Source organism: Mesorhizobium sp. YL-MeA3-2017 (genome assembly GCF_030814575.1).
Taxonomy (GTDB): Bacteria; Pseudomonadota; Alphaproteobacteria; order Rhizobiales; family Rhizobiaceae; genus Mesorhizobium; species Mesorhizobium terrae.
Genome location: NZ_JAUSVH010000001.1, coordinates 3,557,284 through 3,781,525 on the forward strand (window position 1 = coordinate 3,557,284; position 224,242 = coordinate 3,781,525).

At 63.7% G+C, this 224,242-nt stretch carries 214 protein-coding genes, 3 tRNA genes, 2 pseudogenes and 1 riboswitch (2 of these 220 running past the window's edge); of the genes and pseudogenes, 128 read left to right on the plus strand and 91 right to left on the minus strand.

The genetic code is table 11. From position 1 onward, the window contains the following. Both QFZ88_RS17020 and QFZ88_RS17025 read right to left on the minus strand, forming a co-directional pair. Window positions 1-1,243, minus strand: the start of a protein-coding gene (locus tag QFZ88_RS17020; RefSeq protein WP_024926009.1) for an efflux RND transporter permease subunit. 1,856 nt of this gene lie to the left of the window's left edge; 1,243 of the gene's 3,099 nt are visible here — the first part of the coding sequence; its start codon is at window positions 1,241-1,243; its stop codon lies beyond the left edge, outside the window. After that, window positions 1,240-2,409 carry an efflux RND transporter periplasmic adaptor subunit gene (locus tag QFZ88_RS17025; protein WP_024926010.1) on the minus strand — a complete coding sequence of 390 codons (1,170 nt, stop codon included), beginning with the start codon at window positions 2,407-2,409 and terminating at the stop codon, window positions 1,240-1,242. Before QFZ88_RS17025 ends, QFZ88_RS17020 begins: the two co-directional genes overlap by 4 nt. Before the next feature lie 183 nt (window positions 2,410-2,592). Here QFZ88_RS17025 and QFZ88_RS17030 point away from each other — a divergent pair, with 183 nt between their 5' ends. From QFZ88_RS17030 to QFZ88_RS17040, 3 genes are all read left to right on the plus strand, one after another. After that, the gene (locus QFZ88_RS17030) at window positions 2,593-3,207 is read left to right on the plus strand and encodes a TetR/AcrR family transcriptional regulator (RefSeq protein WP_024926011.1); all 615 of its coding nucleotides are present in this window, start codon (window positions 2,593-2,595) and stop codon (window positions 3,205-3,207) included. 98 nt (window positions 3,208-3,305) lie between these two features. Further along, window positions 3,306-3,482 (plus strand): hypothetical protein, encoded by a 177-nt coding sequence (locus QFZ88_RS17035; RefSeq protein WP_204367419.1) that lies wholly within the window; start codon window positions 3,306-3,308, stop codon window positions 3,480-3,482. A gap of 9 nt (window positions 3,483-3,491) precedes the next feature. Beyond that, entirely contained in the window at window positions 3,492-4,745 is a 1,254-nt protein-coding gene (locus tag QFZ88_RS17040; protein WP_024926012.1) for an MFS transporter, read from the plus strand. Window positions 4,746-4,776: 31 nt separating this feature from the next. Here the strand turns inward: QFZ88_RS17040 and QFZ88_RS17045 are convergent, their stop codons facing one another. From QFZ88_RS17045 to QFZ88_RS17060, 4 genes are all read right to left on the minus strand, one after another. Then, on the minus strand, window positions 4,777-5,688 hold the full coding sequence (locus QFZ88_RS17045; protein WP_024926013.1) for a polysaccharide pyruvyl transferase family protein: 912 nt from the start codon (window positions 5,686-5,688) through the stop codon (window positions 4,777-4,779). A 339-nt stretch (window positions 5,689-6,027) separates the two neighbouring features. Continuing rightward, complete coding sequence (locus QFZ88_RS17050) at window positions 6,028-6,279, minus strand: DUF1127 domain-containing protein (RefSeq protein WP_024926014.1); 252 nt, start codon at window positions 6,277-6,279, stop codon at window positions 6,028-6,030. A gap of 124 nt (window positions 6,280-6,403) precedes the next feature. Next, on the minus strand, window positions 6,404-7,090 hold the full coding sequence (locus tag QFZ88_RS17055; RefSeq protein ID WP_024926015.1) for a hypothetical protein: 687 nt from the start codon (window positions 7,088-7,090) through the stop codon (window positions 6,404-6,406). A 98-nt stretch (window positions 7,091-7,188) separates the two neighbouring features. Continuing rightward, window positions 7,189-7,566 carry a MerR family transcriptional regulator gene (locus QFZ88_RS17060; RefSeq protein WP_024926016.1) on the minus strand — a complete coding sequence of 126 codons (378 nt, stop codon included), beginning with the start codon at window positions 7,564-7,566 and terminating at the stop codon, window positions 7,189-7,191. A 163-nt stretch (window positions 7,567-7,729) separates the two neighbouring features. Between QFZ88_RS17060 and QFZ88_RS17065 the strand changes: the two genes are divergently transcribed. Further along, window positions 7,730-9,250 carry a winged helix-turn-helix domain-containing tetratricopeptide repeat protein gene (locus tag QFZ88_RS17065; RefSeq protein ID WP_024926017.1) on the plus strand — a complete coding sequence of 507 codons (1,521 nt, stop codon included), beginning with the start codon at window positions 7,730-7,732 and terminating at the stop codon, window positions 9,248-9,250. Between the two features lie 22 nt (window positions 9,251-9,272). Here QFZ88_RS17065 and QFZ88_RS17070 read toward each other — a convergent pair whose 3' ends face one another. The 10 genes from QFZ88_RS17070 to QFZ88_RS17115 form a co-directional block, all read right to left on the minus strand. After that, window positions 9,273-9,665: a GFA family protein gene (locus QFZ88_RS17070; RefSeq protein ID WP_024926018.1), complete on the minus strand. Its 393-nt coding sequence runs from the start codon at window positions 9,663-9,665 to the stop codon at window positions 9,273-9,275. A 188-nt stretch (window positions 9,666-9,853) separates the two neighbouring features. Next, a tRNA-Phe gene (locus QFZ88_RS17075) sits at window positions 9,854-9,929 on the minus strand. 182 nt (window positions 9,930-10,111) lie between these two features. Then, entirely contained in the window at window positions 10,112-10,324 is a 213-nt protein-coding gene (gene yacG, locus QFZ88_RS17080) for a DNA gyrase inhibitor YacG (protein WP_024926019.1), read from the minus strand. Between the two features lie 33 nt (window positions 10,325-10,357). Then, window positions 10,358-10,987 (minus strand): Maf-like protein, encoded by a 630-nt coding sequence (locus QFZ88_RS17085; RefSeq protein WP_024926020.1) that lies wholly within the window; start codon window positions 10,985-10,987, stop codon window positions 10,358-10,360. Between the two features lie 22 nt (window positions 10,988-11,009). Next, a complete protein-coding gene (infA, locus tag QFZ88_RS17090) occupies window positions 11,010-11,228 on the minus strand; it encodes a translation initiation factor IF-1 (protein WP_006200926.1) in 219 nt (72 codons plus the stop codon). A 224-nt stretch (window positions 11,229-11,452) separates the two neighbouring features. After that, window positions 11,453-11,938, minus strand: a complete 486-nt coding sequence (locus QFZ88_RS17095; RefSeq protein WP_024926021.1) for a UPF0262 family protein — start codon at window positions 11,936-11,938, stop codon at window positions 11,453-11,455. 6 nt (window positions 11,939-11,944) lie between these two features. Beyond that, window positions 11,945-13,237 (minus strand): histidinol dehydrogenase, encoded by a 1,293-nt coding sequence (hisD, locus tag QFZ88_RS17100; protein WP_024926022.1) that lies wholly within the window; start codon window positions 13,235-13,237, stop codon window positions 11,945-11,947. Window positions 13,238-13,240: 3 nt separating this feature from the next. Next, entirely contained in the window at window positions 13,241-13,675 is a 435-nt protein-coding gene (locus QFZ88_RS17105) for a DUF2948 family protein (protein ID WP_024926023.1), read from the minus strand. Window positions 13,676-13,935: 260 nt separating this feature from the next. Continuing rightward, window positions 13,936-15,234 carry a UDP-N-acetylglucosamine 1-carboxyvinyltransferase gene (gene murA, locus QFZ88_RS17110; protein WP_024926024.1) on the minus strand — a complete coding sequence of 433 codons (1,299 nt, stop codon included), beginning with the start codon at window positions 15,232-15,234 and terminating at the stop codon, window positions 13,936-13,938. Window positions 15,235-15,372: 138 nt separating this feature from the next. After that, window positions 15,373-15,549: a hypothetical protein gene (locus QFZ88_RS17115; RefSeq protein ID WP_162835301.1), complete on the minus strand. Its 177-nt coding sequence runs from the start codon at window positions 15,547-15,549 to the stop codon at window positions 15,373-15,375. 128 nt (window positions 15,550-15,677) lie between these two features. On the opposite strand from QFZ88_RS17115, the gene QFZ88_RS17120 reads away from it, so the two are divergent. Beyond that, window positions 15,678-15,752 (plus strand) — tRNA-Thr (locus tag QFZ88_RS17120). A gap of 702 nt (window positions 15,753-16,454) precedes the next feature. Here QFZ88_RS17120 and QFZ88_RS17125 read toward each other — a convergent pair. After that, window positions 16,455-16,625 (minus strand): hypothetical protein, encoded by a 171-nt coding sequence (locus tag QFZ88_RS17125; protein WP_161773078.1) that lies wholly within the window; start codon window positions 16,623-16,625, stop codon window positions 16,455-16,457. A 74-nt stretch (window positions 16,626-16,699) separates the two neighbouring features. On the opposite strand from QFZ88_RS17125, the gene QFZ88_RS17130 reads away from it, so the two are divergent. Beyond that, entirely contained in the window at window positions 16,700-18,085 is a 1,386-nt protein-coding gene (locus QFZ88_RS17130) for a helix-turn-helix transcriptional regulator (protein WP_244431216.1), read from the plus strand. A gap of 595 nt (window positions 18,086-18,680) precedes the next feature. On the opposite strand, the gene QFZ88_RS17135 is transcribed toward QFZ88_RS17130, so the two are convergent. The 11 genes from QFZ88_RS17135 to QFZ88_RS17185 are packed head-to-tail and all read right to left on the minus strand — an operon-like array spanning window position 18,681 to window position 29,113. Continuing rightward, on the minus strand, window positions 18,681-19,538 hold the full coding sequence (locus QFZ88_RS17135; RefSeq protein ID WP_137900263.1) for a MipA/OmpV family protein: 858 nt from the start codon (window positions 19,536-19,538) through the stop codon (window positions 18,681-18,683). Window positions 19,539-19,546: 8 nt separating this feature from the next. Next, the gene (locus QFZ88_RS17140; RefSeq protein WP_024926027.1) at window positions 19,547-20,923 is read right to left on the minus strand and encodes a sigma-54-dependent transcriptional regulator; all 1,377 of its coding nucleotides are present in this window, start codon (window positions 20,921-20,923) and stop codon (window positions 19,547-19,549) included. After that, window positions 20,898-22,661, minus strand: a complete 1,764-nt coding sequence (locus QFZ88_RS17145; protein ID WP_024926028.1) for a sensor histidine kinase — start codon at window positions 22,659-22,661, stop codon at window positions 20,898-20,900. Before QFZ88_RS17145 ends, QFZ88_RS17140 begins: the two co-directional genes overlap by 26 nt. A 31-nt stretch (window positions 22,662-22,692) precedes the next feature. Further along, the gene (locus QFZ88_RS17150) at window positions 22,693-23,220 is read right to left on the minus strand and encodes a DUF2147 domain-containing protein (protein WP_024926029.1); all 528 of its coding nucleotides are present in this window, start codon (window positions 23,218-23,220) and stop codon (window positions 22,693-22,695) included. Then, entirely contained in the window at window positions 23,217-23,603 is a 387-nt protein-coding gene (locus tag QFZ88_RS17155; RefSeq protein ID WP_024926030.1) for a DMT family transporter, read from the minus strand. Before QFZ88_RS17155 ends, QFZ88_RS17150 begins: the two co-directional genes overlap by 4 nt. Continuing rightward, window positions 23,600-24,814: a GNAT family N-acetyltransferase gene (locus tag QFZ88_RS17160; protein WP_024926031.1), complete on the minus strand. Its 1,215-nt coding sequence runs from the start codon at window positions 24,812-24,814 to the stop codon at window positions 23,600-23,602. Before QFZ88_RS17160 ends, QFZ88_RS17155 begins: the two co-directional genes overlap by 4 nt. Next, window positions 24,789-25,664 carry an alpha/beta hydrolase gene (locus QFZ88_RS17165; RefSeq protein ID WP_024926032.1) on the minus strand — a complete coding sequence of 292 codons (876 nt, stop codon included), beginning with the start codon at window positions 25,662-25,664 and terminating at the stop codon, window positions 24,789-24,791. Before QFZ88_RS17165 ends, QFZ88_RS17160 begins: the two co-directional genes overlap by 26 nt. Next, window positions 25,664-26,035, minus strand: a complete 372-nt coding sequence (locus QFZ88_RS17170; protein WP_051504845.1) for a hypothetical protein — start codon at window positions 26,033-26,035, stop codon at window positions 25,664-25,666. Before QFZ88_RS17170 ends, QFZ88_RS17165 begins: the two co-directional genes overlap by 1 nt. Next, complete coding sequence (locus tag QFZ88_RS17175) at window positions 26,029-26,961, minus strand: hypothetical protein (protein WP_051515440.1); 933 nt, start codon at window positions 26,959-26,961, stop codon at window positions 26,029-26,031. The genes QFZ88_RS17170 and QFZ88_RS17175 overlap by 7 nt, the downstream gene beginning before the upstream one ends. Window positions 26,962-26,965: 4 nt before the next feature. Then, on the minus strand, window positions 26,966-28,393 hold the full coding sequence (locus QFZ88_RS17180; RefSeq protein WP_024926035.1) for an aspartate aminotransferase family protein: 1,428 nt from the start codon (window positions 28,391-28,393) through the stop codon (window positions 26,966-26,968). An 18-nt stretch (window positions 28,394-28,411) separates the two neighbouring features. Then, window positions 28,412-29,113, minus strand: a complete 702-nt coding sequence (locus QFZ88_RS17185) for an HAD-IB family phosphatase (protein ID WP_065998136.1) — start codon at window positions 29,111-29,113, stop codon at window positions 28,412-28,414. Window positions 29,114-29,476: 363 nt separating this feature from the next. Between QFZ88_RS17185 and QFZ88_RS17190 the strand changes: the two genes are divergently transcribed. The 8 genes from QFZ88_RS17190 (at window position 29,477) to QFZ88_RS17225 (ending at window position 39,667) form a co-directional block, all read left to right on the plus strand. Continuing rightward, the gene (locus tag QFZ88_RS17190; protein ID WP_024926037.1) at window positions 29,477-30,439 is read left to right on the plus strand and encodes a sugar-binding transcriptional regulator; all 963 of its coding nucleotides are present in this window, start codon (window positions 29,477-29,479) and stop codon (window positions 30,437-30,439) included. A 404-nt stretch (window positions 30,440-30,843) separates the two neighbouring features. After that, complete coding sequence (locus QFZ88_RS17195; protein ID WP_024926038.1) at window positions 30,844-32,154, plus strand: ABC transporter substrate-binding protein; 1,311 nt, start codon at window positions 30,844-30,846, stop codon at window positions 32,152-32,154. 357 nt (window positions 32,155-32,511) lie between these two features. After that, window positions 32,512-33,384 (plus strand): carbohydrate ABC transporter permease, encoded by an 873-nt coding sequence (locus tag QFZ88_RS17200; protein WP_024926039.1) that lies wholly within the window; start codon window positions 32,512-32,514, stop codon window positions 33,382-33,384. 179 nt (window positions 33,385-33,563) lie between these two features. Then, a complete protein-coding gene (locus tag QFZ88_RS17205; RefSeq protein WP_024926040.1) occupies window positions 33,564-34,388 on the plus strand; it encodes a carbohydrate ABC transporter permease in 825 nt (274 codons plus the stop codon). 60 nt (window positions 34,389-34,448) lie between these two features. After that, window positions 34,449-35,447 (plus strand): ABC transporter ATP-binding protein, encoded by a 999-nt coding sequence (locus tag QFZ88_RS17210; RefSeq protein ID WP_024926041.1) that lies wholly within the window; start codon window positions 34,449-34,451, stop codon window positions 35,445-35,447. Window positions 35,448-35,449: 2 nt separating this feature from the next. After that, window positions 35,450-36,220, plus strand: a complete 771-nt coding sequence (locus QFZ88_RS17215; RefSeq protein WP_024926042.1) for an L-iditol 2-dehydrogenase — start codon at window positions 35,450-35,452, stop codon at window positions 36,218-36,220. Between the two features lie 162 nt (window positions 36,221-36,382). After that, a complete protein-coding gene (locus QFZ88_RS17220; protein WP_024926043.1) occupies window positions 36,383-37,861 on the plus strand; it encodes a mannitol dehydrogenase family protein in 1,479 nt (492 codons plus the stop codon). 180 nt (window positions 37,862-38,041) lie between these two features. Then, window positions 38,042-39,667 carry an FGGY-family carbohydrate kinase gene (locus QFZ88_RS17225; protein WP_024926044.1) on the plus strand — a complete coding sequence of 542 codons (1,626 nt, stop codon included), beginning with the start codon at window positions 38,042-38,044 and terminating at the stop codon, window positions 39,665-39,667. 22 nt (window positions 39,668-39,689) lie between these two features. Here QFZ88_RS17225 and dapA read toward each other — a convergent pair whose 3' ends face one another. The 3 genes from dapA to QFZ88_RS17240 all read right to left on the minus strand — a co-directional run bounded on the left by dapA (window position 39,690) and on the right by QFZ88_RS17240 (window position 41,202). Next, window positions 39,690-40,628, minus strand: a complete 939-nt coding sequence (dapA, locus tag QFZ88_RS17230) for a 4-hydroxy-tetrahydrodipicolinate synthase (protein ID WP_024926045.1) — start codon at window positions 40,626-40,628, stop codon at window positions 39,690-39,692. A 145-nt stretch (window positions 40,629-40,773) separates the two neighbouring features. Then, window positions 40,774-40,995, minus strand: a complete 222-nt coding sequence (locus tag QFZ88_RS17235) for a hypothetical protein (RefSeq protein ID WP_024926046.1) — start codon at window positions 40,993-40,995, stop codon at window positions 40,774-40,776. A 24-nt stretch (window positions 40,996-41,019) separates the two neighbouring features. Next, window positions 41,020-41,202, minus strand: coding sequence for a hypothetical protein (locus tag QFZ88_RS17240; protein ID WP_024926047.1), 183 nt, complete (start codon window positions 41,200-41,202; stop codon window positions 41,020-41,022). Window positions 41,203-41,495: 293 nt separating this feature from the next. Between QFZ88_RS17240 and QFZ88_RS17245 the strand changes: the two genes are divergently transcribed. Further along, window positions 41,496-45,134 carry a putative Ig domain-containing protein gene (locus QFZ88_RS17245; RefSeq protein ID WP_161773077.1) on the plus strand — a complete coding sequence of 1,213 codons (3,639 nt, stop codon included), beginning with the start codon at window positions 41,496-41,498 and terminating at the stop codon, window positions 45,132-45,134. A gap of 25 nt (window positions 45,135-45,159) precedes the next feature. Here the strand turns inward: QFZ88_RS17245 and QFZ88_RS17250 are convergent, their stop codons facing one another. Further along, entirely contained in the window at window positions 45,160-45,879 is a 720-nt protein-coding gene (locus QFZ88_RS17250; RefSeq protein ID WP_024926049.1) for a type 1 glutamine amidotransferase, read from the minus strand. Window positions 45,880-46,086: 207 nt separating this feature from the next. Here QFZ88_RS17250 and QFZ88_RS17255 point away from each other — a divergent pair, with 207 nt between their 5' ends. Further along, window positions 46,087-47,403 (plus strand): NAD(P)H-dependent oxidoreductase, encoded by a 1,317-nt coding sequence (locus QFZ88_RS17255; RefSeq protein WP_024926050.1) that lies wholly within the window; start codon window positions 46,087-46,089, stop codon window positions 47,401-47,403. Window positions 47,404-47,408: 5 nt separating this feature from the next. Here the strand turns inward: QFZ88_RS17255 and proC are convergent, their stop codons facing one another. Next, entirely contained in the window at window positions 47,409-48,224 is an 816-nt protein-coding gene (gene proC, locus QFZ88_RS17260) for a pyrroline-5-carboxylate reductase (RefSeq protein WP_024926051.1), read from the minus strand. A gap of 376 nt (window positions 48,225-48,600) precedes the next feature. Here proC and QFZ88_RS17265 point away from each other — a divergent pair, with 376 nt between their 5' ends. The 4 genes from QFZ88_RS17265 (at window position 48,601) to QFZ88_RS17280 (ending at window position 53,367) form a co-directional block, all read left to right on the plus strand. Next, window positions 48,601-49,395 (plus strand): WecB/TagA/CpsF family glycosyltransferase, encoded by a 795-nt coding sequence (locus QFZ88_RS17265; RefSeq protein WP_024926052.1) that lies wholly within the window; start codon window positions 48,601-48,603, stop codon window positions 49,393-49,395. Window positions 49,396-49,654: 259 nt separating this feature from the next. Next, entirely contained in the window at window positions 49,655-50,554 is a 900-nt protein-coding gene (gene folD / locus QFZ88_RS17270) for a bifunctional methylenetetrahydrofolate dehydrogenase/methenyltetrahydrofolate cyclohydrolase FolD (protein ID WP_024926053.1), read from the plus strand. Between the two features lie 61 nt (window positions 50,555-50,615). Beyond that, window positions 50,616-51,578 carry a GlxA family transcriptional regulator gene (locus QFZ88_RS17275; RefSeq protein ID WP_024926054.1) on the plus strand — a complete coding sequence of 321 codons (963 nt, stop codon included), beginning with the start codon at window positions 50,616-50,618 and terminating at the stop codon, window positions 51,576-51,578. Between the two features lie 94 nt (window positions 51,579-51,672). Continuing rightward, window positions 51,673-53,367 (plus strand): vWA domain-containing protein, encoded by a 1,695-nt coding sequence (locus tag QFZ88_RS17280; RefSeq protein ID WP_024926055.1) that lies wholly within the window; start codon window positions 51,673-51,675, stop codon window positions 53,365-53,367. A 53-nt stretch (window positions 53,368-53,420) separates the two neighbouring features. Here QFZ88_RS17280 and edd read toward each other — a convergent pair whose 3' ends face one another. From edd to zwf, 3 genes are all read right to left on the minus strand, one after another. After that, on the minus strand, window positions 53,421-55,238 hold the full coding sequence (edd, locus tag QFZ88_RS17285) for a phosphogluconate dehydratase (RefSeq protein WP_036254523.1): 1,818 nt from the start codon (window positions 55,236-55,238) through the stop codon (window positions 53,421-53,423). Window positions 55,239-55,309: 71 nt separating this feature from the next. Then, window positions 55,310-56,026, minus strand: a complete 717-nt coding sequence (pgl, locus tag QFZ88_RS17290; protein WP_024926057.1) for a 6-phosphogluconolactonase — start codon at window positions 56,024-56,026, stop codon at window positions 55,310-55,312. Then, the gene (zwf, locus tag QFZ88_RS17295) at window positions 56,008-57,480 is read right to left on the minus strand and encodes a glucose-6-phosphate dehydrogenase (protein ID WP_024926058.1); all 1,473 of its coding nucleotides are present in this window, start codon (window positions 57,478-57,480) and stop codon (window positions 56,008-56,010) included. The genes pgl and zwf overlap by 19 nt, the downstream gene beginning before the upstream one ends. A gap of 248 nt (window positions 57,481-57,728) precedes the next feature. Between zwf and QFZ88_RS17300 the strand changes: the two genes are divergently transcribed. Beyond that, window positions 57,729-59,204 carry an aldehyde dehydrogenase family protein gene (locus tag QFZ88_RS17300; protein ID WP_024926059.1) on the plus strand — a complete coding sequence of 492 codons (1,476 nt, stop codon included), beginning with the start codon at window positions 57,729-57,731 and terminating at the stop codon, window positions 59,202-59,204. Window positions 59,205-59,310: 106 nt separating this feature from the next. Further along, the gene (locus QFZ88_RS17305) at window positions 59,311-60,057 is read left to right on the plus strand and encodes an SDR family oxidoreductase (protein WP_024926060.1); all 747 of its coding nucleotides are present in this window, start codon (window positions 59,311-59,313) and stop codon (window positions 60,055-60,057) included. Between the two features lie 295 nt (window positions 60,058-60,352). Here the strand turns inward: QFZ88_RS17305 and QFZ88_RS17310 are convergent, their stop codons facing one another. Beyond that, window positions 60,353-61,225: an SH3 domain-containing protein gene (locus QFZ88_RS17310; RefSeq protein WP_024926061.1), complete on the minus strand. Its 873-nt coding sequence runs from the start codon at window positions 61,223-61,225 to the stop codon at window positions 60,353-60,355. 588 nt (window positions 61,226-61,813) lie between these two features. Between QFZ88_RS17310 and QFZ88_RS17315 the strand changes: the two genes are divergently transcribed. The 3 genes from QFZ88_RS17315 to QFZ88_RS17325 all read left to right on the plus strand — a co-directional run bounded on the left by QFZ88_RS17315 (window position 61,814) and on the right by QFZ88_RS17325 (window position 64,470). Then, the gene (locus QFZ88_RS17315; RefSeq protein ID WP_024926062.1) at window positions 61,814-62,197 is read left to right on the plus strand and encodes a hypothetical protein; all 384 of its coding nucleotides are present in this window, start codon (window positions 61,814-61,816) and stop codon (window positions 62,195-62,197) included. A 126-nt stretch (window positions 62,198-62,323) separates the two neighbouring features. Then, window positions 62,324-62,998, plus strand: a complete 675-nt coding sequence (locus tag QFZ88_RS17320) for a response regulator transcription factor (protein WP_024926063.1) — start codon at window positions 62,324-62,326, stop codon at window positions 62,996-62,998. Beyond that, window positions 62,995-64,470 (plus strand): sensor histidine kinase, encoded by a 1,476-nt coding sequence (locus QFZ88_RS17325; RefSeq protein WP_024926064.1) that lies wholly within the window; start codon window positions 62,995-62,997, stop codon window positions 64,468-64,470. The genes QFZ88_RS17320 and QFZ88_RS17325 overlap by 4 nt, the downstream gene beginning before the upstream one ends. Here the strand turns inward: QFZ88_RS17325 and QFZ88_RS17330 are convergent. Continuing rightward, complete coding sequence (locus tag QFZ88_RS17330) at window positions 64,439-65,725, minus strand: NAD(P)/FAD-dependent oxidoreductase (protein WP_024926065.1); 1,287 nt, start codon at window positions 65,723-65,725, stop codon at window positions 64,439-64,441. The genes QFZ88_RS17325 and QFZ88_RS17330 overlap by 32 nt on opposite strands. 145 nt (window positions 65,726-65,870) lie before the next feature. Then, window positions 65,871-67,304, minus strand: a complete 1,434-nt coding sequence (locus QFZ88_RS17335) for a glutamine synthetase family protein (protein ID WP_024926066.1) — start codon at window positions 67,302-67,304, stop codon at window positions 65,871-65,873. A 138-nt stretch (window positions 67,305-67,442) separates the two neighbouring features. On the opposite strand from QFZ88_RS17335, the gene QFZ88_RS17340 reads away from it, so the two are divergent. Continuing rightward, entirely contained in the window at window positions 67,443-68,159 is a 717-nt protein-coding gene (locus QFZ88_RS17340; protein ID WP_024926067.1) for an HAD family hydrolase, read from the plus strand. 104 nt (window positions 68,160-68,263) lie between these two features. Here QFZ88_RS17340 and QFZ88_RS17345 read toward each other — a convergent pair whose 3' ends face one another. From QFZ88_RS17345 to aceA, 3 genes are all read right to left on the minus strand, one after another. After that, window positions 68,264-68,671, minus strand: a complete 408-nt coding sequence (locus QFZ88_RS17345) for a transcriptional regulator (protein WP_024926068.1) — start codon at window positions 68,669-68,671, stop codon at window positions 68,264-68,266. 316 nt (window positions 68,672-68,987) lie between these two features. Then, a complete protein-coding gene (locus tag QFZ88_RS17350) occupies window positions 68,988-69,230 on the minus strand; it encodes a hypothetical protein (protein ID WP_024926069.1) in 243 nt (80 codons plus the stop codon). A 94-nt stretch (window positions 69,231-69,324) separates the two neighbouring features. Next, window positions 69,325-70,614 carry an isocitrate lyase gene (gene aceA / locus QFZ88_RS17355; RefSeq protein WP_024926070.1) on the minus strand — a complete coding sequence of 430 codons (1,290 nt, stop codon included), beginning with the start codon at window positions 70,612-70,614 and terminating at the stop codon, window positions 69,325-69,327. 457 nt (window positions 70,615-71,071) lie between these two features. Here aceA and QFZ88_RS17360 point away from each other — a divergent pair, with 457 nt between their 5' ends. The 7 genes from QFZ88_RS17360 (at window position 71,072) to QFZ88_RS17390 (ending at window position 79,606) form a co-directional block, all read left to right on the plus strand. Continuing rightward, entirely contained in the window at window positions 71,072-72,514 is a 1,443-nt protein-coding gene (locus tag QFZ88_RS17360; RefSeq protein ID WP_024926071.1) for a helix-turn-helix domain-containing protein, read from the plus strand. An 80-nt stretch (window positions 72,515-72,594) separates the two neighbouring features. Further along, on the plus strand, window positions 72,595-74,022 hold the full coding sequence (locus tag QFZ88_RS17365; RefSeq protein ID WP_024926072.1) for a S41 family peptidase: 1,428 nt from the start codon (window positions 72,595-72,597) through the stop codon (window positions 74,020-74,022). A 165-nt stretch (window positions 74,023-74,187) separates the two neighbouring features. Continuing rightward, window positions 74,188-75,147: a DMT family transporter gene (locus QFZ88_RS17370; RefSeq protein WP_024926073.1), complete on the plus strand. Its 960-nt coding sequence runs from the start codon at window positions 74,188-74,190 to the stop codon at window positions 75,145-75,147. 345 nt (window positions 75,148-75,492) lie between these two features. Then, the gene (locus QFZ88_RS17375; RefSeq protein ID WP_024926074.1) at window positions 75,493-76,593 is read left to right on the plus strand and encodes a polyamine ABC transporter substrate-binding protein; all 1,101 of its coding nucleotides are present in this window, start codon (window positions 75,493-75,495) and stop codon (window positions 76,591-76,593) included. 69 nt (window positions 76,594-76,662) lie between these two features. After that, window positions 76,663-77,802 carry an ABC transporter ATP-binding protein gene (locus tag QFZ88_RS17380; RefSeq protein ID WP_024926075.1) on the plus strand — a complete coding sequence of 380 codons (1,140 nt, stop codon included), beginning with the start codon at window positions 76,663-76,665 and terminating at the stop codon, window positions 77,800-77,802. A gap of 9 nt (window positions 77,803-77,811) precedes the next feature. Further along, complete coding sequence (locus QFZ88_RS17385) at window positions 77,812-78,783, plus strand: ABC transporter permease subunit (RefSeq protein WP_024926076.1); 972 nt, start codon at window positions 77,812-77,814, stop codon at window positions 78,781-78,783. Between the two features lies 1 nt (window position 78,784). Beyond that, window positions 78,785-79,606: an ABC transporter permease gene (locus tag QFZ88_RS17390; RefSeq protein WP_024926077.1), complete on the plus strand. Its 822-nt coding sequence runs from the start codon at window positions 78,785-78,787 to the stop codon at window positions 79,604-79,606. Between the two features lie 146 nt (window positions 79,607-79,752). Here QFZ88_RS17390 and QFZ88_RS17395 read toward each other — a convergent pair whose 3' ends face one another. Continuing rightward, window positions 79,753-81,759 (minus strand): AsmA family protein, encoded by a 2,007-nt coding sequence (locus tag QFZ88_RS17395; RefSeq protein ID WP_024927274.1) that lies wholly within the window; start codon window positions 81,757-81,759, stop codon window positions 79,753-79,755. 182 nt (window positions 81,760-81,941) lie between these two features. Here QFZ88_RS17395 and QFZ88_RS17400 point away from each other — a divergent pair, with 182 nt between their 5' ends. Further along, window positions 81,942-83,900, plus strand: a complete 1,959-nt coding sequence (locus QFZ88_RS17400) for an acetoacetate--CoA ligase (RefSeq protein WP_024927273.1) — start codon at window positions 81,942-81,944, stop codon at window positions 83,898-83,900. 290 nt (window positions 83,901-84,190) lie between these two features. Here the strand turns inward: QFZ88_RS17400 and QFZ88_RS17405 are convergent, their stop codons facing one another. Continuing rightward, on the minus strand, window positions 84,191-88,099 hold the full coding sequence (locus QFZ88_RS17405) for a PAS domain-containing sensor histidine kinase (RefSeq protein ID WP_024927106.1): 3,909 nt from the start codon (window positions 88,097-88,099) through the stop codon (window positions 84,191-84,193). Window positions 88,100-88,355: 256 nt separating this feature from the next. Between QFZ88_RS17405 and QFZ88_RS17410 the strand changes: the two genes are divergently transcribed. From QFZ88_RS17410 to QFZ88_RS17425, 4 genes are all read left to right on the plus strand, one after another. Beyond that, window positions 88,356-88,805, plus strand: a complete 450-nt coding sequence (locus tag QFZ88_RS17410) for a phasin (protein ID WP_024927107.1) — start codon at window positions 88,356-88,358, stop codon at window positions 88,803-88,805. A 335-nt stretch (window positions 88,806-89,140) separates the two neighbouring features. After that, window positions 89,141-89,217, plus strand: a tRNA-His gene (locus tag QFZ88_RS17415). Between the two features lie 171 nt (window positions 89,218-89,388). Further along, window positions 89,389-89,631 carry a DUF768 domain-containing protein gene (locus QFZ88_RS17420; RefSeq protein WP_024927108.1) on the plus strand — a complete coding sequence of 81 codons (243 nt, stop codon included), beginning with the start codon at window positions 89,389-89,391 and terminating at the stop codon, window positions 89,629-89,631. Window positions 89,632-89,686: 55 nt separating this feature from the next. Continuing rightward, window positions 89,687-90,049 (plus strand): VOC family protein, encoded by a 363-nt coding sequence (locus QFZ88_RS17425; protein WP_024927109.1) that lies wholly within the window; start codon window positions 89,687-89,689, stop codon window positions 90,047-90,049. Between the two features lie 22 nt (window positions 90,050-90,071). Here QFZ88_RS17425 and xseA read toward each other — a convergent pair whose 3' ends face one another. Further along, entirely contained in the window at window positions 90,072-91,661 is a 1,590-nt protein-coding gene (gene xseA / locus QFZ88_RS17430; RefSeq protein ID WP_024927110.1) for an exodeoxyribonuclease VII large subunit, read from the minus strand. A 136-nt stretch (window positions 91,662-91,797) separates the two neighbouring features. Between xseA and QFZ88_RS17435 the strand changes: the two genes are divergently transcribed. Continuing rightward, window positions 91,798-92,748, plus strand: coding sequence for a DMT family transporter (locus tag QFZ88_RS17435; RefSeq protein ID WP_024927111.1), 951 nt, complete (start codon window positions 91,798-91,800; stop codon window positions 92,746-92,748). A 6-nt stretch (window positions 92,749-92,754) separates the two neighbouring features. On the opposite strand, the gene QFZ88_RS17440 is transcribed toward QFZ88_RS17435, so the two are convergent. Next, window positions 92,755-93,711, minus strand: coding sequence for a LysR substrate-binding domain-containing protein (locus tag QFZ88_RS17440; RefSeq protein WP_024927112.1), 957 nt, complete (start codon window positions 93,709-93,711; stop codon window positions 92,755-92,757). 174 nt (window positions 93,712-93,885) lie between these two features. Here QFZ88_RS17440 and QFZ88_RS17445 point away from each other — a divergent pair, with 174 nt between their 5' ends. Continuing rightward, window positions 93,886-94,176, plus strand: a complete 291-nt coding sequence (locus QFZ88_RS17445; RefSeq protein ID WP_024927113.1) for a DUF1127 domain-containing protein — start codon at window positions 93,886-93,888, stop codon at window positions 94,174-94,176. Window positions 94,177-94,637: 461 nt separating this feature from the next. On the opposite strand, the gene QFZ88_RS17450 is transcribed toward QFZ88_RS17445, so the two are convergent. From QFZ88_RS17450 to QFZ88_RS17465, 4 genes are all read right to left on the minus strand, one after another. Continuing rightward, window positions 94,638-95,672 carry an aldo/keto reductase gene (locus QFZ88_RS17450; RefSeq protein ID WP_024926357.1) on the minus strand — a complete coding sequence of 345 codons (1,035 nt, stop codon included), beginning with the start codon at window positions 95,670-95,672 and terminating at the stop codon, window positions 94,638-94,640. 393 nt (window positions 95,673-96,065) lie between these two features. Next, window positions 96,066-96,998, minus strand: a complete 933-nt coding sequence (locus QFZ88_RS17455) for a DUF937 domain-containing protein (protein WP_024927208.1) — start codon at window positions 96,996-96,998, stop codon at window positions 96,066-96,068. A 370-nt stretch (window positions 96,999-97,368) separates the two neighbouring features. After that, on the minus strand, window positions 97,369-98,742 hold the full coding sequence (locus QFZ88_RS17460; protein ID WP_024927210.1) for a glutamate--cysteine ligase: 1,374 nt from the start codon (window positions 98,740-98,742) through the stop codon (window positions 97,369-97,371). Between the two features lie 118 nt (window positions 98,743-98,860). Further along, a complete protein-coding gene (locus QFZ88_RS17465; RefSeq protein ID WP_024927211.1) occupies window positions 98,861-99,460 on the minus strand; it encodes a TetR/AcrR family transcriptional regulator in 600 nt (199 codons plus the stop codon). A gap of 88 nt (window positions 99,461-99,548) precedes the next feature. On the opposite strand from QFZ88_RS17465, the gene QFZ88_RS17470 reads away from it, so the two are divergent. Next, window positions 99,549-100,466 (plus strand): alpha/beta fold hydrolase, encoded by a 918-nt coding sequence (locus QFZ88_RS17470; RefSeq protein ID WP_024927212.1) that lies wholly within the window; start codon window positions 99,549-99,551, stop codon window positions 100,464-100,466. Window positions 100,467-100,660: 194 nt separating this feature from the next. Then, entirely contained in the window at window positions 100,661-101,038 is a 378-nt protein-coding gene (locus QFZ88_RS17475; RefSeq protein ID WP_024927213.1) for a VOC family protein, read from the plus strand. Between the two features lie 289 nt (window positions 101,039-101,327). On the opposite strand, the gene QFZ88_RS17480 is transcribed toward QFZ88_RS17475, so the two are convergent. Then, window positions 101,328-102,059 (minus strand): 16S rRNA (uracil(1498)-N(3))-methyltransferase, encoded by a 732-nt coding sequence (locus tag QFZ88_RS17480; RefSeq protein ID WP_024927214.1) that lies wholly within the window; start codon window positions 102,057-102,059, stop codon window positions 101,328-101,330. A gap of 191 nt (window positions 102,060-102,250) precedes the next feature. Here QFZ88_RS17480 and QFZ88_RS17485 point away from each other — a divergent pair, with 191 nt between their 5' ends. Beyond that, window positions 102,251-102,646, plus strand: a complete 396-nt coding sequence (locus QFZ88_RS17485) for a GFA family protein (protein WP_024927215.1) — start codon at window positions 102,251-102,253, stop codon at window positions 102,644-102,646. Window positions 102,647-102,649: 3 nt separating this feature from the next. Here QFZ88_RS17485 and QFZ88_RS17490 read toward each other — a convergent pair whose 3' ends face one another. Further along, the gene (locus QFZ88_RS17490; protein WP_024927216.1) at window positions 102,650-103,084 is read right to left on the minus strand and encodes a GFA family protein; all 435 of its coding nucleotides are present in this window, start codon (window positions 103,082-103,084) and stop codon (window positions 102,650-102,652) included. A gap of 175 nt (window positions 103,085-103,259) precedes the next feature. Here QFZ88_RS17490 and QFZ88_RS17495 point away from each other — a divergent pair, with 175 nt between their 5' ends. Together QFZ88_RS17495 and QFZ88_RS17500 are read left to right on the plus strand one after the other, a co-directional pair. After that, complete coding sequence (locus QFZ88_RS17495) at window positions 103,260-103,637, plus strand: winged helix-turn-helix transcriptional regulator (protein ID WP_024927217.1); 378 nt, start codon at window positions 103,260-103,262, stop codon at window positions 103,635-103,637. Between the two features lie 146 nt (window positions 103,638-103,783). Further along, window positions 103,784-105,229: an MFS transporter gene (locus QFZ88_RS17500; RefSeq protein ID WP_024927218.1), complete on the plus strand. Its 1,446-nt coding sequence runs from the start codon at window positions 103,784-103,786 to the stop codon at window positions 105,227-105,229. 93 nt (window positions 105,230-105,322) lie between these two features. Here the strand turns inward: QFZ88_RS17500 and QFZ88_RS17505 are convergent, their stop codons facing one another. After that, window positions 105,323-105,982 carry a hypothetical protein gene (locus QFZ88_RS17505; RefSeq protein WP_024927219.1) on the minus strand — a complete coding sequence of 220 codons (660 nt, stop codon included), beginning with the start codon at window positions 105,980-105,982 and terminating at the stop codon, window positions 105,323-105,325. 92 nt (window positions 105,983-106,074) lie between these two features. On the opposite strand from QFZ88_RS17505, the gene QFZ88_RS17510 reads away from it, so the two are divergent. The 10 genes from QFZ88_RS17510 (at window position 106,075) to QFZ88_RS17555 (ending at window position 117,191) form a co-directional block, all read left to right on the plus strand. After that, the gene (locus tag QFZ88_RS17510) at window positions 106,075-106,770 is read left to right on the plus strand and encodes a type 1 glutamine amidotransferase (protein ID WP_307418831.1); all 696 of its coding nucleotides are present in this window, start codon (window positions 106,075-106,077) and stop codon (window positions 106,768-106,770) included. A 292-nt stretch (window positions 106,771-107,062) separates the two neighbouring features. Further along, on the plus strand, window positions 107,063-107,203 hold the full coding sequence (locus tag QFZ88_RS17515; RefSeq protein WP_162531498.1) for a hypothetical protein: 141 nt from the start codon (window positions 107,063-107,065) through the stop codon (window positions 107,201-107,203). Window positions 107,204-107,412: 209 nt separating this feature from the next. Further along, on the plus strand, window positions 107,413-108,396 hold the full coding sequence (locus QFZ88_RS17520) for an AraC family transcriptional regulator (protein WP_024927221.1): 984 nt from the start codon (window positions 107,413-107,415) through the stop codon (window positions 108,394-108,396). A gap of 108 nt (window positions 108,397-108,504) precedes the next feature. Then, on the plus strand, window positions 108,505-111,600 hold the full coding sequence (locus tag QFZ88_RS17525) for an autotransporter outer membrane beta-barrel domain-containing protein (protein ID WP_150978924.1): 3,096 nt from the start codon (window positions 108,505-108,507) through the stop codon (window positions 111,598-111,600). 235 nt (window positions 111,601-111,835) lie between these two features. Next, window positions 111,836-111,946, plus strand: a riboswitch (TPP riboswitch). Between the two features lie 118 nt (window positions 111,947-112,064). Next, window positions 112,065-113,897 (plus strand): phosphomethylpyrimidine synthase ThiC, encoded by a 1,833-nt coding sequence (thiC, locus tag QFZ88_RS17530; RefSeq protein ID WP_024924631.1) that lies wholly within the window; start codon window positions 112,065-112,067, stop codon window positions 113,895-113,897. Then, entirely contained in the window at window positions 113,894-114,883 is a 990-nt protein-coding gene (thiO, locus tag QFZ88_RS17535) for a glycine oxidase ThiO (protein WP_024924632.1), read from the plus strand. The genes thiC and thiO overlap by 4 nt, the downstream gene beginning before the upstream one ends. Then, window positions 114,867-115,064: a sulfur carrier protein ThiS gene (thiS, locus tag QFZ88_RS17540; RefSeq protein WP_024924633.1), complete on the plus strand. Its 198-nt coding sequence runs from the start codon at window positions 114,867-114,869 to the stop codon at window positions 115,062-115,064. Before thiO ends, thiS begins: the two co-directional genes overlap by 17 nt. Before the next feature lie 2 nt (window positions 115,065-115,066). Continuing rightward, window positions 115,067-115,840, plus strand: a complete 774-nt coding sequence (locus tag QFZ88_RS17545; RefSeq protein ID WP_024924634.1) for a thiazole synthase — start codon at window positions 115,067-115,069, stop codon at window positions 115,838-115,840. Continuing rightward, window positions 115,837-116,442 carry a thiamine phosphate synthase gene (locus tag QFZ88_RS17550; protein ID WP_024924635.1) on the plus strand — a complete coding sequence of 202 codons (606 nt, stop codon included), beginning with the start codon at window positions 115,837-115,839 and terminating at the stop codon, window positions 116,440-116,442. Before QFZ88_RS17545 ends, QFZ88_RS17550 begins: the two co-directional genes overlap by 4 nt. Further along, window positions 116,433-117,191, plus strand: coding sequence for a hydroxymethylpyrimidine/phosphomethylpyrimidine kinase (locus QFZ88_RS17555; protein ID WP_024924636.1), 759 nt, complete (start codon window positions 116,433-116,435; stop codon window positions 117,189-117,191). The genes QFZ88_RS17550 and QFZ88_RS17555 overlap by 10 nt, the downstream gene beginning before the upstream one ends. Window positions 117,192-117,193: 2 nt before the next feature. Here QFZ88_RS17555 and QFZ88_RS17560 read toward each other — a convergent pair whose 3' ends face one another. From QFZ88_RS17560 to QFZ88_RS17570, 3 genes are all read right to left on the minus strand, one after another. Beyond that, window positions 117,194-117,889 carry a metallophosphoesterase family protein gene (locus QFZ88_RS17560; protein WP_051504789.1) on the minus strand — a complete coding sequence of 232 codons (696 nt, stop codon included), beginning with the start codon at window positions 117,887-117,889 and terminating at the stop codon, window positions 117,194-117,196. Window positions 117,890-117,979: 90 nt separating this feature from the next. Continuing rightward, entirely contained in the window at window positions 117,980-119,116 is a 1,137-nt protein-coding gene (locus QFZ88_RS17565) for an alpha-hydroxy acid oxidase (RefSeq protein WP_024924638.1), read from the minus strand. Continuing rightward, entirely contained in the window at window positions 119,113-119,958 is an 846-nt protein-coding gene (locus QFZ88_RS17570) for an FCD domain-containing protein (RefSeq protein ID WP_024924639.1), read from the minus strand. The genes QFZ88_RS17565 and QFZ88_RS17570 overlap by 4 nt, the downstream gene beginning before the upstream one ends. Before the next feature lie 202 nt (window positions 119,959-120,160). Between QFZ88_RS17570 and QFZ88_RS17575 the strand changes: the two genes are divergently transcribed. From QFZ88_RS17575 to QFZ88_RS17610, 8 genes are all read left to right on the plus strand, one after another. Continuing rightward, window positions 120,161-121,483 carry a DUF3422 family protein gene (locus tag QFZ88_RS17575; protein WP_024924640.1) on the plus strand — a complete coding sequence of 441 codons (1,323 nt, stop codon included), beginning with the start codon at window positions 120,161-120,163 and terminating at the stop codon, window positions 121,481-121,483. A gap of 150 nt (window positions 121,484-121,633) precedes the next feature. After that, complete coding sequence (locus QFZ88_RS17580) at window positions 121,634-123,130, plus strand: FAD-linked oxidase C-terminal domain-containing protein (RefSeq protein WP_024924641.1); 1,497 nt, start codon at window positions 121,634-121,636, stop codon at window positions 123,128-123,130. 3 nt (window positions 123,131-123,133) lie between these two features. After that, on the plus strand, window positions 123,134-123,718 hold the full coding sequence (locus QFZ88_RS17585; RefSeq protein WP_024924642.1) for a hypothetical protein: 585 nt from the start codon (window positions 123,134-123,136) through the stop codon (window positions 123,716-123,718). A 65-nt stretch (window positions 123,719-123,783) separates the two neighbouring features. Continuing rightward, entirely contained in the window at window positions 123,784-124,251 is a 468-nt protein-coding gene (locus QFZ88_RS17590; protein ID WP_024924643.1) for an endonuclease domain-containing protein, read from the plus strand. 175 nt (window positions 124,252-124,426) lie between these two features. Next, window positions 124,427-125,680 carry a glycolate oxidase subunit GlcE gene (glcE, locus tag QFZ88_RS17595; RefSeq protein ID WP_024924644.1) on the plus strand — a complete coding sequence of 418 codons (1,254 nt, stop codon included), beginning with the start codon at window positions 124,427-124,429 and terminating at the stop codon, window positions 125,678-125,680. Further along, window positions 125,677-126,063: a DUF4870 family protein gene (locus tag QFZ88_RS17600; protein ID WP_024924645.1), complete on the plus strand. Its 387-nt coding sequence runs from the start codon at window positions 125,677-125,679 to the stop codon at window positions 126,061-126,063. Before glcE ends, QFZ88_RS17600 begins: the two co-directional genes overlap by 4 nt. Window positions 126,064-126,083: 20 nt before the next feature. Beyond that, window positions 126,084-127,397: a glycolate oxidase subunit GlcF gene (gene glcF / locus QFZ88_RS17605; protein WP_024924646.1), complete on the plus strand. Its 1,314-nt coding sequence runs from the start codon at window positions 126,084-126,086 to the stop codon at window positions 127,395-127,397. A 234-nt stretch (window positions 127,398-127,631) separates the two neighbouring features. Then, entirely contained in the window at window positions 127,632-128,411 is a 780-nt protein-coding gene (locus QFZ88_RS17610; RefSeq protein WP_024924647.1) for a hypothetical protein, read from the plus strand. 30 nt (window positions 128,412-128,441) lie between these two features. Here the strand turns inward: QFZ88_RS17610 and QFZ88_RS17615 are convergent, their stop codons facing one another. Together QFZ88_RS17615 and QFZ88_RS17620 are read right to left on the minus strand one after the other, a co-directional pair. Next, entirely contained in the window at window positions 128,442-129,371 is a 930-nt protein-coding gene (locus tag QFZ88_RS17615) for a bifunctional 5,10-methylenetetrahydrofolate dehydrogenase/5,10-methenyltetrahydrofolate cyclohydrolase (RefSeq protein ID WP_024924648.1), read from the minus strand. A 269-nt stretch (window positions 129,372-129,640) separates the two neighbouring features. Beyond that, window positions 129,641-130,438: a L,D-transpeptidase gene (locus QFZ88_RS17620; protein WP_024924649.1), complete on the minus strand. Its 798-nt coding sequence runs from the start codon at window positions 130,436-130,438 to the stop codon at window positions 129,641-129,643. Window positions 130,439-130,655: 217 nt separating this feature from the next. Between QFZ88_RS17620 and QFZ88_RS17625 the strand changes: the two genes are divergently transcribed. After that, window positions 130,656-131,291 (plus strand): DNA-3-methyladenine glycosylase I, encoded by a 636-nt coding sequence (locus QFZ88_RS17625; RefSeq protein ID WP_024924650.1) that lies wholly within the window; start codon window positions 130,656-130,658, stop codon window positions 131,289-131,291. 7 nt (window positions 131,292-131,298) lie between these two features. Here QFZ88_RS17625 and QFZ88_RS17630 read toward each other — a convergent pair whose 3' ends face one another. Continuing rightward, window positions 131,299-131,502 carry a hypothetical protein gene (locus tag QFZ88_RS17630; RefSeq protein WP_051504790.1) on the minus strand — a complete coding sequence of 68 codons (204 nt, stop codon included), beginning with the start codon at window positions 131,500-131,502 and terminating at the stop codon, window positions 131,299-131,301. After that, window positions 131,499-131,807: a hypothetical protein gene (locus tag QFZ88_RS17635; RefSeq protein WP_137901740.1), complete on the minus strand. Its 309-nt coding sequence runs from the start codon at window positions 131,805-131,807 to the stop codon at window positions 131,499-131,501. Before QFZ88_RS17635 ends, QFZ88_RS17630 begins: the two co-directional genes overlap by 4 nt. Before the next feature lie 40 nt (window positions 131,808-131,847). Between QFZ88_RS17635 and hisS the strand changes: the two genes are divergently transcribed. The 5 genes from hisS (at window position 131,848) to QFZ88_RS17660 (ending at window position 137,388) form a co-directional block, all read left to right on the plus strand. Continuing rightward, window positions 131,848-133,347, plus strand: coding sequence for a histidine--tRNA ligase (hisS, locus tag QFZ88_RS17640; RefSeq protein ID WP_024924652.1), 1,500 nt, complete (start codon window positions 131,848-131,850; stop codon window positions 133,345-133,347). After that, entirely contained in the window at window positions 133,344-133,712 is a 369-nt protein-coding gene (locus tag QFZ88_RS17645; RefSeq protein WP_024924653.1) for a VOC family protein, read from the plus strand. Before hisS ends, QFZ88_RS17645 begins: the two co-directional genes overlap by 4 nt. Continuing rightward, on the plus strand, window positions 133,709-134,833 hold the full coding sequence (locus tag QFZ88_RS17650) for an ATP phosphoribosyltransferase regulatory subunit (RefSeq protein ID WP_024924654.1): 1,125 nt from the start codon (window positions 133,709-133,711) through the stop codon (window positions 134,831-134,833). The genes QFZ88_RS17645 and QFZ88_RS17650 overlap by 4 nt, the downstream gene beginning before the upstream one ends. Continuing rightward, window positions 134,830-135,531, plus strand: coding sequence for an ATP phosphoribosyltransferase (gene hisG, locus QFZ88_RS17655; protein WP_024924655.1), 702 nt, complete (start codon window positions 134,830-134,832; stop codon window positions 135,529-135,531). Before QFZ88_RS17650 ends, hisG begins: the two co-directional genes overlap by 4 nt. A gap of 96 nt (window positions 135,532-135,627) precedes the next feature. Continuing rightward, window positions 135,628-137,388, plus strand: a complete 1,761-nt coding sequence (locus tag QFZ88_RS17660; RefSeq protein ID WP_036254372.1) for an AMP-binding protein — start codon at window positions 135,628-135,630, stop codon at window positions 137,386-137,388. A 12-nt stretch (window positions 137,389-137,400) separates the two neighbouring features. On the opposite strand, the gene QFZ88_RS17665 is transcribed toward QFZ88_RS17660, so the two are convergent. Next, window positions 137,401-137,838: an Lrp/AsnC family transcriptional regulator gene (locus tag QFZ88_RS17665; RefSeq protein WP_036254375.1), complete on the minus strand. Its 438-nt coding sequence runs from the start codon at window positions 137,836-137,838 to the stop codon at window positions 137,401-137,403. 132 nt (window positions 137,839-137,970) lie between these two features. Here QFZ88_RS17665 and rocF point away from each other — a divergent pair, with 132 nt between their 5' ends. From rocF to QFZ88_RS17685, 4 genes are all read left to right on the plus strand, one after another. Next, on the plus strand, window positions 137,971-138,891 hold the full coding sequence (gene rocF / locus QFZ88_RS17670; RefSeq protein WP_024924656.1) for an arginase: 921 nt from the start codon (window positions 137,971-137,973) through the stop codon (window positions 138,889-138,891). Then, on the plus strand, window positions 138,891-139,955 hold the full coding sequence (locus tag QFZ88_RS17675) for an ornithine cyclodeaminase (RefSeq protein WP_024924657.1): 1,065 nt from the start codon (window positions 138,891-138,893) through the stop codon (window positions 139,953-139,955). Before rocF ends, QFZ88_RS17675 begins: the two co-directional genes overlap by 1 nt. 131 nt (window positions 139,956-140,086) lie before the next feature. Then, window positions 140,087-140,479, plus strand: coding sequence for a RidA family protein (locus QFZ88_RS17680; RefSeq protein WP_024924658.1), 393 nt, complete (start codon window positions 140,087-140,089; stop codon window positions 140,477-140,479). Window positions 140,480-140,716: 237 nt separating this feature from the next. Further along, the gene (locus QFZ88_RS17685; RefSeq protein ID WP_024924659.1) at window positions 140,717-141,031 is read left to right on the plus strand and encodes an EthD family reductase; all 315 of its coding nucleotides are present in this window, start codon (window positions 140,717-140,719) and stop codon (window positions 141,029-141,031) included. A 107-nt stretch (window positions 141,032-141,138) separates the two neighbouring features. Here the strand turns inward: QFZ88_RS17685 and QFZ88_RS17690 are convergent, their stop codons facing one another. After that, window positions 141,139-142,083: a hydrogen peroxide-inducible genes activator gene (locus tag QFZ88_RS17690; protein WP_024924660.1), complete on the minus strand. Its 945-nt coding sequence runs from the start codon at window positions 142,081-142,083 to the stop codon at window positions 141,139-141,141. A 230-nt stretch (window positions 142,084-142,313) separates the two neighbouring features. Between QFZ88_RS17690 and katG the strand changes: the two genes are divergently transcribed. Further along, window positions 142,314-144,497: a catalase/peroxidase HPI gene (gene katG, locus QFZ88_RS17695; protein ID WP_024924661.1), complete on the plus strand. Its 2,184-nt coding sequence runs from the start codon at window positions 142,314-142,316 to the stop codon at window positions 144,495-144,497. Between the two features lie 100 nt (window positions 144,498-144,597). Here katG and QFZ88_RS17700 read toward each other — a convergent pair whose 3' ends face one another. Next, window positions 144,598-145,275 (minus strand): MIP family channel protein, encoded by a 678-nt coding sequence (locus tag QFZ88_RS17700; protein ID WP_024924662.1) that lies wholly within the window; start codon window positions 145,273-145,275, stop codon window positions 144,598-144,600. Window positions 145,276-145,452: 177 nt separating this feature from the next. On the opposite strand from QFZ88_RS17700, the gene QFZ88_RS17705 reads away from it, so the two are divergent. From QFZ88_RS17705 to QFZ88_RS17730, 6 genes are all read left to right on the plus strand, one after another. After that, window positions 145,453-146,742 carry an RsmB/NOP family class I SAM-dependent RNA methyltransferase gene (locus QFZ88_RS17705; protein WP_024924663.1) on the plus strand — a complete coding sequence of 430 codons (1,290 nt, stop codon included), beginning with the start codon at window positions 145,453-145,455 and terminating at the stop codon, window positions 146,740-146,742. Window positions 146,743-146,845: 103 nt separating this feature from the next. After that, window positions 146,846-147,304: a PaaI family thioesterase gene (locus QFZ88_RS17710; RefSeq protein WP_024924664.1), complete on the plus strand. Its 459-nt coding sequence runs from the start codon at window positions 146,846-146,848 to the stop codon at window positions 147,302-147,304. Window positions 147,305-147,413: 109 nt separating this feature from the next. Continuing rightward, window positions 147,414-148,058 carry a 5'-methylthioadenosine/S-adenosylhomocysteine nucleosidase gene (locus QFZ88_RS17715; RefSeq protein ID WP_036254379.1) on the plus strand — a complete coding sequence of 215 codons (645 nt, stop codon included), beginning with the start codon at window positions 147,414-147,416 and terminating at the stop codon, window positions 148,056-148,058. 91 nt (window positions 148,059-148,149) lie between these two features. Continuing rightward, window positions 148,150-149,706 carry a glutamine-hydrolyzing GMP synthase gene (guaA, locus tag QFZ88_RS17720; protein WP_024924666.1) on the plus strand — a complete coding sequence of 519 codons (1,557 nt, stop codon included), beginning with the start codon at window positions 148,150-148,152 and terminating at the stop codon, window positions 149,704-149,706. Window positions 149,707-149,999: 293 nt separating this feature from the next. Next, window positions 150,000-151,256: a tyrosine-type recombinase/integrase gene (locus tag QFZ88_RS17725; protein ID WP_065997779.1), complete on the plus strand. Its 1,257-nt coding sequence runs from the start codon at window positions 150,000-150,002 to the stop codon at window positions 151,254-151,256. 43 nt (window positions 151,257-151,299) lie between these two features. After that, a complete protein-coding gene (locus QFZ88_RS17730) occupies window positions 151,300-151,464 on the plus strand; it encodes a hypothetical protein (RefSeq protein WP_167523839.1) in 165 nt (54 codons plus the stop codon). Here QFZ88_RS17730 and QFZ88_RS17735 read toward each other — a convergent pair. After that, the gene (locus QFZ88_RS17735; protein ID WP_083237725.1) at window positions 151,418-151,717 is read right to left on the minus strand and encodes a helix-turn-helix transcriptional regulator; all 300 of its coding nucleotides are present in this window, start codon (window positions 151,715-151,717) and stop codon (window positions 151,418-151,420) included. The genes QFZ88_RS17730 and QFZ88_RS17735 overlap by 47 nt on opposite strands. A gap of 234 nt (window positions 151,718-151,951) precedes the next feature. On the opposite strand from QFZ88_RS17735, the gene QFZ88_RS17740 reads away from it, so the two are divergent. Next, entirely contained in the window at window positions 151,952-152,413 is a 462-nt protein-coding gene (locus QFZ88_RS17740; RefSeq protein ID WP_246192437.1) for a Rid family hydrolase, read from the plus strand. Here the strand turns inward: QFZ88_RS17740 and QFZ88_RS17745 are convergent. From QFZ88_RS17745 to QFZ88_RS17755, 3 genes are all read right to left on the minus strand, one after another. Next, window positions 152,410-153,282: an isocitrate lyase/phosphoenolpyruvate mutase family protein gene (locus tag QFZ88_RS17745; RefSeq protein ID WP_065997724.1), complete on the minus strand. Its 873-nt coding sequence runs from the start codon at window positions 153,280-153,282 to the stop codon at window positions 152,410-152,412. The two genes, QFZ88_RS17740 and QFZ88_RS17745, sit on opposite strands and share 4 nt — an antisense overlap. A gap of 10 nt (window positions 153,283-153,292) precedes the next feature. Beyond that, window positions 153,293-154,492 (minus strand): pyridoxal phosphate-dependent aminotransferase, encoded by a 1,200-nt coding sequence (locus tag QFZ88_RS17750; RefSeq protein WP_065997721.1) that lies wholly within the window; start codon window positions 154,490-154,492, stop codon window positions 153,293-153,295. Between the two features lie 93 nt (window positions 154,493-154,585). Then, entirely contained in the window at window positions 154,586-155,509 is a 924-nt protein-coding gene (locus tag QFZ88_RS17755) for a LysR family transcriptional regulator (protein WP_017865986.1), read from the minus strand. Window positions 155,510-155,635: 126 nt separating this feature from the next. On the opposite strand from QFZ88_RS17755, the gene QFZ88_RS17760 reads away from it, so the two are divergent. The 7 genes from QFZ88_RS17760 (at window position 155,636) to QFZ88_RS17790 (ending at window position 163,564) form a co-directional block, all read left to right on the plus strand. Beyond that, window positions 155,636-157,159 (plus strand): alkaline phosphatase family protein, encoded by a 1,524-nt coding sequence (locus tag QFZ88_RS17760; protein WP_065997719.1) that lies wholly within the window; start codon window positions 155,636-155,638, stop codon window positions 157,157-157,159. Next, a complete protein-coding gene (locus QFZ88_RS17765) occupies window positions 157,159-158,316 on the plus strand; it encodes an ABC transporter ATP-binding protein (RefSeq protein ID WP_065997775.1) in 1,158 nt (385 codons plus the stop codon). The genes QFZ88_RS17760 and QFZ88_RS17765 overlap by 1 nt, the downstream gene beginning before the upstream one ends. Next, a complete protein-coding gene (locus tag QFZ88_RS17770; protein WP_065997714.1) occupies window positions 158,316-159,245 on the plus strand; it encodes a carbohydrate ABC transporter permease in 930 nt (309 codons plus the stop codon). The genes QFZ88_RS17765 and QFZ88_RS17770 overlap by 1 nt, the downstream gene beginning before the upstream one ends. Continuing rightward, window positions 159,242-160,069, plus strand: a complete 828-nt coding sequence (locus QFZ88_RS17775) for a carbohydrate ABC transporter permease (protein WP_065997712.1) — start codon at window positions 159,242-159,244, stop codon at window positions 160,067-160,069. The genes QFZ88_RS17770 and QFZ88_RS17775 overlap by 4 nt, the downstream gene beginning before the upstream one ends. A gap of 31 nt (window positions 160,070-160,100) precedes the next feature. After that, window positions 160,101-161,033, plus strand: a complete 933-nt coding sequence (locus QFZ88_RS17780) for a TauD/TfdA dioxygenase family protein (protein ID WP_083237717.1) — start codon at window positions 160,101-160,103, stop codon at window positions 161,031-161,033. Between the two features lie 141 nt (window positions 161,034-161,174). Then, window positions 161,175-162,392 carry an ABC transporter substrate-binding protein gene (locus tag QFZ88_RS17785; RefSeq protein WP_167523848.1) on the plus strand — a complete coding sequence of 406 codons (1,218 nt, stop codon included), beginning with the start codon at window positions 161,175-161,177 and terminating at the stop codon, window positions 162,390-162,392. Between the two features lie 53 nt (window positions 162,393-162,445). Continuing rightward, a complete protein-coding gene (locus QFZ88_RS17790) occupies window positions 162,446-163,564 on the plus strand; it encodes a PLP-dependent aminotransferase family protein (RefSeq protein ID WP_083237716.1) in 1,119 nt (372 codons plus the stop codon). A 14-nt stretch (window positions 163,565-163,578) separates the two neighbouring features. On the opposite strand, the gene QFZ88_RS17795 is transcribed toward QFZ88_RS17790, so the two are convergent. From QFZ88_RS17795 to aepX, 10 genes are read right to left on the minus strand one after another with little or no spacing between them, the layout of a single operon-like run. After that, on the minus strand, window positions 163,579-164,415 hold the full coding sequence (locus QFZ88_RS17795) for a class I SAM-dependent methyltransferase (RefSeq protein ID WP_065997702.1): 837 nt from the start codon (window positions 164,413-164,415) through the stop codon (window positions 163,579-163,581). A 45-nt stretch (window positions 164,416-164,460) separates the two neighbouring features. Further along, window positions 164,461-165,294 (minus strand): DMT family transporter, encoded by an 834-nt coding sequence (locus QFZ88_RS17800; RefSeq protein ID WP_065997700.1) that lies wholly within the window; start codon window positions 165,292-165,294, stop codon window positions 164,461-164,463. 13 nt (window positions 165,295-165,307) lie between these two features. Further along, on the minus strand, window positions 165,308-166,432 hold the full coding sequence (locus QFZ88_RS17805) for a PLP-dependent aminotransferase family protein (protein ID WP_083237715.1): 1,125 nt from the start codon (window positions 166,430-166,432) through the stop codon (window positions 165,308-165,310). Window positions 166,433-166,451: 19 nt separating this feature from the next. Next, complete coding sequence (locus tag QFZ88_RS17810) at window positions 166,452-167,582, minus strand: NAD(P)/FAD-dependent oxidoreductase (protein WP_065997697.1); 1,131 nt, start codon at window positions 167,580-167,582, stop codon at window positions 166,452-166,454. A 31-nt stretch (window positions 167,583-167,613) separates the two neighbouring features. After that, window positions 167,614-168,393 carry an SDR family NAD(P)-dependent oxidoreductase gene (locus QFZ88_RS17815; RefSeq protein ID WP_245317487.1) on the minus strand — a complete coding sequence of 260 codons (780 nt, stop codon included), beginning with the start codon at window positions 168,391-168,393 and terminating at the stop codon, window positions 167,614-167,616. A gap of 17 nt (window positions 168,394-168,410) precedes the next feature. Then, entirely contained in the window at window positions 168,411-169,967 is a 1,557-nt protein-coding gene (locus QFZ88_RS17820) for a hypothetical protein (RefSeq protein ID WP_065997690.1), read from the minus strand. After that, window positions 169,964-170,569 (minus strand): CDP-alcohol phosphatidyltransferase family protein, encoded by a 606-nt coding sequence (locus tag QFZ88_RS17825; RefSeq protein ID WP_065997688.1) that lies wholly within the window; start codon window positions 170,567-170,569, stop codon window positions 169,964-169,966. The genes QFZ88_RS17820 and QFZ88_RS17825 overlap by 4 nt, the downstream gene beginning before the upstream one ends. Before the next feature lie 29 nt (window positions 170,570-170,598). Further along, on the minus strand, window positions 170,599-171,396 hold the full coding sequence (locus tag QFZ88_RS17830) for a phosphocholine cytidylyltransferase family protein (protein WP_065997686.1): 798 nt from the start codon (window positions 171,394-171,396) through the stop codon (window positions 170,599-170,601). A gap of 11 nt (window positions 171,397-171,407) precedes the next feature. Beyond that, entirely contained in the window at window positions 171,408-172,619 is a 1,212-nt protein-coding gene (locus QFZ88_RS17835) for an aminotransferase class I/II-fold pyridoxal phosphate-dependent enzyme (protein WP_065997684.1), read from the minus strand. A gap of 52 nt (window positions 172,620-172,671) precedes the next feature. After that, the gene (gene aepX / locus QFZ88_RS17840; protein WP_065997683.1) at window positions 172,672-173,604 is read right to left on the minus strand and encodes a phosphoenolpyruvate mutase; all 933 of its coding nucleotides are present in this window, start codon (window positions 173,602-173,604) and stop codon (window positions 172,672-172,674) included. Window positions 173,605-173,890: 286 nt separating this feature from the next. Here aepX and QFZ88_RS17845 point away from each other — a divergent pair, with 286 nt between their 5' ends. The 5 genes and pseudogenes from QFZ88_RS17845 to QFZ88_RS17865 all read left to right on the plus strand — a co-directional run. Beyond that, window positions 173,891-174,712, plus strand: coding sequence for an IclR family transcriptional regulator (locus tag QFZ88_RS17845; RefSeq protein WP_065997682.1), 822 nt, complete (start codon window positions 173,891-173,893; stop codon window positions 174,710-174,712). Between the two features lie 135 nt (window positions 174,713-174,847). Further along, entirely contained in the window at window positions 174,848-175,738 is an 891-nt protein-coding gene (locus QFZ88_RS17850) for a substrate-binding periplasmic protein (RefSeq protein WP_083237714.1), read from the plus strand. 16 nt (window positions 175,739-175,754) lie between these two features. Next, the gene (locus QFZ88_RS17855; protein ID WP_065997681.1) at window positions 175,755-176,396 is read left to right on the plus strand and encodes an amino acid ABC transporter permease; all 642 of its coding nucleotides are present in this window, start codon (window positions 175,755-175,757) and stop codon (window positions 176,394-176,396) included. After that, complete coding sequence (locus QFZ88_RS17860) at window positions 176,393-177,115, plus strand: amino acid ABC transporter permease (protein ID WP_065997679.1); 723 nt, start codon at window positions 176,393-176,395, stop codon at window positions 177,113-177,115. The genes QFZ88_RS17855 and QFZ88_RS17860 overlap by 4 nt, the downstream gene beginning before the upstream one ends. A gap of 6 nt (window positions 177,116-177,121) precedes the next feature. Further along, a pseudogene (locus tag QFZ88_RS17865) lies at window positions 177,122-178,099 on the plus strand (C45 family autoproteolytic acyltransferase/hydolase); the annotation flags it as partial. Window positions 178,100-178,169: 70 nt separating this feature from the next. On the opposite strand, the gene QFZ88_RS17870 reads toward QFZ88_RS17865, so the two are convergent. Then, on the minus strand, window positions 178,170-179,342 hold the full coding sequence (locus QFZ88_RS17870; protein WP_065997677.1) for a hypothetical protein: 1,173 nt from the start codon (window positions 179,340-179,342) through the stop codon (window positions 178,170-178,172). Window positions 179,343-179,491: 149 nt separating this feature from the next. On the opposite strand from QFZ88_RS17870, the gene alr reads away from it, so the two are divergent. The 29 genes from alr (at window position 179,492) to QFZ88_RS18015 (ending at window position 205,622) form a co-directional block, all read left to right on the plus strand. Next, a complete protein-coding gene (alr, locus tag QFZ88_RS17875) occupies window positions 179,492-180,784 on the plus strand; it encodes an alanine racemase (protein WP_083237712.1) in 1,293 nt (430 codons plus the stop codon). Between the two features lie 2 nt (window positions 180,785-180,786). Then, the gene (locus QFZ88_RS17880) at window positions 180,787-181,671 is read left to right on the plus strand and encodes a DMT family transporter (RefSeq protein ID WP_065997673.1); all 885 of its coding nucleotides are present in this window, start codon (window positions 180,787-180,789) and stop codon (window positions 181,669-181,671) included. 424 nt (window positions 181,672-182,095) lie between these two features. After that, window positions 182,096-183,058, plus strand: coding sequence for an ArdC family protein (locus tag QFZ88_RS17885; protein WP_065997672.1), 963 nt, complete (start codon window positions 182,096-182,098; stop codon window positions 183,056-183,058). 51 nt (window positions 183,059-183,109) lie between these two features. Next, window positions 183,110-183,529, plus strand: coding sequence for a DUF2958 domain-containing protein (locus QFZ88_RS17890; protein WP_065997668.1), 420 nt, complete (start codon window positions 183,110-183,112; stop codon window positions 183,527-183,529). Window positions 183,530-183,604: 75 nt separating this feature from the next. After that, window positions 183,605-185,335 carry a ParB/RepB/Spo0J family partition protein gene (locus tag QFZ88_RS17895; RefSeq protein WP_065997666.1) on the plus strand — a complete coding sequence of 577 codons (1,731 nt, stop codon included), beginning with the start codon at window positions 183,605-183,607 and terminating at the stop codon, window positions 185,333-185,335. A gap of 538 nt (window positions 185,336-185,873) precedes the next feature. Next, the gene (locus QFZ88_RS17900) at window positions 185,874-186,197 is read left to right on the plus strand and encodes a DUF736 domain-containing protein (protein WP_065997665.1); all 324 of its coding nucleotides are present in this window, start codon (window positions 185,874-185,876) and stop codon (window positions 186,195-186,197) included. 197 nt (window positions 186,198-186,394) lie between these two features. Then, window positions 186,395-186,655, plus strand: a complete 261-nt coding sequence (locus QFZ88_RS17905) for a DNA -binding domain-containing protein (RefSeq protein WP_065997664.1) — start codon at window positions 186,395-186,397, stop codon at window positions 186,653-186,655. Between the two features lie 125 nt (window positions 186,656-186,780). Beyond that, window positions 186,781-187,122 carry a transcriptional regulator domain-containing protein gene (locus tag QFZ88_RS17910; protein ID WP_245317486.1) on the plus strand — a complete coding sequence of 114 codons (342 nt, stop codon included), beginning with the start codon at window positions 186,781-186,783 and terminating at the stop codon, window positions 187,120-187,122. Beyond that, on the plus strand, window positions 187,043-187,546 hold the full coding sequence (locus QFZ88_RS17915) for a DUF2285 domain-containing protein (RefSeq protein WP_245317485.1): 504 nt from the start codon (window positions 187,043-187,045) through the stop codon (window positions 187,544-187,546). The genes QFZ88_RS17910 and QFZ88_RS17915 overlap by 80 nt, the downstream gene beginning before the upstream one ends. Window positions 187,547-187,675: 129 nt before the next feature. Beyond that, a complete protein-coding gene (locus tag QFZ88_RS17920; RefSeq protein ID WP_065997663.1) occupies window positions 187,676-187,957 on the plus strand; it encodes a helix-turn-helix transcriptional regulator in 282 nt (93 codons plus the stop codon). An 18-nt stretch (window positions 187,958-187,975) separates the two neighbouring features. Next, window positions 187,976-189,091, plus strand: a complete 1,116-nt coding sequence (locus QFZ88_RS17925; protein ID WP_083237709.1) for a replication initiator protein A — start codon at window positions 187,976-187,978, stop codon at window positions 189,089-189,091. Then, window positions 189,088-189,606 (plus strand): DUF2840 domain-containing protein, encoded by a 519-nt coding sequence (locus QFZ88_RS17930; protein ID WP_065997661.1) that lies wholly within the window; start codon window positions 189,088-189,090, stop codon window positions 189,604-189,606. The genes QFZ88_RS17925 and QFZ88_RS17930 overlap by 4 nt, the downstream gene beginning before the upstream one ends. Next, window positions 189,603-190,142: a S26 family signal peptidase gene (locus tag QFZ88_RS17935; RefSeq protein ID WP_083237721.1), complete on the plus strand. Its 540-nt coding sequence runs from the start codon at window positions 189,603-189,605 to the stop codon at window positions 190,140-190,142. The genes QFZ88_RS17930 and QFZ88_RS17935 overlap by 4 nt, the downstream gene beginning before the upstream one ends. 46 nt (window positions 190,143-190,188) lie before the next feature. Continuing rightward, window positions 190,189-190,524, plus strand: coding sequence for a DUF736 domain-containing protein (locus QFZ88_RS17940; RefSeq protein WP_065997657.1), 336 nt, complete (start codon window positions 190,189-190,191; stop codon window positions 190,522-190,524). Between the two features lie 4 nt (window positions 190,525-190,528). Continuing rightward, complete coding sequence (locus QFZ88_RS17945) at window positions 190,529-191,449, plus strand: lytic transglycosylase domain-containing protein (RefSeq protein ID WP_065997652.1); 921 nt, start codon at window positions 190,529-190,531, stop codon at window positions 191,447-191,449. Between the two features lie 243 nt (window positions 191,450-191,692). Then, entirely contained in the window at window positions 191,693-193,435 is a 1,743-nt protein-coding gene (locus QFZ88_RS17950) for a relaxase/mobilization nuclease domain-containing protein (protein ID WP_065997650.1), read from the plus strand. A 24-nt stretch (window positions 193,436-193,459) separates the two neighbouring features. Continuing rightward, window positions 193,460-195,442 carry a conjugal transfer protein TraG gene (locus QFZ88_RS17955; RefSeq protein WP_065997649.1) on the plus strand — a complete coding sequence of 661 codons (1,983 nt, stop codon included), beginning with the start codon at window positions 193,460-193,462 and terminating at the stop codon, window positions 195,440-195,442. Between the two features lie 4 nt (window positions 195,443-195,446). Then, entirely contained in the window at window positions 195,447-195,911 is a 465-nt protein-coding gene (locus QFZ88_RS17960) for a CopG family transcriptional regulator (protein WP_065997648.1), read from the plus strand. A 166-nt stretch (window positions 195,912-196,077) separates the two neighbouring features. Further along, the gene (gene trbB / locus QFZ88_RS17965; protein ID WP_065997647.1) at window positions 196,078-197,058 is read left to right on the plus strand and encodes a P-type conjugative transfer ATPase TrbB; all 981 of its coding nucleotides are present in this window, start codon (window positions 196,078-196,080) and stop codon (window positions 197,056-197,058) included. A 47-nt stretch (window positions 197,059-197,105) separates the two neighbouring features. Next, window positions 197,106-197,387: a TrbC/VirB2 family protein gene (locus QFZ88_RS17970; protein ID WP_245317495.1), complete on the plus strand. Its 282-nt coding sequence runs from the start codon at window positions 197,106-197,108 to the stop codon at window positions 197,385-197,387. Next, the gene (locus tag QFZ88_RS17975; RefSeq protein WP_065997644.1) at window positions 197,387-197,668 is read left to right on the plus strand and encodes a VirB3 family type IV secretion system protein; all 282 of its coding nucleotides are present in this window, start codon (window positions 197,387-197,389) and stop codon (window positions 197,666-197,668) included. Before QFZ88_RS17970 ends, QFZ88_RS17975 begins: the two co-directional genes overlap by 1 nt. A gap of 11 nt (window positions 197,669-197,679) precedes the next feature. Next, window positions 197,680-200,133 (plus strand): conjugal transfer protein TrbE, encoded by a 2,454-nt coding sequence (gene trbE / locus QFZ88_RS17980; protein WP_065997642.1) that lies wholly within the window; start codon window positions 197,680-197,682, stop codon window positions 200,131-200,133. After that, the gene (gene trbJ, locus QFZ88_RS17985) at window positions 200,130-200,888 is read left to right on the plus strand and encodes a P-type conjugative transfer protein TrbJ (RefSeq protein WP_065997640.1); all 759 of its coding nucleotides are present in this window, start codon (window positions 200,130-200,132) and stop codon (window positions 200,886-200,888) included. The genes trbE and trbJ overlap by 4 nt, the downstream gene beginning before the upstream one ends. Before the next feature lie 10 nt (window positions 200,889-200,898). Continuing rightward, window positions 200,899-201,183, plus strand: a complete 285-nt coding sequence (gene trbK-alt, locus QFZ88_RS17990; RefSeq protein WP_065997638.1) for a putative entry exclusion protein TrbK-alt — start codon at window positions 200,899-200,901, stop codon at window positions 201,181-201,183. Window positions 201,184-201,186: 3 nt separating this feature from the next. Then, the gene (gene trbL / locus QFZ88_RS17995; RefSeq protein WP_065997636.1) at window positions 201,187-202,560 is read left to right on the plus strand and encodes a P-type conjugative transfer protein TrbL; all 1,374 of its coding nucleotides are present in this window, start codon (window positions 201,187-201,189) and stop codon (window positions 202,558-202,560) included. After that, a complete protein-coding gene (gene trbF / locus QFZ88_RS18000; RefSeq protein ID WP_065997629.1) occupies window positions 202,557-203,246 on the plus strand; it encodes a conjugal transfer protein TrbF in 690 nt (229 codons plus the stop codon). Before trbL ends, trbF begins: the two co-directional genes overlap by 4 nt. 101 nt (window positions 203,247-203,347) lie before the next feature. Further along, on the plus strand, window positions 203,348-204,247 hold the full coding sequence (gene trbG / locus QFZ88_RS18005) for a P-type conjugative transfer protein TrbG (protein WP_245317494.1): 900 nt from the start codon (window positions 203,348-203,350) through the stop codon (window positions 204,245-204,247). Continuing rightward, a complete protein-coding gene (locus QFZ88_RS18010; protein WP_065997627.1) occupies window positions 204,244-205,395 on the plus strand; it encodes a TrbI/VirB10 family protein in 1,152 nt (383 codons plus the stop codon). The genes trbG and QFZ88_RS18010 overlap by 4 nt, the downstream gene beginning before the upstream one ends. A 2-nt stretch (window positions 205,396-205,397) precedes the next feature. After that, window positions 205,398-205,622, plus strand: coding sequence for a DUF2274 domain-containing protein (locus QFZ88_RS18015; protein WP_065997625.1), 225 nt, complete (start codon window positions 205,398-205,400; stop codon window positions 205,620-205,622). 47 nt (window positions 205,623-205,669) lie between these two features. On the opposite strand, the gene QFZ88_RS18020 is transcribed toward QFZ88_RS18015, so the two are convergent. Beyond that, complete coding sequence (locus QFZ88_RS18020; RefSeq protein ID WP_065997623.1) at window positions 205,670-206,605, minus strand: LysR family transcriptional regulator; 936 nt, start codon at window positions 206,603-206,605, stop codon at window positions 205,670-205,672. Between the two features lie 145 nt (window positions 206,606-206,750). Then, complete coding sequence (locus QFZ88_RS18025) at window positions 206,751-207,743, minus strand: class I SAM-dependent methyltransferase (RefSeq protein ID WP_065997621.1); 993 nt, start codon at window positions 207,741-207,743, stop codon at window positions 206,751-206,753. 368 nt (window positions 207,744-208,111) lie between these two features. Between QFZ88_RS18025 and QFZ88_RS18030 the strand changes: the two genes are divergently transcribed. Further along, window positions 208,112-208,900 (plus strand): helix-turn-helix transcriptional regulator, encoded by a 789-nt coding sequence (locus QFZ88_RS18030; protein WP_245317484.1) that lies wholly within the window; start codon window positions 208,112-208,114, stop codon window positions 208,898-208,900. Window positions 208,901-209,023: 123 nt separating this feature from the next. After that, window positions 209,024-210,424: a hypothetical protein gene (locus tag QFZ88_RS18035; RefSeq protein ID WP_065997617.1), complete on the plus strand. Its 1,401-nt coding sequence runs from the start codon at window positions 209,024-209,026 to the stop codon at window positions 210,422-210,424. Between the two features lie 340 nt (window positions 210,425-210,764). Here the strand turns inward: QFZ88_RS18035 and QFZ88_RS18040 are convergent, their stop codons facing one another. Then, a complete protein-coding gene (locus QFZ88_RS18040) occupies window positions 210,765-210,905 on the minus strand; it encodes a hypothetical protein (RefSeq protein WP_167523847.1) in 141 nt (46 codons plus the stop codon). 370 nt (window positions 210,906-211,275) lie between these two features. On the opposite strand from QFZ88_RS18040, the gene QFZ88_RS18045 reads away from it, so the two are divergent. After that, the gene (locus tag QFZ88_RS18045) at window positions 211,276-214,071 is read left to right on the plus strand and encodes a S10 family serine carboxypeptidase-like protein (RefSeq protein ID WP_065997615.1); all 2,796 of its coding nucleotides are present in this window, start codon (window positions 211,276-211,278) and stop codon (window positions 214,069-214,071) included. Between the two features lie 106 nt (window positions 214,072-214,177). Here the strand turns inward: QFZ88_RS18045 and QFZ88_RS18050 are convergent, their stop codons facing one another. Beyond that, window positions 214,178-214,312 carry a hypothetical protein gene (locus tag QFZ88_RS18050; RefSeq protein ID WP_280939933.1) on the minus strand — a complete coding sequence of 45 codons (135 nt, stop codon included), beginning with the start codon at window positions 214,310-214,312 and terminating at the stop codon, window positions 214,178-214,180. A gap of 141 nt (window positions 214,313-214,453) precedes the next feature. On the opposite strand from QFZ88_RS18050, the pseudogene QFZ88_RS18055 reads away from it, so the two are divergent. Next, window positions 214,454-214,552 (plus strand): annotated as a pseudogene (locus QFZ88_RS18055) (DUF2274 domain-containing protein); the annotation flags it as partial. Between the two features lie 453 nt (window positions 214,553-215,005). On the opposite strand, the gene QFZ88_RS18060 reads toward QFZ88_RS18055, so the two are convergent. The 8 genes from QFZ88_RS18060 to QFZ88_RS18095 all read right to left on the minus strand — a co-directional run bounded on the left by QFZ88_RS18060 (window position 215,006) and on the right by QFZ88_RS18095 (window position 220,796). After that, the gene (locus QFZ88_RS18060) at window positions 215,006-215,206 is read right to left on the minus strand and encodes a hypothetical protein (RefSeq protein ID WP_137901757.1); all 201 of its coding nucleotides are present in this window, start codon (window positions 215,204-215,206) and stop codon (window positions 215,006-215,008) included. Next, the gene (locus QFZ88_RS18065; RefSeq protein WP_083237704.1) at window positions 215,203-216,138 is read right to left on the minus strand and encodes a phosphatase PAP2 family protein; all 936 of its coding nucleotides are present in this window, start codon (window positions 216,136-216,138) and stop codon (window positions 215,203-215,205) included. Before QFZ88_RS18065 ends, QFZ88_RS18060 begins: the two co-directional genes overlap by 4 nt. Further along, window positions 216,135-216,308 carry a hypothetical protein gene (locus QFZ88_RS18070; RefSeq protein ID WP_167523846.1) on the minus strand — a complete coding sequence of 58 codons (174 nt, stop codon included), beginning with the start codon at window positions 216,306-216,308 and terminating at the stop codon, window positions 216,135-216,137. Before QFZ88_RS18070 ends, QFZ88_RS18065 begins: the two co-directional genes overlap by 4 nt. Before the next feature lie 221 nt (window positions 216,309-216,529). Beyond that, on the minus strand, window positions 216,530-216,859 hold the full coding sequence (locus tag QFZ88_RS18075; protein ID WP_065997606.1) for a PepSY domain-containing protein: 330 nt from the start codon (window positions 216,857-216,859) through the stop codon (window positions 216,530-216,532). Window positions 216,860-217,204: 345 nt separating this feature from the next. Beyond that, the gene (locus QFZ88_RS18080; RefSeq protein ID WP_065997605.1) at window positions 217,205-218,518 is read right to left on the minus strand and encodes an ATP-binding protein; all 1,314 of its coding nucleotides are present in this window, start codon (window positions 218,516-218,518) and stop codon (window positions 217,205-217,207) included. Beyond that, window positions 218,515-219,180 carry a response regulator gene (locus QFZ88_RS18085; protein ID WP_065997604.1) on the minus strand — a complete coding sequence of 222 codons (666 nt, stop codon included), beginning with the start codon at window positions 219,178-219,180 and terminating at the stop codon, window positions 218,515-218,517. Before QFZ88_RS18085 ends, QFZ88_RS18080 begins: the two co-directional genes overlap by 4 nt. Window positions 219,181-219,334: 154 nt before the next feature. Next, window positions 219,335-219,466, minus strand: coding sequence for a hypothetical protein (locus QFZ88_RS18090; protein ID WP_280939930.1), 132 nt, complete (start codon window positions 219,464-219,466; stop codon window positions 219,335-219,337). A gap of 937 nt (window positions 219,467-220,403) precedes the next feature. Next, the gene (locus tag QFZ88_RS18095; protein WP_245317497.1) at window positions 220,404-220,796 is read right to left on the minus strand and encodes a hypothetical protein; all 393 of its coding nucleotides are present in this window, start codon (window positions 220,794-220,796) and stop codon (window positions 220,404-220,406) included. On the opposite strand from QFZ88_RS18095, the gene QFZ88_RS18100 reads away from it, so the two are divergent. Beyond that, the gene (locus tag QFZ88_RS18100; RefSeq protein ID WP_245317493.1) at window positions 220,689-222,257 is read left to right on the plus strand and encodes a GMC family oxidoreductase; all 1,569 of its coding nucleotides are present in this window, start codon (window positions 220,689-220,691) and stop codon (window positions 222,255-222,257) included. The two genes, QFZ88_RS18095 and QFZ88_RS18100, sit on opposite strands and share 108 nt — an antisense overlap. A 7-nt stretch (window positions 222,258-222,264) precedes the next feature. On the opposite strand, the gene QFZ88_RS18105 is transcribed toward QFZ88_RS18100, so the two are convergent. Next, window positions 222,265-223,761, minus strand: coding sequence for a PLP-dependent aminotransferase family protein (locus QFZ88_RS18105; protein WP_210271000.1), 1,497 nt, complete (start codon window positions 223,759-223,761; stop codon window positions 222,265-222,267). Window positions 223,762-223,905: 144 nt separating this feature from the next. Between QFZ88_RS18105 and QFZ88_RS18110 the strand changes: the two genes are divergently transcribed. Further along, window positions 223,906-224,242, plus strand: the start of a protein-coding gene (locus QFZ88_RS18110) for a mandelate racemase/muconate lactonizing enzyme family protein (RefSeq protein WP_065997601.1). It continues 767 nt past the right edge of the window; only the first 337 of its 1,104 coding nucleotides appear in the window; the start codon lies at window positions 223,906-223,908; the stop codon falls past the right edge of the window.

The following is a 224,242-nucleotide window of genomic DNA, read 5'->3' on the forward strand; positions in this document are numbered from 1 at the left end:
GGATGTGGCGTTCGATGTTCTCGATCTCGACGATGGCGTCGTCCACCAGGATGCCGATGACCAGCGTCAGGGCCAGCAGGCTGATCGAGTTCAGCGTGAAGCCGAGCAGCGCCATGATGGCAAAGGTCGGCAGGATGGAAAGCGGCATCGCCAGCGCCGAGATCAGCGTCGCGCGCCAATTGCGCAGGAACAGGAACACCACGACGACGGTCAGGATCGCGCCCTCGACCAGAGCGGTCGAGGCGGCGTCATAACTTTCCATCGTATATTGCACCGTCGAGATCATTTCCTTCATCTCGATGTCGGGGGTGCGCGCCTGAATCTCGGCGATACGCCCTTTCGCGGCCTCGGCGACGGTGGTGTCGCTGTAGCCCTTGGCGCGTGAAACCGAAAAGCCGACTACTTGTTCGCCGTCCAGCCGGGCGAAGCTGCGCGGCTCGGCCGAAGTGTCGGCTACGGTGGCGATGTCTGCCAGTCGCACCCAGCGATTGCCGGGCAGGGGGACGGAAAGCTGCGACAGTTCCTCGACGGTCTTGACGCTGCCCAGCGCCCGGATCGCCTGCTCTCGCCCGCCAATCGTGCCACGTCCGCCGGGAATGTTGGCGTTCATGTCGCGCAAGGTCGAATTGACCTGGTCGGCGGTGACGCCGAGGGCCAGCAGCTTGTCCGGATCGAGCGACACGCGGATTTCGCGGTTGACGCCGCCAAGCCGCTGCACCTTCTGCACGCCCGGGACCGCGAGCAGTTCGCGATTGACGGTATCGTCGACGAACCACGACAGCTCGACGGGCGACAGGCGCGGTGCCCTGATCGTGTAATAGAGGATGGCGCTGCCGTCGACATCGACGCGCGAGATCACCGGTTCCTGGATCGATTGCGGCAGATCCGAGCGGATCTGCGTGACCGCCTCGCGAACGTCGGTGGTGGCGCGGTCGGGATCGGTGCCGATCTTGAACTCGACCGTTGTCGTCGAGACGCCGGTGCTGATCGTCGAACGGATATGATTGACGCCGGGAAGGCCGGAGGCCGCACCCTCGACGCGGCGCGTCACCTGCGTTTCCAGTTCGGCGGGCGCGGCGCTGGCTTGCGTCACCGTCACCGTCACGATCGGGAAGGAGACATTCGGGTTGGCGTTGATCGGCAGCCGCATGAACGCGGCCATGCCAGCAAAGGTCAGGACGACAAACAGGACGATGGTAGGGATCGGCTTGCGGATCGCCCAGGCGGAAATGTTGCGGGTCATCGCTTCACGCTCCCGGCGGCCGGCACCAGGTCGACGACGGTGACGGCGTCGCCTTCGCGCAGGGCGGCCCCTGCCTTGGCGACGATGCGCTCACCTGGTTCAAGCCCGGTCCGGATTTCAACCTTGCCACTCTTGCGCAAGCCGGTCTCGACCGGGCGTCGTTGCACGCGGCCGCTTTCGACAACGAAAACAGCGGAATCGTCGGTACCGCGCCCATAGACCAGCGCGCTGTCGGCGACGACGATGGCTTCGCGCTTGGCAAACACCACTTCGGCCCTGCCAAAAGCGCCGGCGAACAGCGGTTCGTTGGTGTCGAGCGCGATCTGCGCCGCGCCGAGCCGGGTTTCGCGATCGATCTTCGGCGCCACAACGCGCACGGTGCCGCCGATCTCGCTTGTCCGTCCGGCCAGCCTGATCTTGACCGGTTGGCCGACCGCCAGCGACGGCAGGTCTGCTTCCGGGATTTCCGCGGCGAACTCCACCAACCCGTCGCGGATGATGCGCACCAGCGGCTCGGCGCCGGCCTGTGCGCCGGCGCGCGCCTGCCGTTCCGAGACCACGCCGTCTGCCGACGCGCGAATGATGGCGCGTTCCAACTGCCGCGTCGCTTCTGCGCGCTGCGCTTCCGCTTCGGCGTTTTCGGCGCGCTGCACGGCCACGCCCTGCGTTGCAACGGCCACGGTGGAGGTGCGCTCCTCATAGGTCTGTTCGGAAATGATACGGCTCAGCTTCAGCCGCTCCGCACGATCGAGCGCCGCCCGCGCCTGTGCCAGGGTTGCTTCCTGCTGGGCGAGTGACGCCTTGCTGCGGGCGACGCGGCCTTCCGCCTCGCGCAACTTGTTTTCCAGCATCGCCGTTTCCAGCCTGACCAGCACCTGGCCGGCGGTAACCCGCTGGCCGACCTCGACCTCCACGGAGGCGATGCGCTGGTCCTGTTGCGCTGTGCCGACCGCAATCTCGTCGCGGGCCACCAGGACACCGGTGAAGGTCAGCGTCCATTCGGCCGGCTGCCGCTCGGCGATCAGGGTCGAAACGGTGCGCTGCGACAATGTCGGCTGTGCCGACGCGGCTGCGGAAGCGCCGTCGGCCAGCAGCGGGCTTGTGCCCGCCAGCAGAAGGGAAAACGAGGCCGCGGCTGCCCGAACGAAGTGAGGGACGTCACGCATGGATGTTGCTGCCTATGTCTGGGGCGAAGTCGCCACGTCTTCATTATTAGACTAGTCGATCTAATAAATCACCGGAGAGCGTGTCAAGCCATGCAATAACTGGCTTTTTTGCGTTGACACGTCGTCATACGGAATTTATTAGACTGACTAATCTAATAAAACGGCGGCGGAATTGAGGCAAGCATGCGCAAGGTCGACCCCGAGAAGCACGAAGCAAAACGTCGGCAGATTCTTGAGGCTGCGGTCGCTTGTTTCGCGCGCAAGGGCTTCCATCGCACCTCTACGGCCGAGATTTGCGCCGAAGCCGGCATGAGCCCGGGCAATCTCTTCCACTATTTCCCGACCAAGCAGTCGATCATCGCCGCTATCGTCGAGGAGGAACGGCGCCAGACCGCCGACTACTTCGAGGGCATCAATCCCTCTTCGGACCTCTTTGCCGAGTTGCTCGATTTCATGGACATCGTGCTCGAACTGGCATCGGATCCGACCTACCTCAAGCTCGCGCTCGAAATCGCCGCCGAGGCCATTCGTGACGAGGAGATCGGCAACCTCGTCGCCAAAACCGACACTGAACTGCAAACGGCTCTGAACACGCTGTTGCGCAATGCCGCCGCGCGCGGCCTTGTCGATCCGACGCTGGATCCGGCCGACAGCGCGCGCTGGATCGCGGCGCTGGTCGACGGCATTTTCAGCCGCGTCGCCGTCGACCCTGGCTTCAGCCCGCTGGAGCAGCGGCCGATGCTGCGGCTTCTCATCACGCGCTTCCTGCGGCCGGGTGCTGCGCCGGCGACCGCCTGAACGGCCTCGTCGGTTGTGAGGGCCTTTCCCTCAGCCGCGACCGCGACCTTGGAAAGATAAGGCGATGCAGATGCAGAAACGCTGGTGGCTCGGCTTTTTTGGGCCTCATTGGCATCTATAAATTTCCCGACGCGATCGCCGCCTACAACGGCCAGGCCAGCGCCTGGGAATATATCTACCTCTCCTGGTTCATCTGGCTGCTCTATCTCGTGCCGGAGAAAGCGCCGAAGGCTGGTGCGGGTAGCCCGGCGGCATTGCGGCGTTTGGAAAAATGACGATCCGTCATGACGGTTGAGCAGCAACCGGTAAAGACGCTTCGTCAGGCCCGCAGCCGTTGGCCTTTTACCGGGCTGCAGCTTGCCAGTGTCACCGTTAATTTCGCCAATGCGATCGGCGCCGTCGTCTATCCCTGGCTGGTCTACGACCTGACGGGCAGTGCCGGCTGGATGGGCATCGTCGCCGCACTGGCGCTGTTGCCTGCCATCGTCGGCACCGCCTTCGGCGGCATAGTTGCGGAACGGGTCGGCATTCGCCGCATGGCGATTGCCTCGGTGACCATGGGGGCGGCGGCGTCCGTTGCCGCGGCGGCTGCTTACGATGCCGACATGCTCACCATCGGCGTGCTGGCGACCCTGACCTTTTTAGGCGCCGTGCTCGACGGGCCGGGCGGCATCGCCATCGAAGCGCGTGTGCCTGAAATCGCCAGGCTGGCGCGCATGCCGTTGATCCGTGCCAATGCCATCGATGACCTGATCGACAACAGCGCCGCCGTCGCCGGGCCCGCGGTCGCCGCTTTCCTGGTCGCTGCCGTCTCTACGACGGCCCTGTTGTGGATCGTCGCCGCCATCAACCTGCTGGCGGCGGTGCTCGTGGCGGCAAGCCTGCCACGCTTTCGCCTGCGCCGCGCCGCCGGAACGACATTCGACCAGATGAAGGCCGGGCTCGGTTTCATCTTCGGCCAGCCGGTGCTGCGCGCGGCGTTGATATTGGCCGGTGTCGGCACCAGCATCTTCGTCGCTCTGGAGGCGATCGCGCTGCCGGCGATCCTGCGGACCGAAGGCCGTTCGGCGGCGCTGCTTGGCATGTTCCTCGCCGCGGCCTCGGTCGGCGCCATCGTCGCCAATCTGACGCTCGCTTTTGCCGAACGGGCGCCGTCGCTGCGCGGTGTCTTCACCGCCGCTTTCGCCGGGCTCGCCATTGGCGTCGCCTTGCTCTTGTTGGGCCGGTCGGTGCCGATCCTTGTCGCTTCGGGTGCCATGCTGGGTGTCGCCGCCGGTCCGCTGTCGCCGGTTTTCGCTACCCTGCTTCAATCGAGCGTGCCGAAGGAATTGCGCGCCAATGTCATCGGCATTTCAATGAGCCTGATCCTGATCGGCGCGCCGGTGGCGGCTCTTGGCGCCGGCGCCGCGCTCGACGCCTTCGGTGCGACGGTCGTTCTGGCCACCTGTTCGGCGCTGCTGTTCGCCTGCGCCCTCGCCGCTTTCCTCATGCCCGGCTTGCGCGGGGTTACGGCCAAACTGTCAGGCGAGAAGGAGTGACGATTGTGAGAATCGGCCTAGACGTCTCGGGTCACGACCTGGGAGTGTTGAAGGCGCCGCACCGATTGAGGTCGGTGAAGCGCATCACCGCGTCGTCGAGCTTGCCGATCGACTGCATTCTGACGGGGCGCTCGGACTTTACGAAGGGGCCTGTCCGTAGTTTCGCCAATGAGGTCTCGAGCGCGCCGAGAGCGGATTGGCTGGTCTTCCTGACCGGCAGATAGCGATAGGCGGGCTTGCCGAGCCTTGCCCGCCCCAAGGCATGTTTGAGGACGTTCGCCAGGCGCACATCGCCATCGAAGGCGATGTTGGTCGATATGTCGACCGGTCGGTAGTCTGTGCCGATCGTAGCCGTGAAATCGCGCCACTTCTTCTCCAGCACCTTGCTGGAGAAGATCACCGGCACCCACGGAACGTCGTAGGACTCGGCCACCACCGCGCCATGCAGGGCTTCGGTGATCAGGCACGACGCGCCGGCGATGCGGGACAGCGTCGCCTCGGCGTCGCTCAGCGGTGAAATGTAGGTGATCCCCAACGCACCGCAGAGCCCGGCCAGGATTTCACCCGCCGTGGTGTGCGAGTGATGATGCGGCATGAAGGCCGGCCCGCCGGCCCTCGAATGCGTGAAATGGCGCGATGCCAGAATGGCGGGATCGATGCCGGCATGGGACCGGTCGATGCCGAGGAGCTTGCAGGTCAGCGGCCCGCGCACGCAGAACACCGTCCTGTTTTCCGTGTCGTATCGACCGCGCTTGTAGCCGGCGCCCGCGCCGATGATGATCTCGTGGGCGTCCTGTGGCGCGGAACGCCCGATCACGGTGCCGATGAACAAAACGCGGCTGGAGCGATCGTCGTCGAAAATGTCGCCGAACACGCATCGCGCCAGAAGCGGACTTAGGACGTCCCCGAAATTTGGAAGGTCGCGATAGTAGCCGAGCTGCATTCTTCTCTGCCTGGGCCGAATGCTCGGCCGGGGTATCTGTGCGGTGCCCGTGACGCGAACAACGGGTTGGCGAAATCTGCGGGAGCGGCGCGGATTGCGCCACGGAACCCGTCAGGGGAGGCTTGATCTTCTAGGATGTCAGGGCGGCTGGGGGTGATAGACCACTGTGGCTTTGACTTATTGGATCGCATCGGATGTACGGGGCTTTATAAGCCCCGTCGCGACGCGTCCGTGATCAAAGCGGTGTCACTGTTTTGTGAAGGCGCTATCGGGCTAGAACAGCGGCTACTGGGCACCCTCACAGGTAGGGAAGGATTCGGTTCGGACGTAAACGCGCTCTTATCGTTGCCAGAAGGGCAGCTTGGCGATCTCTTCCTCGGCCTGCCGCCTCGTCAGGCCGATATCGTCGATCAAATGCGGATTGTCCTTCGCCATTTGCTTGAGGTCCCAGCGAAAGCGTATCTGCTCACGCCAGGTCGCGATCCTACGGCGCAGGCTCGCCACGCTGTAGCGCCGCGACATATCCGCCGGCGCAGCGAGCGTTCCCGACTGCGTTGCCCGATGCCGGGCCGGCGCAAGAATATCGTTCATGGCAACCTCCATATCGGTCGAGGGCCTGGAGCCCTCGACCTGAAAGAGGTTGAATTCTGCGGGATGCGGACGGCGGCGTAATTAAGCCGCCCCAAATAGTTCTCAAAACTTCCAAAACCGCCGATCAGGATTGACGGAGGCTGTGCCCCTTTTCGGCGAGCCAGGAATCGTGGAGCCATTTTTCCGTGCCGCGACGGCCGGGGAAACTGATCCAGTGAATGTCGCGCTCGAACACCATGACCTTGCTGTCCGCGCCGACGATGACCCACATCCAGAGGCCATCGGCAGTGTTGCGCATTTTGACCTTCATGCCGGTGAGGGTCAGGTCTTCCATGCGTCCGTTGTGGGTCACCCGCAGCGGCTCGTCATGCGGCTCGATCCAGCTGATATCGAGAACCGGCAAAAGATCGGGTGCCGCATCGCGCAGGAAATCCATGGCGATCGCCTGCGTCTCCTGCCGTGTCGGCAGTCGGCCGCCGACCAGATCGAGATCCATCCGGACGAAACCCTTGAGGCGACCATCGGCGGCGATGATCATACTGAAATGCTCGCCGCCCAGTGCGGCGTTGCGGCCGTCTGTTCGCTCGTGGCGGACAAGTTCAGCGGCTTCGCCGTCCACGGCAACGGTGCGGCGGGCCACCTCTCGGTAGCCGGCCGGCATGAACGTCTTGATGGTGGTGGCCACCGGTTCGCCGGCAAGCGTTGGGGAGGTCATGGTCTTTCCTTTCTGCGTGGAGGCGAAGGCAAGGCTGGCTGTGGTGGCCCCGACGACAAGGCCGAGAACGACGATGAGGGGGCGTATGCGAGGCATGTCGAAAACTCCTTCAGTTCGGTCGGGATTGCAGGTTGATGTGTAACTTGACGTCAAGTGTAGATTTAGAATGCACCTGTCCGTCGCTCCAGTCGCGCCTATTTCCGCTTCGCTTCCGCGATCAGGGCATGCATGCGGGCGATGTTGTTTTCCAGATCCTGTTTGAACGCGGTCAGTTCATGCAGTTGGGCATTCGCCCTCTTCAGCTGCGTTTGCAGGATTTCCAGCACCTTTTCCTTGCCCTTGATGCCGCTGGCATCCTCGAAATAGAGGTCGATGACGGCGGCGATCTCGTCGAGGCTGAGACCGAGGCGCTTCAGTGCCGCGATCTTTTCCAGCCGCTTGACGGCGATCTCGTCATAGTAGCGATAGCCCGCACCCTCGCGCTCGGTCGGCTTCACCAGCCCGAGCCGTTCGTAATAGTGGATCGTGCGGTGGCTGACGCCGGCACGTTCCGACAATTCTCCAATCTGCATGAGCGACGACAAACGACACCTATCTAAACCTGACGTTGGGTGTAGATCTAGGATCGAAGTGCATGTTCGTCAACCGCTGCGATGTTGCGCGCGGTTCCAATGTCCGGAAGCTGAAGCCCAGGGGCGGGCACCCGGTTCCATGCAAGCCTGAAAGGCTCTAAGGATGCGTCCTATGCAGGGATCGCGCTTTGCCTTTGGTTCGTTCGTGCTTGATCCGGATGCGGGAACGCTGCTTCGTGACGACGTTCCCGTTGCCGTGGGCTATCGCGCCCTGAAGCTGCTTGCGGCACTCGCCGGACAGCCCGGTGAAATCCTGGGCAAGGCCGAGTTGATGGACGCGGCCTGGCCGGGCATGGCTGTCGAGGAAGGCAACCTCACCGTCCAGATCGCGCAGCTCAGGAAATTGCTTGGTCCGGCTGACGACGGCGGCGGCGAGTGGATCGCCACGGTTCCGCGTGTCGGCTACCGTTTCACGGGCGCCGTCGAACGGCTCGGCGGCGCCAAGCGAAAACCCTTGCCGCTGCCCGACAAGCCATCGATCGCCGTGCTGCCCTTCGACAACATGAGCAACGATGCCGAACAGGGTGCCTTCGCCGATGGCCTGACCGAAGACCTGATCACCGACCTTTCCAGAAACGCCGACCTGTTCGTCATCGCGCGGAGCTCCGCCTTTGCCTACAAGGGAAAGGCACTGGCCGTGCGCGAGATCGCCGAGGACCTCGGTGTGCGCTACCTGCTCACGGGCAGCGCGAGGCGCGCAGCGGGCCGCGTGCGCATCAACGCACAACTGGTCGATACGGAGAGCGGCAACCAGCTGTGGGCGGAGCGCTTCGATCGCGGGCTGGAGGACATCTTCGCCGTTCAGGACGAGGTGACGGCCAGGATCGTCGAGGCGCTGCTCGGCCGGCTGCGCGCGCAATCGCCACGCAAACGACCCGGGAATCTCGAAGCTTATGATCTTTGCGTGCGGGCGCGCAGGCTGATGGATGATCAGCCGCAGTCGGCGCGGGAAGCGCATCTGATGCTGACGCGCGCGGTTTCTCTCGATCCGGGATATGCCGAAGCCTATCGTTGGCTTGCCATGAACCACTGGATGGGCCGGGTGCATTCGGGTGGACCGACGGAACCCGAGCGTGCCGTCGCCCTCGAACTGGCCCGCAAGGCCGTGGCGCTCGATCCCGACGATGCCGGCTGTCGCTGGGTCCTGGCTTACCTGCTTACGTTCAACGGCGACTTCGCCGAGGCGGACGCGGAATTCGAGCAGGCGATTGCGCTCGACCCGAACGAGGCTGACGCCTGGGCGGCCCTCTCCGACATCACGGTTCTGGCCGGTCGGATCGAGGAAGGCCTCGAGCAGAGCCGCAAGGCATTCCGGCTGAACCCCTACCCGCCGAGTTGGTATTATCTGACGCTCGGTCAGGCATTGTATGCGGCCCGCCAATACGAAGCCGTCATCGAGACCCTGCGCCGGGACGAAACTTACCGCACAACCTCACGCCGCTTCCTGGCGGCGAGCCTTGCCCAACTTGGCCGGCTGGACGAGGCGCGTGCGGAAACCGAACTGTTCCTCGTCGGCAGCCCGCATTTCACGATCAGCCACTGGCGCGCGCAGGAGCCGTTCCGCGACACCGCCACGCTCGCACATTTCGTCGACGGTTTCCGCAAGGCCGGCCTGCCGGAGTGACGAGCCGGCCGGTTTCCACCACCTAGTCCTCGAAGCGGCCGTCGGTCTCTCGATCGCGTTCGTAGCGTTTCGCAAATGGAAACGGCGGCAGCCAGGATTCGCGACGGACGGTCCAGAGTTCGTAGGTCGGCTTGAATTGGTCAGTCGCGTCCAGTGATCCGAGATTGACCTCGATCTCGTCCCCACTACGCCCGAAAACCGGCGAGCCGCAGCGGGGACAAAAGAAACGCCCGGCATAGTCGCGCGTTTCGCCTTCGATCGTCACCGCATCCTGAGGGAAGATCGCCGACGCGTGAAAAAGCGCGCCATGATGCTTGCGGCAGTCGAGGCAGTGACAGATGCCGACCCGGTAAGGTCGTCCCGACGCCACAAGGCGGACGTTCCCGCACGAACAGCCCCCGGTGTACCGTTCCATGTCGTGCCTCCTCCAAAACCGATTGACTGGGATGGCTATAGTGAACCCGGCCGTGATACCCGGAAAAGGTATGTCTGCCTTTTCGGCCGCTCACCTGCGCTGAACAAGAGATGAGCAACATCCCTGAACATGGCAAGTTCAGGATTTCTGCGTCAGAATTCGATGAAATCAAAGGCTGATTGGTTGAGTGGTGCCCAGGGGCGGAATCGAACCACCGACACTGCGATTTTCAGTCGCATGCTCTACCAACTGAGCTACCTGGGCATCTCGGTTCGGCCCATGGTCGGGGCCAACCTGCTTCGCCGGAACGCTGGGCGTCCCCCGGAAGCGCGTGGGTTATAGCACGAGATTTCCGCCTGTCCAGCACCGCGGCGGCGATTTCGCCGGGAAAACAATTGGTGTGCCAAAATGCCGGCAACGCGCCTTGTTGCCAGGGGCGCGGACGATCAATCCCGCGGCGGTTCCGGGGCCTTTTCTTCCGTGTCGGCGTCGTTATCGACGCCCGGAAGCACGTAGACGCCCTTCAGCCAGCGATTGAGGTCGAGTTCCTTGCAGCGGGTCGAGCAGAACGGATAGGTCTCGCGTGCGGAAGGGCGGCCGCATTCCGGACAGGGCCGCTTTGGCCGCAGCGGCGTGACGGTGGCGTCATTGGTGCTCATTGTCAGGTCTTCCCACGCCGGGCTTGGCTGTCGTCAAGACAGCGCGCGTGCCGGCCAGTTGCGGTGGGTGTCGAAGCCTTCGCCGTCCAAAAGCGCCGCTGTCTCGAAAAGCGGCAAGCCGACGATGTTGGAATAGGAACCGGTCATCTTGACGACAAACGCACCGGCCAGTCCCTGCACGCCATAACCGCCGGCCTTGCCGCGCCATTCGCCCGAAGCGACATAGCGGTCGATTTCGATGCGCGGCAGGCGCTTGAAGCGCACGCGCGTCTCCACCAGCCGCTGGCGCTGCTTTCCGGAGGGCGTGATCAGGCAGACGCCGGTGTAGACCCGGTGCGAGCGACCCGACAGCAATTGCAGGCAGAACGCGGCGTCTTCGCTGGTTTCCGCCTTGGGCAGGATACGGCGGCCGACCGCCACTACTGTGTCGGCGGCCAGCACATAGCCGCGCTCGAGCTCGGCTTCGTCCTGCAGCAGGGTGAAAGCCTTTTCCGCCTTTTCCTTCGACAGCCGCTTGGCCAGCGAGCGCGGGTGTTCGGCACGCTGCGGCGTTTCGTCGATATCGGCCGGCAGGATGCGGTCGGGCTCGATGCCGGCCTGTTGCAGGAGCTCGATCCGCCGAGGCGATCCCGAGGCCAGCACGAGCTTGTGCGAACTGCTCATCGCGTATCCAGCCGGAGGCCTGTTACTTGAAGCGATAGGTGATGCGGCCCTTGGTCAGGTCGTATGGCGTCATTTCGACCAGGACCTTGTCGCCCGTCAGAACGCGGATGCGGTTCTTGCGCATGCGGCCGGCGGTGTGGGCAATGATTTCGTGTTCGTTTTCGAGCTTCACGCGGAACATCGCATTGGGCAACAATTCTGTCACCACACCCGGAAACTCGAGGACTTCTTCCTTCGGCATTCGATACCTTTGGTTTGGATGGATTCCCGGCTGCCGGGCCGGAATTGGCGCGGAACCTATATGATTATCGCCCCTTTGTGAACACGCTTAATCGGCTTGCCGCCCGTGAGGCGTAGCAGGCCTATCCGCTTCGTTTCGCAAACGGCAGGGGGCTTGCAAGCTCAAGATGTCCGGTACTCGAAAAGCCGGGCCATTGGCTTGTCGTGGCCCGTGGCTACCGCTCGTCAGCCACGCCAGTGCAACACGCAAACCAGCGTGAACAACCGCCTAGCCGTGTCGAAATCGATCTCGATCTTGCCGGTCAGCCGGTCCATCAGCGTTTGCGAACCCTCATTGTGCAGGCCGCGCCTGCCCATGTCGATCGCCTCGATATGGCTCGGCGTCGAGGAGCGGATGGCGTCGTAGTAGCTTTCGCAGATCAGGTAGTAGTCCTTGACGATGCGCCGGAACGGCGTCAGCGACAGGATATGGGCGACGACATCCGAACCGTCCTGGCGGCTGATGGCGAAGATCAGCCGCGATTCGGCAAGCGACAGCTTGAGCTTGTACGGGCCGCCGCCATCGTCGTTGACCGGGCGGAAACTGTTTTCTTCGATCAGGTCGAAGATCGCCACGGCGCGTTCATGTTCGACGTCGGGGGTCGAGCGGCCGATCGTTTCGTCGAGTTCGACGTCGATCAGCCTCGCATTGGTTGCCTCGGCTCCCGACATGCTCGCCTACATGTTCAACCGGATGGAAACGGAGCGGCCATGCGCGTCGAGCCCTTCCGCCTTGGCCAGCGTAATGGCTGCCGGCGCCAGTTGCCGCAACTGTTCGGGGCCGAGCTTCAGCACCGAGGTGCGCTTGACGAAATCAAGCACCGACAGGCCGGATGAGAAGCGTGCCGAGCGCGCGGTGGGCAGAACATGGTTGGAGCCGCCGACATAGTCGCCGATGACTTCCGGCGTATGGCGGCCGAGGAATACGGCGCCCGCGTTGCGGATCTTTTTGAGGAATGCTTCGGGATCGGCGACCGCCAGTTCGACATGTTCCGCCGCGATGCGGTCGACAAGCGCCGGCGCCTCGTCGAGCGAGCCCACGATGATGACGGCGCCGAAGTCGCGCCAGCTCTCGGCGGCGTTCTGCGGCCTGGGCAAGGTCTTGAGCTGCGCCGCGACCGCCTGCTCCACATCGGCGGCAAGCCCCTCGTCGTCGGTGATCAGGATCGACTGTGCGCCCATGCCGTGTTCGGCCTGGGCCAGCAGGTCCGCGGCCAGCCATTGCGGATCGTTGTCGCGGTCGGCCACCACCAGCACTTCGGAAGGACCGGCGATCGAATCGATGCCGACCTTGCCGAACACCTGTCGCTTGGCAACGGCGACAAAGGCGTTGCCCGGCCCGACGATCTTGACGACGGGGCTGATCGTGTCCGTTCCATAGGCCAGTGCGCCAACGGCCTGCGCGCCGCCGACCCGGTAGATTTCGGTCACGCCGGCAATGTCGGCCGCCACCAGCACCAGCGGGTTGATCTCGCCGCCGGTTGGCGGCACCACCATGACGATGCGCCCGACGCCGGCAACCTTCGCCGGCACGGCATTCATCAGCACCGAGCTCGGATAGCTGGCAAGGCCGCCGGGAACATAGAGCCCGACCGATTCCACCGCGGTCCAGCGCGAGCCGAGCTCGACGCCGATCGCGTCGGTATAGCGGTCATCCTTCGGCATCTGCCGCTGGTGGTGCGAAAAGATGCGGTCGCGCGCCAGCTTCAGCGCATCGATGGTCTCGGGGTCGGCCTGCCGGTAGGCGGCGGCGATATCGTCCGGACCGACGGCGATGCCGATGCGATTGAGATCGGCCCGGTCGAACTTCAGCGTCAGCTCTTTCAGCGCGGCATCGCCGCGTGCCCGCACGTCGGCGATGATCTGGCGAACGACCAGGTCGACCTCGGGCGAATCCTCGCGCTTGGTGGAGAGGAAGGCGGCGAAGCGCTGTTCGAAATCGGCGGCGGAAGAACGCAGGGTCACGGCCATCGGTCAGCCCCTGTGCGCCGGGCGCGAAGAGGCTTGCCAGGCACCGCCGAGGTCGGCCAGCCGGGCCTCGACGCATTCGACTTCCAGCATGATGGTGCCACCACCGGAGAAGATCAGTTCGACGATGCCGGCCGGTGCCGTAATCGGCACGAAGCTGATGGCGAGCAGCGACAGCACTTCCTGCGGCTTGTCGCGCGCGATGCCGCTGGTCTTGGCCGCCAGCACCCGGTCGAAATGCAGCACGCTTTGCCGGCGTTCGTTGTGCTTGCGGAACAGCCCCTTTTTCACCTCCCAGGCGAAACGGTTCATCGGCAGCACGAAACGCTTGGCGGCCGGCAGATATTCGAGGTCGGCGACCTTCATCACGGCGTCCTGTGTATGGGCCGAGATGATGTTGAGGTCTTCGTCGTCGAGCGCGACCAGTTTCAGAGCGTTCATGCGGATTCCGCACCTGCGAAGGTTTTGTCGTTCAACCTTCTGTTAGGCGGTCTTTCCGGCGCGCGCAACCGGGGAGGCAGTCGGCAATCGGCAGTAGGCAGTCGGGATTAAAAGATCGGGGATTTGTCGGTGGCGATAAACAGCAAGTCCCATCGCCACCGTCGGCGGTATAACCGGCTAGACAGCCGATCAGCGTTTGCGACGCAGCTTCGACTGCCGACTGCCGACTGCCGACTGCCGACTGCCGACTGCCGATTCGCTTAGCCGCTGATCCGCTCGATCACCGCGCCGCAGCCGGAGAGCTTGTCTTCAAGCCGCTCGAAGCCGCGGTCGAGATGGTAGATGCGGTTGACCGTCGTTTCGCCTTCGGCGGCGAGCCCCGCGATGACCAGCGACACCGAAGCGCGCAGGTCGGTCGCCATCACCGGCGCGCCCTTGAGCTTGGAAACGCCTTCGACGATCGCCGTCTGGCCGGAGAGGTGGATACGCGCGCCGAGACGGGCCAGCTCCTGCACATGCATGAAGCGGTTCTCGAAGATGGTCTCGGTGATATGCGATTTGCCCTTGGCCTTAGTCATCAGGCCCATGAACTGCGCCTGCAGGTCGGTCGGGAAGCCGGGGAAGGGTTCCGTGGTCACGTCGACCGGCGAGATGCCGGCGCCGTTGCGCTTGACGCGGATGCCTTCGTTGGTCGGCGTGATTTCGGCACCGGTCTGGCTGATCACGTCGAGCGCGGTCTGCAACAGGTCCGGCTGCGCGCCCTGCAGCAGCACGTCGCCGCCGGTCATCGCCACCGCCATCGCATAGGTGCCGGTCTCGATGCGGTCGGGAATGACGCGGATGCTGGCGCCCGAAAGCTGGTCGACGCCATCGATGGTGATCGTGGGCGTGCCGGCACCGTGGATTTTCGCGCCCATGGCGTTCAGGCATTCGGCGAGATTGACCACTTCCGGCTCGCAGGCGGCGTTTTCCAGCACCGTTTCGCCGCGCGCGAGCGAGGCCGCCATCATCAGCACATGGGTGGCGCCCACTGAAACCTTCGGGAAGACGTAGCGGTTGCCTTTCAGCCGGTTGTGGGCCTTGGCCACGACATAGCCGTTGTCGACATCGATATCGGCGCCCAGCGCCTGCAGGCCATCGATGAACAGGTCGACAGGCCTGGTGCCGATGGCGCAGCCGCCGGGCAGCGAGACGCGGGCCACGCCCATGCGCGCCAAAAGCGGGCCGATCACCCAGAACGAGGCGCGCATCTTGGACACCAGCTCATAGGGGGCAACCGTGTCGACGATGTCGCGGGCGGTGAAGTTGATGGTGCGCGAATAGCCGCCGCCATTGCCGTTCTGATGGTCGCGCTTGCCGTTGACCGAATAGTCGACGCCGTGGTTGCCGAGGATGCGGGTCAGCTGCTCGACGTCGGCCAGATGCGGCACGTTCTCGAGCGTCAGCGTTTCGCTGGTCATCAGCGAGGCGATCATCAAGGGCAGCGCGGCGTTCTTGGCGCCCGAGATGGGGATGGTACCGGCGAGCTCGCGGCCGCCGACGATCCTGATGCGATCCATGAAAGAGTGTCCCTCGGCCGATTTGTCGGCTTTTCATCGGTTGCGTGTTGGGCGCCGTCTAAACCATTGGTCGACCCGGTTCAAGAAATAGGATTTCGCTGCAAGCCGGCGCAAGAGCGGCCCGCTCCCCCCGCTTGCCTACTCCCGGTCCTTCTGCGTCTTCGACGCGGACAAGCCCTCCGGCCGCGCATCGGCCTCGCCGGTGCGGCGTGAGCGTGTCTGTGCCTTGCGCTTCTGCAAATTTGCGCGCAATGCATCCGCCAGCCTGGTCTTGCGGTCGCTCGGCTGCTGCTTTGGCTTGGTCGTGTCCGTCATCGTCTCCAGTCCCCGGAATGGATAACCGACATTGTGGCGCGGCCATGTCGGAGCGTCTCTTGGAAATAGCTGTCATACACAACTTGCGCTTGGCGATTCATTGTGGCAGAAGGCGCCGCATTCAAGGCGCTGCCGTAGCTCAGTGGTAGAGCACTCCCTTGGTAAGGGAGAGGTCGAGAGTTCAATCCTCTCTGGCAGCACCATTCCATCTCCTTGATAGACAACAGCTATCTGACTTTCTTGGTCTTTTGCCGCCCTTCCGGTGCACGGGGTGGTACAGCTGAGCTTGAGAATGCCCGGACCTTGGTTGCTCTCGACGACGGGCGCCCATGCAGATTTGGTTGCGTTGGTGCGTATCTCCGACAACGAGTTTCCACAGATCTGAAAGGCGAAGCTCTGCCCGAACGGAGGCTGATACCCGTGAATCGCCCCTCAAGTCTGTGACAGTGAACGAGTTCGTCAAGGTCAGTTTGGAAACGAGGGTCCCCAACGAGACTAAGAGGCGGTTCCGTGAGGCCGATAATCTCACGCCAGACACCCGCAATTCAATCAAAGGGATGATCGTCGAAAATTGAGTGCCCAATCGTGTAGCCGCCGCACCGCATGGTTTTTTCGAATGTCCGGCCAAATTGGGGTGACCGCCCTGCTATTTCAGGGGCGTTGCGAATTGATCGAGAGCCGTGTCACCGATACAGGGCGACGACAGCAAAGACCGCCCCCAGCGGCAGTAGCTGCATCAGCAATTCAATCATCGTCACAAATCCTCGTACCTCATAGGGCGGCAACCTGGCGATCGCGCCCGCGCACCGGTCGAGCATTGAAAAGGCCTCTATGCGAGGAATCGATAGAGAGCCACCAGAACAACCAAAGCGACAATCGGAGCGACAAGGCTCATTTGCAAACCGTCAGTGAACGGTGTCAGCCAGGTCGTCATTGAGTTCTGGAATGCCGGGCAGCGGGCGTGCCTTCTCGAATGCAAGGCGTTTCGACCACGGATCGAACCACTCCACGTTGTTGACTTCAACGTCGCGGCTCTCTTCATCCTCGTCCTTCTTTATTTCTTCCATTGCTTGCATGCCCCTCTGCGCAAAGTCGTCCACATACAAACGCACAAGCCGCAAGTCATCCCCCGTTTGGGGGATCGTCCTGCTTGGGCCGCCGCTACGAAATGGAAGATGCTCTGGTCGAGAGGGTAATGTTTTTAGAACGGAAGCGCACGCGCAACATCTTGTTTCTGCCGCGTAAATTTCCATTCGTATCTCGCCAGTGCCGTCGGTTCGCCGTGCCGTTTGCAAATTTGCGATGCGCCCAGTCCAGCCGGGATATATATTCGAGATCGCGGGAGTTGGGGGCAAGGCATATGCAGTCTGGCAATCTTGATGCGTCGGATCATGAACTGATCGGACGGATTTACGAGGCGGCCGCGATACCGAGCCTTTGGGGTGGCAAAGGTGTCCTGGACCTTCTCGCCCAGGCAGGCGAGTGCACCGATGCCGCGCTGTTTGCGGTAGACAGCAAGGGGCTCAATGGTTGGTCTTCCAATGAGCGCTGTGTCGAAAAGATGCAGATCTACATCCGCGACAATTGGGTGGCGCGCAATCCATATATCGAGTCGGCGGAACGTCGCGCTCGCTTCGATGAGCCTCGTTTCGTGCTGGATACCGAGGTGATGCCGGCTGAAGAAATGGCGCGGCACCCCTATTATCTGAATTTCATGAAACCACACGGCGTCTACTGGCACACCGGCACCAATATCATTTCGCCGACCGGGGATACTCTCAAGATTTCGGTGCACCGGAGCTTCGATTCCGGTCCGCTAAGAAAGGAAGTGGCGATGCGCTTGACTGCGCTTCGCCCGCACATAGCGCGTGCTGCGCTTCTTACGGCTCGTCTCCGTTTTGAGCAGGTCCGCGCCGCCGTCGAGGCCTTTGATGTCATAGGGTTGCCGACCGCGGCTGTCCGTCGCGGCAGGTTGGCAATGGCAAACAGAGGCTTCGAGAAATTATTGCCGCGGGTGGTGCAAGACCGCCATTCCAGGCTGACCTTCTCGCAAGTGGCGGCGGATGCCTGTTGGCGCAAAATCCTGGAGGGACCGAGTGACCGGGGTGGCACCTTCCCGATTGCGGCCATCGACGAACATCCAACGATGGTGGTGCATGTGCTTCCGATTGTCGGAGCCAGTCGAGATATCTTCAATGTGGCTGACATGCTGCTGGTCATAACGTCGGCTGCCGAGGACGTTGGTGTCGACCCCAGGATCATGGAGGGCCTGTTCGATCTGACGGCAGCAGAGGCCGCAATCGCGCGCGATTTAACCCTTGGCAAGACGATCAATGAAATCGCGGACCTACGGGGGGTCGCAAATGGCACCGTGCGTTCGCAGGTCCGTTCGATCTTCGAGAAGACGGGTACGCATCGGCAGGTGGATTTGGTGAGGCTTCTGACCGGTGTGAGGACGGTTCTCGCCTTGAAAGCCGGTCTTGATCACATGTCCGGCCTCAATGATGAGCCCGGTTCGAGAAAAGAAAAGAAGTAAGCACAGAACCTCCAGCAAGCAGCAATTGCAAGCTGAAGGCTGATTGGATTGCGTTTCGCTTATTGCGGTTCGAAAGGCCGCACACGCCGCGCTCAGATCGTTCACGTGCTGTCTCAGGCACTTTCCGGCCTTGGCCTGGGTTGTGCCGGTGAACACAGTCCGTCCTGATCATTGTGGCATGGTGCCCGCGCGGAGCCGCAACGGGTTTCATTGGTGGCTGAAGAGGCCCCCCAACGCGCGCCGAAATCCCACCAGATTCGCGTCGATATCGCCGACGATCGAGCCCCATCACCCGACGAGTGCTCCCATGCTTGGGACGTTGATTACGGATTATGTCACCCGAACGGAGGATGCCAAATGGGTTCATTTAAGGGATAGCTCGAAAGTCATCGTCGCTCGCGGGCACGGCCAGCTGGCGAGAATCTCTTTTGTCGTTGGCTGGAGACGGCTAGGATACAGCAGGCAAGTCGATGTTGAGGGGCTTCGGTTTCAGCCTTCAAAAGTTGGATCGGCACCTGGAGGTTGAGCGACCCGAACGCTGGAAGCGCTGAAAGCCGCGATCAATAGCCTCGTCTCGCCTGGATCGCGGCGCGCTCTAGTCCACCGTGAACGAATACGTCGCGCCGATGCCGAAGGTGAACTGGTTGCGCGAGCCTAGGTCTTTCACGATCGGGCTGTTGGCGGCATCGCCGACCAGATAGTCGAACCGTTCGTAGAGCGTCGTCGTCCATTCCTTCGACCAGACATAGCTCTGCGCCACCGACAGGCCGACGCTGGCGATGCCGCCCTTCGGGTCATAGGCCGCAACCGTGCCGTTGCGGATGGCCGCCTCCGGCGAGACGCCGTATTTGATACCCATCACCTTGTCGTCGGCCAGCACCAGCCGCGGGCCGCCGGAGAGCGTCAGCGCACCGTAGTTTTGCACATAGTCGGCCATCAGGTCGGCGCTGAAGCCGTCATTGTTGCGCAGCCCGTGGCGCAGTTCGCCGCGCAGGCGCAACTGGTCCTCGACCGGCCAGAATTCGGCGAAGGCGCCGACTTCCACGGTCCAGGGATAGGTGTCGAGCCCGTTCAACCGGCCGCCCTCGCTCGAACGGCCGGAACGCAGGCTGGCGACGGGACCAATTGCAAAACGTTTGCCGGTGAAGAAGGTGATGTCGAAATTGTCGTCCGGCGCCGAGAAGCTCTCGCGCTCGGAAGCGCGGCGGAACGAGATCGACGGCATGCCGCCCAGCCCGTAGCGCGAGGAGCCGTCCCATCTCGGGCTGACCGTCGCCATGCCGCCGATGCTGATGATCCAAGGATCGTTGGAAGCGAGCGGTTTTTCGGCCACGCTGTCGGCCGCGCGGGCTGGAAGCGCCAGTACGACAAGCGAGACGGCAACGCCGCCTGCCAGCAAATCAAGGGCAAGCGGACCACGCCCCTTGCGGTCTCGTCGGGAAAAGCAACGCAAAACGAACCTCACTTCGCAGTCTTGGCGATCTTGATACCAAGTTTTTTGATCCGATGCCAAAGGCTCCGTTCGGCGATGCCCAACCTTTCCGCTGCCTTCACTTGGATGCCGTCGGTTTCCTGCAGCGCGGCCAGGATGAAGTCGCGCTCGATGCGTTCCAGTTCGCCGTCGAGATCGGCGGGCAGCGCGGCGCTGGCGGCCGGCTGGCGCCTGGTGCGCGTCACATAGCCCGGCAGGTCTTGCGGGCCAACGACGTTGCGGGCGGCCACGATCGTTGCTCGTTCCACCGCGTTCTGCAGTTCCCTGATGTTGCCGGGCCATTGGTAGGTGGCAAGCGCGGCCTCTGCCTCCGGCGCGAAGCCGGTGATCTTCTTGTTCATCTCGGCGGAGAAATGCGCCAGGAAATGCGTCGCGATCGGCAGGATGTCGCCGGCGCGCTCGCGCAGCGACGGCACGCGGATGGGATAGACCGCCAGCCGGTAATAGAGATCCTCGCGGAAATCGTTGGCCTGCATGGCAGCTTCCAGGTCGCGGTGGGTGGCGGTGATGATGCGCACGTCGACCTTGACGCTGCGGTCGGAACCGACCGGCTCGAACACCTGGTCCTGCAGCACCCTCAAAAGCTTGGGTTGCAGCGAAAGTGGCAGGTCGCCGATTTCGTCCAGGAACAGCGTGCCGCCATTGGCGGTGACGAAGCGACCGTCGCGGGCGGCCACCGCACCGGTGAAGGCGCCCTTGGCATGCCCGAACAGTTCGCTCTCGAGCAGGTTTTCAGGGATGGCCGAGCAGTTCATGGCAATGAACGGGCCGTCGCTGCGCGGGCTGTTGAAATGGATGGCGCGGGCGACCAGTTCCTTGCCGGTGCCGCTTTCGCCCTGGATGAGCACTGTGGCGCGGCTGGCGCACACTTCGGTGATCTGCCGCAGCACCTCGCCGAAGGCCGGGCTGGAGCCGATCAGGTTGCCGAAGGAGTATTTCTCTTCCAGTTCGGCGCGCAGGCGCCGGTTCTCGTTGACGATCTGGGTGAGTTGCAGCGCGCGCCTGGCGGTGGCGATGACGTCGTCGATCTCGAACGGTTTGGAAATATAGTCGAAGGCGCCTTCCTTGACCAAGGCGACGGCATCGCGCAGCGAGGCATAGGCCGTCATCACCACCACCGGCATGTCGGGGCGCCTGCGCCGCAATTCCTGCAACAGGTCGCGGCCGCCGCGACCCGGCATTCTGAGGTCGGTAATGACGAGGCCGAATTCGCCCTGTTCCAGTCGCTGCAGCGCGCTGGTGGCATCGGTCACGAAATCGCTGGAAAGGCCGCCGCCTTCGAGCGCCAGCGCCAGTGTTTCCGCCAGGCGGGGCTCATCGTCAACGACCAGTATCGAGCTCGGCATAGGCGATCTTCTTCTGCTTCAGCGGCAAGCGTATCACGATGCTGGTGCCGTTCTCCAATGCACTGGTGCAGGTGATGGCGCCACCGTGATGTTCGATCACGGAGAGCACCTTGGCGAGGCCGAGGCCCGTGCCTTTCGTCTTGGTGGTGAAGAACGGATCGAACATGCGATGCACCACATCCGGTTCCATGCCGATACCGGTGTCGGCAACGGTCAGCACGGCTTCGGTCGTTTCCTGGTCAGCCTCGACCTTGACGGTCAGCGCGCCGCCCTCGGGCATGGCCTCCATGGCGTTGAGGACCAGGTTGATGATCACTTGGTGGATCTGGTCGGCATCGGCATCCACCGCAATGTGGTCGGCGAGTTCGACATTGGCGGTGATGTTGCGCTTTTCCAGTTCCGGCATCATGAAATCGATCGCCTTGCGCACGATCCCGTCCAGGAGCGCAAGCCGCATGGTCGGGCGGTTCGGCCGCACATAGTCGAGCACTTCGGTGACGAGGCGATCGATACGGCCGACCTCGTCGAGCACGAAGCCGAGCAGCCGCTCGTCCGGCGGAGCCAGATAGGTGCGCTGGGCCACCAGCTGGCTCGACGTCTTGATGATGCCGAGCGGGTTCCTGATTTCATGGGCGATCACCGCGGCCGCTTCACCGAGCGCCGCCAGCTGCTCGCGCCGCCGCATCTCGCCTTCCATCTGCCGCAGCCGCTCCAACTGGCGCGTCATGACGTTGAAGCCGCTCGTCACTTCCTCGATTTCCGGACCGCCGTTTTCCGGCAGCTGCAGGCGATAATTGCCCGAAGCGACCTCGCGCAGGCCGCGCTTCAGCGTCTGCAGCGGGATCGTAAGCCGGCGTGCAAGCACAACGCCGACGGTAATCGACAGGCTGGACGCGATCAACGCCAGGATGGTGAACAGCCGCCAGTCGATCAGCTGTTCGAAGACCGGTCGTTTGGCGGTGAGGCCGAAGGTGACCAGGCCGACCAGCCGGCCGCCATCGTCCCGGATCGGCCCGTAGCCGGTCGCCAGCCCGCCGCCGGTCGTATCCGGCACCACGGTGTAGTTGTCGCCCCGGTTCAGTGGCGCCAGCACTTCGTCCGACACCGTCAGCGGCTGGCCGAGCCCCTGGCGGACCAGCGGCAGCATGGAGTTCCCCTGCAGCCGGTAGGCATGGATGACGATTGCCGTCTTGGCGCGCGGCACAGAGAAGAAGGAGTCGTCGAGCAGATTGGCGACCAGAACATGCAGCACCTGCCCGTCGCGCTCGAGCATGCGCGCGGCACCGACCAGCAGGGCCGGGCGCCCTTCCTTTTGTGCTGTGAAGATCGAGCGCACCGAGGTGCGCGGCAGCGCAATGTCGAGCATCGCGGTGCCGAAGCGATAGAGCGTGTTGCCCTTGTCGTCATAGATCAGCACGAGATCGTAGCCGACCGAGGAGAGCAGGTCGGAATAGATGCGCAGCGGCGTGGAGTTCTCGTTCACCTCGCCGGCGAGCGCGCTGCCATGGGCGGGCAGCGATGCGGCGATGATGGCGGCGGCGCGGTCCGCCTCGTCTTCGCTCGACATCGTTTCGCTGACCAGGAAGTCTGCGGCGCGGCCAAGCAGGCGCTCGACATTGTGCTTGAACGTGGCCGAGATCAGCGCGGCGGCGACATAGGACGCGATCAGCACCGGCGGCACCGACACCGCCAGGAAGGCGACCACAAGGCGCCAGCGCAGGGTGAGCTTGCTCAGCACTGTGCGCTTCTCCGTGGTCGCGGCATCGTCGTCATGGCTGCTGGGCCTTGGTCACGGTGTCGCAACGCTGGTCGGCGGGTAGCTGATGCCGCCGCCATGTGAACTGCTGGCCGAGCGCCTTGACGCCGAGATAGCCGGTAACGATGAGCTTGTCCGGCCCTGTCAGCGAAAGCGCGACATCGTAGGCGCTGCCTTCCTTGGGATCATAGATTTGCCCGTCATCCCAGCCGCCGGAGCCGTCCTGCGCCAGGCCGGTTATCACGCTGAGCCCGCAGATCGGCCGCTGGCGCAGTTTCGGATTGGGATTGTTGCGGTCGGTCAAAGGCGCGCCGTTGTCGTCGATCGGCGTCTTCAGCCACACGATATGACCGCACAATCTGTTGCCGCAGGGTGCGAATTCCACGACACCCTGGCCGTCATGGGTAAGCCATGTGGTGGCGATGGCATCGGCCGGCGCGGCATCGGCGCTTGTCGCCAGAAGGAACAGCCCGGCCGCCCAGCCAAGGGCCTGGAGAGCCGACGCGCGGCGATACGAGAGCTTGCGATCTGGTGCCGTCACGACGGTTTTCCTCTGCCAATCAGCACGACCCCGGAAATGATCAGCGCAATGCCTGCCGCCTGCGGCCAGGAGAGATGCTCGCCAAACAGGAGCATGCCCGCCGCCGGAACGGTGACATAGGTCAAAGCCGAAAGCGGAAACGCGCGCCCGAGATCCATACGCGCCAATATCAGCATCCAGAACACGAAAGTAAGGCCATAGAAGAAGACGGCCAGCCAGAGCGCCGGCGTCTCCAGCGCCGAAACGACCCAGGCTATGTCGAGCGTGCCGGCACCGATGCGCTCGCTCGCCCATTTGAAGGCGATTTGCGTCGCGGTGTCGACGACAATGAAGGCGGCGATGATGCCGCGCAGACTGGATTGGTTGGCCGTCGTCACGCTCATTGTCCGTCTTCCTTGGCCGGCCCCTTGGCGCGGTCGCGCGCTTTCGCATTTGCCTCGCGCAGGTCCGGGTCCCAGCGGTCGAAGGCGAGCCAGGGGGCGATTGCGGCAAGGCCGCGATTGAGCAGGCCGTTGGTGTGCTTCACATAGATCGCCGATGGTTCCAGCCGGCTGCCCATCCTGATCTTGGAGGCATAGGCGGTCTGGCCGGTCTGCAGCAGTGGTCGCCCGATCTCGCGGCAGAAGCTGAGGTTCTCCATCCAGCTCACGACATAAAGATTGTGATCGCGCGCCAGCGGATAGGCCATGCCCAGGAACTTGTCGACGACCCGGTCGACACCGACGAGAAGCAGGTTGAAGGCGGCGAGCCTGTCGCCGATCCAATAGAGCTGGAAAACGGCGTCCTTGCCCAGGCGGCGCGACACCTCCTCGAAATAGCGGCTAGGCAATTCCTCGAAATCGCCATAGCGCAGCTGGCTGTTTTCCTGGGTGGAACGGTAGAGGGCCGCGATTTCGCTTTCCAGGCCGGTAATGTCCGTGCGCCGCTCAACGCGCACCGCATCGCGCGTCTTCAGTTTGCGCTTCACGTCCTTGCGGGTCGCTGCGGAAAGCCGCGCCAGATAGGCGTCTTCGTTCTCACACACCTCGGCAACCGCGACGGGCAGGCTGGTCAGCCGCGCGAAACCCTTGCCGGCAAGCAGGCCGCCGATCAGCGCTTCTTCAGGCGGCGCGACGTCCTTGAAGGCGATCAGCGCAGCCTTGCGCTTGCGCGCCTCTGCCTCCACCGTCTCGATCAGTGTGGCGAGGGCTTCGACGCGCTTGTCCGCCGACAGCCTGTCGGCCAGCAGGAGATGGCAATGGTCGACCATCGGCGAGCCGACACCGAGCAGGCCAAGCGCGAAGATGCCGGGGAACTGGTCGGCCAGCCGTCCGGCCCAGGCGCCGAGCTTGCCCTGGAACGGCGTGTCGAGGCGATAGGACAGCGAAAACAGCGGCGCAGCGGCAAGCAGTTCGCGGTCGTCGCGCTCCACGACGACGGCCTGCGGGGCCGTGCCGTCGACCGCCGCGGCGGTCTCGAATGCCGCGTGATAGTGGACGCCTTCGGCATTGGCGCGGCTGAGCTCGGGCCAAGAGGCCGGATCGAGCGAAGACAGGCCCGCCCGGATCGTGCCGCTCGCCGCGCCAGCGTCAGGCGACGACCTGAAGGCGCTCATGTTCATGCGATCCAGACCGTTGATGCAGTTGCGCCACGCTGTCGACGAAGGCGGCTGCCTTGGCGATGACCAACCGCCTTTGGCGGTCGAGCGTGACCAGGTGGTAGCTGTCGTCGAGTACGAGCGATTCGACCGTGCCGCCGAGATGGCGCTGGAAATACTCCATGTTCGACAGGCTGGCTATGTCGTCCTCGCGGGCATGCACCACGAAGGTCGGCTGGCGCAGGTCCGGCAGTTCCGGCTTCAACGCGTCGACCAGTCGCCACAGTTCGCGCAGCGCCAGCGCCGGCGTCGCCGCCAGGCCCGCCGAAGTCGAGTCGCCGGAGAACATCGACTGCGCCAGCACCATGCGCAGCCGCTCGTCCTTCAGGCCGTAGGGCTCCTGTTCGACGAAACGATATTTGCGGCCGCTCGGCGTGTTGATGAACAGTTTGAGCAAGAAGCGATACCAGGGGATCGACCAGCCATCGTACCAGAGTGTCGGTGCGAACATCACCAGCCCCTGCACGCGCTGCGGCTGGCGCGCGGCGAGCATGGCGGCCAGCACGGCGCCCATCGACAGGCCACCCACCAGCACGACACGGCAGCGCTGCTCCAGGGTCGTGAGTGCGTCCTCGGCGCTGGCATACCAATCCTTCCAGCTCGTCGCGGTCAGGTCCGCCTCCGTGCCGCAATGGCCGGCAAGGGTCGGGCACAGCACCGTCGAGCCGCGCTCGGCGAAGTTGCGCGCCACATTGTTCATTTCTATTGGCGTGCCGCCCAGCCCGTGCAGCAGAAGCACGCCGACGTCCCCGCGCGGCAGGAAGATGCTGCGGTCCTTGGTTCTCAGTTTTGTGGTGGTTTCAACCATCAGATCGTACCTGCGACTAGAATGACGCCTGCCGTGATGAGCAGCGCGCCGAACCATTGAGAGGGACCGGTCTCTTCACCCAGCCACAGCCGCCCGGCGAGCGTGATGGCGAGGATGTTGAGACTGGCGAGGGGAAAGGCGATGCCGAGCGGCGCGAGCGCGAGGATGCGCACCCAGATGATGAACTCGGCGACATAGATGATGAGCCCGAGGCCGACCCAGCGGTCGCTGAACAGCGCGCGGGCAAAGGGCCGCCAGCTCTGGGCGGAGAATTCGGGCAGGGTGTCGGCGCCGAACTTGAAGGCGATCTGGCCCGCCACGTCGCAGACGATCGACAGCACGAAGAGGACGATCAGCTCGGTGCTCAGCATGCCAGCACCTGTTCAAGGCTGTTCACGATGCGCGCGTTGGCGGCATCGTTGACGGCGGCCATCGCCGCGTCGAATTTCGGCTGGCGCGGATGGTCGAGCTTGGCCAGCGTATAACGGAACGGGTCGCGGAAGAGCGGCGGCGAATAATCGCCGCAGACATCGACGCCGAGAACGCGCCGCTTTTCGGCCAGGCGCTCGATCGCGTAGAGGACCTGATCGAGCCGCATCGCGCCCTGGTCCCAATTGGTCACGGCTTCGTCGGTGGCCAGCACGTCCTTGTCGAAGGTGATCCAGATCGCCTCGGGTCCGAGCCGGGCGATCAGGTCTTCGACGAAGGCTTCCCAGTCCTCGTCGGCCAGATTGCGCCAGACAAGCTGCTTGGCGAAGCCGTCGCCGCTAGTGGTGGAGCCGGGGGAATCGACCGCCGCGCCCAGAAGCCTGGTCGACGGCACCCGCCAGGCATACATTTCCAGCCGGCCGTCGCGGATCGCATCGAGATTGGCGGACTTCATCTGCGGCAGCACGAGGTCGGTGCTGGTCGGTCCGATGGTGATGACACGGCGAACATTGCGGCGCTCCAGCGCCCGGTTGACCCAGCCGCCGCAGTTGGAGGTCGCCGGAAAGGTCACCCAGTCGGGATGGTTGTCGAACTGGATCACCGTGACCGGCTTCTCGACGCGAGCGAGAAACAGGTCGGCGACATGATGGAAGTCGCCCGACCCGTAGAAGATCAGTTCCGGCTCGTCGGCCGGGCGCGGGCCGATCCGGTTGCCGAGCTCGCGCAACGCGTCCCTGGCCGCAACGATGCGCAGCCGGGGCGCGAGGTCCCCGGCTGGCACGATGTCGGCTGGTTCCGATCGGGAGGGGGCTCGATGGAAACCCTGGTCCGTCACGGCGCCGTCGAGATCGACGATGCGCACACGCACTCAATCACCCCTTGGTTACGCGGGTGAACAGCTGGTCGAGCAGCGCCAGCGCCAGATCGATTTCGGCGTGGCTGATGGTCAGCGACGGCGCCAGCGTGATGACGTTCTTGTAGTAGCCGCCAATGTCGAGCACGAGGCCATAGCGCTGGCCGTCATGCGTCAGGTCACCCTTCAGCGCCTCGTCCACCATGCGGTCGACCAGCGCCTTCGACGGCGTGTAGCTGTCATGCGGCTCGCAGATTTCGATGCGCAGCGCCAGCCCAAGGCCATCCACTTCGCCGACGATCTTGTGGCGACGCTTCAGCTCCTCCAGACCGCGCAGGAAATAGGCGCCCTTTTCCGGCACCGTCGTCTCGTAGTCGTCCTCGGCCATCATCTTCATGGCTTCCAGCGCGACAGCGGTGCCGAGCGGGTTGGCGTTGAAGGTCGAGTGGGTCGAGCCCGGCGGGAAGGCGGTCGGGTTGATCAGCTCTTCGCGCGCCCAGACGCCCGACAGGGGGTTGAGGCCGTTGGTCAGCGCCTTGCCGAAGACGACGACGTCCGGATTGACGCCGAAATGCTCGATCGACCACAGCTTGCCGGTACGGTAGAAACCCATCTGGATTTCGTCGACGACCATCAGGATGTTGTGGCGGTCGAGCACCTTCTTCAGTTCGATGAAGAAGTTCTGCGGCGGAACGATGTAGCCGCCGGTGCCCTGCAGCGGCTCGATATAGAAGGCCGCATACTCGGCCTCGCCGGCCTTCGGGTCCCAGACGCCCTGATATTCGCTTTCGAACAGCCGCTCGAACTGGCGCACGCAATGCAGGCCGTATTCTTCCTTGTTCATGCCCTTCGGCGCGCGGAAGTGGTAGGGGAACGGCACGAACTGCGCGCGTTCGCCGAAATGGCCGTAGCGGCGGCGATAACGATAGGACGAGGTGATGGCCGAAGCGCCCAGCGTGCGGCCATGGTAGCCGCCCTCGAAGGCGAACATCAGGCTCTTGCCGTGCGAGGCATTGCGCACCAGCTTCAGCGAATCCTCGATCGCCTGCGCGCCGCCGACATTGAAGTGGACGCGGCCCTTGAGGCCGAATTTCTGTTCGGCATCGCGCGCGATCAGCGCGGCCAGCTCGATTTTCTCGCGGTGCAGATATTGGCTGGCCACCTGTGGCAGCCGGTCGATCTGGCGCTTCAGCGCATTGTTGAGGCGCTGGTTGGCGTAGCCGAAATTGACAGCCGAATACCACATCTGCAGATCGAGAAACGGCGTGCCGGCCGCATCGAACATGTAGGAGCCTTCGCAGCGGTCGAAGATCTTCGGAGCGTCGGTGTAGTGCACGGTGTCGCCATGCGAGCAATAGATGGCCTCGAGGGCCAACAGCTCGGCCTCGTCGAGGGCAGGTTCGGAATCGTTCCCGGCAGCGAGCCGGAATGCGGCATTGGTAGGCATGAACAGATCCTTGTCAGGTCACAGAAGTTGGGCCGACTGGACGGTCTGGACGTTGGCCAGCCAGTCGGAGAAGAGCATCGGCAGGTCGGCGAACGTGCCGAATGCGCGATGGGTGATACCGTTGGCACGGCAATGGTCGGCAAGCTTGCCTTTCGCGAACACCATGTCGGAGATGGAAGCGGCGCAGAAATCGGAACGGCCGTCGCCGATCAGCACGCGCAAGGCGCTGTCGGGCGCCCGGTCGAAGGTGGCGCATTTGCAATGCGCGGAGTTGGCGCGGCAATTGTCGGAGGCGTGCAGGCAGTCCAGCCGCCAGCGGTCGCCGCCGGTGGCGGCAAGGCCGTTGGCGAGAACCGGCAGCTCAAGCCCGTAGCCCTTCAAGGCGTGGGCAATGACGCGGTCGAGCCCGTCGGAAACGATGGTGACCTTGATGCCGCTTTCCTGCAGCGCTTCCACGAACGGCACGAAGTCGGGGTCGATCTGGAGGCAGTTGGCGAACAGGTCGAGCATCACCGGCTCGACGCGCAGGAGATCGACCTGCCTGGACATGCATTCGCGCGAGCCGATGGTACCGCGCTCCCAGGCGGCCTCGACCGTGCGCCACGCCGGTTCGGCGAATTGCGCAAGCAGAAGGTCTGTTGTGTCTTCCAGCGAGATGGTGCCGTCGAAATCGATGAAGCACTCAATGCCGGGGAGGGGAAGAAGATCGATACTGGCCATGCTGCGCTGCAGCAAGCAAGGTGCGTGCCAATCTCAAAAACGCTAATGGAATCAGCGGATGTGCCCGCGTGAAGGTCGGGAATTTCCTCCAAAAATTGGAGGAGCCCTTGGCGAAAGAGGATGGCAGGCCTTGTCGGGCGGCATTTCCACAGGGTATTTGCGCGGGGTATTATGCGGATCGCCCCTAAGGGCGTTTCGCGGAAACCGATAGGGTCTCGGGCCGCGCCGTCATATTCGAAACGAACCGTGGGCAGGCGGTTCGTTCGAAAGCGTGCTCGAACAATTGTATGTTTGGTGAGCGATTGCGCATTTTCGAAAAGCCTGCGACACTGGCGCCGATACATTTGAAATGAAGTGCCAGCCATGAGCGCCCGCTCGGAAACCAGCAATCCCAGGCTTGACGACGCCGCGCGCGCCGGTTGGCTGTATTATGTCGCCGGCAACACGCAGGACCAGATCGCGACCAAGCTCGGCATTTCGCGCCAGACGGCGCAGCGGCTGGTGTCGCTGGCGATGTCGGAGGGGCTGATCAAGGTCAGGGTGGATCATCCCATCGCCAACTGCCTCGATCTCGCCGCCAGGCTGCAGCAGCGTTTCGCGCTGGATCTGGTCGAGGTCACACCGAGCGATCCCGATTCCACCTCCTCGACCATTGGGGTCGCCCAGGCCGCGGCGGTGGAAATCGAAAAATGGCTGCGCAAGCCGGAGCCGGTCATCATGGCGATTGGCACCGGCCGCACGCTGAAGGCGGCGATCGAGCAACTGCCGCCGATGGAGTGCCCGCAACACAAGGTGGTCTCTTTGACCGGCAACATCTCGCCGGACGGTTCGGCCGCCTTCTACAACGTCATCTTCACCATGGCAGACACCATCAAGGCGCGCTCCTTCCCGATGCCGCTGCCGGCCATCGCCTCGTCACCGGACGAGCGGAAAATGTTGCACAGTCAACCGCTTATCCAGCCGACGCTGGCGCTTGCGGCGCAGGCCGACGTCACCTTCGTCGGCGTTGGCGACCTCGGGCCAAAGGCGCCGCTGCTGGAAGACGGGTTCATCACCGAGACCGAACTCAAGGCACTGCAGCGGGCAGGCGCCGTCGGCGAGATCGTCGGCTGGGCCTTCGACCGCGATGGCCGGCTGATCGATGGCATCACCAATGACCGCGTCGCTTCCGCCCCGCTGCCGTCGCGCGAGCGGTCGCTGGTGGTGGCGCTGGCCATGGGCGAGCGCAAGCTGCCCGGCATCCTGGCCGCCGTGACGCGACGGCTGGTCAACGGCCTGATCACCGACGAACGCACGGCGGAAGGCCTGCTGACCGCCGGCGGCTAGCGCCGGCGCAGGAACGTCGATGGGCGGACATTGCGCCCGTGCCGGACCGCCCAAAGTGGCCCAAAGTGGAGAGAGGCGGCGTGCCGCGCTCCCGGGCAAATAATTTCAGACAAGAATAACAATGGCTTGGCGCCCGAACACCGCCAAGCCGGCTCGGAATTTGTTCACGCCGGGTCGTTTGGCGTCAAAATGACCCGGTTTCGTTCATTCGACAGCGATTTTCGCGTCTGTTCCGCCAATTCCCTCTAGTCGCCCTCTCGATGTGTCGGGTGTCGCACTGACTTGCCGCATGCGCTGGAGCGGCTGCAGCCCGGCGTCCGCATTCGCGCTTGACATAAATCCCGGAAGATGAATAATTGCCCATAGCTAAAGCAAATGCTCACTTTGGCCTTGGGAGGAAACCAATGAAACTGCGCACCCTCATCGTGGGGCTGTGTTCGGCGAGCGCGTTTGCGTTCGCCGCGCATGCCGAAACCATCACCATTGCGACCGTCAACAATGGCGACATGATCCGCATGCAGAAGCTGACGGACGACTTCACCGCCAAGAATCCGGACATCAAGCTGAACTGGGTGACCCTGGAGGAGAACGTGCTGCGCGAGCGCGTCACCACCGACATCGCCACCAAGGGCGGCCAGTATGACGTGATGACGATCGGCACCTATGAAGTGCCGATCTGGGCGAAGCAGAACTGGCTTCTGCCGCTCGACAAGCTCGGCGCCGACTACGACCAGAAGGACATCATCCCGGCGATCGCCGGCGGTCTCTCCGTCGACGGCAAGCTTTTTGCGGCTCCCTTCTACGGGGAGAGCTCCTTCGTCATGTACCGCAAGGACCTGATGGAGAAGGCGGGCTTGAAGATGCCCGACGCGCCGACCTGGAAATTCATCCGGGAAGCTGCTGACAAGATGACCGACAAGGCGACCGGCGTGAACGGCGTGTGCCTGCGCGGCAAGGCCGGCTGGGGCGAGAACATGGCATTCCTGACTGCCATGTCCAACTCCTTCGGCGCGCGCTGGTTCGACGAGAAGTGGAACCCGCAATTCGACCAGCCCGAATGGAAGCAGACGCTGCAGTTCTATGTCGACCTGATGAAGGCCGACGGGCCGGACGGCGCCTCGTCCAACGGCTTCAACGAGAACCTGGCGCTGTTCCAGCAGGGCAAGTGCGGCATGTGGATCGACGCCACGGTGGCGGCTTCCTTCGTGTCGGACCCCAAGAACTCGAAGGTCGCCGACAAGGTCGGTTATGCGCTGGCTCCCGATAACGGGCTCGGCAAGCGCGGCAACTGGCTGTGGGCGTGGTCGCTGGGCATTCCGGCCGGCACGCAGAAGGCGGCCGCGGCCGAGAAGTTCGTCGCCTGGGCGACCGGCAAGGGTTATCTCGACCTCGTCGCCAAGAAGGAAGGCTGGGCCAACGTGCCTCCCGGCACACGCAGCTCGCTCTACGCCAATGCCGAATATGAGAAGGCCGCGCCCTTCGCCAAGATGACGCTGGACTCGATCAATTCCGCCGATCCGACCAAGCCCACGGTCAAGCCGGTGCCTTATGTCGGCGTGCAGTTCGTGGCGATCCCCGAATTCCAGGGGCTCGGCACCACTGTCGGCCAGCTCTTCTCGGCGGCACTTGCCGGCCAGATGTCCGTGGACGATGCCTTGAAGCAGGCGCAAGATGCCGCCAAGGCGGCGATGACCGAAGGCGGCTACATCCAGTAAGGGCATCCTTCAGGTGCCCCGGGGCATCCTCCCGATGCCTTGGCCGTCCGGGTCTTCCCGGTCCGGACGGCCGCTTACAGGGCTCACCCTCTTGCGTGAGGGTAGGGCCAAAACGGAATCGAGCGGCAGCGAGGGTTTCCGCTGCGGGCTGGGACGACGTGGGGGCACGTCGGGATATCTCTCATCGCCTCGCTGCGCTCGACACTTCTCTCCGCGAAGAAGGGATCGACATCACGCCGCCCCTTCCCGTCGCGGGGAAAAGCGATCGCGCGGCGGCTGGTGATGCGGTGTCGAAAAGGCTGCTTGCCGCCGCAACGATGATCGATCGCGGCTTTTGGGAACCGGTTGGAGGAGGCCATGGCAACCAAACAGACCCGTACGCTTGCACGCTTCATGGCCGCGCCCTCGGTGCTGCTGTTGCTGATCTGGATGGCTGTACCGCTGGCGATCACGCTGTGGTTTTCCTTCCAGCAGTACAATCCGCTGAACCCTATCCGTGACGGCTTCATCGGGCTGTCGAATTACGCGTTGTTCTTCAACAACCCGGCCTTCTTCACCGCGATCCTCAACACGCTGATCCTCGTGATCGCCGTGCTTGCCATCACCATCATCGGCGGCATCCTGCTTGCGCTGCTGCTCGACCAGCCGATGTGGGGCCAGGGTTTTGTCCGCATCCTGGTGATCTCGCCGTTCTTCGTCATGCCGCCGGTGGCAGCACTGGTGTGGAAGAACATGATCATGCATCCGGGCTATGGCGTGTTCGCCGACATCGCCCGCTTCTTCGGCGCGCAGCCGATCGACTGGTTCGCGCAATACCCGCTGTTCTCGATCATCCTGATTGTCGCCTGGCAGTGGCTGCCTTTCGCCACGCTGATCCTGCTCACCTCGCTGCAGTCGCTGGACGGCGAGCAGAAGGAGGCGGCCGAAATGGACGGCGCCGGAGTTCTCTCTCGGTTCTGGTATCTGACGCTGCCGCATCTTTCGCGCGCCATGACGGTGGTGGTGCTGATCCAGACCATCTTCCTGCTCTCGGTCTATGCCGAGATCCTCGTCACAACCAATGGCGGGCCGGGCTATGCGTCGACCAATCTGCCCTTCCTCGTCTACCAGAAGGCCCTGCTCGAATACAAAATCGGCCAGGCGTCCGCCGGCGGCATCATCGCCGTCATCCTTGCCAACATCGTTGCCTTCTTCGCCATGCGCGCCGTCGGCAAGAACCTGGACAAGTGAAATGTTCGGTTTCGTTTCGCGGCTCGACTGCCCCTCACCCTTACCCTCTCCCCGTGAAAAACGGGGAGAGGGGGTCGCCAGCGTTGCGGCAAATCTCTCTTCTCCCCGTCCCTTACGGGGAGAAGAAGCCGGCAGGCAGATGAGGGGCAGCGCAATCGTTTCAGGATTGGAGATCTGACATGGCACGTGCCGTCACCAACCGGCAGAAGACCATCGCGACCATAGTTGCATGGGCCGTCGCGCTCGTGATCTTCTTCCCGATCCTCTACACCATCATCACCTCCTTCAAGTCGGAACAGGAGGCGATCCAGGGCTTCAGCCTGATCCCGTCGGGCACGCTGGAGAGCTATTCGGAAGTCCAGTCGCAGTACAACTACTTCAAGCCGTTCATGAATTCGGTGATCCTGTCGCTGGGCTCCACCGTGCTGGCGCTGCTGGTCGCCATTCCGGCCGCCTGGTCGATGGCCTTTTCGCCGACCAAGCGCACCAAGGACGTCTTGATGTGGATGCTGTCCACCAAGATGATGCCGGCGGTGGCGGTGCTGTTCCCGATCTACCTCATCTTCCGCAATCTCGGCCTGCTCGACTCGCGCATCGGCCTCACCGTCATGCTGATGCTGATCAACCTGCCGATCGTCATCTGGATGCTCTACACTTATTTTCGCGAAATTCCGGGCGAGATCCTGGAAGCCGCCCGCATGGACGGCGCCACGCTGTGGGGCGAGATCCTCTATGTGCTGACCCCGATGGCGGTGCCGGGCATCGCCTCCACCATGCTCTTGAACATCATCCTGGCGTGGAACGAGGCGTTCTGGACCATCCGGCTCACCACCACCAACGCCGCCCCGCTCACCGCCTTCATCTCGTCCTTCTCCAGCCCGCAAGGCCTGTTCTGGGCAAAACTGTCGGCGGCCTCGACGCTGGCGATCGCGCCGATCCTGATCATGGGCTGGTTCAGCCAGAAACAGCTGGTGCGCGGCCTGACCTTCGGCGCGGTGAAATGATGACGGCCACATATCGCACGGTCGGGCAGCCCGGCACGAAAGAGCATAAGGGAGGACAAAATGGGTAAGATCGCTCTCAGAAACGTCTCCAAGTCCTTCGGGGCGACGACGATCATTCCCAATATCGACCTGGACATCGAGGACGGCGAGTTCGTCGTTTTCGTCGGACCGTCCGGCTGCGGCAAGTCCACGCTGCTTCGGCTGATCGCCGGGCTGGAAGACACCAGCGGCGGCACCATCTCGATCGACGGCCGCGACGTCACCGACGAGGCGCCGGGCAAGCGCAAGCTGGCCATGGTGTTCCAGTCCTATGCGCTTTACCCGCACATGACGGTGGGAAAGAACATCGCCTTTCCGCTCAAGATGGCGGGCGAGGACAAGGCGACGATCGACAAGAAGGTGGCGGACGCCGCCCGCGTGCTCAACCTCACCAACTATCTCGAACGTCGCCCCGGCCAGCTCTCCGGCGGCCAGCGCCAGCGCGTCGCCATCGGCCGCGCCATCGTGCGCCAGCCTTCGGCGTTCCTGTTCGACGAGCCGCTGTCCAACCTCGATGCAGCACTTCGCGGCACCATGCGGCTGGAGATTTCCGAGCTGCATAACCAGCTGAAGACGACGATGATCTACGTCACCCACGACCAGGTGGAGGCCATGACCATGGCCGACAAGATCGTGGTGCTGAACGCCGGCAACATCGAACAGGTCGGTTCGCCGCTGGACCTTTACCGCAGCCCGAAGAACCTGTTCGTGGCCGGCTTCATCGGTTCGCCCAAGATGAACCTCATCGACGGGCCGTCCGCCGCCAGGCATGGCGCCGCCACCATCGGCATCCGGCCTGAACATCTCAAGATCGCCTCGAGTGCCGGCGAATGGAAGGGCAAGGTCGGTGTCGCCGAACATCTCGGCGCCGACACCTTCCTGCATGTGCACACCGACGAGGTCGGCACCATCAATGTGCGGGCCGACGGCGAGATCGGCGTGCGCCACGGCGACATCGTCTACCTGACGCCGGACCAGGCCAAGCTGCATCGTTTCGACGCCGCCGGGACGGCGATGTGACCATGCGGCTTCAAGGCAAATCGGCACTGATCACCGGTTCGGCGCGCGGCATCGGCCGTGCCTTCGCCGAGGCCTATGTCGGCGAAGGCGCGATTGTGGCGATCGCCGACATCAACCTCCAAGCCGCCGAGAAGACGGCAGCCGAAATCGGACCGGCCGCCTATGCGGTGCGGCTCGACGTCACCGATCAGGCCTCGATCGATGCGGCGATTGCCGCGGTCGAGAAGAAGGCGGGCGGGCTCGACATCCTGATCAACAACGCCGCTTTGTTCGACATGGGGCCGATCGTCGAGATCAGCCGCGCCAGCTACGACAGGCTGTTCGCGGTCAATGTCGCCGGCACGCTGTTCATGCTGCAGGCGGCCGCCCGCTCGATGATCGCGCGGGGCAAGGGCGGCAGGATCATCAACATGGCGAGCCAGGCGGGAAGGCGTGGCGAGGCGCTGGTCGCGGTCTACTGTGCCACCAAGGCGGCGGTCATTTCGCTCACCCAGTCGGCCGGGCTCGACCTGATCAGGCACGGCATCAACGTCAATGCGATCGCGCCCGGCGTCGTCGATGGCGAGCACTGGGATCATGTCGATTCGCTGTTCGCCCGATACGAGAACCGGCCGAAGGGCGAGAAGAAGAAGCTGGTCGGCGAGAGTGTTCCTTTCGGCCGCATGGGCCGCGCCGAGGACCTCACCGGCATGGCGGTGTTCCTGGCCAGTGCCGAGGCCGAATACATCGTCGCCCAGACCTACAATGTCGATGGCGGCCAGTGGATGAGTTGAGGATAGCGCTCCTCTCCCCGTTCACGGGAAGAGGATGCCGGCAGGCAGGTGAGGGGCAGCACCGTCCCGGCAAAAGCTGGCGCCGCCCCTCATCCGACCCTTCGGGCCACCTTCTCCCCGTGAACGGGAGAAGGAAACGGCCTCTACGAAAGGCGTTTTGACATGACGACAAAACTCTCGCTCGCCAATCTCAGCAAGCTGCCGAAGGGCGTTGCGGTGCCAGCCTACGGTCGCGCGGCGCTGAAGGCCGGCATCGTGCATTTCGGCGTCGGCAATTTCCACCGCGCGCATCAGGCCGTCTATCTCGACGATCTGTTCAATGCCGGCGAGGGTCGCGACTGGGCGCTGGTCGGTGCAGGGGTGTTCGAGGGCGAGAAGGCCGGCCGCGCCAGGCTCGCCGAACAGGACTGGCTGACCACCGTGGTCGAGCAGGACGAGGGCCATATGGCGGCCCGCGTCACCGGCGCGATGATCGACTATCTGGTGCCTGGCGATACGGCGGCGATCATCGACAGGCTGGCCGATCCGGCGATCCGCATCGTCTCCTTGACCATCACCGAAGGCGGCTATTTCATCGACCCGGCCTCGGGCTATTTCAATCCCGAGCATCCCGACATCGTCGCCGACGCCAACGATCCGGAGCATCCAAAAACCGTGTTCGGCCTCATCCTGGCCGGACTGGCGCGCCGGCGCGGGGCGCGCGTGGCGCCCTTCACGGTGATGTCCTGCGACAACATCCCCCACAACGGCCGCGTCACCTCCGACGGCGTCATCGGCCTTGCCCGGCTGTTCGACCGCGATCTCGCGATCTGGGTAGCCGGCAATGTCGCCTTCCCGAACGGCATGGTCGACCGCATCACGCCCGCCACCGGCGACCGCGAACGCGGCATCCTGGCCAAGGACTTCGGCGTGGAAGACGCTTGGCCGGTGTTCTGCGAACCGTTCCGGCAATGGGTGCTGGAGGACAAGTTCCCGACCGGTCGCCCGGCGCTGGAAAAGGTCGGCGTGCAGTTCGTGCCCGACGTCTCGCCCTATGAGCTGATGAAGATCCGCATCCTCAATGGCGGCCATGCCACCATCGCTTATCCGGCCGGGCTGATGGACATCCATTTCGTGCATGAGGCGATGCAGGAACCGCTGGTGCGCGGCTTCCTGGCCAAGCTTGAGCACGAGGAGATCATCCCGACCGTGCCGCCGGTGCCGAACACCGATCTTGAGGATTATTACCGGCTGATCGAGCGCCGTTTCTCCAACCCCAAGATCGGCGACACGGTGCGCCGGCTCTGCCTTGACGGCTCGAACCGGCAGCCGAAATTCATCATCCCGACCATCGCCGACCGGCTGAAGGCAGGCGCCGGTGTGACCGGTCTGGCGCTCGAATCCGCGTTCTGGTGCCGCTACTGTTTCGGCACCACGGACAGCGGCGCGGTGATCGAAGCCAACGACCCGAACTGGGACCGCATGCAGGCCACGGCCCGGGCCGCGAAAACCGACCCGCTGGCCTGGCTCGCCATGGAGGATATCTATGGCGACGTCGGCAAGGCGCCGGCCTTCGCCGGCGCCTTCTCCCATGCGCTGAACACGGTCTGGGGCGTGGGCGCCCGCGAAACGCTGACATGGTACCTGGCCGGCTCGCTCTGAGCCGGCGGCCCGCATAACGCGGACGGTAGCGCGGGGCAAAACGCGCATATAGAGTGCGCCCATGCTCCATGCCGCTGCTCCTTCCTTGCCCCTCTTGCCACAGCCGGAACGGGCCTGGGGAGCGGGAGCTATCCGTCTCGATGCCTCGCCCCTGACAGCCAGTCGGACGCAGCCCCGCTGATGCCGGCCTGTCTCGCAGCCATCGATGTCGGCACCGGCAGCGCCCGCGCCGGTATTTTCGATCGTCATGGCACGCTGCTCGGCCGCGCCGAGCGGCCGATCGCCATGAACCAGGCGACCGCCGGCCATTACGAGCAGGATTCGGAAAACATCTGGGCAGCCGCCTGCGAGGCCATGCGCGCCGCGCGCTCGCTCGCCAATGTGGCGGCAGAAGATGTCGTCGGCATCTCCTTCGACGCCACCTGTTCCACCGTGTTCCGTGGCCGCAACGGCGAACAGGTCGGCGTCTCGCTCAAGGGCGAAGACCAGGTTGGCGCTGCGCCCAAAGGCGAAGACCAGGTTGGCGCCGCGCCCAAAGGCGGCGACCGCTGGGACACGATCGTGTGGATGGACCACCGCGCGCTGGCCGAGGCCGACGAATGCACGGCTACGCGCCATCGGGTGCTCGACCATGTCGGCGGCGTGATGTCGCCCGAGATGACGACGCCGAAGCTGATGTGGGTGAAACGGCATCTGCCGGCGGCGTGGGCCCGCATCGGCCAGATCTTCGACCTCGCCGATTTCCTGACCCACCGGGCCTGCGGCTCGCTCGCCCGCTCGCAATGCACGCTCACCGCGAAATGGACCTATCTGGCGCATGAGCCGTCCGGCTGGCGCCCGGATTTCTTCGAGGCCGTCGGGCTGGGCGATATTTTCGAACACGGCGCGCTGCCGGAGCGGGCGAGCCCGGTCGGCGCCGATCTCGGCCCGCTGACGCCTCAGGCGGCTGAAGCGCTCGGCCTTTCCACAAGCTGCCGCGTCGGCGCCGGGCTGATCGACGCCTTCGCCGGCACGCTCGGCGTCATCGGCGGCCTGTCCGATCTCGACCGGCATCTGGCGCTGGTCGCCGGCACGTCGAGCTGCGTCATGGCGATGTCGGCCGAGCCGCGCGGTTTCGCCGGCGTCTGGGGCCCGTATCTCGCCGTCGCGCTCCCCGCGCTCTGGCTGAGCGAGGGCGGACAATCCGCCACTGGTGCGCTGCTCGACCATCTGATCCGCTGGCGCGGCGGCGAGCCGGACGCGGCAACGCACCGGCGCATCGTCGAGCGGGTGATGGAGCTGAGAGCCGAACACGGCCTCGATCTGGCCGGCCGGCTGCACGTTCTGCCGGATTTCCACGGCAATCGTTCACCATTGGCCGACCCGCATGCGCTGGGTGTCATCAGCGGGCTGACGCTGGACACCTCCTTCGACAGCCTGTGCCAGCTTTATTGGCGGAGTTCCGTCGCCATCGCGCTCGGCATCCGCCATGTGCTGGAGACGCTGAATGCCAATGGCTATGTCATCGACACGCTGCATGTCACCGGCGGCCACACCCGCAACCCGCTCCTGATGGAGCTTTATGCCGACGCCATCGGCTGCGCGGTGGTCGAGCCGCCGGCGGGCGACCCGACGCTGCTCGGCACCGCGATGGTCGCGGCCGCGGCGGCCGGACTGCACCCGACGCTGACCGAGGCCTGCGCCGCCATGCATCAGCCCGGCCGGCAGCGACTGCCGAACCCGGCAGCCCGCGACCGCTTCGACCGCGACTATCGCGTCTTCCTGGAAATGCACCGCCAGCGTCGGGCGCTGGATGCGCTGATCTAGCGCCCGACGCCGGGCTCCGACCCTAGCGGCGGGCGGCAAGGCTCCGGGGCTGCGGCTGGTCGAAATCGAACGGGAACAGCCCGGTGATCGCCTCCTCGATGGCGGCTTCCGTTTCCGGCAGGGCCGGCGTCAGCGGCAGCCGCACCTCGGGGCTCAGGCCCAGCAGGCGGTGCATGGCGTATTTCACCGGAACCGGGTTGGTCTCGCACTCCAGCGCTGCGACCAGCGGTTCCAGCCGGCGCTGGATCGTGCGCGCCGAAAGCTGGTCGCCCTGGCGGCAGGCGCGATGCATGTCGGCGCACAGCCGTGGCGCCATATTGGCCACGACCGAGATCGTGCCCACGCCGCCCGCGCTGTTGAAGGCGAGCGCCGTGGCGTCATGCCCCGAAAACTGCAGGAAATCCTGGCCGGCCAGCTTCGTCGTGCGTTCGACGCGGCTAAGGTCGCCGGTGGCGTCCTTGATGCCGATGATGGCCGGGAAGGCGGCAAGCCTGCGCACTGTGTCGGGCAACAGGTCGACACCGGTGCGGCATGGCACATTGTAGAGAATGATCGGGATGGTCGTCGCCTGCGCGATGGTGGCGAAGTGGCGGTAGAGACCCTCCTGGCTCGGTCTGTTGTAATAGGGCGTGACGATGAGCGCCGCATCCGCGCCGCATTCGGCGGCGGCGAGCGTCGACAGGATCGTTTCCAGCGTGCTGTTCGAGCCGGTACCGGCGATGACCGGTACTTTGCCGGCAACAATTTCCACCGCGCGGCGCGTCACCGCGAGGTGCTCGTCCGGCGTCAGCGTCGGCGCCTCGCCGGTGGTGCCGCAGACCGCGATGCCGTCTATGCCCTGGTCGAGCTGCCAGCGAATGAGGAAATCGAGACCGGCCATGTCGACCGCTCCCTTGCGGAACGGTGTCGGCAGGGCCGAGATGGCGCCCTTGAAGCGCGTTCTGTCGATATCGGCAACCATGGTGGTGAACCTCTTTTCTCAAAGCCCGTTCCGGACTTCGCCGGCGGGTGCCCGCGGGGCACTTGCGCGGCCGGCGGGATGCGTCCGGGAACGTGGCGGCATGTGAACGATGCCGGCCGGCGCGGAGGCCGACCGGTTTTCAGGGTCAGTTGAAAAGCGAAAGCCGCGCATCGTCGGGCGCCAGGCTGACGCAGCCGGCCCTGTGGTCGCTTTCCGTCTCCGCGAAATGGATGGCCGAAGCCTTGTCGGCGAAAACACCGCCGGTGGAGCCGCGTTCGTCGCGGGCGATCCAGCGTCCTTCATGGTCGCGGCCCACCAGGAAACGGTGGCTCGTAGAAGGAGGCTCCGAAATCAGGGAATTGCGCATGGGTGTCTTCCTTGCCGCTAACGATCAGGCGACGAGATGCTGGAAAGTGGTGATGGCGGCGAAGAAGATGCCGACCACCAGGAAAAGCCGGGCAAACATCAGCGGCTCGGTGACTTCGCCTGCGCGCCGGTTGTCGTTCAGCGCGCGCGCCGTGCGGGCCAGCGCCTGCGGATGGTGGCTGCCTCTATAGGTGTGGAACCTGTGCATGTCTTTTTCCTTTCGTGCATCGCCGCAGGCCTGAGCCGGGCGGTTGCAGCCGGAAAATAGGAGCCCCGACATAAGGGTTCGAGTGAGAAGGCCGCGTCAAAAAATAAGGAATTCATAAGGATAGGGCCGGGCGGCGAGCGTCCAATGCCAATCAATTAATTGAGCGCTCGCGCGCAAAATACGGCATTTGCCGTATTTACCGCGGCCGCCACATCGTGAAGTTCGCTGGAATTTGGTGGACGTATCGCGGGGCTTCGATGGGGTGGCGGGGAAACGATCGCGCGCGCGGCGCTATGCCCGCCGGGCTGGCAATCGTGTTCGGCACGGCGCTGTTCGTCCTCGCGGCGCTTGTGTCGTCCACGACGGCCCAGGCCGGAACGCCCACGACAACCACGTTCTTAGTGTCGCCCAATCCAGCCGCGGAGGGAGGTACTGTTAATTTTAGTGTTGCCGTCAGAAACGCGGGTCTTGGTCCAACGCCGACTGGACTGGTGAACGTGAAAGTAAATGGGGGGTCGGCCATCACCGTCGTCCTGGCTTCCGACGGAACGAGTTCGTGGAGTTCGGGCTCAATGGCTGCGGGCGCTTATCTGATCGATGCCCAATATCCCGGCGATGCGAACAACGATCCAAGCACATCGGCTTCGATTACACTGGTCGTCAAGACGCCCATCACCATCAACCCCGCCACCTTGCCGGTCCCCGCCGTCGGCGTGGCCTACAGCACGACATTCACCGCTTCCGGGGGGACAGGATCTTCTACGTTTTCCACAACCGGCGCTATTCCGGCGGGCATGTCCCTTAGCGCCAACGGCGTATTATCCGGCACGCCGACGCAGGCCGGACCCAACAATTTTACCATCAAGGCGACAGACGCCAGCGGTTGGTCTGGCGAACAGGGCTATACGCTGGTCGTGAACTCGACGCTCACGATCACGACTGCCAGCTTGCCGCAAGCCAGGGTAGCGGATACCTACACACAGTCCCTGTCCGCGTCGGGCGGAATCGCGCCCTACAGCTACACGATAACGTCAGGTTCCCTGCCTGCCGGTTTGGGATTGGCTGCGGACGGCACGATTTCCGGCACGCCTACGCAGGCCGGTGCTTTCAACGTCAACGTTATGGTGACGGATTCAGTCGGACAACAGGCATCGGCTTCAGCTCAACTCTCCTTGGCCGTGCAGGCGCCATCCCTTGCCATCACGCCTCCCACCCTGCCAGCCCCCGTCCTCGGATCGGCTTACAGCCAGACCGTGGTCGCATCGGGCGGCACAGCGCCATACTCCTATGCGATAACGTCAGGCGCTTTCCCCGCCGGTTTGAGTCTCAATCCAACGACGGGCGAGATCTCCGGCACGGCGATAGAAGCGGGCGGCTTCAGTTTCACGGTCGCCGCGAGGGACAGTTCCACGGGCGTCGGTGCTCCGTTTATGGCCAGCCAAGGCTACACCTTCACAATTACTGCCCCAACAATCTCGCTCACCCCGAACCGCCTTCTCGATCCGGCAGTGGGGGTGCCTTATGCCCAGAAAGTGACCGCCTCGGGAGGCTCGGGGTCCTATACCTATTCGGTCTTCGGTGCCTGGCCTGGCGGGTTGACGCTTTCGCCCGACGGCAACATCACCGGCACGCCAACGCAAGCGGGCATGTTCCGTTTCACGATCACCGCGACCGATCGCAGCGGCGGTTTCTCCGGCGGCCAGATGTATGAAATCACAATTGGCTCGCCAACGATCACCGTTGCCGGAAATCCATCCGACGCCACCGGCGGGGTGCCTTACACCGGCAAAGTGACCGCTTCCGGAGGGACCGGGCCGTACAGGTTTGAAATCTTGACCGGCGCCCTGCCGTCCGGGCTGACACTGGACCCCGGCGGCACGATCTCAGGTACACCGAGTGTCTCCGGCAGCTTCGACTTCACCGTCAAGGCCACCGACGATTCGACGGGAACGGGCGCCCCCTTCTTCGGCACCAAACAGATGACGCTGAAGGTGGCAGCCCCGGGAATCGCGATCGGGCCAAGCAGCCTGCCGAACGCGACCGGCGGCGTCGTCTACAGCCAGGCGTTGGACGCGTCTGGCGGCGTCGGCCCCTACAGCTTCTCCGTCTTGTCGGGCGCCATGCCCGCCGGCATCAACCTGAGCACCAAAGGTGTGGTTTCCGGTACGCCGACGGTGTCGGGATCGTTCGATCTCACCGTCCGGGCGGCCGACAAGTTCGGCTTCACGGGCGATCAAAAATACACGCTGGTTGTCGCCGCGCCGGAAATCAGGCTCACGCCGGCTTCGCTCCCCGCCGGGGTGGGGGGCGATGCCTATGCGCAGGTGCTGAACGCCACGGGCGGCACCGGCCCCTACAGCTTCGCCGTCAGCGACGGCGCGCTGCCCTCGGGCTTGACGTTGAATACCGACGGCACGCTGTCGGGCACGCCGGCGCAAGCCGGCAGTTTCGCCGTCACGGTGACCGCCACCGACGCGCATGGCTTCGCGGGAACGCAGGCCTATGCACTCGCCATCTCCGCCCCGCTTCCTGTGGCGAAGAATATCAGCGTGGATGTCCTGGCCGGAACCTCGGCGAGGATAAACCTGACGGCCGGCGCGACAGGCGGACCGTTCACGACGGCATCGGTCGTCAGCCCACCTGCCGCTGAGCACGGCAGGGCGTCGATCGAGGGCAATGGCGGCAACTACGAACTGGTCTTCGCTTCCGCCGCCACCGCGTCCGGCAAGGTGGCGATTTCCTACACGGTGTCGAACAAATGGGGCGCTTCGGCGCCCGCGACCATCACCTTCAACGTCGCTGCCCGGCCCGACCCGGCGCGGGACCCGGAAGTGACCGGCCTTATCGCAGCGCAGATAGAATCGGCGAACCGCTTTGCCGCGGCGCAAATCCGCAATTTCAACGGGCGGCTGGAGCAGCTGCACAGCGAAAGCGAGCGGCAGGCCGGTTCGGTCAATATCCAGCTGGGTCTCAGCGAGAAGACCAATGCGCGCAAGCCGCTCTCCTATGCCGAGGACGAGCGCGGCACGGCGCGGTCCGGCACCACGCTCGGCTTTCCGATGGACAGGCTTTCGGGCGAGCCGGCCGCGAACGCTGCGCCGAAGGCCATGGCGTTCTGGGCCGGCGGCTTCGTCAATTTCGGCCAGCGCGACAATGGCGGCATCGACATCAAGAACACGCTGGCTGGCGTCAGCGGCGGCGTCGATTATCGCTTCTCGCCGCGCTTTGTCGGTGGCATCGGTTTCGGTTATGGCCGCGACATCGCCGACATTGGCGAAAACGGCACGAGAAGCCAGGCGCAGGCGATCAGCATCGCCGCCTATGGCAGCTACAATCCCGTCGCCAATGTCTTCGTCGACGGCCTGCTCGGCTACAGCCGGCTCGATTTCGACAGCCGCCGCTTCGTGACGAACGGAGGTGGTTTCGCTGAAGGCGGCCGCGACGGCCAGCAGCTGTTCGGCTCGCTCACCACGGCCTACGAACACCGCCAGGATGGCCGGTTGCTGTCGCCCTATGGCAGGCTCGAAGCGTCATGGTCGCGGTTGGATGCCTACACCGAGACAGGCGCCGGTCCCTACAATCTGACCTATGGCGCGCAATCGCTGTCGACGGTGGCCGGCGTGCTGGGCCTGCGGGCCGAATATGCGATGCCGATGGCCTGGGGCGTGTTCACGCCAAAGGCGCGGCTTGAATACACGCATGATTTCAGCGGCTCCAGCCGCGCCTCGATGGGTTATGCCGACCTCGGCAACGGCTTGCCTTATGGCTTCGACGTCAAGGCCGAAAGCCGCGACTATCTCGGGCTGGGACTGGGCTTCGAGGCCAGTATCGCCAATGGCTGGCTGTTCGGCTTCGACTACAGCACCGCGCGCGGCACCGGCGGCAATGCGCAGGACCACACCATGGCGGTGAAAATCGGCGCGCGGTGGTGAGCCACAGCCGTGGTGGGGTCACGCGCTATGCCGACGCAACGATTGCGGCGAGATTGTCGTTGAGTTTCCTGGCCGCGGCGCGGAAATCGGCCAGCCGGGAGGCCATGGCTTCATCCAAGGTTGCGGCGGCGGATGCGCCCATCGCCCGTTCGAGGCTTTCCTTGTATTCGGGGATCGCCGCCCAGTCGGCCACCGTCGTGTCCATCACCTCGAGATGATACTGGAAACCATAGGCGTGGCGGCCCCAGCGGATGGCCTGCGTGGCGCAGGCGGCGTTGGCGCCGAGGATTTCCGCGCCCTGCGGCGGCTTCGAGATCTCGGCGCCATGCCATTGCAGGCATTCGACGGTCGGTCCCAATCCGGCAAAGATCGGATCGGCCCGCCCGGCATCGGTGAGCCCGACCGTCGTCAGTCCGACTTCCGGCGTCTTCATCGGCCCGACGGTGCCGCCGAGCGCGGCGCCCAGCAATTGGTGGCCGAGGCAGATGCCGAGATAAGGACGCTTGAGCTCCATCACCCAGCGGCGGATCGCGGCCTTCTCCGCCACCAGCCATGGATGGGTCGCTTCCTGCCACACGTCCATCGGCCCGCCGAACACGGCGAGAAGGTCGAACCCGTCGAAGGAGGGGATCGCCTCGCCGGCATCCAGCTCCACCGGCACCCATTCATGCCCCTGTTCCGCCCAGAATTCGCGAAAAATACCGGGATGCTCGACATCGACATGCTGGAAGACGAGAATGCGCATGATCGTTTCCCTATGGCCTGGAGGCCTGTTGAAAAGAAGCCGGGTCGACGGAGCCAATAAACATGGAGGCGCCGGGTTCCCAATGATCCAGATCGGATGTTTTGGCGTAACAACCGCAAGGTGCACCGCGCGGCGCGGCGGCGGTTTTGTTGACAAGCTCCGGCCGTTTCCGGCAAGAGCCGGCAAATCAGCCACTGGACTTCGTTCATGACCAATGTCGCCCTGACCGGACTTGCCCGCGATCTCGCCCGGCGCGCCGCCGACAACAAGCCGGTCCGCATCGGCGTCATCGGCTCCGGCGAAATGGGCACGGATCTGGTCACCCAGGGCATGCTGATGCCGGGCATCGAGATTTGCGCCATCTCGACGCGGCGCCCGCACACCGCGCGCGACGCCATCCGCATCGCTTATGGCGACGAGGCGATGGCGTGCGAGGCTGACACCCAGTCGAAGGTGACCGCCGCCATCGAGGCCGGCAAGATCGCCATCACCTCCAATGAGATGCTGGTCACCAACCCGCTGGTCGACGTGGTGATCGACGCCACCGGCAAGCCCGGCGTCGCCGCAGATTTCTGCTTGTCGGCGATGGAGCACGGCAAGCACCTGGTGATGATGAATGTCGAGGCCGACGTCACCATCGGCTGCCTCTTGAAGCGGGAGGCCGACCGGCTGGGCGTCGTCTATTCGCTGGGCGCCGGCGACGAGCCATCCTCCTGCATGGAACTGATCGAATTCGTCTCGGCGCTCGGCTGCACGGTGGTGGCGGCCGGCAAGGGCAAGAACAATCCACTCAACCACGACGCCGTGCCCGACGACTATCGCGCCGAAGCCGAACGCCGCAACATGAACCCGCGCATGCTGGTCGAGTTCGTCGACGGTTCCAAGACCATGGTCGAGATGTGCGCCATCGCCAATGCCACCGGCCTGGTGCCGGACCGACCCGGCATGCATGGCCCGGCCGCGCATCGCGACGAACTGGCGAAGGTGCTGATCCCGCGCGCCGACGGCGGCGTGCTGTCGAAGAAGGGCGTGGTCGACTACACGATCGGCAAGGGCGTGGCGCCCGGCGTCTTCGTCATCGTTGAGGCGACGCATCCGCGCATCATCGAGCGGCTGGACGATCTGCATGTCGGCAAGGGGCCGTATTACGGACTGTTCAGGCCCTATCACCTGACCTCGCTGGAGGTGCCGCTGACGGCGGCGCGCATCATGCTTTACGGCAAGCCCGACATGGTGCCGCTGCCGAGACCTGTGGCCGAAGTCTGCGCGGTTGCCAAGCGCGACCTCGCCGCCGGCGAGACCTTCGATGCGATCGGCGAAACCTGCTACCGCTCCTGGACGATGACGGTGGAGGACGCCCGGGCGCAGCGCGCGCTTCCCGTCGGGCTGCTTGAGGGCGGCAAGGTGCTGAAGGCCGTGAAGAAGGGCGAATTGATCACCGCCGGCAACGCCGCGCCGGACACCTCGACGCGGCTCTACGCGCTGCGCCAGCGGCAGGACGAGATGCTCTACGGGGCGGGCTAGTTTTTCTACTTGCCGAGTTCGACCGACCTCGCCCGCGCCGCTTCCACGGCCTCGGTGACAAGCGTCTTCAGCCGGTCGCCACCCATCAAAACGCCAAGTGCCGCCGCCGTGGTGCCGTTCGGGCTGGTCACCTGCTGGCGCAAAAGGCCGGGGTCTTCCTTGCTTTCGGCCGCCAGCGAGGCGGCGCCATAGACGGTCTGCATGGCGAGCAGCCGGGCCGTTTCCGCCGGCAGGCCGGCCTGTTCGGCGGCCGCCGTCAGGCACTCGATGAAGTGGAAGATATAGGCCGGGCCGGAACCCGAAACCGCGGTCACCGCATCCATCAGCCCCTCGTCGTCGATGGTGGCGACGGCGCCGCTGGCCGAGAGCAGATCGGCCACAGTGGTGCGTGTCGCTTCGGAAACCAGGCTGTTGGAAAACACCACCATCATGCCCTTGCCGATGGCGGCGGGCGTGTTGGGCATGCAGCGCACGATCGGCGTGCGTTCGCCGAGAATGCCGGCGAAGGTGGCGACCGGCGTGCCGGCAGCAACGCTGACGAAGGTGGTCGCGCCATTGCCCAGCCGCTTGTAGGCTTCCGTCACCTCGCGGATCACTTGCGGTTTCACGGCAAGGACAACAAAGGCGGGGGTGGAAGCGGACGGAATGTCGCCGGCATCGGCGGCCACGGCACAGCCCAGCGCTGCCGCGCGGGCCCGCAAGGCCTCGTTCGGTTCGACCACGAACACATCGGCCGGTTTCAGCTTGGCCGATTTCAGCCAGCCGACCAGCATGGCGTAACCCATATTGCCGCAACCGGCCAGAACGAGCTTGATGGTCATGAAAAGCCTCCCGGAAAGCCTTTCCATAGACGCTCGCGCGGCGCGGGGAAAGACCGGACGCCAGGGCGCAATTTTCCGAAATGTGTGTGCCAGCCGCAGGGCCCGATGGCCGGGTTCGGCCAAAACCCGCGCGTATGGGCGCTGTGAAGGGGCATCGGCACCGGCGGCGATTCTTAATTATCGCTTCACCGTCCCTTGTTAATGCTGGGTCCAGGAAAGTAGTGATGCGGCCCTGTTTGTGTCATCGTCCGGCTCTGGCGGTGCCCATGCCGAAGGCAGGGGCCTAGGATGCCTGCGCGAACCATTGCGAAGGCGGGGGTATAGAGTGTCTGCGCGAACCATGGCGAAGGCCTCGATAAAGGGGACGGCAGCGGAGATGCCGGCCGGCGGGAATAGCGGCGTGGGTGAAACAAAATCGATCTTGGGCATTCCGGTCGCGAGTCTCGGTTGGGAAGAGGCGCTGTCGCTTCTGACCGGGCTGGTGCGCGAGAAGCGTTTCACCAAGATCACCTTCCTCAACGCCCACAATGCCAACACCGCCTGCGTCGATCCGGTCTTCGCCCATGCGCTGGACGATTTCATGATCCTTCCGGACGGCGTCGGCGTCGATATCGCTTCCAAGCTGCTTTATGGCGCGCCGTTTCCGGCCAATCTCAACGGCACCGACCTGGTGCCCGGACTTTTGCGGGCAATCGACGAACCGCTGACCGTCGGCTTGCTGGGCGCCACGCGCGAGAATGCCGAAGGCGCCTGCGAGCGGCTGCAGGAGATGGCGCCGCAACACCGCATCGTCGTCGTGCAGGACGGGTTTTTCTCGCCGGCGCAGGAGCCGGAAATCGTCCGCCACCTTGCCGAATTGCGCCCGGACATCCTGCTTGTCGCCATGGGCGTGCCGCGCCAGGAATTGTGGATTTCCCGCAATCTCGACGGGCGCCATTGCACCCTGCCATTCGCCGTCGGCGCGTTGCTCGATTTCATGAGCGGCTCGATGCCGCGCGCGCCGCTATGGGTGCGTCGGGCGCGGCTCGAATGGGTCTACCGGTTGATGCTCGAACCGGGCCGGCTCTGGCGCCGCTACGTCGTCGGCAATCCGCTGTTCCTGTGGCGTGTCATGCGCCAGAAGCTGACCGGCAAGGAAATGCTGGCCAGGCGGCAGCGGCTAGCCGACTGACGGCCGCGGTAACCAATCGACGCGGCCGTCGACGCCGAAGCTTATGGAAAATGAGCGGCGCGTGTCGCCCTCGCAACCGTCGTCGCGCGGCGCGATGGTTGCTCGCCTGTCCGGCGCCGGCATGGGACAGGATTGCGACATCGGTTTCGAGTTTACGGCATTTGACGGCGCTGGCACGGGATTGCGCCAACGATTTTTCGTGAAAATTCCCCTCCGCATACTTTAGCATGGCGAGTGATTTGGATTTCAGGGTGGCTTCATGGCTGACGTGATCGACGGGAAGAAGGTTGCCGAGGAAGTGGTCGGCAAGGTCAAGACTTTGAGCGGCGCGCTGCATGCCAAGGGGGCGAGCAGGCCCGGCCTTGCCGTGGTCATCGTCGGCGAGGATCCGGCCAGCCAGGTCTATGTCTCCTCGAAGTCGCGCACGGCCAAGGAATGCGGATTTCATTCGGTGCAGCACACGCTGCCCGCCGACACCACCGAGGACGAACTGCTCGGCCTGATCCACGACATGAACGCCGATCACGCCATCCACGGCATCCTGGTGCAGCTGCCGCTGCCCAGCCATATCGATGCCGGCAAGGTCATCCAGGCCATCGCGCCGGACAAGGATGTCGACGGTTTCCATTTCGTCAATGTCGGCAAGCTGGGCGCCGGCGAGATGGAAACCGCCTTCGTGCCCTGCACGCCGGCCGGCTCCATGCTCCTGATCGAGCGCGTGCGCGGCAAGGACCTGTCCGGTCTCAACGCCGTGGTCGTCGGCCGCTCCAACATCGTCGGCAAGCCGATGGCCAATCTGCTGCTCGCCGCCAATTGCACGGTCACCGTCGCGCACAGCCGCACCAAGGACCTGCCGGCGCTGGCGCGCACCGCCGACATTCTGGTCGCCGCCGTCGGTCGGCCGGAAATGGTCAAGGGCGATTGGGTCAAGCCGGGCGCCACCGTCATCGATGTCGGCATCAACCGCATCCCCGCGCCCGACAAGGGGCCGGGCAAGTCGCGGCTGGTCGGCGATGTCGCCTATGAGGGTGCGGCCCAGGTCGCCGGTGCCATCACCCCGGTTCCCGGCGGCGTCGGGCCGATGACCATTGCGATGCTGATGGCCAACACGGTCACTTCAGCCTATCTTGCCGCCGGCCTCGACCGGCCATCCTTCTGACCGCCCGCATCGAAAGAGCTCAGCTTTGCCGACGCCTTCAGTTCCTGTAGAACGGCCCATCATGGCGGACGCCGTTCAAGGCGGCAGGCGGTTTGCCTTCCTGCTGGTCGACAAATTTCCAATGTTTTCCGTGGCGGCGGCGATCGATGTCGTCCGCTCGGCCAACCGTCTGGTTGGCCGCGATTTCTATTCCTGGACCACCGTTTCGCCGGACGGCGATGCCGTCACCGCCTCCAACGACCTGCCGCTGAAGGTCGACTATTCGGTTGCCGACATTCCGGCGGTCGACATTCTGTTCGTCTGCGTGGCACTCAATCTCGAATTCCCCGGCAAGTCGAAGGTGCTCGGCGCCCTGCGCGCCTGGGGCCGGCGCGGCGGCGCGCTCGGCGCGCTGTCGGTGGGCTCCTTCGTGCTGGCCGAGGCCGGCCAGCTGGAAGGCCACCGCTGCACCATCCATTGGGAAAATCGCGCCGGTTTCATGGAGCGTTTCCCTGACATCGAATGCACCGGCAACGTCTTCGAGATCGACCGCAAGCGCTATACGTCGGCCGGCGGCACGACCTCGATCGACCTGATGCTGGAGATCGTGCGCGGCGATTTCGGCACCAACATCGCCAATGCGGTCGCCAACCAGTTCCAGCACGAGCGCATCCGCTCTGCCGGCGACCGCCAGCGTGTCGGCCCCGAACGCGATCTCACCGGCAAGTCGGAGAAGCTGCGCAAGATCGTCGAACTGATGGCCGATCATCTCGACGAACCCCTGTCGGCGGTCCAGCTCGCCAAGTCGGCCGGGCTCTCGGTCAGGCAGGTGGAGCGGCTGTTCCTGCGGCATCTCACCATGACGCCGGGGCGCTATTACATGCGGCTGAGACTCGAGCGGGCGCGCGAATTGCTGCGCCAGACCAACATGCCGATCCTCGACGTGGCGATCGCCACCGGCTTCACCTCGCATTCCTATTTCGCCCAGAGCTACCGGCTGCAGTTCGGCCGCCCGCCGAGCGAGGAACGCCGCACCGCCTATTGAAGCCAGTCCGTCGCTTGCCACGATGGCGCGGGTCACATAGCTTCCGCGCATCCATGCCTGTCGATTGGTCCCGAATCTTCCTGGAGTTTGCCTGATGCCTGTTCTTGCGCGGGTCGCCGTCGCGGCGATCGTGCTTTCATGGTCGACGGCAATCGCCGCCGCCGCCGATCGCACCATCGTCATCCTTGACGCGTCGGGTTCGATGTGGGGGCAGATCGACGGCAAGCCCAAGCAGGAGATCGCCCGCCAGTCGCTGCGCGGCGTCCTGCAATCCTTGCCCGCCGACAAGGAAATCGGCTTCATGGCCTATGGCCACCGCGACAAGGCGAGCTGCAAGGACATCGAGCTGATCGTACCGCCGGCGGCGGGCACGGCGAACGCCATCCTGAGCGCGGCCGATAATCTGAAATTCCTCGGCAAGACGCCGCTCGCCGCCGCCGTCAAGCAGGCGGCCGAGGCGTTGCGCTACACCGAAGGCACGTCCAAGGTGGTGGTCATCACCGACGGGCTGGAGAGCTGCGGCGGCGATCCCTGCGCGCTCGGCAAGGAGTTGAAGGCGGCCGGCACCGGTTTCGTCGCTGATGTCGTCGGTTTCGGCCTCAATGCCAATGAGGGCCGGGAGGTCGCCTGTCTGGCCGAGGCCACCGGCGGCAAATACATCCAGGCTTCCGACGAGAAGGGATTGCGCGAGGCGCTGACGGCAACGGTCGCGGCACCCGCTCCCGCTCCGGCGTCGACCTCTGCCCCAGCCCCGGCCGTTGCCGAGACGACACCCGCGACCACGCCGGCACCTCAGGCGCCGGCGGAGACACAGAAACCCGGGGTCAACTTCCAGCCGACGGTGACGCTCACCCAGGGCGGCGCGCCGGTGAAGGGCAGCAATATCTGGGAGATCTACAAGGCCGGCGCCGACGGCAGCCGCGGCTCCTATCTCGATACGCAATATGGCGACTATGCCGGCACGCTGGCGCCCGGCGCCTATGTCGTCGTGGCGCGGCTTGGCGAAGCGCGGGCCGAGCAGAAGCTGACGGTCGTTGCCGGCGAGACCTACAAACCGGCCTTCGTGCTTAATGCCGGCACGTTGCGCGTCCATCCGCGCCCGAGCGCCGGCGCCGAGGTCGATCCCGTCGCCCATATCGAGGTGAGCTATCCCGGCGATCGCGCCACCACCTATGGCGACGCGACCTTGGTGCTGCCGGCTGGCGAGCAGACGGTGACCGTCTCGATCGGCAGCGGCAAGAAGACGGAGACCGTGCAGCTCGCCGCCGGCCAGACGCTCGACAAGGACATCATCGTCGGCGTCGGCAGGGCGACGCTCAATGCCTATTACGCCGAGGGTGGCGACAAGGTGGACGGCAACGCCGTCTCGTTCCGGATCGTCAAGGCCGAGAAGAAGGCCGACGGTTCGCGCGAGGACATCGAGCGCGCCTATGGCGCCGGCGCGAAATTCGACCTGCCGCCCGCCGACTATGTCGCCATCGCCAACGCCGACCTCGCCAGCGCCGAGCAGCCTTTCACCGTCAAGGTGGGCGAGGCCAACAATATCAAGATCAATCTCAATGCCGGCGTTCTTATCATCAGCGCGCCGGGTGCCGACACGACGGAACTGTTCGCCAGGGATGCGCAGGGCAACCGCAAGTCGTTGGGGCTGGATTACGGCGACAAGCGCCAGGAGGCGGTGCCGGCCGGCGATTACATCGTCGTGCGCAACCTGCCCGACGACGGCGGTTCGAAGGAGATGCCGGTGACGGTGAAGCCCGGCGGCCGCACCGAGATCACTGTGCAGTAGGGACGGGCTTGGCCTCTATCTCCCCGCAAGGGGAGAAAGAGGCGCCGCCTAACTCACCCAAATGCACTGGCGCCATGGTCGGCGCGGGTGGCCATCTGGCGGAAGCCGGCAAACAATTCGCGGCCGAGGCCGAACTCGTGCTCCGACAGGTCGGCTGAAGCGGCCGGCCGCACCGCGAATTCACCGGCCTCCACCAGCACTTCCAGCGTGCCGGCATCGGCGTCGAGACGGACGATGTCGCCATCGTGCACGCGCGCGATCGGACCGTCTTCCAGCGCTTCCGGCGTCACATGGATCGCCGCCGGCACCTTGCCGGAGGCACCCGACATGCGCCCGTCGGTCACCAGCGCCACGCGCTGGCCGCGATCCTGCAGGATGCCCAGCACCGTCGTCAGCTTGTGCAGTTCCGGCATGCCATTGGCCTTCGGCCCCTGGAAGCGGATGACGGCGATGAAATCGCCGGTCAGTTCGCCGGCCTTGAAGGCATCGCTCAGCCCCTGCTGGCTGTGGAACACTTTCGCCGGCGCCTCGATGACGCGCCGCTCCGGCTTCACCGCCGAGGTCTTGATGATGGCGTGGCCGAGATTGCCGCTCAGCACCTTGAGGCCGCCGGTCGGCTGGAAAGCCTGCTTCACCGGCGCAAGCACCTTTGCGTCGCCGCTTGTTGCGGGCGCCGCCTCGCGCACCACCTGGCCGTCGGCGCCAAGCTTGGCCTCGACCGCATAGGGACGCAGGCCCTCGCCCCACACCGTCTGCACGTCCTCGTGCAGCAGGCCGGCGTCGAGCAACTCGCGGATCATGAAGCCAAGACCGCCAGCGGCGTGGAAATGGTTCACGTCGGAGAGCCCGTTCGGATAGACGCGCGCCAAAAGCGGCACGGCTTCCGAGAGATCGGAAATATCCTGCCAGGTCAGCTTGATGCCGGCCGCCGCCGCCATCGCGATCAGATGGATGGTGTGGTTGGTCGAGCCGCCGGTGGCGTGCAGGCCGACGACGCCGTTGACGAAGGAGCGCTCGTCGATCATGCGCCCGACCGGCGTATAGGCATTGCCCATGGCGGTGAGGCTGAGCGCGCGCTTGGCGGCTTCGCGGGTCAGCGCGTCGCGCAGCGGCGTGCCGGGATTGACGAAGGAAGCGCCCGGCGTGTGCAGGCCCATGATCTCCATCAGCATCTGGTTGGAGTTGGCGGTGCCGTAGAAGGTGCAGGTGCCGGGGCCGTGATAGGATTTGGATTCGGCTTCGAGCAGTTCGGCGCGGCCGCATTTGCCCTCGGCGTAGAGCTGGCGCACGCGCGCCTTCTCGTCATTGGGAATGCCGGAGGTCATCGGCCCGGCGGGAATGAACACCGCCGGCAGATGGCCGAAGGTGAGTGCCGCGATCACCAGCCCCGGCACGATCTTGTCGCAGACGCCGAGATAGACGGCGGCGTCGAACATGTTGTGCGAAAGCCCGATGGCCGCCGCCATGGCGATGACGTCGCGCGAGAACAGCGACAGTTCCATGCCGGGCTGGCCCTGGGTGACGCCGTCGCACATCGCCGGCACGCCACCCGCCACCTGCGCGATGCCGCCGGCTTCCGCCGCCGCCTGCTTGATCAGCTGCGGGAAGGTCTCGAACGGCTGATGCGCCGACAGCATGTCGTTGTAGGAGGTGATGATGCCGAGGTTCGGCACGCGGTCGGCGCCGAGCGCCACCTTTTCCGAAGGGCTGCAGACGGCAAAGCCGTGGGCAAGGTTGCCGCAGGACAGCACGGCCCGGTTGGCGGCGCGGCCGGAGGCTTCGCCGATGCGGCTAAGATAGATGTCGCGGCTGGCGCGCGAGCGCTCGCGAATCCGCTGGGTGATGGCTTCGATGTCTTTCCTGGCGGTCATGGCGTTCAATCCTGTTCGAACGAGGTCCCGGAGCGCGGCCTCCCTCCGGCCGGGACCGACGGCTTGGCTGCTTACGGCGCCCAGTAGATCTCCGCGGGCACGGGGGCGGCGTCGAGCACCGCGCGGATCGGCTTTTTCGGGCCGGGTCCCATCGCCTCGTCGAAGGCAGCGCGCTTTTCGGCGCCCTCGATGTGCACGGCGACGAAATCCGCTTCCAGGATGCGCGCCGCCGAAAGCGTCAGCCTCGGCTCGCCGGCGCTCACCGCATGCACCGGCAGCACGATGCGCGGCGAGGCGGGATCGAGCAGCGTCGGCAGCGTGTCGGCGTCGGGGAAGAAGGATGCGGTATGGCCATCGCCGCCCATGCCGAGAATGGCGACGTCGAGCGGCCAGGGCAGCGCCTTCAGCTCCTCATTGTCGGCACGCGCGGCATCCTCGATGCTGGCCGCCTCATGATAGAGCGGCACGAAACGCGCGGCGGCTGCCGCGTTCTGCAAGAGGTTCGCCGCCACCAGCCCGGCATTCGAGCGCGGCGAGGAGGCCGGCACGAAGCGTTCGTCGATCAGCGTCACGATGACCTTGTTCCAGGCGATCTGTTCCCGCGACAGTGCGGCGAAGAACTTCGCCGGCGTCGTGCCGCCGGAAACGGCCAGCAAGGCGGTGCCACGCCGTTCGACCGACCGGGCGAGCAGGGCGGCAACCTTGCCGGAAAGCGCGAAAGCCAGGGCCGCGCGGTCGTCGAATTCGTTCCAATGGTAAGCCATGGCTATCAGTTGCTCTCGTGCCAGGTGCGGCCGTCGCGCTCGATCAGCGCGATCGAGGCCGACGGTCCCCAGGTGCCGGCGGTATAACCCTGGGCGTCCTGCTTGGCGTTTTCCCAGGCGTTCTGGATCGGGTCGATCCACTTCCATGCCGCCTCGACCTCGTCGCGGCGCATGAACAGCGTCTGGTTGCCGCGGATCACGTCCATGATCAGGCGCTCATAGGCGTCCGGCGCGCGGCTTTGGAACTGCTGCGCGAAGCTCATGTCGAGCGAAATCTGGCGCAGCCGCATGCCGCCCGGGCCCGGGTCCTTGATCATGATGTATTGTTTGACGCCTTCGTCCGGCTGCAGGCGGATGACCAGCTGGTTGGCGAAGATCGGCCCGGCGCTGTCGCCGTTGAAGATCGAGTGCGGGATCGGCTTGAACTCGATGACGATCTCGGAAACGCGCGCCGCCAGCCGTTTGCCGGTGCGCAGGTAGAAAGGCACGCCGGCCCAGCGCCAGTTGGCGATCTCGGCCTTGATGGCGACGAAGGTTTCGGTGTTGCTCTCCGAGCCGAGTTCCTCGACGTAACCCTTGACCGGCCCGCCGGCGGAAGCGCCCGCGCGATACTGGCCGCGCACCGTGTGTTTCGGCGCCTCGGTGCCATTGATGCGCTTCAATGCACGCAGCACCTTGAGTTTCTCGTCGCGCACGGCATCCGCATCCATCGACGACGGCGCTTCCATGGCGACGAGGCACAGCAGCTGCAGCATGTGGTTCTGCACCATGTCGCGCAGGGCGCCGGCCTTGTCGTAATAGGTGACGCGGTCTTCCAGGCCGACGGTTTCGGCGACCGTGATCTGCACATGGTCGATATGCGCCGAATTCCACAACGGCTCGTAGAGCGCGTTGGCAAAGCGCAGCGCCATCAGGTTCTGCACCGTCTCCTTGCCGAGATAATGGTCGATGCGGAAGATCTGGCTTTCGTGGAAATCGTCGCCGACCAGATCGTTCAGCGCCTGCGCCGAAGCGAGGTCGCGGCCGATCGGCTTTTCCACAACGATGCGGGAAGCCGGCGTGATCAACTCATGTTTCTTGAGCTGGTCGGAAATGGAACCGAACAGCGACGGCGACACGGCCATGTAGAAGGCGCGGATCGCCGTGGAGGCGCCGATCGCCTTCTTCAGCGCGTCGAAACCGGTGCCGGTGGTGGCGTCGGCCGGCACATAGGAAAGCCGTGCCAGGAACTTCTCCAGCTCCTTCTCGTCGACATCGGCGGCGGCGACATGGCTGGCGATGGCCTTGCGGGCGAAGGTGCGGAATTCCTCGTCGCTCATCTTGGTGCGCGAGGTGCCGATGATGCGGGTCGGCTCGGAAAACTGATGGTCGCGCTGGCGATAATAGAGCGCCGGCAACAGCTTGCGCTCGGAAAGGTCGCCCGTGCCGCCGAAAATGATGAAGTCGAACGGGTCGACGGGGATGATCTGCCTTGTCATGCTCTATCCGATCTCGCGCGCTGCTTTCGCCATTCAACGGGTGCGTCACCATGCGCTAACAACACTGCCGCAATGCGACGAAAGCCGATATAATCTAATCGATTTAATTTTACCAGTGTAATGGTGACACAGCATCGCCCTTGACACTGGTCCAGCACGGACGATGTTCCTTGCGCGATAGTGTCGCCACGCTTGCGTCCGGCAGAGAATAGGGCGCCTTAGCCAAAAGGCCACAGGAGAAGCCAGGTATGGACGGACATCTTTCGAGCACGGTGGCGGAAGGCCGCAGCTTCCGCCAGATCATCGGCGGCAAGCAGGTGGACGCCGTTTCCGGCCTGCGCATCGATGTCGCCTGCCCCTCGGACGGCCAGGTTTTCGCCTCCATCCCCGCCTCCGGCCAGGCCGATGTCGATCTGGCCGTCGCCAGTGCCCGCCATGCCTTCGAGCACGGCCCTTGGGCGAAAATGCCGGCGGTGGAACGCGGCCGCTGCCTGACCAGGCTGTGCCATCTGGTCGAGAAGCACAGCGCCGAACTCGCCGCGCTGGAATCGCGCGACACCGGCAAGCCGGCGCGGCAGGGCAAGGCCGACGTCGCCGCCACCATGCGTTATTACGAATTCTACGGCGGCGCCGCCGACAAGATCCATGGCGACACCATTCCTTTCCTCGATGGTTACACCGCGCTTACATTGCGCGAGCCGCATGGCGTCGTCGCCGGCATCATCCCCTGGAACTACCCGCTGCAGATCCTGGCGCGGGTGGCCGGCGCAGCGCTCGCCATGGGCAATACGCTGGTGGTGAAACCGGCCGAGGATGCCTCGCTCACCACCATCCGCATGGCGGAACTGGCGCTGGAAGCCGGCATCCCGGCGGGCGTCTTCAACGTCATCACCGGTTATGGCCGCGAGGCCGGCGCGCTGTTGTCGGGCCATCGCGACGTCGACTACGTCACCTTCACCGGCTCGCCGGCCACAGGCACGTCGATCCAGCAGGCGGCGGCCATCAACAATCGCGGCGTCACCATGGAACTCGGCGGCAAGTCGCCGCAGATGGTGTTCGCCGACGCCGATCTGGAAAAGGCGGTGCCGGTGCTGGTCAACGCCATCATCCAGAATGGCGGTCAGACCTGCTCGGCCGGCAGCCGCGTTCTGGTCGAATGGCCCGTCTACGACGAGGTCGCCAAGGCATTGGCCGAGCGTTTCGCCAAACTGGTCGCCGGTCCGCACGATGCCGATCTCGACCTTGGCGCGCTGATCAATCCACGCCAGCAGGCGCGGGTCGCCGGCATGGTGGCCGACGCCGAGAAGGCAGGCATAACCGTTCTGGCGCGCGGTTCGGTGCACAAGGATGCCCCGGCCAGCGGCTATTATTTCGCCCCGGCGCTGTTTGGATCGGTCGACCCCGCTGCAGCAATCGCGCAGGAAGAGGTGTTTGGCCCGGTGCTGACGCTGTTTGCCTTCGACGGCGAGGACGAGGCGGTCAAGCTCGCCAACGGCACCGAATTCGGCCTCGTCGCCGGCATCTGGACAAAGGATGGCGCCCGCCAGCACCGGTTGGCCAAGCGCGTGCGTTCCGGCCAAGTGTTCGTCAACGGTTACGGAGCCGGTGGCGGCATCGAACTGCCCTTCGGCGGCTTCAAGCGTTCCGGCCACGGCCGCGAGAAGGGTTTCGAGGCGCTCTACGACATGTCGGCGACAAAGACGGTCGTCTTCAATCATGGCTGAGCAGCCGACACCCGGCTGGTCTTGGCAGTGCTGCTTACCCTTTCCCCAAGGGAGGGTAATCTGCGCGGGGCTCTCGGCCGAAGTAAACTTCTCACAAGGATGAAAAATGCGCTTGAAGGATAAGGTCGCGATTGTCACGGGCGCCGCGTCGGGGTTCGGCGAGGGCATGGCCAAACGCTTCGCGGAGGAGGGGGCCAGGGTGGTGGTGGCGGACCTCAATGCCAAGGGTGCGGAGCGCGTCGCCGACGAGATCGGTCCGTCGGCGATTGCCGTGGCCAGCGACGTTTCAAGCCGCTCGGAAGTCGAAGAGATGGTCTATGCGGCCAAGAACACTTTCGGCCGCGTCGACATCATGATCAACAATGCCGGCTACACCCATCGCAATGGCGACATGCTGGCGGTGGACGAGGCGACCTTCGACCTGATCACCGCCGTCAACATGAAGGCGATCTATCATTCCGCGCTGGCGGTGGTGCCGATCATGGAGCGGCAGGGCGGCGGCGTCATCTTGAACACCGCCTCGACCGCCGGCCTGCGCCCGCGCCCGGGGTTGACCTGGTACAACGCCTCGAAGGGCTGGGCGATCACCGCCACCAAATCGATGGCGGTGGAACTCGCGCCAAAGAACATCCGCGTCAATTGCCTCTGCCCCGTCGCCGGCGAAACCGGAATGCTTGCCCAGTTCATGGGCGAGGACACGCCCGAGCTGCGCGCGAAATTCCGCGCCTCCATCCCGCTCGGTCGCCTGTCGACCCCGCTCGACATCGCCAATGCGGCGCTGTGGCTGGCCTCCGACGAAGCCGCCTTCATCACCGGCGTGGCGCTGGAGGTGGATGGAGGGCGGTGTATTTGAGGCCGCGCATCCTTCTCCCCTTGTGGGAGAAGGTGGCTCGGCGCGCAGCGCCGAGACGGATGAGGGGTGTTGGACGGAGCGCTGCCTGGGAGATGTGAGGTGATATTGGAGTGAGGCGCTGATCCTGAAACGTCTCGTTTCTTCCATCACCCCTCATCCGCCTTCGCTTCGCTCAGGCACCTTCTCCCACGAGGGGAGAAGGGAAGGGCGCCAAACCCACCGCTTCGCACGACACGAGATGTCCCTAGTCAGAAAACCAAGCACTTGGCTTTTCGTCCGCGACACGGACAGCTTCTCACCCGCGGTTGAGGAAGCCCTGGTAAACCCAGCCGCGCTTGTTCTGGTAGACGATCTCGCACCATTTGGCCTTGGTGCAGGAAATCACCTCGACGGCTGCCTTGCCGGGCACGGTCGCGATGGCGTCGGCGCCCTTTTTCGGGCCCGAACGCATGGTGACGGCGCGCAAGGTGGTGCCGTTGCCGGTTGCCTTGGCTTGCTTGGCATCGGCGGGTGCCGCCTCTTGCGTATCCTGCGTTTCATCCGCTGGCGGAATGCCTGCGGTCAGCGCCTTGTCGGGCTTGGCGTGTGGCACTGGCGGCTTGGCGATGACGGCTTCCGTGGGCGACGGGGCCTTGTTCGTCTCCGCATAGGCGCTCTGCGTCGTGTCGTCCGTAGCTGCCTCGTCGTCCGCGCTGGCATCGTCGGGATTGGCATCGCCCGGCTTGGCGACGACTACCGCCTTGGCGGCTTCCTGGATCGCGGCGGCCGACTGCGGGGCCGACGTGCCGTTGGAATTCACAGCGCTCGGCTCGGTGGAGGCAGGCTGGTTGACCGCGACAAGCGTCTGGGCGGGTTGCGGCTTTGCATCGGCCACGGCAGGCGTGGCGGCGGGCGTCTGTCCGGCGACCTGCACCGTCTTGGCCTGCGGCGCCGGCGCTTCGGTGGCCGGCGGATGCTTGGCTTCGGCGAAAGCCTGGCGCTCGCCGGTCGGCAGCGCCAGCCACAAGGCGATGCCGGCGACGCCGAGCAACGCGGCGGTACCGACCGCGGCGATCACCAGATGCGAATTCGTCTGTAGCTGCTGCCAGAAAGACGGCTTGGTGTTGTAGCCGAACTGCATCGAAATGCGATGCTGCTTGGGCCCGCCGAAACCGAGCGGCCCTTTCAAAACGGCCTCCAGCGGCCGCAACGACCGTTGGCCGGCAAGCCTGGGGCGGCCACCGCTCGGGTTTTGTTGTCCTGGCTGACGGTCCTGCCGTCCACGAAACAGAACTGGACCAATTTTGGCATCTGAGGTTCTGGTTACCCCCGAACACGGCCGACGTTCTTGCGATCGCGGTTGACAACACCTGGATCAGCGTCGGTCCCGAAATCCTGGCTGGCAACGCAAGGTTCGAGGTCTTCCGTTTCCAGCTTGTGGATCATCTTGCAGACGATTGTGGCATCTATGCGCCTTTGGCACCTCAACGGCAACGGGTGTCCACATATTCTGTGCATTTTTTGACTGTCGCGGGCGGGAAAACCTCGTTGTTTCCGCAACGTAAGGTACAGCTTGCCATTGTCGTCTGGCGCCGCCGAATCAGTCTCCGGTGTCGAAGCGGCACCCGTTTCGATTGGAAACCGGCCTTCCGCGGGGCCTGGAGCGGTCCGTGGGATATGCTGAAAGATGGGCTCGGGGATCTGCCCGGAAATGTGCAATGTCCCTGCAATCTTGCCGCGATAGCTGCCGGGTCAGGGACGAAAACCGGATCAGATCATGTCTTTCATCACCTTTCGCGCTGCCTGCGGCGCTGTTGCCGTGGCCTCGGTCGCGCTGCTTGCCGGCTGCGCATCCGACATCATGAAGAATTACATCGGCCAGCCGGTGGAAACGGTCATTCTCGACTACGGTCCGCCCTCTACCATCCTGGACATCGGTCGTGGCGAACGCGCCTATCAATGGCGCAAGGTTTCGACCAATGTTGTGCCCGGCTCGACCAGCGGCGAGATCAAGGACACCAGGCGCGGCACCCGCTATGAGGAAACCGTCAGGCCGGGTTATGTCGAGGAGCAGGAATGTTTCTACACATTCTATGCGCGCTGGTCCGCGGGGCGCTGGTATGTCACCAATTTCCGCAAGCCGAAGCTGGAATGCGAATGAAACGCCGGAAAAGCGCCGCGATGCGTCATTAGAGCGCTGCGCGTCCGTTCGGACGTGCAAAGGACGCTCTAACACTTTGAAGCGCCGGCATCGCCCGGTGTCGCGGGTGAAGGAAAGAAGAAAACCATGCGTATCCTGCTGCTCGAGGACGAGCCGGAGATGGCCTCGGTGCTGAAGACCGCGCTGGAGCGCCGTCACGTCATTGTCGATCACGTTTCGACCATCGCCGATGCCGAGGCGGCGGCCGCTTTCGGCCCCTATGATGCGCTGGTGCTCGACCGCCGTTTGCCTGACGGCGAGGGGCTCGACCTCATTCCGAAGCTACGCGCCAGCCGCATCGAGGCGCCGGTGCTGATGCTGACGGCACTGGGCGGCGTCGACGACCGCGTCGCCGGCCTCGACTCTGGCGCCGACGACTATCTGGCCAAGCCCTTCTCGGTGGAAGAGTTGATGGCGCGCCTGCGTGCCTTGCAACGGCGGCCGGCGGCGCTGCGCTCCGACCTCACGGTGGTCGGCCGGCTCACCTATGATTTCCGCCATCGCGAAGCGCTTGTCGGCGATAAGCCGCTTGACCTTCTGCGCCGCGAGCAACTGGCGCTGGAGGCGCTGATCCGCCGGCCGGGCCGCGCCGTGCTGCGCTCCACGCTGGAGGAATCGGTCTACGCCATGGATGACGAGATCGGCTCCAACGCGTTGGATTCGCACCTGTCCAGGCTGCGGCGCAAGCTCGACGAGGTCGATGCCGGCGTCGAGATCCGGGCGATCCGCAACCTCGGTTATCTGCTGCGCGCCGTCGCATGAGAAAGCCGCGTCCACGTTCGCTGCAATGGGTGCTGGTGCGCCGCCTGATCATACTGCAGGCGGTCATGCTGGTTGTCTTCCTCGGCTTGATCACGCTGGTGTTCTTCGTCGCGCAGCCGCGCCTGGTGGTCGATAATGAGGCAGCCGCCCTTGTCGTGGGAGAAGCGCTGGGCCGCGACGCGGCCGGCCAGCTCGTTCTGCGCGACACGGAAGAACTCACCAATTTCCGCAAGAGCTTTCCGAACATGTGGTTCGTTGCACGCGACGAAAAAGGCGGAGTGCTGAAACAGGGCAATGTGCCTGCCGTCTATGCCAGCGGCGGCGACGGCCTGCTCAAAAGTGTCGACCGTGCGGCCTTGACCTTCGCGCAGCTGGATTTGCGGCCTGCCGCTTCCTACGCCAATCTGGAAACGTCGGCCGGCCGTGTCGGCGTACTCGCCTCCACCATGTCGTCGCGCGAGGAAAACACCGGCGTCGAAGCCAATATCGATCTGCAGATCGATCTCGCCCGCAATCCGGACGGCACCACCAATTGGGTGCGGGTCGGCCCGATCCTGGTCATCCTCACCATCATCATGCTTTTGCCGATCATCATCGTGATGGGCGTCACCACGCTGGTAACGACACCGGCCGTGGTGCGCCGCTCGCTGGCCGGCCTCGTCGCCACCGCCAGGGAAGCCGGCAACATCGACATCGACAACCGCGCCGTGCAATTGCCGACCGAGCGCGTGCCACAGGAGGTGGCGCCGCTGGTGCAGGCCTTCAATCGCGCGCTGGCTCGTCTCGGCGAAGGTTACGATAAGCGTAACCGTTTCCTTACGGATGCCGCGCATGAACTGCGCACGCCGATCGCCATCCTGCGCACGCGTGCCGAATTGCTGCGCGAGGATCCCGAGAGCCGGCGCCTGCAGAAGGACATCGAGCGCCTGTCGCATCTGGCGCAGCAATTGCTCGACCGCCAGGTGCTCGACCACGCCGCCGGTCCGCGCGAGGTGGTCGATCTGGTGGAACTGGCCAGAACGCTGGCCGCCGATTTCGCGCCGCTGGCGCTGGAGGCCGGCTATGACCTCTCTTTCGAGCCGGCCGGGCGCCCGGTGCTGGTCGATATCCGCTCGCAGCAAGTCGAGCGGGCCGTCGCCAATCTGCTGCGCAACGCCATCGAGCATGGCGGCGGCTCGGGCACCATCACCGTGTTGGTCGACGGCGAGGGCGGCCTGGAAATCCACGACGAGGGCCCGGGGATCCCGCTGGAGGAACGCGAGCGCGTGTTCGAGCCGTTCTACCGGCTGCGTCCGCGCTCCAGCGGCGCCGGGCTCGGCCTCAATCTCGCCCGCGAGATCGCACGCCTGCATGGCGGCCGTATCGATATCTTGAACGGACGCTGGAACGGCACGCATATCCGCCTGCAACTGCCGCTGGCGGAGACCCCGGCCAAAAAAATCAGATCCGGTCCCGCAGCGCGAACCAGTTGAGCGCCAGGAACAGCATCGGCGCGCGGAAGCGGCGACCGCCGGGGAAGGGCGGTATCTTCAGCTCCTCGATCAGCTTCAGCCGGTCGCGGTTGCCCGACACCGTCTCGGCGTAAAGCTTGCCGAAGAAGTTGGACAACATCACGCCGTGACCGGAATAGCCGCCGACGGAGATGACATTCGGCATCACCTCGCGCACGAACGGCTTTCGCGGCACGGTGATGCCGACATAACCGCCCCAGCCATGGGTGATCTCGACATCCTTCAGCTGCGGATAGATTTCGCTGATCTGCTTGCGGATATGGATGTGGATGTCCTTGGGGTCGTTGACCGCGTAGATTTCGCGGCCGCCGAACAACAGCCGGCCATCCCTGGATTTGCGGAAATAGCGCACCACGAAGCGGGAATCGTCGACGGATTCGCCGCCGGGCAACACTTTCGACGCATCGCCGAGCGGCACGGTGGCGCCGATGAAGGAGCCGATCGGCATGATATGCGCCGCACTCATCGGTTCCAGCGTGCCGCCATAGGCATTGGTGGCGATCAGGCACTTGTCGGCGGTGATCGTGCCGCGTTGCGTCGTCACCTTGACCTTGCCGCCTTGCGTGGTGAGGCCGGTCGCCGGCGTCTTCTCGAAGATATGCGCGCCCGCCGCGGCCGCCACGCGCGCCGTGCCGATCACCAGCTTCAGCGGATGGATATGGCCGGTGCCGGTGTCGCGGGCGCCGCCGTAATAATGCGTCGAGCCCAGCCGCTCCGCCGTTTCGCGCGCATCCATGAAGGTGATGTGCGGATAGTTGAAGCGCGTCGCCATGATGTCGGCATGCGCCTTGTAGTCGTCGACATAGCGCTGTTTGTGCGCCACCGAGATCTGGCCGGGCATGTAGTCGATGTCGATGCCATTGGCGGCCGAGAAGTCGTGAAGATGTGTTTTCGCCTCCTCGGCCAGGTCGAACAGTGCCTTGGCGCGGGTGAGGCCGTAATCATCCTCGAGTTCCTCGGCCCAGGCGCGCTGGCCGGTGCCCATCTGGCCGCCATTGCGGCCCGAAGCACCGTCGCCAAAACGATGGCTTTCGATCAGGACGACATTGGTGCCGGCCTTGGCCAGGTGCACCGCCGCCGACAGCCCGGTGAAGCCGCCGCCGACGATGACGACATCGGCCTGCCGGTCGCCGTCGAGCGAGGGATATTCTGGCCGCGCGCCGACGGTGTCTTCATACCAGGAACGGCCGGGGGAGATGGGGGATTGGTAGGGCATGGTGGCTTTCGGGTGGTGAGGCAGTCGGGAGTGGGCAGTCGGCAGTCGGGTTTGGCTTCAGCGAATTACAGATCGGAGCACAGTTCGCGGAGTTCCCCGCCTGCTTTCCCGACTGCCGATTGCCTACTCCCGACTGCCTGTTGCTTCAAACATTCAGCAACAAATACTCCCGCTCCCACGGGCTGATCACTTCCATGAAGGTCTCGAACTCCGCCCGCTTGATCGCCGCATAGGTGGAGGTGAAGGCGCGGCCGAGCATGCCCGCCAGCTCCTCGTCGCCCTCGAACAGGTCGACGGCTTCGAGCAGGCCGCGCGGCAGGTCGATCTCGTCCTCGTTGGCCGTCGTCAACACCGGCGGTTCGGCCTGCAACTTGTTGTTGATGCCGATCAGGCCGCAGGCGAGCGAGGCGGCGAGTGCCAGATAAGGGTTGGCATCGGAAGACGGGATGCGGTTTTCGACGCGCCGGGCGTTGGGGTCCGAGCGCGGCACGCGGAAGGCGGTGGTGCGGTTGTCGTAACCCCATTTGTTGTTGACGGGGGCGGACGCCGCCTGGGTCAGGCGCCGGTAGGAGTTCACGTAAGGCGCGAACATCACCAGCGCGTTAGGCACGTGTTTCTGCATGCCGCCGATGAAGTTGAAGAAGGCTTCGGTCTCCGAACCGTCCTCGGCCGAGAAGATGTTGCGGCCGGTCTTCTTGTCGACGATCGACTGGTGGATATGCATGGCTGAGCCTGGCTGGCCCTGGATGGGCTTGGCCATGAAGGTGGCGTAGACGTCGTGCTTCAACGCCGCTTCGCGCAAGGTGCGCTTGAACAGGAAGACCTGGTCGGCCAGTTCGACAGGGTCGCCATGACGCAGGTTGATTTCGAGCTGGCCAGCGCCTTCCTCGTGGATCAGCGTGTCGATCTCGAGGCCCTGGCTTTCCGAGAAATGGTAGATGTCGTCGATCAATTCGTCATATTCGTTGACGCCGGCGATCGAGTAACCCGAGCCGCCGGCAATCGGCCGGCCGGAACGGCCGACCGGCGGGGTCAGCGGATAGTCGGGGTCGGGGTTCTTGCGAACCAGGTAGAATTCGATCTCGGGCGCGACGACGGGTTTCAGCCCGTGCCGGTCATAGGCGGCGACCACGCGCTTCAGCACGTTGCGCGGCGTGAATTCCACGGCGCGACCGTCCTGATGGACGAGGTCGCAGATGACGGCGGCTGTCGGGTCTTCTTCCCACGGCACCGCGGTCAGCGTCGAAAGATCAGGCACGAGCTTCAGGTCGCCATCGTCTTCCGGATATTCAAAACCGTTGCCGTTTTCCGGATACTGGCCGGAAATCGTCATCATGAACGGTGCGGAAGGCAGCGCCAGCGAGGTGTTGGAGGTGAATTTGGAAGACGGCATCATCTTGCCGCGGGCAACGCCGGCCTGGTCGGGGGTGATGCATTCGATGTCTTCGATACCGCGCGATTCCAGCCAGGCGCTCGCCTCCTTCCAGCTCTTCACTCCCCTGAGGTTTTTCAGAAAGGCAGGCGCACGGGTTCGCGTCCCCCGAGTTGACGGACGGACTTCCTTTTTTGCAGGCGGCATCAATCACCAGATATGGTTGCGGATTGCCGAGTATAGCCGTGGCCCCTTGCGGAAGAAAAGGGGGGCTCGCTCTCGTTTTCGTGGGCGCAAGCATCCAAAGTGCTGGTTTTTGGCCGTTTTTCGCCCTAGATGGGCATCATGTCCACGTCTTCCAACAGCTTGACCACCATCGGTTTCGACGCCGACGACACGCTCTGGCAGAACGAGCAGTTCTTCCGTTTGACCGAGGCGCATTTCGTCGAACTGCTCGCCGGCCATGGTGAAAAGGACAGCTTGCTGGCGCGCCTGCTGGAAGCCGAAAAGCGCAATCTCGGCGCCTATGGCTTCGGCATCAAGGGTTTTACGCTTTCGATGATCGAGACGGCGATCGACGTCACCGACGGCAAGGTGCCTGGCGAGGTCATCGGCAAGATCCTGGCCGCTGGCCGCGAAATGCTGAGCCATCCTGTCGAGACGTTGCCGCATGTCCATGACACGCTGGAGGCGTTGGCCAGCCGCTATCGGCTGGTGCTGATCACCAAGGGCGACCTGTTCGACCAGGAGCGCAAGCTAGCGCAGTCGGGCCTCGGCGATTTCTTCAACGCGGTGGAGATCGTCTCCGACAAGTCACGCCCGACCTATGAGCGCATCTTCGCGCGCCATGGCGACGGCCCCGAGCGCGCCATGATGGTCGGCAATTCGCTGAAATCCGACGTGGTGCCGGCGATCGAAGCCGGCAGCTGGGGCATCTTCGTGCCGCATGATCTGACCTGGGTGGTGGAGCATGTCGAGCCGCCCGCCACCGCGCCGCGCTTCCGCGAAATCGCCCATCTCGGTGAATTGCCGGGCCTCGTGCTGGGCATCGACAACGACTGACGGCGCCGTCGCCTGCATTGTTCCTGGCGTTATTTCGCCGGCTCAACAGGCGCGGGCCTTGCCTCGTTCCCCGGCCTTCCCTGGCTCACCGAGCAGGGCGAGCCTCAGCCTGCTTCCGGGGCGGGTATGCTGCGCGAACTGTGCTTCAGGCGTTCGATGATCTGCTGCAGGCGCTCGGGCGTGATCGGCTTGGCCACGACGTAATCCACGGTGCGCGGCAGGCCGAGGCTTTCCTGCGTGCCGGTGCGGTTCGACAGGAAGATGACGGTGGGCGAAGCCTTGCCGGCAACGCCGCGGATCGAAGCGACCCCCGCCAGCACTGCGTCGCAATCGCTGTTTTCCGGTCCGCCGTCCAGCACGACCGTTCCCGGAACCAGCGTGGTCAGCGCTGCCGGGGCCGTTTCTGGCGATTCAGCCACCGGCTTCAACCCGCCCTGCTCGATGATCCTCGACACGACGATGCGATTGATCTGCGATCGGCTGACCACGAGCACTTTCGAAAAATCCAGCAAAGCCCCTCCACGTCCCAGGCCGGTCGCGCCACCGGTCGGCCTGCCGTTGTCGCCACTCAGCGGCGGTTGTCTGTTTCCACCGCGAGTCTTCATTTCAATGCTAGGTTGAAACCATTCGACAATCGGTTGAGACCGCCGTCATGTCAAGCGCATGTAGGCGACTGGCGTTATATTCCAGCATTACAATAAAATCAGTAGCGGTCATGCAACAAAAATTGTAGCCACGGCCGCTTCAAAACAGGATCGAAAACAAAAAACCCGCCGCGTGGCGATGCACGCGGCGGGTTTGTTTGGCTTTGGTAAGTCTTGACTTTCGTCAGCCGTGGCTTTGCTGGGTGACGATGACCGGGATCAGAAGATCGCCCCAGTTGCCGTCGCCGCCATGATGGCGGGCCGAACGGACCAGTTCGACCGAGACGCCGGCCTCGACCGCCTTCATGACCGACTGGTTGAGACGGTGCAAATCGTTAGCGACGATGCGGATGACCGCCTGCTGGTCGGCGCTCATGGTGGTGGCCTGTTCTTCTGCCCTTTCCTTGACACGGGTACGCGGTGCCATTGTCGTTCTCCTCGAATGTTCCTTCGCCTTTCGGGCGGTTCCTCTGTTTTGGACCCCGGCGCGGCCCGCGCCGGGGGAAGCTGTGCGGGCCGGCCTATTCGGCGGCCGGGCGGAACTGTTCGTGTTCGGTCGATTCCTTCATGGCGGTGGTCGACGACTTGCCACCGGAGATCGCCATCGACACGGCATCGAAATAGCCGGTGCCCACTTCGCGCTGGTGCTTGGTCGCGGTGTAGCCGTTCACCTCGGCCGCGAATTCGGCCTCCTGCAGTTCCGAATAGGCCGCCATCTGGCGATCCTTGTAGCCGCGGGCCAGTTCGAACATGCCGAAGTTCAACTGGTGGAAGCCGGCCAGCGTGATGAACTGGAACTTGTAGCCCATGGCGCCGAGTTCGCGCTGGAACTTGGCGATGGTGGCGTCGTCGAGGTTCTTTTTCCAGTTGAACGACGGCGAGCAGTTATAGGCGAGCTTCTTGCCCGGATGCGCCTTCTGCACCGCCTCGGCGAACTTCTTCGCCTGGGCAAGATCCGGCTTGCCGGTCTCCATCCAGATCAGGTCGCAATAGGGCGCGTAGGCGATGGCACGCGCGATGCAAGGCTCGATGCCATTCTTCACCTGGTAGAAGCCTTCCACCGTGCGTCCGGCATCCTTGTCGACGAAGGGCTGGTCGCGCTCGTCGATGTCGGAGGTGAGCAGCTTGGCGGCTTCCGCATCGGTGCGGGCGACGATCAGCGTCGGCACGCCCATGACGTCGGCGGCGAGCCGAGCGGCGGTGAGGTTGCGGATATGGGCCGCGGTCGGGATCAGCACCTTGCCGCCGAGATGGCCGCACTTCTTTTCCGACGCCAACTGGTCCTCGAAATGGACGCCCGCGGCGCCGGCTTCGATGAAGGCCTTCATGATCTCGAAGGCGTTCAACGGTCCGCCGAAGCCGGCTTCCGCGTCGGCGACGATCGGCGCGAACCAGGTGTCGACCGACAGGCCCTTGCCTTCCGACGTCTCGATCTGGTCGGCGCGCTGCAGCGTGCGGTTGATGCGCTTGGCAAGCTCGGGCGCCGCATTGGCCGGGTAGAGCGATTGGTCGGGATACATGGCGGACGCCGTGTTGGCATCGGCCGCCACCTGCCAGCCGGACAGGTAGATCGCCTTCAGGCCGGCGCGCACCATCTGCATGGCCTGGTTGCCGGAGAGCGCGCCGAGCGCGTTGACGAAATCTTCCTCGTGGATGAGCTTCCACAGCCGGTTGGCGCCCATTTCGGCCAGGCTGTGCTTGATCTGCACGGAGCCGCGCAGCCGCTTCACATCCTCCGGCGAATAGGGCCGCTCGATGCCGTCGAAACGGCCTTCGGCGGCCGAGGGGACGAGGTTGTAAAAATCAGTCATGGTCTGCTCCGCTTACTGAAAGACGTTTGTCGAAAACCGCCATTCGTCGTGAATTCGCGGCGGCTTTCCTGTGACTTGATTTACATTGCGGTGCGAAATCGGCCGAATGAATTCGAGGCTTAGGCGATAAAATAAGGGAAAACCTGTGTTGCGTTTGACAGGGAGACGCTGTAAATTTGTAAAAGATGTAAAATGCGACGAGCGGCCAAAATGGCGATTGAGCCTGTCAAGGTTTGTAAAATCCGGCCGGCCTTTCCTTCTCCCCTTGCGGGAGAAGGTGGCCGAGCCCGGCGGCGCGGCTGCCATAGGCGAGGTCGGATGAGGGGTGCTGCGAGGAACGCGACAGAACCAAGGTCGGGGCTCTTCAAGCCCTTCGCCGCCGCCTCGTTTCTTCCAACACCCCTCATCCGCCGCCTATGGCGACACCTTCTCCCACACGGGGAGAAGGGAGAAGCGCATGGCTGAGCAGAAAATCTTCGCCGGACCGCGCATTCGCCGCATCCGCAACCAGAAGGGCCTGACCCAGACGGCGATGGCCGAGGGGCTGGGCATCTCGCCCTCCTATCTCAACCTGATCGAGCGCAATCAGCGTCCGCTGACCGTGCAGCTCATCCTGAAGCTCGCTTCCGTCTACAAGGTCGAGCCCGAAGAACTGCAGGGCGAGGCGCGCGGCTCGATCGCGGCACTGCGCGAGGTCTTCGCCGACCCGCTATTGTCCGGCGAACTGCCGGGCGACCAGGAACTGGTCGAGATCGCCGAGGCCGCGCCCAATGCGGCGGCCGCGGTGATCAAACTGTTCCGCGCCTATCGCGAGCAGGCCGAGCGCCTGTCGGACCTGACCGAGCTGCTCGCCCGCGAGGGGCGCACCACGGCGCTGTCCGGCGCGCGCCTGCCGATCGACGAGGTGCATGAGGTGTTCGAGCGGCGGCCGAACCATTTTGCCGCTCTGGAGGAGGAGGCCGAGGCGTTCACGACGCTGCTCGAGCCCGGCGACGACCTGTTCGGCGCCTTGAAGGCGTGGCTGAAGCGCGAGCACGGCATCGTCGTGAAAGTTCTGCCGGTCGCCACCATGCCCAATTGGCGGCGTCGCTACGACCGCCATTCGCAGCGCCTGTTCCTGTCCGAGCGGCTGTCGCCGTTCGACCAGCTGCGCGAAGTGGCGATGGAGGCAAGCCTCATCCGCATGCAGGTGGCGGTGGCGGCCGAGATCCAGGCATTGAAACTGTCGTCCGACGAGGCCAAGCGGCTGGCCCGGTTCGAGCTCGGCCGTTATGCCGCGCATGCGCTGACGATGCCCTATCAGGCCTTCCATTCCGCCGCCCAGCGCGCCCGCTACGACATCGATGTCCTGCGTTCGCGCTTCGGCGTTTCCTTCGAACAAGCGGCGAACCGGCTGACCATGCTGCAGCGTTCCGGCGCCTCCGGCGTGCCGTTTTTCATGCTGGAGGTCGACAATGCCGGCAACCGCTTCCGCCGCGCCGGCGCCCAGGGCTTTCCGCACAGCCGCTTCGGCGGCGGCTGTCCGAAACTCGCGGTACATGCCGCCTTCACCCAGCCCGGCCAGATCTTCGTCGAAGCGGTGGAAATGCCGGACGGCGCCGAATTCCTCACCGTCGCCCGCACGCTGGAAGGCCCGCAAGGCGCCTTTTCGGAGCGCCCGCGCCGCACCGCCATCCTGATCGGCTGCGATATCGGTTTTCGCGACGAGATCGTCTATGGCGCGGCCCTTCCGGCACTTGGCGTTGGCGCAAAACCCGGCGCGGTGGCGGCAACGCCGGTCGGGCCGGCCTGCCGGCTGTGCGAGCGCTCCGGCTGCCTGTCGCGCGCCGAGCCGCCGGTCACGCGTCCGCTAGGGCTGGACGAGATGGTGACGGGCCTGTCCGCCTTCGACTTCCAGTAAAGCGTGGGTCTTTTACCCCGGCGTCGATGTCTATAGATATATGATCATATTCTAATAGATTCTCCGACATCGAGGCATTCATGGCTGGTTCCGTTCGTCCCGCCCGGCGCTGGCTGAAGCGTATCGCGATTGCCCTGGTCGCGGTTCTGCTCCTCGTCGTGGCACCCGCCGCCTTCATTTTGTATCCGGCGCTGAAATCTTATCCGGCTATGGATTTTCCGCTGGCCGCATCGCCAGCCGAGAAGAATCTGCGGGATCTGGCCTATCTTCGGCTGTTGCCGCAGGTCGAGCGAAGCTTCACCGATCAAACCCGCGCCGCCTTTGAAGCCGCGCTCGACAAACTGGTGGCGCGTGCGCCGGAACTCGATCGCGCCGGCCTGGCGATGGGCGCGGCGCGTGCCGTGGCATTGGCCGACAATGGCCATACCAACATATTGGGCCTGGTCGGCGGAAACGGTTTCAACGCCGTGCCCGTTCGCCTGGGCTGGTTCGCCGACGACCTGTTTGTGGTGAGTGCAGCCGCGGATCAGCGCGATCTGCTCGGCGCGCAGGTGCTGGCGCTGAATGGCCATTCGCCCGAGCAACTGGTCGAGGCGTTACGCCCCTACACCGGTGGTCCGGCCAATCTGGCGCGCGAATTCGTGCCGAATTTCCTCATCTCGCCGGAACTGCTTCACGCGGCGGGTCTCGCCGAAAATGCGGATGCCGCCGAATTCCGCGTCCGGCAGCGCGATGGGGTCGAAGTCGTGCGCCGGCTTGCCGCGGTCGCCGGGACGCCGGAGCCGCTAGCCAGAAGTTCCTGGCCGAAGCGGGATTTGAGCCCGGTCCGGAGGAAGGACAGCGAAGCTTCCTGGGTTCATGTCCTGGATGGTGCAGCACCCCCGTCCTATCTCTCGCGGCCGGACGACAATTTCTGGCACAGCTATCTCGAAAACGACGGCATCCTCTACGTCCAGCTGAACCGTATCGGCGATCAGGAAAAGGCTTCCATCGAGGACTATCTCTCGGGCCTGCTGGCGGAAGTGGCCAAGCGGAAGGTGAAGCATGCGGTGGTCGATCTGCGCTTCAACCCGGGCGGCAACTACCTGCTCGCTGCCGATTTCACGCGGCGGCTGCCGGAGCTCTTGCCGCCGGACGGCAAGGTGTTCATCCTGACCAGCGGCAACACCTTTTCCGCCGGCATCAGCACCGCGGCGCGGCTGAAATATTTTGCCGGCTCGCGCGCCGTCCTGATCGGGGAAGCGATGGGCGACAGGCCGCAATCCTGGGGTGAGGGCGGCACGGCCCGGATGCCGAATTCCAAACTGGCGATCCGCTACACGACCGGCTATCACGATTGGCAAAACGGCTGCGGCTTGGCTCAGATCCGGACATGCTTCGTCCTCAATTATTTCTACGGCACGCCGTCCGGTTCATTGACACCGACGGTGCCGGTTGCGCCGACCTTCGCCAGCTACGCCGCCGGCGACGATGCCGTGCTCGCCGAGGCCTTGAAACTGGCGAAATAGGCGTCGCCACCGGTTTGCGGCGGGCTGACATAGCCGATGCATGTGGCTGGACCATCTCCAGGGCCCGCCTTCGCGCTACGCCAGAAGGCATGGATTTGCCGCGTCTGCGATATCGCGCGGGTGGCAAAACGACGATGATGAGCCGAACCATCAGACAGTAGCGCCATGGCCGACGCCGCTTCCCCATCGCCTGCAACCGCACAGGCCCAGCCGGTGTCGCGGCGCGAGGAGCGCGTGGGTTATCTGCTCGTCTTCCTGTCCGCACTGATGTGGAGCCTCGGCGGTACCATCGCCCGCTTCATCGAGGCCGATGGAAGCTGGACCGTGGTGTTCTGGCGCTCGGTATGGGCGGCCGCCTTCCTGCTCGGCTTCATGGCCTGGCGCGACGGCCTGCGCGGCACCGTGAAACTGTTCCGCGACATGGGCTTGCCCGGGCTGGCGGTGGCCATCTGCTTCGCCACCGCCTCCACCTGTTTCGTCGTCGCGCTGTCCTACACCAAGGTCGCCAACATCTTGCTCATGCAGGCCGGCGTGCCGCTGCTCGCGGCGCTGCTGTCGTGGCTGTTGTTCCGCGAAAAGGTCTCGGCCGCCACCTGGGCGGCGATCGCCGGCGTCATCGCGGGTGTCGCCATCATGGTCTCGGAATCGCTGGGCGGCACCGTCTCGCCGGTCGGCGACGGGCTGGCGCTGTTGATCGCCTTCATGTTTTCGGTTGCCACCGTCATCACGCGCCGCTTCGCAACCGTGCGCATGACGCCGGCCACTTGCCTCGGCACGATCTTCGCCGCCATCTTCGCGGCATCGCAGGTCACGCAATTCGCCGTTTCGCCGCGCGATATGGGTTTTTTGTTCGCTTTTGGTGTCATCAATCTCGGCGTCGGCCTCGCTTTCTTCGCCACCGGCGCGCGCCTCATCCCGGCGGCGGTCGCGGCTCTTCTCGGCACGTTCGAGCCGATCCTGGGGCCGATCTGGGTGTGGCTGGTACATGGCGAAGTGCCGTCGGCGCGCACCATCATCGGCGGTGCGATCGTCTTCGCCGCACTGTTCATCCACATCGGCATGGAAATGTGGCGCCAGTCCAAGCCGCAGCGTCCGGGCGCGGTCGGCATCCCGTCGCCGAACTGATCGCGAAAGCAAAACAGAATGGTTTTGCCCATTGACAAGCAACTAGCCCGGCGGGCAGGCTGTGGGCACGGCAACAACAAAACAGGCGTATCTTGCCACGTGCAACAGCCGGCCAAACCAGGACCGAGCCTTCCAGCCCGCACGAGCCCCCGCAACCTCGCAGGGCGCTCTTTCGTTTAGGCAGCAGCGCTAACTGCTCCCTTTCTTCCAGGCTTGAATACGCCCCGACGGACCGCAACGCGCCGGTTCTCGCAAAAAATCTGCCTTACCAAACCATGCCACGCCGGCTGCAAAAACGATCCGGCGGGCGGGGAACACTCGTCATGACAATAGGAGCAAACCGAAATGACCCGCAAAGCGATCTGGCTGGCGGCAACGGCCGTATTCCTGGCCCTGCCGATAACGAGCGCTCAGACACAGGAACGTGTCGTCAACGTCTACAACTGGTCTGACTATATCGATCAGTCGATCATCCAGGACTTCACCAAGGAAACCGGCATCAAGGTCGTCTACGACGTCTACGATTCCAACGAGATCCTCGAGACCAAGCTGCTCGCCGGCGGCTCGGGCTACGACGTCGTGGTGCCCACCGCCAGCCCGTTCCTGGTGCGCCAGATCGCGGCCGGCGTCTACCAGAAGCTCGACAAGTCGAAGCTGCCCAACCTGAAGAACATGTGGGACGTCGTCGAGCAGCGTGTCGCCGCCTTCGACCCCGGCAACGAACATTCGGTCAACTACATGTGGGGCACCGTCGGCATCGGCTACAACCCCGACAAGGTGAAGGCCGCGATCGGCACCGACAAGATCGAGAGTTGGGATACGCTGTTCAAGCCCGAGAACATCGCCAAGCTGAAGGATTGCGGTGTCTATGTGCTGGATTCGCCGACCGATATCGTCCCGACCGTGCTGAAATATCTCGGTCTCGATCCGACCGACAAGTCGCCGGAAAGCCTGCAGAAGGCCGAAGATCTCTTGATGTCGATCCGGCCGTCGATCCGCAAATTCCATTCGTCCGAATACATCAACGCGCTCGCCAACGGCGACATCTGCGTGGCCATCGGCTGGTCGGGCGACGTCTTCCAGGCACGCAACCGCGCCAAGGATGCCAAGGCCGGCGTCAACGTCGCCTACACCATCCCGAAGGAAGGCGCCGAGATGTGGTTCGACCAGATGGCGATCCCGGCCGATGCCAAGCATGTGCCGGAAGCCCTGGAATTCATCAACTACATGATGAAGCCCGAAGTCATCGCCAAGTCGTCGGACTATGTCTACTACGCCAACGGCAACAAGGCGTCGCAGCAGTTCATCAACAAGGACATCACCAGCGATCCGACCATCTATCCCGACGAGCCGATGCTGAAGAAGCTGTTCACCGTCGCCCCGTACGACCCCAAGACCCAGCGCACCATCACGCGCCTCTGGACCAAGGTCGTCACCGGCCAATAAGCGTCGACAGACGTGAACCCCGGCGGCTGGGTCGCCGGGGTTTTTCCCGGGAAAAGGACGGAGAGGGACATGAAATCGCTGGGCAGCATCCGCAGGGACTTTGCGCCGTGGAACGACCCGAAGGCAAAGCCATACATCCAATTCGAGAATGTCACCAAGCGGTTCGGCGACTTCACCGCCGTCGACAATCTGTCGCTGACCATCTACGAGCGTGAGTTCTTCGCGCTGTTGGGCGCGTCGGGTTGCGGCAAGTCCACGCTTTTGCGCATGCTGGCCGGCTTCGAGCAGCCGACCTCCGGCCGCATCCTTCTGGACGGCGAGAACCTCGCCGGCATCCCGCCCTACAAGCGCCCCGTCAACATGATGTTCCAGTCCTATGCGCTGTTCCCGCATATGACGGTGGAAAAGAACATCGCCTTCGGCCTGAAGCAGGAAGGCATGCCCAGGGCGGACGTTGAAAGGCGCGTCGCTGAGATGCTGAAGCTGGTGAAGCTGGAGAAATTCGCCAAGCGCAAACCGCACCAGCTCTCCGGCGGCCAGCGCCAGCGCGTGGCGCTCGCCCGTTCCGTCGCCAAGCGGCCAAAGGTGCTCTTGCTAGACGAGCCGCTGGGCGCGCTGGACAAGAAGCTGCGCGAGGAGACCCAGTTCGAACTGATGGATCTGCAGCAGGAACTCGGCCTCACCTTCGTCGTCGTCACCCACGACCAGGAAGAGGCCATGACCATGGCTGACCGTATCGCCATCATGGACAAGGGCGAGGTCATGCAGGTGGCAACGCCGGCCGAGGTCTATGAGGCACCGGCTTCGCGTTTCGTCGCCAACTTCGTCGGCAATGTGAACATGTTCGAGGGCAAGGTCGCCGAACGCACGGAAAAGACCGCCAGGATCACCGGCGCCACCGGCGCGCAGATACTGGTCGAGAATGCCGGCGAGGCCCGTGCCGGTGCCGACGTCGCCTTCGCCATCCGCCCCGAAAAGATCCGCATCTCCTCGGCCAAGCCGGACAACAACGTCAACGCGCTGGAAGGCGAGGTCTACGACATCGCCTATCTCGGCGACATGACCGTCTATCACGTCAGGCTGACCGACGGGCAGGTGGTGCGCGCCCAGAGCATGAACGCCGCCCGCATCTCGGACGATCCCCTGACCTGGAACGATCGAGCCTGGGTTTCCTTCCGGCCGGACGCCGGCGTCGTGTTGACGCGGTAGGGGGCGATCATGGCGGGTGCTACACTTTCCGCGACCGGCACGGCGAATGGAGCCGTGTCGGCCCAGCCGGCCACGCAGCTTGCCAGCGGCTTCGTCAGCAAGCTGGTCATCATCGTTCCTTATGTCTTCCTGCTGATCTTCTTCCTCGTTCCCTTCTTCATCGTCTTCAAGATATCGCTGTCGCAGGTGGCGATCGCGATGCCGCCCTATACGCCGGCGCTCGATTTCGGCGGCGGCATCTCCGGCATCCTCGGTCAGCTGAAGAGCCTGAATTTCGACAATTACGTCTTCCTCACCCAGGACCCGCTCTACTTCAACGCCTATGTCACCAGCGTCATCGTCGCCGGTATCTCGACGTTCCTGACGCTTTTGATCGGCTATCCGATCGCCTACGGCATGGCGCGGGCACCGGCGACGCTGCGGCCAACGCTGCTCATGCTGGTCATCCTGCCGTTCTGGACCTCGTTCCTGATCCGCGTCTATGCCTGGATCGGCATCCTCAAGCCGGAAGGCCTGCTCAACCAGCTCCTGTTGTCCACGGGCGTCATCAACGAGCCCTTGATCATCCTCAACACCTATTGGGCGATCTTCATCGGCATCGTCTATTCCTACCTGCCCTTCATGGTGCTGCCGCTCTATTCGGCCCTGGAAAAGATGGATTATTCGCTGGTCGAGGCGGCCGAGGATCTCGGCTGCCCGCCGATCACCGCCTTCTGGAAGATCACCTTCCCGCTGTCGCTGCCAGGCGTTCTGGCCGGCAGCCTTCTGGTGTTCATCCCGGCCGTCGGCGAGTTCGTCATCCCCGACCTGCTCGGCGGTTCGCAGACGCTGATGATCGGCCGCACGCTGTGGACCGAATTCAACGCCAACCGCGACTGGCCGGTATCTTCCGCCGTGGCGGTCATCCTGCTTCTGGTGCTCATCATTCCCATCGTCATCTTCCAGCACGCACAGGCGCGCGCTCAGGAACAGGGGCGCTGACATGAACACGACCTGGAGCCGCTTCAACATCACCTCGATCACGCTAGGCTTTGCGTTCCTCTATCTGCCCATCGTTCTCCTGGTGGTCTTCTCCTTCAACGAATCCAAACTGGTCACCGTCTGGGGCGGGTTCTCGACCAAATGGTATGTGTCGCTGTTCCAAAATCAGGGCCTGATGGACGCCGCCTGGGTGACCATCCGCGTCGGCCTGATCTCGGCGACGGTGGCGACCGTGCTCGGCACGCTGGCGGCGCTGGCGCTCACCCGCTACACGCGCTTCCGTGGCCGCATGCTGTTTTCCGGCATGGTGTTCGCGCCGCTGGTCATGCCCGAGGTCATCACCGGCCTGTCGCTGCTGCTTTTGTTCGTCGCCATCGGCTTCGACCGCGGTTTCTTCACGCTGACGCTGGCGCATATCTCCTTCACCATGTGCTTCGTTGCCGTGGTGGTGCAGTCGCGCCTCGTCTCCTTCGACCGCTCGCTGGAGGAGGCGGCGATGGACCTCGGCGCGTCGCCGGTCGCCACCTTCTTCCAGGTGACGCTGCCGGTCATCCTTCCGGCGATCGTTTCGGGCTGGATGCTGGCCTTCACGCTGTCGCTGGACGATCTGGTGACGTCGTCCTTCACCTCGGGCCCCGGCGCCACCACGCTGCCGATGAAGATCTACAGCCAGGTGCGCCTCGGCGTGACGCCGGAGATCAACGCCGCCTGTACCATTCTGATCGGCATCGTCTCCATCGGTGTCATCACCGCCTCCATCGTCAACAAGCGCCGTGAGGTGCAACGCCAGCGCGACGAGCAGGCGGCGCAGCGCGGCGGTTAGCAAGCTGCGTCTCCGTTGGGGACGCGGGACGGACGCTCCAACGTTTTGAACACACGCACAGGCCCGGAAATCGAGATCGATTTCCGGGCCTGTGCGTTGGTGTTTCCTGATATCCGAGTTGCCCGGCGCGGGCCTTGATAGCCGCTTTATTCGCCGGCGTTGCGGCGGATGATCGGCGACACGAACGGCGTCGTCCAGGTGCCGCCGACAAAGAACGTCGCCTGGTTGCCGTTATTGACGGGCGGGGTTGGCGCCGGCGGCGGCGGGGTAGCCGATGTCGTCGTCTGGCCTGCTGGCGTGGGTGTTACGGAAACCGGTTGACCGTTCTGAGTAGGAGCAGGCTGCGCGCCCGGTATCGGCTGTGTGCCGGTCGCCGGTTGCGCGGGCGCCGGCTGCGGCGCCGGGGTGGCTGCCGGCTTGGGTTGGTTGACGCCGCCGGACAGCGCCAGGCCACGCCCGGCATAAGGCACGATGCCGGACAGCCAGATCTTGGTCTGCGCCGATTTCGCCTCGGCGCGGTCGATGCGCGCCACGCCTTTGGAAATGGTGGCCTTGAGCTCGGCGCCGTCGATCGGCAGGGTGCCGTTGGAGACGTCGTCCAGCGCGAAGAAGCCGCCTTCTTCGTTGCGCTTCAGGAAGGCCGGCAGGTTCAGCCCGGTCAGATTGCCCGGTCCGAAGGTCGCCGATACCGAGCCGTCGGCATTCTGCAGGATCGAGTTCCAGGATTTGCCCGGACCTTTCAGGATCAGCGATACCGTTCCGGTGCCGGTTGGCGTCAGCCGCGTCATGCCGGCGGCGGCGGTGAAATCGGCGCCGTTCACATCGGAGGCGAGAAGTTTCATCTCGACTTGCGTGCCTTCCGGGCGGCGGTCGATGCGCAGGCTGGTCTGTATATTGCCGCCGAAAGCGGTGGCGTCGGAAATGTCGAAGACGGCGAGCCCGTTCTTCACCTGCGCGGTGGCGGCGACATCCGCCAGTTGGATCCGCCCGGCCGTGGCATGCGCGGCCGACAGCCTGAGGTCGAGGTTGAAGCGGTCGGCGAACGACATGTCGATAACGTCGAGATCGGTGCCGGAGGAAGCCGTCGGCGAGGTGAAGGCCGACAGGAAGGCGGCAAGGTCGACCGTGTCGAAGGCCAGCGTGCCGGAAATCATCGGCATCGGGTCGACGAAGGAGAGGTCGAGCGCGCCCATGCCGGGGGTCTTGTCGAGATCGATCTCGGTCTTGTCGAACTTGATGCGGCCGGTGTCGCCGCTGACCTTGCTGGTGATGGAGACGGGACCGCGTGCCGCGCCCGGCGCGATGCCGGCCTCCAGCCATTGCAAGGCCCGGCGCAGCGAAGGGGCGGTGAACTTGGCCTGGCCGTCGAAGAAGGATTGCCCGGAAAGATTGCCGGTGCCGTCGAAGGAGAAATTGGCCGGCGCGGCTTTCAGCGACAGTGTCACCGGTGCCGCCGCACCCGCAAACAGAAGCATTGGCCCCGGCGAGGCCGCCTCGACCGCGACGGTCTCGCCGCGCCACACGCCGCTGGCCGTCAGCGAGCCGGCGGCGTTGAGCGCCGACCAGTCGAGCTGGCCGGACAGATTGGTCAGCATGTCGGTATCGGTGCCGTCGATGGCGGCGATCACCTTGCCGTCCTGGAACTCGACAGTGCCGAAGCCCTCGGAGGCCAGCTTGCCGGTGTCGGGCTTGTCGGGCTTGGCCTTGACCAGTTCGCGCGCCGCGTCGATGGCGCGGGCGACGCGGCCGCCCGAAGGCATCGGCGGCAGGAACAGCCCATGCGCGGCCGGCTCGACCCGGAACACCGGCTTGACCAGCCGCACGCCGGAAAACACCACGTCGCCGCGCAGCGCCGACATCGCCGAAAGGTCGATCTCGACACGGTCGGCCTGCATCACCGGCGGCGCCTTGTCGTCGCTCCAGTTCGACAGGGTGACGCCGGTCAATATGGCGCGGAACTGCGGCCAGATCTCGATTTCCGGCGTGCCGTCGATGGTGACGCGAAAACCGCTCCAGGCGCTCATCTCCCAGGCGATGCGGTCGCGCACGATGCGGTTCGAGGCGAAATAGGGCACTGCCACGAACGCCAGAACGGCGACAATGACGGCAATCGCTACCGCCCATATGGCTCGCCAGATCAGGGGTGAAGGCATCAGATCCCTAGGGGTTCGTGGTGGTTCGTTTTCGATCGCCAGACGGGTGTAAACCCTGGCGGATGCTTTTCAAGCCCTTGTGGCCGGGTGATGGCGATTGCGCACACGCTGTCGCAATTGCATGAGCCTTGCCTTGCTGCAACGCGATATGCTTAACCGGTGTCGCTTCGGGAGGAACATTCATGGCCGCAGACATGCCCCTTTGGACCCCGTCGGAGGCGCAGATCGCCTCGGCGCCGCTGACCGCCTTCACGCGTGCGGCGGAGGAACGGAGCGGCCGCAGCTTTGGCGATTATCCTGCGCTGCATGCCTGGTCGGTGACCGAACGCGAGGCTTTCTGGGACCTGGCCTGGGATTTCTGCGCTGTGGTCGGCGAAAAGGGCGAGCGCGTCCTTGCCGATGGCGATCGCATGCCGGGCGCGCAGTTCTTCCCCGACGCACGGCTGAATTTCGCGGAAAACCTCCTGAAGAAGACCGGTTCCTCCGACGCGCTGGTGTTTCGCGGCGAGGACAAGGTGGAGCGGCGCCTGTCCTGGGATCGCCTGCGCGCCGAGGTCTCGCGCCTGCAGCAACTGTTCGTGAAGCTCGGTGTTACCAGGGGCGATCGCATCGCCGCCATGATGCCCAATATGCCGGAGACCGTCGCCGCCATGCTTGCCGCCGCCTCGATCGGCGCGGTGTGGTCGTCCTGTTCGCCCGACTTCGGCGAGCAGGGCGTGCTCGACCGTTTCGGCCAGATCGAGCCGGTCGTCTTCATCGTTCCGGACGGCTACTGGTATGCCGGCAAGGCCATCGAGGTCGCCGACAAGGTGGCGGCGGTGGCAGGCAAGCTGAAGAGCCTGCGCAAGGTGCTGGTGGTGGACTATCTCGGCACCGCCGAGGATGTCGCCGCCGCCATCGACGGCGCCGAGGCCATGGAAACGGCCCTGCAGCCCTTCGCGGCCAGGGTGGTGACGTTCGAGCGGCTGCCTTTCGCGCACCCGCTCTATATTCTCTTTTCTTCCGGCACCACCGGCATCCCCAAATGCATCGTGCATTCGGCCGGCGGCACGCTGATCCAGCACGTCAAGGAACAGCGCCTGCACGCCGGCCTGCTCGACGGCGACCGCTTCTTTTATTTCACCACCTGCGGCTGGATGATGTGGAACTGGCTGGTCTCCGGCCTCGCTTCCGGCGCCACGCTGCTGCTCTATGACGGCTCCCCGTTCCATCCCTCGGGCAATGTGCTGTTCGATTTCGCCGACGCCGAGAAGATGACCTATTTCGGCACTTCGGCGAAATTCATCGATTCCGTGCGCAAGGCCGAGCTGAAGCCGATCGCCACGCATGATCTGTCCACTGTCAGGACCGTGTCCTCCACCGGCTCGCCATTGTCGCCGGAGGGTTTTCGCTTCGTCTATGAAGGCATCAAGAAGGACATCCACCTGGCCTCGATCTCCGGCGGCACCGACATTGTCTCGTGTTTCGTGCTTGGCGTGCCGACCGCGCCGGTGTGGGAAGGCGAGATCCAGGGGCCGGGGCTGGGACTGGCCGTCGATGTGTGGAACGACAACGGCCAGCCGGTCCGCCAGGAAAAGGGCGAGCTGGTCTGCACCAAGGCGTTTCCGGCCATGCCGATCGGCTTCTGGAACGACGCCGACGGCAGGAAATACCACGGCGCCTATTTCGAACGTTTCGACAATATCTGGTGTCATGGCGACTTCGCCGAATGGACCCGGCATGGCGGCATGATCATCCACGGCCGCTCGGACGCCACGCTGAACCCCGGCGGCGTGCGCATTGGCACGGCCGAGATCTACAATCAGGTCGAGCAGATGCCGGAAATCCTCGAGGCGATCTGCATCGGCCAGGATTTCGACAATGATGTGCGCGTCGTGATGTTCGTGCGGCTGGCTGCCGGTGTCGCGTTGGACGAGGCGCTCGAAAAGCGCATCAAGACAAAAATCCGCACCGGCGCCAGCCCGCGCCATGTGCCGGCCAGGATCGTTGCCGTCACCGACATTCCACGCACCAAATCGGGCAAGATCACCGAGCTGGCGGTGCGCGATGTCGTCCATGGCCGGGCGGTCAAGAACAAGGAGGCGCTGGCGAACCCCGAGGCGCTGGACCAATTCAAGGACAGGGCGGAACTCGCGAATTGAGGCGGCGCCGGACCGGAGGTTTTTCGGGCAACCGCCGAAACAACGCCGCCGGCAGGGTAAACAAAACGTAAAGCTCGAATTTACCTCGTTTTCACGAATGGTACACAATCGTAAACTTTTACCCATCCAGGTAAGGATTTGTTTACGAGACCGCCGCGATAGTCGCGGGTAACTTGAGGGAGAAATCCCAATCCCGCTAGGCGGGACCAGTATCGCTCAAGCCCGTTGTGACAATTCTCAATTCAGGCGCCCTCGGGGCGCCTTTTTTCTTGAGGGCGCCTGCCGTGGCCTCAATCGGCCAGCACGCGGGTCGACGGGAAGGCGACTTCCACCAGCGTGCCTTCGCCGGGCGTCGAATTGATGGTGAATTTGGCGCGGTTCGCCTCCACCATCGCCTTGGTCAGAGGCAGGCCAAGGCCGGTGCCGTCGCCGCGTCCGCGTTTCAGCGCGTTGACCTGCTTGAACGGCTTCAGCGCGTGCTCGATCTCGGCCTGCGTCATGCCGACGCCGGTGTCGCGCACCCGCATCACCACGTCGCCGGATGTCTCATAGGCGGTGGAAACGATGACCTGGCCGCCGGCCTGCGTGTAGCGCACGGCATTGGACAGGATGTTGAGCGCGATCTGGCGGATCGAGCGCAAATCGGCCACCACTTCCGGCAGGCGCGAGGCGAAGGACGAGCGGATGATGACACGCTCGCGGTTGGCCTGCGGCTGCATCATGGCGACGGCCTCTGCCAGTGCGTCGTTGAGCGACACCGCCTCGTAGTCCATCTCCTGCTGGCCGGCTTCGATCTTCGAAATATCGAGCAGGTCGTTGACGAGGTCGAGCACGTGGTTGCCGGAGCGGTTGATGTCGCGCAGATAGTCGCGGTAGCGCTCATTGGCGATCGGCCCGAACTTCTCGTCCACCATCAATTCGGAGAAGCCGATGATGGCATTGAGCGGCGTGCGGATTTCGTGGCTGATGCGGGCAAGGAAATCGGTCTTCTGCGACGACGCCCGCTCGGCCACGGCGCGCGCCTGGGTGAGGTCTTCCTCGGCCCGCTTCCACTGGGTGATGTCGCGCACCACCGCGCAATAGCCGCTGTCGCCGGGCAGGCGGCCGATGGTCATGAACAGCGGAATGAAGCGCCCCTGCGCCTCGCGGCCGATCACCTCGCGTCCGTCATTGAGCACGCTGGCGACACCATGGTCGGAAAGCCCGGCCAGATAGTCGCGCGCCGCGCGCTGGCTCTCGATGGCGAACAACGAAGCGAAGGGTTTGCCGGCAACCTCGTCGCTGTCGACGCCGAACAGCGCCTCGGCCGGCCGGCTGATCGAGCGGATGGCGCCATCGCGGCCGATCAGCACGACGCCGTCGGTGGCGGTGTCGATGATGGTGCGCATTTCGGCGACGCGCGCCTTGAGCTCGGCCGTATCGGGCTGCGCCGCCTCGCCGAGCGTCGCAGCTGTAATCGGCTGGCCGGTCTCGCCGGACCCGTTCAGCACCAGCATCAGCGCCTTGCCTTCGCCCCACGGCACCGAGCGCAGCACGACGTCGACCGGCGTCTCCTCGCCATTGGCCTTCCTCAGCCGCAGCTTGTGGTCGGCATGGTCGGCCGTGCTGTCGCTTGCATAGGGGTCGGCGAACAATGCATCCAGCCCGCCGGCAGCGCCGAGCGCGGCGAGATTTTCATAGCCGGTCAGCGCCAGGAATTCGCCATTGGCATAATGCAGCACGTCGCCCGAATGGATCAGCAACGGCACCGGCAGCCGCGACAGCAGCGAAGTGTCCGGCTCCTTTTCGCCGGTCGCGAAGGCGGCGGGCACGAAGCCGCCCGCCTGCAGCGGTGGCACCAGGCGCGGCGTGGGCAGCGGTGGCGCCGGTTGGGGGGCCACGGCTTCCTCCGCGTCATCGCGCGGATGCGTCAGGTCGCCGTCGTCCTCCAGCCGGGCAAGGTCTTCTTCTTCATCGTCCTTGCTCGCTTCGTCGCGCCGCGCGGCGTGGCGCTGTCCGGCAACCTTCGCGGCGGCGGCCTTGATGTCGCCGATGTCGTTCAGCGCTTGTGTCTGTCCGTTGTCCTCGGCCACCGGATCGCTGTCCTGCGGCGCGAAGGCCAGCAGCGAACGCGGCGCGGCAGGTTCTGCCACCGGTTCCGCGGCCGCCCCGCCCTCGTCCGCCCCGGCGCCGTCGAGCCGGGTTAGATCGGCGATGTCCTCGGCCTCCTGCGCCTCGGTCAGCGCGGCGCTGTCGTCATCCTCGTCGGCGGTTGTCGCTTCGTCTGGCCGGGCAATCGCCTCGGCAACGACAGCGGTCGTTTCTGCCTCGGAAGAGGTGTGTTTGCTTTCAGTTGGCGCGACGGTGATGGCCGCCTCGGCCGTCACCGCAGCCTCCGCCGCTTGTTCGGCCTTGACGGTGTCCACGGCCGTCGCGGGTTCCGCCGTGTTGATGGCTCCTGCGGCCTCGACGATATCCGCCGCGACAGGTCGTGCGCGCTCGACCGGCTTTATGACCTCGCCTTGGCCGGCGGGCGCATCGGCGCCGTCCGCCTGCCGCATGGCGATCGCATTGTCCGCCTGCGCGGTTGCGGGGGCAGGCGGGTCTTTCGCCGGAGCGGCTTCGCCTCGGCCGGCCTCGGAACCCAGCACGCCGTCCTTCTTCAGCCGTTCGCCGATCTCGCGGAAGGCGCTGCGCTCCAGTGTCGAAAGGCCCTTGTCGTTGGCCGCCGGCCGGTGTTCGGCCAGCCGGATCACCTTGTCGCTGAAGCGGCGCTCTGGGGTCGGCGTGATGGTCAGCGCCGGCGCCTCGCCATGGAACGGGTTCTGTCCGCCGGTGGTCATCGGCGCGGCGTGCGGGGGCTCCTGCGGCCTGGCCGTCGCTTCGTGTGTGGTTTTGGCGGGCGCTGGCGGGGTTTCGGATGCCACCCAGCCGGGTGTCAGCGCCAGACCGACCTTCTCGTGATCCTCGGTGGCGTCCGCCGGCCTTGCGACGCCGAAGCCGCGAAAACCTTCGAACGTGCGGTTGCGGTCGTAGACGGGTAGGGCGGCGAGATCCACCGGCACCTTCAGGCTGCTGCCGGCGATCGGCCAGGCGACCGAGCGGCCCGACCATGTGTCGCGTCGTTCCAGCAGGCCGGCGATCTCGCCGGACGGGTCGAAGCCGAATGTGGTGGCGACATCCTTGAAGCGCCGGCCGATGACATCGGCGGCGGCCTCGCCAACGACGGCGGCGAATTCCGGCGAGATGGCGCTGAAGTGGCCGGCGGCGTCGGTGCGCCACACAAAGCGTACCGGTGTGGTGTTGCGTTCGACCGGTTGCGACGCCGGAACTGTCTCATTCTGCACCGGGGCAACCGGCGTCGTACCATCGCCCTGGGCGGCTTCGGCGGCCTTGTTGGCGTCGCTGAAATACCAGCGGTCGTGCTGGTGTTCGCCGGCCGTCGTCGAAACGCTGTCGTCGGCCGCCCGCCAGCCTTCGGCGGTCGTGGCCCTTGGCCGATCGCCCTCGGATGCGGTCTGGCTTGCCGGCGCCGGCTGGGTTGCGCCAGCCTCGGTGCCTTCGTCGATCACCACCAGAAGGTGGCGCGCCGGTTCGTCGGTCAACCGGGCGATGCCGGCCGGATAGGAGCTTTTTGCAGCCGGCACTAGCCGCTTCAGCACGCGATCCTGCTCGCGCGCGACATCGGCGACGAGCGCGCTGAGCGTCTGCTCGGTAATGCCAAGCGCCGAAAATCCTTGCGAGGCGGCCTCGACGCCGCCCTTGCCGTCGATGAAGGCGAGGAACTGGCCGTCCGCCTTGAAACCGCTGATTGCACGCGTGGCGATCTCGGCGGCGTTATGGGAGGCGCCTTGCGTGGCCGGCAGGGCAAGCATGATCGCCGCTTCGCCGTCGGGCATGGTGAGCGCGCTGGCCAGAAAGCCGACCGCATTGCTGGTCATGCCTGCCGCCAGCCGCACCAGCAGCGCGCGGTCGCTGCCGATGGCCGGGAAGCCGGCGGTTGCCATGATCTGGCGTCGCGCCACCGGCGGCAGCCCGGCCGGCGCGCCGATGGCGGCCTCGACATCGGCATGGCCGAACAGGGCGGCTCCGGGCCCGTTTGCCCACAGCACCTGCTCGAGGTCGGCCGACAGGACGACGATCGCGTCGCCGCTGGCAAAACGCGATCGCACGTCATCAAGGACGGCAACATCGAGGAACGAATAGTTCTCGGACGGCATGCGCTCTGGCTATCCTCCAAGGAGATGGCCGCGGTTAATGCTTCGTTAATAAATGGGAGCCGCCGCAACGTCCACAAGCGTAAGGCGAGCCCACTTGAATAATAGGGCTCGTGGTTAACGGCATCCCTATGTTTCGCTTCGATAATGTTGCATTGCAGCAGAAATGTTGCGTTGCACAACAAAATGCGCTATACCCATCTCACACATGAACGAGACGGCACGTCGAATGTGTCCGTCCACCCTATGAGGATGGAAAATGTCCAAGACCAAGACCACCGAGACCGTTGAATTCCCGACCTTCGACGCTTCGCAGGCCACCGACCAGATCCGCGCCTTCGCCGAGAAGGGCGTCGAGCAGTCGAAAGAGACCTTCGCCAAGCTGAAGACCGGCGCCGAAGAAGCCAAGAAGGCCTTCGAGACCAGCTACGAAACCGCCAAGACCGCTTCGAACGACCTGTCGCTGAAGGCGATCGCCACGCTGCGCACCAACGCCGAAGCCAATTTCTCGCATCTCGAGGCCCTCGTCGGCGCCAAGTCGCTGTCGGAAGTCGTCGAGCTGCAGACCTCCTTCCTCCGTTCGCGCGTCGAGACCGCCGTCGAGCAGGCCAAGGATTTCCAGGCCGCCGCCTCGAAGGTCGCCGAAGAAGTCGCCAAGCCGTACAAGACCGCCTTCGAGAAGGCCATCAAGGACGTCAAGGCGGCCTGATTGCCGGAAGATGCGGCGAGGGCTTGCAACGCTGTCGCCGGCTTCCTAGCTGAACAGGACAAGAGTTTCTCCGGGGCGGATCCTCCTCCCTTCTTCCCCGGAGAGCAGCCGGCACCTCCTCCCGCCGGCTCAAATTGGGAAAAAGGCCGGCACCTCCTCCCGCCGGCCTTTTTCTTGACCGTTTGCCGGGGAGGAACATGGGTGCGGATGAGCGTCGTTTTGCTTTTGCAAAAGCCTTGAATTACGATCCGATTGCCCGTATGCACGCTTCGCCGAACGATGGAGCACGGCTGACAGAAGTGGGTCACTCGTTTCGATCGTTGACGGGCACGCGTGCCGTTGTAGCTCAGATGGTTAGAGCGCCGGATTGTGGATCCGGAGGTCGCTGGTTCGATCCCAGCCAACGGTACCATTCCTCTCGCCGGGTGGATGCCCCGCACGACAATCGCACAGTTCAGAACTTGTTCTTTGGTACCGGCCCGGTTGCCGCAAGCGCGCGACTCGGCTTCAATTGGATAGGGAATACCGACTGCCTGGCTGCGGCCACGGCGTGATCGGCACAGACCGAAACGGGTAATTCAGAATGAGCGTACACGCCATCGAGTTTCTGCAGGATTGGATCGGCAAGGAATGCTGCGCCCCATCCGAAGCGGTCAAGCTCGACAAGCATGCCGAGACGCTGGCCAAGCGCTGCGCCGCCAAGGCCGCCGAAGCCGGCATTCCGCTGGAAGACCTCCAGGAAGAAGTCGGCGACATCCAGGACCTGATCGCCTCGCGCCTCGAAGAGGCCGTCGAAGCGGAAACGGCCGCCGACAAGGCGGCGTGAGCCTGCCTCCTTCTCCCGTGGGCGGGGAAGGGCACCACCGTTATCGGGGTTAACGATGCCACTCGGCCGGGTCGTCATCTACGCCAGGGATGTCGAGGAAACCGCCCGCTTCTACGAACGGCATTTTGGCTTCACGGCAACCCGATTGCCCGGAGACAGGATTGTCGAGCTTGTCGCCAGCGATGGCGGCGCCAACATCCTGCTTCATCAGGCCGCAAAAGGTCAGCGCAGCGGTCAGTCGATCGTCAAGCTGGTCTTTGATGTCGAAGACGTCGAACTGTTCTGCAGGCAACGCGCCGCAGACGGCCTCGATTTCGGCACGATCCATAAGGCCGACGGCTATCTGTTCGTGAACGCGAAAGACCCTTGCCAGAACTCCATCTCGGTTTCGAGCCGGGCCTTCCGAAAAGATAGCTGAGAAGTCTGCCTGCCCCGCAGGCTTAAAACAACGATCCCTGGCCGCCAGCGCCCTTGTCCTTGGGCGAGGCTTTGGCCGGCCTGGGCGTTGCAGGGCCGGGTGTCGGACCGGCGCCATCGGCCGTTGCATGCGCCGAACCGTCGGCGAAGCGCAGTTCCAGCGCAATGCCGGGCGTCACCTCCGCAGCGCGCTTGACCAGCGCACCGGCGCTGTCGAGCACCAGCGCATAGCCGCGCTCCAGGATCGCCTGTTCCGACAGTTTCAGCGTCGAAAGCAGCCGGTCGGCCTGGGTGAGGCGGGCGCGCAGCCGGTCCAGCCGCACCGTCATCGCCTGCTCCTGCCGCCGCGCCAGCGCGGTCAGCGTATCGCCCTGCAGCTTCTGCCGCCGCGCGATCGGCGCCGGCGACAGCCGTGCCATCGTCCGCGCGAACCGCGCGCGGCGCTCGCGCACGATGCCAAGGAAGGCGGCCTGCGCCCTGGCGAGGTCGCGCGAAGCCAGCCGCCGTGCCTCGGCCATGCGCCGCGACAGCGTCGCCGGCGTCAGCCGGATCGCGACGAGGCGACCGCGCTTGCGCTCGATCGACACCGCCAGCGCGCGGGCCAGCCGGTTTTCCGCCTCGTCGAAACGGCGTCTCGGCAAGGCCAGCAACTGGTCGGGCGAGGGCAGCGCGCGGGCCGCCGCCCGCGCCGCCTGGCGCCGGCGGTCGATGCCGCGGACCAGCGCCGCCGCAAGCCGTGCCGACAGGCTTGCCAGCGTCGCCTCCAGTTCCGCTCTCACCGGCACGGCGATTTCGGCCGCGCCCGTCGGCGTCGGCGCGCGCACGTCTGCGGCAAGGTCGATCAGTGTCCAGTCGGTCTCATGGCCGACCGCCGAGATGACCGGGATGTCGGAAGCGGCAACCGCCCGCGCCAATCCTTCGTCGTTAAAACCCCAGAGGTCTTCCAGGCTGCCGCCGCCGCGCGCCACGATGATCAGGTCCGGCCGCGGGATCGGCCCGCCCGGCTCCAGCGCGTTGAAGCCGTTGACGGCGGCCGTCGCCTCGGCGCCGGCGGTCTCGCCCTGCACGCGCACCGGCCACACCACGACGGTGAGCGGGAAACGGTCGCGGATGCGGTGCAGGATATCGCGGATCACCGCACCGGTCGGCGAGGTGATCACGCCGATGACCGAGGGCATGTAGGGCAGGAGCTGCTTGCGGGCGGGATCGAACAGGCCTTCGGCGGCGAGGCGGCGCTTGCGCTCCTCCAGCATCGCCATCAGCGCGCCGGCGCCGGCGGGTTCCAGATTGTCGATGACGATCTGGTATTTCGACGAGCCGGGATAGGTGGTGAGCTTGCCCGACGCGATCACCTCCATGCCCTCCTCGGGGCGGAAGCGCAGCTTGTTCATCGTGCCCTTCCACACCACGGCTTCCAGCCGGGAGCGGTCGTCCTTCAGCGCGAAATAGGCATGGCCCGACGAATGCGGGCCGCGATAGCCGGAAATCTCGCCGCGCACCCGCACATTGCCGAACGTATCTTCCACCGTGCGCTTCAGCGCGCCGGAAATCTCGCTCACCGTATATTCGGTGGCGTTGGTGGGTCTCGAATCGTCGTCGAAGAATTCGCTCATGCGCCGATTGGCGCGCTGGATGGGGAGTGGGTCAAGCCCTTACCCGCGTTGGCTGCACGGGTGAGACTGGACCACACGATTGCCATGGACGCCCCAAGGCTCCAAGTCTACCCATGCGTGCCAAGGAGCACACCCCATGAACATCCAGCAATCCAGGCCGGCGGCGGCCGCGCCTGTCGCATCGGGCCGGCCCAGCGAACGGCCCTTCGAGGCGCTCGACTACGGCCTCTATGCGGTGACGGTGGTCGCCTGGAGCCTGTCGTGGTTTGCCATCGAATTCCAGGTCGGCCGCGTCGCCAACGAAGTCACCATCGTCTGGCGCTTCGCCATCGCCACTGTCCTGATGTTCGGCTGGGTGGCGCTGAAGCGGGGCCAATTGCGCTTCGCGCCGGCCGAGCATCTGCGGTTCGCGGCACTTGGCGTGCTGATGTTTTCGTCCAATTTCCTGCTGTTCTATTACGGCGCCAGCTATCTGGTCAGCGGGCTGCTTTCGGTGGTGTTCTCGCTGGCCTCGGTCGTCAACATGCTGTTGGGCGCCGTGGTGATGCGCGAGCGGCCGTCGCCGCGCATCCTGGCCGGCGGGCTCATCGGCTTCGCCGGCATCGCGCTGATGTTTTTGCCGGAGGTCGCCGCCCACGGTCTTTCCGGCGGAACGCTTATAGGCCTCGGTCTTTGCGTGGCCGGCACGCTCTCCTTCTGCGTCGGCAATTTGATTTCGGCGGGAGGCATGCGCAACGGGCTACCGCTGATCTCGATGAATGCCTGGGGCATGCTCTACGGCACGCTGTGGTCGGCCCTTCTGGCGTTCCTGTTCGGCCGCACCTTCACCATAGACCCGAGCGTTACCTATCTCGGCTCGGTGCTGTTCTCGGCGGTGGTGTCCACTGTTCTGGCCTTTGCCGCCTATCTGACGCTGCTCGGCCGCATAGGTGCTGCCCGCGCCGGCTACGCCACGGTGATGTTCCCGATCTTCGCGCTGCTCATCTCCACCACGCTCGAAGGCTATCGCTGGACCGCCTTCGCCATCGCCGGCCTTGTCCTGGTCGCCATCGGCAACGTGCTGGTGGTGCGCGGCGGCAGGCGTTAGCTCGGCCTACCAGCCCGGCATCACCTGGCTCGGCTTGGTGCGCTTCATCTTGGTGAAGGCCAGCGAGGCGAAGTCGAAGCTGCCGGTCTCCTCGGTTATCGGCACGGTGATGTTGTCCAGGCTTTCGGCGATGTGGCGGGCCAGCGCCTCGACGATCTCGGGCCGGCTGGTCTGGCCGCGCATCAGGCCAATGCGGCAGTCGGGCAACTGGCCGAAGCCGTCGGCCTCGCCAAGCACCCGCATGCCGGGCCTGAGCGCGCATTCCGGCAGCACCGAAATCGCCAGCCCCGACAGCACGGCGGCGGCGATGACGGTGGCTGAGAAGGAGGAGAACAGGATGCGATAATCGCGCCCCATCTCGTCCAGCACGTCGCAGGCGGCGCGCCGCCAGATGCAGTTCGGGCGGCCGAAGGCCATCGGCAGGACATCCTGCTCATGCGTGGCGTGATTGGTCGAGGTGACCCACAACAGCGGCTCGCGCCGCACCACTTCCGACTGGCCGCGCGCGTCGTTGTGGGTGACCAGCGCCAGATCGAGATTGCCGCGCTTGATGTGCTCGGCAAGGCTGGGCGTCGGCTCGCAGGTGACAGTCAGTTCGACGCGCGGATTGGAACGGGCGAAACGCGCCATGATCTCGGGCAGGAAGCGGTCGGCATAATCGTCCGGCGTGCCGATACGGATGGTGCCTTCCAGCCGGTTGTCGTCGAAGGCGGCCAACGTCTCGCGGTTCAGGTAGAGCATCCGGCGGGCATAGGACAAAAGCCGGTCGCCTTCCTCGGTCAGCTTGTTGGAGCGCCCGTCCTTCTCGAACAGCGGTTTGCCGATCCGCTCCTCCAGCCGCCGCATCTGCATCGACACCGCCGACTGCGTGCGGTGCACCTCCTCGGCGGCGCGGGTGAAGGAGCCGGTGTCGGCGATCGAGATGAAGGTCTGCAACTGGTCGAGGTCGAGCGGCGCTTTCATCGCTTCCATCCATCATCAGAGTTGATGATAGAGATTAAAAACATTCGTTGGATTAATCAATCGCCGCGTGCGATTCAGTAATCGTCCACATGAAGGCATGTGAATCGGGTCCGTCCCGCCGCGCTCCCGGCGGCGGTGCGACGGTCCGCGCCGTCAAGATTGAGGAGAATGACCATGACCGCATACGACATCGCCCCTGAGAGCGCGCGCATCACCGCGACCCCGGCTGCCGCGACGCGTGTGTACAATCGTGCCGTCGGCTATTACCGCGCCTGGAAAAATCGCCGCGCCTTCTATCGCCTCGGCGAAATGTCGGACGCGGAACTGGCCGATATCGGCCTGACCCGCGCCGATCTCTTCGTCGCCGTCGACCTGCCGTTCGGCAGCGACCCGACGGTGAAGCTGCGCTCCATCGCCGGCCTGCGCGCCGCCTCCGTCGAGGAACTGGCGCGCAAGGTGGCCTGATATCCCGCACGCCCGGGCCTCCAGCCGGGCGATGCAGAGTTGCTGCAGGCTTCCCACACTCCCTGCCGGCACGACCCCGCCGGCCGCCTGCGCATTGCCCGGTCCTCCCACGGACCGGGCTTTTTCTTTTTGGGCCGCACCGTTCCTTCTCCCCTTGTGGGAGAAGGTGGCCGAGCCGGAGGCGAGGTCGGATGAGGGGGTGAGAACCCGGTTCGCCATAGGCGAATTGAAAGGTCCGGTGGACCTTTCAAAGGGTTCGAACGCCCGAGGCTATGCCGAGGGCTGGGACAAAGCTGTGATCCTGCCCCTCGCTGGCTCGGGGGCGTTCGAAACTCGAAAAGCCAAGCAATTGGCTTTTCGTCCGCTACGCGGACCGTTTCTCACCCCCTCATCCGTCTCGGCGCTTTGCGCCGAGCCACCTTCTCCCGCAAGGGGAGAAGGGGAGTTTCGCATCTGGAGTTTCACACCACCGGCGGGTTGAGCCGGGCGAAACCTTCCTGGCGGTGGTAGGGGAAATGCGGGTAGGGCGCCGTCACCGTGCTGGCCGCATCGAGCGTCGCCACCTGTTCGGGCGTCAGCGACCAGCCGACGGCGCCGAGGTTCTGGCGCAGTTGCTCCTCGTTGCGCGCCCCGATGATGACGGACGAAACCGTCGGCCGCTGCAGCAGCCAGTTGATGGCGATCTGCGGCACGCTTTTGCCGGTTTCCCCGGCGACCGCTTCGAGGGCGTCGACGACGCGGTAGAGATGCTCGTCCTCCACCGGCGGCCCGAACTCCGCGGTCTGGTGCAGGCGGCTGCCTGCCGGAATGGGATTGCCGCGGCCGATCTTGCCGGTCAGCCGGCCCCAGCCCAGCGGGCTCCACACCAGCGCGCCGAGGCCCTGGTCCTCGCCCAACGGCATCAGGTCCCATTCATAGTCGCGGCCGAGCAGCGAATAATAGACCTGGTTGGCGACATAACGTGGCCAGCCATGGCGCTCGGCGACAGCCAGCGATTTCATGATCTGCCAGCCGGAGAAGTTGGAGACGCCGACATAACGCAGCTTGCCGGCGCGAACCAAGCCGTCCAGCGTGGCAAGCACCTCCTCGACCGGGGTATGCGCGTCGAAGGCATGCAGCTGGAAGATGTCGATATGGTCGGTGCCCAGCCGGCCAAGGGCCTGGTCCACCGCTTCGATCAGCCGGGAACGCGACGAACCCCATTGATTGGGGCCGTCGCCCAGAGGCAGGCTGGCCTTGGTCGAGATCAGCACCTCGTTGCGCCGTCCCTTGATCGCCTCGCCAAGCACCGTTTCGGAGGCGCCGTCGGAATAGACGTCGGCGGTGTCGAACAGATTGACGCCGGCCTCCAGGCAGATGTCGACCAGCCGGCGGGCTTCCTCGACGCCGGTGTTGCCCCAGGCGCTGAACAGCGGGCCGGCGCCGGCGAAAGTGCCGGCTCCAAAACTCAGGACGGGAACCCTGAGGCCGGATTTGCCGAGATTGCGGTATTCCATGAAATGTCTCTCCATCTGTCGATGATGGCTAGATAGAGGCCCGTCATTTCATGAACCAGCGTGGCGAAAGGCACAGGATTTGTGAGGTGAGTTCACAACACTCTATCTCCCCCCTTGCGGGGGAGAATGGATTTTCACGATCTTAGCCGGAGCAGGCCAAAGGCCGTCGCGAGGCTAAGTCGTAGAAAATCCAAGAGAGGGGATTTTCAGCTGAGGGGCCACTTGCTCCCTCGAATGGCGAAGTCGAAATTCAGCTCGGCGAGGATTGGGCTGAAAATCCCCTCTCTTGCGATTTCTAGCACTTAGCTGCGCCGCCCTGCGGGCGTGCTCGCTAAGATGCTGAAATCGCTTTCTCCCCCACAAGGGGGGAGATAAGGGCGCCGCGCCGCTCGCCTACCGCCGGTTCATCCCTTTCAGGAACTGGTCGAAGATCGTTTCCACGCCCTGCTGGTAGTCGTCGCGTTGCTGGCGGCCGGTGTCGAACATCTTGCCGAAGATGTCGTCATAGGGATTGCGCGGCCGCCCGCTCGGGTTCGGCTCGGGTTCCGGCGCGCGTTGCGGGGCTGGATCGGGGGTCCCAATCGGCTGCCCGCCACCCAGCATGTCCTGCAGGATCTTGCCCCAGGGATTGTTGTCGCCAAACGGGTTCTGCGGTTGCGGCTGCTGCGGCGCCTGCTGCGGCGCGCCGCCGCCGAACATGTCCTGCAGCACCTTGCCGAGCGGATTGTCGCCCAGCGGATTGTTGCCGAACGGATTTTGACTCTGCGGCGCCTGCCGCTGCTGCGGCTGGCCACCCATCATGCCGCCGCCCATTCCGCCACCTTGCCGCATCATCTCCTCGATGATCTGGCCGAGCGGGTTGCCGCTGATGCCGCCACCACCGCTGAAGCCGCCGGCCTGCATCTGGTTGGTGGTCTGCTTGAACAGCCCGCCCATCACCATCGACGCCAGCACGGGAAGCATCTGCTGCAGCACCTGCTGGCCGACGCCGCTGGCCTGCGCCGCCTGCGCCGCCACCGCGCGCGACAGGTCCTTGGAGCCGAACAACTGCCCCAGCACATCGTTGCCTTGCTGCACGCCCTGCGGCGAGAAGGCCTGCGCGGCATTGTCGAAATACTGGCCATATTGGCCGGTGGCCATGGCGCTCATGAAATTGCCGACCCCATACGGGTCCGCCGTGTTGCGCTTCAGCCCCTGGCTGAAAGCCGGCAACAGCGCCTCCACCGCCGCCTGTGTCTGCTGCTGGCTCAGATTGAACTGGCGCGCCAGCGCCTCCATGCCGTTGCCGTTCTGCGACTGGTTGAGCATGTCGAACAGATTGAGCATGGGGTCCTCCGCGGCGGCCATTCGCCGTTGCGGAGCGTAGTTCGTTTTAACCGCCGGTTGAAGTGGACTTTTGCCGCCGCACCGTTATCTCCCCCCTTGCGGGGGAGAAAGCGATTTCAGCATCTTAGCGAGCACGCCCGCAGGGCGGCGCAGTCTAAGTGCTAGAAATCGCAAGAGAGGGGATTTCCACCCCAATCCTCGCCGAACTGGATTTCGGCTTCCCCCATTCGAGAGAGCAAGTGGCCTCTCGGCTGAAAATCCCCTCTCTTGGATTTTCTACGACTTAGCCTCGCGACGGCCTTCGGCCTGCTCCGGCTAAGATCGTGAAAATCCATTCTCCCCCGCAAGGGGGAGATAAGGGCGCCTTGCTTCAGTACGCATACTCCAGGAAAGCCGGCTCGATCGAGCCGCCCCAGCGCGTGTGGTAGGCCGAAAGCATCTCTTCGGCGCTGGTGGTGCCGCGCGCCACCACTTCGTCCAGCGTCGACAGGAACGAGGTTTCGTCGAAGCCGTCGCGATTCAACTTGTTGCGGTTCTTCAGGCCCTGCCGGGAGATCGCCAGCACCTCTCGCGCCACCTCTCGCAGCGTCGTAGAGCGGAACGGCGCGCCGATGCCTTGCTCGGGCACGGCGTCGCGCATCGCCTTGACTTCCGCATAGCTCCAGTCGCGCGTCAGCGCCTCGGCGGCGTCGAGCGCGGCGCCGTCATAGAGCAGGCCGACCCAGAAGGCCGGCAGCGCGCAGATGCGCCGCCATGGCCCACCATCGGCGCCGCGCATTTCCAGGAACCGCTTCAGGCGCACATCCGGGAACAGGGTCGACAGGTGGTTCGCCCAGTCGCCCATGGTCGGCATGCCGTCCGGCACTTCCTTGCGCGCCGCCCCCGCCATGAACTGGCGGAAGGTGATGTGCGTCATGTCGTGGTAGCGGCCGTCGCGGATGACGAAATACATTGGCACGTCGAGCGCCCATTCGACATAGTCGGCAAAGCCGAATTCGGGCGAGAAGCAGAATTCGAGCAGGCCCGAGCGCTGGTTGTCGGTGTCGCGCCAGATGTCGCCGCGCCAGCTCTGCAGCCCGTTCGGCCGTCCTTCGGTGAAGGGCGAATTGGCGAACAGCGCCGTCGACAGCGGCTGCAGCTTCAGCGACACCTGCATCTTGCGGCGCATGTCCGCCTCGCTCTCGAAGTCGAGATTCACCTGGATCGTGCAGGTGCGGTACATCATGTCCAGGCCCTTGGTGCCGACCTTGGGCATGTAGCGGGTCATGATGTCATAGCGCGATTTCGGCATTTTCGGCGTTTCGGCCAGCGTCCATTTCGGACTGCCGCCAAGGCCGAGGAAACGGATGCCCATCGGCTCGGCGATCTCGCGCACTTGCGCCAGATGCGCGTTGCCCTCGCGACAAGTCTGGTGGATCGTCTCCAGCGGCGCGCCGGAAAGCTCGAACTGGCCGCCCGGCTCCAGGCTGATGGCGCCCTGTCCGGTCGGCTCGACCAGGCCGATGATGCGGCCCTCGTCCAGGATCGGATCCCAGCCGAGCTTGGTCTGCATGCCTTCCAGGATGGCGCGGATGCCGCGCTCGCCGCCATAAGGCACAGGCGCGTGGCCATCGACATAGAAGGGGAACTTTTCGTGCTCGGTGCCGATGCGCCAGTCGGCGCGCGGCTTGTTGCCCTTGGCAAGGTAGGCGGCGAGTTCGCCAAGACCCTCGATGGGCTGTGAATCGGTGGTGTCGCGTGCCATGTCGCCCTTTCTGGCTTTGATCGCAGGATCGCCGCGCGGCTTGAATGAACGAAATGTCAGTAGGGGAGCAAGCAAAAAATCCTGAGCCAATCGTCAACAGGATTTGATCGGCCGCGATTCATGGCCCGGCAGGCGCCAGGACCGGCCCTTGCGCAGCCCGCACCAGCGAGGCGGCGGCCATGCCGGCGGTCTCCATATAGGAGGGGTCGCGGTTCAAAAGCACGGTGGCGAAGGAACCGTCGAGTAGCAGCAGCACCTGCCGCGCCGTCTGTTCCGCGGCTTCGATGCCCTCGGCCTCGAAAACCGTCTTCAGCCAGGCTTCGAAGTTCTTCTTGTGGGCAATGCCGATGCGGATCGCCGGGTGGCCCGGCATGTCGGCGAGTTCGGCGGCGGTGCGCAGGAAGCCGCAGCCCTTCCAGGCCGGGCGCCGCGCCGCCGCCGCCAGATGCTGGAAGATCGCGGCGACCTTGTCGGCGAGTTGGCCCTCGCTCTCGGTGAACCAGTGCCTGAACAGCCCGAGATTGGGCTGGTCGCGCCGCTCCAGATAGGCGGCGATGAGGTCGTCCTTGCTGGCGAAATGGTAATAGAGCGTGCGCTTGGTCAGTCCGGCCTTCTCGGCCACGGCATCGACCGAGACGGCGCGAATGCCCTGGCCGTAGAACAGTTTGGATGCGGCGGCGACGATGCGCTCGCGGGTGGTGTTGGCGGTCGGTTTCATGGTCGATGTATACCGACTAGTGAGTGTAACAACAAGCCGCTCCGGTCTATGCAGGATCCACGTATTTCGCGTCCCGAAAGGATCGGCAATGTCCATCATCGCGCCCGTCCAGGAAGCCCGGCCGCTGGAGATCGCCTGCGCCGACGGCGTCGTTCTAGGCGGTCATTTTTGGCAAAGGGTGCGCGGGGCGCCGGCCGGCACCGTCATTGTCAATCCGGCCACCGGCGTGCTCGCCCGTTACTATCATCATTACGCCCGCTTTCTCGCCGCCCACGGCTTCGATGTCGTCACCTACGATTATCGCGGCATCGGCGCCTCGCGTCCGGCGAGCCTCGGCGGCTGTGCCTATCGCTGGCGCGATTGGGGTGAGAAGGATTTCGAGGCGGCGCTGGCCTGGGTGCGGGCGCGGGACGCCTCGGCACCCGTCTTCGTTGTCGGCCACAGCGTCGGCGGCGCCTTGCCGGGGCTGGCGCGCGGCGCCTCGAATATTCGTCGCCTGCTCTCGGTCGGCGGCCAGTTCGGTTGCTGGCGTCACTACGCGCCGGCGCACCGCACGCGACTTTTCCTGAAATGGCATGTCGCCATGCCGGCGCTCACCGTACTGTGCGGCTATTTCCCCGGCCGTCGGCTCGGCTGGCTGGAGGATCTGCCGGCCGGCGTCGCCTATGAATGGAGTTTCCGCCGGTCGCGCCTCGAAGACAATTATCCGGAAGCGGAGCGTGAAATGATCCTCAGGCGCTTCGATGCGGTGACGGCGCCGATCCTTGCGGTCACCCTGTCCGACGACGCGATCGCCACCGTGCCGGCGATCCGCGCCGTGCTCGAGCGTTATCGCGGCGCGCAGCGCACACAGGTGCTGCTTGACCCGGCCGATCTCGGCCAGGATGCGGTCGGCCATTTCAGCCTGTTCCACAGCCGCCACGCCAATGGCTTCTGGCTGGATACGCTGTTGTGGCTGCGCGACGGCATCAATCCCTGGCCGGACAAGGAGGTCGTCGGAGATTGAGGCCTGTTTGCCGCTGCCCTGCACCGTTGCGGGCGAAAAAGAACGGAGTGTCTTCGATGCCTGTTTTCCTGAAGGCCGCGGCAGGATAGATTGCGTTTCGTGGGCACCGTCCTGCTGATCCAGACAACGAAGCGCGCTGCATCGACCGGCACCGTCCGGAGTGTGGAAGCGGCTTCGCAAGCAGAGGTTCCACGATGAACGATATCGCCGATCACGGCGTCCGCTTCGGACGCATTGCTCCCATGGTGCCCGTAAAGGACATCGGCAGGGCGCTCGATTTTTACACCAGGGTCCTCGGGTTCACGAAGACCTTCGAGAACGGCAATCCCGTCGGTTTCATAATCCTGGAGCGCGATCAGGGGGAACTGCATCTGACCCTGCAGCCAACCCACAAGGCTGCTGTTTTCAATGTCGCCCATCTGCTGGTCGACGACGTTGACGCTCTCCACGCCGTTTGCAAGCAGCACGGGGTGAGGATCATCAAGAGCCTGCAGGACAAGGACTACGGCTTGCGGGCTTTCGTGTTCGAGGACCCGGACGGAAACCGCATCGATGTCGGCCAGGTGATCTGAGGCGGGTCGCGCGGGCGATCGGCTCTTTCGGCCTCTCATGGGGCCGTCAACGACTTCGCTTCAGTCGAGGCCGGAAGCCTGAGGCCCCCTTTTCCCTTCTCCCCTTGTGGGAGAAGGTGGATCGGCGCTCTAGCGCCGAGACGGATGAGGGGTGTTGCAAGAAATGAGGCTGAGCAAACGGCTTCCGTGACACCATTCCCGAATGTGGAGCGGCGCACTCCGTCCAGCACCCCTCATCCGACCTCGCCTTCGGCTCGGCCACCTTCTCCCGCAAGGGGAGAAGGAGAAGCTACCAATCCCCTATCGCCGCCTGCATCACCGCAAGGGCCGCAACGGCGGCCGTGTCGGCGCGCAGGATGCGGGGTCCGAGCGGAATGGCGGTGACGAAGGGCAGCGCGCGCAGCAACCGGCGCTCGTCGTCGGAGAAGCCGCCCTCGGGGCCGACCAGCAGCGCCAGCTTTTTTTCCGAAATTTTCTGAAGTGCGGGCAGGGGATTGTTGGTCGAGGCGTCCTCGTCGCAGAACACCAGCCGCCGTTCCTTGTCCCAGTCGCCAAGCAGCCGCTCCAGCTTCTGCGCCTCGCGCACCTCAGGCACCGCCAGGATGCCGCATTGCTCGGCCGCCTCGACGGCATTGGCCTGCATGCGCTCGGCCGTGATCTTGCCTTGCGTGTGCTGGGTCATCACCGGCTGCAGGATGCCGGCGCCCATTTCGACCGCCTTCTGCACCAGATAGTCGAGCCGGCCGACCTTCAGCGGCGCGAAGCAGTAGACGAGGTCCGGCAGTGGCGGTTGCGGCCGCTGCAGTTCCCTGCCGGTCAGCCGCACCGCCTTCTTCGACTTCGCCGTGAGCGCCGCCGTCCATTCGCCGTCGCGACCGTTGAAGACCAGGATTTCCGCGCCTTCGGAAAGCCTCAGCACATGCATGAGATAATGGCTCTGCTGTGGGGTGGGCTCGAATTCGGCACCGGCGGAAAGGTCGTCGGGCACGAACAGCCGTTGCATTTTGTAGTTGGCGCGCATGGCCGAGCAATGCGGCAGCCGGCCCCCAAGGTCAAGCCACCGCCAGCGACGCCGCGACGTCGCTTTCGCCGCTGCCCGGCGGGCGCGGCGGCCATAGTCTCGGACGCTCGAGCACTTTGAATTTGCGCATCGTGCTTGCCGAAAACCGATTCCGGTTTTCGGGCCGATGCACAAGCGGAGGAGAGACGAGCATGACCGGCATATTGCGCGGCGGCTGCCTGTGCGGCGGCACCGCCTACGAATTGCGCGGCGAGCGGCGTCCGGTCGTAGCCTGTCATTGCGTGCAATGCCGCAAGACCTCCGGCCACTATGTGGCGGCAACCCAGGTCGCCGCCGACGAAGCCGTCATCACCGGCGACACACTGACCTGGTTCCGCTCGTCGGACATCGCCGAGCGCGGCTTCTGTTCGGTCTGCGGTTCCAACCTGTTCTGGCGCAAATTCGGCAGCGACCGGCTGTCGGTGTGGGCGGGCACCATCGACGGACCGACCGGCCTCAGGATGGAAAGCCAGCTCTATCCCGAATCCGCCGGCGATTATTACGATCTGCCGGACGTGCCCTCGATCGAGCAGGCGACGTTGAAATAGCGCTCAGTCGCTGATGCGCGTTGCCGGCCCTGGTTCGAACCAGTGGTGCTTGCGGCGGGCGCGGAACAAGGTCGCCGGTGGCGCGAAATCCGGTTCGGCAAAGCAGCCGACCGAAACCGAGACCGCGCCCGGCAGGCCCTCGCCGGTCATGAACACCAGCGCCCCGCAGGTCGGGCAGAAGGTCTGTTCCACCCAGCGCCCCGGACCGCCCGTTCGCCGCCAGCTGCGCCGCTCCCCTTCAATTTGCACCACCGCTTCGTCGACGAACACGGCCCGGTAGGAAAAGGCGGTGCCGGTTGCGCGCTGGCATTCCAGGCAGGCACAGGCGTAGACGCTGCGCGGCTCCCCGGAAACGGTGATGCCGAGCCCGCCGCAGCCGCATTGCGCGGTCCTGGTTTTGGTCTTTGCCGATTGTTCCGCTGGTTTCACACTGTCCATTCCTGCCGCCATCCCGTCAGGAGGTTTCGGGCCGGTCGCTTTCTGCGCCTTGCCGCAACGGGCCTGTGCCCGTACCTCTCGTTGAAGCTGATCGTGGTGATAGGTCGACCCCGGACCGAGGGTAAATTACGCACTTTGAAGTAAGTGCCGCCCCGGCTCGGAAGCGGAGGGAAACATGAAACGTCTCGATACCGACGAATGCGGTTTCGCTACCGCGCTGAATGCCATCGGCGGCAAATGGAAGCTGGAGATCCTGTGGGAGGTCACGCTTGCGCCGCGCCGGTTCGGCGCTTTGCGGCGGCTGTTGCCAGGCGTCAGCGAAAAGGTTCTGGCCCAGCAGCTTCGCGAGATGGAAGCCGATGGCCTGGTCTGGCGCCAGGTGTTTCCCGGTGCGGTGCAGAAGGTCGAATATTCGGTGACGGATGTCGGCCGCACCCTCAACGAGGCGGTCGGCGTGATGTCGGCCTGGGGCAAGGCGCAGGAGCGCCGCATGGTTCTGCACCCGGTCGTCGTCGCGGAAAAACCGCGTCCGCTGATCCGCCTGCGCGCATGAATGGCAGCCGCTTACCGCAAGGTAGGCGCTTACATTCCAGTCAGCGCTAACATCATTGTCAGTAATTGCATGTCGGCGCGGCATGCATAATTTCCGCCCCTCGACGCGATCGGCCAGTCGGCCGCGCACCATTCGAGGAGACAGTCATGTCCGACCAACAGCATCCCGCCGCCGGGCGGCCGGCCACCGCGCCCGACCCGAGGCGCTGGCAAGCGCTGGCGCTGCTCTGCGCAACCTATTTCATGGTCTGCCTGGACGGGCAGATCGTCATTCTGGCGCTGCCGTCGATCGAACGGCAACTGGGCTTCACCGTTGCCGGCGTTCAATGGGTGATGAGCGCCTATATGCTGACGCTGGGTGGCCTGCTTCTGCTCGGTGGCCGCATGGCGGACCTGCTCGGCCGGCGGCGCATGTTCATCGCCGGCACAGCCCTGTTCCTCGCCGCCTCGCTGCTTTGCGGCCTTGCCCGCGCGCCCGAGTTCCTGGTTGCGATGCGCATTCTCCAGGGCATCGCCGCGGCGATCATGACGCCGACTGCGCTGTCGATCCTGATGACCACGTTCGAGGAAGGGCATGAGCGCAACAAGGCGCTCGGCTTCTGGTCGGCAATGGGCGCGAGCGGCGCCACGGCGGCACTTGTCGTCGGCGGTCCGCTCAACGACTGGCTGGGCTGGCAGTGGGTTTTCTTCATCAATGTTCCCGTCTGCCTCGCCCTGCTGGCGTTCAGCCCGTTTCTGCTCAAGGAGAGCCGCGACACCTCGCATGGCCGCGGCTTCGACGTCGCGGGTGCGGTCACCGTCACGGCCGGGCTGATGGCGTTTGTCTATGCCATCGTCGAGGTGCCGCAACTGGGTTGGACCCATGTTAACACCCTTGCCGCCTTCGGCGCTTCGGCCTTGCTGCTTCTGCTGTTTGTGGTCATCGAGGCACGTTCAGCCTCGCCTTTGGTGCCGTTGCGCATCTTCCGTTCGGTGCGCCTGGTCGGCGGCAATCTGGTCGTGCTGCTCGCCGGCATGATCGTCTTCGGCATGATCCTGGTGCTGTCGCTCTATCTGCAGAAAGTGCTGGGTTATTCGGCGTTGCAAGTCGGCGTCAGCACGATGATCTATTCCGCTATCGCGATCGTCATGTCCTACTCTTCGGGACCGATCGCGAGCCGCATCGGCGCCCGCCCGCTCGCCGTCATCGCCATGGCATTGATGGCAGCGGGCTGCCTGTTGCTTGCCAGGGCAGGCGGCAACTACTGGATCGACATATTGCCCGGGCTCGTCATCTTCGGCCCCGGCATCGGCGCGGCGGTCGTGTCGGGTTCCATTGCCGCCCTGTCGGATGTCGCCGAGGGCGATTCCGGCCTGGCATCGGGCATCAACAGCGCGGCCTTCCAGCTCGGCGGTGCATTGGGCGTCGCGGTCGTGGCGACCGTCGCTGTGTCCTGGAGTGGCGGATCGGATACGGTCGCCGCCCTGACCACGGGCTACCAGGCCGGTTTCCTGGCCTGTGCCGTCCTGGCGGGGATCGGCGTGCTCGTTGCGCTGTTCCTGCCTGGCAAGGCACCGGCTGGCGCCGCGACCTCGGTCGTCCACCTGGGTTGAACAATCCCGGAAAAAGGTGAGCGGCCGATTTCCGTCTGGAATTGCGCCGAACAAGCAGAGCGGGTCGTCGTCTCGGCGAGGCGCTGATCCACTCTAAGCCGGCCCCGCGCTCGCGTGCCAGACGGGCGCGAAGCCGGCTTTCAGCACCGCGATCGTCGTTGGCGGCGTGATCAGCGCGAGCGACGTTCCGCCTCTTGTTGCCGTCTCGACGCCGACCGGCTTTTCGTACCCGGCAAAGCTCCAGCGTAGCAATTCGCCGCTGCGTACGGCAAAAGGCACGCCGCCGATGGCGACCATCGCGCCATCGGGCAGCTGTGCGGTTTCTTCGGCCCGGATCGACGGCAGCGGCTTGCGCGACGAGGCGAAACGCTCGTTATGCAGGCGCGCATCCACCTGCGGCGCGCGCGGCTCGGCGATGCCGAACGCCTGGCCGAACCGGCCGAGGAACTCGCTGGCCCGCGCCCGCTGGCAGAAGAAGCAGGGCCGGTGCCCGGCGGCGAGCGCGGTCGGCTCGTCGAGGAAGAACAGCTCGGTCCAGCCCGGTTTGCCACCCGGTCGGTTGCGCCCCATCGGCTCGCGCTTGCGGCCCTGATAGTCGCAGAGGCAAATGATCCAGGCCGGCAGCGCCCAGCGCTTGTTCAAGAGCGTCTTCGTCGCCGGATCGTGGATGATGCCGCGGTTGCCGGTGAACAGTCCGCGCTCGGCCACGGCATGGATGGCGCCGAAGGGATCGACCCGGTTCTGCAGTGGCATAGGCTTTTTCCCTCGCTGTCAGCCGCCGGCGCTTGGCCGGCACGATGCCGCCATGTTACCCCGTCGCGGGGTTCATTCCTGTCAGGATGGTCATGCGGGTCCTTGTCGTCGAGAATTATCAGAACACCGGCCTCGGCAATGTCGGCGCCGCCCTTGCCGAAGCCAAGGCCGAACTCGATGTCCGCCGGCCCTATCTTGGCGAGGAATTGCCCAGCGATGCCAGCCAGCACGACGCGCTGGTCATGTTCGGCGGCGGCCAGAATGCGCTGGCCGACGACACCCATCCCTATTTCCCGGCGTTGCACCTGATCCGCGATTTCGAAGCCAGGGATCGTTCCGTGCTCGGCATCTGCCTCGGCAGCCAGCTTCTGGCGCGCGCCTTCGGCGGCACCAACCAGGTTGGCGGCGCCACCGAATTCGGCTGGTGCGGTGTCACCCTCACCGAAGCGGCGAAATCGGATGCGGTGCTCGGCGCCATGCCGGTGGCTTTCCCGATCTTCCAGTGGCACGACGACACGTTCTCGCTGCCGCCGGGCGCCGTGCGCCTGGCCGGCAGCATGGTTGCCGAAAACCAGGCCTTCCGCCTCGGCCGCGCCGTCTACGCCTTCCAGTTCCATTTCGAGGCGGATCGCGCCGTGGTCAACCACTGGTCGACCGCCTTCGCCGAAACGGTTGCGGCGCGCTGGCCCGACTGGCCGCAACGGTTGGAGGCCGAGACCGCGCGCAACGGCGCGCTGGCCGACCAGTCGGGTCTTGCCATCGCACGCGCCTGGGTCGCCACGATCTAGCTCCAGTCCCGCCCGTCGAAGCGACCTTCCGTTGCGTTCGCGTGGCAAATTTGGCACGCCGGCTGAAAACCGCTGTGGACGGCGCTTTTCGTGCTTGGTCTGTGTCCGGCTCATTTCCTAGAAGGCGGCAGCTGGCTTGCCGGCGCGCTGTGCCACTGTGGCACAAGCGTCACACGGCCCGCAAAGAAGACGCGCAAGGCGTCCGAATTCGACGAGAATTTGAGACGAACTGTGAGTTTCAACACATTCGTAACCAGTCGGTCGCAGGACAATACAGAAGGCTCAACCAGAGATGACGTCCGTGAAAGCAGCGCTTCTGTCCTTTGTAATGCTGTCCGCCATTGTCGTATGCGGCCTGGGCATCTACGCGGCCGACGCCGCCAACAACCACATCGCCGTTGACGGCTATGGCGTGGTCTCCGCCTCGCACTGATCTTTTTGACAGCTGCCGTTCGCACCGGTTTCCAATGGCGCGAAACCGCCGGCATCTGCCGACGAGCGACCTTGTGGCGCTCGCGGATCGATCCGTCCCACCCTCGAAACTCGACGCCGCGCCTGTTCTGGCGCTAGGATGAGCCTGTCATCAGGGCTCGCGGCGACGCTTGCGTCGCCCGGCATGCGTCGACCGACCGGGGGAAAAGGTTGAACGCCGCGCATCTTTTGCAGTTCTCGTCCGAACGGCTGCCCGGACAAAAGCGCCTCGACGCCTGGCGTGAGGTGTTCAGCCGCGCCGTGCTGAAAAGCGACGTCACCCCCGTCAACCAGGACGAGCCATTCCACGCGCGGATGGCGTTGCAGCACTTGCCGGGCCTGTCGATCACCTGGGGCAGCAGCTCCAGCCTGCGCATAGAGCGCCCGCCCGGCCTCGTCGCCGATGGCGACGACGATCTTATCCTGATCCTGTCCCTGGCCGGGCAAGCGACGGGCCAACAATGCGGCAGGGAGTTGCAGCTTGAACCGGGCGGCGCGGTGCTTTGGGCGAACGGTGTCCCCGGCCGTTTCCGCTGCAGCCAGAACTATTCGCTCACCCAGTTGAAGCTGCCGGCGCGGGGGCTGCAGACTATGGTCCGCGATGTCGAGGGCGCCGTCATGCGCCCGTTGGATCGGCGCGGCAAGGCGCTGGCCGTGCTTGCCGGCTATGTCGCCGCCTTGCGCCTCACGCTGGACCGCACGGCGCCCGAGGCGCGGCTCATGTTCGCCACCCATATTCGTGACCTGGTGGCGCTGACCCTGGGCGCCGATGCCGATACCGCCGACCTGGCGCGCCGTCGCGGCCTGCGCGCCGCCCGGCTGGCTGCGGTCCGCGCCTATATCGCCGAAAACCTCACGCGTCCCGATCTCGGCGTGCGCCAGGTCGCGGCCAGGCAATCCATCAGCCCGCGCTACCTGCAGATGCTGTTCGATGCGGAAGGAACCACTTTTTCGGAATTCGTGCTCGAGCAACGCCTGGCGCGTATCCATCGCCTGTTGACCGACCCGCGCCTGGACAAGCTGCCCATCGGCGTCATCGCCCTCGATGCGGGCTTCGGCGATCTTTCCTATTTCAATCGTGTCTTTCGCCGCCGCTACGGCGCCACGCCGTCCGAGATCCGCGCCGCCGCCGCGCGGGAAAATAACGACGGCTAGTAGCACTTCGCCCCAGGCCGGATTTCGCTTCGCGCCAGCCCAAGCGCGCAGTCGGTGCTGCGATTATCGTCCGTCATCGATCGCGATTCAGCGGAGAGACGACTGCCGATGGGGGGATTTGACGCGCGATGGCCGCTGGGCCGGCTGGGCTTTGCCACCTGTGTCCTGTTGGCGGCCTGGCTCGGCCAGGCCGTGGCGCAAGCGGTCTGGAATGGAAGCACGTCCGCGAATTGGTTCGATGGGGCCAATTGGAATGGCGGCGCCGCACCCACCGCTCTCGACCCGGTGACCATCGATGTCGTGGCGCCCAACGGCACCGTCTTCAACGCACCGGGTTCTTCCATCGATATTCAGAGTTTGCTTGTCGGCCGATTGGCACAAGGTTCTCTGGAGATATCGGAGGGCGAACTTAAAGTCGCCGACTATGGGGCGATCGGCAGCCTGCCGGGGGCGAACGGGTCGGTGCGCGTCCGCGGCGCGAATTCGACCTTTGATGTCAACAACGGCCTTTACGTGGGCGAACTGGGTGTCGGCACGCTCACCGTCGAAGGTGGTGCCCGATTGCAAAATGAAGCAGCCGTGCTGGGCTACTTCGCCGGCGGGGTTGGTTTTGCAACGGTCAGCGGCGCCGGATCGATGTGGTTCAACGAAGACAATCTCACGATTGGTCAAAACGGCGAAGGACACCTTACCGTCGCCGATTCCGGTCAAGTCTTGACCAACAACAGTTCGACTATTGGTCGGCAGCTGGGTTCTCTGGGGCAGGTGACTGTGACCGGCGCAGGCTCATCTTGGCTCACAGACAACGAACTGCTCGTCGGTTCGCAAGGAACCGGGCGGCTATCTTTGGAAAATGGTGGCGTTGCTGTCAGTCTGACGGCTGTCGTTGGCGCGCAATCGACGTCGACCGGCTTCGTCAGGGTCGACGGCAGCGGCTCGGCATGGGCGGTCACCGAGGGCATTGGTCTCGGCTTCGCCGGCGCCGGGGAATTGGAGATAACCAATGGCGGCAAGGTCACGGCGGATTACCTTTTTTCGGGGTCGGAGAATGGGGCAAGCGGCCGGATCTTTGTCTCCGGTGCCGGATCGCTGCTGGAAACGGCTCATGGAATTGGCCTCGGTTATGGGGGGGCCGGGAGCCTGACCGTCGCGGACGGCGCCGTCGTCCGCTCAACCGGAGAGGAAACGATCATCGGCGTTGCGGTGGGCAGTGGTGGCGCCGCGATCGTCACGGGAGCCGGCTCGCTTTGGCAAAACAGTGCGTTGCTCGTCGGCAACTTCGGCAATGGTACGGTGACCGTCACCGACGGGGGGCGGATTGCCCTGGCTTCCGTCCTCGACATCGCCGTTAAGCCCGGTTCGAGCGGAGTTCTCAACATCGGTGCGGATAAAGGCGAGACGGCGATGGCACCGGGGTTTGTCGACGCTGCCCTCGGCATCGAGTTCGGCGACGGAACGGGCGAAATCAATTTCAACCACACCGCCTCGAACTATCTGTTTTCCCAATCGATCGTCGGCAATGGCTTGATCAACGTACTCGCCGGGCGAACGGTGCTCACCTCCGACGCAAGCCTTTTCACCGGTGAGACTGTGGTTCTGGGCGGCGCGCTTTCCGTTGACAGCAAGCTTGGCGGCACTCTCCTGGTCGGCACTGCCGGCCGGCTGGAAGGAGGAGGACAGGTCGGCTCCGTCACTGTTGCCGGCACCGTCGCGCCTGGCAATTCGATCGGGACGTTGAACGTGGCGGGCAACATCGCCTTCGATCCGGGCTCGACCTACGCGGTCGAAACCAATGCGGCCGGTCAGTCCGATCGCATCGCGGTGACCGGCACGGCGACGCTTGCCGGCGGTACCGTCTCGATTTCGGGCCCGCTCCAGCTTGGCCATCGCTACACCATCCTGACCGCCGGTGGCGGCGTTGCCGGCACCTTCGCCGGCCTGTCGGCTGCTACCAGTTCTCCGTTCCTGGCACCGGCGCTGGCCTACGATCCGAATTCCGCCTATCTCGATGTCGTCCGCAGCGGGCTCGCCTTCGCCTCGGTCGGCCAGACGCCGAACCAGATCGCCACGGCTTCGGCGCTGGACGGCATGAGCCTGGACAATCCCCTGATCGGCGCCGTCGCATCGCTGTCTATCGATCAGGCTCGTTCCGCCTTCGATGGCCTGTCGGGTGAGGTGCATGCCTCGACGGTGACGGCATTGATCGAAGATAGCCGCCTGATACGCGCGGCGATGAATGACCGGCTCCGTTCTGCCTTCGAGACGGTTGGTGCCGCGCCGCTGCCTTTGATGGGTTATGACGAAGCGGCGGGCGGCAATGCCGCGCTGGAGGCGACGGCTTCGATCGCGTCGGCGAGTCCAGCGACAGCATCGGCTGCCGAACGTTACGGCGTCTGGGGTTCGGCCTTCGGTTCATGGGGCTGGACCGACAGCGATGGCAATGCGGCAAAGCTGTCGCGCTCGACCGGCGGTTTTGTCACCGGCATCGACGGCCTCGTCACCGACGACTGGCGGCTCGGTTTCCTTGCCGGCTACAGCCATTCTTCGTTCAAGGTGGATGACAGACGGTCATCTGCCTCCAGCGACAACTATCATCTCGGCGCCTATGGCGGCACGCAATGGGGTGCGCTCTCCTTGCGCTCCGGCCTTGCCTACACCTGGAGCGACATCGACAGCGGTCGATCCGTGTCTTTCCCCGGTTTCACCGACGCGCTGTCGTCCAGCTATCGTACCGGCACCACGCAGATCTTCGGCGAACTCGGTTATGGCATGAAGGCCGGCAATCTCGCCTTCGAGCCCTTCGCCAACCTGGCTTACGTCAATGTCCACACCAATGCTTTCAGTGAGAAAGGCGGGGCGGCGGCGCTGACGGTCCGCAGCAGCTCCAACGCCATCACCTTCACCACCTTTGGCCTACGGGCATCTACCGACTTCGACCTCGGCGCGGTCAAGGCGACGGCGCGCGGCATGATCGGCTGGCGCCATGGTTTCGGCGATGTCACGCCCAATGTCACCCAGGCCTTCGCCGGCAGCAATGCCTTCACCATCGCCGGCGCGCCGATCGCACGCGAAAGCGCAGCACTCGAGGCGGGCTTCGACGTCGCGCTGACACCGACCACCACACTCGGCATCTCCTACCAGGGCCAGCTCGCCGCCAACGCCCGCGACCATGGCGTCAGGGCCGATTTGAATGTCAGGTTCTAGGACGATGGCCGGTGCCAAAACGCAGAACGCGAAACGTGCTGAAAAGCCGGTCGTTTGAACGGGAAAGGCCTTAAAATGCGCGCGAACGGACCCTTGTGAATTCGTTTCGCGGCGTCTGGCACCCGTTTTTCCGTAAGCTATTGATCCTGCACCACGAAGTTATTTGACTCTCGGCGCGCTTGCCGTCGCCTTTCCACATCCCTGTTGACAATCATGCGGCTTGTCGTTCACCCTTGAGGCTCACCAGGGGGGTCCCGACAAGGGGCTGAGATACTGCTGAACGCGCAGTGACCCGTTGAACCTGATCCAGTTCATACTGGCGTAGGGACGGTGGGAAGCTTCGCGGGCCGGCGTTTTTCGGCTTTGGCGGTCGGGCAGATGCCCGAACTCCCTTCAGCGAAGCATCACTTCCTCCTCATCGCATGGACTGGGTCTCCGTTGCATTCGAGCAAGGAGGCTCACTCATGAATATCCACACCCCGAAAGTCACCGTCGGCGCGTTGCCGGCGTCGCGCAAAATCTACAAACCGGGCACGCTTCACACCGGTCTGCGTGTGCCGATGCGCGAGATTTCCGTGCATCCGAGTGCCGGCGAACCGCCGGTCACCGTCTATGATTCCTCCGGTCCCTACACCGATGCCGGCGTCGAAACGAGCATCGAGCGCGGCCTGTCCAGGCTGCGCCAGGAATGGGTTGAGGCGCGCGGCGATGTCGAGCGTTACGAGGGCCGGCTGATCAGGCCGGAAGACAACGGCTTCGTCTCCGGCGATCGGCTGACGCCGGAGTTTCCGGTGCGAAACCAGCCACTTAGAGCGAAAGCGGGACGCGCCGTCACCCAGCTTGCCTATGCCCGCGCCGGCATCGTCACGCCGGAAATGGAGTTCGTCGCCATCCGCGAAAATCTCGGCCGCGAGGCGCTGCGCGTCAGGTTGGAACGCGACGGCGAAAGTTTCGGCGCGGCGATTCCGGACTATGTCACGCCGGAATTCGTGCGCGACGAAGTGGCGCTCGGCCGCGCCATCATCCCCGCCAACATCAATCACCCCGAGAGCGAGCCGATGATCATCGGCCGCAATTTCCTGGTCAAGATCAACGCCAACATCGGCAACTCCGCCGTCACCTCGTCCATGGCCGAGGAGGTGGAAAAGATGGTCTGGGCGATCCGCTGGGGCGCCGATACGGTCATGGACCTGTCGACCGGCCGCAACATCCACAACATCCGCGACTGGATCATCCGCAACGCGCCGGTGCCGATCGGCACGGTGCCGCTTTACCAGGCGCTGGAGAAGGTCGGCGGCGTCGCCGAGGACCTGTCCTGGGAGGTGTTCCGCGACACGCTGGTCGAACAGGCCGAGCAGGGCGTCGACTATTTCACCATCCACGCCGGCGTGCGGCTGCCCTACATCCCGCTCACCGTCGATCGCGTCACCGGCATCGTCAGCCGTGGCGGCTCGATCATGGCCAAATGGTGCCTCTACCATCACCGGGAAAGCTTCCTCTACGAGCATTTCGAGGAGATCTGCGACATCTGCCGCGCCTACGACGTGTCGTTCTCGCTGGGCGACGGTCTGCGCCCGGGCTCGATCGCCGATGCCAACGATGCCGCGCAATTCGCCGAGCTGGAGACGCTGGGCGAGCTGACGAAAATCGCCTGGGCGAAGGACTGCCAGGTGATGATCGAAGGGCCCGGCCATGTGCCGATGCACAAGATCAAGGCCAATATGGACAAGCAGCTCGCAGTCTGCGGCGAGGCGCCGTTCTACACGCTTGGGCCACTCACCACCGACATCGCGCCGGGCTACGACCACATCACCAGCGGCATCGGCGCCGCCATGATCGGCTGGTTTGGCACGGCCATGCTCTGCTACGTCACGCCCAAGGAACATCTCGGCCTGCCAGACCGCAACGACGTCAAGATCGGCGTCATCACCTACAAGATCGCCGCGCACGCCGCCGATCTCGCCAAGGGCCATCCGGCGGCCAAGGTGAGGGACGACGCGCTATCGCGGGCACGTTTCGAGTTCCGCTGGGAGGACCAGTTCAACCTGTCGCTGGACCCCGACACCGCGCGCGCCTTCCACGACGAGACCTTGCCCAAGGAGGCGCACAAGGTGGCGCATTTCTGCTCCATGTGCGGGCCGAAATTCTGCTCGATGCGCATCTCGCACGACATCCGCGCTGAGGCACAAAAGGAAGGCCTGGCGGCCATGGCGGAAAAATTCCGTATTGGCGGCGAGCTTTACATGCCTCTCGATCAGGCCGAGGTCGCCGAAACGGAACCGGCGAACCGGCCATGAAAGTGCTGGTCCGCGGCGCCGGCGTCGCCGGGTTGACGCTGGCGCATGAACTGGCGTTACGCGGCGCCAGCGTGATCGTGGTCGAACGGCGCCGGGCCATTGCCGGCAGCGCCTCCTGGCAGGCCGGCGGCATGCTGGCGCCGTGGTGCGAGCGCGAAAGCGCCGAGGAGCCGGTGCTGACATTGGGGAAGGGCGCGGCCGACTGGTGGGATGCCGCGCTGCCCGGCCATGTCGTGCGCACCGGCACGCTGGTGGTGGCGCCTGCGCGGGACACGGTGGAACTCGATCGTTTCGTGCAGCGCACCAGCGGCTTCTCCGTCGTCGATGGGGATGCGATCGCCGCGCTCGAACCCGATCTCGCCGGTCGGTTTCGGCGCGGACTGCTCTTCGCCGGCGAAGCCCATCTCGATCCGCGCAAGGCCCTGGTGGCGCTAACCGGAAAACTGGTCGGCATGGGCGTACGCTTCGAGTTCGGCTACGGCGCGGTGCTAGCGCCCGGCGCCTTCGATTTCGAGGCGGATTGTACGGGCATGGGCTCATCCGCGTCTGGTCTGCGCGGCGTGCGTGGCGAGATGCTTTTGCTGCGCACGCGCGACGTTGCGTTGGCGCGCCCGGTGCGGCTGCTGCATCCACGCTTTCCGGTTTATGTGGTTCCGCGTGCGGATCACATGTTCATGGTCGGCGCAACGATGGTCGAGAGCGCCGCCGACGGGCCCGTCAGCGCGCGCTCGACCATGGAATTGCTGGGCGCCGCCTATGCGCTGCATCCGGCCTTTGGCGAGGCAGAGTTGGTCGAGGCCGGCGCGGGCGTGCGTCCGGCCTTCGCCGATAATCTGCCGCGTGTCAGCCGCGACGGAAACCGCGTGAGCATCAACGGGCTCTACCGCCACGGCTTCCTGCTGGCGCCGGCGATGGCCAAGCAAGCCGCCGACGTGATCCTGGACAATCCGACAGCAAGGGAGCTCGTCCATGAAGCTCACCGTTAATGGCGAGACCCACGAGGTTACCGCCGTCACGCTCGCGGGGCTGCTTGCCGAACTCGACTATGAGGGTGGCTGGCTCGCCACCGCGCTCAATGGCGAGGTAGTACCTGCCAGGGAGCGCTCCGGTTGCCGGCTCGCCGAGGGCGACCGCATCGAAATCCTGTCACCGATGAAGGGAGGCTGACCATGTTGAAACTCTATGACGCGGAAGTCTCGTCCCGCCTGCTGCTCGGTACCGCGCTTTATCCGTCGCCGTCGATCATGGCCGGGGCGGTCAAGGCGTCAGGCACGCAGGTGGTCACCGTGTCGTTGCGGCGCGAAGCGGCGGGCGGCAAGTCGGGCGGGCAATTCTGGGAGCTGATCCAGGCGCTCGGCGCCCGCGTCTTGCCCAACACCGCCGGCTGCCACTCCGTCAAGGAAGCCATCACCACCGCGCGGATGGCGCGCGACGTGTTCGGCACCAGCTGGATCAAACTCGAAATCATCGGCAATCACGACACGCTGCAGCCGGATGTGTTCGGCCTGGTCGAAGCGGCGCGTATCCTGGTTCAGGAAGGTTTCGAGGTGTTCCCTTACACCACCGATGACCTTGTCGTCGCCGAGCGCCTGCTGGAGGCCGGCTGCAAATTGCTGATGCCGTGGTGCGCGCCGATCGGCTCGGCGCGTGGCCCGCAGAATATTGACACCTTGCGTTCGCTGCGCGGGCATTTTCCCGATGTTCCCTTGATCGTCGATGCCGGCATCGGTCGTCCTTCCCACGCTGCAGCGGTGATGGAGCTCGGCTACGACGCGGTGCTGCTCAACACGGCGGTGGCCAAGGCTGGCGACCCGGTTGCCATGGCAAGAGCCTTCGCCAAAGCCGTCGAGGCAGGACGCGAGGCATTACTCGCTGGCCTGCTCGAACCGCGCGATATGGCGGTTCCATCCACTCCCGTTATCGGCATGGCGGTCTTCTCATGAAACTCGACCCGTTCTACCTCATCGTTCCCTCCGCCACCTGGATTGAGCGGCTGGTGCCGCTCGGCGTGAAGCTGGTTCAGCTGCGCGTCAAGGAAGGAACCGAGCCGTCGCTGCGCGGCGAAATCCGCGCCGCCAGGGCCGTCTGCGAACGCCACGATTGCCAGCTCATCGTCAACGACCACTGGCGGCTTGCCATCGACGAGGGCTGCGACTTCATTCACCTCGGCCAGGAAGATCTGGCGGACGCGGATGTTGCTGCGATCCGCCGCGCCGGGCTGAAGCTGGGCCTCAGCACCCATGACCATGACGAGCTGGAAACGGCACTCGCCGCCGAGCCGGACTATGTCGCGCTGGGGCCGGTCTATCCGACCATCCTGAAGGCGATGAAATGGGCGCCGCAGGGGCTTGATCGCATCGCGGAATGGAAGCGCCGCGCGGGCAGGTTGCCGCTGGTTGCCATTGGCGGGCTGAACGTCGCGCGTATCGACGGCGTCTTTGCGCAAGGCGCCGACAGCGCGGCGGTGGTGACCGATATCACGCTGAACGCCGACCCCGAGGCGCGCACGCGCGAATGGCTTGCGGCGACGGCGCGATGGCGATGAGTGTCGAGAAGCATGTGCTGATCGTCGCCGGTTCGGATTCGAGCGGCGGTGCCGGCATCGCCCGCGATGTCGAGACCGTCTCGGCTTTCGGCCTGCGTTCCTGTCTCGCGGTGACGGCGGTGACCGTGCAGACGCATCACGCCGTCGAGCGGGTGGAACAGATGCCGCCCGATCTCATCGCCGCGCAGATGCGGGCGGCTTTCGCCGCCAATGCGATCGTCGCGGTCAAGATCGGCATGCTGGGCACCGTCGATGCCATAAATGCGGTCGCCTCCGTGCTTGCCAGCCGGCCGCCATTGCCCGTGGTGCTCGATCCGGTGCTGGCATCGAGTTCGGGACGCGCCTTGCTGGCGGCCGATGCGGTCGCTTGTCTCAAGCGCAAGCTGATGCCGCTGTGCAGTCTCGTGACGCCCAATCTGCCGGAACTCGCCTTGCTGAGTGGCGTTTCACTGACGACGAATGAAGGCGAGATCATCCATCACGCCCGGGAACTGGCGGAGGCCGGCGGACCTGCCTTATTGGTCAAGGGCGGCCATGCCGATGGCGATCGCTCGGCCGATCTGCTGGTCCGCATTGGCCGGCAGCCCTTGCCGTTCGAGGCGCCACGCCTCGATGTCCAGATGCGTGGCACCGGCTGCATGCTGGCCAGCGCGATCGCCGCCCGCCTCGGCCTCGGCGACGATCTTGAGACGGCTGTGGCCAGGGGCAAGGACCATGTCTTCGACAAACTAAGCCGGGCGCGGCGCTAACCTTATCCCGTCGCGGTCAGGACCCGTTTTTCTACGCCGTCGACGACGAGCGCCGTCAGAATGCCCGTCTGCCAGGCGCCGGTATCGACATTGACGCGGTTGGGCATCAGCTCGGCTTCCGGCTGCGGTGTATGGCCGTGCACGATGATCTTTTCGTAGAGCCCCGGATGATTGTGGAAGGCGGTGCGGATCCAGATCAGATCGTCATGGGCCTGTCGTTCCAACGCGATGCCCGGCCTTACGCCGGCATGGCAGAAGAAGAAATCGCCGAATGAGGCCGAATAAGGTAGTTCGTGCAGGAACCGCCTCTGTTCGGGCGACACGGCACGGACCAGATCTTTCCAGCCTTGCTCGACCGAGGCCGGGTCGCTGAAGTCGATGGCGACGCCATAGGACAGCGCAGTCTCGCGGCCGCCATAACGCGCGAACAAGCCTTCCGCGTCGGGCATGGCAAGAAAATCGAGGAAACCGATGTCGTGGTTGCCGGCAAGTGCGATCATGCGCGGGTCGCGCTGCTGCGCGGCGATCAGGAAATCGATCACACCCTTCGAATCCGGGCCGCGGTCGACATAGTCGCCGAGATGGACGATGCGCCAGTCGGCGGGCCGGTCGCGCTCGAGTTCGGCTGCGATGCGTTCGTGCATGGCGGTGAGCAGGTCAAGCCGCCCGTGCACGTCGCCGATGGCGTAGAGGCGCATGCCGTCCGGTGCGCGGGCGTCGAGGAAATGAATGCCTTCGGTCAAAAAAGGAGATGCTTTCAAATCGAGTGGGTGTCTGGAATGGCGAGCTTAGCGGTGAAGCATGTCCCTGCTGGCATCCTTGATATCGCGCTTGCCGCAAAGCGCCAGCGTCATATCCAGCTCCTTGCGGATGATTTCAAGAGCCTGGGTCACGCCCGCCTTGCCGGCGGCGCCCAACCCGTAGAGGAACGGCCTGCCGATATAGGTGCCCTTGGCGCCGAGGCAGAGCGCCTTCAGCACATCCTGACCCGAGCGGATGCCGCCATCCATATGCACCTCGATCTGGTCGCCGACGGCATCGACGATCTTTTCCAGGACGGAGATGGAGGATGGGGCGCCATCGAGCTGCCGGCCGCCATGGTTGGAAACGATGATGGCGTCGGCGCCGGTCTTGGCGGCGAGGATGGCATCTTCCTTGTCGAGGATGCCTTTCAGGATCAGCTTGCCGCCCCAACGCTGCCTGATCCATTCGACGTCGGCCCAGGACAGGCGCGGATCGAACTGCTCGTGGGTCCACGATATCAGCGAGGAGAGGTCGCCGACGCCCTTGGCGTGGCCGGCGATGTTGCGGAAGGTGCGGCGCTTGGTGCGCAGCATGCCCAGGCACCAGCCTGGCCGGATCGCCATGTCGATTATGTTGGGCAGCGTCATCTTGGGCGGCGCCGACAGACCGTTGCGCAGATCCTTGTGGCGCTGGGCGAGGATCTGCAGGTCGAGCGTCAGAACCAGCGCCGAACATTTCGCCGCCTTGGCGCGGTCGATCAGATTGAGCACGAAATCCTTGTCGCGCATGACATAGAGCTGGAACCAGAACGGCTTCTTCGTCACCGAGGCGACATCCTCGATCGAGCAGATGCTCATGGTCGACAGCGTGAACGGCACGCCGAATTCTTCCGCCGCCTGCGCCGCCAGCATCTCGCCGTCGGCATGCTGCATGCCGGTCGAGCCCGTCGGCGCCAACGCCACCGGCATCGACACAGCCTCACCGATCATGGTCGAGGCGAGCGAGCGGTTGTCCATGTCGACCAGCACACGCTGGCGCAGTTTGATCTTGCCGAAATCCTCCTCGTTGGCTCGGTAGGTGCTCTCCGTCCACGAGCCTGAATCGGCATAATCGAAGAACATCTTCGGCACGCGCCGCCGCGCCTGCTGCTTGAGGTCGTCGATGGTGAGAAGCATGCTCATGGGGTCGTCTTTCCGCTTTCGCGCGTTGCCGCGCCCGTCTCGTTCTGGCCGCGCCTGCGGGCGGTCTCCTGCTCGCCGGCGCGCTGTTTCAATCTGAGCCGCGACACGCGTTGCCAATCGCCGCTGCGTTCGGCCTGCGCCATGGCGCGCTCGACATAGGTGATGTGGTCCATCGCCGCCTTGCGCGCGGCGGCGGGGTCGCCGGCTTTCACGGCCGCATGGATGGCGCGGTGCTGGGCAAGCAGATCCTCGCGGGCGCCGGGCAGGGTGAACACCAGCAGCCGGTTCTGGAAAACACCGTCGGAGAGCAGCCGGTAACAGGAGCGCAGCGTGTGCAACAGGATGATGTTGTGTGCGCATTCGCCGACCGCGTTGTGGAACTCGACGTCGATATCGGCTTCGTGCTGGAAGTCGCCGGACCCATGCGCCTCCTCCATGCGCGCCATGATGCGATCGAGCAGCGCGAGGTCGTCGGGCGTGGCGCGCCGTGCGGCGTACTCGGCGGCGACGCCTTCGATCTCGCGGCGGTATTCGAGGTAGTCCGCCGCCGCCTTGCGATGCGTCGAGATCAACTCCATCACCGGCTTGGAGAAAACCTGGCCGATGACGTCGGCGACATGGGTGCCGCCGCCATGCCGGGTGGTGAGCAGGCCCCGCATCTCCAGCGCTTTCAACGCATCGCGCAGGATCGGCCGCGACACTTCGAACTGCCGCGCGAGGTCACGCTCTCCCGGCAACCGGTCGCCCGGGCGCAGCACGCCTTCCAGGATCAAGGCCTCGATCTGCCCCACCACTTCGTCGGCGGTGCGCGAATGATCGATCCGGGAGAAGATGTCGCTCAAGGAAATGCCCGAGAAAAAGCCTTTGCCGCGCAGAATAGGAGCATTCAAGCCAACTGGTCAATTAATCTAGCCAATTTATGGCATTCACGCAAACGCTTGCCGTGGCGGCGCCGTCCGCTCGCCCTGGCACTTTTCGTTGCCTAAGGCCGCGATTGCCCCTAGAGCACCATGAAAGATAGGGTCCTGACCCTGGGGGACTGCCGTGTCGGACGATCCGTCCAATCTCGAATTCAGGCCGCGCGCCATCGGCAGCGTCCTGGGGTTTCCCGCGCATGAAGGCCGTCCCAGCGCACTCGGCGAGGTTCACGCCCGCCCGCACCCGCTGGTCGAAACACCGCGCGTTCTCCTGCAGCTCTCCTTCATGACCGAGGGTGGCACCAGCGTCGACCACGCCGTGCTTTCGGAATTGTCGCGCCGTCTGGGCATCGCGGCGCCCGGCAGCCAGGCGCGCCACCATGCCATGAAATGGGGCAAGGGTTCGCTGCGCTGGGAACGGCACACCGAGTTCTCGACCTATCTGTGGGAAGGTCCGCTCGACGAGACCGGCCGCTCGCATGAGGACACGCCCTTCGGTAACGGCTTTTCGCCGCCCGGCACGGTGATTTCCGGCATCCGGCTGGAAATCCGCAACTGGACCGCGGCCAACGAAAAGCTGGTCGATGAATTCGATCCGGCCAGCCTGTGCTTCTCGCTGGTCGAACGCGGCGCGGCTGCCATCGTCACCGACTTCCGCCAGGACGGCGACGGGTTGACCCGCATCCTTGTGCTCAACCGCGCGCTGACCCCGGCCAGCACCGGTGCTTTGTCGCAGCGCCTGCTCGACATTGAAACCTACAGGACGCTGGCCATGCTCGGCCTGCCTTTGGCGTTGTCGCTGTCGGCGCGCGTGCGTCGCATCGAGGACCGGCTGGCAATCATCACGCGCGAGATGAAGGTTTCCGAAACGCGGGACAGCCAGACCCTGTTGGCGGACCTCACCGAACTGGCGGCGGAACTGGAAGCCGACGCGGCCTCCAGCCTCTACCGCTTCGGCGCCAGCCGCGCCTATGACGGCATCGTGGGCGAGCGGCTCGAAGCGCTCGACGAGGAAGTGGTGCCCGGTTACGACACCTGGGGCGGGTTCCTGCAGCGCCGCGTTGCGCCGGCCATGCGCACCTGCCGCTCGGTCGAGGAACGCCAGGCCAATCTGTCGCGCAAGCTCACACGCGCCACCACGCTTCTGCGCACCTGGGTCGATGTCGAGGTGGAAAGGCAGAACCGCGACTTGCTCGCCTCAATGAACAACCGCGCCCGGCTGCAACTGCGCCTGCAGCAGACCGTGGAAGGCCTGTCGGTGGCGGCCGTCTCTTACTATGTCGTCGGGCTGATCGGCTATCTCGCCAAGGGTGCATCCTTCTTCGGTCACGCCTTCGCGCCCGAGGTGGTCACCGCCGCCTCGGTGCCGGTCGCGATCCTTCTGGTGTGGTGGGGCGTGCGTCGCGTGCAGCGCCTGCATGGCGAGCCGGCGAGCCACGCCGGCGAATAGTGCGTCTCGATTCCGGTCCTTTCTGCCAGCGTCAGATTGCCGCGCGGAACGCTGTCGGCTCGACGGCACTTGCCTTGACCCAAAGCATGATTTGCAAGCAGCCGGTCGAATTGGTAAAAAGCTTTTACCAGTGAGCGAAAGGAGCGCGCTTTGTCCACCCTGGCCATGCCCAAACCGGACGAGGCGACGCTTGGCCGACGCGTTACGATCATCGCCGACCTCAAGGCGATCGTGCCGGGCGAGGGCGTCGTCGAAGCCGTCAACGAGATGCGGGCCTTCGAAAGCGACGGGCTGACCGCCTATCGCCAATTGCCGCTGGTCGTGGTTTTGCCGGAAACGGTGGCGCAGGTTTCGCGGGTGCTCAAATATTGCAACGAGCGCAACATCCGCGTCGTGCCGCGCGGTGCCGGCACTTCGCTGTCGGGCGGCGCGCTGCCGCTGGAAGACGCGGTTTTGCTGGTCATGAGCCGCTTCAATCGCATCCTCGGCATCGACTATCCCAACCGCACGGTGACCGCGCAGCCGGGCGTAACCAATCTCGGCATCACCCATGCGGTGGAGCAGGAGGGCTTCTACTACGCGCCGGACCCGTCCTCGCAGATCGCCTGCTCGATCGGCGGCAATGTCGCGGAGAATTCCGGCGGCGTGCACTGCCTGAAATACGGGCTGACCGCCAACAATGTGCTGGGCATCGAAATGGTGCTGATGAACGGCGAGGTGGTGCGCCTCGGCGGCAAGCATCTCGACGCGGAAGGCTACGATCTGCTTGGCCTGATGACCGGCTCGGAGGGGCTGCTTGGCGTCGTCACCGAAGTGACGGTGCGCATCCTGAAGAAGCCGGAGACTGCGCGTGCCCTGCTGATCGGCTTCCCGACCAGCGAACAGGGCGGCCAGTGTGTGGCCGACATTATCGGCGCCGGCATCATTCCGGGCGGCATGGAGATGATGGACCGCCCGGCGATCCACGCGGCTGAAGATTTCGTCCAGGCTGGCTACCCGCTGGAATGCGAGGCGCTGCTGATTGTCGAACTCGACGGACCGGCGGTGGAGGTCGATCACCTGATCGGCGCGGTCGAGGCGATCGCCATTCAAAACGGCTCCACCACCTGCCGCATTTCGACTTCGGAAGAAGAGCGCCTGCGCTTCTGGGCCGGCCGCAAGGCGGCTTTCCCGGCGGTGGGGCGCATCTCGCCGGACTATTACTGCATGGACGGCACCATTCCGCGCAAGGAATTGCCGCGGGTGCTGGCCGGCATGCGCGATCTCTCCGAAACCTATGGCCTGCGCGTCGCCAACGTCTTCCATGCCGGCGACGGCAATCTGCACCCGCTGATCCTTTATGACGCCAACAAGGAAGGCGAGTTGCACAAGGCCGAAGCGTTTGGCGCCGACATATTGCGGCTCTGCGTCAAGGTGGGTGGCGTCCTGACCGGGGAGCATGGCGTCGGTGTCGAAAAACGCGACCTGATGCCGGAGATGTTCAACGAGGCCGATCTCGACCAGCAGATGCGGGTGAAATGCGCCTTCGACCCGAACCATTTGCTCAACCCCGGCAAGGTGTTTCCGCAATTGCGCCGCTGCGCCGAGCTTGGGCGCATGCATGTCCATCGCGGTCAGGTGGCCTTTCCCGATATTCCGAGGTTTTGAGGCGTGCTGTTCAAGCAATCCATCCTCGAAGGGATCGCGCGCGGCGACATCACGCTGGCCTTCCGCCGTTGGCAACGTCCGACGGTGAAAGCCGGCACCGGTCTGCGCACGGCGATTGGCGTGGTGCGTATCAGCGCGGTCGAGCCGGTAGCTGAGAGAGATCTGACCGACGCCGATGCAAAGGCTGCCGGCTTTGTCGACCGCGCAGGGCTGCTGGTCGATCTGCGCTCGGATGGCGATCGCATGCTTTATCGGATCGCCCTCGACGGCATCGAACCCGACCAGCGCGTTGCCCTGCGAGGCGAAGCTGAAGTATCGGAAGAAGAGTGGCACGACCTCGCCGCGCGGTTCGAGCGTTGGGATCGGACGAAGCCTGGTTATTTCCCGTCGATCCTGCAGGCGATCGGCACTGGCCCGGGCACGCCCGCTGCCGAGTTGGCCCAGGCGGCCGGCGCCGAAAAGCTGAAATTCAAGCAGGACGTGCGCAAGCTGAAGGAACTCGGCCTGACCGAAAGCCTCGAGATCGGCTACAGGCTTTCGCCGCGCGGTGAAGCGGTTCTGGAAAAGCTGCGGGAGCACCGGCTGTGACGACCTCTCCGGAGACGACCCGCCATCAGGATGTGGGTTCCTCGCCCCCGCAAAGCGGGGGAGAGGTGGCTCGGGCGCAGCCCGAGACGGAGAGGGGGACTTCACAAATCCCGCCCCGCCGCTCCCCGAACCACGTAGCACGGGCACGTCGGTTGCGGCACGGCGGCAACGTGGCCGAAGCTGTGCTTTGGAATGAGCTGAAGGCCAAGAAACTTGGTGGCCACAAGTTCAGCAGGCAGGTGCCGCTTGGGCCTTATTATGCTGACTTTGTCTGCCGGCAGGCCAAGCTGGTTATCGAGCTCGATGGCAGCCAACATGTCGACAGTGGTTACGACAAGTGTCGCGATGAATTTATGCGGGCTAGCGGATATTCCGTTCTCAGGTTCTGGAGCGGCGACGCGCTGAAGAACATTGGCGCCGTCTGTGAAACAATTCTCGCGGTTCTGGATGGCCGGCTAATTGGAGATATTGTCTCCACCGATCTCAAGTTCGTTTTCGCGCGGACAGAGCAATCGGGAAGGGAATGCAAGTGACTGTAAGATTCCCCCTCTCCGTCACCGCTTCGCGGTGCCACCTCTCCCCCGCTTTGCGGGGGCGAGGAATCACTGCCGGAACGTCGGCGCTTCTCCAGCTTGGGTTCCTCTCCCCCATGCAATGGGGGAGAGGTGGCGCCGCGAAGCGGCGACAGAGAGGGGGCTATAGCGCAACATGACCACCTTCGCCCCAACCTCGTCCGCCGAAGTGCTTTCCTCCGTGCAATGGGCTGCCGCCGAGGATGCGCCGCTGGAAATCGTCGGTCATGGCTCCAAGCGCGGCATCGGCCGGCCGTTGCAGACCGAACATACGCTCGATCTGTCGAAGCTCACTGGTGTCACATTGTACGAGCCGGCCGAACTGGTTCTGTCGGCCCGTGCCGGCACATCATTGGCCGAGATCGAAAATCTGCTCGCTGAAAACGGCCAGCAGCTTGCCTTCGAGCCGATGGACTACGGTCGATTGCTCGGCGGCGAGCCGGGCAAGGGCACGATCGGCGGCGTGCTGGCCGCCAACCTCTCCGGTCCGCGCCGGCTGAAGGCAGGCGCGGCGCGCGACCATGTACTCGGCATCCATGCCGTATCGGGGCGGGGCGAGGCCTTCAAATCCGGCGGACGGGTGGTCAAGAACGTCACCGGCTACGATCTTTCCAAGGCGATGGCCGGTTCGTGGGGCACGCTGGCGGTGCTGACCGACGTCACTTTCAAGGTGTTGCCGGCCGCTGAGACTGAGGTGACGCTGGCCGTGCGCGGTCTTTTGGACGACAACGCCGCCGCCGCCATGTCGATGGCACTCGGCTCCAGTGCCGAGGTCTCCAGCGCGGCGCATCTGCCCGAACGCATTGCCGCGCGGGTCGCCGACGGTACCTTAGGCAGCGAGGCTGCGACGCTGCTACGTGTCGAGGGTTTCGGCCCGTCGGTCGCTTATCGCGTTGAAGCGCTGAAGACCTTGCTGAGAAAAGCCGGACCCTTGCAGGAGATCGGCGGCGAGGCGTCGCTTCTTGTGTGGCGCGACATACGCGACTGTGTGCCGTTCGCCGGTTCCGACAAGCCGCTCTGGCGCGTGTCGATGGCCCCCGCCGACAGCCATGCCATGGTGATGGCGCTGCGCATGCAATCTGCGGTGGAAGTGTTCTACGACTGGCAGGGCGGCCTGATCTGGCTCAGCATGGAAATGGGCGAGGCGGAAGCCGAGCTGGTGCGGGCGGCGGTGAGGCATTTCGGCGGCGGTCACGCCACGCTGGTCCGTGCCGCGCCCGCTATCCGCGCGGCCGTGCCGGTGTTCCAGCCGCAGCAGCCGGCGCTCGCGGCGCTGTCGGCGCGGCTGAAGGCCGAGTTCGACCCGAAGGGCATCCTCAATCCCGGTCGCATGGCGCCTGCAACAGCGTCTGCTAATGTATCCGCCTCAGCAGAGGGAGCTATATCATGAGCGACAGCCAGCCGCAGCAGAGCCCACCCCGTCAGACCGATCGTTGGCTGGAGCCGGGGCAGACCAACGCGCAGGTGATCTACATTCTCTATCTCGCCAGCCTCGTCGTCGGCGTCACCATGATCGTCGGTGTCGTGCTTGCCTATATCAATCGCGGCAAGACCGGCGGGTTCGTGGAAAGTCACTACACGTTCCTGATCCGAACCTTCTGGATCGGCCTGCTGTATGGGCTGATCTCCGTGGTGCTGTTCTTCGTCTTCATCGGCGTGCTGCTGATGTTCGTCGTGCTGGTGTGGTTCATCGCGCGCTGCGTTCTCGGCCTGCAGGCGCTGCAGCGGGGCGAGGCCGTCAAGAACCCCGAAAGCTGGCTGCTGGGCGGCTAGGAACACGAGGAAGAAAAGACGTGCAGACCCATTTCTCGCCCGCCCAGCTCGCCGATCCGCATGTCGCGGAATCGGAAAAGATCCTGCGCAAATGCGTGCATTGCGGTTTCTGCACCGCCACCTGTCCGACCTATGTGACGTTGGGCAACGAGCTCGACAGCCCGCGCGGTCGCATCTACCTGATCAAAGACATGCTGGAGAACGGGCGCCCGGCCGACAAGGAGATCGTCACTCACGTCGACCGCTGCCTGTCCTGTCTCGCCTGCATGACGACCTGTCCGTCGGGCGTGAACTACATGCATCTGGTCGATCACGCGCGCGCCCATATCGAAAAGACCTACCGACGTCCGCTGGCCGAGCGGCTGATCCGCTCGATGCTGGCATTTGTTCTGCCTCATCCCGCGCGGTTTCGTTTCGCACTGAAGCTGGCGAAGTTCGGCAGGCCCTTCGCCGGCCTGTTCGAAAACAGCAAGGCATTGAAGCCGCTGGCGGCCATGCTGAAGCTGGCACCGGCTTCGGTGCCCACGCCGCTGGCGCGGCCAGGCGCGCGGAAAGTGCCGACGAGTGAGAAGCGAGGGCGAGTCGCGCTGCTGGCCGGCTGCGCGCAGCAGGTGCTGGAACCGGGTATCAACGAGGCAACGGTTTCGCTGCTCAACCGCCTCGGCGTCGAGACGGTGACGCCCAAAGGCGAAGGCTGTTGCGGCTCGCTCGTCCACCACATGGGCCACGAGGAGGCGGCGCTCGCCTCCGCACGGCAGAATATCGATGCATGGACGCGCGAGATCGAAGGCGAGGGGCTCGATGCCATCGTCGTCACCGCGTCCGGTTGCGGCACGACGATCAAGGATTACGGCTTCATGCTGAGGCTCGATCCGGCCTATGCCGAGAAGGCAGCGCGCGTTTCGGCATTGGCCAAGGATGTCACCGAATATCTGGCGATGCTTGATTTGCCTGAACCAACGCGCAAGCCGGGTACGGTGGTTGCCTATCATTCCGCCTGTTCGATGCAGCACGGCCAGAAGATCACCCGCCAGCCGAAGGACCTGCTCACCCGCGCCGGCTTTGTCGTGAAAGAGCCGCGCGAAGGGCATCTGTGCTGCGGCTCGGCCGGCACCTACAACATCCTGCAACCGGAAATCTCGGCCCGGTTGCTCGAACGCAAGGTGAAGAACATCGCCGCCACCGGTGCCGAAGTGGTCGCCACCGGCAATATCGGCTGCATCGCCCAGATCGGTTCGGCGGCGAAACTGCCCGTGGTGCACACGGTCAAGCTGCTCGACTGGGCCTATGGCGGCGAAAAGCCGGCTGAACTGCGTCGGGGCAAGGCAGCCTAGCGATAGCCGGTGGCGTTGGGCCGCGATCCATCGAGGTCGGTGAAACATAGACCTTTACCGGTTCGCCGCTGGAGAGCGACTGGCCGTTCCAGCGGGCGGCCCGGTTCAGCTGTCAGAATCGCTCCGCATAGAGAGAGGTGTTTCGGAACAGCGGTGGACCGCCTTGGTTGAAGTCGTGGCTCAATGTGGAAGGACTGGTGTGACGTATTCTGGGGTGCTGGCTTGGAGAAACATATGACCAGCACCCTACCTTCAACACACGCTTCCTTTCTCGAAAACCTCCTCCGTGAACTCAAGCAGGACCAACGCTTCGACGCGCTGCTTGCCGGCGGCTCGCTGGTTCATGGCGGCCTGGACGAGCATTCCGACATCGATCTCGTGCCTGTGGTACGGGACGATCTTTATCCGCAGGTGATGGCCGAACGGCGCGACATCGCCGCTGGCCTGGGAAATCTGATTTCCGCCTTTACCGGCGAGCATGTGGGCGAGCCGCGTTTGATCATCTGCCTGTACGGGCCGAAGCTGCTTCATGTCGATCTGAAGTTCGTCGTCCTCTCCGATCTCAAGGCACTCGTGGAGCGGCCGAAAATTCTATGGGCGCGGCACGAGGACAAGGTCTCCAAGGCATTGGACGCGGCGACAATCGTGTGGCCGAACTGCTCGCCCGAATGGTTCGAGGAGCGTGCCTGGGTATGGCTGCACTATGGCGCGACGAAACTGCAACGCGGCGAATTGTTCGAAGCGCTGGGCTTGATTGCCTTCTTCCGCGAGCAGGTGCTCGGCCCCATGCTCAACCGCAGATCGGGGAAACCGCAGCGCGGCGTTCGCAGGATCGAGCAGGATGAGGATGCTGTTGCTGCCCTTTTGCCCGTGGTCGCGGTGCACGACAGGCAATCGGTAGCGAACGCGTTGATGAGCGCGCTGCAACTTTATGTCGAGCTGCGCAAGGATCAGCCGCCGGCCGTGCTTACGGCTGGCATGCCCGACCTGATGGTGTCCTTCTTGGCGCGGTGAAGTCGGTGGCCGCGCAAGCGGCCATCTGCCTTATTCCGCCGCGATCCGGCCCTGCGGCTGGTCGCCGACGGCATAGGAGGCGCGGTAGAGTTCGCGCTGCCGGTTGAGTGCCACCATGGTGTTGCGCAACAGGATCGCCACCGTGATCGGGCCGACGCCGCCCGGCACCGGGGTGATCCAGGAGGCGACTTCCTTCACGCTTTCGGTGTCGACATCGCCGACGATGCGGCTGGTGCCGTCGGGCAAGGTCTCGGCATTGATGCCGATGTCGATGACAGCGGCGCCAGGCTTCACCATGTCGGCCTTGATCAGCCTCGGCTTGCCGACCGCCACGAATAGCGCGTCGGCACGTCGTGCATGCACGGCCAGCGAACGCGTCATGTGGTGGCAGACGGTGACGGTGGCGCCTTCGCTCATCAACAGGAAGGCGATTGGCTTGCCGACGATCTCGGAATGGCCGACGACGACGACTTCGAGACCCTTGAGGTCGAGACCGGTCTCCTTGAGCAATTCGACGGAGGCGGCCGCCGTACAGGGCGCGAGGTCGAGCTGGTTGTAGACGATGTTGCCGATCGAGGCCGGGTGCATGCCTTCGACGTCTTTCAGCGGATGCACGGCGCTCTGCAGCGCCTTGACCGGTATGTGCGACGGCACCGGGCGCTGGATGATGATGCCGGTCACCCGCGGGTCGGCATTCATGCCGTGGATCGCAGCCTCGAGTTCGCGGGCGGTGACATCGGCCGGAAAACGACGCTCCTCGAAATCGATGCCGGCGAGGCCAGCCTTGGCACGCTGGTTGCGCACATAGACGTCGACGGCGTCGACATCGCCGACGGTGATGGAGACCAGCTTCGGAGGAAAACCCTCGTTGCGCGCCTCGGCAGCGGCGACGCGCACGCTGTCGATGATGCGCTGGGCAACGGGGCCGCCCCTCAGATAGCGGCTGTCGGAGGTGGACATTGGCAAACTTCCGGTTTCTGCGTTTTCCGGGCGGCATAGCAGGAGAATGCCGTTGGGGGGAGGCTGATTCCGTCGTGCCTTAGTCGATTGTGGCCGTTGGCTCCTGGGTTTGCGCCGTATGCGCGCTGCTTTCAGCGAAAGCGCCAACAGAAAGGGCAGCGCGGCAATGCCGGCTGCCCTTTCCGGACTGGCCATGTCCCCACAAGGCCCGTCCCCCGTTATTCCGTTGCGGCCGAAAACGTATCCTCGGCCGACTCAACTCGAAAATATTACATCACGACGACCGTCGTGCCTACCTTCACCCGGTCGTAGAGGTCGACAACGTCTTCGTTGCGCATGCGGATGCAGCCCGATGAGACCGCGCCGCCGATCGTCCAGGGCTGGTTGGTGCCGTGGATGCGGTAGAGCGTCGAACCGAGATAGAGCGCGCGGGCGCCGAGCGGGTTCTCCATGCCGCCGGCGAGGAAAGTGGGCAGATAGCGGCCCTTGGCTTTCTCGCGCGAGATCATCTCGGTCGGCGGGCGCCAGTCGGGCCATTCGCGCTTCTGGCTGACCTTGTGCGTGCCGGCCCATTCGAAGCCCGGCTTGCCGGTGCCAACGCCATAGCGGCGGGCCTTGCCGCCATCCTGCACCAGATAGAGGAAGTTCTGCTTGGTATCGATGATGATGGTGCCGGTCTTCTCCTTGCCATCATAGGCGACCTGCTGCGGCAGGTAGATCGGGTTGATCTGCGGGCGGGCGACCGCGCGGCGCGCCGCCTGCGCCGGAACGGCGGCGGTGCGCATGCGGTCCGGCTGCGCCTGCGGTTGAACCTGGCGATACTGCACGCGCGGCTGACCCTGTCGGTAGCGTACCTGCGGCTGATCCATGGACGGCTGGACGGCATAGGCCTGGGCCTGCCGAGCCGCGCCCGGCGCACGGCCGAGCTGCAATACCCATGGCGCCGAAAGATCGGGGCTGACCATCACCGGCGGTCGTTCGGCGTAGCGGTCGCTGGCAAGGGTAGGGCTGGAGGCCGCCGCCAGCGCCCCAATGGCGCCGAACAATGGCAAAAGCAGTTTTCTCATGGACGCACTCTCAACTCGATCGTCACACTTGGCCGGAATCGGGTGTCCCTTCCGGCTTCGACCGACATGTTGGCTGGAGGCGGCAAGCGAAAAGTGAATCGGACTGCTTAAAATGCTGCTTTGTCAGTAAACCTTTTGGTGTGGTTACCGGTGGGTTCAGGAATCTGGTAAAGCGCCGGTAAAGCAGGCCGAAAGCGCGTTAACGAACGGATTTGCGATGAGCGACAACAATGGCCTGATCAAAGGGGCCGACGGCCTGACCCGCTGTGCCTGGCATGGCAACCTGCCGGACTACCAGCACTATCACGACCGCGAATGGGGACGTCCCGTCACCGAAGATCGCCGGCTGTTCGAGAAGATCTGCCTGGAAGGTTTCCAGTCGGGCCTCTCCTGGCTCACCATACTGCGCAAGCGCGAGGCCTTCCGCGAAGCCTTCGACGGGTTCGACTTCGACCGCGTGGCGCGTTTCACCGATGCCGATGTCGAACGGCTGCTTGGCAATGCCGGCATCGTCCGCCACCGCGGCAAGATCGTTTCCACCATCAACAACGCCAAGCGCGCCCGCGCATTGGCCGACGAGGCGGGCTCGCTGGCCGCCTGGTTCTGGAAGTTCGAGCCGGCGCCGGAAGAGCGGCCGGCGGTGGTCGACATCGTCCATGTGCGCGCCAATCCGACGACCGCGGTCTCGACACGCATTTCGAAGGAATTGAAGAAGCGCGGCTGGAGCTTCGTCGGTCCGACCACGGTCTACGCCTTCATGCAGGCGATGGGCATGGTCAACGACCATATCGAGGGTTGTTATTGCCGCGCCGAGGTCGAGGCTGAACGAAAGGCGCTGCGGCGCCCGAAATAGGCGAGGGTCAGCCGCGCGACAGCATCAGGCCGATGACGATCGCGGTGATGGTGGCGAGTGCCGGATAGATGACGAGCAGCCCGGTGACGAGAACATCGCCGACGCTGGAATTGTTGCGCTCCTCTACCGGAACCTCGAACGGCCCCGCGTGCTGGCTGATCGCGGGCGCAATTGCCTCCGGACGACGCAACGGGATTACCTGCGCGGTCATTGTCGGTTCGTCCAGGAAGTCGATTTTCCGCGCGGTAGCCATTTCGGGTGCAAATCCTTGGTTTCCAGCTGCTTATCGGCGGGGATTATGTCGGCACGATGCCGCGATAATGGCCGAATTGGTTCGTTTTCGGCGCCTTGTGCCGCAATGGTTGACGAGTGCTGAACGAGGTCGAACTGGGGCAGGTGGTTGAGCGTCGTCGTCTGCTGAAGACAGCCATGCCGACGGGACATTGCCGTTTTGGCAAACTTCTTGCCGCTCCATGCCGCATCGGCTAGGACAACCGCGCCGCGAAAGCGGTGCATTTCCCGTCCGCGGACACCACTGACAGCGAGCATTGAGGCCATGGCCGACAAACCGGAAAAGATGAAGGCGCGGCTGCCGCGCGGGTTTGCCGACCGCAGCGCCGAGGATATCCGCGCCGTCGACAAGATGATGGCGACCATTCGCGGCGTCTACGAGCTCTATGGCTTCGAGCCGGTCGAGCAGCCGCTGATCGAATATACGGATGCGCTCGGCAAGTTCCTGCCCGACCAGGATCGCCCGAACGAGGGCGTCTTCTCCTTCCAGGACGACGATGAGCAGTGGCTGTCGCTGCGCTACGACCTGACCGCGCCGACGGCGCGTTTCGTCGCCGAGAATTACGACCGCCTGCCGAAACCCTATCGCAGCTACCGCTCCGGCTGGGTGTTCCGCAACGAGAAGCCGGGTCCGGGACGCTTCCGCCAGTTCATGCAGTTCGACGCCGACACGATCGGCACGCCCGGCGTGGCGGCGGATGCCGAAATGGCGATGATGATGGCCGACGTGATGGAAGCGCTGGGTATTGCGCGCGGCGACTATGTCATCCGCGTCAATAACCGCAAGGTGCTGGACGGCGTGCTGGAGGCCATCGGCCTCGGCGGCGATGACAATGCCGGCCGCCGTCTGATCGTGCTGCGCGCCATCGACAAGCTCGACAAGGTCGGGCCGGACGGCGTGCGCGCTTTGCTTGGCAAGGGCCGCCTCGACGAAAGCGGCGATTTCACCAAGGGCGCTGGGTTGGATGATGCACAGGCCGATCGTGTGCTGCTTCTGACGGCACCAAGCACTGGCGATCTCACCGATACGCTGGTCAAGATGCGGGCCGCGGTCTCCGGCTCGGAACGTGGGGCAGAGGGCGTGCAGGAACTGCAAGATATCGGCGCGATGATTGCCGCCGCTGGCTATGAGGATGGCCGCGTCAAGATCGACCCCTCCATCGTCCGTGGCCTCGAATATTACACCGGCCCGGTCTACGAGGCCGAATTGCTCGCCGAAATCCCCAATGACGAAGGCAAGATCGTGCGCTTCGGCTCGGTCGGCGGCGGCGGTCGTTATGATGGGCTGATCTCGCGTTTCCGTGGCGAGCCCGTGCCGGCCACCGGCTTCTCCATCGGCGTCTCGCGCTTGATGACGGCGCTGAAGAACCTCGGCAAGCTCGACATGTCCGACATCGTCCAGCCCGTCGTCGTGCTGGTCATGGACCGGGACACGGAAAGCCTCGGCCGTTACCAGAAGATGGTCTCGCAGTTGCGCCAGGCCGGCATTCGCGCCGAGCTCTATCTCGGCGGGGCCGGCATGAAGGCGCAGCTGAAATATGCCGACCGCCGCGGCTCTCCCGTCGCGGTCATCCAGGGGTCAAGCGAGCGCGATGCAGGCGAAGTGCAGCTGAAGGACCTGATCGAGGGCGCCCGGCAGGCGGCGGCGATCGCCGACCACGCCGAATACAAGGAAGCGCGCCCGGGCCAAGTGACTGTGCCGGAGGCCGATCTGGTGGCCGAGGTGAAGAAGATTCTGGCCGCGCAGGCAGCCGATCGCCAATGACGCTGCTCGCCATCGATCATGTCCAGCTTGCCATGCCGGGGGGGCGCGAGGCCGACGCTCGCGCCTTCTATGCCGGCATTCTAGGCCTGATCGAGCTGGCGAAGCCCGACAGTCTCGCAGCGCGTGGTGGCTGCTGGTTCGAAAGCGGCGCGGTGAAAGTGCATCTCGGCGTCGACCCCGACTTTCATGCGGCCGGCAAGGCGCATCCTGCCTTCTTGGTTGACGATGTGAAGGCGTTGGAGGCGGCGGTGACAAACGCCGGCTATCGCGTGGCGACCGATGTGCCGCTGGCGGGTTATGTGCGCATCCACATCTACGATCCGTTCGGCAACCGCATCGAGCTGATGCAGAAAGTGTCCTCGTGAGAAGCGCGCGGCCCCCAGCTTTCGCCGGCGAAGTCGCTGCGCTGCTCGAACGGCGCGGCGCCGGTCTCGTCGAAGTGGCGGTGCTGCAGCCGGCCGATCCGTTCCTCGATATGGCCGGCGAGGATCTGCGCCGCCGCATCTTCCTGACCGAAAGCGAGACCGGCCAGACGCTTTGCCTGCGTCCCGAATTCACCATTCCGGTTTGCCTCGACCACATCGCCAGCCAGGCGGGCACGCCGCGCCGCTACGGCTATCTCGGCGAGGTTTTCCGCCAGCGGCGCGAAGGCGGTAACGAATTTTTCCAGGCCGGCATCGAGGACCTTGGCGATACCGACACCGCCGCCGCCGACGCCCGCAACATTGCCGATGCCCATGCCTTGCTGTCGCTGGCGCTGCCGGATCGCGTCTTGTCGGTCACGCTGGGCGATCAGGCTATCTTCGAAGCGGTGTTGGCCGCGCTCGGCCTGCCGCGCGGCTGGCGCATGCGGCTCGCCCGCGCTTTCGGTTCGAAGGAGATGCTGGAAGCCGCGCTTGCCGATCTCGCCAACCCGCCGCGCAACGGCCAATTGCCGGCGCCTATCGCCACGCTGGCGCTGGACGCCGATCTCGACGGGCTGATGGCGCACATCGCCGGCGGCATGGAAACGGTCGGTCTCTCGGCCTCCGCCGGCCGCACACCGGCGGACATCGCGCGCCGGCTGGTCGAGAAGGCGCAGCTGCGTTCCGTGCGTTTGTCCGACGAGGCGTTTGCGGCATTGAAGGCATTCCTGGCCATCCATGTGCCGCTGGCGCAGGCGGCCGCGGCGCTGGAGCGCTTCGCCGCCGATGCTGGCCTGGCGCTGGGCGCCGCGCTCGACACGTTCGCTGCCCGCGCGGACGCGGTCGCCGGCCATGGCCTGCCGTCAGAAGCGGTCCGCTACGATGCCGCTTTCGGTCGTCCGCTGGATTATTACACCGGCCTCGTCTTCGAAATAGCCTCCGCCGATGGCGAGCGTCCATTGGCCGGCGGCGGGCGCTACGACCGCCTGCTGACGCTGCTCGGCGCCAAAAGCCAGATTCCCGGTGTCGGTTTCTCGGTCTGGCTCGACCGCATCGAGGCGCTACGGGGTGACGCATCATGACCGTGACGCTGGCGATCCCGTCCAAGGGGCGGCTGAAGGAACAGGCGCTTGAGGTTCTGGCGAAGGCCGGGCTTGCCGTCAGCCTGCCGGAGGACGACCGCAAATATCACGCGCGTATCGCCGGCCGCGACGATATCGAGGTGGCGTTCCTGTCGGCATCCGAAATCGCCGGCGAGATCGGACAGGGCGCCGTCGACCTCGGCATCACCGGCGAAGACCTTTTGCGCGAGAACCTGGCCGACTGGCAATCGCGCGCCGAGATCGCGGCCCGGCTGGGCTTTGGCCACGCCGATGTGGTCGTGGCGGTGCCGGACATCTGGTTGGACGTCGACACCATGGCCGACCTCGACGATGTCGCCGCCGACTTCCGCCAGCGCCATGGCCGCAGGCTGCGCATCGCCACCAAATACTGGCGGCTGACGCAGCAATTCTTCACCGCCAAGCACGGTATCCAGGTCTATCGCATCGTCGAGAGCCTGGGCGCCACCGAAGGCGCGCCGGCAGCAGGCTCGGCTGACATCATCGTCGACATCACCACGACCGGCTCGACGCTAAAGGCGAACCATCTGAAAATCCTGTCGGACGGCATCGTGCTGAAATCGCAGGCCTGCCTCGTGGCCTCGAAGAAGGAACGCAAGCCGGCCGATGCAGCCCTTGTCGCCGACATCACCGCCAAGGTCGCGGCCTCGCTCGCATAGCAGCGACACGCGGCCGCTTGCGCCATCAGACTTTTGACTGGATGTTCTGTCGGTTGACCGGCTGATAGCCTCTGCCGGCTAGCGCAGGAGGTGGCCATGGCGATCAATCCCGACGAACTGAAAGGCACGCGCCCGACATTCGATCGCGCCGCGCAGGCCGGTGCTGTGTTCATCGCGCCCCGAGACGGGCTTTCGCATGTGTCGGGCGAACGCCTCGTGCCGTTGCTCGACAAGACCATCCCGCAATTGCTGGGCGATACGGTGCGGGCTCATGGTCCGCGCGATGCCGCTGTTTTTCCGAGCCAGGGCAAGCGCTTTTCCTGGGATGAGCTGGCGCAGACGGTCGACACATTCGCCGCCGGTCTGGCGAAACTCGGTCTGGGAAAGGGCGAGCGTGTCGGCATCTGGTCGCCCAACCGCTGGGAATGGCTGGTCACGCAGTTCGCCACCGCGCGCATCGGGCTTGTCCTCGTCAACATCAACCCGGCCTACCGGCTGGCCGAACTCGAATATGCGCTGAACAGGGTCGGTTGCAGGGCTCTGGTCACGGCCGCGCAGTTCAAGACCTCGGACTATCTCGGCATGATCCGGACGCTGGCGCCCGAGATCGATGTCGCCGTGCCAGGCAAGCTGGCGGCGGCGAAACTGCCGGCGCTTGAGATCGTCATCCGCATGGGTGAGGAGACATCGCCCGGCATGTTCAACTTCGGCGACGTTCTGGCGATGGGCGCCGGTGCCGACCGGGCGGCGCTGGATCGTATCAGTGCGACGCTGACGCCCGACGATGCCATCAACATCCAGTTCACGTCCGGCACCACAGGCGCGCCGAAGGGCGCTACACTCACCCATGCCAACATCATCAACAACGGCAATTTCGTCACCGCCGCCATCCGGCTGACCGCGAATGACCGGCTCTGCATTCCCGTGCCCTTCTACCACTGCTTCGGCATGTCGATGGGGTCGATGGGCTGTGTGTCGAAGGGCGCGACCATGGTGTTCCCGGGCGAGGGTTTCGATCCCGGCGTGACGCTGAAAGCAATATCCGACGAACGCTGCACCGGCCTCTACGGCGTGCCGACCATGTTCGTCGCCATGCTCGACCATCCGGATTTCAAGAGCTTCGACCTGTCGTCGCTGCGCACCGGCATCATGGCCGGTTCGCCCTGTCCGATCGAGGTGATGAAGAAGGTCATCGCGCTCATGCATATGTCGGAGGTGACGATCGCCTACGGCATGACCGAGACGAGCCCGGTTTCCTTCCAGAGCGGCGTCGACGACCCGTTGGAGAAGCGTGTTTCGACGGTCGGCCGCATCCATCCCCATGTCGAGGTCAAGGTGGTGGATGCCGAAGGCGGCACGGTGCCGGTCGGCGAGCGCGGCGAACTGTGCACGCGCGGCTATTCGGTGATGAAGGGTTATTGGGAAGACCCGGAAAAGACCGCAGAGGCGATCGACCCGGACGGCTGGATGCATACCGGCGACCTTGCCACCATCGACGAGGAGGGGTTCTGCAACATCGTCGGGCGCGTGAAGGATTTGGTCATTCGCGGCGGCGAGAACGTCTATCCACGCGAGGTCGAGGAGTTCCTTTACCGGCATCCCAAGGTGAAGGAGGTGCAGGTCTTCGGCGTGCCGGATGCCAAATATGGCGAGGAGATCGCCGCCTGGATCGTGGTGAAGCCGGGTGAGACCATGAGCGAGGAGGATGTGAAGGCCTTCTGCGCCGGGCAGATCTCGCACTACAAGGTACCGCGTTACATCCGCTTCAAGGACAGCCTGCCGATGACCGTGACCGGCAAGGCGCAGAAGTTCATCATGCGCGACGCCATGGTCGAGGAACTGGGCCTCAAGTCCTGATCGCAATCGAGCTTACAGCCGTGCCCGCGTCGAGCGCGGGGTGGCCAGCAGCAGCGTCGTTTCGGAACCGGTGATGGCTGGAATGAGCCGCACCTTGCGCAGCACCGCGTCGAGCTGCGTCAGCGTTTCGGTGTTGAGCTCCACGACCAGGTCCCAGCGGCCGTTGGTGGTGTGCACCGCCGAGATTTCCGGGAAGCCGCCGAGAGCCCGCACCACGCGGTCGGCGGCATGGCCTTCCACCTCGATCATCATGATGCCGCGCACGCGCTGTTCCAGCGCATCCGCCCGCAGGATGACGGTGTAGCCGAGGATTTCGCCCTGGCGCTCCAGCCGTTCGATGCGGGCGCGAACGGTGGCGCGAGACACGCCGAGATCGACGGCAAGGTCGGAGATGGAGCGGCGGCCGTCATGGCGCAGCAGCGTCACCAGTCTTTCGTCCAGCGCATCCATGTTTGACCATATTGGTAATCGATACTGCCGAAATGATAAGGCATTGGGCAATATTTGCCAATTCAGATTGTTCATTCCGCCAGTCGTTTGCGCTTCAATTGCCGCAAAAGATCTAAACAGGGAAGGAACATCATGCGTTGCAGGATATTGGGTGCGCCGGAGCAGGATGGCGCCGGAGTTCTGGGATGCGAGATGGGGCCAAGCGCATTGCGTACGGCCGGACTGATCCCGGCGTTGATCGAGCTTGGCCATGAGGTCGAAGACCTGGGGACGGTGCAGCCTACCGCGACCCAGCCGATCACTCACCGCAATCCCGCGTTGAAGGCGCTGCCGGAGATCGTTGCCTGGACGGCAGCGATTGCCGAGGCTGCCTATCAGGCCAGCAAGGACGCGATGCCGATCTTCCTTGGCGGCGATCATGCCATCTCCGCCGGCACGCTGTCCGGTATCGCCCGCCGTGCCGCTGAGACCGGCCGGCCTCTCTTTGTCCTGTGGCTCGACGCGCATCCCGATTTCCACACGCTCGACACCACCGCCAGCGGCAATCTGCACGGCGTGCCGCTTGCCTATGCCTGCGGCCTGCCTGGCTTTACCGGCGTCTTCCCGGATCTGACCGTGCGGGTGGAGCCCACGCGTATCTGCACGCTCGGCCTGCGCAGCGTCGATGCGGCTGAGCGCCAGGCGCTCAACGAGGCCGGCGTGACGGTACACGACATGCGCGCCATCGACGAGCACGGTATCGCGCCGCTCCTGCGCGCCTTCCTCGCGCGTGTCGCTGCCGAAAACGGCCTTCTGCATGTCAGCCTCGACGTCGATTTCCTCGATCCGTCGATCGCGCCGGCTGTCGGCACCACGGTGCCCGGCGGCGCTACCTTGCGTGAGGCGCATCTGGTGATGGAGATGTTGTCCGACAGCGGACTGGTCACCAGCCTCGATCTCGTCGAACTCAATCCCTTCCTCGATGAACGCGGCCGTACCGCCACCTTGATGGTCGACCTGACGGCGAGCCTGATGGGCCGTCGCATCATGGACCGTCCGACGAGGAGCTTCTGATGACGACCGCAGCCAAGCTCAACATCGTTCCCTTTGTCAGCGTCGATTCCATGATGAAGCTGGTGCTGGCCATCGGCGTCGAGCGGTTTCTCACCGAGCTAGCCGCCTACATCGAAGAGGATTTTCGTCGCTGGGAGCTGTTCGACAAGACGCCGCGTATTGCCTCGCACAGCCATGACGGCGTCATCGAGCTGATGCCGACCAGCGACGGCAGGCTCTATGGCTTCAAATACGTCAACGGCCACCCGAAGAATACGCGTGAGGGCCTGCAGACGGTGACCGCTTTCGGCGTGCTGGCCGATGTCGGCTCGGGCTATCCGATGCTGCTCACCGAAATGACCATCCTGACCGCGTTGCGCACCGCCGCCACCTCGGCGGTCGCGGCCAAATATCTGGCGCCGAATGGCGCCCGCACCATGGCCATCATCGGCAATGGCGCGCAGTCGGAATTCCAGGCCATCGCCTTCAAGGCGATCACCGGTATCGACAGGCTGCGTCTCTACGACATCGATCCGTCGGCCTCGCGCCGCTGCGCCAAGAACCTTGCCGGCATGGGTTTCGGCATCACCATCTGTTCCTCGGGCCAGGAAGCGGTGGAAGGCGCCGAGGTCATCACCACGGTGACCGCCGACAAGCAGTATGCGACGATCCTGACCGACAACATGGTCGGCTCCGGCGTGCACATCAACGCCGTCGGCGGCGATTGCCCCGGCAAGACGGAGCTGCATCGTGATATCCTGCTGCGCTCCGACATCTTCGTGGAGTTCCCGCCGCAGACCCGCATCGAGGGCGAAATCCAGCAATTGGACCCTGACCATCCCGTGATAGAGCTGTGGCAGGTGATGGCCGGCAAGGTCGCCGGTCGCTCCAGTGACAAGCAGATCACGCTGTTCGATTCCGTCGGTTTCGCCACCGAGGATTTCTCGGCGCTGCGTTATGTGCGCGACCAATTGCAGGCGACCGGCCTCTATGAGGAGCTCGACCTGCTGGCCGATCCCGACGAGCCGCGCGACCTGTTCGGCATGCTGCTGAGGGCGGGCGCTAAGGAAGGCGTTGTCGCCTAGAGCAATTCCAGGAAAAGTGCGTAGCGGTCTTCTGTCTGGAATTGCGTAAAAACAAAGAGTTAGAGCGTTTCCGCGGTTCAGTGAAAAACGGAAACGCTCTAGTTTCAGTCGGAAGAAACAGGAGGTTGCTGATGTCGCTCGAACTCATCAATCCGGATGATCTGCCTGTTCCCGAGATGTACACGCAGGTTGTCATCGCAACCGGGACCAGGATGGTGTTCGTCTCAGGCCAGCAGCCCGAGAGCAGAGACGGCAAGCTCGTGGGGCATGGTGATTTTGCGGCGCAGGCTCGCCTGACATTCGACAATCTCGGCCGGGCGCTCCGGGCCGCGGGCGCACGGCCTGAGCAGGTCGGCAAGATCACGATCTATATCGTCGACTACAACCGCGATGTACATGTTCCGATCATCGAGGAGGCGCAGATTTCGTTGTTCGGAAATCACAAGCCGGCGAATGTGATCGTGGGGGTGGCGATCATGTCTCCGGGCTACCTCATAGAGGTTGATGCGATAGCGGTCATTTGACGGGAAGCCGCGGTTGTCGCGGCGCGGCCATGTCGAGGTCACGCACTCATAGACTGACGTCGTCCGCCGTTCAGCGCTTTCCTCTATCGGTGCCGCAATCCGCTTCGAAAAGCACAGCGAAAACCACCTCGCTCCCGTCAAACTCGCTTCAGCCAAAATCCGGATGCGCTTTGCGAGTCCGTGAGCTAGAAAGCCCCCCTCGGACGCTCGGAGCGGCGTTCATGCAGGAGCCTGACCATGATCAAGATGAGCGTCTACTATCCGGCCGATGGCGGCTCGAAGTTCGATCACGACTACTACCGCACCACCCACATGCCGCTGCTGCGGGAACGGCTCGGCGATGCCTGCCTGCGCTACGAGATCGACAAGGGCCTTGCGGGTCGCGAACCTGGAAGCGAGCCGAAGTTTGTCGCGGTGTGTCACGTCTACTCGCCGAGCCTGGGGGTATTCCAACAGGCGCTCGGTCCCCACCGCACGGAGATCGCCGCGGACGTCGCCAACTATACAGACATCGCGCCCATAGTGCAGATCAGCGAAATCGTTGAAGTGTAGGCGCTTCGGCGCGTCAGGCGTAGCCGTGAAACTTTCCGGGGCAGGCGTCGTGCCGGCGCACCATGATCATGGTGTCAAACTCGCTTCAGCCAAAATCTGGATGCGCTTTATGAGACGGCGACCTGAGATGAGCTGCTGACTTGGTGGACATGCGTTGGTTCTTCGCGCACGCTTTTCAGCACTTGGGCCAAGGCCTTGCATTCCGCCTGGCGGTGCCCGTTGCGGCGCCAGGCCAGCGCTACGGTGCGTGACGGCATAGGCTCGGTGAAGGGCACGACGCGAAGATCGGGCAGCGCTGCGGTCGGCGCCACCGCCATCTCCGGCACCAGTGTCACGCCGAAGCCATGTCCGACCATCTGCAGAAGCGTGGTCAGGCTGGTTGCGCCATAGTTGGCCATGGCGGTGGGGCGCACGCTGCCGCACAGTTGCAGCGCTTGATCGCGCAGGCAATGGCCTTCTTCCAGCAGCATCAGCCGTTCCAGCACCGGGCTCTCTGGCGGTACCGGCGGCGCCACCAGATCGGGCTCCGCGCGCGGTACCGCCAGGAAGAAGCGGTCCTCGAATAGCGCCTCGGCCGTCAACCCTGGCTGGTCGAGCGGCAGCGCCGCGATGAAAGCGTCGAGGCTGCCCAGCGCGGTTTCCTCGGCCAGCGTGTCGGTTACCGCCTCGCGCAGTTCGAGCCGCAGGTCGGGATAGCGCTGCCGCAGTTGCGGAAGTACCGAAGGCAGGAGATAGGGCGCCACCGTCGGGATGATGCCGAGCCGGAAGCGGCCTTCCAGCGCCTTGCGCCCCGCCATGGCAGCTTCTTCCACGTCGCGCGTGGCCGCCAGTGCCCGCGCGATCAGCGGCAACAGCGTAAGCGCTTCCGGCGTCAGGATGGCGTTGCGGCCGGAGCGGTCGAAGAGTTTGCAGCCGAGCTTTTCCTCCATGTCGGCAATCTGCGCGGAAAGCGCCGGCTGGCTGATGCCGCACAGGACGGCGGCACGCCCGAAATGCAGCGTCTGGACCAGTGTCTCGAAATACTGCATCTGCCGCAGAGTGAGTTTTATCATAAGAAAAACCTATCGGAAAAAACACAAAAGGCAATTTGCTTTTATAGAATGAAGCACTTAGGTTGCCTGCGTTCCACAATTCGGCGGGCGCCTCGCGGCAGCTCTTCGGCAACCCACCCAGTTCGAGGGAGGCAGCCATCGTCAGCCTCTCTCCAGATCGAAATCTGCCGTGCGCCCCGCGAAAGGGCTTGTGGCCTGGCCTCGTTTGAAATTCACGATTGGAGAAAGAAATGGACGCGAAGACCGACGACAAAAGCGCAGGCAAATGCCCGTTCAGCGGCCATGGACCGAAGAACAACGACTGGTGGCCGAACCAGTTGGACATCCAGATCCTGCATCGGCATTCCAACCTGTCCGACCCGATGGGTGAGACGTTCGACTACGCCAAGGAATTCGAGAGCCTCGACCTCGATGCAGTCATTGCGGATGTGAAGGCCCTGATGACGGATTCGCAGGATTGGTGGCCGGCCGACTTCGGCCACTATGGACCGCTGTTCATCCGCATGGCCTGGCACAGCGCCGGCACCTACCGCATCGGCGATGGCCGTGGCGGCGCCGGCGCCGGGCAGCAGCGTTTTGCCCCGCTGAATTCATGGCCGGACAACGTCAACCTCGACAAGGCGCGCCGGCTGCTTTGGCCGATCAAGCAGAAATACGGTCGCAAGCTCTCCTGGGCCGACCTTTTGATCCTGGCCGGTAACGTTGCGCTGGAATCTATGGGCTTCAAGACCTTCGGTTTCGCCGGTGGCCGGGCCGACGTCTGGGAACCGGAAGAGCTCTACTGGGGTCCCGAAGGCGCCTGGCTCGCCGACGAGCGTTACTCCGGCGATCGCGACTTGCAGAACCCGCTCGGCGCCGTGCAGATGGGCCTGATCTATGTGAATCCGGAAGGGCCGAACGGCAAGCCGGACCCGCTGGCCGCAGCGCGGGACATCCGCGAAACCTTCGCGCGCATGGCGATGAATGACGAGGAGACCGTCGCGCTGATCGCCGGCGGCCACACCTTCGGCAAGACGCACGGCGCCGGCGATGCGAAGCTGGTTGGACCGGAGCCGGAAGCCGCCGGCATCGAGCAGCAGGGTCTGGGCTGGGCCAACGCTTTCGGCACCGGCAAGGGTGGCGACGCCATCGGCAGCGGCCTGGAAGTCATCTGGACGACGACGCCGACCAAATGGACCAACAACTTCTTCTGGAACCTGTTCGGCTACGAGTGGGAACTGACCAAGAGCCCGGCCGGCGCACACCAGTGGACGCCGAAGCATGGCATGGGCGCCGGCACCGTGCCGGACGCGCACGACAAGGGGAAGCGCCACGCACCGTCGATGCTGACCACCGACCTCGCGCTGCGTTTCGACCCGGCCTACGAGAAGATCTCGCGGCGCTTCTACGAGGATCCGGACGCGTTCGCCGATGCCTTCGCACGCGCCTGGTACAAGCTGACGCACCGCGACATGGGTCCCCGCGCCCGTTATCTCGGCCGGCTCGTGCCGAAGGAAGTGCTGGCCTGGCAGGATCCGATCCCGGCGGTCGATCATGCGCTGGTCGACGAAGCTGATATCGCCGCGCTAAAGGCCAAACTCCTGGCGTCCGGCCTGTCGGTGTCGCAGCTGGTGTCGACCGCTTGGGCATCGGCCTCGACCTTCCGCGGCTCCGACAAGCGCGGTGGCGCCAACGGTGCACGCATCCGGCTTGCGCCGCAGAAGGACTGGGCGGTCAATCAGCCGAGCGAACTGAACGCGGTGCTGCAGAAGCTGGAAGCGATCCAGGCGGAGTTCAATGCCGCGCAGTCCGGCGGCAAGAAAGTGTCGCTCGCCGACCTGATCGTGCTCGGCGGTGCCGCCGCGGTCGAGAAGGCGGCCAAGGATGCGGGCCAGGCGGTCACTGTGCCGTTCACGCCCGGCCGCATGGACGCATCGCAGGATGAAACCGACGTCCACTCCTTCGCGCCGCTCGAACCGGTCGCCGATGGTTTCCGCAACTACAGCCGGGGCGCTCACCGCCTCTCGGCGGAGACGCTGCTGGTCGATAAGGCGCAGCTGTTGAACCTGACGGCTCCGGAGATGACCGTGCTGCTCGGCGGCCTGCGTGTCCTCGGCGCCAATGTCGGGCAGTCCACGCATGGCGTGTTCACCGAACGGCCGGAGACGCTGAGCAATGACTTCTTTGTCAACCTGCTCGACATGCGTACCGAGTGGCGGCCCTCTGCCACGGACGGCGTGTTCGAGGGGCGCGACCGCGGCACCGGCGAGGCCCGGTGGACGGGCACGCGCGTCGACCTGATCTTCGGTTCGCACGCGCAGTTGCGCGCGCTCGCCGAAGTCTACGGCAGCGCCGACGCGAAGGGGACGTTCGTGAAGGATTTCGTGGCGGCCTGGAACAAGGTGATGAACGCCGACCGCTTCGACCTCGTCTGAGCCGGCTATACAAAAAAGAACAGGCGCGGATCGCTCCGCGCCTGTTTTGTTTTTGGAAAGTTGGCGACGGCGCCCGTTAGGCGCCGTGCTTGCCCTGCTTTCAGTCTTTCTCGAACATTCCGGTCTTGGCGACGATACCAGCAATGGCGCCGCCGATCAGCGGAGCGACGATGAACAGCCAGAGCTGGCTGATAGCCGCGCCGCCGGTGAACAGCGCCGGGCCGATCGAGCGCGCTGGGTTGAGCGAGGTTCCCGTCACCGGGATGATGGCGAAATGCAGACCCGCCAGCGTCAGGCCGATGACTAGGCCGGCGAAGGCCGTCGTGTGCTTGCCGCTGGTGACCCCTAGAATGACCGTCACGAAGGTGAAGGTTCCGATAAGCTCCCAAAGGAATGCCGAGCGGATGCCCCATTTCGTCTCGTCCCATCCGTTGGCGCCGAAGCCGCCGGTATGGCCGCCGACTTGTCCCGAAACGATGAGCCACAGCGCCAGCGAAGCGATGATGGCGCCGATGATCTGGGCAATCCAATAGGGGATCACGTCTTTTGCCGGCATGCGGCCAGCGAGGAATACGCCAAGCGTCACCGCCGGGTTGAGATGCGCGCCCGAGATTGGTCCGATCGCATAGGCCGCGGCGATGAGGCCGATGCCGAAAGCCAGTCCAATGCCTTCCTGCCCGAGCGGCAGCGCGCCACCGAAACCACCGGTCACGACCGAGGCCGTGCCGATAAACACCAACAGAAATGTACCCAGAACTTCAGCCAAGTAAGATTTCATAGTCCCCTCCTCGAATGGCCCTTGCCAACCGTGGACAAGAGCCGCGAATCGCAAGCGAAAGCCTATGTCCAAGTCGATGCGTTGAAAAGCGTCGCCGGTTGCGCCAGTTCGCCGGCTTGTGCATTCGGGTTGCGCCGGTTACAGCAGGGTTGAAATCAATCATTTGCGGCAGGACGAATGCGACTGGGCGGGCGGCTGGCGGCAGCCATAGAAGTGCTGGAGGATATTGGCCGCAGGCATCGCCCGGCGGCGGATGCCTTGCGGGACTGGGGCCTGTCGCACCGCTTCGCCGGCGGCGGCGACCGCGCGGCCATCGGCAACATCGTTTACGACGCCCTGCGCCGCAGGCGCAGCGCCGGCTGGCTGCTGGGCGACGACACGCCGCGCGCCACCGGTTTCGGCGCGCTGCTGCTGGAATGGGGACAGACCGCGCAATCGCTCAATGCCGCGCTTGAGGGTGACAAGTTCGCGCCTTCGCTGCTGAGCGACGCCGAGCTTGAGACCATCGCCGCGCGCAGGCTGGCTGATGCCCCGGGCGAGGTGAGAGCCGATTGTCCTGATTGGAGCGTGCCGCTGCTCGAGACAGCCTTCGGCGAGGCCTGGGTGGAGGAGGGGGCGGCACTTGCCGCGCGACCACCGCTCGATCTCAGGGTGAACACGCTGAAGGCCGAGCGCGCCAAGGTTCTGGCCGAGCTCGCCGAAACAGGTGCCGAACCGGCGCATCTCGCCACCGAAGGCATCCGCATCGCACCGATTGCTGGCGACGGCCGGCATCCGAACGTCCAGGCAGAGCCGGCTTTCCAGAAGGGCTGGTTCGAGGTGCAGGACGAAGGCTCGCAGATCGCGGCCGAGCTGACCGACGCCAAGCCGGGCATGCAGGTGCTCGACTATTGCGCCGGCGCCGGCGGCAAATCGTTGGCGCTGTCGGCGGCGATGGAGAACAAGGGGCAGATTTTCGCGCATGATGCCGAAAAGCAGCGGCTGGCACCGATCTTCGACCGCATCCGCCGTTCCGACAACCGCAACGTTCAGGTGGTCGCTCGCGAGCAGGAACTGGCGCCTCTGACCGGCCACATGGACATCGTGTTGATCGATGCGCCCTGCACCGGCAGCGGCACCTGGCGGCGGCGGCCGGATGCCAAATGGCGGCTGACGCGCCGCCAGCTCGACGCGCGCAAGGCTGAGCAGTCGGCCATCCTCGATACCGCGAAGGCCTTCGTGAAGCCGGGTGGGCTGCTGGTCTATGTCACCTGCTCGGTCTTTCCCGAGGAGAATGACGAGCAGGTCACGAACTTCCTGGGTCGCGACAACACATTCGCGCCGATCGATCACACGGTGCTTTGGCAGTCTCGCTTCCCAGGGCATGCCGCGTCGGCCCGCATTGCCGTAGGGGGCGGCATCTCGCTGTCGCCGGCATTGAGCGGCACGGACGGCTTCTATTTCTGCGCGCTGCGCAAGGCAGGTTGACCATTCATCGGTTTGCTGCGATGCAGCACAACCATTGCCTGGGAGCCTGGCCTCTGCGATAAGCCGGCTATGCCGAATTCCTTCGGTCTCCAGGGCTGTTGTCATGAGCGCCAAGATCGTCCCCGCCCCGAATTATGAAGAGCGCGTCAGGACCTCCTTCGCGCGCCAGCAGGCCATGGCCACCATCGGCGCCGAACTGACGCTGGTGACACCCGGCATCATCGAGATCGAGATGCCTTATTCGGCGGCTCTCACCCAGCAGCACGGCTTCCTCCATGCCGGCGTGATCTCGACGGCGTTGGATTCGGCCTGCGGTTATGCGGCCTATTCGCTGATGCCGGAAAACTCGGGCGTGCTGACCATCGAGTTCAAGGTGAATCTGCTGGCGCCTGGCAAGGGCGAACGGTTCCTGTTTCGCGGTTCCGTCACCAAGCCCGGTCGCACCATCATCGTGGCAGACGGCCAGGCCTATGCCTTCGCCGCCGACGGCGAGGCCAGGCTGATCGCCACCATGACCGGCACCATGATGACGGTGACTGGGCGCGAGGGGATCGAAGGGTGAGCAGCCGATTCCCGAAGCGAATTCGTCGTGCCGCTGACACGACGAGAGGTTACTGACACGGGGCGTTGCGAGGTCGCGGCCTCTTTGGCCTTGAGGGTGGTGAAACGTCTTGAGCGAGAAATCCGCAGACTTGTCCGTCAAGCTCGGTGGTCGGCGTGTCCTGTTCGTCATGGCTGCCGATGCCGAATATGGCCCGCATCTCAAGCGTCTGTTCACGCCGTACATGACCGGTGTCGGACCGGTCGAGGCCGGTGTCCGTCTTGGTGCCGAACTCGCCCGATTGAAGGCGGAAGCGATGTTGCCGGATTTTGTCGTCTCGCTTGGCTCGGCCGGTTCGCGCCGGCTGGAGCAGACCGGCATCTACCAGGCAACTTCGGTCGCCTATCGCGACATGGACGCCTCGGCGCTCGGCTTTCCGAAGGGCATCACGCCGTTCCTGGATCTGCCGGCTGTTTTGCAATTGCCGCATCAAATTCCGGGAATTGCCGGCGCCTCGCTGTCGACCGGCGCAAACATCGTCTCGGGCGCGGCCTATGACGCGATCGCCGAGGACATGGCCGACATGGAGACCTTTGCCTGCCTGCGCGCCTGCCAGTTGTTCGGCGTTCCGCTGATAGCATTGCGCGGCATTTCGGACGGTGCCGCCGAACTCAAGAATGTCGGCGACTGGACCGAATACCTTCACGTCATCGACGAGAAGCTGGCCGATGCGGTGAGGCTTCTGGAGACCGCGCTCCGCTCGAACACTCTTTAGATCGAGGCGGTCTGGTTTGCCTGGTCGTCGCGACTGGGCTGCGACGCGGCACCCCATTGCGCCGGACTGCTTCTTTCTTTAAAGGCTCGCCATGACGACACATCCCGACACCGTTCTCATCATCGACTTCGGCAGCCAGGTCACGCAGCTGATCGCCAGGCGCGTGCGCGAAGCCGGCATCTATTGCGAAATCGTGCCGTTCCAGTCGGCCGACGAGGCCTTCAAACGCATCCGCCCCAAGGCGGTCATCCTCTCGGGCAGCCCGCATTCCACCGTCGATATCGGCAGCCCGCGCGCGCCGGACGCGGTCTTTTCCGCCGGCATTCCGGTACTCGGCATCTGCTATGGCGAACAGACCATGTGCGCCCAGCTCGGCGGCAAGGTGGAAAGCGGCCATCATCGCGAGTTCGGCCGCGCCTTCCTAGAGGTTGAGCAGGAATGCGCGCTGTTTGACGGCGTCTGGGCCAAGGGTACCCGCCATCAGGTGTGGATGAGCCATGGCGACCGCGTCACCGCGCTACCGCCGGGCTTCAAGGTTGTCGGCACATCGACCGGTGCTCCCTTCGCGGCGATCGCCGACGAAGGGCGCAAATTCTATGCCGTGCAATTCCATCCCGAAGTCGTGCACACGCCCGACGGCGCCAAGCTGTTGCGCAACTTCGTCAACAAGATCGCCGGCCTTACCGGCGACTGGACCATGAAGGCCTATCGCGAACATGCCGTCGAGGCGATCCGCAAGCAGGTCGGCAAGGGTAAGGTCATCTGCGCACTGTCGGGCGGCGTCGATTCTTCCGTCGCCGCTCTGCTGATCCATGAGGCGGTTGGCGACCAGCTGACCTGTATCCTGGTCGACCACGGCCTGATGCGAAAAAACGAGGCGGCCGACGTCGTCGCCATGTTCCGCGAGCATTACAATCTGCCTCTGATCCTGGTCGACGCATCCGACCGTTTCATCTCGGCGCTGGAAGGCGAGTCCGACCCGGAAAAGAAACGCAAGACCATCGGCCGCCTGTTCATCGAAGTGTTCGAGGAAGAGGCGAAGAAGCTGGGTGGTGCCGATTTCCTTGCCCAGGGCACGCTTTATCCCGACGTCATCGAGAGCGTGTCCTTCACGGGTGCCACCTCGTCCACCATCAAGTCGCACCACAATGTCGGCGGCCTGCCGGATCGCATGAAGATGCAACTTGTCGAGCCGCTGCGCGAGCTGTTCAAGGACGAAGTGCGCATCCTGGGCAAGGAGCTAGGCTTGCCGGAAAGCTTCATCGGCCGCCATCCGTTCCCAGGGCCAGGGTTGGCCATTCGTTGTCCGGGCGGCATTACCCGTGAAAAACTGGAGATCCTGCGCGAGGCCGACGCGATCTATCTGGACGAGATCCGCAAGGCAGGCCTCTACGACGCCATCTGGCAGGCCTTCGCCGTGCTGTTGCCGGTGCAGACGGTGGGCGTGATGGGCGATGGCCGTACCTACGAATTCGTCTGCGCGCTGCGCGCCGTAACCTCTGTCGACGGCATGACGGCCGACTTCTACCACTATGACATGGAATTCCTCGGCCGCGCCGCGACCCGTATCATCAACGAAGTGCGCGGCATCAATCGCGTCGTCTACGACGTGACCAGCAAGCCGCCGGGAACCATCGAATGGGAATGATTCAGGCCTATCCGGAAGCCGCCGATTTTACGCCGGAGTTCGATTTAACGCACTGAAATATAATAGTTTTGTCGATTGTGCCTATCGATACCTATCGGTGGGCATAGTTCGCATGTACCGTCACAGCTGACGGCCCTTGCCTATATTGATTGCTGCCGATTTTGAAAGTACCGTCACGGGAAATGAGGCCGGTGACGGTACTTATTTTGGCCTAAGCCATTGCGAACACGCGCATTTTTTCAGCACTGGCCCCCAAAAACCGCATGACGGTACTTTTCGGAGGTGGCACGGCAATGCTGACGGATGCCGCAATTAAGGCCCTGAAACCAAGCGAAAAAATTTACAAGGTCGCCGATCGCGACGGCATGTATGTCCGCGTCATGCCGTCTGGAGCCATATCTTTCCGGCTGGACTACCGGATGAATGGCCGACGCGAGACGGTCTATCTCGGCAAGTATGGGCGTGATGGTATCACTCTCGCGCGGGCGCGCGAGTTGTGCCTGGATGCACGGCGGGCGGTCAGAGAGGGACGTTCACCAGCAATCGAGAAGCAGCGCGAGAAACACCGCCTGAAAGAGGCCAAGAGCTTCGGCGAGTTCGGCGAGAAATGGTTGATGAATGCTTCGATGGCGGACAGCACCAGAGCCATGCGCCGCGCCATATTCGAACGTGAGCTCCTCCCCGTGTGGCGCAATCGCCTGCTTGCGGAAATCACGCCAGACGACCTGCGAGCGCACTGCGCCAAGATCGTCGAGCGCGGCGCTCCAGCCACTGCAATCCACGTGCGGGATATCCTGAAGCAGATCTACGGCTTCGCGATCCTGCATGGAGAGAAGGTGCCCAACCCAGCGGATGAGGTTGGACCCGCCGCGATCGCGACGTTCGTGCCGAGGGATCGCGCCCTATCGCCGGCCGAAATTCGTATCACGCTCAAGCAACTCGAACACGTTCCTACTCTGCCGACCATTCGGCTAGGTATGAAGCTCTACCTTCTGACAATGGTCCGGAAAAGCGAACTTCAGGATGCGGTGTGGGAGGAGGTGGATTTCGAGAATGCGGTCTGGACCATTCCAAAAGAGCGGATGAAGCGTTCGAGGCCTCACAATGTCTATCTCTCGCGCCAAGTCATGGACATTCTGATCGCCCTTAAGACCTGCGCGGGGAATTCGAGATATCTTTTGCCGTCGCGATACGATGCTGACGCGCCGATGTCGCGAGCGACCTTCAACAGAGTGACTTATTCTGTAGTCGAGCATGCCAAGAAGAACGGACTACCTCTGGAACCGTTTACGGTTCACGACCTGAGGCGCACCGGTTCTACCCTCTTGAATGAGCTCGGCTTCAACAGTGATTGGATCGAGAAGTGCCTCGCCCATGAGGATGGACGGTCATCCCGCGGAGTTTACAACAAGGCGGAATATGAGGTTCAACGCCGCCATATGTTGCAGGAATGGGCAGATATCGTCGATGCCTGGGTTGAGGGGAAGAAACGCGGTCCGATACTCGCGCCCCCCGCCACGACGCTGCTTGAGCTTGACCCATCGCTTTGACCCATCGGGTGTTCCATGGCGAACGTCAGGATGCCTGGTCCGTTTGGATGGAGCGGACGACGGTGCTTTTGCCGAGCTTGGACGTTGGCAAGATCCCGGTGATGCCGAGGGCATTCGCTTGATGGTCGATGGAATTATGCCGCGGAAAACTGATCTGGCGTTCATTTCGCCTTCGAAGTGGATCCTGCAACTCGATCCTGACCTTTGACAGGACGGATTCTCCGCTGCCTCACGTCTGGACAGAGCGCTTTGAGAATGGGCTTTGCGCGCCGCGCCGCGAGCCACGCTTGAATTTCGCCAAGATCCCAGACCACGCATCTTGGAGTTAAGGCGAAGCGTCGCGGAAATTCTCCACGCCGCTCCATTTCATAGATGGTGCTATCGGCTAGCGGGACTATCTCCCGCAACTGTTGGCGTCGGATGGTCCGCTGCAGCGTGAACTCGCCAGATGCGTTCGCCATGCTCTGCCTCCCATCGTTCAACGCCTCTCAAGTAAAGTGATCGTTCCTGAAAATTGAAAGGGGTCAGCAGGGATCGTGTGAGAACAGCGCAGTGAAGCGTGTAAATCGGCGGGTTATCGAAAGCACACTCACCAATTGGAACCGCTTCCCAGGGAGACGTGTTGGCTCAAGGCTCCTGCAAGTCGTTCCGCATGGATCCTCAGGCAAGCCGGCAAGTTTGATATCGGTGAACGCGTGTCGTCCAAAGACTGGTTGGACACCGGCTCGTTGCTGGCGATACGATATTCGGAGATGCAGTTCGAACCTATGCCAGCAGGAGCCAATCAGATGAGTGAAGCGCTGATCATCGATCGATCGAAGGGTGTTGCCGCAGGCAGGAGTTCCGGTTCGGGCTTCGGCAATCTCGTTTGGGCGGTTGCGACTTCCGACGACAAGAGTCTCGACCTCAAAGGTCAGGTCGCAGCAGCTTTCGCAAAGATAGACCGGGTGTTGGGCGAACTGGGCACAGACCGTCGGAATTTGCTGTCCGTTACGGTCTTCCTGGCAAACCTGGATGACAAGAAGGCTTTCGATATCGAATGGCTGAGCTGGGTTGGGGACAATCCCGGACATTGGCCGCAGCGCATGTGTATCGGAGCGACGCTGTCGGCCGGCACGTTGGTCGAGATCTCTGTCGTCGCGGCGCGGCCAGGCTAGCGTAGGTAGCGACGCTCATCGGAACGAACGCTTTCCATTCCTTGCAAGTGAAAAACATCTTCTACGGGCAGCAAGTCGCGATGGACTTGCTGGACGCCGCCATCCGCTATGACGCGCAGAAAGGTTTCTTTCATTGCGGTGGCAGCGGCGCGGATCGCGTAATTTCCATAGATTATCATGCGGATGTTTCCCAGCACACGTATGTCAGCCGCATTGAGCTCAGGGTAGGCGTTTGGCACAATGACCAACGGGGCGGCGCCGTTCCACGCTTTTGAGAAGCTCTCGATCTCGCCGGGATCTTTCCTCTTCGAGTGGATAAGGATCATGTCGGCACCAGCCTGCTCATAGGCGTGGGCACGCGCCAACGCTTCATCCTCACCCAGTCCGGCGATCAGCGCCTCTGTGCGTGCAATGACCAGGAAGTCAGGATCCGATCGCGTCGCCAGGGCGGCTTCGATCTTGCCCTGGAATTCTTCGACACGCACTAGGTTGTGATGGCCGTCGACCGCGAGGCTCGTCACCTTTGGGAACGACTTGTCTTCAATGACGATCGCGCTTGAGCCGGATCGCTCATATTCCCGGACCGTGTGAATGACGTTGATCGCGTTGCCGTATCCGGTGTCGACGTCGGCGACGATCGGCAAGGAGGTTCTGCCGGCAACGGCCCGAAGCATATCGAGATGTTGGGTCATCGAGATTAGGCTCATGTCGGGAAGGCCATAAAGCGCCGATAGCTCGAAGCCTGATGCCCATAATCCGTCGAACCCGGCTTGCTCGGCGAGGATCGCCGACAACGGACTGTGGGTCGCCATGACATGGACCAGCCCCTTCTCGGCCATTGCGCGGCGTAGACGTGTCGCTTTGGTCATCGTGGGATCCTCACGTCAGTGCCTCGCACGCATAGATTATCCGTTTGCAGGCCAGATCGAGTTCCGTCTGTGACGACGCATATGAGATCCGCAGAAACGATGGTGCCAGGAATGCCGATCCCGGTACGGCTGCGACGCCGAACTGGTCGAGAAGGTAGTCCGTGAAATCGACGTCGCTGGCAATGATCTTGCCTTGAGGTGTCCGCTTGCCAATCAACCCCGCACATGAGGGAAAGGCATAGAAGGCACCGTCCGGAACAGAACAGCTCAGGCCAGGCGCCCGCGCGAGCAGGCCGACGACAAGGTCCCGGCGCTTTCGGAACTCGGCCACGAAATCCGCGACATAGTGCTGATCTCCGCCGACGGCCTCGACCGCTGCGTATTGCGAGATCGAGCTTGTGTGCGATGAGGTCTGGCCCTGGATCGTGTTCATGGCCTTGATAAGGTGCGTCGGCCCGGCGGCATAACCGACGCGCCAACCCGTCATCGCGCTTGCCTTCGAGACGCCGTTGACGATCACAGTCCGCTCGAACAGGTCTGGGGCGACTGTAAGAATCGAGGCGAAAGGAACCTCGTAGACAAGTTTTTCGTAAATATCGTCCGAAAGCACGTGCACCTGCGGATGGTCTCGCAGGACTTGCGCCAACGCTGAAAGCTCATCAGAAGAATAGACTGCGCCGGTCGGGTTGCATGGCGAATTCAACATCAGCCATTTCGTGCGCTCGGTGATAGCGCCGGCCAGAGCTTCTGCAGTGAGCTTGAAACCGCGTTCCGGCTCGCACGGTACCAGCACCGCAGTCCCGCCCGCCAGAGCGACCATATCCGGATACGAAACCCAGCACGGAGTTGGGATGATGGTTTCATCACCGGCATCAAGGCTGGCATAGAGCGCGTTGAAGATGACCTGCTTGGCGCCACAACCAACAGTCACATCGTCGGCACGATAATCCACCCCATAATCGCGCTTTAGTTTGGCGCAGATTGCCTCGCGCAGCTGCGTGGCGCCGGCAACGGCAGTATAGCGCGTCAGACCCTTGCCAATGGCACGCACTCCAGCGTCGCAAATTGCCGCCGGTGTCGGGAAATCGGGCTCGCCCTGACTGAGAACAATGACATTGACTCCGCTGGTTCTCAGAGCCGCGGCGCGCGCAGTCATCGCCTTTGTTTCGGATGGGCGGACAAGCTGGAGCCGGTTTGAAAGTATCGTCATTGCAAAGACCTCGACTTCATATCGAGGCCGGTCTGCGCATTTTGTTTTTACCCATCAACTTGGGCCATCTAGCAACTGAATGCCATTCATCGACTATTTCGATGCGGCGCCCAGCAATTTGGACTTGGGTTGGTCTTCCTTGCACAAGCGCACGAGCCATCGGCAGAACATTCGCGCCAGATCCAGATTTTGACTGCGGTCGACTGCATGGGCGTGATACTGCATACCGCTCGGCGTACGGGTACCTTTGACGATTTCCAGCAATCCCTGCTTGATCAGATCCCGGACAAGGACCTCCGGGGTCACCAGAAGGCTTCTTCCGTGCGCTATCGCGGGAAGCGCCAGATAGTGATGGTCGTATCGAGCGCCCAGCTTGATGTCTTCCTGGCGGATGTCCATCCCCCGCAACCAGGTTGGAAGAGTATCTGGACGAGAGGTGATGGAGACGATCGGAACGCGTGTCACGATATCGATCTCCTTGCCGGCAACTTGTCGCGGAGAGCCGACGCAAACCAAGTCCTCGTTGAGCAGAACCCATCTGTCGGAAGGTTCGGCCAAGGCTAGATCGCGCGTAATCAGCACGTCGAAATTGTCGGCTGACGTCGGTTGGGAGAGCGTGGTGACAACGTCGACCACCGCGCCGCCGGCCTCGGTCGAAAACGCCTGGATGTTCGGGATGAGAAGCGTCGAGGCGAAGGTCGGCAGCGATGTCCTGACGAGAATTCGGTTCAGATCCGTCTGCCTGCGCTTCATGCGCTGCGCTGTAAAATAAATGGTGTCGAGCGGCTCGCTGACGGCGGTGGCGAAGAGCCTCCCGAACGCGGTGAGTTCGGAGTTGCGTCCCCGCCGCTCGACAAGTTTCGAGCCGAGATAGTCTTCGAGGACGGCCAGGTGCCGGCTCACCGCGCTTTGCGCGATGCCCAATACGACTGCGGCTCGCGTGACGCTCTTCTCACGCGCGATCACGGCGAAGGCCCGCACAGAGTTGAGCGGCAGCGATTCATGTCCCTCGGGCAAAACAGTTCCCTTTCTAAAAAACGGGGGGATCACATTGGGACGGATTTGGTTCGAATTATTCGATGATTGTCACAGGAGCGTAACAGCGGCCCGGTAGCCCAAATTCCATCAACCAGGCTCGGGCCGATGCCAGAAACCAAATTCGTAATCGTCAGTTTTGATGGGCTGCGGCCGGATCTGATCGACGATCAGCAGACACCAAATCTCGTCCGGCTCAAGAAGCTTGGCACGACGCTCGCGGCGCAGCGAACGATCTATCCAAGTGAAACCAGGACTGCTTTCCCAAGTTTCGTGACCGGAAGCACAGCAGCCGTTCATGGGATGGTCGGCAACAAATACGTCGATCGCAGCGTCAACCCGCAACGCTATATAGACACGGCTGATGCGGTCCTGCTGGATCGGCTGGATCGGGAAAGCGGCGGCCAGCTTATGAGCGCACCTACTTTGGGCGAGCTGCTTGGGCGCGCCGGTCGAAGCCTTGCGGTCCTAGCCTCCAACACGCCCGGCACGACGCGGCTCTTCCACCACAAAGCCGAGGCCTTCGGCCATGTCCGTTTGTCCGGCCATTTTCCCGAAGCCTGCACGCCCAAACATGTCCTAGACGATGTTGTTACACGTTACGGGCCCCTGCCGCCGGTCCCTCCTGTCGGGGAGCCGGACCTCGATGCGCAGACGCTGATCACCACGATCTTTCTCGACTACCTGTGGCCCGAGCGGACTCCGGACGTGACCATTCTGTCCTATGGCGAGCCGGATACCTGTTCTCACCACAATGGTACGGGTGCTGCCGCGACCCGCCGGGTGATCAAACACTGTGATGCTGAATTTGGGCGTATTCTGGACTGGTGGGAAGCCGAGGGACGGGCCGCAGGCGTACAGATCATCGCGCTGTCGGACCATGGCCACATTACCGCACATACACGCGTCTCCGTTGCCGATTGTCTTTCCGACGTCGGCTTCAATCCGGGAACCGCGCCAGCGCCGGACGTTGACGTCGTTGTCGTGCCCGGACAGGTCGGCGCTCTCTACCTTGCCGACCGCAGCAGCGAACAGCTGACACGGCTCGTCGGCGCGCTGAGCGAATTTCCCTGGGTCGGTCCAGTGTTCACGGCGCCCGGAAACGAAATCGAGGGGGTCGTCCCGGGAACCTTTGCAAGCAGCCTGGTCATGGCGAACCACGAACGGGCCCCTGATGTCTATTTTGCCTTTCGCGCGGACGACCGCAGGGATCGGTTCGGTCTCGTAGGCGGGACGTTCTACGACAATGCGAGGATGCCTGGCCTTGGCGTCCATGGCGGCTTGCACTCCAAGGAACTGGCCTCGGTCGGCATTGTCGCGGGGTCAAAGTTCCTGGCCGGTGGACACGTCTCCAAAGTGCCGTCCGGTATTTGCGACGTCGTCCCTACCATCCTTGAGGCTCTCGATATGCAGCCACCTTCGAGCATGACGGGGCGCGTGCTTTCGGAAGTGCTAGCTCGGCGATCGGCTGTCGCGCCTCTCTTGGCGAGTGTCACTCAGGTTTCCGAAATCCGGTCCGGCGGCCTCCTGCAGCGTATTCAGCGGACGCAGGTGGGATCGGCAGTCTACCTGGATGGCGGATGGGCTGAGGCTGCCGGTGCCGGCGTGATCAAAACGACAGAGGTGGCATGATGTCTGGCGTGCTGTTCACCGACATCTCGAAATCATATGGAACCAGCCAGGTTCTGTGCAATCTGAGCCTTGCTGTCGAAGACGGTGAATTCCTCACTTTGCTCGGGCCGTCGGGCTGCGGCAAGTCGACCCTCCTGCGCATACTGGCAGGTCTGGAGCCTCAAGATAAAGGCAGCGTTTCGATCGGCGGGCGCGTTGTCGACGGTTTGCGTGCAAAGCAGCGCGACATCGCGATGGTGTTCCAGTCCTATGCGCTCTATCCGCATATGACCGTCGCCGAAAACATCGGTCTGCCGCTCAAGATGCGGCGACTGTCATCCTTGCAGCGCCTGCCGCTGCTTGGGCGCTTTCTTCCGGGAACGGCACAGGCGAAAGCTGCAATCGAGGAAGAGGTCCAGCAGGCAGCCGGCGCGGTTGGAATTGATCATCTCCTGACCCGCAAGCCCGGCCAGCTTTCCGGTGGCCAGCGACAGCGCGTGGCGGTAGGTCGCGCCATGGTGCGCCATCCCGCGGTCTTCCTGATGGATGAACCTCTATCCAATCTGGACGCAAAACTGCGCGTCCAGATGCGCTCCGAAATAAAGGAACTGCATCGGCGGCTGGGCGTCACCTTCATCTATGTTACCCATGATCAATCCGAGGCGATGACGCTTTCGGATCGGGTCGCGGTGATGCTCGACGGCGAATTGCTGCAGGTGGCTCCGCCCCAGCAAATCTATGCCAATCCGACCGATCGCCGGGTCGCCGAATTCGTGGGCAGTCCCAAGATCAGCATGCTCGACGGCGTGGTTCGCCAGCGCGGTCATATCGAGGCGGGTGGAGTCAGCTTCGCCACCAATGTCGCTCTCGACATTGGTGCTGAGGTCACGCTGGGCATTCGGCCGGAAGCCTTTCATCTTTGCGACCGCAACGAACCAGGAGCGATCGCCGGAACCATCCGGCTGATCGAACATATGGGTTCCGACCTGTTTGTGCATCTCGCGCTGAACGCCGGCGAGCCACTTGTGGCACGCCTTCTGGCCGAGCGGGCTCCGCATCTTGCCCACGGCCAACTCGTCAATCTCAGCGTGCGCCCTGACCGGTTTCTGGTCTTCGATAAGGGCGGTGAACGCCTGCTGCCCGCCGCCAGCGTAACGCCCCTGAGGGAGATTGCCTGATGACGGCCAGTGTCGAGGTCTTCCCGAGCGCTCGGCCCGTGCCCAAACCCGCTTCTGCGGTTGGCGAGGCTCTGTCCGCTTATTGCCTGGCGGGGCCGGCTGCCTTTTTGCTGCTCTGCCTTTTTGTCCTTCCAATTGGAGGCGTGTTGGTCATTGCCGTGACAGACTGGCAATTCGGCGCGCGCACCATGTCCTTCGTGGGGACACGCAACTTTTCCGAACTTTTCTCCGACAAGGCCTTTCGCGCGTCGCTTGCCAACACAATCCTCTACGTGTTGATGGTGGTGCCGGGATCCGTTTTCCTGGGGCTTTTCATCGCCCTGTTGATCGAAAGCGGAAAATCGCTTCGCGCCTTTTACCGCGCCATCCATTTCATACCCTTCATGGCGACGCTGGCTGCCATGGCGATTGCCTGGGAAGCGCTGCTGCATCCCACGATCGGCCTCGTCAACCAGACGCTTTCAGCACTCGGTCTTCCGACTGCCAACTGGTTGCGCGACGAGAAGACCGTTCTGCCGGTTCTGGCCGTGATCGCCATCTGGCAGAACCTTGGCTTTGCCATGGTACTTTTCCTTGCCGGGCTGAAGTCCATCCCGCGCGATCTCTACGACGCCGCGGACATTGATGGTGCAGACAGCTGGCTCGACCGGCTGCGCACCGTTACCTTGCCGATGCTCGGGCCAGTAACGATGTTTGTCGTCATCGTCGTCGCACTGCGTGCCTTCGAAGCATTCGATACCGTCCAGATCCTCACCAAGGGCGGACCAGGCAACGCTTCAGAAGTTCTGCTCTACACGCTCTATCGCGAAAGCTTCGAATATCTGCGCACCGGCTATGGGGCCGCGGTCACCATCGTCTTTCTGACCATCGTGATCGCACTCACGCTTATTCAGGCTCGCGTCATGGACAGGCGGGTGCACTACTCATGAGAACAGATTGGCCCGGCGCGATTGCCCGCCACGTTATTTTGCTGACGACGGCCGCCCTCGTGTCGGTGCCCTTTGTCTGGATGGTATCCTTGTCCGTGAAGTCGCCGGGCGAGATTTTTCGTGGCTCCTTCTCTCTGCTGCCTCGACACTGGAATCTGGTTGAGAACTATGGTCGGGCACTGACGGCATCTCCACTGCCGAAATTCATGCTGAACGGCGTCGGCATTTGTCTGGCTATCTTGGTACTGCAGATTCTGGTGTGCGCGCCGCCCGCCTACGCACTCGCCAAACTCCAATTCAAGGGCCGCAATCTGCTGTTCGGGCTGGTGCTGATCGGTCTCTTGATCCCCCACCAGGTGTTGGCGCTGCCGCAATTCATCATGGGATACCAACTCGGCATCTTGAACACCTATGCTGCGCTGATCTTCCCATTCATCGTATCGCCATTCGGCATCTTCCTGATGCGGCAGTTCTTCAAGACAATACCGGACGATGTGGTCCACGCGGCACGGCTCGATGGACTTTCGGAGTTTGCCATCGTCTGGCGCGTCATGGTGCCGATGGCCCTGCCGGCAATCATTGCCTTTTCCATCTTCTCGGTCGTCAGCCATTGGAACGACCTGTTCTGGCCGCTGATTGCCGTTCGTTCCGAAGAAATGATGCCGCCGCCTTTGGGCATCATGACGTTCAAGAACGAAGAGGCCGGCAGCGATTACGGCCCGCTCATGGCGGCGTCGACCCTCGTCGTCGCGCCTCTCATAATCGCTTTTCTGGCCGCCCAGCGCTGGTTCGTCGAAGGCCTGACCGGCGGAGCCATCAAATGAAGCAGACATCATCAGTTCAGGGAGCAATGCAATGCCGGCCAGGTTGAGAGCGGATGTTGAAAGGCCATTTGAAATCGTCACAGGGCCAGAGATGATCGGAGGCGATGTGCAGGGCATATCTGCCGGTGACGTTTTGGACCCGGGCAATCCTTGGATTGCTGAATCCCTCAAGCGCGCCTTGAACCAATATCTCGTCCTGCGCTTCCGTAACATGCAGATGGACGATAACCAGCTTGTCGCATTTGCCCAGCTCTTCGGCCCCCTGCAGAACGACCGCCACAATCATCAAGAACCCAAGTCGAGCCAATCGGGACCCGCAGAGCTGAAGGTCCTGTCCAACGCCGTAGGACCCGACGGTCTTCCGATCGGCGACAAGGGCGCAGTCGCCCAGATCTGGCATACGGATGGATCGTTCAAACCGGCGCCGATGAATTACTCCATCCTCTATTGCAAGAAGGCGCCGGCGAACCCGCCCAGAACGGGTTTCTTGAGTGCATACCATGTGTACGAGTCGCTCACTGCGGAGTTACGGCGAGAGATTGCGCCCTTGCGTGCCATCCACAGTCTCCACAACCGTTCCCAGGGACTCTGGGACTTCTGGGAAGGACCTTCGGTGAGCGTGGAACGGCGCGCGGAGGGAACATCGCATCCGCTGGTGAGATTGCACTCCGAGACGCGCCGCCCACTGCTTTATCTGCCGCGGCGCCGCGATGCCCTGATTGAAGGCAAATCACCGGAAGAAAGCCGGAACCTGATGGAGCGGCTGTGGGCCGAGGTGTTCCGCGGTGGCGAACAATTCAGCATCGCGCTGGAAGCCGAAGATCTTGTCATTTTCGACAATCGGGCGGTTCTTCACAATCGGGAGGGCTGGGACAGCGGCCAAGAGCGGGTCGTTGTTCACATCGCTGCAGGCGAAGAAAAGCCGATCGCTGCCTATGAGCGTTCAAAGCTGTTGGACGGCTGATTGCGGGGCGGCCGATCGGACTGATCACAAAGGGGTTGAGCACGCCTGACTGCTTGACCAGAGGCGTCACCGCACGGCCCTAGGACATACTCGATCATCTTGGAGAGTTAAATGAGGATCCCGTCTATCTCTAAGTGCGCATTGGCGCTGTTCGTTGCCACCATGGGCGCGAGCCCGGCGTTTTCCGAAACCACGCTCAGGGTTCTTTACTCCAATGCCTATGTGAACAAAGACTCGATGGAGAAGCTGGTCCAGCTTTTCGAAGAGCAGAACAAAGGCACTGCGGTAAAGCTTGATGTCGTCAAGAATTACACCGAAATGACGCAGTTGATGTTGCGGTCATCTCTGACGGGAGATGTACCGGATGTCGGGTTCCAGGGGCTGAGTTTCGTAAGGTTGTTCGCCGAGCGCGGCCTGGCTGTGCCGCTTCAGGGTTTCATCGCGCAAGAAAACGGTTGGGAGAACCGCGGATATTCGCAATCCGTGATGAGCATGGCCAAAAAGGGCGAAGAGACAATCGGCATTCCATACCAACTGTCTGTGCCGATCGTCTATTTCAACATCGACCTCGTCAGGAAGGCCGGGGGCGATCCGGACAAGCTGCCGACAACGTGGCAGGGAATTTCCGACCTGGCAAAAAAGATCGATGCTCCCAGCGGAAGCATCTTCTTCGACTATACCCCGACAGCCAACTGGACATTCATCGCGCTGGTGCAATCTCAAGGCGGCCACATGATGACGCCGGACGAGAAGCAGGTGGCTTTCAATGGTCCCGAGGGGCTGGAGGCCTTCAAAACCCTGAAGGAGATTGGCCGTTCCGGAATGAAGGACATGACGCGCGATCAGGCCAAGCAGGCATTCGCCGGCGGTTCGCTCGGCATTTTCGTTACATCCAGCTCGGACATCACCCTCTACACCAAGCAAGCCGCCGGGCATTTCGAAATGCGCGTCGCGCCTTTTCCCTCGACACAGCCGAATGGAATCCTGCCGGCCGGCGGCAGCGCCATCATGATCCACACGAAAGACCCCGAGAAGCAGAAGGTGGCCTGGGACTTCGTCAAGTTCTTCACCGGACCAGACGCGCAGACGCAGATGGCGAAATCAACGTCCTATATTCCGGTCAACACCCTGGCGATCAAGGATCCCGGCCTCCTCGGCAACTACTATAAGAGCGAACCCAACCTGATGGTGGCCGTTGGCCAGTTGCCGAGCATGACGAGCTGGTTCTCGTTTCCCGGCGAAAATTCCCTGAAAGTTACTCCCGTGATCGAAGATGCGATGCGCAAGGTCCTGTTCCAGGAAACCGAGCCAAAGGATGCCCTCGATCAGATAACAAGTGCCGTCCAGGGGCTGATGTGAGCCTGCTGTCGACTCCCGGTAAGCTTGTCACTCCAGCTTGAAGGTCGCTTGCAATGACGATCAATCAAAGAGATTTCTCGGTGGCAGAACCCATCAGTCTCATTCGTACGACTCCGCCGACGCCGGGCTGGATCGGTGACGAGATCAAAAATGCGCTCCTGGAGATTTCCCAGGCGCATGACCTGTCCACGCTCCTTAGATACCACCGGTTCGCGGGTACCGAACGAGACCGGGAGGTGGGGGCGTCCTGGATGTCGGATCGCATGGGTGGGGGGCTTGAGATCGGTCGCATCATCGCGACCAACGGCACACAGAATGCCCTGATGCTGACGCTCGCAGCCGTTGTTGGCAGTGGTGGCTTGGTCCTCGTCGAGGCGTTCAGCTACTATGGCTTTCGCCGTCTGGCCGGTTTTCTGAATGTCGAAGTCGACTGCATTGAGATGGATCGGGATGGAGCGCTGCCGGACGCGTTTGAAGACGCTTGCCGGACGCGATCGCCGAAGGCGCTCTTCCTGACGCCAACCATCCACAATCCAACGACGCTGGTGATGTCGCTCGAACGGCGCAGAGAGATCATCGATATTGCGAGAAAGTACGGCGTTGCAATTATCGAGGACGACGTCTATGGCGCGCTGCCGCACGACGCGCCACCACCGATCGCGGCACTGGCACCCGATATCTGCTGGTTTGCGACCGGTCTGGCAAAATGTGTCTCGCCTGGGCTGAAGGCTGGCTATCTCGTTGCGCCCTCCACAAGTCACGCTGCATCCGTCTTCGAGCGTTTTCAGGTCACCTCGACCTGGCATATGTCGCCGCTTTCATCGGCGTTGGCAGATAAGTGGATAAGCGGAGGGACCGCAAAGCGTATTCTCGACGCCGTACGCGCCGAAGCATCGGGCCGGCAGGAGATTGCGCGCGAGATCCTGGCAGGCAGCCAATACGCGGCCCACCCAAACGGTCTGCATCTTTGGCTGACGCTGCCTGTTCAACACGACCAGGATTCTTTCATCGATGCAGCTGCCAAGGCCGGCGTCATCCTTCGACCCGGTTCGATGTTTGCCTTTCATCCGGACAGGCCCGTCGACGCGATCCGCATTGTCTTGGGAAGCCCGGAAACGCGAGAGGAACTCAGGCGGGCGCTGAGCGCCATCCGTGAAACGGCCGGCGCCTGAACAGCGCCTGATGTTCAAGCACCGTTCACGCAGAAAACGCCCAGCGTGTCGAACGACATTGCGACACGCCCACTGCTTTCATGGCTGTGGAATATAGACCGCAACAGAGACTCCACCGCGGGTCGTCCTAATCGGCGCATCCCGATCAGCGTGGGCGACAAGGTGCTCACATACCCAATGAATTCATTTTCGGAAAATTCCAGCTCGTTGCACCAATGTGCTGCGTGGCCGGAAGAAAATGACCGGCAGGAAAGAACCTCCCGGGAGATGTCGATGCTCTCATACTGGCCGTGTTCATTGGTTCTGTGGCCACGAACGAAGACCGGGGCGAATTTCTCGAGGAGACAGAATATCTCGTCTCCAGCGGAACCGGGCGGACTCACCAGTTGGTAGTCGACAATTGCGAGAAGTCCCTGCGGGCAGAGAACCCTGGCGCATTCGTTCAGGAACTTCTGGCGCGAGAACCGATGATAGGCGCAGGCGGCTGTGACCAGGGCAAGCGACCTGTCGGCAAATGGAAGATGCGTGGATGAGCCGTCCACGAACGTCACGTTGCTGCCGGATGCGGGGGAAACCGCGACGGCGTTTGCTCTCATGTCTGCACTGGGCTCGACACCCACCACCTGACGCTGTGGAACCAGAAACTGCGCAAGCGCGAACGTGAAAAGACCTGTTCCTGCGCCGACGTCAACCGCAGGAAGGCTGTGGTCGAGGGACGACGAGAGGCCCGATACGTGTGCTATGAGGGCGCGCGGATAGCGTGGCCGGTATCTATAGTGGCCGGCAACCTGTCGAAATATGCTGCTGGATTGCGACTGTCGGGTTGCCCCGACGCTCTGCAGTACATTCATGGCACATCTCCTTCCAACACTGTCGACCTGTCGGGCCGGGTTTCGTCACGAAAACCGGATTGCAGAAAATATACTTAGTGAAATAATCAATATTCCCACTATGTAGCTTGGTGTAACGGCGTTCTTGAAGAATATTACTCCCGCAAGTGTCGCCAATATAATTCTTCCCAGATCGATTATTGCAATTCTTGGCAATCCGGATCTTGGGAATACCCGGAAAAGCAGTGCCTGGGAGATCGTCGTGAGCAGCCCGATGGCGCAGACGAGGATTACCTCATCCAGGTTCAGCGGACGCCATGAGATTGCGGCCAGCGGCAATGCGAACGCACATGTCAACGCGCTCGTTATCAAGGTCGCCATGATGGGAGCCTGGAAGGCGCCAATGAGCCTGGTCTGACTTGCAATCACAGAAGCCGTCAGGGCGGACAACAACGCGGCGGCGGCGCCCGGCACTGGTGCCGAGTTGAGGGACGGGCTCACGGCAAGAATTACGCCTGCGACGCCGGTGGTAATGCAAATCCACTCGACGCGGGATGGTGCGGCAGATCCGAGCCGGCCCGCTAAGGCTCCAAGCAATATCGTCTTTGTGTAGAGGAGAGCCTGCGCCAAACCCACGTCTATGGAGTGTATCGCATACGTCCAGGCGAGCGCGGAAATATAGATTAGAAGGGATCTCGGTGCGTGCCTCTTAACATCCGTGATTTCCATGCGCGGGCACAATTTAAATGAAAATGGCAACAGCAACAGAAAGCTTGAGCCGTACCGCAGGAATGTAAGCTGGTAGATCGATATTTCTGCACTCGAGATGCGCAAGAGCGTGGCGATAAGCACGAAGCATGCCATCTCCATGACAATGTAAATTGGCGTGCTCGTTTGCATCGTCTTTGACCGTTTACGATCTGACCGTCTTTGCCAATCTGGTGAGTGCCGTGAACAGTTCATCCTGTGTGTCGGGACTGCCGATCACGATCCGAATGCTGTTGTGGGACTTGTGGGGATCGACGAAGAACATGTGGCCAGGGCGTAGGATCACGCCGACATCGGCAAGCTGCTGGAGAAGGCGATCCTGGTTGGTTGTGGCGGCAAGTTCCATCCAGAGGAAGACGGACTCAGGGTGGGTGGCGAGGGGGAAGCCAGACAAGCATCCGCGGGCGATCGCTTGCCGGGCAACGATCTCAGCACGGACGGCATCGCGAATGCCAACAAGCGTGCCGTCCATCACCCAGCGCGACATGATTGCTGCCGATAGCGGGTTTGCGTGCCAGGTTGAAATCGTGTCGAAGGCCGCCGCAGCCTTGCCTGCGTCGGCGCTGAATGGCGCGACAAGGTAACCCAGTCGAAGCCCAGGCCCCATGCATTTGGCCGGGCCGGTAGCGAACCAGCAGATATCAGGCGCAAGTGAAGCAATTGGCTCTGGCGCAATCGACGGCAAGCTTCCGTAGACATCATCTTCTATGATCGGAACGCCGTACTTGCGTGCGACGTCGGCAAGCTCAAGGCGTCGCGTTCGTGACATGACAATCGATGTTGGATTGTGCAGGGTTGGCTGCAGGAAAAGCGCACGCGGCCGGCGGTCACGACAGGCCTCGTCAAAAGCATCGGGAAGCGCCCCATCAGCGTCCATGGCGATGCCGCTGACCGTGATGCCAAGCAATGCCGCCAGACGTCGTAGCCCGTAGTAGCTGATATCCTCGGTCAGCAGGTGGTCCCCAATGCCGACGACCGATCGAAGCGCCAGAAAAAGCGCGCTTTGGGTGCCGTTGGTCATGATGATGCGATCAGTCTCGACAGCTGGGCCAAGGCGCTCGCTCAACCAGCGGCGGGCAATATCCCGATCCTCCTCGCTGCCACGGAAGGTGTGATATCGCATGAGACTTTCGATCTTCGCGCTTCGACTGATCTCCCCGAACGCCCTGATCAATGCTTCGCCGACCCATGGGGGCGTGGGTGGCGTGCTGCGGATAAGGCTAATGGGTTCAATTGCCGTTTGCAGTTCATGCCTAATCGATGTTTGCATGTGCGTGGTCCTTTGGGATTCAAACGCTTGCAGCCAGCCAGGCTGAGGGCAACTGTTCGCGTTCGCTCAACAGATGCGAGGAATGTGTTGGCGGTCTTCCGATGCTCCGGGGCCAGCCCAGCGCCGCGACGATCTCAGATGCCGCAATCTTCCCGATCAATGGGGCAAGCGTGACGCCACCATGCATGGCAGCCACGGAGATCGCGGCGCATTCCTCTCGTGGCCCTACGATTGGATGATCGCTGGCGGGTACAGGCCGCGGGCAGGTCGTCCAGCTTCTCGGCACATGGAGGAAACCGTCGAGCCAGCGCGCGCCGGCCGCCAACAGGTCCAGGCGTTCCCCTTCGAGGCGTTTCAATGGTTCGAGTTCACCCGGTAGCGCTGACACTCCAGCTATATATCCGCCCTGACCGGGCCGGATATGGAATCCGTCCGCATAGACGACATGCCTGATCACACTTGTGTCTTGCGTGGTGAGCACGAGGAGCGGGCCAGGCAGCGTCTTGATCGGCAGTTCCCGCAGACCGGCCAGTTTGAGCAGTGAGTTGGTGTCATTGCCCACCGCAAGCACGACCCGATCGAAGGTTTCGAGGTCCGATTGCCAACTTAACCTCACCCATCGGTCTGACGCCTGGATCCCCGCTACGCGCGCGCTGCGAAATTGCGCGCCGAAACGTTCAACGGCGGTCTTCACAAGCTGCTTGCACAACGCGCCTGAGTCGACCCAGCCTTCTTCTGCGACAAGAAATCGTTCCGTGGCGAAGCGGGCATGGATCCGAGGCTCGAGATCGATCATCTCCTTGGCAGCTACGGAACGGACTTCGCCCCCGGCAGATGCGAAGGTGGTCGCATCCCTGGCGAGTTTGGCTGCGGGATCGCCGGCCGATGCTATACGCGCTGTGCCGCATAGGTGCAGGAGGTGTTCCGACCCAATCTCGCGTGCCAGTGCGCGATGGTAACGGATGGCCTGCAAGCGAAAGGCAAGATCCTCGCCGGATCGGCCAAAAGCGTTAAGACAGGCAAAAGACGATCCGGAGACCGCGCTTCCCGGAGGGAGGGGATCGAAGATCGAAACCTTCGCTCCTTGCTTCGCCAGATGGTAGGCGATGGAGGCGCCTACGATTCCTGCTCCGACAACACCAATTTTCATCGGCCTTCTCCGAGAATAGAAGCTCACCGCCTCACGCGCTGGCTGTCAGTCCGCCGTCCACATAAAGGATCTGTCCGGTCACAAATCGCGCTTGCCGGGAGGCCAGGAAATGCACGGCTCCGGCGACATCCGCCGGTGTCGCCAGTCGGCCGATGGGAATGTCCGCCACTGCTCGTCGAAAGGTTTCGGGATCTTCCAGCGCCTTGTCGTTCTTGTGCGTGCGGACAGCACCGGGCGCGACCCCGTTTACGGTGATGTTGTGCTGCGCAAGCTCGATCGCCTGCTGTTTCAGCAGGGTCGCCAGCCCCCCTTTGGCCGCGCAGAAGGCGCTGTACCCCCGGCCCCGGAAGCCGAGCGCCGAGCGCACCGAAAGCAGGTGGATGTGACTGCCGCCTCGGCCACTGGCCACCTGCTGGGTGGCGACCGCTTGCGACAGAAACATCGCTGGCCGCAGCGTCCTGGAATAGACCTCGTCGAAGGCTTCCTCCGTCACCTCGAGCAGCTTCTGTTCCTTGTTGAAACCCAGGCAGTTGACGAGAATGTCGACCGATCCATGCAACTGAGCTACAGACGCCACTTGCTTGCGAATGTCTGCAGTGTCGCAGGCATCGAGGCCGATGCCCTCGGCGGTCCAGCCCTCGTCACGGAGCCTGCCTGCAAGCATATCGGCGCGCTCGCCGTCGCGTCCGGCCACGATGCTGGTCGCGCCGGCAACAGCCAAAGCTTGCGAGATGCTGGTTCCAATCGCGCCATAGCCGCCGACCACGAGCGCGACCTTGCCCTTCAGGCCGAACGCCGTTTCGACCTGCAACTCGGATTGGTGAACGGTCATGATGCCTTCTCCTTTGGTGCTGCCGGATTGGCGTCCGCCCGTCGCGCGCGCCAGGTCGCGTCGCCATACTGTCCTTTGAACACCGGCCCGAGATGCTCTTTGGCGGTGCCGCCCAACTTGAGTTTTCCTACGAAAGACCCGTCTTCGGTCAGTTCGCCCTCAAAGCCATAGAACAGCCAGATCGGGACCTGTTCATGCGCCGCTTCCAGGCGCAGGAAGCGTCCATGGACTTCGCCGCTGACGACGCCGGTTCGGTTCTCCGTGTGATGCGTGCCAACCACTGAACGGCCAACCTGCCGAAGCTGCAGGCGGTGTTTGGCCGTTCCACGAAGAAACCCGATGTCGACATGCCAGGCACCCGACACATCCATTTCGGGGATGACCTCGGATTTTGGAGGGGCGATGCTGGCGGGATCGGCAAAAGCGGCAGCCAGAGCGGCGCCGACGATTTCGGCTTCCTTGTCGGACAGGTTGATTGGGTCCAGGATTGTGGAGGTCCTCGTTGACCAGAAGTCGTGGATGAGGATGCGCGGTCGCTGGCTCAGCAGCGCAAGCCGCAATTCCTCGCTGTCGAAGGGGATGTGGTCGAAATCCCATGAAACCTTGAGCCGGGTTGCGGTCACCGAGCCTGGCCAGGTTTTGATCTCGGTCGACACGCCGGGGATGGCGGACAGATATGATCGGATCCGCTCCAGGCGCGGCACCCACTGGCTTCGTTCTTCCCTGGCAGATCGGTGATTGATCCAACGGTCGATGGCGACGACCGCGCCAACCATTTCCTCCTTTCCGATCTTCATGGATCGGCCGAAAGCCTGATGCGGTGCACCATTCCACCAGATCGCCTGGCAGAGGGTCTTTTTCCCGATGACGATCGCCGTCGATTGCGGCGCGCGCAGATATTTGCCGCCGGCATAAACGACCAGGTCAGCTCCACTATCGATCCAACGATCCGGCTTGCCGGGAGAAAGACCGGCCGCATCGACGAGGATCGGCACATCATGTGCCTTTGCCACCGGCAAGATGGACTGGAGGGGGAGGGTGGTCGACCCGTCAAGGCGACCAACCAGGCAGATCATTGCAGCCTCGCCGATTGCCTTGTCCAGCTCTTCATAGGTCGCAACGTCGACGATCTCACCGCCGGCGATGCGCATGGCCTGCTCATACGCGAACCGCTGATCGGCGGGGATCAGGACCTTGTTGCGCAGTCCGGACGTGTCGGGCAGCCGCAGCATGAGTTCGGGATTGTTTCCGGCTATGCAGGCTGCCGTTGCAAGCGCCAGGCTTGCGGCAGTCCCTGCCGTTACCACGCCCCATTCGGCGCCGGTCAACTCGGCCAGCCGCTGGCCCGCGCCTTGGGCCAACTCATCCATGTCCACGAATGCGCCGGCTGCTGCGTTCATGGCCGCGATGACTTCATCCGAAGGGTTGCTGGCGCCATAGATGGTGCGCACCCCCGCGCATTGAACGATGGGCTCCACGCCTAGTGCCCGGAAGACCGCGCCTGCAGACGAAGCGTTGACCGATGCTTGCTTGAGTGTCGAATGCGAGTTCATCCCAGTGTCCTCGAGGCAAGCAGCAACGATGAGGCGACGCAAAAGGCGGTCACGACGACGTACATCGCGCCTTGTGTTTTCGGGACGCTCAAAGGCGCGATGTGGAGCAAAGCCAGCGCGACAAGTGCAGCGGCGAACAGTGATGGAAAGATTTGCTCGGCAATCACCGGGCGAAGCAGGAAGAGAACCGCTGTCAGAGGAACCGCATAGGTCGTCGGCACACCAACGAAGCGCCCACCGGGAGAACCGAACACATTGAAGTAACTCAGCCGCAGAGCGCTGGCCAAAACCAACGTCGCTGCAGCAAGAATCGAGAGGAGCGATCCTTGTCCCACGACGATCAAGGTGACAGCCGGAAAGATACCTGCGCTCACCAGGTCTGCCAGGGAATCAAGGTTTTTTCCAACCTCTCCCGTCTCGGGTGCTCGGCCCAAGGTGCGCTTGGCAACCACGCCGTCTAGATGATCGGCCAGCAAGGCCCAGAGCGTGACCGCGACACCCGCTTCCGGATGGCCCGCAAGTGCGAAGCTGATGCCGACAACGGACAAGGCGAGACCTGCCCCGGTGATGGCGTTTGCAGGATCGGCAAGTTGACGAAGCATGTGCGTTACTCCTCAGCCCTGGCTAGGGGTCAAACAGCCTGCGACAAGAGCGTTACTTCAGGCGGCGTGGCGAAGAGGTTTTCCGCCATGCGCAGATCGGCCTGGTTGTCGATCTCGTACCATTTGACGGTGTCGCAGCGCGCCGCCGCGATCTTCAGGCCGCGGCCTATCAGCTGCGCCAGCACCTGCTCGGTGTAGGTCGTGCCGGCACCGATGCCGATCAGATCGTCGAGGGCAGGCACGATGACCGTCGACAGGGTTGCGCGCGAGAACCGGAACAGATTGAGGGTCTTGAAGAGGCGAGGGGCGCCTGCCTCATTCAGATTTGCGGCGGTCTGCTTCATGCGGACTTCCGCAATTGTCCCGGCGGGGCCAAGAACGACGGCGGAGCCTTCCATTTCTTCGGTGAAAGGTGCGACCGCGGCGACGTCACCGGCGCCGGCGGCCATCAACGAGACCAATGCCTGCCGCTCGAAGAAGACATCTCCTTCGAGCAGGAAAATGTCACCGCTCAGCAGGGTATGACGCGCCAGCCAGAGCGAATAGGCGCTGCCGGTGCGGTCGTAGACAGTAGATTCGACATAGTCGATGTCGACGCCCGCAAACCGGTCACCGCAGGCGTATTCGATTGCATCCTTCCTGTAGCCGACGACGATGGTGGCCGATCTGACCCCCATCGCGCCAAGATGGCGCAGGGCGTTATGGATGATCGAGACGCCGAGGACCTCCACCAGGGGTTTCGGTCGGAAGTCGGTCAGGGGGCGCAGCCGCGAACCCATACCTGCAGCCAGGATAACAGCGCTTTGGGGTACTTCAGTCCTGAACATGACAACTTTCCTTAAGCTACGTTGCGAGTTGCTCCGGTCCACGCGTCAAAAACTCCGACGAGCCTCTCCAGCCCGAGCGCGAGCTTGTCGTGGTCAATTCCGTAAGAGAGACGCAGCCCCATCGGGTCTCCGAAGGCGCTGCCCGACACCCCTGCCACTCCGGCCTGGGCGAGGAGAGCATTGACGACATCGTCCGCGGTTCGTGGGGCGGTGGAAATTGCGCCACTGTCAGCGAGCTCCCGGAGGTCGAGATAGAAGTAGAACCCGCCCTGTGCCTTCGGCAGCGGGGCAATCGCCTGGCGCGACAGGATGTCCAGTCCGAGCCGCCGGGCCTGGGTCAACTGCTCGGAGAGATGTCTTTCATAACTGCCGTCGCCGCGTCGCAGGTGTTCCAGGACGGCATGCTGGGCGATCACATTCGGGTTCGATGTCGTGTGGGACTGGAGTGCTTTGACGGCGTCGATCACGCTTTTTGGAGCGGCCAGGTAGCCAATTCGCCAGCCCGTCAAAGCAAGCGTCTTGGAAAACGCATTGATGATGATGGTGCGCGAGCGCGCTTCCGGCACGAGCGAGACAATTGGATGATGGGCGTGCGGTGCATGCGCGAATGCGCCGTAGCATTCGTCAAAGATGATCCAGAGATCGCGGCGGATTGCCAGGTCGGCGATCTGTTCCAAAGTGCTCTGGTCATAAACGACGCCCGTCGGATTGCTGGGCGTGTTGACCACGATCGCGCGCGTCTTCGGCGTGATGGCGCCTTCGATATCCTCGGCTCTTGGAACATAGCCGTGGTCGCGCGTGTCGACATGCACCGGCCGCCCGCCGGCAATCAGCACCTGCGCCGGGAAGGTCGTCCAATATGGACTTGGGATGATGACTTCGTCGCCCGGGTCCAGCAGGACCATCGCGGCGTTGAAAAGCGCTTGTTTGGCACCGTTCGTGACGGCGATCTCTTCGCCATGCCAAACCTGCCCGGTTTCGCGGGCGACCTTTGCGGCGAGCGCTTCACGCAGTTCGCGAAGCCCGACGGTGTCGGTATAGCGGTTCTCGCCGCGTTCAATGGCGGCCAGCGCGCCCTCGCGGACGCTCGGCGCGAGATCGGACCATATTTCTCCTGCGGTGAGGTCGATGACCTCCTTGCCGGCATCGGATGCCGCCTTGGCGGCTGCGCGCGCGGCAGCCGTCCCCGACGACGCAAAAAGCTTCGTACGCTGTGCCAACATTGTCGGCCCTCGTGAGTTGTTGTGACTGATGGTGGGCGGAACCGGCCCAGTGCTACTCGGCCGCGACCGCGACCGAAGGAAGGTAGCGCGTCTCGGCCTCCGCCAGTTCGCGGTAGTTGAGCAGGTCGAACACATCGTCCAGCGTGGCGACCTCGTTTTCGATGCCGGCGATCGTTCCTTCGCGAAGGATGCGTTCGCAGACCTGGCGCATGGCCGAGACGGCCGCGCGCATGTTGTGGTTGGCCCAGATCACCGTCGAGATCTTGGCCGCACGGTACTCATCGACGGGCGTGCGGTAGTATTTGGTCGGGACGATCACGAGGGGCAGGCGATTGCTCCATTCCCGGGCGAAGGCCAGGATCTCGCCGGCGTCCGACTTACGCGAGTGGATGAGGATCGCATCGGCGCCGGCGTCCGCATAGGCATGCGCACGCATCAGCGCTTCCTGTTGGTCGTAACCCGCGATCAGCGCCTCGACGCGTGCGACCAGAACAAAGTCCTCGGAACCAAGCGTGTCCTTCACCGCGCGCAGCCGTCCGCAGAACTCACTGATTTCCGCCAGCGGGTGACGGTCACCGACAAAGGAGTTCATCTTGGGGAAGCCCTTGTCCTCGAGGCAGACACCGGCCGCGCCGTGCTGGAAGAGCTTCCTGGCCGCGAGCCTGGCATTGTTGAAATTGCCGAAGCCGCTGTCTCCATCCACCAGGATGGGGATTGAGGCTGCATCGGCCATCCGCTCGACGACTTCGACGAGCTGTGTCCAGGATGCTTCATTGGCATCGCGGTAACCGAGGCTCGAGGCAATCGATAGGCCGGAAGCCCAGAGGCCCTTGAAGCCCGCGCGTTCCGCGATGGTTGCTGAAAGCGCGTCATGCGCTTCCATGATGAAACCGAGCGTATTGGCCTGGATTATTCCGCGCAGGCTTGGCCTGGCTGCTGCCGAAACGGCTGTGGTTGAAAGGCCGGATTCTCCAACGTACGACATCGCTGCTCGCTCCCAGATGAGGTGCACTGCCGTTCGTGCCGACAACTCAAGCATGAGGCGTTTCTGCGGCCTTGTCAGGGGCCCACTGATTGGGAAGCGCCACAATTCGCTTGAGCGTCACCGAACTGTCATACGTTATTCACACCATATTATGGTTGTCAATTCAAAAAATATCCAGATTATGGATTGCTCTTTTAGCCGGCTACGGGATCGTTGGCATAGACTTGTCAAGCCAGGCGGTATGAGGCATTGGGGAGATAACTGGGTTCTGAGATACACGCTGCGGATGCCAAAGACAGTCAACGAGACGGAACTGGCGAGCGGGGCGCAACTCCTGGACCGCGCGGTGGCGGTGCTGAATTTCGTCGGCCAGGCGGCGCGGTCGGGCGGCGCCAGTATCGCCGACATCAGTGAGGGGCTGAATCTCAAACAACCGACCGCGCATCGGATTGCCGTCGCCCTCGAACGTCATCGCTTGATCGATCGCGACAGCCTCACGAAGCGCTATAGGCTCGGGCTGGGGCTTTTTGTGCTGGGTGTCCGTGCCGCTGACGAGTCCGGCCTGCGCACGCTGGCACAGCCGGCGCTAACGCGCATCGGCGCGGCCACCGGCGACACCGTCTTCCTGATGGCACGCTCGGGGGTCAGCGCGATCTGCGTGGATCGCCACCAGGGCAGCTATATGATTGACAGCCTCACCGGCGGAATAGGCGGGCAGATACCGCTCGGCGTCGGTTCGGCCAGCCTGGCGATCCTGGCTTCATTGCCGCCGCCGGAGGCTGACGCCATCATCGAGGCGAACTCGCCACTCTATCCGCAGCATCATGGTCTGACAGCAGGCCGCGTCCGCAGCTTGCTGCCGGCAATACGCCAGGAAGGGTACGCCCTCGACAGGGGCGATCTGGTGGCCGGGATCTCGGCGTTCGCCGTCGCGATCAGCCCCGGGCAAAGGCCGAGCGGCGTGGCAATCGCCGTGAACATGACCAGCGCCAGACTGTCCCAAGACCGGTTCGAACAGTTGCTTCCATTGGTCAGACGGGAAGTGCAGCAGCTTGAAGAGCAGATCAATCCGCTGGAGATCATGTTCCGGCAACGCCCGGCCAGATGAACGCCGAAGCCCCTGCGACGTCGCAATTCGTGACGCTTCGCGCACGTTTACAAGTAAGCCGGCAAGGTTTAGAGTTCACTCATATTATGGATATCGGTAGGCTGGATTCCCCTTTCGTATGGAGTGTTGGGGCAGATGGTTTGCGATCGGCATGCGACTGGAACCTGCCTGGGTATCGCGCTCTGCGTGCTGATGGCCGTGTTGCTTTCGAAAGCCGCCCTTGCATTGGAACGATACCAGTTGAGCGTGCCGGGAACGCTGAGCGTTGCGATTACCGGCGACATGCCGGGTCTTGTCGCGCTCGATGGCAAGCTGTCGGGCTACGACGGTGAAATCCTCCAGATGGCGGCGACGCGGCTTGGCCTCAAGATAAGGCCGGTTCCGATGGAATGGTACGGCGCGATCGCTGCGACCCAGTCCGGCCAGGTTGACATCATCGGCGGCAACGTCGCCTGGACGCGGCAGCGGGCCGACGTGCTGACCATGACCGATCCCACAGCCTACTTCCAGAACGGCATTACCCAGAAGATCGGGCAGAACTGGAACAGCCTGGCGGATCTTGAGAACAAGAAGGTCGGCTCGATGATCGGCTTTGGCTTTCTGGTTGAACTGCGCAGGCTGCCCGGCCTGCAGCTCATGCTCTACGACACGCCGGACGCGGCAATGCGTGACCTGGTCATCGGTAGGATCGACGCCATGATCGGCGACCCGCCGGCCATCGACTACGCGATTTCGCGCAATCCGGACTGGAAGCTGCACACGGTCCCCTTCATCGACAACAATCCTGACTTCCCCTTGTTGACGAGCACCGGCCGGCAATATGTCTTTGGTCTCTCCAAGAACAATCAGGCGCTCGCCGATGACCTGAGCCGCGAGATCAGGCTGCTGTGGTCGGATTGCGAGGTCAGGCTGATCGGCAAGCATTATGGCCTGTTGAGCGACACGAACTTCGTGCCCTCGGCGGACAATTTCCGCGCCGGCGTCGACAGACCAGCCGACTGGGCCGCACCGCGTTGTCGGCAATAGCGAGCGGGGGTGAGCGGTGATCGACCTCGGCGTTGTCCTGTTGATCCTGCTGGACGGTGCAAGGATCACCGTCATCATCGCCTTGGGCGCGCTGGTCCTGGCGATTGCACTCGGCTTTTCTCTGGCTTCCGCCAGTTTCCTGCTCCGATCCCGTCTCGTCGACACTCTCATTGCGATCTATGCCGGGATCCTGCACACCATTCCCAGCCTGATCTGGCTGCTTCTGGTGTATTTTGGCCTGGCTCACATCGGGATCAGGCTCCCGCCGGTGCCGGCAGCCACGGCAGGACTGGGCATCATAGGGTCGGCGATGCTTGTGGAGGTTTTTGCCACGGCATTCCGGTCGGTGGCGGCAAAACAGAGCGAGCCGGCGCTTGCGCTGGGCCTTTCCCGCCTCCTGGCCTTCAGGCTGGTGATCGTCCCCAATTCCTGGCGAATAAGCCTGCCGCCGCTCGGCAACTATGCGCTCGCCCTCGTCAAGGACACGACGCTGGCCGCGGCAATCGCTGCGCCGGAGCTCATGTTCCAGGCGCGCGCGTTGGTGAACCGCACGTTCGAGACGGGACTGATCTATGGGCTGGCGGCATGCATCTATCTCGGCGTCGCCTTCATCCTTTTCCGCCTGACAAAGCGCTTTGAACAGGTGGCGAGCCAATGATGGAAGGCATTGCCTTGTATCTTGCGGACTGGGGCCCGCGCCTTTTCGAGGCTGCGTCGCTCACGCTGCTGTTGACCGCGGCAGGCTTTTGCGGCGCGTCCCTGGTCGGCCTTGGCCTGGAAGCCCTGAGGACGTCGCGCAGCGCGAGACTGCGCGGTCTCGTCAACTCGTATGTCTGGGTCTTGCGCGCCATACCGCTGCTGATCGTTCTCTACGTGCTTTACTTCGTCCTGCCCGGCTTCGGCTTGACGCTGTCGCCTTTCCTGGCGGGCACGCTCGGCCTTGTCCTTGTGCACGGCGCCTATCTGGCCGAGGTGCTGCGCGCCGGCATGCAGGCCGTGGAGCAGGGTCAATGGGAAGCCGCGCGCGCCGTTGGACTGTCTCGTCTCCTCAGCCTGCGGCTGGTCGTCATTCCCCAGGCCGTGCGCCATATGTCCGGACCACTGATCGTTGCCTTGATCTGCGTGCTCAAGGACAGCTCCGTCTGCGCCCTGATCGGCGTCAACGAGCTGACATTGACCTCCCGGGCGATCATGTCCGAGAGCTTCATGCCGCTGCATGTCTTCCTGCTCGCAGGCCTTTTCTACCTTGCGCTCGGCTGGCCGGCTTCGCTGCTCGCACGCGCGATCGAGCGGCGGACGAACAACCATCGCTGCCCGCAACCGCAGCGCTTGCGAGCGCCCAGGCGGCGGGCGCGCCTGGCGCCTCTGGCCAGGTGAGGGCCAATGGCGCGAGCCCCTTTTCCGGTTGTGGTCCTGCAAGGCGCGCCCTATGAGCGCGGCCATCAGCATGGAACCGCTTTCCAGCGTGATATCGTCTCTGACCTGGACCGGCTTGCCAGGTCTGTTCCAGCGCGCGTCCTGGTCAGGACACGACGCGAGGCGGAGGCGTCTTGGCGAACCCTGAATTTGCTCGCGCCTGCCATAGCCGCCGAAATCGAGGGAATCGCCGACGGCGCGCATTGTGCGGCCGAGGATATCTTCCTCAACAGCGGCTTCGAGTTTTTCGGGGAGCCGGCGCCGACCGGCTGCAGTGCGTTCGCCTTCAAGGGCGAGCGCGGCGCGGTTGTTGGCCAGAATTGGGATGCACCGCACGGCGCGAAATCCGGCCTGGTGCTTTTCGTGCACTTGGACCCGGACGGCTTTCAATTGGCCACCGTCGCTTCCAGGGGCACGCTGGGCTGGCTCGGCCAGAATGGCCACGGTCTCTGTCTGACGACCAATGATCTGATGCTCGACACAAGGACGGCAGGCCTGCCCAGCCAGGTGGTGCGTCGCATGGTCCTGTCCGAGCCGGATGTGCCGAGCGCACTTCGTCTTCTGCATCGGTTGCCGCATATGGGCGGGCGAAGTTACCTGCTTGGCGATGCCTCCGGACGGATAGCCGCGGTCGAGGTGTCGCCGGCAGCCGGCGTGAAAGCCCTTGCCGGCGCCGGTCCGCTCATCCACACCAACCACGCACTGTTGAGCGAGACGAAGGCCGTCGAGAACCGTGCCCTGCTGCAGCAGATCTATCCGTCGACATATGACCGATATGCCTCGCTTGCCGGTGCAGCCGGGTCCATGCGCTATGTAGCCGACGCCAAGCGCGTCCTGCGCGATCGGACCGGAGCGCCCAATGCCGTTGCAAAGAGCTTCTCGCGCGAGGAAGCGACCGAGACCGCGTGTTCGATCGTGTGCGATCCCACGGCAGGGGTGATCCATGTCTGCCTCGGTCTTCCCTGCGCGGGCGCGTTCGTTGCGCACGGCCTTCCGGCTCGCGACCGCGTCTCGGTCAGGCGGCACTCAGATCCGACTTCGCCAGTTGTGCGTGCCGATATTCAGCAAACCTTGCCGCAAGTTCATTCGCGATCTCCTCGCAATCCGCGAGACGCACAGCTGGGCAGTCGAAGCCGATTTCTTCGCGGATGATCGCGGCGGAATCCGTCGTGAAACGGATGGTGCCATCCGCGTCGACGGACTCGATACCGTCGAATTTCTGGCAGGCGCGGTTGATGGCGACAGCTTCGCCGATCGACAATCCCTCCGGCAGGTCGATGGATATTCCGTCTGGTGAAATCCTGACGGGATAGCCGCCGACTAGACCCAGGGGCCCTGGCGCATGAACGACGCGGTCAACGCCGTCGGCTAGCGACCGCAGCACGGCCGTCGCCGAGGAGGCGGTCACCGATTGCCCGGCCAGACCCTTGACGCGGCGGAAGCGCCCGGCGACGGTGGCAAACACCGCGTCGTGATCGATTGCCTCGGTCGGCAGGACCTCGCCGTCGAGGTAGAAACTCAGATGGTAGGGTGCACCGTCCGTCCCGCCTGAGCTCGGCATCCGGTAGCTCAGGAAGTGATGCGCAAAGAAACGCACGGCGATGCGCCTGACGTCGCAGCCGAGAAGATGGGCCGCCGCCAGCTGGATCCCCGGAACGGCATTGGCGATGTTGCCGATGCCGATCAAGGGGGCGGCGTTTTCGGCTGCGAGCGCCGCATTGGTCACGTCGGGATAGGACGCGTTGACGACCTTGGCCTGCAGGCCGGCCAGGCGGACGGCCTGCATCAGGCGGCGCACCAGAACCAGATGCATGGCTGCCCAGACGCCGCCGCGCGCCTGGTCCAGGCGCTGGAAGGCGGCTTGCGGCAGCTGGGTGATTACCCACCATGAATGCAGCGTCGTTGCGTTGAAGATGATGTCCGGCCGAAGCGCGGTGAGATAGGCGGCCGTCTCGTCGACATTCATCAGGTCGACGGCGGCGACCTGGATGCTGGCGTGGTGGCCGAGATTGGCCGCCGTGTAGCGCGCCAGGTTCGCGCGCAGCGATACTTTCTGGTTATCGCGTGCCGCTATGTGGATGTCGTAGCCGCAGCCGCTCTGGCTCAGAAAATCAAGAACGCCGCCGCCGAGCACGCCGCAGCCGAGTATCAAAATCCTGGTAGGATGATCGCCCGTTTCGAGAGCCATTTTGCGCCTCGCGTCTGAGTTAATGGTTGGTTCAACGCTCCGGACAATGGCAGCCGTTTGTGACAGCACCTTTTAGGACGGTACATACCTCTCACCTTTGAGATCGATACATCTTAAAATCCGATGGCTGTCACTCATCTGAAAGATGCTTGTCATCCACGCTCGATAACTTCGCCACCATCTGTCGGCGCATCGCCAAAATGGGGCGGCAAGGTGGAGAGCAAGGAATGAACCAGGTCGCTAACGTTGCGCGATATCTGCCATTGGACAGCGCGGTCCTGGAGGTCGATCTGGATGCGGTGCGCGCCAACTACATCACGATGACCGGTATTCTCGGCCGCGATGTCACCACTGCCGCGGTCGTCAAAAGTGATGCTTACGGACTCGGCCTGGAACCACTTGCCCGAACGCTGTGGGACGTGGGCTGCACGTCCTTCTTCGTTGCCAATCTGGAAGAAGCATTGAGACTGCGCGCCGTCTGCCCTTTCGCCAGGATCGCGGTCTTCCATGACGACTATGTCCGCTTTAGGCGAATTTACCGGCTGGAAGACATCCAGCCGGTAATCAACACGCCAGAGGAGTTGGATTTCCATTTCCGGACAGCGGCGACCGATCCGTACCTGCTCAATGTCGACACAGGCTTCTCGCGCCTCGGCCTATCCTCGTCGGAGGTTTCGGATTTTTCCAACAAGGAATGGTTTTTCAGGCACCCGCCCCGAATCCTGGTCAGTCATCTGGCCTGCAGCGACCATTCATCGGACGCGATGAATGAAGTCCAGAAGCTGCGATTTGAATCTTTGCGCGCATCGATCCGACCCATGGCCAGCAGCCTGGTGGCTTCCGCCGGCGCGTGGCTCGACACTTCGTTCCACTTCAATCTTGCCCGCATTGGGTCAGCGCTGTTCGGGCTCAACAATGCCGGTATCCGTCCCAATCCGCTGTGTCCCGTCCTTAGCCTGCGTGCCCGCGTCCTTGCCGTTCGCGAGGTTTCCGCACATGAAGCCGTAGGTTATGGAGCGACATTCCGCGCCCGCCGCAACAGCCGGATCGCCATCGTCGGCATCGGCTATGCCCAGGGGCTGCCTTGGGCGTGCGCGGGCAGGATCTCTGTCCGCCTCGGCGCGCATTCCGCTCCCGTGGTGGGGTGCATATCGATGGAATACGTCACGGTCGACGTGACGGACGTGCCGCCTGAACTCTGTGGTCCCGGCACCTGGGCGCAGTTCCTGCATGACGAATTTGACGTCGGCGACCTTGCCGCCGAGATCGGCGTCAATGCTCAGGAGATCGTGATGCGTCTGGGTTCTGGGTGTCTGAAGCGCCATCGGCAAGACGGCAGCGAGGAAGCCGAATTGATCGTATGGCGCCAGCGGCATCCGGCGCCGGAAACGCTGGGCTTTTACCATTCAACCGGCGACCGCGTAGCGCTTGGTGGCGTCTAGGCATGTTCTCCATCAGCAATCGAAACGCAGGTGTGGCCCTGGCCGTCCTTGCGGCGGTTTTCTGGAGCACGGGAGGATTGTTCTCGCGCTTGATCGCTGTCGACAGCTGGACGCTGCTGTTTTGGCGCAGCACCTTCAGTGCCCTTTTTGTGCTGATGTTCTTGACGCTGGTGCTTCGAGAGTCACTGAGCGGCATTGTCGGAAGGCTCACGCCCGCGGCATGGCTGGTTGCAGGCATGTCGTCGACGGCAATGGTCGCGTTCATATTCGCGTTGCGGAACACGACGGTCGCCAATGTCGCGGTCATTCATGCCGGGGCGCCGCTGATCGTTGCGGCCCTCTCCTGGGCTTTGCTCGGCGACAGGCCGCCGTCGGTTGCGCTTATAGCCGGCGTCGCAGCCATAGCGGGCGCCGTTTTGACGGTGGGTGCGTCGGCGCTCTCGGGAGGTGGTTTTACGGGTGATGTTCTCGCGTTAATCATGACCCTGCTGATGGCACTCATGGCCATAGCCATGCGCGGAAACGACCAATTCCCCGTGGCCGAGACTTTGATCCTTTCCAACATATTGTGCGCGGTGGCTGTGTTGCCGTTCTCAAGCCCGCTGGCCGTCGCGTCGAAGGACCTGGCTTGGCTGGCTTCATTCGGGCTTGTGCAGATGACGCTCGGATTTCTTACTTTCGGACTGAGCTTGCGCTATCTGCCGGCGCGCGACGCCGCGCTTATCGGTGCCGTCGAGACCCCGATCGCACCGATCTGGGTCTGGCTTGCTTTCCATGAGGTGCCGGCACAATCCACCATACTCGGTGGGTTGATCATATTCGTCTCGGTTCTGGCTTTCCTGCTCAGCGCCGATCGAAAGCCCGCGAATTCCTATCTCTCGAATTGACGACGTTGGTGTTCTCGTTATGCGTGCATTGCGTGGGCGACAATGTCAAATCGTGGTGTCCTCCGCTTCACCCAAACTTAGCTTTGCCTGACCGTCCAGTATCGTCCTTGCAGCAAGATGGTCCCGGTTTAGGTTGATCGTCTCCGGCGACTTCGTCCCCTCGGCGTAGACAGTTGCAGCGGCCGCCACCCTTTCCGGGTGGCGAAGTTGCTTTGTTTGGGCTCCCGGTGGCGCGGGGTGGGCGGCTCTCCCTTCTAGCCCCGCCGCGGCAGCCCGCAACCCTTCGCTTGCTGCTTCGGGTCCTCCACTTCGTTCCGGTCCTTCGGATGCCTGCCACCTCTGACGGCGGGCCTTTCCGGTCGTTTTCGCCGCCCACCCCGCTTCCGGGGGAGGGCGCAGCGAGATTGCGAGCGGAGATCAGATCATGCGCAGGACCGGCAAGCGTTCAGCCCGAGGCGGGGGTGGTGCAAAAGGCAACCAGCAACCGCAGGCCAGCCTCTATTCAGAAATCACGGACCGCATCATCGCCGATCTCGAACGGGGCTGCGTGCCTTGGGTCAAGCCTTGGGGCAGGGCGAAGGCGGCCATTGGTCTGCCGAAGAATGCCGCCACCGGACGCGGCTATTCCGGGATCAACATCCTCATCCTGTGGGGCGCGGTGATCGAACACGCTTATCCAAGCCAGAACTGGCTGACCTTCCGGCAGGCACTTTCGCTTGGTGGTTCAGTCAGGAAGGGCGAGCACGGCACGACCATCGTGCACGCGGATCGGTTCGTTCCGAAGGATGAGAAGGAACGCGCCGAGGCCCAAGACACCGAGCCGCAGGCAATCCCCTATCTGAAGCGGTTCACCGTCTTCAATGTCGCGCAGTGCGACGGCTTGCCCGAGCATGTCACGAGCGTAACCGAGCCGCTGCCCGAGCGGGAAATCATCCCGCACGCCGAGGCCCTGATGCGGGCTACCGGCGCGGATATCCGCATCGGCGGTGACAGCGCTTTCTACATGCCCGCCAACGATTGCATCCAGGTGCCACCGCAGCCCGCATTTTTCGAGCAGATCAACTACTACCGAACCTGTTTTCATGAACTCGGTCACTGGACCGGGCATCCGACGCGTCTGGCCCGTGATCTCACCGGGGCATTCGGCTCCAAAACCTATGCCCGTGAAGAACTGATAGCCGAGATGGCTGCGGCCTTCGTCTGCTCGGCGCTCGGCATCGCGCCGACGGTGCGCCACTCCGACTATATCGGCTCGTGGCTCACGGCGTTGCGCGAGGACAATCGCGCGATTTTTCGCGCGGCCAGCCTCGCCTCGAAAGCCGCCAATTTCCTGCTCGCCTTCAACAATGGCGTGGCAGGCGATGCTGAGGCGGGCATCGCAGCTTGAGCGCCGGCGCGATTGCACTCAACCCGATCATTCCCACCAAGGAACTTCGCCATGATCCTGATCACGGACGAACTGCGCACACGGCTGCTCGCCAACGGCGCAGCCGAGACTGGAACCAACCATGTCCCGGTTGTGAAACTGTTCAATCCGGTTGGGGCAGCGACATGGCTTTTGACCGAGCTCGACAAGGACGGCGACACGCTATTCGGGCTTTGCGATCTTGGCTTTGGCTTCCCTGAACTTGGCAGCATCAGCCTTGCCGAACTGGAAGCCGTGAAAGGCCCTCTCGGTCTTGGCATAGAGCGCGATCTTTACTTCGCGCCTCACTTTCCACTCACGGTTTATGCCGAGGCCGCGCGCGTCGCTGGCCGTATTGCCGAGGCGGAGCAGCTTTTGCGGCATGCCGCAGAGGCGCTGGCACTTTCCCATTTCGAGCTTCCGCCCGACGAGGCGGATGACAAGCGCCGCTAGATGCAAAGCCGGTCCGCTGCTCGGCCTCCGGCCTCGCGGCAACCAAACGCAACCAGAGCCAAAGGAGAAGAAATCATGCAGCTTGCTCACATTCCTATCGATAGATTGAGTGTCTCCATCGCCAACATGCGGCATTCGAAACGCGCGCCGGATATCTCCGATATCTTGCCCTCCGTCAGGGCGCGCGGCGTGTTGGTGCCGCTGCTGGTCAGGCCGAACGGCACACCGGAGAGCTTCGAGATCGTCGCCGGACGGCGGCGCTATTTCGCGGCAAAGACAGTCGCCGGGGAGCGCGGCGAGGTCGAAGCCTTGCCCTGCGCCATCATGGAAGACGGCGACGACGCCGCCGCGCTTGAGGCGTCGTTGATCGAGAACATCGCCCGCCTCGATCCCGATGAGGTTTCACAATGGGAGACGTTCACGCGCCTGATCGGGCAGGGCCGCACGATCAGCGATGTTGCCGCGACATTCGGCATCACCGAGCTTCAGGTGAGGCGCATTCTGGCGCTCGGGCGTCTGCTGCCCAAGATCCGCGAAGCCTACCGCAAGGACGAGATCGACGCCGAGACGGTGCGTCACCTCACCATGGCCTCCAAGGATCAGCAAAAGCATTGGCTGGAGCTCCTTGCCGATCCCGATCAGTACGCGCCGCATGGCAGGCAGCTGAAGCAATGGCTGTTCGGCGGCCAGTCGATTTCCACAAAGGTGGCGCTGTTTGCCGTCGAGGATTACGGCGGCTTGATCGTCTCCGACCTGTTTGGCGAGGACTGCTATTTCGCCGATGTCGATCTGTTCTGGCGCAAGCAGAACGAGGCAATCGCGGCTAAGCGTGATGCCTATCTCGAAGCCGGTTGGCGCGACGTGGCGGTGCTGGAACCCGGCCAATATTTCCACTCTTACGATCACGAGAAGACGCCGAAGAAAAAGGGCGGCAAGGTGATCATCGCTGTCTCGCAGCGCGGCGAGGTCGAGTTTCATGAGGGCTGGCTGACGCGCAAGGAAGCACGCCGTCTCCGCTTCGATGAACAAGACGGCGAGCAAGTCGAGACACCGGTAAAGATGTCTCGCGCAGAACTCACCGGGCCGATGCAGAACTATGTCGATCTGCATCGGCATGCAGCGGTGCGCGCCGCGCTGTTCGATCATCCGGGTGTCGCGCTCCGATTGATGGTGGCGCATGCGATTGCCGGCTCACACCTGTGGCAAGTACGGCTGGAACCGCAACGCGCTGCAAATCAGGCCATCGCGGAAAGCATCGCCGCAAGCAAAGCGGAAGCTGTTTTCGCCGGAAAACTGCGCGAGGTTCTGACCTTGCTTGGTCGGCTGGATGACGACACGACCATTGCGGGAGGGTACGGCGATGACGTTACCCTCGCCACTATCTTCGTCCAACTGCTTGCGTTGACTGACGAGGATGTCGCGCGGGTGCTGGCTTTTGTCATGGCGGAAACGCTTTGCGCCGGAACGGCAGTCGTCGAGCTTCTCGGCGCGCATCTCAACGTTGATATGGCAACTTGCTGGAAGCCGGACGACGCTTTCTTCGACCTGCTGCGTGACAGGGAAGTCGTCAACGCCATACTTGCCGAGATCGGTGGCAATGAGGTCGCTGACGGCAATGTTTCGGAGAAGGTGAAGACGCAGAAGACCATCATCCGCGACTTCATTTCTGGCCAAAACGGCAGGCAGAAAGTCGATGGCTGGCTGCCGCGCTGGATGAAATTCCCCGTTGAGAGCTACACCGAGCGCGGCGGTTTCCGCACTGCCGATCAGTGGGCTGAGGTCAAGGCGCTGGCCGGGTCCGAGTGACCGTCACATGGCGAGTGGCGGCAGATTGGATTGCCGCCGCTCGCCCCAATCTCAAGTTCAGATCGATTGGCTCAGGCGCTGCCGCCGTAAGCACTGGCCGCTCCATTTTCGGGTGCTGGCATCGCCGCTGATTGCTTCACTCCCACATGCAAATGGTGTTGGAGCGCACGAGCTTTTTTGGGCAGGATTGCGCCAGGTGCCGCGTCGAATGATCCCGCTATTCCTATAGCCTCCGTTGCATCCAGGCTCTGCGCGCGCGCGTTGCCGTGAAATCTCCAACTGCCTTGGCAAGGACCATTTCCCTGCGGCTGGCTTGTTGACCTATGGGCGGATCCGGCCCGCCCGAAACCCTCGACTGACGACTTTTTTCCCCGCCGCCTGCGGCGGCTTCCTCGCGCCGCTTCGCTCCAAAAAAGCCGCCCGCTCGGGTCCTCCGCTGCCGCTGCGGCCCTGCCGGATTCGGGCCGTCCGGACGCGCCCATCACGGTCCGCCATCGCAGGGGAATGGTCCCCGGCGAATACCCAAAGGAGACTTCAAATGACCGCGATCGGTTACGTCACCAAGCAGGAAAACGGCGCCTACAAAGGCCAGCTCAAGACACTCAGCCTCCGCGCCGACATCGACATCGTGCCCAACCAGGCCAAGAGCGCCGACAACCATCCCGACTTCCGGGTGCTGGCGCAGGGCGTCGAAGTGGGCGCCGGCTGGGTCCGGACCGGCGAGGCTTCCGGAAAGGACTATGTGAGCCTGTCGATCGCCGCCCCCGAGTTCGGCCCGCGCAAGCTCTACGCCAATCTCGGCCGCGCCGCCGGCCACGATGACGACGAAACCTACGCCATCATCTGGAACCCGGCCGACTGATCGGCAAGACCGGGCCCCCGCACCGCTCCGGCGCGGGGGCCTCTCCGGTGAGGCTCCGGCATCCGGAGCTTCCATCTGCAGCACGACGAAACCCGATGCGATATGTGCATCGCGTGATGCCTGGAAACCGTGCTCCGACAGAAGGCCTTTCCCGATAAAATGCGGTCCTGGATGCTGACAAGAAGGCTTCTTGCCCCATGATCGAGCCTTATGACGATGCCGCTCCGACCGGCGACGACCTCACCGCTTACGACCAGGCCCATCTCAAACTGTATGCGCGTCTGCTCGACGCCGACAGCGATGGCGCCGACTGGCGGGAAATCGTCAGGATCGTCTTTGGAATCGATCCAGCGCGGGAGCCCCGGCGGGCGGCCACTGTCCATCAAGGCCATCTGGCCAGAGCGCGCTGGATGGCGCGGAAGGGCTATCTTCTTCTTTTGCGCGGATCCCCAGACTGACGCAGGCCTGATGCATAGGTGATGCGACCAGGGCATCGCCCGATGCCCAATGAGGGCCTTCCCCGGGCCGTTGCGGCCAGCAATTCTGCCCACTCCGAAAGCGCATCGTCTGTGGGAACTGCTGCATGAGGCCCGAAGCATCTCAATGGCGCGATCCTGACAGCTACGCCTTTTTCGATGCGCTTTCTGTCGAAGGCCTTGCCTGGGAATGTCTTCGTCGCTGCGAAGACTATTACAGACAATATCACGAGCTGGTGTCTGCCGGTGCGGAGGCCGCGCCCTTGAACCTCGATGCGCAACGGCGTTGGGGGTTGCGATTTCCCGGCCCGGCCAGACCTGTCCGCCCTGTCGCAGACTGTACTTTGGACCCCGTCCGCGAACCCTGCCGTGGTCACCCTTGTCGCCGCCCCGCATTTCCTGTCGACGACCCGGCCTCCGCCATTGGAAGGCTCCAGCGTATACCGTGAAAGTCCCGAAGGACGTCACGCTCTCCATGACGGTCCTGCCGCCACGCAGTTTATCCTTCGTCCTGGCGCGAAACCCGGCGGTGTCGTAGCCGCCCTGATCCCGCTCGACGCCGATGCGTTGGGAAGGATCGAAGCACTCACCCGGTTCTGGCGCTCCTGGCAAAGGCAAACGATACCTGCGGATACGCGCATAACGCCGCAGCGCCGCGCCCGGCTGCGGCTGATGCTGCGGGCCGCAGATGGTCGCAGGAGCGCGGCGAGTTATCGCGAGATCGCCAGGTCGATCTACGGTGAGCCTCGCGTCGCCTCCGAACCCTGGAAGACGTCGGCGCTTCGCGACACGGTGATCGGACTTGTCAAAGGTGGGAGCTCCATGATCGCCGGTGGCTACCTCCAGCTCCTTCGCCACCGCCGCCGACCCTAGGCGCCCTCGGGTGGGGATTTTTGTCTCCCCCAACTTCCCCATCCCCCGTGCCCCGTTCGCTACGCCACCATGGTTGTCATCCGCCGCTGGACGCCAGCGGTCGCCTAACAATCCACGGAGACACGCTCCATGCAGTCCGAACGCGCTATCTTACCCCCGCGCTTTCTGCGCACCAAGGAGGCGGCTCAGTTCCTGAGCCTGTCGGCTCGGACGCTGGAAAAGCACCGCACCTACGGCACCGGCCCGGCCTACCGCAAACTCGGCGGTCGCGTCGTCTATGCCGTCGACGACCTCAAGGCCTGGGCCGATCACGGAGCGGTCACCTCGACATCCGATCCGCGCGGTTCGGTCCTGCCGGCGAAACGTCACGCAGCCGGCCAGCCGCCCTGCATCGATCGATGCACACGCTGATCGTTGGTGAAACTCTTCATGGTGGCGCGGAGCCAGTCCCTTTCCGAGCGCGGGCAGTTCGACCTGTTCAGGGCACTCCCCGGCGATTTCGCAGCCAGAGATGCGCAGGACCTCATGGCCTATCCCTTCTTTTCACTCTCCAAGTCCCACCGCGTCGCGCCGATCGACTTTCGCGGCGGTGATGTCTCGATCCGTGTCGAGGCCGTGCCGGATCACGGCATGGCGACCATCTGGGACGCCGATATCCTGATCTGGGCGGCGAGCCAGATCGTCGAAGCGCGCGATGACGGAATAGCCACTTCCCGGCTGATGGCCGCCACGCCCTACGAAATCCTGACCTTTGTCGGTCGTGGCACGTCGCAGCGGGATTACCGGCGCCTGAAGGCAGCGCTGGATCGTCTCCAGTCGACCACCGTGTGCACATCGATCCGCCAGACGGTCGAAGGGCGGCGCCATCGCTTTTCCTGGATCAACGAATGGCAGGAGCGGACCGATCGCCACGGCAGGCCTGCCGGCATCGAGCTGATCGTACCGGACTGGTTCTACCAGGCCGTGCTGGATGACGCGCTGGTGCTCACCATCGACAGGGCATATTTCGATCTGACGGGCGGGCTTGACCGCTGGCTCTATCGCCTTGTGCGTAAACATGGCGGCCGGCAGCAGGCCGGCTGGCGCTTCGACTTCCGCCATCTCCACCAGAAGTCCGGAAGCCTGTCGCCGTTCAAGCGCTTCGCCTTCGAAATGCGCGATATCGTTCGTCGCCAGCCTTTTCCCGGCTACTGCCTGTTTCTCGAGATCGATATTGGCGGGCGCGTGCTGCTCGCTTTCGAGCCATCCTCCGCGCGGGAGGGGGACGGCGTCGTGCCATCAGGAACCCGAACCATCGTGCCATCGGGAACCGCCGGGTCGTGCTATCGGGAACCCGGGAAGGCCTTAAGCGCTGGAAAGACAACGGGAAATCGTCTCCCTAACTTAGACTCTAACTCAGAATCTAACCGTAAGCGGCGCCGTCGCGGCGTGAACGACGCAGAAAGCATGTGTCCGGACAAGGCTTCAGCGGCAGCCGATCACGGCAACGCCACCAGGCCCGCATGTCCCACCTTCGACCTCCCGACCGAAGGAGACGCCTCATGACCGGGGATGCGAATCGCCGTATGCGCGCCCGTCCGCTGCCGGACGGTCCGAAACCTTTCACGACGCTCGTCGACCTGACCTGGCGCCAACGGCGGATCGAACACTGGATCAGGTTCGGCCGCAAAAGCTACCAGCAGATCCTCGACCGTCACCGCAGCCTCGCCGGTTTCGCACCGGACAGCATCTTCGCCTTCGTGCGATGGGCCGCCAACGACTATGGCACCATCGTTTCGCGCATCGACATCGTGCGCGCCGTCGGACGCGGCGAGCCTTTCCAGACATTGCCCTTCGTCCGGCCTGGAGGCGACATTCTGCTGAAAGCCGAAAGCTGGTCGAGCGTCGAGCGCGTGCTTCAGCGCATCGATGCCATCGAAGCATTGGGCATCGATCCCGTCGAGGTGGATCCGGCTCATTGGCGCCATGTCCACAACCGCCTGCGCGCCGGCGAAACGCCGTCCTCCTATACGCTCTCGCGTCATGAGGCGTGGCTGATGCGCCGAAGGACGAAGCAGTGATGCGCGCCGGCGGCCTTCTCATCTGCGTCTTCGGCACGCTTGGTGTCGGATTTGCGTGCCTTGCACCGATGCCGGTCAAGCTCATATGGAACGCCTCCGCCAGCGTGCCGGTCGGGCTCTATACGGTCGTCGCTAACACGCCGCTGGACGTAGCGGATGTTGTCGCTTTCGTTCCATCGGAACCGCTCGCGAGCTTTCTGGCGGAACGCGGTTATCTGCCGGATGGCCTGTCGCTTCTGAAGCGCGTGCTTGCCATGCCCGGACAACTCGTCTGCCGCACCAACCTGGCGATCACCGTGGATGGTGCCGAGGTCGGTTCTGCGCTCGCGCGCGATCGCGCTGGCCGCGATCTGCCCGCCTGGCAGGGTTGCCGCCGCATCCACAGCGGCGAAGTGTTCCTGATGAACCGGCAGGTCCGCGACAGCTTCGATGGCCGTTACTTCGGGCCGACGACCACGGACCTGCTGCTTGGCGCCGCCGTGCCGTTGTGGACCGACGACGGCAGCGGCCGTTTCCGGTGGCGGCAAACACCTTGAACGCGCGCTCACTCCTACCGACACCCTGCAACAAACGGAGGTTGCCATGACCAATATCGGCGCATTCCAGCAGACCAGGACCGGCTATAGCGGCCGCATCCGTACGCTCGTCCTCGATGCTGACGTCGTACTCATCCCCGCGAACAAGACTGACGCCGACAACACGCCGGACTTCCGCATCCGCCGCGACGACGAAAAAGGTCCGGAGATCGGAGCCGCGTGGAAGGAGACCGGCGACAGGGCCGGTGACTATCTGTCGTTCCAGATCGACGACCCGGCCTTCGCCCAGCCGATCCGTGCCAACCTCTTCCGGTCCGATGACAATGATGATGCATGGTCTCTCCACTGGAATCGCCCGAAGCCGCGAAAAGCGCGGAGCTGACGCCATGCGGTCCCGCGCGGTCCTGACGATCCAGATTCTCATCCCTTTGTTCGCGAAAAAGCCGCTTCATCCCCTCGTCCCGCTCGAGCACGATCCGGTCAGCGCGCGCAGCGCAGGTCAGGGGCGGCGTCCCGCCGGCGCTTTGCGCGCACCCTTGACCGCAGCGAGCACGCTGGCAGGCTTGCGGGTCTGCGGGAAAGGTAAGTACGTACGGCACGCCATTCTCGTGGCGGCCGGTCTGCTCTCGCCCGGCTGCTCAGTGGACCTGGCGCTCGCGCATTCCGCACCGGTCGCACGCGCCACGGCCGTCGATCGTAATGCCGCGCACATCGCGCACGCGTCGCGGCGGTTCGGTATTCCGCAGCGCTGGATTCGTGCGGTGCTCCACGCCGAAAGCGCCGGAAAGGAACGAGCCCTGTCACCGGCGGGCGCGATAGGTCTGATGCAGATCATGCCGCACACCTGGGCTGAACTGCGTACCCGCCACCGGCTCGGCCGCGACCCCTACGATCCGCATGACAACATTCTCGCCGGCACGGCCTATCTGCGTGAGATGTGGGACAGGTATGGCGACGTTAACGCCATGCTCGCCGCTTACAATGCCGGGCCGGCGCGCTATGATCGGCACCTGGCGTCCGGCCGTCCACTGCCTGCGCAAACACGTGCCTATGTCGCCTCGCTTGCAGCGATGCTGGGTGGCGAACGCCCTTCCAAGATCGCGCTGGAAGCGCCTCGTCCGCCGGATTGGCGCGAAGCGGCGATGTTCATCGAGCGGACTATTAGCGCCTCCGTTTCCCATCAGCCGTCTCCTGATCGCTTCCGGAACTCTCCGCGATCAGCTTCCACGGCGACACAGGATAGTTCAGGGGTAGGTCGGCGAGAGGAGATTTTCGTCATCCGCAACGGGCATGCCGGACGGCCATGACCAGCGTTGCGGCTTGGCGTGCGCTTGCGCGTGTTGATGTGTCATGGCGAAGGATTGCTGTGGTGCGCGGTGCCGCGGCCGAGCGACGGCAAGATAAAAGCGCGCACGGTGCGCTTGGGTCGGACGGTTGTTTTTGTTCAGCTTTCTGTCGGGTTTTGCACGGTGCAGCGTATCTGTGCACCGTGTGCTTTCGGTCTATATCTCTGATTTCGCGTCTTGTTTTGCACGTTGCGTGGTCACGCCATGTCCGGTGAGCGCGAATTCCGCATCCGTCCGGGCCGCATCCGCTCAACCCGCGCGCAGCATGGGCGGCCCTTCATCGCCCAGGCGTTGGTGGCGGCGAGGAAGGCGGGCGGTGGCATTCCGCGATCCGGTCACGTTGTGCGCGGTGCCCGCTCGCGCTTCGGTCTTGGCCAGCGCGCAAGCATCCAGGCCAACAGGCTGATCACGTCGCGCAGCCGCGGCGCCGTCGTCAAGGCGCGTGTGGTTCGTCATACGGCGTTCGGCGCACAGCTCGGAACACATCTCGATTATCTGCGCCGCGACGGTGTCACCAGGGAGGGTGAAAAGGGACGGCTGTTCGGACCGGGAACGCAGCCCGCGGACGGTCGCGTCTTTGCCGGGCGCTGCGCGGAAGACCGTCATCATTTCCGCTTCATCGTCTCGCCCGAGGACGCCCGGGAGATGGCCGATCTTAGATCCTTCACCGGCGATCTCGTTGGTCGCATGCAAAAGGATCTCGGGACGCGCCTCGACTGGATTGCCGTCGATCACTGGAACACCGGGCACCCGCATATCCATCTGATCGTGCGCGGCGTCCGCGACGACGGGGAGGACCTGGTCATCGCGCGCAGTTACATCAAGGAGGGAATGCGGGATCGCGCTCGCGATCTCATCACCCAGGAGTTGGGGCCACGGACCGACCTCGATATCCGCCGCAACCTCGAAAGGCAGATCGAGGCGGAACGCTGGACGCAACTCGACCGGCAACTCATGCGCGAGGCTGCCACGACAGGCTTCATCGATCTTGCCCCGCGCGCCGGCCGCCAGCCAGACGAGTTTCACGCACTGAAGATCGGCCGGCTCCGCTTTCTCGAAGTTCTCGGCGCGGCCAGACAGGTCGGTCAAGCGCAATGGTGCATCGAGCCCGAAGCCAAGGTGGTGCTTCGCCAACTCGGCGAGCGCGGCGATATCATAAGGCGCATGCACCGCGCGCTCTCGGAAGTCGGCATTGAACGCGCGGCGGATCGTTATGTGCTGGCGGCGGAAAAGCTCGCTGTCCCGGTCATCGGGCGGCTGGTCGAGCGCGGCCTCGATGATGAGCTGACCGGCACCGCCTATGCCGTGGTCGACGGCGTCGATGGTCGCACCCATCATGTCCGTCTGTCCCACCTGGCGGCTGCGGGAGACAGTGCGCCGGGCTCCATCGTCGAACTCCGCACTTATGATGACGCGCGCGGCGACCGGCGCGTGGCGATCGCCGTCCGTTCCGATCTCGACATCAAGGCACAGGTGAGGGCTTCGGGCGCGACCTGGCTCGATCGGCATACTGTCGCGCGCGAGCCCGTGGCGCTCGCTGACAGTGGCTTCGGTGCCGACGTCAGGAAGGCGCTCGAGCAACGCGCCGATCACCTCATCGGCGAAGGTCTGGCCAATCGCGACAAGGGTGGGCGTGTCGTGTTCGCGCGCCGGCTGCTCGATACCTTGCGCGATCGCGAACTCGCTGCCCTTGGGGACAAGCTCGCCGCCGAGACAGTGTTGCCCTTCCACCGTGGCGGCAGCGGTGAGTTCGTCGCCGGCATCTATCGTCGGCGGTTCGACCTCGCGACCGGCCGCTTCGCCATGATCGACGATGGTCTGGGCTTCCAGCTCGTGCCCTGGTCACCGACGCTTGAGAGAGAGCTCGGCCGCCATGTATCCGGCGTGGCCCGCATCGACGGCGGCATCGACTGGAGCTTTGGTCGCAGGCGGGGGCTCGGCCTCTAGGCCTCATCAGCAAGGAGAACCGTGATGTCCGCTACGAAAATCCTCTGGGGGCAGATCCTGTGCGTGCTTGCCATCGTGCTGGTGACGACGTGGGGCGCGACGCAATGGACGGCGTGGCGACTCGGCTTTCAGCCACAACTCGGCCCGGCCTGGTTCGATCTCGCCGGCTGGCCGGTCTATTATCCCCCGTCCATCTTCTGGTGGTGGTATTTCTATGACGCCTACGCGCCGGACATCTTCCTCGAGGGCGGGCTGCTCTCCGCCTCAGGGGGGTTCGTCGCCATCGCCGCGGCGATCGGCATGTCGGTGTGGCGGGCCCGGGAAGCAAAACATGCCGCCACCTATGGTTCGGCGCGCTGGGCCGACAAGAGCGAGATCAAGGCAGCGGGCCTGCTGGGGCCCGACGGTGTCGTAATCGGCTGTTTGGAGCGAGACTATCTCCGCCACGATGGGCCAGAGCATGTGCTGTGTTTTGCGCCGACACGATCCGGCAAGGGCGTTGGCCTGGTTATCCCGACGTTGCTGACCTGGTCGGGTTCCGCCATCGTCCACGACATCAAGGGCGAGAACTGGCAGCTCACCTCCGGGTTTCGCGCGAAGCACGGCCGCGTGCTGCTGTTTGACCCGACAAATCCGAAATCCTGCGCCTACAATCCGTTGCTCGAGGTTCGCCGTGGCGAGCGGGAGGTGCGCGACGTCCAGAACATCGCTGACATCCTTGTCGATCCCGAAGGCAGTCTCGACAAGCGCAATCATTGGGAGAAGACCAGCCACAGTCTGCTGGTCGGCGCGGTCCTGCATGTCCTCTATGCGGAAAACAACAAGACGCTCGCCGGCGTCGCCAGCTTTCTGTCGGATCCGAAGCGGCCGATCGAATCCACTCTCCTTGCGATGATGAAAACCGCCCATCTTGGTGAGGCCGGGCCGCATCCTGTCGTGGCCAGTGCGGCGCGCGAACTGCTCAACAAGTCCGACAATGAGCGCTCCGGCGTGCTTTCGACCGCCATGTCGTTCCTGGGGCTCTACCGGGATCCCGTCGTCGCGGAAGTGACAAGGCGCTGCGACTGGCGCATCGACGACATCGTGGGCTGTGAGAGGCCGACGACGCTCTATCTCGTTGTGCCGCCGAGCGACATCAACCGAACCAAGCCGCTCATCCGCCTGCTTCTCAACCAGATCGGCCGCCGCCTGACCGAGGACCTGCATTCGCGCGCCGGCCGTCACCGGCTGCTCCTGATGCTCGATGAGTTTCCTGCGCTGGGACGCCTCGACTTCTTCGAGACCGCGCTCGCCTTCATGGCGGGCTACGGCCTGAAGAGCTTCCTCATTGCTCAAAGCCTGAACCAGATCGAGAAGGCTTATGGCCCGAACAACTCCATTCTCGACAACTGCCATGTCCGCGTCAGCTTCGCCACAAACGATGAGCGGACGGCAAAAAGGGTCAGCGACGCTCTCGGCACGGCAACCGAGATGCGTGCGATGAAGAACTATGCGGGACATCGCCTTTCACCGTGGCTGGGACACCTCATGGTATCCCGGCAGGAAACGGCGCGCGCGCTGCTGACACCGGGCGAGGTGATGCAGCTTCCGCCTGCGGACGAGATCGTCATGCTTGCGGGCACAGCGCCGATCCGGGCGCGGAAGGCGCGCTATTATGAAGACAACCGCTTTTCGGAGCGTATCCTGCCGCCTCCGGAATTGCCTGGCACCGAAGAATTGCTCGACGACAACTGGAGCAGGTTGCCGGCACTCGCGCAGTTGGCTGGCACTGCCTCGCTGGCGCAACAGCATGATGACGATGATCCGACCGGGGCGGAACGCCGTCATCAGCCCGAGCTCGATCGCGTGAAGCCGGTAGCAAACAAGGAGCCGGTCGCGAACGAATTCGAGCTCGACCCGGGCGACGACGCAGACGACGATGCGGTGGCCAACCGTCAGCTGACGAAGCTCATGCAAGGCGTCGCGCGGCAGGTGGCGCTCGATCCGGAAGACGGCATGGAGCTTTGAGCAGATGGCTGTCCGAGGCAAGAAGACCAAGGTCTCTGTCTATGTCGACCCGGATGTCATGACGATGCTGGCGGACTATGCCGCGCGCCGGAACCTGTCCCAGTCGATGGTGGCGGAAGCCGCCATCGCTTCGTTCCTGTCCCCGGATGACGCCGAGCGACGCGAGGCGGCGATCGGCAAGCGGCTCGATCAGCTCGACCGGCGCATGACGCGGCTTGAGCGCGACGTCGGCATCGCGATCGAGACACTGGCGCTGTTCATCCGTTTCTGGCTCGCCACGACGCCCGCCTTGCCGGAGCCTGCCGCCCAGGCCGCCCGCGCAAAGGCCGCTGAACGATACGAGAACTTCATCACCGCACTCGGCAGGCGTCTGGCGAAAGGACCAAACCTGCGACAGGAAATAGCGGAAGACGTGGCTGTCTCCGAAACCGATGCTCAACATCCGGCTGGGGCGGACTGGCAAGGTTAGACCTCCACGCTTGTCCCGTCCCCGAGGCGACAGCGCCGTTCCTTTGTATTTGCACGCCACGACACTACGACAATCGAAACTTGTTGAACCTGGCCGCCTTGCGGCTCTTTTAGTCATCCCCAATCGGGGAACGACCTGTTGAGGCCCCGTCGAAAACGAGGCCGCAATGTCGTCCATCCACTACAGGCAGGAAGCTATCCAGCGGGGCGCACGCATGATGCGCACGGCACTCGGTCCCGCCATTGCCCGCCTGCTGGAAGAGCCCGCCGTAGTCGAGGTGATGCTGAACCCGGATGGCCGTATCTGGGTGGACCGGCTCTCCGCCGGGCTCGCCGACACGGGGCTGATGATGTCTGTCGCCGATGGCGAGCGTATCGTCCGCCTGGTTGCCCACCATGTCGGTGCCGAAGTGCATGCCGGCCGCCCGCGCGTCTCCGCGGAGCTGCCTGAAACCGGCGAGCGCTTCGAAGGCCTGTTACCGCCGGTCGTCACCGCTCCGGCCTTCGCGATCCGCAAGCCGGCCGTCGCGGTGTTCAGTCTTGGTGACTATGTCGATGCCGGCATCATGAGCGGTCCACAGGCTGAAGCGTTGCGGTCGGCCGTCCAGACGCGCGCTAACATTCTTGTCGCCGGCGGCACCTCGACCGGCAAGACGACCTTGACCAACGCGCTTTTGGCCGAGGTTGCGACGGGCGCCGATCGCGTCGTCCTCATCGAGGACACACGCGAGCTGCAATGTGCCGCGGCCAATCTCGTCGCCATGCGCACCAAGGACGGCGTCGCCACGCTTGCCGATCTGGTCCGCTCTTCGCTGCGCCTGCGGCCCGACCGTATCCCGATCGGCGAGGTTCGCGGCGCGGAAGCCCTCGACCTGCTCAAGGCATGGGGCACGGGCCATCCGGGCGGGATCGGAACGATCCATGCCGGCAGTGTCATCGGCGCGCTGCGCCGTCTCGAGCAACTCATCCAGGAAGCAGTCGTCACCGTCCCGCGCGCTTTGATCGCCGAGACCATCGATGTCGTTGCCGTGCTGTCGGGTCGGGGCTCGCAGCGGCGGCTCATCGAACTCGCACGTGTCGATGGCCTCGGCCCGCACGACGACTACCGCATCGTCCAACTCACATCGAACCCAGGAGACCCCGCATGACTCGAAAACTCCTGCGTGCCAGTCGCGCGGTGACGACCATCGCCGCCATGTCCGCCAATACCCTCATGCTTGCGACGGCCGCCCACGCCGCGGGCTCCTCCATGCCGTGGGAGCAGCCGTTGCAAAAAATCCTGCAGTCGGTCGAAGGGCCGGTCTCCAAGATCATCGCCGTGATCATCATCATCGTCACCGGTCTTACCCTGGCCTTCGGCGATTCCAGCGGCGGTTTCCGCCGTCTCATCCAGATCGTGTTCGGTCTGTCCATCGCTTTCGCGGCGTCGAGCTTCTTCCTGTCCTTCTTTTCCTTCGGCGGCGGAGCGCTCATCTGATGGCGGCCGCTTTCGAACAGCTCGACGCGGTACCGGGGTTTTCGGTGCCGGTCCATCGCGCGCTGACCGAGCGCATCTTGCTCGGCGGCGCACCGCGCTCCATCGCCATCGTGAACGGCACCGTCGCCGGTGCGATCGGCCTTGGCCTCCGGCTCTGGCTGCTCGGGCTCGTCATCGGGGCGATCGGGCATTTCGCGGCGGTCTGGGCGGCGAAGCGTGATCCGCTGTTTGTCGAGGTGGGCCGCCGGCATCTGCGCATGCCCGCTCACCTTGCGGTGTGAGGGCAGTCCCGATGATGAACCTCGCTGAATATCGCCGCAGCGCCAGCCGCCTCGCCGACTATCTGCCCTGGGCGGCGCTCGTTGGCGAAGGCATCGTGCTCAACAAGGACGGTAGCCTGCAGCGCAGCGCCAGGTTTCGCGGCCCGGATCTCGATTCCGTCGTAGCGGCAGAACTGGTCGCTGCCGCCAGCCGCATCAACAACGCCTTTCGCCGGCTCGGCTCCGGCTGGAGCATCTTCGTGGAGGCGCAGCGGCGCGAGGCCTCGATCTATCCCGACAGCATTTTTCCCGATCCGGCATCTGCCATGCTCGACGCCGAGCGCAAGGCCGGCTTCGAGGAAGCCGGCGCGCATTTTGAATCGCAATACCTGCTCACCTTCCTCTACCTGCCGCCGGCCGAGGAGGCAGCGCGCGCCGAAATCTGGCTCTATGAGGGGCGCGAACGGTCTCAACTCGATCCGCGCGAGGTGGTGCGTGCCTTCGCCGATCGGACAGCGCGCGTGCTGGCGCTGCTTGAAGGCATGATGCCGGAATGCGCATGGCTGGACGACAGCGAAACGCTGAGCTACCTGCATTCCTGCGTCTCGACACATCGCCAGCGCATCCGGGTCCCGGAAACACCCGTCTATCTCGACGCGCTGCTGGCCGATCAGCCCCTGACCGGCGGGCTGGAGCCGCGCCTGGGTGACCAGCATCTTCGCATCCTGACCATTGTCGGTTTCCCGACAGCGACGACGCCCGGCCTGCTCGACGATCTCAACCGGCTGGCCTTTCCCTATCGCTGGTCGACCCGCGCCATCCTGCTCGACAAGACCGACGCGGCCCGGCTGCTGACCAAGATCAGGCGGCAATGGTTCGCCAAGCGCAAATCGATCGCCGCGATCCTGAAGGAGGTGATGACCAGCGAGCAATCCGTGCTCGTGGACACCGATGCGGCCAACAAGGCGGCCGACGCCGACACCGCCCTGCAGGAACTCGGCGCCGACGTCACCGGCATGGCCTATGTCACCGCGACGATCACAGTCTGGGACGCCGATCCGCGCCGTGCCGACGAGAAGCTGCGGCTGGCCGAGAAGGTGATCCAGGGGCGCGATTTCACCGCGATGGTCGAAACCGTCAACGCGGTCGACGCGTGGCTTGGTTCCCTGCCGGGACATGCCTACGCCAATGTCCGTCAGCCTCCGGTCAGCACCTTGAATCTCGCCCACATGATCCCCCTCAGTGCCGTGTGGGCGGGGCCGGAACGGGACGAGCACTTCGACGCGCCGCCGCTGCTTTACGGCAGGACCGAAGGCTCGACCCCGTTCCGGTTTTCCCTACATGTCGGAGACGTCGGCCACACGCTGGTGGTCGGCCCGACCGGCGCGGGCAAGTCCGTGCTGCTTGCCTTGATGGCACTTCAGTTCCGCCGTTACGAGCAGGGGCGCGTCTTCGCCTTCGATTTCGGCGGCTCGATCCGGGCGGCCGTGCTTGCGATGGGCGGCGACTGGCATGATCTCGGCGGCCTGACCGACGGGTCGGACGCATCGGTCTCCCTGCAGCCGCTTGCGCACGTCCATGATCCCCATGAGCGCGCCTGGGCCGGCGACTGGATCGCAGCGATCCTCATGCGTGAAGGTGTCCCCGTAACCCCGCAGGCAAAGGAGCACATCTGGACGGCACTGGTCTCGCTTGCTTCCGCACCCATCGAAGAGCGGACCATTACCGGTTTCAGCGTGCTGCTGCAGTCCAACGATCTGAAGCAGGCATTGCGCCCCTATTGCGTCGGCGGTGCGTATGGCCGCTTGCTTGACGCCGAGGCCGAGCTTCTTGGCAATTCGCAGGTCCTGGCATTCGAGATCGAAGGTCTGGTCGGAACCGGAGCGGCACCGGCGGTGCTCGCCTACCTCTTCCACCGCATCGGCGTCCGGCTCGATGGCCGGCCGACGTTGCTCATCATCGATGAGGGCTGGCTTGCGCTGGATGACGAGGGGTTCTCCGATCAGCTTCGCGCCTGGCTGAAGACGCTGCGCAAGAAGAATGCATCGGTTGTTTTCGCCACCCAGTCTCTCAGCGACATCGACAGGTCCGTCATTGCGCCGGCCATTATCGAGAGCTGTCCTACGCGGCTCCTCTTGCCGAATGAGCGAGCGATAGAGCCACAGATCACGGCAATCTACAGGCGTTTTGGCCTGAACGACCGGCAGATCGAGATCCTCGCCCGGGCGACACCGAAACGGGATTACTACTGCCAAAGCCGCCAGGGAAATCGTCTGTTCGAGCTGGGGCTGTCGGAAGTCGGTCTCGCGCTTTGCGCCGCATCCGCCAAGTCCGATCAGGCGCTCATTGCCCGTGTTCTCGAAGAGAACGGCCGCGAAGGCTTCCTCGACGCCTGGTTCAGGGCCCGCGGTGTGAACTGGGCGGCCGATCTTCTTCCCAAATTCCACGCCCCCATCCCTGAAAACCAAAAGGAGGTCCGCCCATGACCCGTTTCAACGCGCGCGCCCAACTGCTGGCCGTGGCGGTGCTCACCGCGCCACTTGCGCTTTCGCCTGTCCTGGCCCCACAGGCGCATGCTTGGCGGCTTGTTTTCGATCCCAGCAACTACGCCCAGAACGTGCTCACGGCCGCGCGTTCCCTGGAACAGATCAGTCACCAGATCACCTCGCTTCAGAACGAGGCTCAGATGCTGATGAACCAGGCGCGCAATCTCGCGAGCCTGCCTTTCTCAGCACTGCAGCAGCTTCAGAAAGCGACGCAGCGGACGCAGCAACTGCTGCAGCAAGCACACAACATCGCCTTCGACGTGCAGCAGATCGATCAAGCCTTCCGGCAGCAATATGGCGAAGCATCAATGTCGGCGACGGACCAGCGTCTCGTCGCCGATGCACGATCGCGCTGGCGCAATACGGTCGGCGGCTTACAGGACGCGATGCGCGTGCAGGCCAGTGTCGTTGGCAACATCGACGCCAACCGCACTCAAATGTCCGAGCTCGTCGGTCAGAGCCAGGGCGCTACAGGCGCGCTTCAGGCAGCCCAGGCCGGTAACCAGCTCCTCGCCCTTCAGTCGCAACAGCTTTCCGATCTCGTTGCGCTGCTCGCTGCCAACGGCCGCGCCGGTGCGCTGACCGAAGCGGAGCGCGCCGCGGCGGTGACGCAGGGACGCGAGCAACGCCGTCGTTTCCTCGCGCCAGGCAGCGGCTACCAGCCCGGCAATGCGCAGATGTTCAACCGCAAGTGAGGACGGCTCTATGAACCGCAGGATGCTTGCCCGAACGGCCACAATTGTGGTGGCCGCCATCGTCGTCACGGCGGTGGCGCTCGGGCTGGCCGGTAACATGGAGCCAGTCCCGCTGGCGTCCAGGCCAGTCATCCAGTCCGATCACAACGCCCTGCGTGAAGGCCAGCGCCGCTGCCAGCGCCTTGGACAGAAAGCGTCGGACGATGCCGGATGCCTGCGCGTCTGGGCCGAAACCCGCGACCGCTTTCTCGGCAGGACAGACCCAAAGCCGCAGACCACAGGTACGGGGCACTGATCCATGGGCGGTACCGGCGTCATCGACAATTTCCTTGCAGTCTTCGCCCGTTACATCGATTCCGGCTTTGGCCTGCTTGGTGGCGAGGTCAGTTTCATCGCCTCGACGCTGATTGCCATCGACGTGACCCTGGCCGCGCTGTTTTGGAGTTGGGGCGCGGAGGAGGACATCGTCGCGCGACTGGTCAGGAAGACGCTGTTCGTCGGCGTCTTCGCCTATCTGATCTCCAACTGGAGCGATCTCGCAAGGATCGTCTTCAACAGTTTCGCCGGCCTCGGCCTCAAGGCGAGCGGAACGGGCTTCACCGTGCAGGATCTGATGCGTCCGGGAAAGGTGGCGCAGACAGGGCTGGACGCCGCGCGGCCGTTGCTGGAGTCCATCTCCGACCTGATGGGCTGGGTGGCGTTCTTCGAGAATTTCATCCAGATCGCCTGCCTGCTCTTCGCCTGGGCGCTGGTCATTCTCGCCTTCTTCATTCTCAGCATTCAACTGTTCGTGACACTGATTGAATTCAAACTGACGACGCTGGCGGGTTTCGTCCTGATCCCCTTCGGCCTTTTCGGCAAGACCGCGTTCATGGCCGAACGCGTCCTCGGCAACGTCATTTCCTCGGGCATCAAGGTCCTGGTGCTCGCCGTCGTCATTGGCATCGGTTCGACCCTGTTTGGCCAGTTCACGCAAGGTTTCGGCGGGCGAACGCCGACCGTCGACGACGCCATGGCGGTGGTGCTGGCCGCGCTGTCGCTGCTTGGGCTGGGCATTTTCGGTCCCGGCATCGCATCCGGCCTGGTCAGCGGTGGCCCGCAACTCGGCGCGGGTGCCGCCGCCGGCACCGGCCTGGCAGCCGGTGGAGCGGTTCTTGGCGCCGGCGGGGGAGCGTTCCTCGCCGCCAGGGGTGGGACCGCGGCGCTATCGGGTGGTGCCGCTGCTGTCCGCGCTGGAGCGACGGCAGCGGGAGCAATGTCGGGGGCCTACCAACTGGGCGCGATGGACGGGAGCGGCAAGAGCAGCGTCACCGGAGGGGTTGGCGGTGTCGCCGTCGCGGCGGCGAACGCGGCTCTTTCACCCCTTCGGCGGACGCTGGTTTCCGCCGCTGACGGCATCAAGGATGGTTTCGAACAAGGTAGCCGGAACGCGGTGAGTGCCACTGGCGGCGCGTTCGTCAGCAAGGCGGGCACCGGTACCGGCGGCGCGTCGGAGCCTTCATCCCATACCTCCTCGATTGCAACCGACGAAGGGCCGCCGGCCTGGGCGCAGCGCATGAGACGCGGCAGACACATCGGCCACGGCGTCGACGCCGCAGTGCATGCGGTCCGATCCGGCGACAGCCACGGCCCCGGTACATCCGTCAACCTTTCCGAAAGGGACAACTCGTGAACCCGTTCAAGCGACCCGCCACCCACTATGGAAAGACCCCTCAGCCGGAAACGCCCTACCAGCGCGCCGCGCAGGTCTGGGATGAGCGCATCGGCTCGGCCCGCGTCCAGGCCAGCAACTGGCGCTACATGGCATTCGGGTCGCTGATCCTCTCCACCGGCCTTGCCGCCGCCTTCGTGTGGCAGTCGGCGCGCGGAACCGTGGTGCCCTGGGTGGTCCAGGTGGACGTCCTCGGCCAGGCTCAGGCGATCGCGCCGGCGACTGGGAGCTACCGGCCAACCGATCCGCAGGTCGCGTGGCATCTGGCTCGCTTCGTCGAGCAGGTTCGCGCGATCCCGGCCGATCCCGTCATCGTGCGCCAGAACTGGCTTCGCGCCTATGAGTGGACGAGCGATCGGGGTGCGGCCGCGCTCAACGACTACGCCCGCGCCAACGATCCGTTCGCAAAGCTCGGCAAGCGGCAGATTTCCGTCGAAGTCTCATCGGTCATTCGCGCGTCGCCGGACAGCTTCCGCGTCGCCTGGACCGAAAGGCAATACGAAAACGGCCAGCTCTCCACGACCGAGCGGTGGACGGCGATCCTGACCATCGTTGTCGAGCCGCCGCGCGACGCAGACCAGCTTCGGGCCAATCCGCTTGGCATCTACGTCAACGCAATCTCGTGGTCGCGGGAGATGAGCCAATGAACCGGTTGCTGGTCCGCAAGGATCGAAATGCTCAACGCCATCCCGTCCTCGCCTCGGCTCTTTCGAGATCTGCCCTGCTGTTCCTGCTGGTTTCGGCAGCAATGCTTGTTGGCTGTGCCACGCCCCAGAAGCCGCCGCAGATCCTGTATGACCGCGACGTTCCGCCCTTGCCGGTTCTTGCCACGTCCGTCAGCGATGATCGACCGAAGCCCCTGCATGTTCCCCCGGCCTGGTCTCCCGCCCGGGGTGGTGCAGCGGCAGGCGCGCCCGCGGCACGGGTCGAAAACGCCAATGCGGCAGCCCGCGTCGAACCCCGCCGCCAGGGTTATTACAATGCAATCCAAGTCTATCCGTGGTCGGAAGGTGCACTCTACCAGGTTTACGCCGCGCCAGGGCAGATCACCGACATCGCCCTCGAGCTGGGCGAAAGCCTGGCCGGTGCGGGGCCGATCGCGGCGGGCGACACCGCCAGATGGATCATCGGCGACACGGAATCGGGTTCCGGAATGACCCGCCGTGTCCATGTGCTGGTGAAGCCCTCGCGTCCCGATATCACGACCAACCTGATCATCACCACGGATCGGCGGACCTACATGCTTGAACTGCGCTCGGGCCAGAAATCTTACATGCCGGCCGTGTCCTGGGCCTATCCGAGAGTTCCGGGGAGCAAGGACAGTACCGCTGCGACGCCCCTCATCCAGGCTATGGCGGCTCGCAACTATCGCTATGGGCTGAGCGGCGACAACCCGCCATGGAAGCCGGTAGCGGTCTATGACGATGGCCGGCGCGTCTATGTCGAGTTTCCACGTGGCATCGTGCAGGGCGAGATGCCGCCGATCTTCGTGATCGGCCCCGAGGGGGAAGCGCAGATCGCCAACTGCCGGATTCACCGCAACCTGCTGATCGTCGACCGGCTCTTCGGCGCTGCCGAACTGCGCCTTGGCAGCGGCAGGACACAGCAGACCGTCAGGATCGGGCGCACCGATGGGAGGCCGTCATGAGTGAGAAGAAAGAAGCCGGCGCTGCTTCGGCGATGCGGCTCCGAGCCGAGCCGCCGCGCGTCACCCGCCTGTCGCGCAAGGCGCTCGCCAGCGTTGCTCTCGTCGCCTCGCTCGGCCTTGGCGGTGCATTGATCTACGCGCTGCGGACGCCGATGTCGGGAGATGCCGGCGAGGAGCTTTATTCGACCACCAACAGACAGCCCGCCGATGGTCTGGCCGGCCTGCCGCGGGATTACACCGGTCCGGTGCTTGGCCCGCCGCTGCCCGGCGACCTCGGCCGGCCGATCCTCGAGGCGCAGAACAAGGGGCAGCCGGCGACGCCGCCAGTCATCACGGCGCCGGCGGTGGACGAGGCGGAACAACGCCGCCGCCAGGACGAGGAAGCAGCCCGCACCAGCCGCATCTTCTTCCAGGCATCTCCTGGCGTTGCGACTGCGGGGCCGGCGGGCGCGCTTCCACCGAGCCTCGGCGGTCCCGATCCGGCCGGTCTGCGGGGTCAACAGACAATCCAGGACAGGCAACTGGCCTTCCTCGACGCGCCCGTCGACCGACGCACCACGTCGGCGGATCGCGTCACGCAACCAGCGTCGCCTTTCGTGCTTCAGGCAGGCGCGGTCATCCCGGCTGCGCTCATAACCGGTATTCGCTCCGACCTTCCCGGCCAGATCACGGCGCAGGTGACAGAGAACGTCTACGACAGCTTGACGGGTCGGTCCCTGCTCGTTCCGCAGGGCGCACGCATGGTCGGCCAATACGACAACGGCACACAGTTCGGGCAACGCAGGATCCTTTTGGTCTGGAATCGCCTGATATTCCCGAACGGCCGATCGGTCGTGCTCGAGCGTCAGCCTGGCGCCGACGCACAGGGCTATGCCGGTCTCCAGGATGGCGTTGACCATCATTGGTGGGACCTTGCCAAGGCCGCCGGGCTCTCAACCTTGCTCGCGGTCGGCACCGAACTGGCTGTCAGCGAGGACGGCCGTCTGGTCGCGGCCATCCGGCGTGGCATGCAAGAGACCATCAACGACGCTGGACAGCAGATCGTGCGCAGCCAATTGCAGGTTCCACCGACGCTCACCATTCGCCCTGGCTTCCCCGTTCGCGTCGTCGTGACCCGCGATCTTGTCCTCGAACCCTACACGGAGTGACCATGACAAAGCTGAAACTTGGACTGATTGCCGACGACAGGCCCGTCAGGGTCACCATCGAGCTGCCGGCGGCACTGCACCGGGATCTCGCAGCCTATGCCAGCCTGCTCGGCCAGGAATCTGGCCGTCCGCCGGCCGAGCCGGCCCGTCTCATCGCGCCGATGTTGGAAAAGTTCATTGCGACAGATCGAGGTTTCTCCAAGGCGAAGCGTTCATCGGTGGCTTGAAACGGGGATGACGAACACCCTCATGCCACCAGGTGATGGCTGGTTGGCTATCCACTCTGGTGCCGCGAGGAACCACGCTCGTCCGAGACCGGGCCTGCGACATTTCTAGCAATCCCGAGCAGTCGCAGCAGCGCCCTCTTCGGGTTCGATCCCAGCCACAGGGCTTTGATCGGACAGACACTGTTCTCGCCCCAGAGTGGCAGCCACGTCGTTGCATCGATGGCGACTGACCGGGCAAAGCATTCGCCCGCCAGGATCACGCCCTGACCAAGCTGTACCTTGAGGATCGCCGTCATCTCGCTGGCGCTACCGCATGTCTGAACGACCGCGCCTTCGGCGGTAATGTGGTCGGCCATCCGCGGACGCGCAGACGGTGTTTCCGGACATGCGGGCATCAACAAGCGTTCGTCCGCGAGATCTGCCCATGTAATGGCGGCCTCGTTCGCCAGGGGATGGTGAACCGGCAGGAGAACGAACAGGCGCTCGTGACCGAACGTTTCGCTGCAGCATGACGTGTCGGCCTGGGCCCCTCTTACGAAGACGACGTCGAGACGCCGTCGCCGTATCGCCGCCAGGCACTGTCCATGCGAAATATCCTCGATGACGAGACCAACCTCCGGATACAGGTCGCGGAAACGATGGATCAGGCGCGTCAGGAAGGCGCGTCCGACCAGCCCGGATATGCCGATGCTGAGCGCGTTGCGGCGGCGCGGCTCACCCGCACCTTCGGCCAGGGCTTGATGCAATCCCTCATAATGTGTTCTGGCGACGTCGATCCAGGCTCGGCCGGCTCCGGTGGGACGGACGCCATGCGCGCTCCGTTCGAACAGCTGCATGTCGAGAAATTGCTCGAGTGCGACGACGTTGCGGCTCACGCTGGATTCCCTCACATGCAGCACCCTTGCGGCCTGTCTGAAGCTGCCCTGGTCAACGGCCGTGAAAACATAGTCCAGCCGGCGGAGCGCGTTCTTGGTGTTTCTCACCGCTCATGCCCTTGCGAAAGTTGAGCAGGCTGATGTTTGAGCGTCCGTCACCACTCAAACCCAGGTTAAGGGCAGGGTGCCTGACGGCGATGGTTCGGTAGGCCGGGCTTCAACCGGTTCCACCGACACGAACGTGCCTGCCCTATCAGTTCTGCTCCGTGGGGCATTCATCGAGCTCGCGGGGCAGACCGGTGTCGTAGACATATTCGTGCGGGATCGCGGCAGGCGCCATCCGGGACAGATAGAGGTCCAGGTTTTCCCGGGCGTTGCTCGCCGCGAGGCTGTAGAAGTTGCCGCTGTTCCACGTCATCACGCAATGCCTGAATTGCGCATGTATCGCGTCACACATCTCCGACAGCGTTACCTCATTGTCGTGCATGGTGCCGAGGACGGCAGTTTTCTTTTTTTCGATGTCGTCTCTCGGAAAGTAGCGCGCCTTGAAGCCGAAATCCTTTTGCTCCTCGCGGCGTTGGTAGTCTTGCGCGTCACGCGCCCGGAACTTCTCGACAAAGACGAATATGCCGTCCGCCTTGAGGTGCTGGGCGACATACTCGATCTGCTTCGCCCGGCTCGGGGAGTACATCTGGAAGGTGGTGTCCTCCAGGATGAGATCGAAGCCGCCGGCGAACCTCGCAAGTCGGCTATCCGAACTGATGACGTCCTTGGTCAGCTTGTGAAAAGGTGCAACGAAGAACTCCGCGTGCGGGGGCTCTCCATAACCCAGGAAGCATCGATAATTTTCCGGGTTGGGGCTGCATGACAGCGTCCGGATCTGGCCGTTCGCCATCTCCGACAGCGTTCTCGCCATCGTCCCTTCCGCCGTTCCAAGGCTGTAAAGTAAAAAAGGAGTCTCCCGCTGCCGCGCGCAATTGAGGACTGCATAGGCCATACGGCACTCCTCCTCCAGCCTGTAGGGGATGCTGCCGTGATAGTGCTGGTCGAAGAAACCTTGCCGTGCGGCATGCAGTTTCACCATGGCGAGCAGGAGATCCTCGCTTGGGAGAAGGCGTGTATCAGCGATTGGCCTGCGCACCGGCATGCCGCTCGTGCCAGCGGCGGTTGCTGCAAAGAAGCCGCTGAGTTCGTTGATTCTTGGCCCAAGATCGCACTCGGCCAGGAAGTCCTTGAGGCCTCGCATGCAAGATGCCTCCCACAGTCGCTCGTTCGGTGAGATGCCGCAACAGGACGGAGGGAAACTTCATGATCAACGAAGCAGTGTTTCACCTGGGTCGAGTATAGGTCGAAGTCGCCAATAGGCTGGCGCGGGATTGATCGCTTTCAGTGGAATGATTTTTTTTCATAAAAGTCACATCTTTCACCAACCATGAATTATTTCTGGATGAAGTCATAACTCAGGGTTCGTAGAGACGCAGGAATACGCTGCCACTTAAGCGGGAGTATTTTCCTGTGGGAGAAGTGTTTTGCGGTGATCCGTGCACCATCCGGCGGTGTCGGTGCCAGACCCTGGTCCATCAGTATCAGAGCTGGGGACGCGTGCGCGCGGACTTGATCAAACGAACCGGCCTGGAGAGGCAGGAAACAGACCTCGCCTGCTCCGCCCATGTATTCATCCTGAACCTCAGGGGGGCAGCGTTCCGTGGTGAGGATTTCATCGACGGGCGCCGCATTTCCTTCTCGCCGCGGCGCGCCGGCTCGTTGATCTGCCTTCCTGCCGGCACGAGATGGAGCGGGTGGGACGAGGGCGACGCGACCGCGTCCTACCTTCTCGTATCGGTCGAACGACAGTTCGCCGAGGAGACGTTTGGCGAAACGGTGCGCCATTGTCTGGCAGACCTGCCGCCCGCGATAGGGTTTCGAGACAGCATCGTGGAGCTGGCGCTGCAGCGGATCGCCATCGAGCTCAGGCAGCCCGATCCTCTCGGCCTGGCCATGGTGGAGTCCCAGGCTATACAACTGCTCGGGCGGATGGTCAGGGCGAATGGCGCGCCCCACGAACTGGCAAAGGGCGGTTTGTCGCCATTCGACCTGAAGCAGGTGCTGGAGGTTCTGGAAACCTTGGACAAAGCGTGGGCGTTGCCCGATCTTGCAAGAGAGATAGGGCTTAGCCGTTTCCACCTCTGGCGGGCATTCAAGCAGTCGACCGGCATAACGCCGTACGCATTCAGGGCGAAACGCCGGCTGGAGAAATCTTGCGATCTGCTTCGCAGCAGCGGACGGTCATTGACCGAAATCGCGATGGAGTGCGGCTTCGGCAGTTCCAGCCACTTTACGACAGCTTTCAAGCGGGCGTTCGGAACCACGCCAACCGATTTCCGCCGCCAATGCCGGCTCTAGCTTCTGGCGAAGCGGTTTGGCGCAAGGAATTGCAAATCCCGTTACGATATTGAACGCAGAAAACGACGGGGCACGGCATATCCATTGGTGAGTGCGGAACATCGATGAGGGACAAGTTGAGAGGTGGACCGTCTGGCAAACAACGCTGAGGGGAAACAGGCGGTCCTTCGGGCGCTGGCCGTGCTATATCCGTGGATGCAACCTTTTTTCTCCCGGCCGGTTCGCGATTATGCCTGTCGTCTTTTCGACCCGCCTGTTTCGAAAGCGCTGCCGGACTGCCGGGTTGTCGCTTTCAACAAGCTCCTCCACGTCATCCGCAAGGCGGCAATTCGCAATCGACTGCCAGATGAAACGGTAGCTCAAATCTGTCGGGATTTTGAAAATCGCCGCGTCTTGCAGACCGGCCCGCACTTGCTCCTCATACTTGAGCCGGAAGCCTGTTACACACATGCCTTCAGTCTGCTTGGGCTCGCTGCGCATGGGTGCTCGACCTATGTTTCCTATGCGGTTTCGACGGTGAGCCTTGTCGAAAGTTCTCGTAAGGGACCGGGGTGGCTAACGGTCGATGGAAAGGCGGTCAACATCTTTGGCCTCAGCCGAAGCCGGATGATCGGCTATGGCCTGCTCACGGCACTCGGGCCCTATCGGTTCGAGCTTGTACCGGTAGAGCCGGAGGCATCCAGCGAGGCGCTTGCACAACTCCGTGATCTTCTTCCACCGACGCAGTTCGAAAAACCGGCACGTGCGATCAAGGCCGCAAACATTGCTCTTTGGCCGAAAATGTTCGGCAACAATTGTGCTTTTCTCCAGATCGATGACGAGGATGTCGCCGATCTGGTCGTCGACCACCTGTCCGACGAAACTTCCTGGCTGCATAGGCGTCTGCTGGGAAATCCAAAGGTCGCATCGGGAATTCTGGAGGGAATCGATCATTTGGCTGCCGGGCCCTGGGCTGGTTGGCTCGCGCGCGGGACAGACTTCTTCTGGTTCTATGAAAACGGAAAGCGGATGCCGCTTCGGCTGTCGGGAGAGGATTTGGTCCATCATGCCGGTGGCGCAGCCGTGGTTCGTTTCACGGCTTCGGAAATCATCGGAGGGTTGTTGAACCGCAGCCTCATCCCCAACATGGTTCTTGCGTTTCTGGTGTTGGCCATCCTTCCCGGTGTGCGCGTGCTCGGAGGCAGCCGCCAGCCAATCTACTACCCGCTGATACGGTATGTTGTCTCCCGCGCGAGCGAGGCGGCGGGTATTGACGCCGACCTCCAGCATTCGCTTGCCACGGATGATGTGCCGGGTGCCTGGGGACATCGCGTCATCGAACGAAATGAGGAACTGTTCGATCTATTCAAGGCTGCTGGTACCACAAGCATTGGAGCTATACTCGAGCGTCTGGGGAACATTGCCCTGACCGAAGCGTGCGGAGGCATGAGCGGTTTCGTCCGGGACCTATCGTGGCGAGACCTTTGGAGGCGGTTGGAAGCTGAGAAACTTGCCGCCGCAGACCCGCAGTGGGCTCTCGCCTGACGGTGCGGCGGATCGGAAACGCCGCGCCAGGCCCTGGGAATTGCCCCAATTTCTTGAGCTGTCCTGGATGACCAGCCTCCAGGCTCAGGTGAACAAAGAAATCCTCGGCCTCGGCGAGCTCACCAGTTGCCGTCCGTGGATTGGCTCTCCATTTTGCCTGCTATCCTCCAGGCTATCGCAACCCGCGCACCATACGATTTTTTGCAGGTTTAGTTAGAGGGTGAATTCAAGCCCCAACTGGAGCGTTGAGTTGCACATGCCGGCTTTGCGCCTTCATTTCAACATTCGAGGTGCCTTTGGCACTCCTCATAAGCAGACTTCAGCCATGGCGAGCCGGGGATCAAAGGTTGGTCGTACCTTTCCCACTGCGCCTCGCGAAGATGGTCGGTACTGATTTCCGGTGCTGGGCGGCGCGCTTGTCGGTGACAGTTTTCAGCGACTCCTCGTCGGAAATGCCCCGCAGCTTGTGAAGCTGTTCCATTTTTGCCTCCTAGCCAAACATGCATCGACAGGGCCGTTGAAGGCTGACAACCAAGGCAATCTCATATTCGCGAATGCGTTTATGATGAGCCGCCCTGGAATGAACCGAACCGTCGTAGGTGTTCAAATTCACGCTTCGCTTGGTGGGCGCCCCGTGCTCCTTGGCAAACGTGGGGTCGAACTGACTGGGCCACTTCCGAGTTCAAGACTTGTCGGTCTTTCTAAACAAGCGTAGAGTATTGCGTCAGTTTCAATAAATTGTGGAAGTATAGAAAAAGAATTTAACAAATTTGGCCGGAAGGACATTGGCCTGGGGGAGGGGCAGCCGAGCGGTGTCGGCGGATGTGAACTCGAGGTTCTGGAGGCCGGCGATGGCGAAGACGATCAACAACGGCTTGGGCATTGGCCAGCCTGAGCCAGATCAGCCGTTCCTCGACATCACCGCCTACGGGGCCGGGCCGGATGACGCGCTTGCAGACGCGACCGAGAACGCCGCAATCACCCACCACGTGGCCATGGTGAACGGGATTGCCGTTCCCTATACCGCCATTGCCGGTCATCTCGTCACCGTCGATCCGTCGAGCTCGAAGCCCGCCGCAAAGTTCTTCTACGTGGCCTTCACGGCGGACGGTATGAATGCCACCACCCGTCCGGTGACATTCTTCTACAATGGCGGGCCTGGCTCGTCGTCGGTGTTCCTGCTGCTCGGCTCCTTCGCGCCCAGGCGCATCAGAACCAGCATGCCGGGCTTCACGCCGCCTCCGCCCTACGCCATGGAGGACAATCCCGACAGCCTGATCGACCGCAGCGACCTCGTCTACATAAACCCGGTGGGCACCGGCTATTCCGCGGCGATCGCACCGTTCAAGAACCGCGACTTCTGGGGCGTCGACCAGGACGCCGTCTCAATCAAGCAGTTCATCAAGCGTTATCTGAGCGCCTTCAACCGCTGGAACTCGCCGCGGTTTCTGTTCGGCGAATCCTACGGCACAACCCGCAGTTGCGTGCTTGCCTGGCTACTGCACGAGGATGGCATCGACCTCAACGGCATCACGCTGCAGTCCAGTGTGCTCGACTATCCCGCCAATTTCTCCAACGCGGCCGGACTGATGCCTACGTTTGCCGCCGACGCGTGGTTTCACAAGAAGACCGGCATCGAGCCGCAGCCGCCGGACCTCGCTTCATTCATGGAAACCGTAACGCAGTTCGCGCAGGGTCCCTACACCCAGGCGCTGCAGGCTTTTCCCAAGGCGGACTCTGCGGCTGTGGAGACGTTGAGGCGCTATCTAGGCCTTCCCGCCGGCATGCTCGACGCCTGGAGGCTGAATGTCGAGGCGGCCGACCGGCTCGGCCATTCCGCTTTCCTGATCGAACTGCTGCGCGACCAGGGCGTGGCGCTGGGCGCCTATGACGGGCGGGTGACGGGTATAGACACAGGGATCGCGGCCATCGTGTCGCCGGACGGCGGCATGAACGACCCCACCATGGTGGCGGTGAGCGGCGTCTACACCACCATGTGGAACAGCTATCTCAACAACGATCTGAAGTTTACCGCCACCTCGAACTTCGTCGACCTCAACGACCAGGCGTTCCAGTTCTGGGATTTCAGCCACACCGACCCGACGGGCGCGGTGCAGAAGCCTGACGGTCAGGGCAACCCGACGCTCTATACGGCGGGCGACCTCGCCGCCACCATGGCCGCCAATCCGAGCCTGCTGGTGCTCTCGGCAAACGGCTATTACGATTCGGTGACGCCCTTCTTCCAGACCCGGCTGACGCTGGACGCCATGCCGCTCGCGGACGTCAAGGTGCGCGGCAACCTGACCATCAGGAACTACCCTTCCGGCCACATGATCTATCTCGACGGCGGCTCGCGAACGGCCATGAAAGCCGACCTGGCAGTCATGTACGACCAGGCCGTCTCCGTGCGCCGTGCAAGCCTTCTTGCGAGGGCGGCTCTGATGCGCGAGGTGCCCAACGTCGTCCGGCCTTATTTCAAGTTGCCGGGCGGTGGCGCTGGCGCCTTTCGTCCAGCCGCCGCCGGCGCCGAACCATGGAGCGTGCCTGATCTGTGCAAGGCCTACTCGTGGCCGACAGGGCTCGTCGGTGGCGGTGTTATCGCCATCATCGAGCTCGGCGGCGGCTGGGTGCAGAAGGACATGGACACCTATTTCCGCTCGACCGGCCTGCCCGCGCCGACCATCATCGACGTACCGGTCGGCCCCGGCCGCAACGACCCGAACAAACATTCAGGCAACCAGGCCTCCGATCCCGACCGCGAGGTCGCGCTCGACATCCAAGTTGCCGCCGCTGCCTATTCCGTGGCTACAGGCGAAGCTGCGAGCATCCGCGTCTACTGGGCCGATGCCACCGACTGGAATGCGATGGCGACCGCCATCACTGCCGCCGCGGCCGACGGCTGCGATGTCTGCTCGATCTCGTGGGGTTCCGACGAGGCCAACTGGAGGGCGGCGGCCACGGCGTCCGGCGTCGACTACCCGGGCAGGCTGAATGCGGCGGCCGAGGCGGCGGCCAAGGCGGGCATGATCGTCTTCGCCGCATCGGGCGACAATGATTCCTCAGACGGCGGCGCGGACCCGGCCAATGTCGATCTGCCTTCTTCGAGCCCATTCTCCGTGGGTTGCGGCGGCACCATGAAGCCGCACGGCGCCAATGCGGAGGAAACCGTCTGGAACGACGACCCCGGCAACCCGAGAGGTTCCGGCACCGGTGGTGGCTTCTCGGAACTGTTCCAGCCCATGCCGGCCTGGCAGGCCGGGGCGCCGCACGGGCCGGGCCGCATGGTGCCCGACGTCTCCGCCAATGCCGATCCCTATACGGGCTACAATGTCTTCGTGCACGGCCAGCAGGAGGTGATTGGCGGCACCAGCGCCGTGGCGCCGCTTTATGCCGGGCTGTTCGCGGCCTTCGGGCGCAAACTCGGCATGGTGACGCCGAAGCTCTGGCTCAACCAGACCTGCTTCAACGACATCACCAAGGGCGACAACGGCTACTACCGCGCCCGCATCGGCCCAGACCCGTGCACCGGCATTGGCACTCCCATTGCAAACAAACTGGCCAGACTGTTCGAGGCGTCGAACAAACCCTTGGCCCCAACAGCGCACGCGGTGCGCGGCCGACACCGAAATCCAACGAGGGCTATTTGAACCAGCAATCATCTCGAGAGCCGGCGCGACCCTCAAGCCTTTTCAGTGGTTGATTTCCTCACTTGCCGAGTGACCAGACCGTAGTTCGGGAGAGCGGGCTCAGCGGTTACCTGCTGAGCCGCTTGTGAAAGCTCGCCTCGACGACTTCGACGGCCTGCGCCGCGTCACCTTCAACGCCGTCGTCGCCCTTGAGCCGCGCTGCCACTGCGCGCCGCGCGGTCGTGCTTGGCGCCAGTTTCATCGGGCTCGAGGTAGCCGCGGCTCTGCTTTCGCCCTTATGTCGGTCATTCGTACGGTCCAAATTGTTTCCCAAAAGCGGACATCTCCGGTGTCAATAGTCGCGCTGTTCGAATCTCTTGTGGCGAGCCTGTGGCGCCTGCGGAAACTCATCGTTCCGATGCTGGGGCGCTTCGTTGCAACCGATCGCGGATTCGCGAAGGCGCGCCGGACGTTGTCCGGCCGCCAAGTGGGGCCGTGGTAAGCCAGCTAACATTGGCGACGATAGAACGTGATCCGAGAGCGCGATTGCCACGGCGTAGCTCATGATGGCACCGCCATCGGCCCTTAACGCATCCCAAGCTCGACCAAACGGATGCCGCTGTCCACTGCTCCAACCCTAACCAGAATGTGCCTGCGCCGACGCGATCACCACCGCGGTTCCATGTCGACTGAGGAGTAGACGAGTATGCGAATTGCGCCGCTCGCCAGGAAGTCGAACCCAAGCGTATAGGTGAATGTGTGGCTAAGAAAGGCGGCCGACCGCAGTGGTCAGTCCCACGCGCCGCTCACCGAGATGGTGCAAGGCCAAAAGATCATGTCCGATGAAGGCAACGTAGGACCTGGCTTGAGGAGCACGGCACTGGCGAGGTTTACCGGCGCCGCGCCGGAGATCGTTGCCTGTACGTCCGACCATGCGATCATTTTGAGGCTGGAGTTACAGCGCGGCGATAGCCAGGGCAACGATAAGCAGGGTGGCCACCACCGCGAGACTTGTCCAAACGCTGCGCGCTTCAATTTTGCCGAGGGCCTCAACGGTGGATTGCCAATCGCTTGATGGGTTCGCCCGGGCGCGCGCATTGTCGAAATCCGTCTTTCGTTCAAGCGTCCATCGTTCGTTTCGATCGCACTCGGTCATGATCGGGGGGCACCGTCTTGAGCCGCGACTTTCTTGATGGCAGCGTGCTGTCCAAACACACCTTGCTTGCGAGCTCGCCTCCACTCGGTGAGAGCGAAGCCCACAAGCAGCCAAAAGCAGCCAACGAGGTTGCCGGCGAGAACGTCGGATAGGTAGTGGACCGATAAGAAGACGCGACTTACGTCGATCGCGAGGATCAGCACAGCCGTCCAGAAGACGATCTCGAACCGTTTGCGGAGAGACTGCAGATCGCGAGCGAACGCATAGGCCAGGAAGCCGAACAGCGCCGTAATGGCGGTGGCGTGACCGCTTGGAAAGGACGATGAAGTCTCGACGACCCCCTGGATAAACTCAGGCCTGGGGCGCGCAACTATCTGTTTACCCAACCAAGTTGTCGCCTGCGCACTGACCAGCACTACCCACAAAGGGACAATGAAGGCGGAACGCAGCGTAATTGACAGAATTGCTGTCAACACAATCGCGATGGTGATGATGACTGGTCCATCACCGAGCATGGTCACCCAGCGAAACACATCGATCAGTGGCGAGATACGCCAGGGTGTAAGTGCGGTATTGACCGTTTGATCGAAGCGCACGACGCCGTCGCTTTCAAGCACGCCTTCGACCAATCCGCCGAAGATAGCCGCGATATAGAGCGCGGCAAGTACAGTCAGCGTCAAAGGCAAGCCCAAGAAGACGCGCGGATCGAGCCGGCGGGCGAGATATCCATACAGACGCGGACGTTTTGCACGCAGCCAAGCTTTAATGCGTCGAGACAACCTGGAGACGGTGGAACGATCGGCTTCAATAATCCGAGCAGCCGCGTTCGCCAGGGCATCGATAGAGCGCAAGGCAACGAGGTAGGCCATTGCGAGGGCCGCCATCACGAGCGACACAATGATGGTCAGATCTTCCGTCAAAGGCATCGTCATTGTTCTCCGCTACGCTCATATGCGACCGCTGAAGGAAGGGACGGAGACATCACCTGGCCAGGTCCGCCCGCGATGACAGGTTTGGCGAGGAAGTCGCCGATCGAGGCTCCAACCAGACGGATCAGGACATAGGCGATCAAGAACGCCAGGGTCAGGCTGATGGTGGGCATATCGTTCTTCTGGTGTCGGCTTCGGTACCTGCTGTACCGGGGCGCTTGCTCCGTGGCCGAGCGGATCAAGCAAGCGGTACCACGAGACACTTAGGAGGGAGTGAGCTTGCCCGACTTGATTGTTGCCGTGGCACTGATTGACGGCGTTTGTTGTCGTGTCCCACAAAAAAGCGCGACCAGTCTCCTGGCCGCGCCGGGTCAAGTCATTCTCCTTGGTTTGATCAGCCTTCGTCGTTTTCGTCGCCGTCGTTCGCGACGGTTTTCACGACCTGCCCGGTCTGACCGTCGACGAGAACTTCCTGTCGTTCCATGCCTTTCTGGATGGTGATTTCGAAGTGCGCGTTGCCGTCCCTGTTCCTTATGTCGGTTTCGACAGCTTTCCCGCCGGTTTCCTTCTCGGCGGCGGCGATGGCTTCGGCTATCGAAATCTTGGCCGAGGACATGATCTGCGCCTTGTCGGACGCATTCTCTTCGGCGGCAGCGGGACCTGCGATGAGCGAGAAGGCGATGGCCGTCGCAGCAGCAAGTTTCGATCCATTCCATGTGTTCATCATAATTCTCCTTGCGAAAGCTAAGTCGGGGTCGCTGACGGTCGCGGCAAACAATGCCGCGACCGGTCGATCTGCAGATTCCGGCTTGAGACCGCCGCCCCCAAGTATTGCGCGGCGGGAAAGCCGTCTGCCCGCGATCGACCAGCGAAGGCCTATTGATTCAGACTTAGGGGTAAGTGAGCGCGATTTCGCCGAGCTCGTGGCCGACGCGCGCGATCAGCCCCCGTCGCCACCGCGTTCGGGATTTCGATCGAGAGACTGTGACGCTCGCAGCGGCACCCTGGCGTTCTGCGGCGGGGCAGCTATTCGCCGCGCGGCGAAGAACAGCGCTATAGTGCTAGAGACCTAGGAATGAGCGGGACCCGCTTCGCTCGTCTTTTTGCTGACACGCACAACCAGTCCGTTGGTATCTTTCCGGTTTGCGATGTCGACGGACAGAGCATGACGCCTTGCGACAGCCGCAGCGATCGAAAGACCAAGCCCGCTGCCATCGACATCGGGCGGGGCGGCGCGAAAAAAGCGGTCGAACAGCCGGGGGATGTCGGCTTCGGCCACACCGCAGCCTGTATCGGCCACTTCTACCGAAAAACCAGAAGCCGTGCGGATCACGGACACATCGACCGAACCACCAGGAGATGTGTAGCGGATCGCATTGTCGATCAAATTGCCGAACAGCAATGCAAGTTCGGCGCGTGAGCCCGATATTGTCGTTGGGTCGGCTTTGACCATACCGAGATCGATCACCTTTTCCTCGGCGAAGGGGATGAAGTCCGCGACACATTGCGTGATGAACGCGGAAAGGTCGATCATTTCCCAAGTCTGGGCGCCGGACGCGTCTTCGGTGCGGGCAAGGCGCAGCAACTGCTCAACCAGTTTCCGGGCGCGGTCCAGCCCGGAATGAAGTTCGCCGATCGCTGCCATTTGGTGTGTCGTCGTGCTCAAATTGTCGAGCTGAATCTGCAAGGCCGCCAGTGGCGTGCGCAGTTCGTGCGCGGCATCCGCGACGAAGCGCTTCTGTTTGTCGAGCGCATCCTGCAGGCGCCCGGTCAGCACATTCATTCCTTGGACAAGCGGCAGAACCTCAGCCGGCACCTCGGCGGCCGGCACGGGATCACGACTGTCGAGGCTACGTTTGGCAATGGCTTCTGCGAGTTGTTGCAGACGTCCCGTCAACCGCCCGAGCAACCAACTGAACAACAGCCACGTCAACGGCATGAGAATGAGGATCGGCACGCCGGCCTGGAGCCCGGCAAGTTCCGCCATTTCCTGCCGCACCCTGACGCGTTGAGCGACTTGCACCGACCGCTGGGCATCGCGCGCGAGATAGACGCGCCAGGCTTCCCCCCGGGCCTCGATGGTGGCATATCCAGGACGGTCGATACGCGGGATCTCCGGAACGAACGGGGTTTTACGGACCAATTCCCCCGCGAGCGACCAAATCTCGATGACGAATTCGTCTTCTCGATCATGAGAGCCAGGTGAGGCCGTCGTGTCCGAAATGCCTTCGCCAGCATTCAGCGCGATCTGACGCAACTGGCCGTCGAGAAAATCGTCGGCCTCACGGCGGGCCATTTCGTAAGACACGGCGAATGCGATCAGGCCGACCCCAGTCAGCAGGATGGAAATCCAAATGAGCGCCGAGCGTCGCAGCGATGTCATGATCGGCTCTTTGGCACCATCCAGCCGGCGCCGCGCACATTGCGGATAATGTTCCTATCGAATTTCTTGCGAATGGAATGAATGAGAACGTCGACTGCGTTGCTCTCGACCTCTTCGCCCCAGCCGTAAATCCGTTCCTCGATTTGTGAACGCGACAAGATCGCGCCAGGCCGCTCCACAAGAGCGTTCATTAGCGCGAACTCCCGCGCCGGCAACATGATGGTTGCTCCGAGATAGCTCACTTCATGGCTGGCAATATCGAGCGTCGTTTCGCCGGCGACCAGCAACGACTGCGCCGCGCCGTTGTGACGTCGCAGGACCGCCCGCATTCGCGCTAGCAACTCGCGTGTCTCAAATGGTTTTACGATGTAGTCGTCGGCACCTACATCAAGACCGGCGACACGATCATCCAACCCGTCTCGCGCCGTAATGATCAGAACAGGCGTATGGATTCCGGCACGTCGGGCTGATTTCAGAACGTCGATGCCAGAATGACCAGGGAGACTAAGATCGAGAAGCACAAGCGTGTAACCGCCGCAGGCCAGTGCTTCGGAACCGTCTGGACCGGTGCGCACCCAGTCGACACTCATGCCTTGACGGGCCAGAGCCGTCGACAGGCCGGCCCCGATCATCCTGTCATCTTCGATCAATAGGACGCGCATCCAATTTCCCCATTTGAATATGGCGTCCTATTCCCAATTCGGGCATTGTTGCGCGGGGTGAGGTGCCAGCATCTCGGCCTGAGAAGTTGGACGCCGCCCTCGTAGAGCCGGACAGGCAGGGCCGACACCCGCTCGTCGCATGTCGCCAAAGCTGTCAGTTCCCACGTTCCAACAGCCATTGCGCGATGGTGGCCGAACTGCTGCGGACCGCCGCATTGGGAACCGGATTGCGAGCGAGGAGCGTGATGCCGCCTGAGGTGCCCTGCATCTTGATGGCGGCAATCATGTCGATTCCTTCAACTGTTAAGTCATCGACGCAGCTCTGGATCACCCGAATTAGCCGCAAATTAGGCCCCGAGCACTCCAACCTACGTCTCCTCAAGGATTTTGCTGGCGGGGCCTTGTGGTCGATTGATACGGGTTAGTCCCAGTCCACGAAACACAGGATCAGTGGCTTGAACGGGGTACCGGTGAATAGGCCAGTGATCGGCGAATCTGCCGGTTTCCAAGGCGCTCACGCCACTGGAAGACGATTCGAGATCAGCCTGCACCCCGACCTCTTGTCCGTTCTACCCGGCCTATGTGCGGATTCATAGACGCATCCGCGGCAGAAGAAGAACTCGGCCCTGATGACAACGGCGAGTTGGAACAGATCAGATGATGCTCTCAGCCATTCAAAGCCATGTAGGACAGGCCGGACCGCGCGGCGACCGCTACGGCCATCTCGTCGTCATGTGCAATTGAACCGACGATAGCCGCCGGCTAGATAGGGTCTCCTGGGTGACCCCGCAATACGGCGAGGTCCGCGAGCCCTATACATCGCGGCAATTCATGCACGATGTGGCGCCCCGCTCCGCTGGCGGCGCGCCCCCTTTTCGCGCGTGGCGATGGAGGCGCTGTCCGACGGCAGAAGATCCTGTTCGTCCCCGCTTGAATGCGACGGCAGCCGGGCGGCGCGAGGGCGGCAGTGCCCGATCCACGGCAGCCTCGATCGCAGGCGGGTGCTTTCCGGCCGGCCGCGCAAGGCGTTACCGGCTCAACTCGAGCACGGCATCAGCTCGTCGTCCTCGTCCAATCCCTGCTCGACGAAATCGAAACTGGCATAAAGGGACATGCCGCCTCGTTCTCCGGTTGTAGCAGATCGAAACGCAGCGGATGTGGCTAAGGCGCGCCATCTCCTGCAGCGCCTAGGCGACCGCGGCGCGGCCAAGGTCTTTGCCTTGTTAGCGGCGATCGATCATGAAACGATAGATGATCGCCTCGTAATCCTGCCATACCTCGGCCAAAGACCCGGTATTGGAGGCGACGAACCCTTGTTGCTTGGGCGACAGTTCGAGCGCCAGTATCACCGCCCGGTTGCCTTTGCCGATCGCCGAATTGGCTGTGAACTCTTCTTGAAATGGCTCCTTTGTCGCGCGTTTCGCTCCTGTAGAAACGGATCTGGTTGCAGAGGGCGGACATTGGCCGAGTTTGATTTCATTGTCGTTGGCGCTGGCTCGGCGGGCTGTGTGCTTGCCAATCGTTTGACCCGGTCGGGTAAATATCGAGTCCTGTTGCTTGAGGCCGGCGGTAGCGATCGCCGCTTCATGATCCGCATGCCCATCGGCTATGGCCACAGTTTCTATAATCCCAAGGTGAACTGGAAATTCGAGACCGGGCCGCAGGAAGCGCTTGCCGGGCGCCGCAGCTATTGGCCACGCGGCAAGGTGCTCGGCGGGTCGTCCTCCATCAACGCCATGGTCTTTGTGCGCGGCCAGCGGCACGACTTTGACGATTGGAAACAAGCCGGCAATCCCGGTTGGGGCTGGGATGATGTCCTGCCCTTCTTCAGGTCGATAGAGACCTTCGAGCGGGGTGGCGACATCATGCGGGGCGGCAATGGCGAGTTGCATGTCACCGACATGGCTCCTTCGGTGCACCCCCTGTGCCGGGACTGGCTGCTGGCTGCCGAGCAGGCCGGTTTTCGCAAAACGCCTGACTATAATAGCGAGCAGCAGGAAGGAGTTTCAGTCTATCAGATCAGTACGAAAAAGGGATTTCGCGCTTCTTCCTCAACAGCCTTTCTGCACCCTGTCACGGGCCGTCCGAACCTGAAGGTCGTCACTGGTGCATTCGCGACCCGGATCCTTTTCGACGGCTCCCGTGCGGTCGGCGTCGAGTATGAAATCAATGGGGTGCGCCAGATCGCGAACGCCAGGCGGGAAATCATCCTGTCCGCCGGAGCGGTGCATTCACCGGTTCTGCTGCAGCATTCGGGTGTTGGTCCCGGCGCTCTGCTGCAGAGGTTCGGCAAGCTCTTGGTGAAGGACATGCCGGGGGTAGGTCGGAACCTGCAGGACCATCTGGGTATCGACTATCTTTACCACTCGCGCGTGGGCACGCTCAATTCGCAACTGCGTCCCTGGTGGGGACGGCTCCTGCTCGGCGCCCGCTACGTCTTGTTTCGCAATGGGCCGCTGTCGCTGAGCGTCAACCAGGCCGGCGGCTTCGTCAAATCCAGCACCGGGCTCGATCGGGTCGATACCCAGCTCTATTTCTCGCCGGTCAGCTACAGCAAGCCGACGCCCGGTGTGCGGCGGCTCACATTGCCTGATCCGTTTCCCGGTTTCTTCATCGGCATTCAGCCCTGCCGGCCGGCGAGCCGCGGCTCGATCGAGATTGAATCGCCCGATGTCAAGGCCGGCCCGGTCATCGAGCCGAATTACCTTTCGGCGCCGGGGGATATGGAGCAGATGCTTGCCGGCGTCCGGCTGATACGCCGGATCGCCGAGGCGCCCGCCATGCGTGCTGTCATCGTCGAGGAGATGAAGCCCGGCATGGCGACGCAAGACGAGGACGCGTTGATCGCGGATATCCGCGCCCGGTCCGGCAGTGTGTTTCATGCTTCGTGCACCTGCCGCATGGGCCCTGATGACGGGCGCAATGTGGTCGACGCGCGGCTGCGCGTGCATGGCCTGCAAGGGCTGCGCGTCGTCGACGCCTCGGTTTTCCCGAACGTGACATCCGGCAATATCAACGCGCCGACCATCATGGTGGCGGAAAAAGGCGCAGCGATGATCCTCGAGGACGCTCGCTGATCGCTGGCTAGCCCCAGTTTTTCTCCAGAACGGAAGCGAGCGTCTCCACGCCCTTGCGAATGGTGCGCTGATCGATCGCGGCGACACCCAGCACAAGCCCTTTGTCGACGTTTGATCTTTCGATGCAGAACCGCCCGATTGGCGAAACGGCCAGCCCGGCGGCGTCAGCGTCGGCGCAGACCTTGTCTTCGTTCATCGTGGGCGAACCAAAAGTGCCGACGAGATGAAAACCGGCGACCGAGTTGCGCACGTCGAGCAGGCCCGACAGATGCTTGCCCGCCGCTTCGTGGAAGGCGGCGTGCCGTCCGGCATAGATGTCGCGCATGCGGCGCAGATGCGTGGCGAAATGGCCGTCCTCGATGAAGGCGGCGAGAACGGCCTGGATGCTCGAAGGAACGCCCTGCAGGAAGGCGCCGGAAATGCGCTGGAAGGTCGAGACGAGTGGCTTCGGTGCGATGTAGAATCCCAGCCGCAGCGCTGGGAACATGGTCTTCGCGAATGTACCGACATAGATGACGCGTTCGGCTGTATCTGCGCTCTTCAGGGTCGGCAATGGTCGTCCGTCGTAGCGGAACTCACCATCGTAGTCATCCTCGATGATCCAGGCGCCCCCCTCGTTGGCGGCGGTCAGCAATTCACCGCGCCGTCGAAGGCTCATCTCGACGCCCATCGGATGCTGGTGCGACGGCGTCACGAAGGCGAGGCGAAAATCCGGCGCCAGGCGAAGCCCGGCCTCGACTGATATGCCTTCCCGGTCGACCGGTACCGGCACCATACGGGCTCCGCAGGCAATCAGGCTGTTGCGCGCGCCGATGGCGCCTGGATTCTCGAACCATACCGGATCGCCGGGATTGAGGAGCACGCGGCCGATGAGGTCAAACGCTTGCTGGGCGCCATTCACGATGAAGATCTGCTCAGTGTCGCAGGACACGCCGCGATTTGCGCGAAGGTGCTCGGCAATCGCCGCGCGGAGCCGGGGATGACCGTGGGCGTCGGAATAACCCATGACCTGATCGCGTGGCTCACGCCAGTGCTTGGCGGTTAGCCGCGCCCAGATCGCCAGCGGAAAGGCGTCGTAGTCAGGCAGGCCGGTGATGAAGGCGCGCGGCTTGTGCGGATGGGACAACCGCTGGAAAAAGCGCGGTGAGGCGTCGGCGATGATATCGGCAAGCCTTGTCGATGGGGGTGCTGACGGCGGCGGTACCGTCAGCGACCGCTCGGGTTTGCTGGTTTCAGCGAGGTTCGAGACATAGGAACCCGAGCCGGTTCGCGAGACGATGAGGCCTTCGGCCGTCAGGCGCTCGAACACGGACAATGCCGTGGTGCGCGAAATATCAAGTTCCTTGGCGAGTGTGCGGCTCGAAGGCAGCCGCTTGCCGCTCGGCAAGGCGCCCGAGGTGATCAACTGCCGCACGGCGGCGTAGACCTGCGTGGTGATCGACTTGTCGAGCGAACGGTCGACGGCGATCGCGAATAGCAACTCACCGGCGGACCGTTTCACCATCTGACCATCGCCTCGGTTTGAGAGCCGCCATTTACATCCGTCGGGGATAACCGGCTTTCGGATTTTTCGAAAGTGGACCTTACCGGGGATGTCATTGCGATTTCATAGTTCCAGACGATACCAGCACGTTTTCCGAGGTCCGACTTGAAGATCAAACGCATCGAGACGTTCACCACGCAATATGTCGGCTTCGTTCGCATAACGGATGAAGAAGGCAGGCAGGGCACCGGCCAGGTGTCGACCTACAATTCCGACATCACGTCGAGCGTGTTGCACAGGCAGGTCGCGCCCTATGTGCTTGGCGTGCCGTTCGACGATATCGATGTGCTGACCGATCGGGTCATCGAGCGCGAGCACAAATTCCCCGGCTCCTACATGAAGCGGGCGCTGGGCGGCCTGGACACCGCCATCTGGGATTTGCGCGGCAAGCTGGCAGGCCAGCCGGTCGTCTCCCTGCTTGGCGGCACGCCCGGCAAATTGC

What these genes read in the sequence shown, in the direction of transcription:
- QFZ88_RS17025 (WP_024926010.1), bottom strand. Translation starts at nt 2,409, where the DNA reads ATGCGTGACGTCCCTCACTTCGTTCGGGCAGCCGCGGCCTCGTTTTCC.
- QFZ88_RS17030 (WP_024926011.1), top strand. Translation starts at nt 2,593, where the DNA reads ATGCGCAAGGTCGACCCCGAGAAGCACGAAGCAAAACGTCGGCAGATT.
- QFZ88_RS17040 (WP_024926012.1), top strand. Translation starts at nt 3,492, where the DNA reads ATGACGGTTGAGCAGCAACCGGTAAAGACGCTTCGTCAGGCCCGCAGC.
- QFZ88_RS17045 (WP_024926013.1), bottom strand. Translation starts at nt 5,688, where the DNA reads ATGCAGCTCGGCTACTATCGCGACCTTCCAAATTTCGGGGACGTCCTA.
- QFZ88_RS17050 (WP_024926014.1), bottom strand. Translation starts at nt 6,279, where the DNA reads ATGAACGATATTCTTGCGCCGGCCCGGCATCGGGCAACGCAGTCGGGA.
- QFZ88_RS17055 (WP_024926015.1), bottom strand. Translation starts at nt 7,090, where the DNA reads ATGCCTCGCATACGCCCCCTCATCGTCGTTCTCGGCCTTGTCGTCGGG.
- QFZ88_RS17060 (WP_024926016.1), bottom strand. Translation starts at nt 7,566, where the DNA reads ATGCAGATTGGAGAATTGTCGGAACGTGCCGGCGTCAGCCACCGCACG.
- QFZ88_RS17065 (WP_024926017.1), top strand. Translation starts at nt 7,730, where the DNA reads ATGCGTCCTATGCAGGGATCGCGCTTTGCCTTTGGTTCGTTCGTGCTT.
- QFZ88_RS17070 (WP_024926018.1), bottom strand. Translation starts at nt 9,665, where the DNA reads ATGGAACGGTACACCGGGGGCTGTTCGTGCGGGAACGTCCGCCTTGTG.
- yacG (WP_024926019.1), bottom strand. Translation starts at nt 10,324, where the DNA reads ATGAGCACCAATGACGCCACCGTCACGCCGCTGCGGCCAAAGCGGCCC.
- QFZ88_RS17085 (WP_024926020.1), bottom strand. Translation starts at nt 10,987, where the DNA reads ATGAGCAGTTCGCACAAGCTCGTGCTGGCCTCGGGATCGCCTCGGCGG.
- infA (WP_006200926.1), bottom strand. Translation starts at nt 11,228, where the DNA reads ATGCCGAAGGAAGAAGTCCTCGAGTTTCCGGGTGTGGTGACAGAATTG.
- QFZ88_RS17095 (WP_024926021.1), bottom strand. Translation starts at nt 11,938, where the DNA reads ATGTCGGGAGCCGAGGCAACCAATGCGAGGCTGATCGACGTCGAACTC.
- hisD (WP_024926022.1), bottom strand. Translation starts at nt 13,237, where the DNA reads ATGGCCGTGACCCTGCGTTCTTCCGCCGCCGATTTCGAACAGCGCTTC.
- QFZ88_RS17105 (WP_024926023.1), bottom strand. Translation starts at nt 13,675, where the DNA reads ATGAACGCTCTGAAACTGGTCGCGCTCGACGACGAAGACCTCAACATC.
- murA (WP_024926024.1), bottom strand. Translation starts at nt 15,234, where the DNA reads ATGGATCGCATCAGGATCGTCGGCGGCCGCGAGCTCGCCGGTACCATC.
- QFZ88_RS17115 (WP_162835301.1), bottom strand. Translation starts at nt 15,549, where the DNA reads ATGACGGACACGACCAAGCCAAAGCAGCAGCCGAGCGACCGCAAGACC.
- QFZ88_RS17125 (WP_161773078.1), bottom strand. Translation starts at nt 16,625, where the DNA reads ATGCAAGCAATGGAAGAAATAAAGAAGGACGAGGATGAAGAGAGCCGC.
- QFZ88_RS17140 (WP_024926027.1), bottom strand. Translation starts at nt 20,923, where the DNA reads ATGCCGAGCTCGATACTGGTCGTTGACGATGAGCCCCGCCTGGCGGAA.
- QFZ88_RS17155 (WP_024926030.1), bottom strand. Translation starts at nt 23,603, where the DNA reads ATGAGCGTGACGACGGCCAACCAATCCAGTCTGCGCGGCATCATCGCC.
- QFZ88_RS17160 (WP_024926031.1), bottom strand. Translation starts at nt 24,814, where the DNA reads ATGAGCGCCTTCAGGTCGTCGCCTGACGCTGGCGCGGCGAGCGGCACG.
- QFZ88_RS17165 (WP_024926032.1), bottom strand. Translation starts at nt 25,664, where the DNA reads ATGGTTGAAACCACCACAAAACTGAGAACCAAGGACCGCAGCATCTTC.
- QFZ88_RS17170 (WP_051504845.1), bottom strand. Translation starts at nt 26,035, where the DNA reads ATGCTGAGCACCGAGCTGATCGTCCTCTTCGTGCTGTCGATCGTCTGC.
- QFZ88_RS17180 (WP_024926035.1), bottom strand. Translation starts at nt 28,393, where the DNA reads ATGCCTACCAATGCCGCATTCCGGCTCGCTGCCGGGAACGATTCCGAA.
- QFZ88_RS17185 (WP_065998136.1), bottom strand. Translation starts at nt 29,113, where the DNA reads ATGGCCAGTATCGATCTTCTTCCCCTCCCCGGCATTGAGTGCTTCATC.
- QFZ88_RS17190 (WP_024926037.1), top strand. Translation starts at nt 29,477, where the DNA reads ATGAGCGCCCGCTCGGAAACCAGCAATCCCAGGCTTGACGACGCCGCG.
- QFZ88_RS17195 (WP_024926038.1), top strand. Translation starts at nt 30,844, where the DNA reads ATGAAACTGCGCACCCTCATCGTGGGGCTGTGTTCGGCGAGCGCGTTT.
- QFZ88_RS17200 (WP_024926039.1), top strand. Translation starts at nt 32,512, where the DNA reads ATGGCAACCAAACAGACCCGTACGCTTGCACGCTTCATGGCCGCGCCC.
- QFZ88_RS17205 (WP_024926040.1), top strand. Translation starts at nt 33,564, where the DNA reads ATGGCACGTGCCGTCACCAACCGGCAGAAGACCATCGCGACCATAGTT.
- QFZ88_RS17210 (WP_024926041.1), top strand. Translation starts at nt 34,449, where the DNA reads ATGGGTAAGATCGCTCTCAGAAACGTCTCCAAGTCCTTCGGGGCGACG.
- QFZ88_RS17215 (WP_024926042.1), top strand. Translation starts at nt 35,450, where the DNA reads ATGCGGCTTCAAGGCAAATCGGCACTGATCACCGGTTCGGCGCGCGGC.
- QFZ88_RS17220 (WP_024926043.1), top strand. Translation starts at nt 36,383, where the DNA reads ATGACGACAAAACTCTCGCTCGCCAATCTCAGCAAGCTGCCGAAGGGC.
- QFZ88_RS17225 (WP_024926044.1), top strand. Translation starts at nt 38,042, where the DNA reads ATGCCGGCCTGTCTCGCAGCCATCGATGTCGGCACCGGCAGCGCCCGC.
- dapA (WP_024926045.1), bottom strand. Translation starts at nt 40,628, where the DNA reads ATGGTTGCCGATATCGACAGAACGCGCTTCAAGGGCGCCATCTCGGCC.
- QFZ88_RS17235 (WP_024926046.1), bottom strand. Translation starts at nt 40,995, where the DNA reads ATGCGCAATTCCCTGATTTCGGAGCCTCCTTCTACGAGCCACCGTTTC.
- QFZ88_RS17240 (WP_024926047.1), bottom strand. Translation starts at nt 41,202, where the DNA reads ATGCACAGGTTCCACACCTATAGAGGCAGCCACCATCCGCAGGCGCTG.
- QFZ88_RS17245 (WP_161773077.1), top strand. Translation starts at nt 41,496, where the DNA reads ATGCCCGCCGGGCTGGCAATCGTGTTCGGCACGGCGCTGTTCGTCCTC.
- QFZ88_RS17250 (WP_024926049.1), bottom strand. Translation starts at nt 45,879, where the DNA reads ATGCGCATTCTCGTCTTCCAGCATGTCGATGTCGAGCATCCCGGTATT.
- QFZ88_RS17255 (WP_024926050.1), top strand. Translation starts at nt 46,087, where the DNA reads ATGACCAATGTCGCCCTGACCGGACTTGCCCGCGATCTCGCCCGGCGC.
- proC (WP_024926051.1), bottom strand. Translation starts at nt 48,224, where the DNA reads ATGACCATCAAGCTCGTTCTGGCCGGTTGCGGCAATATGGGTTACGCC.
- QFZ88_RS17265 (WP_024926052.1), top strand. Translation starts at nt 48,601, where the DNA reads ATGCCGGCCGGCGGGAATAGCGGCGTGGGTGAAACAAAATCGATCTTG.
- folD (WP_024926053.1), top strand. Translation starts at nt 49,655, where the DNA reads ATGGCTGACGTGATCGACGGGAAGAAGGTTGCCGAGGAAGTGGTCGGC.
- QFZ88_RS17275 (WP_024926054.1), top strand. Translation starts at nt 50,616, where the DNA reads ATGGCGGACGCCGTTCAAGGCGGCAGGCGGTTTGCCTTCCTGCTGGTC.
- QFZ88_RS17280 (WP_024926055.1), top strand. Translation starts at nt 51,673, where the DNA reads ATGCCTGTTCTTGCGCGGGTCGCCGTCGCGGCGATCGTGCTTTCATGG.
- edd (WP_036254523.1), bottom strand. Translation starts at nt 55,238, where the DNA reads ATGACCGCCAGGAAAGACATCGAAGCCATCACCCAGCGGATTCGCGAG.
- zwf (WP_024926058.1), bottom strand. Translation starts at nt 57,480, where the DNA reads ATGACAAGGCAGATCATCCCCGTCGACCCGTTCGACTTCATCATTTTC.
- QFZ88_RS17300 (WP_024926059.1), top strand. Translation starts at nt 57,729, where the DNA reads ATGGACGGACATCTTTCGAGCACGGTGGCGGAAGGCCGCAGCTTCCGC.
- QFZ88_RS17305 (WP_024926060.1), top strand. Translation starts at nt 59,311, where the DNA reads ATGCGCTTGAAGGATAAGGTCGCGATTGTCACGGGCGCCGCGTCGGGG.
- QFZ88_RS17315 (WP_024926062.1), top strand. Translation starts at nt 61,814, where the DNA reads ATGTCTTTCATCACCTTTCGCGCTGCCTGCGGCGCTGTTGCCGTGGCC.
- QFZ88_RS17320 (WP_024926063.1), top strand. Translation starts at nt 62,324, where the DNA reads ATGCGTATCCTGCTGCTCGAGGACGAGCCGGAGATGGCCTCGGTGCTG.
- QFZ88_RS17325 (WP_024926064.1), top strand. Translation starts at nt 62,995, where the DNA reads ATGAGAAAGCCGCGTCCACGTTCGCTGCAATGGGTGCTGGTGCGCCGC.
- QFZ88_RS17330 (WP_024926065.1), bottom strand. Translation starts at nt 65,725, where the DNA reads ATGCCCTACCAATCCCCCATCTCCCCCGGCCGTTCCTGGTATGAAGAC.
- QFZ88_RS17335 (WP_024926066.1), bottom strand. Translation starts at nt 67,304, where the DNA reads ATGCCGCCTGCAAAAAAGGAAGTCCGTCCGTCAACTCGGGGGACGCGA.
- QFZ88_RS17340 (WP_024926067.1), top strand. Translation starts at nt 67,443, where the DNA reads ATGTCCACGTCTTCCAACAGCTTGACCACCATCGGTTTCGACGCCGAC.
- QFZ88_RS17350 (WP_024926069.1), bottom strand. Translation starts at nt 69,230, where the DNA reads ATGGCACCGCGTACCCGTGTCAAGGAAAGGGCAGAAGAACAGGCCACC.
- aceA (WP_024926070.1), bottom strand. Translation starts at nt 70,614, where the DNA reads ATGACTGATTTTTACAACCTCGTCCCCTCGGCCGCCGAAGGCCGTTTC.
- QFZ88_RS17360 (WP_024926071.1), top strand. Translation starts at nt 71,072, where the DNA reads ATGGCTGAGCAGAAAATCTTCGCCGGACCGCGCATTCGCCGCATCCGC.
- QFZ88_RS17365 (WP_024926072.1), top strand. Translation starts at nt 72,595, where the DNA reads ATGGCTGGTTCCGTTCGTCCCGCCCGGCGCTGGCTGAAGCGTATCGCG.
- QFZ88_RS17370 (WP_024926073.1), top strand. Translation starts at nt 74,188, where the DNA reads ATGGCCGACGCCGCTTCCCCATCGCCTGCAACCGCACAGGCCCAGCCG.
- QFZ88_RS17375 (WP_024926074.1), top strand. Translation starts at nt 75,493, where the DNA reads ATGACCCGCAAAGCGATCTGGCTGGCGGCAACGGCCGTATTCCTGGCC.
- QFZ88_RS17380 (WP_024926075.1), top strand. Translation starts at nt 76,663, where the DNA reads ATGAAATCGCTGGGCAGCATCCGCAGGGACTTTGCGCCGTGGAACGAC.
- QFZ88_RS17385 (WP_024926076.1), top strand. Translation starts at nt 77,812, where the DNA reads ATGGCGGGTGCTACACTTTCCGCGACCGGCACGGCGAATGGAGCCGTG.
- QFZ88_RS17390 (WP_024926077.1), top strand. Translation starts at nt 78,785, where the DNA reads ATGAACACGACCTGGAGCCGCTTCAACATCACCTCGATCACGCTAGGC.
- QFZ88_RS17395 (WP_024927274.1), bottom strand. Translation starts at nt 81,759, where the DNA reads ATGCCTTCACCCCTGATCTGGCGAGCCATATGGGCGGTAGCGATTGCC.
- QFZ88_RS17400 (WP_024927273.1), top strand. Translation starts at nt 81,942, where the DNA reads ATGGCCGCAGACATGCCCCTTTGGACCCCGTCGGAGGCGCAGATCGCC.
- QFZ88_RS17405 (WP_024927106.1), bottom strand. Translation starts at nt 88,099, where the DNA reads ATGCCGTCCGAGAACTATTCGTTCCTCGATGTTGCCGTCCTTGATGAC.
- QFZ88_RS17410 (WP_024927107.1), top strand. Translation starts at nt 88,356, where the DNA reads ATGTCCAAGACCAAGACCACCGAGACCGTTGAATTCCCGACCTTCGAC.
- QFZ88_RS17420 (WP_024927108.1), top strand. Translation starts at nt 89,389, where the DNA reads ATGAGCGTACACGCCATCGAGTTTCTGCAGGATTGGATCGGCAAGGAA.
- QFZ88_RS17425 (WP_024927109.1), top strand. Translation starts at nt 89,687, where the DNA reads ATGCCACTCGGCCGGGTCGTCATCTACGCCAGGGATGTCGAGGAAACC.
- xseA (WP_024927110.1), bottom strand. Translation starts at nt 91,661, where the DNA reads ATGAGCGAATTCTTCGACGACGATTCGAGACCCACCAACGCCACCGAA.
- QFZ88_RS17435 (WP_024927111.1), top strand. Translation starts at nt 91,798, where the DNA reads ATGAACATCCAGCAATCCAGGCCGGCGGCGGCCGCGCCTGTCGCATCG.
- QFZ88_RS17440 (WP_024927112.1), bottom strand. Translation starts at nt 93,711, where the DNA reads ATGAAAGCGCCGCTCGACCTCGACCAGTTGCAGACCTTCATCTCGATC.
- QFZ88_RS17445 (WP_024927113.1), top strand. Translation starts at nt 93,886, where the DNA reads ATGACCGCATACGACATCGCCCCTGAGAGCGCGCGCATCACCGCGACC.
- QFZ88_RS17450 (WP_024926357.1), bottom strand. Translation starts at nt 95,672, where the DNA reads ATGGAATACCGCAATCTCGGCAAATCCGGCCTCAGGGTTCCCGTCCTG.
- QFZ88_RS17455 (WP_024927208.1), bottom strand. Translation starts at nt 96,998, where the DNA reads ATGCTCAATCTGTTCGACATGCTCAACCAGTCGCAGAACGGCAACGGC.
- QFZ88_RS17460 (WP_024927210.1), bottom strand. Translation starts at nt 98,742, where the DNA reads ATGGCACGCGACACCACCGATTCACAGCCCATCGAGGGTCTTGGCGAA.
- QFZ88_RS17465 (WP_024927211.1), bottom strand. Translation starts at nt 99,460, where the DNA reads ATGAAACCGACCGCCAACACCACCCGCGAGCGCATCGTCGCCGCCGCA.
- QFZ88_RS17470 (WP_024927212.1), top strand. Translation starts at nt 99,549, where the DNA reads ATGTCCATCATCGCGCCCGTCCAGGAAGCCCGGCCGCTGGAGATCGCC.
- QFZ88_RS17475 (WP_024927213.1), top strand. Translation starts at nt 100,661, where the DNA reads ATGAACGATATCGCCGATCACGGCGTCCGCTTCGGACGCATTGCTCCC.
- QFZ88_RS17480 (WP_024927214.1), bottom strand. Translation starts at nt 102,059, where the DNA reads ATGCGCGCCAACTACAAAATGCAACGGCTGTTCGTGCCCGACGACCTT.
- QFZ88_RS17485 (WP_024927215.1), top strand. Translation starts at nt 102,251, where the DNA reads ATGACCGGCATATTGCGCGGCGGCTGCCTGTGCGGCGGCACCGCCTAC.
- QFZ88_RS17490 (WP_024927216.1), bottom strand. Translation starts at nt 103,084, where the DNA reads ATGGACAGTGTGAAACCAGCGGAACAATCGGCAAAGACCAAAACCAGG.
- QFZ88_RS17495 (WP_024927217.1), top strand. Translation starts at nt 103,260, where the DNA reads ATGAAACGTCTCGATACCGACGAATGCGGTTTCGCTACCGCGCTGAAT.
- QFZ88_RS17500 (WP_024927218.1), top strand. Translation starts at nt 103,784, where the DNA reads ATGTCCGACCAACAGCATCCCGCCGCCGGGCGGCCGGCCACCGCGCCC.
- QFZ88_RS17505 (WP_024927219.1), bottom strand. Translation starts at nt 105,982, where the DNA reads ATGCCACTGCAGAACCGGGTCGATCCCTTCGGCGCCATCCATGCCGTG.
- QFZ88_RS17510 (WP_307418831.1), top strand. Translation starts at nt 106,075, where the DNA reads ATGCGGGTCCTTGTCGTCGAGAATTATCAGAACACCGGCCTCGGCAAT.
- QFZ88_RS17515 (WP_162531498.1), top strand. Translation starts at nt 107,063, where the DNA reads ATGACGTCCGTGAAAGCAGCGCTTCTGTCCTTTGTAATGCTGTCCGCC.
- QFZ88_RS17525 (WP_150978924.1), top strand. Translation starts at nt 108,505, where the DNA reads ATGGGGGGATTTGACGCGCGATGGCCGCTGGGCCGGCTGGGCTTTGCC.
- thiC (WP_024924631.1), top strand. Translation starts at nt 112,065, where the DNA reads ATGAATATCCACACCCCGAAAGTCACCGTCGGCGCGTTGCCGGCGTCG.
- thiO (WP_024924632.1), top strand. Translation starts at nt 113,894, where the DNA reads ATGAAAGTGCTGGTCCGCGGCGCCGGCGTCGCCGGGTTGACGCTGGCG.
- thiS (WP_024924633.1), top strand. Translation starts at nt 114,867, where the DNA reads ATGAAGCTCACCGTTAATGGCGAGACCCACGAGGTTACCGCCGTCACG.
- QFZ88_RS17545 (WP_024924634.1), top strand. Translation starts at nt 115,067, where the DNA reads ATGTTGAAACTCTATGACGCGGAAGTCTCGTCCCGCCTGCTGCTCGGT.
- QFZ88_RS17550 (WP_024924635.1), top strand. Translation starts at nt 115,837, where the DNA reads ATGAAACTCGACCCGTTCTACCTCATCGTTCCCTCCGCCACCTGGATT.
- QFZ88_RS17555 (WP_024924636.1), top strand. Translation starts at nt 116,433, where the DNA reads ATGGCGATGAGTGTCGAGAAGCATGTGCTGATCGTCGCCGGTTCGGAT.
- QFZ88_RS17560 (WP_051504789.1), bottom strand. Translation starts at nt 117,889, where the DNA reads ATGCGCCTCTACGCCATCGGCGACGTGCACGGGCGGCTTGACCTGCTC.
- QFZ88_RS17565 (WP_024924638.1), bottom strand. Translation starts at nt 119,116, where the DNA reads ATGAGCATGCTTCTCACCATCGACGACCTCAAGCAGCAGGCGCGGCGG.
- glcE (WP_024924644.1), top strand. Translation starts at nt 124,427, where the DNA reads ATGACCACCTTCGCCCCAACCTCGTCCGCCGAAGTGCTTTCCTCCGTG.
- QFZ88_RS17600 (WP_024924645.1), top strand. Translation starts at nt 125,677, where the DNA reads ATGAGCGACAGCCAGCCGCAGCAGAGCCCACCCCGTCAGACCGATCGT.
- QFZ88_RS17610 (WP_024924647.1), top strand. Translation starts at nt 127,632, where the DNA reads ATGACCAGCACCCTACCTTCAACACACGCTTCCTTTCTCGAAAACCTC.
- QFZ88_RS17615 (WP_024924648.1), bottom strand. Translation starts at nt 129,371, where the DNA reads ATGTCCACCTCCGACAGCCGCTATCTGAGGGGCGGCCCCGTTGCCCAG.
- QFZ88_RS17620 (WP_024924649.1), bottom strand. Translation starts at nt 130,438, where the DNA reads ATGAGAAAACTGCTTTTGCCATTGTTCGGCGCCATTGGGGCGCTGGCG.
- QFZ88_RS17625 (WP_024924650.1), top strand. Translation starts at nt 130,656, where the DNA reads ATGAGCGACAACAATGGCCTGATCAAAGGGGCCGACGGCCTGACCCGC.
- QFZ88_RS17630 (WP_051504790.1), bottom strand. Translation starts at nt 131,502, where the DNA reads ATGACCGCGCAGGTAATCCCGTTGCGTCGTCCGGAGGCAATTGCGCCC.
- QFZ88_RS17635 (WP_137901740.1), bottom strand. Translation starts at nt 131,807, where the DNA reads ATGCACCGCTTTCGCGGCGCGGTTGTCCTAGCCGATGCGGCATGGAGC.
- hisS (WP_024924652.1), top strand. Translation starts at nt 131,848, where the DNA reads ATGGCCGACAAACCGGAAAAGATGAAGGCGCGGCTGCCGCGCGGGTTT.
- QFZ88_RS17645 (WP_024924653.1), top strand. Translation starts at nt 133,344, where the DNA reads ATGACGCTGCTCGCCATCGATCATGTCCAGCTTGCCATGCCGGGGGGG.
- hisG (WP_024924655.1), top strand. Translation starts at nt 134,830, where the DNA reads ATGACCGTGACGCTGGCGATCCCGTCCAAGGGGCGGCTGAAGGAACAG.
- QFZ88_RS17660 (WP_036254372.1), top strand. Translation starts at nt 135,628, where the DNA reads ATGGCGATCAATCCCGACGAACTGAAAGGCACGCGCCCGACATTCGAT.
- QFZ88_RS17665 (WP_036254375.1), bottom strand. Translation starts at nt 137,838, where the DNA reads ATGGATGCGCTGGACGAAAGACTGGTGACGCTGCTGCGCCATGACGGC.
- rocF (WP_024924656.1), top strand. Translation starts at nt 137,971, where the DNA reads ATGCGTTGCAGGATATTGGGTGCGCCGGAGCAGGATGGCGCCGGAGTT.
- QFZ88_RS17675 (WP_024924657.1), top strand. Translation starts at nt 138,891, where the DNA reads ATGACGACCGCAGCCAAGCTCAACATCGTTCCCTTTGTCAGCGTCGAT.
- QFZ88_RS17680 (WP_024924658.1), top strand. Translation starts at nt 140,087, where the DNA reads ATGTCGCTCGAACTCATCAATCCGGATGATCTGCCTGTTCCCGAGATG.
- QFZ88_RS17685 (WP_024924659.1), top strand. Translation starts at nt 140,717, where the DNA reads ATGATCAAGATGAGCGTCTACTATCCGGCCGATGGCGGCTCGAAGTTC.
- QFZ88_RS17690 (WP_024924660.1), bottom strand. Translation starts at nt 142,083, where the DNA reads ATGATAAAACTCACTCTGCGGCAGATGCAGTATTTCGAGACACTGGTC.
- katG (WP_024924661.1), top strand. Translation starts at nt 142,314, where the DNA reads ATGGACGCGAAGACCGACGACAAAAGCGCAGGCAAATGCCCGTTCAGC.
- QFZ88_RS17700 (WP_024924662.1), bottom strand. Translation starts at nt 145,275, where the DNA reads ATGAAATCTTACTTGGCTGAAGTTCTGGGTACATTTCTGTTGGTGTTT.
- QFZ88_RS17705 (WP_024924663.1), top strand. Translation starts at nt 145,453, where the DNA reads ATGCGACTGGGCGGGCGGCTGGCGGCAGCCATAGAAGTGCTGGAGGAT.
- QFZ88_RS17710 (WP_024924664.1), top strand. Translation starts at nt 146,846, where the DNA reads ATGAGCGCCAAGATCGTCCCCGCCCCGAATTATGAAGAGCGCGTCAGG.
- guaA (WP_024924666.1), top strand. Translation starts at nt 148,150, where the DNA reads ATGACGACACATCCCGACACCGTTCTCATCATCGACTTCGGCAGCCAG.
- QFZ88_RS17725 (WP_065997779.1), top strand. Translation starts at nt 150,000, where the DNA reads ATGCTGACGGATGCCGCAATTAAGGCCCTGAAACCAAGCGAAAAAATT.
- QFZ88_RS17735 (WP_083237725.1), bottom strand. Translation starts at nt 151,717, where the DNA reads ATGGCGAACGCATCTGGCGAGTTCACGCTGCAGCGGACCATCCGACGC.
- QFZ88_RS17745 (WP_065997724.1), bottom strand. Translation starts at nt 153,282, where the DNA reads ATGACCAAAGCGACACGTCTACGCCGCGCAATGGCCGAGAAGGGGCTG.
- QFZ88_RS17750 (WP_065997721.1), bottom strand. Translation starts at nt 154,492, where the DNA reads ATGACGATACTTTCAAACCGGCTCCAGCTTGTCCGCCCATCCGAAACA.
- QFZ88_RS17760 (WP_065997719.1), top strand. Translation starts at nt 155,636, where the DNA reads ATGCCAGAAACCAAATTCGTAATCGTCAGTTTTGATGGGCTGCGGCCG.
- QFZ88_RS17765 (WP_065997775.1), top strand. Translation starts at nt 157,159, where the DNA reads ATGTCTGGCGTGCTGTTCACCGACATCTCGAAATCATATGGAACCAGC.
- QFZ88_RS17770 (WP_065997714.1), top strand. Translation starts at nt 158,316, where the DNA reads ATGACGGCCAGTGTCGAGGTCTTCCCGAGCGCTCGGCCCGTGCCCAAA.
- QFZ88_RS17775 (WP_065997712.1), top strand. Translation starts at nt 159,242, where the DNA reads ATGAGAACAGATTGGCCCGGCGCGATTGCCCGCCACGTTATTTTGCTG.
- QFZ88_RS17780 (WP_083237717.1), top strand. Translation starts at nt 160,101, where the DNA reads ATGCCGGCCAGGTTGAGAGCGGATGTTGAAAGGCCATTTGAAATCGTC.
- QFZ88_RS17790 (WP_083237716.1), top strand. Translation starts at nt 162,446, where the DNA reads ATGACGATCAATCAAAGAGATTTCTCGGTGGCAGAACCCATCAGTCTC.
- QFZ88_RS17795 (WP_065997702.1), bottom strand. Translation starts at nt 164,415, where the DNA reads ATGAATGTACTGCAGAGCGTCGGGGCAACCCGACAGTCGCAATCCAGC.
- QFZ88_RS17800 (WP_065997700.1), bottom strand. Translation starts at nt 165,294, where the DNA reads ATGCAAACGAGCACGCCAATTTACATTGTCATGGAGATGGCATGCTTC.
- QFZ88_RS17805 (WP_083237715.1), bottom strand. Translation starts at nt 166,432, where the DNA reads ATGCAAACATCGATTAGGCATGAACTGCAAACGGCAATTGAACCCATT.
- QFZ88_RS17810 (WP_065997697.1), bottom strand. Translation starts at nt 167,582, where the DNA reads ATGAAAATTGGTGTTGTCGGAGCAGGAATCGTAGGCGCCTCCATCGCC.
- QFZ88_RS17820 (WP_065997690.1), bottom strand. Translation starts at nt 169,967, where the DNA reads ATGAACTCGCATTCGACACTCAAGCAAGCATCGGTCAACGCTTCGTCT.
- QFZ88_RS17825 (WP_065997688.1), bottom strand. Translation starts at nt 170,569, where the DNA reads ATGCTTCGTCAACTTGCCGATCCTGCAAACGCCATCACCGGGGCAGGT.
- QFZ88_RS17830 (WP_065997686.1), bottom strand. Translation starts at nt 171,396, where the DNA reads ATGTTCAGGACTGAAGTACCCCAAAGCGCTGTTATCCTGGCTGCAGGT.
- QFZ88_RS17835 (WP_065997684.1), bottom strand. Translation starts at nt 172,619, where the DNA reads ATGTTGGCACAGCGTACGAAGCTTTTTGCGTCGTCGGGGACGGCTGCC.
- aepX (WP_065997683.1), bottom strand. Translation starts at nt 173,604, where the DNA reads ATGTCGTACGTTGGAGAATCCGGCCTTTCAACCACAGCCGTTTCGGCA.
- QFZ88_RS17845 (WP_065997682.1), top strand. Translation starts at nt 173,891, where the DNA reads ATGCCAAAGACAGTCAACGAGACGGAACTGGCGAGCGGGGCGCAACTC.
- QFZ88_RS17850 (WP_083237714.1), top strand. Translation starts at nt 174,848, where the DNA reads ATGGTTTGCGATCGGCATGCGACTGGAACCTGCCTGGGTATCGCGCTC.
- QFZ88_RS17860 (WP_065997679.1), top strand. Translation starts at nt 176,393, where the DNA reads ATGATGGAAGGCATTGCCTTGTATCTTGCGGACTGGGGCCCGCGCCTT.
- QFZ88_RS17870 (WP_065997677.1), bottom strand. Translation starts at nt 179,342, where the DNA reads ATGGCTCTCGAAACGGGCGATCATCCTACCAGGATTTTGATACTCGGC.
- QFZ88_RS17880 (WP_065997673.1), top strand. Translation starts at nt 180,787, where the DNA reads ATGTTCTCCATCAGCAATCGAAACGCAGGTGTGGCCCTGGCCGTCCTT.
- QFZ88_RS17885 (WP_065997672.1), top strand. Translation starts at nt 182,096, where the DNA reads ATGCGCAGGACCGGCAAGCGTTCAGCCCGAGGCGGGGGTGGTGCAAAA.
- QFZ88_RS17890 (WP_065997668.1), top strand. Translation starts at nt 183,110, where the DNA reads ATGATCCTGATCACGGACGAACTGCGCACACGGCTGCTCGCCAACGGC.
- QFZ88_RS17895 (WP_065997666.1), top strand. Translation starts at nt 183,605, where the DNA reads ATGCAGCTTGCTCACATTCCTATCGATAGATTGAGTGTCTCCATCGCC.
- QFZ88_RS17900 (WP_065997665.1), top strand. Translation starts at nt 185,874, where the DNA reads ATGACCGCGATCGGTTACGTCACCAAGCAGGAAAACGGCGCCTACAAA.
- QFZ88_RS17905 (WP_065997664.1), top strand. Translation starts at nt 186,395, where the DNA reads ATGATCGAGCCTTATGACGATGCCGCTCCGACCGGCGACGACCTCACC.
- QFZ88_RS17910 (WP_245317486.1), top strand. Translation starts at nt 186,781, where the DNA reads ATGAGGCCCGAAGCATCTCAATGGCGCGATCCTGACAGCTACGCCTTT.
- QFZ88_RS17920 (WP_065997663.1), top strand. Translation starts at nt 187,676, where the DNA reads ATGCAGTCCGAACGCGCTATCTTACCCCCGCGCTTTCTGCGCACCAAG.
- QFZ88_RS17925 (WP_083237709.1), top strand. Translation starts at nt 187,976, where the DNA reads ATGGTGGCGCGGAGCCAGTCCCTTTCCGAGCGCGGGCAGTTCGACCTG.
- QFZ88_RS17930 (WP_065997661.1), top strand. Translation starts at nt 189,088, where the DNA reads ATGACCGGGGATGCGAATCGCCGTATGCGCGCCCGTCCGCTGCCGGAC.
- QFZ88_RS17940 (WP_065997657.1), top strand. Translation starts at nt 190,189, where the DNA reads ATGACCAATATCGGCGCATTCCAGCAGACCAGGACCGGCTATAGCGGC.
- QFZ88_RS17945 (WP_065997652.1), top strand. Translation starts at nt 190,529, where the DNA reads ATGCGGTCCCGCGCGGTCCTGACGATCCAGATTCTCATCCCTTTGTTC.
- QFZ88_RS17950 (WP_065997650.1), top strand. Translation starts at nt 191,693, where the DNA reads ATGTCCGGTGAGCGCGAATTCCGCATCCGTCCGGGCCGCATCCGCTCA.
- QFZ88_RS17955 (WP_065997649.1), top strand. Translation starts at nt 193,460, where the DNA reads ATGTCCGCTACGAAAATCCTCTGGGGGCAGATCCTGTGCGTGCTTGCC.
- QFZ88_RS17960 (WP_065997648.1), top strand. Translation starts at nt 195,447, where the DNA reads ATGGCTGTCCGAGGCAAGAAGACCAAGGTCTCTGTCTATGTCGACCCG.
- trbB (WP_065997647.1), top strand. Translation starts at nt 196,078, where the DNA reads ATGTCGTCCATCCACTACAGGCAGGAAGCTATCCAGCGGGGCGCACGC.
- QFZ88_RS17970 (WP_245317495.1), top strand. Translation starts at nt 197,106, where the DNA reads ATGTCCGCCAATACCCTCATGCTTGCGACGGCCGCCCACGCCGCGGGC.
- QFZ88_RS17975 (WP_065997644.1), top strand. Translation starts at nt 197,387, where the DNA reads ATGGCGGCCGCTTTCGAACAGCTCGACGCGGTACCGGGGTTTTCGGTG.
- trbE (WP_065997642.1), top strand. Translation starts at nt 197,680, where the DNA reads ATGATGAACCTCGCTGAATATCGCCGCAGCGCCAGCCGCCTCGCCGAC.
- trbJ (WP_065997640.1), top strand. Translation starts at nt 200,130, where the DNA reads ATGACCCGTTTCAACGCGCGCGCCCAACTGCTGGCCGTGGCGGTGCTC.
- trbK-alt (WP_065997638.1), top strand. Translation starts at nt 200,899, where the DNA reads ATGAACCGCAGGATGCTTGCCCGAACGGCCACAATTGTGGTGGCCGCC.
- trbL (WP_065997636.1), top strand. Translation starts at nt 201,187, where the DNA reads ATGGGCGGTACCGGCGTCATCGACAATTTCCTTGCAGTCTTCGCCCGT.
- trbG (WP_245317494.1), top strand. Translation starts at nt 203,348, where the DNA reads ATGCTTGTTGGCTGTGCCACGCCCCAGAAGCCGCCGCAGATCCTGTAT.
- QFZ88_RS18010 (WP_065997627.1), top strand. Translation starts at nt 204,244, where the DNA reads ATGAGTGAGAAGAAAGAAGCCGGCGCTGCTTCGGCGATGCGGCTCCGA.
- QFZ88_RS18015 (WP_065997625.1), top strand. Translation starts at nt 205,398, where the DNA reads ATGACAAAGCTGAAACTTGGACTGATTGCCGACGACAGGCCCGTCAGG.
- QFZ88_RS18025 (WP_065997621.1), bottom strand. Translation starts at nt 207,743, where the DNA reads ATGCGAGGCCTCAAGGACTTCCTGGCCGAGTGCGATCTTGGGCCAAGA.
- QFZ88_RS18040 (WP_167523847.1), bottom strand. Translation starts at nt 210,905, where the DNA reads ATGGAACAGCTTCACAAGCTGCGGGGCATTTCCGACGAGGAGTCGCTG.
- QFZ88_RS18045 (WP_065997615.1), top strand. Translation starts at nt 211,276, where the DNA reads ATGGCGAAGACGATCAACAACGGCTTGGGCATTGGCCAGCCTGAGCCA.
- QFZ88_RS18050 (WP_280939933.1), bottom strand. Translation starts at nt 214,312, where the DNA reads ATGAAACTGGCGCCAAGCACGACCGCGCGGCGCGCAGTGGCAGCGCGG.
- QFZ88_RS18060 (WP_137901757.1), bottom strand. Translation starts at nt 215,206, where the DNA reads ATGACCGAGTGCGATCGAAACGAACGATGGACGCTTGAACGAAAGACG.
- QFZ88_RS18065 (WP_083237704.1), bottom strand. Translation starts at nt 216,138, where the DNA reads ATGACGATGCCTTTGACGGAAGATCTGACCATCATTGTGTCGCTCGTG.
- QFZ88_RS18070 (WP_167523846.1), bottom strand. Translation starts at nt 216,308, where the DNA reads ATGCCCACCATCAGCCTGACCCTGGCGTTCTTGATCGCCTATGTCCTG.
- QFZ88_RS18075 (WP_065997606.1), bottom strand. Translation starts at nt 216,859, where the DNA reads ATGAACACATGGAATGGATCGAAACTTGCTGCTGCGACGGCCATCGCC.
- QFZ88_RS18080 (WP_065997605.1), bottom strand. Translation starts at nt 218,518, where the DNA reads ATGACATCGCTGCGACGCTCGGCGCTCATTTGGATTTCCATCCTGCTG.
- QFZ88_RS18085 (WP_065997604.1), bottom strand. Translation starts at nt 219,180, where the DNA reads ATGCGCGTCCTATTGATCGAAGATGACAGGATGATCGGGGCCGGCCTG.
- QFZ88_RS18090 (WP_280939930.1), bottom strand. Translation starts at nt 219,466, where the DNA reads ATGATTGCCGCCATCAAGATGCAGGGCACCTCAGGCGGCATCACGCTC.
- QFZ88_RS18105 (WP_210271000.1), bottom strand. Translation starts at nt 223,761, where the DNA reads ATGGTGAAACGGTCCGCCGGTGAGTTGCTATTCGCGATCGCCGTCGAC.